We start from the raw sequence: 230,686 nt of genomic DNA, 5'->3' as shown, positions 1-230,686 counted from the left end.
AGCCAGATTCGCTACAGGTGGAAACTAAGCAAATCTTTCTAAATCAAAATTTTAATAGCAAAGAACAAGTATTGCGTTTTGTGTCTGAACAAATGTTGGCACTAGGTTTAGTAAACGCCGATTACTTTGACGCTTTGCAAGCAAGAGAAAACAAAGTAAGTACCTATTTAATTAACGGCGTGGCTATTCCCCATGGCGTTAACGAAGCAAAACCCCTAGTTGCGCAAAGTGGTGTGGTTATTGTGCAAATTCCCCAGGGCATTAGTTGGAATGACAACGGCGATAGCGTGAAGCTGGTTGTCGGCATTGCAGCTAAGGGCGAAGACCATCTTAGTCTTTTACAAACCCTAACTACGGTTGTAATGGATGAGACTTTGTCAGCTCAACTAGCATCTACAGAAGATAAGTTCGACATTATTAACGCATTAGGAGCTGGTGCTTCGGCAGAAGCAGTGGTTGAAGATGATTTTGCTATTAGCCAAAGTGCTCTCATTGTTGATGAAGCGGGTATGCATGCTCGCCCAGCAAGTTTGCTTAGTGAACAAGCGGCCAGTTTTGCCAATACTCAAATCCGCATTCGAAACGGTGAGCAATCTGCCAATGCAAAATCTATGGCTGCATTATTGGCCATGGGTGCAAAACTGGGAGATTCAGTAGTTGTTTCTGCCGAAGGTGAGCAAGCCGAACAAGCTGTTCAGCTATTGGCAGACATGATCAAAGCGGGCCTAGACAGTGAGGAAGATAACGCTAATGCTGAGTTTAATCCTTTAACGGGCTTGCCGGCTTTAGTTAATGCCACTGGTGATGCGGTGCTGCAGGGGATGGCAGCCTCACCCGGCATTGCCGCTGCTCCTATATTTGTACTGCGCGCCTCAAACATTAATGTTGAGCAGCAAGGCAGTGGCGAAAGTAATGAAAAGCAAGCACTACAAGAAGCGCTAAGTAAAGCCGCTGAACAAAGCGACGAGTTACATAACAAGCTGTTAGAAAAAGCCCCACAAGAGGCCGCTATTTTAAAAGCGCAAAAGCAGCTACTAAGCGACGAAACGATAAATCAAGAATGCTTGCAATATATTGAGCAAGGCAACAGTGCTGCTTGGTCTTGGCAACAAGCCTTAACGTCACAAATTGATGCTTTATCTAAAGTTGAAGACGAGCGACTAAAGGCACGTATAGCCGACCTAAATGATGTAAGCCAGCGTGTTATCGCCATTCTTACCTCAGCTGAAACACTAAGTTTCCCTGATGAAGAGTTCATTTTGTTGGCAAAAGATCTTTCACCTTCGCAAACTGCTGGCTTAGAGGGAAAAGCGGTAAAAGCCATTGCTACCGAGTTAGGTGGTCCTAACAGTCATATGGCAATTCTTGCACGAGGCTTGGGTATTCCTGCAGTGGTTGGTGTTGGCGCTGGCAAGTTGTGCGAAGTGGCAGACCAACAAATGGCAGTGGTCGATCCACAAAGCGCTAGCGTAGTGATTAACCCTAGTAGCGAAACACTAGAGCAAGCACGCCAAAACATCGACACTTGGTTACAAATGCGTTTAGCCGAAGCAGAGCATCAACATGAACCTGCTGTAACTAAAGATGGTCGCCATATTGAAGTAGTTTGTAACATCGCTAAACCTAAAGATGCACCAAGTATCTTGGAAAATGGCGGAGAAGGCGCAGGCTTACTTAGAACCGAGTTTTTGTTTGAAGCTTCAAGCGAAGAACCTTCCATTGAGCAACAGATAGACGCACTTAAAAGCATCGCGAAAGAGCTTGGCGATCGCCAACTTGTTGTAAGAACAGCGGATATTGGTGGTGACAAACCGGTGTCGTGGATGGATATGCCGCACGAAGATAACCCATTTTTAGGGGTTCGTGGAGTACGCTTATCGTTTAAACACCAAGACATGTTTGAACGTCAACTAGAAGCCATCTATCGCACAGCAATTTGGCAAGTAGAGCAATTTGGCAAATCAGGGATCCACATTATGTTCCCAATGATCGCCAAAATGTCTGAATGGACCAAAGCCAAAGAAATGGCCGATAAGATTCGAGTGTCGCTTAATGCACCTGAACTGCCCTTAGGCATTATGGTTGAAGTGCCATCTGCCGCTTTAGTGGCAGACACCTTAGCTAAACATGTCGATTTCTTCTCTATCGGTTCTAACGATTTAACCCAATACACCTTAGCGATGGACAGACTAAACCCTGAGTTGTGCTGTGAAGCTGACAGTTACCATCCAGGTTTGTTGAGGTTAATTTCTATGACCGTTAAAGCAGCCACTGCCAACGGTAAGTGGGTAGGCGTGTGCGGCAACATGGCAGCCGACCCTAACATTGCTTGTTTATTAGTGGGAATGGGGGTTCAAGAGCTGTCGGTAAGTCCAGCTAATGTTCCAGCAGTAAAAAACATCATTCGTTCGGTGTCTTACAGCAAGTTGCAGGCTAAAGCAGAAAAAGCCCTGCAAATGTGTAGCTCCGAAGCCGTCATGGCGATGTACAAAAACCATGATGATCTTATTTAGTAGAAAACAGAATATAAAGAGTAGGTATCAAGATGACTAGTCAATACGAAAAATATCAACAACTAGACCAAGCAACACCAAATACCACCAGCACTTGGAACATGTACGGCGCCGGTGTGGAAAACATTGGTAAAGATAATCAGCCAGAACTATTCAATGTACCTGAACCAGCAGATAACCAACTGCTAGTGCGAGTTGACGCAGTAGGCCTGTGCTTTTCTGACGTTAAGTTAATTAACCAAGGTAGCTCGCACCCTAAACTGTACAACCGAGATTTACGCAAAGAACCAACGCGTTTGGGCCATGAAGCCACTCTCACTGTAGTTAAAGTGGGCGAAGGCCTTAGTGGTGAATACAAAGTGGGTGAGCGTTATGCGATGCAGCCAGATATTTACCAAAATGGTAAGAGTACCGCTTACGGTTACACGGTTCCTGGCGGCTTAACTCAGTATCACTTAATTGGGCCAGAAGTATTAGAAACTGATACAGGTTCATGTTTGCTTAAAGTGTCTGACGAATTAGGTTTTGCTGAAGCAGCGTTACTTGAACCTTGGGGATGTGTTTGGGCGTCTTATACCCAGCGTCGTCGCTTAGAGCCAAAACAAGGCGGTGTAATGTGGATTACTGGCCAAGCCGATGACCAAATAGCTTATGGCTTTTCTAAAGGCCTAGAAGCACCTGCCACTGTAATTCTTAGCAACGTACCGGAAGCTTTTCGTCTTTTGGTAGAAAGCAAAGCTAAAAATGTGTTGATTCGCAACGACATTAACGCTGGCAACTTAGAGCAAGCAGTTGCTGAGTTTACCGATGGCGTAGGCTTTGATGACATTGTGGTACTAGCACCACAATCAGCCGACGAACTAACGAGTATTGCTAAACATGTTGCCCGTCGCGGCACCATGAATATGGTCGGTAAGAAACCAGTAGATGGTTTAGTAAATGCCGATGTTGGCCGTTTACATTACGACTACGTAGCCTTTATTGGTAATAGTGGTGTAGATGTAGCCGACTCCTACGGTGAGCAGCGCAACCGCTGTGATTTAAGAAAAGATGGCTTTGCTGTTTTTGTTGGTGCCGGTGGCCCAATGGGTCAAATGCATGTTCAGCGCGCAATTGAGCTTAAAGACGGTCCACGTCAAGTGATTGTGACCGACATTAACGACCAGCGTTTAGCTGAAATTGAAGCGCGTTTTGCTAGCTTAACCGAAAGCAACAACTGTGAATTGGTGACTTACAACCCAATTAACAACCCAGTGAGCCTGCCAGAATTTGTAGAGTCTCATAGTAAAGGCAAGTTAGCTGACGACGTAGTGGTGTGTGTACCAAATGCCGATATCATGGCCGAGTCAGCTACCTTTATGAAAGATGACGGCATGTTGGTATTGTTTGCTGGTGTTCCTAATGGCACCTTGGCACCGGTAGACTTTAGTTCTGTTTACCTTAGTAATGCCCAATACACAGGTACGTCAGGCTTAACAATTGAAGACCAAACAGTGGTGATGGATAACACTGTAGCGGGTAACATTGCTCCTGCCATTTGTGTAGCAGCTATTGGCGGTATGAATGTGGCTAAAGATGGTATTGAAGCGATGATTGATGCTAAATACCCAGGCAAGATCCTGATCTTCCCACAGCTAGAAGATTTACCGCTATTAGGGTTAGATGAACTAGCTGAACAGTTACCTACTGTGGCAAATGCCTTAGGTAAAGGTAACACCTGGAACATTGCAGCAGAAAAAGCCTTGTTCGAAGCTTACTTATAAGGAATGACAATGATTTACACATTAACACTAAATCCAGCTGCTGATTTAGAGCTGCAAATAGATGAGTTTGCTTTTGATAGTGTAAGTCGTGCCAATCACTCACGCCTAGATTGCGGTGGAAAGGGTTTTAATGTATCTCGGATGCTTAAAAACCTTGGTGTAACAAGCACCGCAATGGGTTTTATTGGTGGCTTTACTGGTCAACGCCTAGCAAGCGAATTGAGTAAAATGGACATTAAAAGCCAATTTACTCAAATAGCAGGCGAAACCCGCACCAACGTTACCGTTGTGGAAGCGGGGAACAAGCGACATATTAAGGTGAATGAAGCGGGCCCAGAAGTTAGCCCAGAAGAGCTAAAAAGCTTAGTCGACCAAGTTAAGCAAAACCTCCACGCAGGTGACTGGTGGGTATTGGGTGGCAGTTTACCTAAGGGCGTAAGAGCAAACTTTTATGCAGAGCTTATTACACTGATTGAAAATGCTGGCGCACATGCGGTATTAGATACCAGTGGAGAGGCTCTGCGAGAAGGGATATTGGCTCAGCCAAGCTTAGTTAAACCTAACCTAGACGAAGCTCAAGAGCTATTGGGTTTAAGTAGCGAGGAGTTAAAACAAACTCAAGGCTGGACCCAAGCTTTACTCGCCATGGGACCTAAGAACTTAGTTGTGTCTCTAGGTAAAAAAGGCGCGCTAATGGCAAATGAACAGCAATGCGCCGAGTTTACCAGCCCGAGTATTGTTGAAGCTAACCCAATTGGGGCCGGAGATTCTATGGTGGCCGGATTGGTTTGGCGCCTAAGTTTAGGCGAATCATTAGCTCAGGCTTTACCTTATGGTTTGGCTTGTGGCGCTGCATCCGCTAGCAGGCAGGGCACTGATTTAGGTTCACTTGATCAAGTAGAGCAACTTAGAAAAGAAGTAAACTAAGTTTTAGAAGCTACAGCAAAAAGGCTTATCGAAAGATAAGCCTTTTTTATTGGTTAATTGAAACTTACTTCAAGCTAAACGCTGCATCTATTTGTATCCCCCGGCTATTTCTGGTTCTACTTGTTTTAGGGTAACTAAATTGCGTTGTATGGCTTCTTCTGGCAGCGGAATAAAGCCGTATTTGCGCATTTTTTGTTGCGCTTCTTGAGTCTGAACATATTGAACAAACTGTTTAAATGCGGGGGCAGGGTAACTGCCGCTAGGTGCCAAATTTACGTACATATAGTAGACGTTGGCGAGGGGGTAACGACCCGACAAAATAGTTTCGTGGTTTAGGTCAAAATAGTCGCCGCTGGCATCAATTAGCTGCAGGGCTTTGGCTTGGTCGAAATTGCTTTGATATAGGGTATAGGCAATAGCATTTGGCTGTTGGTTAAGGGTATCTAAAAGTTGAGCTGCTTCAAGCTGCTTTACAGAGCTTTGTTGTTCGCCTTTGCAGGCAACGAGATCGGTAAACTTCTTGTGTTGCTTGAGTTCGTTTAAGCCTGCGTAAGTTTGTATCTGATCCTCACTGGAGCTCAGTTTTAGTGCATTCCAGCTCGGTGAGGTGTTTGTGTCGTTACATGCAAATAGTTTTGCTAGAGAGGGCATATCTATGGCGTTAACCGGATTCTCTGGGTGAACTAATATTGCTGCTGCATCAGAACTGAAAAACAGTTCGGTGGGTTGGTAACCATAACGCCTAACAAACTCGGCCATGTCGCTGTCTAGCCAACGTTCAGAGCTAATGCCAACGTAGCCTTTACCTTGAATAAAACTGTGCGCAACATTATTAGTTCTGATGATGCCAAGTTGCTTGCTTAGTTGCGCATGTTTAACTAGCTCTATTACTGGCTCTACCAGCTCATTTTCTACAATTACGCGATGATGATTATTAGCCTGAGCATTAAAGCTAAACAAACAACAAACAAATACAAAAACGCTACGAGATAGAATCATTGTTTAACTCCTTGTTGGTTCGTACCTTGTTCTGAGCTGTATATGGTCCACTGTTGTTGGGCTTGCAATTGTTGCTCTTTAAACACCGCTATCACTCGCCGCTTTCGCTGTTCTAGTTTTGCGGTGTATTCAGTTTCTTGGTAGTACTCTTGCACCAGTATTTGGTCTGGGCTTATGCCTTTATCAAATAGCGCTTGGCTAATGGCATTGGTGCGCTTTACGGCTAGTTGGTGATTGTAATCTTCGCTACCTTCACTACTGGTATCGCCAATTAAGGTAACTTGCAGTGTGGGTTGTTGTTTAAGCTGAAGAGCAATTTTGTTTAATGTCTCTGTTTGATCACTCCTGAGAGTCGCACTATCCAGATCAAATAGAATACTTTGAACCAGATAGCTTTGGTGACTAAGCCAAACAGCACAGCCATTGTTGTCGACAATCGTTCCAGCTTGAGTGTTTCGGCACTTGTCTCGTTGGTTGATTACTCCGTCGTTGTCGTGATCTCGTAGATCATCAATTTGGTGGCGACTTAGCTGAGTGTCTGGTTGGTGGGAGCAAGCTATTAATAAGCTGGCACTAAAAACAGTTGCGATAAGTTTAATCATTTATTGTTCGCTCCTGTTTGCCATTGTTCGGGATACTCAACACGTAACGCGTATGTTAATCGTCCCATTGCATTTAAGATCCTATAAGCTGCTAGGGTGTGTTCGTAATCGGTTTCTATATAATTCTTACGGGCTAGAAACACCTCTACCTTGGCATCTAATACGTCTAACAAGCTGCGTCTTCCAACATTAAACTGCTCGATGTACCCCAGCTCTGCAGCTTTTGCTGCGTCTACATTTACCTGTAATAGCTGTTTTTGTTGAGCCAGAAGCTCGTAGGCGTGCCAAGCTAATGTAGTGCCTTCTACAACCTCGCGTTGGGCGCGAATTCTGGTATTTCTGGCTTGTTCGCTACGCCATGCTGCTGCTTCGGTATTGGCTATGGTTCTGCCACCGCTAAAAATGTCGTAACTCATGGTAAGCATGATTCGAGCATCGCGATCAGGGCCTCTTAATCCACCTACGTTTTCATTGCGGTTGGCCACTGCTTCGATATTAAACTCTGGGTAGTAATTACCTTTTTCTCGGCGAGTTTCTTGGTGAGCGGCTTCTATGTCAGCCATTGCTGACTGGATTTCTGGGTGCGCGTCAATACCTTGCTGAATGGCAATTTCTTTATTGGGTGGAATAAGCTGATAATCGAATTGTGGTTTAACCAGATTATCGGGAGTTTTACCGACTAAGCGGGTGTATTGAGTGCGCAAATCGTAGAGGTTGTTGGTTGCCGCAATCATAGAGCTTTTTGAAGTGGCCACACGAGCCGATATTTGTGCAAGGTCTGAGTTACTACTTAAACCTTTTTGAGTGCGCTCCAAAATATCATCATAAATTTCTTCATGCTCAACAACATTTCGCTCGCTTAACTCTAATACCGTTTGAGCTTTTAAAGTATTCAGATAAACGCGTATTACATCTAATGCAACGTTTTCGGCGTCTGATAACAGCAATAAACGTTCAGATTCAGCCTCAAAGCTTAATCGAGATATATTGGCGTTGGTTTTTAAGCCGTCAAATAGTAATTGGGACGCTTTAATGCCTACCTCTGTTCGGTTCATGTTTCGCTCGTCGCTGGGTATTTGTACACCACTGTTATAGTAGGTGTCTTCGTAACCAGCTGCGGCGTAAACATTAAGTTGTGGCAAATAGTCTGCTTGAGCACCGTCTACATCGCGCAACACAGATTGAAAGCGTGCGTATTGCCCAGCAATGTCTGGGCTGTAATCAATAGCGTAAGCTACCGACTGTTCAAGTGACAACGCTGCGGCATTTGCGCTAAATAGGCAAGCCACAGCGGTTATTACAGATGATCGCATTCCTTTTCCTCATCCGTTAGGGTTCACGAAGAGCGTTAGCTTTAGCCCGCAATAAAGGTTTCAGCCAGTAGCTCAATACAGATTTTTCCCCGGTTAGTATGTCCACCATAGCTTGCATACCGGGGATTACTTGCAAGTTAGTGTTGTTTGTTTGGTCTAATTGAATATGGGCTTGGTAATAGGTGCTGCCATCTTCGTCTTGAAGGGCATCTGGGCTAACGTAGCTCACAACCCCTTGTTGGCCGCCGTACACTACAAAGTCAAAGGCGGTAAACTTCACCATGGCGGGCAAGCCTGTCCGGATGAAGCCAATATCTTTAGGGGCAATTTTAGTTTCAATTATCAATTGACTATCTTTTGGGACAATTTCCATTATTGCTTCACCTGGGCGAATCACGCCACCGACAGATCTAACAAGAATATCCTTAACGGTCCCGTCTATGGGAGCAACCAGCTTGGTTCTATTTAGTTGATCAGCGACAGCGTGTTGGCTTTCGTCTAATTGAGCGAGTTTTGCTGATACCTCGTTAAGCTGTGCTTGGGCTTTGGTTCTAAATTCAACGGCTATATTGCGGCGCTCTAAGATTGCTTCGTTAATAGCAGCCTTCAGTTTACTGGCCATCAGTTGTGCGCTTGCGATATCCCCATCCAGCTGAATTTTGTCGCGTTGTAGTTTTAGTAATTCGACTTTTGCAACAGCACCGCTAGCAACTACGTCTTCTAACATTGATATTTCTTGCGCGACTACGGCTAAGCTGTGTTGTAGAGTTTGCTGATTGCCAAGCGCCTCGTTAAGTGCTTGGGTTTGTTGTTCTATTGCTAAAGTTGCTTCTTCTAATTGGGCGTTAAGTTGGCGGATCCGTTGTTGGTAGTTGGCAGTAGCATTAGTTTGAGCCCGTTGGTTTTGGTTAATAAAGCTTAACTCAAGAGGTTTAACTAACACTTGATTCGTCCAATTGTTGCTAGCATTGTTTATATTAACGCTGGCTAACTCGGCTATGAGGCGAGTTTCTTGAGCGAGCAGGGTGCTACGTTGTTGTTCGCTCTCTTGAAAAGCCGCTCTAAAACGGGTGTCTTCTAAAGACAATAGATGTTGGCCTTGGCTAACTTGATCACCCACTTCTACATATAGCTGTTTAACAATGCCGCCTTCTAAACTTTGAATTTTGCTAATGGCAGATGAGGGTACTACTTTGCCATTACCCACAATAACTTCATCTAAAGTAGCCAATGCAGCCCATACAACTAAGCAGATGATAAGGCATCCGCAAAGCCATATTATGTGCCTAGATTGTTGCGCTAAGCGTTGTTGTTGCCAAGCAAGTTGATTAGTCATGTTTGGCCTCTCTTACCACACTAACAGAGTGGCGTTTTTTACTTTGAAGCCCTAGGATCACATCGGCCTTATCATTGGCGACGATATGGCCTCTTTCTAATACGATGATCCGATCACAAATACTAAGTAAGCTTTGTTGGTGCGAACTTATGACTATGCTTATGTCGCGGGGGAGTTTAGCTAAGCTGTGCTTCACTAAACTTTGGCTGTTGTTATCTAAGGCACTGACAGGTTCGTCTAGCAGCAGTAGTTTGGGTTTACGGTATAAAGCTCTAGCTAGAGCAACTGCTTGCCTCTGGCCTCCTGATAACAACATACCGCGTTCGCCCACTTGGCTTTCGAGTCCGTTACTCATTCTGCTTAAATGGGCCTGTAAGCCAGAATGTTGAATTGCCCAGGTTAGTTTTTCCTCATCTAGCGATGTGGTACCTAGCAAAATGTTTTGTATTACCGAGCCAAACACCAATACCGGGTCTTGTCCTAACCAGCCTATGTGTTGGCGTAATACTGTTGGTGCCCACAAGGAGGCATCGATGTCTTGGTAACTGATTTGACCAGAGCTAGGTGCATATTGATTAGCCATTAATGAGATAAGGCTAGACTTGCCAGAGCCTGCGTTGCCAATTAGCCCCAAGCGCTCACCGGGCATTAATTGTAGGTTAATGTCACTTAAGGCATTAAAATTTTGCTCTGGATAGCAAAAGCTCACGTTTTCAAAACTGATTTTACCTTCAAAGTTGTTTGCTTGGACTTTATGCTCTGCTTGATGTTCTTGCGGTAATGCCATCACTTGCTCGAGCCCTTGTATTGCTGCTTGGCATTGTTGGTAACGTAAAATAAGCATAGATAACTGATTAATTGAACCAGCTGCTCGTCCGCTTAACATTACAATTGCGATTAATCCGCCCATACTCAGTAATCCCTCTGAGATACGGTAAACACCAATAACCACCAGCCCAATGGTGACAACTTGTTGGCTAGTAACTATTGAGTGGCTGATTAGATTGCTTAGATGGCGAGAGCGAATTTGCCAGTCGCCCATTTGGCTTGTTGTTTGCTCCCATTTTCGCTGATTGACGCCTTCAGCGTTAAATTGCTTGAGCTCGGTAAGGGTAGTGAGGCTTTCAAAAAGCTCTGCCTGTCGTTGGGTAGAGAGCTTTGCACTTTGTTCCATACTGGCAGCGATTCTAGCTTTCATTATCAAACTAAAGACAATTAAACCGCTTAATACAGCTAATGGAACAAACACCATTGGACCACCGAGCCATGCAATCAAGGCTAAGAAAAAAAGCGTAAAAGGAAGGTCAACCAAGGTGACTAAAGTTACCGAGGTAAAAAAATCTCGAACACTATCAAAGTCTTGTATTTGCCTAGAAAACGCACCCACTGATTGTGGTTTGTTTTCTAAACGCATGCCTAATACCTTCTCCATAATGCTAGCTGAGATGGTGTTATCTATTTGCTTGCCTGCCATGTCGGTGATGTTGCTACGCGCTTTACGTAGCAACCAATCAAATATCAGTGCAATAGTTACGCCTATAGCAAGTGTCCATAGGGTATTAAAGGCTTGGTTTGGCACCACGCGGTCGTAAACATTCATGGTAAACAACGGAACTACCATGGCTAATAGATTGATGAAGATAGACGCGACCAGTAAATCTCTAAACCATGGTTTTGCTTGTTCAAGAGCCTTATAAATCCAATGCGTTTTTTTACCTTGGTGTAATTGTTCAACTCTTTGATCGGTGTTTTGTAGCGGGGTTATCAACCATGCTTGTTCGGTAGCTTCTGCCATAAAGTCTGCGATAGCTTGTCGCTGGCTATTAGGCTGGTTGGTGTTTTGATAGATAACTACTTCTTTGGTGATCGAAGAGACAATGCGTAACTGTTGCTGTTTATCAACCACCAACAAAAGTCCAGTGAATTGCTTAAGTTGAATAAGTTTAATCGGTGTGGCTGAAAGCCCCGCCTGTACACAAGCTCGTGCATAGTAGTCAGCTTCTAGCTTGCCGTTTGCAAGCGGTAAGCCTCTAACAGTCACCGACTTATTGAAATGGAGACCGAAATATTTGCATAGCCACTCTATGCTTTCTAGCCAAGCATCCTGCTTATCCATGTAGTTTTTAACTCACTATTAGGTTTTGGTCATCAATCATTTTTTGAAGTAAATCCGATTGGTCAGCAAGGCTAGCGTCGCCTTTGTAAAGTTCATCCAAACTCACGCCCGATAACTGGATACTTTGGGTGACGTTTGTGGTGTCAGGTTTTATTTCTAATAAGGTAGAGCCTGATTGTTCGCTAAGCTGAATGTATGTTTCGGCGCTACTTCCGTTGTTAACACCTAAGCCATGCAAAATACTGCTCAGGTCTATGGCATCTGCTTTTTCTGCTGCGTTAAAATCGCTAATGGTATCGAGATTTGGATTGCCGGTGCTGCCAAGATCTTCTGTTCTAAAAGCAAAAACATCGTTATTTAATCCGCCTGATAGTAGGTCGTTACCGGCACCGCCAATAATTAGATCCTGTTGAATTTCGCCATCTAAAGTATTATCGCCAACAGGGCTTAGTGATATTTCGAGTTCTTGGCTAATACCTTCAGCTTTGTTGTCATCTAGCGTTGCCGAACTGTCGATTAGTAATGTGAAATTGGTTGCTGAGTTATGGCCGCCTGTAATTGCTAGATCTGCAACTTCGTTCATCATAAATTCTAGCTGGCCGTTATTGCCCGCTTGGCCAGCTATTTCTATGCCGTCGGGGATCCCGGAAATAGTTATTTTGCCTTCCTCTCCAGCGGCTGGGTTAATTAAATCCATACTTATTCCTAGAGGAATATCGCCACTTTGCTCAGCATAAATGTGGGAATACTGCAGTTCTACAATGGGAGGATCGGGCAGGGGGCTGATGTTAATAGTTAGGTTTTCTGTGGTTACATCGCCTAAATCACTCACTTCGCTACCTAGTACAAATGCACTATCTTTGGTTTGGGAGAAAAGTGTTACATCTAGTTGGCCAAATGCGTCTCCGGCATACAGTTGTAAACTTGTCACTGAAGCCGCATTAATCAGCAATGAAGCAATGTAGCCTGAGCCGTTATAAACAAAATGCGCTTGTTGGCCATTAATAACAATGCGATCTAACCCCGTTAGAGCTGAAGCATCAGAACTGTTATTAACCTCTAGGCCAACCAATATCTGTTCATTACTATCAGTTTCAAAACTGCTTATATTAAGTGGGATGTCGATGGCTATGCCCTCGTCAGAGCTTAAGCTTTCTGGCACTTCGAAGAATTGGCTATCATCACCGACCGGATTAACACCTACCACAAAGTCTTGAGTACTTACTTTAAAATCATTGTTTGCAGTTTCTAGGCTTATGGCTTCGAATATTAGCGGAATATCGCCGCTAAAATCGAGAGGTGGCAGTATGTAGATTTCAGATAACTGGCTACTGCCTACACCCCAGGCATGCGTTGGAGCGCCATTGAAGCTTCCGCCATCAGCACCGTTGTTTTGTAGTAGTTGATAGTTACTGCCATCAAAATAGCTGAGTACAGCTCCTTCTGGCACGCCGTGAATACTTAACGACGCAGTTTCCGAGCCGTCTAAGTCTATTTGGTGGGCGGCTAAGCCATCTAATTTAATATAGTTGTCTTCATCTCCGCTGCTGTTAATAGCTGCTAGCAGAACTTGATCGGCAACTGGTTGAACTTTTATCGTTAAGCTGGTGTTTTTGGTTTGGGTATCCAGCAGGCCATCGGCTAAATCAGTGATGTTGGCTGCTACGTCGATAGTAAGTTGGCCACTAAAATTGTTGGGTGGTCTAAACTCGATTTCATTTAACCTAGATGGATCTATTACTGTCCAAGTGTCGTCTCCGTTATTAGTTATGATTGCTGAGTCACCAATAAAACTGCTATTAGCTGGAACAGTAAAGATTAGGCTATTCACGGTTTCTATACCTTCACCTGGTATATTCGAGTCGCCCAAAACAAAAGCCATATTGAGATTTGTACTAGTATCTTCTTGGATGACGTTGTTACTAATTGTGAGGGATATGTCGTCGACGATGGGCTGTACTAAAATACTGATTGCTTGCTGCTCGGAGATGCTATCCCCAGTACAAGTATCAGTTACGATCACCGTAACAGGAATGTCTAATTGGCCAGCGTAATCTTCATCTAAGCCAGTTATTGTCATCGTTTCGATGGCACTAGCCGAAATTGTATAGCCGGTAACGTTTCCTAATGCGTTGTATTCGGGATATATTTCTGCACCTTCTAGCTCCACGCCATCGGGTAAATCGTCTACAGATATGTAAAATGAAATCACGTCGCTAGGGTCATTGGCGATGTCGCCATTTAAATGGCCGCTTACGTCTATATCTTGTCCTTCGTTGGCATCAACGATTGAATTAGATAAATCTCCGGGAGCTGAAGGAGTACAAGGTACTGTGTCTCCACCAGAATGACCGCTTACTTGAACTTGCAGTGGGGCTGAAATGTAGCGTGCATCTTCATCGTCAATCACCCTTGCTCTAATTGTAATAGTGACTTGATCTGTATTCAGCGCGCTGTATAAGCTTGCGCCAGCCAAAATGTCTGCCGCGGTTTCTGCCACAGAATCACTGGTTAATCCGTTTGCTGGAATAATCCAATTGTTGTTGGCTCCCATTATTGCACCGTTGGGGTGTTCTACTTGAAAGAATTCACCTTCTGGGATTACGATTTCTATGTAGTCTAAGTATTCAGAGCCATCTAAATCTGAATCAACAAAAAGCACGCTACCATCAAGTGAAATAGCGCTTCCGTCGTTGCTTTCTAAGGGGCTTGTGATTGCCTCTAAACGCGTATCCAGTTCAACTCTGCCTTCCACGTCTATCTGTAGATTTGCAGTGAGATTTTTTGTATCGGTAGCGCCAGTTGGTGAGGTATCAACTATTTGGTAACTAATTGGAATAGTAAAGTCGCCACTAAGATCAGCGTCAGCTCGAATAGTTAATTGTCCGCTAGACAAAAAGTTGGCTAAGTTAGTGGTGTTAGGATCAAACAAGGTGCTTAAGTCTAATCCTCCTGGCGGAACCAATGCTGGGACGCCGTCGATAAATAAATGTAAGTCACTAGGTAAACTAGTGATGGTGTATGCAGTGATAGTTTCACTACCATCACTATCTGCGCTTAAAGGAGGCATTAGATTTAATGAAACATTTCGGTCTTCTACTGCTTGGGTGAATAAACTAGCACCATCGTTTTCATCTACCACCGGAGATACTTCTATGTTTACGGTGTATTCAAATTCACCGCTGTCGCCATCGGGCTCAGTAGAAATAGCTTTAATATCGAAGCTTAATTCACCACTAAAGTCATCATCGGTTTTTACAAATAGCTGTGACAGAATGCTATTGTTTACTTGATATATAGCCCCTGTTACTGGGTCTTTCCCCACCACTTCTAATGGGTAGGGATTACCTAGGCTATCAACTAAGCGTATGTTGTCGGGCAGATTGGTTATGAGTAAGTTGATGTTCTCTGAGGCGTCATCGTCTGAAGTTGAGAACTCAAAGTCTAAGGCAAATAATTGATCTTCATTAAAGCTAGCTTGATTGCTTATTACATTGTTTACTTGGTCGATTGCCCAGTTACCGGCACCTGCGTCGGCTACTGTTGGGGTATCAACGACACCAGTTAGTGATACTGTGATGATTTGAGCAGAGCTTTCCGCAGTGACAGGAGAGGGAACGAGACCGTCGATGGTAGATTCGCTAGCAATTGCGGTTACACTCAGCGTTAAGCTCTCTGTAAAGGAGCTTATATCTGGCTTGGGTATTAAACTCACTATGCCAGCATCAAGTTCATTAGCTTGCACAAGGTAGGTGTTTGGGCTGCTCAATACTGTAGAACCACCAGATACTTGCCAGCCGTCTTGCACTACAATTTTGTAGCTTAAGGTCTCTGAATCATCAGTATCATTTAGTTGGCCTGCTATCACGTCACTTAGGTTAATGGCTTGATCTTCTAAACCTTTAATATTTCTCACCGAAAGGCTAGGTAAATCAGCTTCTGGTTGAACATTAATCGTTACTGTTTGGCTTGTTTGAGCTGTTTGGTCGCTTGCAGCGGCAAATGCATTGCCAGCTTCGGTTGCTATGGCAATTAAAGTGAAGGTGAATTGGCCTGCCAAGTTGTTATCGGCTTTTACTGTTATTTGGTCTAGTTGGTTTTGGTTATAGCTTTTGCCTTCGGTTACCGGGTTGCCATTTAAACTAAGTTGAAGCCCGTCGGGTAAATCAGCAAATTGATAGCTAAGTGTTTCTGAACCATCTATTGAATCGACTAAGTTAGCTGTAATGTCGAGGGTTTGGTTGCTATCGTCGTCTTCAACCATGTTGTATGTATATTGTGATGACCCACTCCAAGTTGGGGGGTCTGCTACAGGTAAAACAGATACCTCCAGATTGCTGCTGATCACGCGGTCACCCGAAAGGGTAGAAATGGTAGAACTAATCGCTAAGGATACTGAGCTGGTGGTGTTGGACTCGTTTTCGGCTGGTTGATAGCTTAATACTCCATTGGGTTTAGCGACATTGCCGCTAAACTGCAAATCGGTGATGGTAATCAACCCACCACTAGCAACCAATAAGGTATTTCCAAGAAATAGGCTACCGCCATTTAACGACGTTTCGTCGATAATAATATTGGTAACGGCTTCATTTTGGTCGGTATCGCCGGGGCGAACTTCAATAGATAAAGTAACGCTGTTATCTTCTGTTGTTTCTGCGTTTTCGGTTCTAATTACCCCTGGAGAATCACCTAGGTTTAAGGTGGCTGTGCTAGTTACCTGGTCGCCGTCATTGTCTTCTACTACGTAGGAAATGGAATCAAGCAATGCTGGAGATTCAGTGACATTGGATTCTGTTGTTAGAACCAGTTCGCCATTGGCGTGTAGGGTTAGTTCACCGTAAACTTCGCTCAACAAATTTGGATTTAGTAAGTCTATGGTCACAGAGCTGTTCGCTGCTATAGCGTAGTTAGTGCCCATATAATTGAAGCTAACAATACTAGCCCCGTCGCTGCCGCTAACTGTTTCATTAAGTAACTGGGTGCTAAAACTTTCGCCTTCAACCAAATCTAAGCTGCGGTTTTCACTTTGGGGCGTATCGTCGGTAACAGAGACACTAAAGTTTGTACTTGCGCTAACATCATTATCTGCGTCTATAGCAGTAGCGACAAAATCTAGCGCTAGTAAGTTTTCGCCGTTACCATCGGGATGATCTAAGGCTGCGTATAGCTCAAATTCGGTGCTGCCATCAGTATTTATTTTTATTTGAAATATTGGCTCTGCTAGATCGTTTGTTGCTATGTACCAACCGTCGTTATTTGCAGCCGCTAGATTGACAGGGCTTCCTCCAGATTGAATACCTAAGGCATTAAATGCTGCTGTATCTAAAAGAATGTCTGTGATCTCATCGCTACCAGCGCTTACTTTAATGGTTGGGCTAACTGTAGAAATGCCACTTGCAATGTTGCCATTGGCTAAATCGGATTCATTTACATCAATTTGCCCCGCGGTTTCAATTTTGGGGTCTCTGCCATCATAAATTGTGACTATTGAACTTGCAGCAATGCTAGTGCCATCAGTATCGGTGGCACTTATTGGTAGGCTAAGCGACAGAGCATGATCTTGCGATGAATCTAAATGATCAATAGCGCTGTACAGGTTAAATGTTAACTCTACGTCAATAGAACTATTGGCGGCTAACTCAAAGTCGTCGGGTAAGCTGAGGCTGAATACAACTGTATTGCCATAAACAGCATCGTACGTGCCATTAGCATTATCTTGCCAACTTAAGGCTTGGCCATTTTGACTGATGGTATTGCCTAAGCTATCTAAAACTGGGCTACCGTTGGTGATATCAAGGAATAGCTTTTCTATTGGGTCTTGATTAGCGGTTACCGAAACGGTGGTTGTGGCGGTTGAATTGATAGTGAGCGTTGTGTCTGGATCACGCGGTGTTTCGCTTACTTGTAAGTCTCCTACGGTGACCGCAATGTCATCACTGTCAGTTACAGTTATATCAAGCGCTAGTGATTGGGTGTCATTATCGCTATCCCGTACATTTATCTTAATAGGGAAATGGCTACCGTTGTTTTGGTCTAGCCCTTTATACAGAGAAAACTCATAGCTTAGTGTTTGACTCTGATGAGCATCGGTTAAATCGTCAATGACTATAGTGAATACTGGATCATTAACGTCATCTGTATAGGCTGTTAGGGTATTGCCACTAGGGCTCACTGCAAATGAGAGGCTTTCTCCACCACTGGTCATTGCCGTTTGCTGATTATCGAAAAACAACTCGTCAATCGCATCACTACCAATAGTTAAATCTATACTGCCACTGGCTGTAACTGTGCCTAAGTTTAACTCCGCTTCACTTAAGTTTAGGCTTTCATTATTGGTTAATTGCGGGTCAGTCCCGTCGGCTAGTACCCAGTCAATTAAGCCAGGTTCGTTTGCGGTGCCGTCTAAGTCGCTAGACAAAATAGTGAGCTTAATAAAGCTTAAATCACTGCTACTAAACTGATTGATGCTATCAAACATGGTTAGCGTTGTAGTGCCATTTACCTCATCGCCATTCGCGATTGCGCTTAAACTAAGGGTAAAAACCAATCCAATAAACGGTACTTCTGCACTTATGGTTTTGCCGTCATCACTCAGGCTGTAGCTAAGGTCTATTAAACTATTACCACTAGTCAGCGCTAATGATTCTAAATCAACCAGTGTCGCTTCACTAAACTTAACGCTATCAGGATCTGGATTGTCGCTACCTGGTTTAATGGTAAAGCTTTCTGTGAACACGTTGGGCGAGTCACTAAGACTACCTTCGGTATTGTATTTAAAATCATTAACAAAGCTGCCTTGTGAACCATCACTTATCACAATGTTATTGTGCGCTGAGGCTGTGTCACCGGAGCTGTCGATAGCTTGATAATCAAAGCGCAATTCTTGTGCTTGTTGATGATCTAAATTTCGGTTAGCAACAAATAACCAATAACCTGAGTCATCAACCAACAGATACCCTTGCTCAGTAATGAATACCGCAGGCACAATTCCAACATCTTTAGTGACACCATCAACAGTGACTTGGTTAACCTTGAGCTCGCCATCCAAGCTATAGTCGTTGGCAATAACATTACCAAAAACGCTATCACCCTCGGTAACTTGGGCATAGTCGTTAAAAAGCTGCGGCACCGAGTCTTTAACCAAAATTACGAGCGGGGTAAGTACGGTTTCGCTTGTGCCATCTGCATCATATTGAGTGGCTGAAATAATCGGTGTTAAGAAGGTTTCATCGGTATCAAGGGTATTGTCTAAGGCTTTGTAAATTAGAGTTTGAATGGAATTGTCAGCCAATACACTAAATCTAAATACCAACTCATTGGTATCTGTGGTTCTGCCTTCGAGTACTTTATTGTCGGCTGAATTAAAGATGGTTAAGTTACTTCCGCCAGATTGGATACTTACCAGTTCAGGTTGTAGCTCGGAAAAAGTGATCTCTTGAGCATCGAAAATATTAACGTTGGAGTTTGTGACTAATACACCAGCTTGATACAAGTCGGTTTCCAATAGGTTATGAGGGTCGGGCTCAGCAAGCAGCGGTAGGGCATCTTGCGTACTGTTTCCAGCTACATCACTCACCTCGGTTGTCAGTATCCAATTAGCCAACTTATTTAGTTCACTGGTATCTATATTGTTAGTTAGCCAGTCACCGTTTTGATCAACGGTGGCTAAGGCAATAACAGTACGGGGGCCATCTGTAATAGTAATGATTACTTGTTGGCCTGGTTCAACGCCGCTTGTAGTACCTTGGAGGCTGGTGAGAACGCCAGCTTTAAATTGAGAGATACTAAATCCATCTAGAGTATCTATATCGATGGTGGGGATACTGGTGTCTAGGGTGATTACGTTATTAGCCGATGCCGGGTTACCGGCAATGTCGTTACTTGTAACTGTTAACTGCAATTCACCGTCGGCCAAGCCACTTAAGTTTTCTACAACTTGCCAATGGTTATTTAGAGAGGTGGTGGTGAATTGTAAACTTGTGCCTAAGCTATCGGTAACGGTAATGTTTATTGGCTGGCCATCTTCTACATCAACTAATTCTCCTTCTAAAAGGCTTTGTCCCACTTCGGCTTGGTTGAGCGCGTTATCACCATTTCCTTCAAAACGAGCGCTAATTGAAGCTTGGGTGTCTTTGATGATGCTGGTGGTTGCGGAAACAGAGTTTCCAGCAATATCACTGGTAGATGCCGTTAAGTTAAGCTCCCCATCGGCTAGGTTACTCAGATTGCTGCTAGGTATTAACCACTGTCCGTTGGCGACGGTAGTTTTTAGGTTAAGGCTTGCACCATTTATATCGGTAATTTGAATATTAACTAACTGGCCATCTTCAACATCAGTTATTTCACCAAACAACTGTGTCGCTGGTACCTCTAAGGCATTTACATAATTGTCGCCTTGGCCATCGATGTTTGCGCTGATGTTAGCTAAGGTGTCCTTAACAATGGATGAGCTAGCACTCGCTAGATTGCCCGCTATATCAGAGGTGTTGGCGGTAATGGTTAAGCTACCTTCAGCTAAAGGTGTTAAATCAACATTACTGATTTGCCAGCTGTTATTAGTAACCGTGGTTTGAAAGCTTAGCTGCTCACCGTTATTGTCTGTAACCGTAACACTAACTATTTGGCCATCTTCAACGGCTGCAACTTGGCCGTATAGTAAAGTAGAAGGGGACTCTATAGCATTTATATAGTTGTCGTTAACTCCATCGATATCGGCAGTTAAGCTTGCGAGAGTATCTTTAATGATTGTAGAGCTAGCTGATGCAGGGTTTCCAGCTATGTCTACCGCGCTAACGTTAATGGTTAACACGCCATCTTGTAAGGCCGTCAAATCGGCGCTGGCGATGTTCCAACTGTTGTTAAGCACTTGGCTGGTAAAACTGAGTTGCTGGCCTGACTCATCAACAACTTGCACCAGTACCACTTGATTGTCTTCTATCCCGATTATGTTTCCATATAAGGGAGTAATCGCTTGTTCATACTGGTTTACGTAGTTGTCGCCTTGGCCATCTATTTCCGCTTCAATAACAGCCGTTACATCTTTAATGCTTGAATCGTTGGCATCGACAAACTGCCCAAAGTAATCAGTCACGCTAGCGTAAACATCAATCGGTCCTTCGTTTAGCGATTGAATATCGAGATCTTGGTAACTGTAGTTATTGTTACGTACTACAGCCTCTACAGTTAGAGTTTGCCCTGCAGAATCGGTAAGCGTAATCACTACGATGCGACCATCTTCTACATCTGGTGCCTCGCCGGTAATTAGTACAGCCGGTACTTCAAACTGGTTTTCGTAGCCATCGCCGCCATCTACAATATTCACTGTTAATTGCGCTTGGTTACTTAAAGGAGGAATTTGGTCAGCTTGAGCACCCTGTTGATTGGTATTTGTTACAGCTTGCTCTGTCGCTTGTGTATTAAAGCCTGCTTCTGGGAGGGTTTCATCTAATGTGGGCTGTACACGAACGATAAAGGACGCGCCTTGGCTACCTTGCTCGCCGCTGAGGGGGGAAGTATTCCCAGAGTACAAGGGTGGACTATCTTGTTGGCTGTTATTAGTTTCAGTGGAGTCGAGTTCGCTATCTGCGATGGTTTGTTCAGCATCACTCACTAGGTTTTTAACTAGGGGGATGCTGCTATCGATTATTTCAGTTGGTTCAACCTTGAGCCAACGTCCATCACCCATGACTTTCCAAATTTGACCTTCGATGTCAACGTAGACAACTGGCTTCATCCTTTAGCCCTTACAGTAAACAAAATATGCCTAACATTATGTTTAGCACATATTTTTCAACATTGAGCAATTTGTAAACTAATTACTTAAGAAAGCCTTTGAAGGCTTCATCTTGTTGTCTGTTGATTGATGTTTATTTCAAAAATCTACTGTTAGCTAGAAGAGATTCTTGCCCCTGCTATACCTCTAAATAGTGTCTAAGCAACTAACAAAAGCAGTGAGGTTGTGCGTACCGTTTGCGACAAAGCCTACATTTGCAGCCTAAATTGTTTGTCTTATGTACTCAAAAACTTGCCGTCAATTAGTTATAAGTGACTTAAATACAATGACTTAGATTATTCCCTAGAGTTTGGAACGGTTCTGGCAATAGCTACAGTGGGAACCGTTTATCAAGCTAATAGGAAGAAATGTTATGGCTATTCGTCAATGTGCAATTTACGGAAAAGGCGGTATTGGTAAATCTACCACTACTCAAAACTTAGTTGGTGCTTTAGCGGAAGCGGGCAAAAAGGTGATGATTATTGGTTGTGACCCAAAAGCCGATTCAACACGTCTAATTTTACATGCAAAAGCGCAAAACACCATTATGGAAATGGCAGCGGAAGCGGGTTCGGTTGAAGACATCGAATTAGAAGATGTACTTAAAGTGGGCTACGGCGGTGTACGTTGTGTTGAGTCAGGTGGTCCAGAGCCAGGTGTTGGTTGTGCTGGTCGTGGTGTAATCACAGCGATTAACTTCTTAGAAGAAGAAGGCGCTTATGAAGAAGAACTAGATTTTGTATTTTACGACGTACTGGGTGACGTGGTGTGTGGTGGTTTCGCCATGCCTATTCGTGAAAACAAAGCTCAGGAAATCTACATCGTTGTATCTGGTGAAATGATGGCGATGTACGCTGCTAATAACATTTCTAAAGGTATCTGTAAGTACGCTGCTACTGGTGGTGTTCGTTTAGCGGGTCTGATTTGTAACTCACGTAAATGTGACCGTGAAGATGAGTTAATTGAAGCGCTAGCAGCCAAAATTGGCACTCAAATGATTCACTTTGTGCCGCGTGACAACGTTGTACAGCAGGCTGAAATTCGTCGTATGACAGTAATTGAATACAACCCTAAATGTAATCAAGCTGACGAATACCGCACCTTAGCCAAGAAAATCATCGACAACAAAATGTTTGTAGTACCTACGCCGGTAACTATGGATGAGCTCGAAGAGTTGTTGATGGAATTCGGCATCATGGATGAAGAAGACGAATCAATCATTGGTCAAGTAGCTGAAGAAGCCACAGCTTAATCACTCATCTCAGTGAGTAAATTGATGCTATAGGAGGCAGCAATGTCAGATAAAAAAGCAGAGACTCAAGCGCTGATTGATGAAGTGTTAGAAGTCTATCCAGAAAAAGCTAAAAAAGACCGCCAAAAACACCTAGGTGCAAACGACAGCGAAGGTGGAAGTTGTATTACTGCTAACCGTAAGTCACTTCCTGGTGTTATGACTGCCCGCGGTTGTGCCTACGCAGGTTCAAAAGGGGTAGTGTGGGGGCCAATTAAAGATATGGTGCATATCTCTCATGGTCCAGTGGGTTGTGGTCAATACTCTCGAGCTGGTCGTCGCAACTATTACACCGGTTATACCGGAGTAAATAGCTTTGGCACCATGAACTTCACCTCTGATTTCCAAGAGCGTGACATTGTGTTTGGTGGCGATAAAAAGCTAGCAACCATGGTAGACGAAATTGAGATGTTATTCCCCTTAGCTAAAGGGATCTCGATTCAATCTGAATGTCCGGTTGGCCTAATTGGTGATGATATCGAAGCCGTGGCTAAAACCAAAGGCGCCGAGATTGGCAAAACCATTGTTCCAGTTCGTTGTGAAGGTTTCCGCGGGGTGAGTCAGTCGCTTGGTCACCACATTGCTAACGATACTCTACGTGATTACGTATTGGATAAATCGGAAGACAAAGAAGTTGCTACTAGCGATTACGATGTAGCCATTATTGGTGATTACAACATCGGTGGGGACGCTTGGTCTTCGCGTATTTTGTTAGAAGAAATTGGTCTTCGAGTGGTGGCGCAGTGGTCTGGTGACGGTACTTTACCAGAGCTAGAGAACACGCCAAAAGTGAAAATGAACCTAGTGCACTGTTACCGTTCAATGAACTACATCTGTCGTCATATGGAAGAGAAATATGGCATCCCTTGGATGGAGTACAACTTGTTCGGTCCTACCAAGTGTGAAGAATCATTGCGCGCTATCGCCGCTAAATTTGACGAGAAAATTCAAGCTAAAGCTGAAGAAGTTATCGCCAAATATAAGGAACAGTGGCAAGCCGTGGTGGATAAGTATCGCCCTCGTTTAGAAGGCAAGAAAGTGATGCTTTATGTAGGTGGTTTGCGTCCTCGCCATGTAATTGGTGCCTATGAAGACTTAGGTATGGAAATTGTTGGTGCTGGTTATGAGTTTGGTCATAACGATGACTACAGCAAAACCGTACCAGAAGTGAAAGACGCCACGCTAATTTACGATGACGTAACAGGTTACGAGCTAGAAGCTTTTGCCGACAAACTCAAGCCTGATTTGATAGGTGCGGGTGTTAAAGAGAAATACATATTCCAAAAAATGGGTATTCCTTTCCGTCAAATGCACAGCTGGGATTACTCAGGTCCGTACCACGGTTTTGATGGCTTCGCTATTTTTGCCCGCGACATGGACATGACCTTAAACAACCCTTGTTGGGACAAGTTAACGCCACCATGGAAGAGTGCCAAAGCAGCCGCTTAAGTACTAGCAAGATCAGGAAGAGTGCAATAGCGCTTAAAAAATTAACTCAATTCGTAGTTCACAGATGAGTGGCGCGAAAGGAGAGATACAATGAGTCAACAAGTAGATGATATAAAACCTGGCTACCCCTTGTTTGAACAGCCAGAGTACAAAGACATGATGGCGCGTAAGCGTAGCGATCATGAAGAAGGTGTCAGCGACGAGAAGATCAAGGAAGTATTTGAGTGGACCACTACCCAAGAATACCAAGATCTTAACTTTTCTCGTAAAACCCTAACCGTAGACCCAGCCAAGGCCTGCCAACCATTAGGTTCGGTATTGTGTGCGCTAGGTTTCGAGAAAACCCTGCCATATGTGCATGGTTCTCAGGGTTGTGTAGCCTATTTCCGTACCTATTTTAACCGCCACTTCAAAGAGCCTGTTGCCTGTGTATCAGACTCAATGACTGAAGACGCAGCGGTATTTGGCGGCCAGAAAAACATGTTTGATGGCCTGCAAAACTCTTTAGCATTGTATAAGCCTGAAGTTATTGCCGTGTCTACAACCTGTATGGCAGAAGTAATTGGTGACGACTTAAACGCCTTTATCGGCAATGCCAAAGAAGAAGGTTACATTCCTAAAGAACTACCTACACCTTTTGCTCATACACCGAGCTTTGTAGGCAGCCATGTAACCGGTTGGGACGGGATGTTTGAGGGTTTTGCTCGCTATTTCACCCTAAACAAAATGGACGATAAAACGGTAGGCAGTAATGGCAAAATTAACCTAATACCAGGTTTTGAAACCTACTTAGGTAACTACCGTGTTATTCACAAAATGATGCAACAAATGGGAGTGGATTACAGCCTACTTAGTGACCCATCAGAAGTGTTGGATACACCTGCTGATGGCGAGTACCGCATGTATGCTGGTGGTACGCCGCTAAGTGAGCTTGAAGACGCACCTAACGCAATTACAACAGTGTTATTGCAGCCTGATCAGCTAACTAAAACCAAAAAGTTTGTAGAAGGTACTTGGAAACATGAAGTTCCTGCATTGCAAATTCCAATGGGCTTAGATTGGACCGACGAATTTCTTATTAAAATTGCCGAGTTAACTGGCAAAGAAATTCCAGAAAGCTTAGCCACAGAGCGTGGTCGTTTAGTCGACATGATGACCGATTCACACACTTGGTTACACGGTGTGAGTTTCTCTATCTATGGTGATCCAGATTACCTAATGGGTTTAACTAAATTCTTACAAGAATTGGGTTGTGAAGTTAAACACATCTTATGTAACAACGGCGCTAAACGTTGGCGTAAGAAAATGGAAGCGCTTATTGCTGAGTCACCAAGCACCGCTAATGCCGAGATCCATGTAGGTAAAGACTTGTGGCACTTCCGCTCGTTGGTGTTTACCAATAAACCTGACTTTATGATTGGTAACTCTTACGCCAAGTTTATTCAGCGTGATACCAAAGCAAAAGGTGAAGAGTTTGAAGTACCACTAATTCGCTTAGGCTTCCCGATCTTTGATCGCCATCATTTACACCGCAACACCACACTAGGCTACGAGGGCAGCATGTACATGCTTACCACCTTAGTGAACGAAGTACTGGCAAAACTTGATCAAGATACCAGTGATATGGGTAAAACAGACTATGGCTTCGACCTAGTGCGTTAATCACTGCCCACCACAAGACTGGCCGGGGCTTTAGCCCCGGCCACTTAAGGAAGAGATATGCCAAACCTAATTATTAGCCGAGAAAGTTCTGGCGCGCTTCAAGCCTATATTGCAAAGAAAGATTTGGAGTTGCCGATTAACTCATTGCAGTTTGATCAACAAGATCAATGGGGTGGGGAAATAGAACTTAGTGACGGCAGTAAATTTTATATTGAGCCAGTAAATCCAGCGCCAAGTTTACCTAAAACCTTTCGTGCAAGACGCGCTTAATATGCGTTAGTCCTGGTGATGAGATTGATACGCTAAGGAGTACCGATGAAATCAAACATTAACGATAACTTAGCGCTGCGATTGGCTGTGGCGTCTAAAGCGATTCCAGATATTGAACTAAAGCAGTTTGTATCATTGCTGGTGGGTCACTGCGGCGAACCATTAACCGAGAAAAAGTTAAGAGCCTTAAGCCCTAAAGTATTACGCGAAGTATTTCAAAGCTCTCGCTACAGTGTAGAGCGCGCCCAAGTAAATCAATTACACGCAATATTAAGCTCAGAGCAAATCAGTCCTATGGAAGCGCCGGTAGTCCCGGAGCAAACCTTGCTAAAAGGACCGATTGTACAACTTGCGGTAAGTTCTAATAATTTGGAGCGTATCGACGGACACTTTGGATCATGCTTACGTTTTCTTATTTATCAAGTGAGTGCTCAAGGTTTTCAGTTAGTAGATGTTCGGCCGGTAATTGAAAACTTAAGTGGCGATGCGCGTACTAGCTACTTAATTGACTTAATCGGTGACTGCCAATTACTCGCCACCTTGTCGATAGGCGGGCCTGCTGCTGCTCGAGTGAGCCGTGCTGATATTTTGCCCTTGAAACAACTTACGCCTCAGGCCGCAAGATCTATCTTAGAACGCTTGCAAACAGTGATGGATTGTCCGCCACGTTGGTTAGCTAAGTTGCTAGAAAAACAGGAGGCAGAAGCATGTCTACTATAGAGCAGGCTGTTACAGCAGAGCCAAAGCAATGTTCTTGCAAAGGTGAAGAGCAGCTACATGGCCCAAAACACTCATCTAGTTGTCAGTGTAACAGCCATCAGTCAGAAGACTCAAAACCTGAGCATAGCTGCGGGTGTAAGCATGAAGATCACGCTGTCACCGAAGAGCTAAGCCAAAGCCTAATTGATAAGTTAGTGGCAAGCTTGGCCGATAAAAACGATTACCAAGCAAAGCTTAGTTGTTTTAAAAAACATCATCCAAGCATCCGAATTATCGAGTGCAGTGAAGATGATATGGCTGAACGAGAAGCGTTTATGAGTGCCAGTTATTTTGATTTATTCTTAATGGCTAAAGGCACTAGCTGCGCCAGATTAACCAATAGCGTTGATCTAGCTATTGGTGTCGTAATTGCTTTGCACGAAGAGTGAGTTATTAAAATAGATTCTTATGTACTGCCTAGTGCCAACATTAGGCAGTTTCTTTAAACAGGTTAGTTAATCATGAGCAGTAATATTACCGATCGCTATATCTCTTTTTGCAACATCAACTGTGATGAAAATGCAGACCGCCTAATCAGCATGCTTGAACAGCATCTAAACGCAAAAAGGGGAGGCGAACTTTGGCTGACTTACTTTCATGATAAACGCGCAGAACAAGCAAAAATGCAGCGAGATAACCTTAATTTTATCGGTAATCAAACTAATCCTTTGTATGAGTACTTCGAAGTTTGTGAAGACACTCAGGCTTTAGAGTTACTTTACAAAATTGAACAAGAGTGCTGTTAAGCAAAATCGCTGCAGTCTCACCTATTTAGCACAACAAAGCTCAGCCTTCTCTTTTTGATTCAAGATGTTAGCTTTATGGGCGCTAAGCGAGGCTATGGTAGTTGATGCAAGCATAGTAAGTACCATTGGCCACAGACTAGTGTGCGAAAGCATAGCTGCTACCGCGCTAATCGCTGCTCCAGCAAAGAACTGAATAGCGCCTAATACTGCCTGGGCGGTGCCAGCGCCTTTACCAAAGTGTTTCAAAAAACATACGTTAGCATTAGACATCGTGCCGCCAGTTGCAGCCATGCAAATAATAAAACCACTTGCCGCAAACCAGAGGTTGTTGGGCGCGAACACGATTGAGGCAACCAACACTGTTGCTCCGACAAATTGCATGGCCAAAAAGCTCACTAACATGTGTTCGGGCTCAGAGTGATTTAAACGATAAGAGTTATAACGGTTAACAATTACAACGCCCACCACGTTTGCAATAAACAACATTGAAAACAGCTCTTCTGAGATCCCAAATTTTACGATATATGCAAACGGCGCATTTGTAATAAAGGTCATCAATACACCGTAGGCAAAAGCTTGGGAAATCAAATATCCAAGAGCATGTTTGTGCTTCAATACATCAACGAAACTTACCTTATTGCTTGGGCCATGTTGTGTGTTGGCTTGTTTGGGCATAACAGCAATTGCCCATAAGGCAACCACACAAGCAAATACCCCCGAACTAATAAATATCCAATGCCAATTAGAGACTTGCAGAATAAAAGTTCCAACGGATGGGGCGATAGATGGGACTATCATCATAATTAGCATAACTAACGAAAACAGTTTTGCAGCCTCTTTGCCCTCGGCATTGTCTCTAATTACTGCTGGTACTCCTACAACAGCAATACCACCGCCTATTGATTGCAATATTCGCCATAACCAAAACAAGGCTAAATTGTTTGCTAAGGCCAGAAACACACTGCACACAGCGAAGATAAGCAGACCGATCACCATTATTGGTTTGCGACCATATTTATCAGATAAAGGGCCGCCGATAAGTTGCCCTAAAGCCATTCCAAATACGTAAATGCTTACGGTTATCGCCACTAATGAGGTACTAACCCCAAAGTCTGTAGCAATAATCGGGATAGCTGGTAGATAACTATCAATGGCGTACGGCGTCATAGCAAACACTGATGCCAATAAAATAATGAGCTTCTTGGATATTCTCTGTTGCATAAGCTTACCTATTTATCTTTCTGGAAAGATATTAGCTGGAGTTTATCTTTCTGGCAAGATATATTGAAGTCGTAGCTTACTAACCGAGAACCGATATTGAAGCATCAAGAAAGCATCGCTAGCATTTTAAGCTCCACCCAAAAAAATTGGCCAGAAGCCTACAGCACTATCACTCCTGCGATATTACGAATGGTTCGCACCCAGCATACGCTTAGCCAAGCAATGGAACAGCTGATAGGTCAATATCAGCTACAAGCTGCTGATTTTGGTGTTTTGGTCACTTTAAGGCGACACCCAGCACCTTACTCTTTAACACCTACAGAGTTATACAGTGCTATGTTGTTTAGCTCTGGCGGGCTTACTAAAGTATTGAATCGAGTTACCGAGGCAGGTTTGGTTGAAAGGGTGGACAATCCTGAAGACAAACGCAGTAAGCTGGTTAAGTTGAGCAACAAAGGTAAGCAGCTTATTGAGCGGGTAACACTTGAGCTACATGATCAAGAACAACAGTTTATGTCGGTATTAAGTAGCGATGAACAAAAACAGCTAAACCATTTACTGGCAAAGCTTGCCGGTAGTTAGTTGAGCTAAATAGCTAAAGTAAGCACTTTAAGGGCTTAGTATTTGTTGTTAATTGGCTGAGTAGCAATGCAAACCCAAGTTGGCAACTTGGGTTTTGGCTTACCAGTACTTTTGTTTATTAAGTGCGGCAACACATTGGCTTGCCCCTTTAATATTGGGGATTTCTTGATTGGATAGGCTTTGCGCTAACCATCCTTCTGGGTGGCTTAACTTACATGGTGCTTTGATTTGTTTCTCAGTAATTTGCTTAAAGCCAACTTTGCCATAAAAGTTTGGGTCGCCATAAGTGATTAACAAATCTACATCTAGCTTGCGTAATTGCTCGACACCGTAATTTATCAGCTTTTGGCCCACACCTTGGCCTTGCTGCTTGGTAGCTATAGCCACTGGAGACAATATAAACGCCACGTCGTCAGATGCGAGCAACATGCGACTAAAAAAGATACAACCCGCCAGCTCTTCGTTTGTGCTTGCTACAAAGCCGATTAAATCTTGCTCTGGCGTAGTCTCAATCATTTCAGCGACTAAAGCTTTAATTAACTGGCCTTCTTCTGCGCCTTCAGAGTCAGCAAATACTTTTTCAAATAACTGTGTTACGGGGCTCGCTAAACTAACGTTAAAAAGCGATAGTTTCATCACCGGATCCTTTCTAAAGTTTGCAGTAGTTTATAACAAGCAAAATAGTAAAAATTTGCTCTAAACCAAATTAAGCCTCATTGGTTAAGTGGCCAAATTGAGTGAGGTAGGTCTAACATTAATTGAGAACCGTTAGTGGGTTAATTTTTAACGAGTTTTAACTCTATTCATGTGAAAATAAGCTAGTTATACTATTGTTAGTAAATACTGTTTTAATCCAATGTTTAAAGGACTTAATGCATGTCAACAACCTGTCTTAATCAGGCTAACACTAGCAGCGAACAAGTTATTCGTCGTTTGTATCAAGTGACAAATGCACATAACGAAGGCTTCGAAGCGCAGATCCTGGCGCTGCTTCAAATGGGCTTAGAGCGTTTTAACTTGGATATCGCTATTTTGTCTAAGATTCAGGGAAACGACTATGTTGTTCAATATTGCGTCACTCCAGAGGCTGTTGAGCTCAAAGCTGGCGATCGTTTTACCTTGGATACCACATACTGTGGAATCACCTGTGAAGCCCAAGCACCGGTAGCCCTAGAATACATTGGTGAACATGACATGTACGCCAGGCATCCGGCCTACAAAGCATTTGGTTTAGAGTCTTACATTGGTATGCCTATTCGTTTAAATGGTGAACTCTACGGAACCCTAAATTTTTCTAGTCCTGCTCCTTATCCTCGTCACTTCCAAGAAATTGATATTGATGCGGTGCAATTAATGGCTTCATGGATAGAAGTAGAACTGATTCGCAGGCAACAAGAAGAGCAGCTAAACAAACTTAATCAAAAGCTAAAACGATTAGCGAACTACGACAGTTTAACCGAGATACCAAATCGCCGTGGGATGTACAAAAAGCTAAAGAAAAGTATGAACTTGTTAAGCCGAACTGGCGGTGAGGGCACGTTGGCTATTGTGGATATTGATCACTTTAAAAAACTCAATGATACCTACGGTCATCAGCTTGGTGACAAAGCATTAGTCGAAACCGCGAAGCAAATTAGCAATTCCTTAAGAGACTATGATTTTGTTGCTCGTTTGGGTGGAGAAGAATTCCTAATTTGGCTGCCCAATAGTAATTTAAACGGTTGTGCAAAGGTATTTAGTCGGGTGATGAAGGCGATTGGCAGTATTGAGTTAACAGAAGATCCAATTACGGTATCTATTGGTGCTTATTATCTCGGCTTTAACGAGAGCAGTTTACCCAGTGATTTTGAAATGCTAGCGGACAAAATGATCGCGATTGCTGATAAAGCCCTATACGAAGCAAAAGAAACTGGACGTAATAAGGTAGTAACGCGCAGTGGTTCTATTGAAGACTTTTCTCTTTAATCCTCTTTTGGGTAACTCAAACTAGCTGGTAGCCACATCTTCTTACGATAGTCGCCCAATACTACGGGCGACTCACTCCTTCAATTTTACTCAGTTCGATAAAGTCGCACTATTTCCCACATATTGTTCTAGTCGTTATGGTTTGTAGCAATTACGACAAAGAATCTGCCGTTCAAAGCCGCTAATACCGCTATTCTCCTATGGAATACGCTTTGCAATACAACAATTAATCATTGAGCCAAATAGTTGTTGTGAGGTGTAAGCATGAAGCGAAGCGACATAGCCGAGTTATTAGATGAACCTGCTTGCGAGCATAACACTGGAGAAAAATCTGGCTGTGCTAGACCAGTACCTGGGGCAACCGCAGGCGGTTGTAGTTTTGATGGCGCGCAGATTACCTTGTTACCGATTGCCGATGTTGCCCATATTGTTCATGGGCCTATAGCTTGTGCGGGCAATAGCTGGAACAACCGAGGCACTCGCGCATCGGGCCGCAATTTATTTCGCTTGGGATTTACTACCGATTTAAACGAGCAAGACGTGATTATGGGGCGGGCCGAAAAGCGTTTGTTACACGCGATAAAAACGGTCATAGAAAAACATTCCCCTCCAGCGGTTTTTGTATATGTCACTTGTGTACCCGCTCTTGAAGGAAACGATGTAGAGGCTATTTGTAAATTGGCTCAAAGCCGTTGGAATATTCCTGTTGTGGCGGTAGATGCTGCAGGCTTTTATGGCAGTAAAAACCTAGGTAACCGGATAGCTGGTGAAGTGATGGTTAAGCAGGTGGTGGGCACCATTGACCCGCCAGAGAAACCTTTTATGCGTCACGATCCAACAAGGCGGGTGAACGATATTGTGTTGATTGGTGAATACAATATTGCAGGTGAATTTTGGCATGTATCACCGCTATTGGAACGTTTGGGTTATCGAGTATTAAGTTGCATGTCGGGGGATACTCGTTTTCACGAGATACAAACCATGCACCAGGCCGATGTTGCTATGGTGGTGTGTTCCAGAGCGCAAATAAATGTCGCGCGAATGTTGAAAGAACGCTGGAACATTCCGTGGTTTGAAGGCAGTTTTTATGGCATTGAGGATACCTCTGCTTCGTTGCGTAGTTTCGCCAAGTTGTTGGATGACCCTCAAGTTAGCCGAGAAACCGAAGTGCTTATTGCTCAACAAGAAGCGTTGATCCGGCTACAACTACAACCTTACATAGAACGTCTAAAAGGCAAAAAGGCTTTGCTGTATACCGGTGGCGTTAAATCTTGGTCTATCGTTTCCGCCTTACAAGAGCTAGGAATTAGCGTTGTAGCTACCGGAACCAAGAAATCGACAGCAGAAGACAAAGCAAGAATTAAGCAAATCATGGGTGAGGATGCGCTGATGCTAGATGAAGGTGGCGCCCGAAATCTACTCAATGTAGCTCAACAACATAAGGCCGATTTAATGATTGCCGGCGGGCGTAACATGTATACCGCCTTAAAAGCGCGTCTGCCGTTTCTAGATATTAATCAAGAACGTGAACATGCTTACGCAGGTTATCAAGGCATGCTTACTTTTGCTAAAGAGCTTTGTCGTACCTTAGACAGTGCCATTTGGCCTTTAGTGACCAGCAATCCGCCGTGGACCAGCAGTGCGCCAGTAGGGGAGAAGTAACATGACAAATAAGGTATCAGTTAAACGCAGCGCATTGGTTGAGCAACCTTTAAAAACCAGTGCCGCCACTGGCGCTACATTAGCATGTATGGGTTTAGATAACTCAATTCCTTTAATGCACGGCTCGCAGGGCTGCGGGGCGTTCGCTAAAGTGTATTTGATTCAACATTACCGAGAACCCATTCCGCTACAAAACACTGCCATTGATCATATCGCTGCTGTTATGGGCGGTGACGACAACTTATCAAGTGCACTTAAATTACTGTGCGAAAAGCACCAAGCTGCACTTATCGTGGTGATGACAACAGGTTTAACCGAGATGCAGGGCTGCGATGTAGTTAGGGTTGTGCGAGAGTTTAAAACGCAACATCCTCAATTTTCTAACAAGCGGATTGTAAGCGTAAATACTCCAGATTTTACCGGGTCTATGCAAAGTGGGTTTGCCAGTACCATCGAAGCCTGCATGCAGCAGCTATTAGTTGAGAAGCAACTAAGTGTGCCAAAGCTCGATTCAAACATTCAGCAATTAAATGTTTTTGTATCCTGTGCCTTAACCAGTGCCGATTTGGAGTTAATAGCCCGCTATTGTGAAGCCTTTGGCTTTAACCCGGTGTTAGTACCGAATCTCAGCGATTCTTTAGACGGGCACTTAGCCGATGATGACTTTTCGGTCACTTCCACAGGTGGCACTGGTTTAAGTCAGCTAGCTAGTTGTATTCACAGTAAAGCAAGTTTGGTGTTTGGTGAGTCGATGCTGCCAGCTGCAAGTGTGCTAGAAAAGCATTACCAGGTACCAAGTTTATTCATGGGAACAGGAATGGGCATGCAGCAGACCGACCAATTGGTAATGAAACTTGCTGAGCTGTCTAACAAACCCGTTCCACAATGGATTACTCGGCAGCGTAAACGGCTGCAAGATGCCTTACTCGATAGCCACTTTTTGTTAAGTGACGCTAAAGTGGCCATCGCACTTGAGCCAGACCTTGCTGCAGGTTATTGCGAGGTGTTCTCTGAGGTAGGAGCAAGTGTTGAGCGAGTGGTTACCACGCTTAATGTGACAAGTTTACCGCAGCTAAAAACGAACAGTGTGGTGGTAGGGGATTTGTCGGATCTGGAACTGTGTGTTGATGAGTGTGAGCTGATTGTAGGTAATACCCACTGCGCCAACATGTGCGAACCGCTTACGCCTGTTTTACGCGCGGGATTTCCTTGTCACGACCGGTTTGGTAACAGTGATATTTTGCAAGTGGGCTATGAAGGTGCGCGGCAACGCTTGTTTGCAATGGCTAATTTACTTAAAGCAAGCCATCAAGATGAAGTACCAGCCCATAAAAGTAGCTATCGCTTTGAACCATCTAGCTGCACTCAGCCAGCCTTAAGCAGCTAGGGGTTAACTATGAATGCGATGCAAAGACAGCTAAGAGTGATTGAAGATGGCCAGCAGCGTGAACATGTTTTTAAAGTAGCGTTTGCCAGCGAAAGTAAACATTGTGTCGATCAGCATTTTGGCAGTGCCCATACCTTTTTGGTGTATGGCTTTGGCGAACACCACATTCAACTGTTAGAGGCTCTACAGTTTGACCAAGCAAAACCAGGTCACGACAAAGGTCGTTTAAAACAACGAATCGATGCCTTAGCTGGCTGCGCGGCTGTTTTTAGCAATGCTTGTGGCCATAGCGCAAATGAGTTGCTTAAACAGCAAGGGATTTGCAGTTTAATGGTTGATAGCGACACCGAGCTAAGCGTGTTGTTAGGCGACATTCACTTGCAGTTTGTACATCAACCCCTCCCTTGGATGTACTCCCAAAACCTCGACCCACAACAACAAGAGCAACGTCTCAACGAATTATTAGACGAGCCCTGGTAGGGCAAGATTAACTTTCAAAATAAGGAAAAAATAATGAGTCATAAAACATACATGGGCTTAACGCGCGATGGAACGCCCTGGGAGCCACAATTTGTAACAGCGCTAGATCAAGGTGCTTGTATAGGTTGTGGGCGTTGCTACAAAGTATGTCCTCGCGACGTATTTGATCTAGTTGAGCGTGAAATTGACGAAGACGATGAAGCGTTTGACGATTATGAAGACGACGTAGTAATGGTGATGGAATTAGCCAACGCTGGCGATTGTATCGGCTGCTCAGCTTGCTCTACCGTTTGCGCCAAAAATTGTCATACCCATACGCCTGCCAGTGCGTTGGTGTAAAGAGGTAGTTGCTATGGCGCAGATAAGCATGCAGGTAATTAGTGTCGACAAAGACAAGGTTGTGTTGCAAGGGCAGCGCGCCAGTGCATGTACTTCGTGCGCCAGTAAGAGTAGTTGCTTAACCGTTAATCCAGAGTCACCAAACCTACTTAATGCAGAATTCTCAGCAACTCAAGGTTTAGAACTTGGTCAAAACATTACCCTTAATTGCCAAGATAGCTTTCTACTCAAAGCTATCTTGGCAGCCTTAATGCCTGCATTGTTTGGTTTAATTAGCTTTGCGCTGATCACTAATCAATTACTGTTTTTTCTTGAACCATCTTTACTTGATATTGCCTGTGCCGGTTTTGCTTGTTTGGGTTTTGTATTGGGTTTGCTGGTAAGTCGACGCTTATCGCGTGGTTTAGCCTCTGAGCTACGCAACAAACTATCGCTTAAACCCACACCGTAATACTGCCAGGCCGTTTATTGTTTGCGCATGCTTGTCGCTGCTAGGTCTTTGCTGTTAATCAGCAACTATGAAAAATTATTTTTTAGATAATTACTAATGTAATACTTAAAAACTTCCTCTTTATTCACGCCAAATTAGGCCTAAATATTTTTGAAAATGTTTACTTAAATGATCTACTCCTCACTTTATAAATGGCTTTATTAAGTACTATTTATGGCTTAACAATTATTGTGATTTTGTATTTTAATTGATTGTTTTTATTGGCTAATTTTTTATTTCTATTTGTTTTGTTTCTAGGCTACTGTTCGGTTTTTGAACTAAATGTGATTAGCCAAAACATAATGGAATATATGATGATTCGTAAAAATAATCTTTCGCTAGGCATTGCCTTGGCGTTTGCTTTTTCGGCGAGCAATGCTGTGCATGCCGTTACAGTAAGTAATGCAGATTTTCGCAATGTTGAGATTCGACATAGCGGAATGTGTATTGATTTGACCGGGGGAAACACTGCTAATTTTTCTGGTTTTAGCCAATGGACTTGCGGCGAAAACAACAGCAACCAACGGCTTGAGTTTGTTGAGCAAGGCGAGGGTTTTTACAGTATTAAAACCAAAACAAGCCAAAAGTGTTTAGAGGTTGCGGATAGTAACTCTGCAAACGGCGCGCGTATTCAGCAACTCACTTGTGCAGATGCTAGTGTTAATCAGCAATGGTCACTGCAAGATATGAATAATGGCTGGTTTAAACTTAAAAACCGTGCCACCGGAAAATGCCTCGACGTAGCGGGTGCATATACTGAAAAAGGCTCAGAGTTCCACCAATGGGCCTGCTTAGCCGACCATCCTAACCAAGAGTTTCGTTTTATCTTTGACGAAAATGTTGCTAGCGATCCTAGTGGCACCATTACAGTTCAAGCCGCAGGCTTTGTAAGTCAAGGAGGCAGTTTTGATGATAATCAGCAAAGCCCAGTAAGCATCTACAACGTAGCGGGGCAGTCGGCGATTAATTATATTAATAGCGGCGACTTTGTAGACTACAACGTAGAGATTGACCGCGCAGGAAAGTACCAGGTTACTTTTAATGTGGGAACAGCGATTACGTCAAACGTACAGATTGAGCTTTTAGTATTAGAAAATGGCAGCTGGGTGTCTTACGCTCAAGCGTCGGTTCCTGCTTATGGCTGGGACAATTTTACTGAACTTAGCCCAGCTAACGAAGTGTCTTTAGCGGCCGGCACGCAAAAGTTACGTATTCACGCGCTGGGTAGCAATGACTGGCAGTGGAACTTAGCGTCGTTTAAATTGGAATGGCAAGGTGAGCCTACAGACCCGGTTGATCCACCTTTGCTAGATAGCGATGGCGATGGGGTACTCGACGTAAATGATTTATGCCCTAACACTCCAGCCAACCAGCCTGTAAATCAAGATGGCTGTGCGCAATCGCAACTTGATGATGACAATGACGGTGTCAGCAATGATGTCGATCAATGCCCTAACACACCTCCTGGCGTTACCGTTGATAACACCGGATGTGAGCCAAACTCTCCTGGAGTAATAGATGTAAATACCGCTGATGCTAACTTGCCAAGCTTTGTATCGTTTAACAACACAACGCCTTTAGGTAAGCGCTGGGAAAAAGTAGAAAGTTTGTCCGACGAGTTTGAGTTTTGGAATGGCGCCAAATGGATAAAAACCAACTGGAACTATGGCAATACCCCAGTAAACATGTTGAACAAAAACTCGGGTGTGTCGGATGGCAATCTTTGGATACAAGCAACCTTAAATGCTGATAGCCCTAATCAGTGGTTCGAAACTTCACGGGTACGTTCAGTTGCCAAAATTAAGTTTCCTATGTACACAGAGAGCCGCATTAAGGTGGCCAATATCTCTGCCTACAGTACTTTTTGGTTAAACAATGGCGATATAAATAATCGAGACGAAATCGATATTATTGAAATTAACCCGGTTCCTACCTGTAATTGTCAGCCAGATTTCCCGTGGAAGATGAACTCTCAGTACTTTATTGCTAAGAATGGTTCAACCGAAAGAAATCATGGCAACTCGGACAACCGTACAGATTTGTCAGATGAAAACACCTTGCAAGGTGTGTTATGGACAGATGATTACCATGTATTTGGTGCATGGTGGAAAGATGAACACACTGTACAGTTTTATCTAAACGGTGAACCGGTTAATAAAGTCACTACACAACAGCCGTTTACACTAGAGCAGTTTGTTATTTGGGACTTATGGAGCCAAGACTCAAGTTGGGTAGGTGGTTTGCCGCAAAAAACAGACTTGCTTAACGATAACAACAATACCATGAAGGTTGATTGGATCCGCACTTGGAAACTCGTTGACGAATAAACTATAGGTGTAATTATTACGCGTTAATAAAAAGAGCTTATCGGCAACGGTAAGCTCTTTTTCTTTCTAATTAGCATTAAGCAAAGCGAATCCAGAGTTGTTTGTATCCTGAAACCGGATCGCTAGTTTACAAATTGTCGTTTAACCCAACAATGTGATGTCGCATATCTTACAAGGCTACCTAAATGTGATGTAACTCACACTGGTTTTGGCTGTTAAAAAAGTAAATAAGCTAACAAATACAGTGCTTTATATAAATTTTCTTATCCGGTACTTCACTTGCAATAGTTTAGTTGGGAGATAACCCGTTGTTGATGAGTTTGCTGCCAATGAGCAAGAAACGCTGTGTTCTAGGTTCCCAATGGCTTATCAACACTCAGTTTTAGGCAGCATGTGACTTTAGCAACGGGTTATCGCCACTACCAATTTATAAAACATTGTGGGGTAGCGTATGTGGAATTATTCAGAAAAAGTTAAACAGCATTTCTTCACACCTAAAAATGCTAAAGCTGTCGACCATGCAAACGCTATTGGCGATGTGGGTTCAATCTCCTGCGGTGACGCTTTACGCTTAAGCCTTAAAGTGAATCCCGATAGTGACGTGATAGAAGATGCCGGTTTTCAAACCTTTGGTTGTGGTAGCGCTATTGCTTCTTCGTCTGCTTTAACTGAAATGATCATCGGCCGAACCATCGACCAAGCAATGAGCATTTCTAATCAAGACATTGCCGATTACCTAGATGGTTTGCCGCCAGAAAAAATGCATTGTTCAGTAATGGGAATGGAAGCCTTGCATGCTGCAGTTGCTCAATATCGCGGCGAAGAAGTAGCGGAAGAACACGAAGAAGGTGAATTGATTTGTAAGTGTTTTGCCATCGACGATGCGCTTATCAAGCGGGTGGTTGCGCAAAACAAACTAGAGACCTTAGACGAGGTTATCAACTACACCAAGGCAGGCGGGGCCTGTGCAGCCTGCCACGAAAAAATTGAGTGGGTATTAGAAGAATGCCTAGGTGCGCCCTTGGCGGAGCCTGAAGTAGCAAAAGCAAGCCCAGTGGCTGCTACCAGCATTGTGGCGCGAATACGAATTATTGAACAAGCACTTGAGCAAGTTCGCCCGCAGCTGCAAGCCGATGGCGGTGATGTTCAGCTATCTGATGTAGATGATGACATGGTGTTTGTATCGTTAACTGGTGCCTGTTCTGGCTGCGGTTTGTCTGCGGGAACACTTGCGATGATCGAGCAAAAGATCAGCCAAGCCCTTGGCGAAACCATCACCGTTTATCCCGTTGGCGCAGCTAGCTTAGCGTAAGGAGCACTAGCATGAGTAACTTAACCTCTTTAAACACCGAAACCGAGCTAGCGTATTTAGATAACAACGCCACCACGCAAGTGGACCAAGCAGTGTTACAAGAAATGCTACCTTTTCTTAGCGAGTTTTATGGCAACCCTTCTTCTATACATCGCTTCGGCAGCCAAGTCGGTCAAGCGATTGAACAGGCTAGGGAGCAGGTTCAAAAGCTTATTGGCGCAAGCCATTCTAGTGAGGTGATCTTTACCTCTTGTGCAACAGAGGCCAGCGCAACCGCCATTCTTTCAGCGGTTGAGGCTTACCCAAAGCGCAAAGAAATTGTTACGTCAGTTATCGAGCATCCCGCTACCTTACAGTTGTGTCAAATGCTTGAGCGCAAAGGCTACACCATTCATTGGATAGGCGTGGATCAGCGTGGCCGTTTAGATATGGAAGCCTACAAAGCCGCGCTAAGTGAAAACGTAGCCGTTGCAAGCTTTATGTGGGCAAACAATGAAACTGGCAGTTTGTTTCCTATTCGAGGTATGGCGGAGTTAGCTAAGCAACACGGTATCGTTTTTCATACCGATGCAGTACAAGTGGCTGGCAAGCTGCCAATTCAAGTTGCCGATAGTGGCATTGATTTGTTGTCTATTTCTGGTCACAAGTTTCACGCACCTAAAGGCATTGGAGCTATGTATTTACGCCGCGGCGCTAAGTTTAGACCGCTATTGCGTGGAGGCCACCAAGAACGAGGGCGTCGAGCGGGCACTGAGAATAGCAGCGGAATAGTAGGTTTAGGCAAAGCCGCCGAACTAGCAATGCAATCTATCGAGCAAGACTCCGCGCGTATAAAGCTGATGCGTGACCGCCTAGAAATGGGCTTGTTAGCGCGAGTTCCTAATTGCTTTGTTACTGGCGACCCAAAACATCGCGTACCCAATACCAGCAACATTGCTTTTGAATTTGTAGAGGGTGAGTCGATATTGTTGATGTTAGATCAACACGGTATCGCCGCATCCTCCGGTTCGGCGTGTACTTCAGGTTCGTTAGAGCCATCTCACGTAATGCGGGCAATGGACATTCCTTATACCGCAGCACATGGCGCGATTCGCTTCTCTCTTTCTCGCTTTACTACCGAGGCCATGGTTGACCAAGTGCTTGCAGTACTGCCAGGGATTGTTGAAAAGCTTCGCATGTTATCGCCGTATTGGGATGTGACTACCAATCAGCCAGCGAGCGAAAGCTTTAGTCCGGTTTATGCCTAGGTGTTAACACAGAAGGACTCATTATGCTGATCATTAATGACACCACCTTACGTGATGGCGAGCAAACCGCTGGGGTGGCTTTTAATGGCGAAGAAAAACTCGCCATTGCCACCAGTTTGGAGCAAGCAGGGATAACTGAGCTCGAAGTTGGCGTGCCAGCAATGGGCGACTCTGAACGGGAAGTTATTAAAGCCCTTTGCGATGAACTAACGCATGCAAAAACCATGGGCTGGAGCCGTTTACACCAGCATGATATTTCGCTGGCAAGTGGCCTAGGTTTAGATTTGATCGACATATCTATTCCAGCGTCTAAACAGCAACGCGAATCTAAGCTGCAACTTTCTACTGCTCAGCTTTTTGCCCAATTGGAGCAGGGCATTAAACAGGCTTTAGCGCTTGGCTTGGATGTTTGTGTTGGCATGGAAGACGCGTCACGCGCCAGTTTAGAAGAGTTATATCTTATTGCCGAGAAAGCCCAAGGTTTTGGTGCACAGCGCTTACGTTTTGCCGACACTCTGGGTTTGTTAGACCCTTTTGCTACAGAAGTGTTTATTGGCAGCCTTAAGCAACGAAGCGACCTACAAATTGAAATGCATGCGCATAACGATTTAGGCATGGCAACAGCGAATACCTTAGCTGCAATTAAAGCCGGCGCCGATTCGGTGAATACCACGGTAATTGGTTTAGGAGAAAGGGCCGGTAATGCCGCGTTAGAAGAAGTGCTTATGGCGCTAAATGTTACCCAACTAGCCGGCAATAAGGCGATACCTGCAGTAGATTTAAAATCGCTAAACCCTATTTGTGAGTTAGTTGCCAAGGCTTCTGGCCGTAAGCTTGGGCTTAGTAAGAGCATAGTGGGCAAACAGGTATTTACTCATGAGTCTGGCATCCATGTCGATGGCTTGCTTAAAGATCCCAATAACTACCAAGCTTTTGCGCCTGAGATTATTGGCCGAAAACACAGTGTTGTATTAGGTAAACACTCTGGTGTGGCTGCCATTAAATCGGTTTATCAAGATTTAGGCATTGCGCTCAATTTTGCCCAGTGTCAGGCATTACGTTCGGTATTAAGCACATGGGCAGAAGTTAACAAACGTAGCCCTAATGCCAAAGAGCTATTGAACTTTTATCGGCAGAGCATTAATCAGCACTTAGACGCCGTGTGTATTTAAGCGTTAAGGCTAAGGAGAGCGTAGATGCTAGAGAATCAAGCGCAGAGTCAAGTTGCCGATCTTGCAGGCATTAACGAGCTTGCCAGTGCCGAAGACTTTCTCAATTACTTTGGCGTTAACTATCAAGCAGGTTTAGTTCGGGTAAAGCGGGTGTTGTTTATGCGCCTACTCAAGCAAGTATTAGCGAAACAGGCTTCAAGCAGTTATAGCGAGTACCAAGCTGCTGTGAGCAAAGCCTATTGTTTATTGGAAAAAGGCGTTGTGTTGGCACATCAAGTGCCTAGTTGCGACGCTTGTGAAGGCTGTTAATAAAGAGGTATAGCAGATGAACTCAGCAAAATTTGGATATGGCTGCAAAGTAAGAGTGGTTGAAAATATTCGTAACGACGGTAGTTTCCCTGGCTGTAAAAAAGGCGCTTTGTTAGTGCGCCGCGGCGCTACTGGCTATGTACGCCAATCGGGATATTACTTACAAGAGCAAATTGTTTATCAAGTGCAGTTTATTAATCGTGGCTTAACCATTGGTTGCAAAGAACATGAGCTAATAGATGCCGAGTTAGTTTGGCAACCTAATCAGTTTGAGTATGGCGACAAAGCAGCGTTAACACTTAGCTTGTCTCAACAGGGCGAAGTTGTTGCCAAAAAAGGTAGCGTGGTAGATGTGTTAGCAGTACGCCGTAAACCAAAAACTGACCCTTGTTACCGGATTCAATACGGTGAGCTAGATGTAGAAGTACCCGAGCGAGCACTAGCAGCTTTAACAGAAGAGGAACCAGCCTATGTTGGATAGCAGCCACGCTTATATAACGATGAAAACCAGCATTGCTTTGTTTGATCTAAATACTGATCAACTTAGTGAAGAGCAGCAAGTAGAGTTAAACCGGGTAGTGAGCAAAACCATTGGCATTCAACAAAAGGTGCTTGCGGCTAAAGAGGCAGAAAAAGTGTATGTTGATGAGCCTCAACTAGATAAAGCCATTGCTTTAATTAAGCAAAATTTTGAATCTGAGGCAGCTTTTGAGCAAGCGCTGCTAGCCAATCAGCTTTCTGAACCAGGTTTGCGCGAGGCGCTACGTAGCGAGCTTAGCAGTGAAGCGGTGCTAGCTTACGTAAGCAAAGATATTCCCGAGGTTACCGAGCAGCAGGCCTTAGCTTTTTATCAGCGCCATCCCGACAAGTTTTTACAAGTGGAGCGCCGGGCAGCACACCACATTTTGCTTACCATTAATGAACAGTTTGAAGAGAATAAGCCAAAGCAGGCTAGAGCCCGTATTCAAAGCTTGGCCAATAAAGTCACTAGCGACAACTTTGAGAAACTGGCAGAGCGCCACTCCGAATGCCCAACAGCAGTGAACGGCGGTTACTTAGGGCTAGTATCTAGGCAACAATTGCTACCGGAACTAGATGAGGTGTTGTTTAACATGCCAAGCGAGAGCTTTAGTCAACCAATCTACACTGGCATGGGCTACCACTTACTATGGTGTAAACAGCATTACCCAGAGCATCGGGTGAGTTTTGATGATGCAAAAGCCAAAATTAAGCAGTCTTTGTATGAGCATGCGCAAAAACAGCAACAGAGAGTTTGGTTAAGCCGCGCTTGTAAAGGTGAAAATTTAAACTAATCCTGTGTAGACAAGATGCTTACGTAGTTATTAATCAAAATAATATTAAAATTTAGGCATTTGCTCAGCAATAGTTAATCATGCTAATTGTGCAGTCGCGTAATTGGCTAATGTGTTGTTTAACTTGGTCTACTCGTTAAGAGGTAGTATAAGTCTCCCGTTCACACATTTTTTGTCTACTTATTGGTCACCTAATGCTTACATAATTCACTAAAACTGAAATCTAAACTTAACTCAAATGTAACATGTGCCATTTAGCTTAATCCGCACAACAAAAGAGAGTACTCAACTAGGATATAAGAAAATGAGCAAGGAAATATTTAACCCAACTCGCTTCAATAAAAGTAACAACCCAACCTTTGATGAAGTATTAGATGTTCGCATGTCTCGTCGTAAAATTCTTAAAGGTGGTCTTGGCCTAAGCGCTATGGCTACCTTTGGCGCTTTTGGTTTAGCTGGCTGTAATTCTTCTAGCTCTACTACTGGCGGCGGTGCTGCCGCCCCAAGTGCTAGCTTAAACTTTAACTCTATTGCTGGTTCAAAAATTGACGCAGTAAGTGTTCCAGAAGGTTACACCGCTCAAGTACTTGCGCCATGGGGCCAGCCAATCAATGCTATGGCAGAAGCCTGGAAAGATGACGGCACTAACGACGCAGTTGATCAAAACAACTCTATGGGAATGCATCACGATGGCTTACATTTCTTCCCATTAAATGACGCTGGTACCGATGGCTTACTAGCAGTAAACCATGAGTACATCGACCAAAATGCATTGCATCAAAATGGCAGCGACAGAGATGACGCGGGTATTCGCAGCAGCGTTGACCAAGTGCGTAAAGAAATTGCCGCTCACGGTGTAAGTGTTATTCGTATTCAGTTGCAGGAAGACGGTCAGTGGATGATGGTAGAAAGCGATCCATTAAACCGCCGTTACACTGGTGCAACGGTTATGGACATTTCAGGTCCATTAGCTAACTCAAGCTTGTTAGTTACACCGTTCTCACCAGATGGCAGCCAAGCACGCGGTACCTTAAACAACTGTGGTAATGGTTACACGCCTTGGGGTACTTACTTAACTTGTGAAGAAAACTGGCCTGGTTACTTCATCAACTTAGGTACCACCACTGCAGAGCAAGACCGAATTGGTTTAGATACCTCTGGCACAGCGCGTTATGGTTGGGAAACCCTAGCCGGTCACGCCGATGAGCGTGTAGACGAGTTCTCTCGTTTTAATGTAACACCAAGTGGTGCAAGCGCCATGGACGACTACCGTAACGAAGCCAACGGCCACGGTTACATTGTAGAAATTGACCCTTACACAGCGAATTCGCGCGCAGTTAAACGCACCGCTTTAGGTCGTTTCCGCCACGAAGGTTGTACCTTTGGTACTCTTGAAGTTGGCAAGCCGATTGTGTTTTATTCTGGTCACGATTCGCGTTTTGAATACATGTACAAATTTGTATCTACTGCAGTTTGGGATGCAGCAGACGCAGAAGCTAGCGACCGTTTAGCCATGGGCGATAAGTACATGGACGAAGGCACCTTATACGTAGCTAAATTTGATGCCGACGGTGTTGGTCATTGGTTACCGTTAACCTTAGATGGCGCTACCACAGATGGCGGCACGCTGGGTGATCACTTTGATTCTTTAGCCGCTATTATTTTAAACACTGCCGGTGCAGCAGACTTGGTGGGTGCAACTCAAATGGACCGCCCTGAGTGGTGTGCGGTAGACCCAATTACTGGTTCTGTTTACTTAACCCTAACCAACAATACGCGCCGTGATGAAACCACTGGTACTAACCCCGCTAACCCACGCTTAAACAACAAGTTTGGTCACGTTATCCGCTGGGACGAAGGCGAAGCCGCTACCGACTTTACCTGGGACATCTTTGTATTTGGCTCTCCAGCCGACGGCGACGAAGCCACAAACTTATCTGGCCTAAGCGAGTTTAACCAGTTTGCTAGCCCAGATGGCTTAGCCTTTGATAATCGCGGTATTTTGTGGATTCAAACCGATAACGGCGCCGATGAAGTAACCAGCTACACTAACGATCAAATGCTTGCGGTTGTACCTTCAGCGATTAAAGATGCAGACGGTAACGCAGACACCATTAACAGCGAGAACCAAGGCGAATTACGTCGTTTCTTTGTTGGCCCTAATGGCTGTGAAGTTACCGGTTTTACCATTAGCCCAGATTACACCACCATGTTTGTGTCTATCCAGCATCCTGGTAACTGGCCTTACAGCAATAATGCAGCAGAAGAAACGCCAGTAGGCATGGATCTTCGTCCTCGCGCATCGGTTGTGGCTATTCGTAAAGCCGACGGTGGCGAGCTAGGTGTGTAATTAACTCTAGAAACATATAACAGGCCCAAACGGGCCTGTTTTATTAATAGTTTAAGGAAGAAAAAATGGCTGGAATTAGTGTGTGGCAACTGGCAATTATTGCCGTAATCGTTGCCTTGTTGTTTGGAACCAAACGCTTGAGAGGCTTGGGTGGGGATTTAGGCTCTACCATTAAAGGTTTTAAACAAGCGATGAGCGAAGATAATACGCAACAAAATGTGAGTAACCCAATAAGCGCTGAGCAGGGCGACAACAACAAGCAACTTGGTAGCTAAACATGTTTGATGTTGGCTCCTTAGAGATTTTGCTTATTGCTGTTTTGGGCCTCGTTATATTAGGCCCTCAACGCTTACCTAATGCCTTGCGCACTGGATTTACATGGTACAACAAAGCTAAAAACACCATGGCAGAGGTATCCACCAAAATTGAGAAAGAACTTGAGTTAGGCGAGGTAAAAGACACGCTTAACCAACAAGTTAAAGTACCTACCAAAATATCCTCTGCGCCTTTGATCAACAAAGGCACGAGCAAGTAAGTCCAGCTAAGCTTTTACTATATCCCACTAAGGCATTAAGCTAAGGCGCTGCCGTTTTCATCAAAGCAAAGCGGCTTTAAGTTTTTAGCCAATAACTGCTGTTAAGGATACCGAGTGGAAACTGAGGTTTTGTCTAGCTTAGCCATACATCTTACTATTATCTTGTGTGCTGTTGCCTTAGTCGTGTGGGGCAAGGTATTAAGAGATCGCAAAAGTTCTGCAGGTAATTCAGCATCTAGTAATGACACGTCTACCGGCACTACACTTATAGTGTGTGGTGGTTTGTTGGCAATAACGCAAGTCGCTAAACTAATTGAGCTGTTTGGCTAAACGCCAGTAAGCACATGCCGATAACCAAGACTTTACGATAATTTAGGAGCGCCAATGGCCATTACCGGAGAATGCTTTTGTGGTGCAATTAAATACCAAATAGAGGGCGAGTTACACGATGCTCGCTCTTGCCACTGTTCCCGTTGCCGCAAAGCTTTTAGTGCCCAAGCCTCTGTTTATGCCTTAGTTAAACCTGGCGAGTTTTCTTGGCTAAGAGGCGAAAACTTGCTTACTTCATACATTGGAGAACAGGGTTTTGGTTTACAGTTTTGTAGCAAATGTGGTTCTACCTTAGTAGGTGTATATCAAGAAGAAGTACATGGTGTAACCTTAGGCTGCACAAACGGCGACCCCAATATAAAACTAAGTCGCCACATATATGTGGATTCAAAAGCCAGTTGGGAACTGATACCAGACGGTGTACCAAAGTTCAAGGAACAAGCTCTTTAGTCTTAATCCCCAGTAGTTTTAGCTTTTTAACTGTCTGGTGCGTAAACCCCCAAAACTCACAACAACTGTTTTTATATACAGTTCTGTGGCGGCTCCTACTTTCTACAAGTGATTGCATACTTTCATGCTGATGTTTTTGTTATTTTTCGAGCTAGGTGGCTGATGTAGCTTAGGAAAGGTGATAACCTTTATTTTATAAAATGTATGATAAGAGGAAAATTTCCTAGTTTAAACAAGGAATATTTCATATTAATAAGTTGTTATATGCCAAAAGGGCACAAATGGAAGATTCGGACACTTGCATAAGAGAACTTCAGAAGCAGCTGAACTCAGCTGATTGTGCGCCTGCTCGTGGATACCGCAGGAATGTGACTGTTTACGCTTTGGTCTCTTATGTAAACAACATCACTGGTTGCTACATTTCTCAAAATTACCTACCAGTCGAATTGTTCATCAGCAGGGCGCGAACGCATATGGAAGACTTCCCTGCATCTGAGCAATGGAGTACGTATTACAAAATGGTTGAGGAGTACCTGCTTGTAATGGAAGAACGTCTTAAGGAAGTTGGCATATAACAAGTCAATTCATCAGGACAAAAAACTGTTGGTTTTGCTCCTGCGTCGCTAATTCTAACCAACTATTTTTTGCCTCTGATTGAGGCGTTAAGTTTCAAGGTGAATCATGTACGGCACACAAATTAAAGTGACGCACTTTTCAATAATTGTTGTGGTTTTACTTTTATGGTTTTATGCAGTTAGCGGGTTGATTGATGCGCCTGGCGTAGATGGTGGTCAGGAAACCGAGAATGCCTTTTCAATTGCAGATCTAGGCGTGCCCGGAGCGATGATTGTAACTTTCGTTTTAGCCCTGTTAATGGCAAATATTTTCAGTTACATCATAATAGCCAGGGTGCTAAAAACACCAAGAAACGAACTAGAGAAAGTCATAAAAGATCGAGCCGCAAATGATCCACATGAGAATATTAAAATTGCAAAAACATTCTATAAGTGGTGCCTAGACGTTGCGTATAAGACAAAAACTTAACAAGGGTGGCCAATTCGCGGCTATCGCCGCGGGACTCGCTTTAGCTCGCCCTTGCCACCGGCGTTAATAAACAATAGAGACATGCAAGTGGCATTGAGTATTTTAAGCAGTAAGAAGACTTGGCTCACTATAAGTAGTACCGCTTTGTTAGCTGCGAGTTTACTATTTTATTTTGCTAGCTTTGGCCCTATAACAGCTCAACAAGAAGCCGATAGCCAAGCCATCGAGGATTTCGAACAATGCCTTACAGCGAGATTATTTTCTGAGAATCTCAAAGCTTGTGATAGTTTCTATTTAGACTATTTGCCCCAAAAAACAGCCCCGGTATTTAAACAAAACATTGTTGATGTGGCGAAGCTAGATCAGAAACAGATAGTACGCACCTATAGGGATGTGAATCGGTTGTTGAAAGATCATGGTTTAGCACCATACCCAGAGCTTTACTTATTATCTCATGGCCAATTAGTTGAATATATTCAATAATATAGAACCACTGCTTGCCAGTTTTTACTCATTTACCGCCAGTTAAGTAGACTATTTACTTCTAGTTAGGTCTTAGGTTTACAATTTGAGAGGATAGGATGAATCTAACCATTAAGGGTTTTCTAGTTGCTATGTTTACGGCAGTGTTCTGGCTGAGTTTGGGGTGTTCTGCCATTGTAACTCCTCCAACAGGCGCACCAAGCAATTTGGTGCTAAACAGTGTCTATATTTCGCCCAATGATCAAGTTAGCTCAGAATTTGGAACATGGAAGCTTAAAGGCTTAACAGTAGCCGATTTATGGGAGCCTTTACGAGAATACAACAACAGAAACTTGGGTTACCAAGAAGATGCATCCATGTGGGTTTACTCGAACACGCCTTATATTGTGAACGCGAAAGGCTTAGCCGTTCATCAAGTTTTATGGCAACGCGATAGCGCTAAGCTTGAGTGGTTATATCCAAGTAATCAAAACGCTGAGTCTCCTTGGCGTGCTAGTCAAATACCAGAATCTATAAAAACTAAAATGCTACGAGACCCAAAAATCTCGAAGTTCGCTGAGTTTGATGACACCACGCCTGATTATCTATGGCATAGCGCCGCGATTAGTTATATATCGGGATTGATTGAACCGCCTAAACTCAACATGCTGTTTAAAAACCAAGGGCAAGACTTAGTAACTGTTTACGGCTTTAGAGCCAAAAACTTATATTCGACAGGCGGCGAGGCAAGCGATGGAGGATCACCATTAAATGCTGCCAACAACCAGCAAACGATAAATTTAAATCACTTAAATCCAGTCTCTGAGCTAGTTTTTGATTCGCCGGTTTTAATCGAGCCAAGTTCCACAGCTACGCTACAAGTTCAACCGATAGTGAGTGATGCCACCCAAGGCGACGGTGAGGGCGAGCTTACTTACAATCTATATGTACTCTATGCCAATGGTGAAGAAACCGTAGAGCAATTTGTCGGGACCTTTGTTCAAAGTGATGCAATAAGCCAAATGCCACTTTGGTAGCTTGCAAGCTGCTTCGAATTTAGAAGCCGGGAATAATGCCTGCGCTTGTTATTTCGAACAACACAAGATTAGGCAAACTCTCGGCGTCTGGTTTCGCTGGGCGTTTCGCAAAACAGTCTTTTGTAATCCCTGCAAAATTGTCCTAAATGAAAAAAGCCATAATCTAATGCCACTTCGGCAATGGTTTGTTGATGCTGGCAATGCAGTAATGCTCGCCTAACTTGGTTTAGCCGAATTATCTGAATGTATTGTTTTGGTGTCATATCGCAGCACTGGCTAAAGGTATATTGCAGGGTACGGCGACTAACATGCACCGCAGCACATAACTCGCTAATGGTAATAGGGTTTTTAAGACGAGATTCTGTAAGGTAGGTTTTAACCCGTTGCATAATGCGTTGGCGTTGATGTAACGCAGGGGCGCTAACTAAAGCGGGTTTTTGTGCTTGGCTAAGTAGGTTAAGCGCTGCGTCTTCTAAAATAAGCGCTTGGGTGTTGCTGCTCCAACGACTGCCTTCTGTTTGTAGCAGTTGTGATAGGTATTGCTGAAAGGTTTGTAAGGTATTGGCGGGGATATTATCTAGCCATAGGCTATCAAAACTTAGGCCAATATTAGGGTCATCTTGTTGTTCTTCTAATTGGCTAAATAAACTTTTGTGCAATACCAAACCATAAATAGAAAAGTGTTCGGGCGTGAGCAATTCAAAGTCTAGGCTACCTGGTCGGCATAAAAACTGACTATGGCGGGTGGTTTGGTTGTTAATTCGACAAGTTTTTTGATTGCTACTAAAACCTATCCATAATCCTCCTTCTTCAACACGGCATTGCTGTCTTAGCTCTTGGTTTGTGTCTTCGCGAAATACATGAATATTCGGGAAGTTAATTTCATTTATTTGACCAACAAAGCGACCTTTGCTTAGTTGATCAAACTCTTGCTGCCAGTTAACTAAGTTTGCCGCTTGATGATTTGCATCATTAGAGTGAATTGTGCACAACAATGAGTCACCGTTTGTTTGCGTATTTGTCACCATATTTATCTTCCTCGATTCAAGCTCTGAACCAATTTAGGGCGATATGCCTATTATCTTATTGTTTTATATACATTTTTAATGTTGCCAATAATTGATAGTTAATCGGAATAGCTATTGCTGAACCTTACTTATAGCTGTTGATGCAAGAAGCAGCAAAAACTGGTCCAGTTAAATTGTTAAGAATATATTGCCTTATTTGTTAATAAATATGGGCAACAATATGGCTTCTTAATCTTTGACTAGCAGGGAATCATAAGGCCAATTCTTGCAAATGTTCTTCGATGTATAGCTGGAATATTTGGACCCAAGGTGGGGGTAAAAATTAGCCAGCTGTACTGTTTTAAGTATTAACAGCTGTAAATGGGAAAAAGGTTTTACCCATGTGTTCGTATAAAAAGGAAAGTTAATGCCGAGTTTTATTATTGCCTATGTCAAATATGTTGATGCGTTCAATCGAAGAGTTGGTCGCTTAATGATGTATGGGATATTTTTGATTGTTGGCGTGCTTATGTGGTCATCGGTATCAAAAACTTTCTTTATGCCGTCTCTTTGGACCTTAGAGTCTGCGCAATTCATGATGGTTGCCTACTACATTATTGGCGGCGCTTATGCGATGCAGCTTAATGCCAATGTGCGCATGGACCTATTTTATGGAAATTGGTCAATTAAAAAACGCGCTTGGGTTGATGCATTCACCATTTTCTTCTTGATTTTCTATTTATTCGTACTGCTATACGGCGGCTTAGAAAGCACACTTTACTCCCTTGAATATAGCCAACGAACTCGCTCTGCTTGGCGCCCATTGTTGTGGCCTATTAAAGCACTAATGTGCACCGGTTTTGTGATGATGATTTTGCAGGCCATTTCCCAATTTATTAAAGATATTGCAGTTATTCGAGGAGTTCAGATCAAATGAGTTACGGCATGATAGCAACAATGATGTTCTCGTTGATGATGTTGCTAATGGCAACGGGTCAACGTGTATTTGCTGCAATAGGCGCGGTAGCCTCAATTGCCGCCATATTACTTTGGGGTACCGGCGGCGCCGAAATTCCATTTACTGCCAGCATGAAGCTAATGAATTGGTATCCGATGCTTACGCTGCCAATGTTTATTTTCATGGGCTATGTATTGTCGGAATCAAAAATTGCCGACGACCTATACAAAATGTTTCATGTTTGGATGGGGCCGATGCCCGGTGGATTAGCCATTGGTACCATTGGGCTTATGGTGCTGGTATCGGCAATGAATGGCTTGTCGGTGGCAGGGATGGCGATAGGTGCCACCATTGCGCTACCCGAACTGTTAAAGCGTAACTACGACAAAAAAATGGTCACTGGGGTTATTCAGGCCGGTTCGTCTTTAGGCATATTAGTGCCTCCCTCGGTGGTATTAGTGCTTTACGCGATGATTGCGCGCCAGCCAGTAGGTCAGCTGTGGCTAGCCGGTATTATTCCGGGTTTGGTGATGGCAACACTGTTCATTATCTATATTGCAGTACGTTGTCGGATTAACCCCAGCTTAGGCCCGGTGTTAAGCGAGGAAGAACGTAACGTGCCTATGGCCGAAAAACTAAGGCTACTTAGGGCAGGGCTGTTACCCCTTGGCATCTTTGCCTCAATGATGATTCCTTTTGTTAATGGGTGGACAAGTTTAGTAGAAAGCTCGGCTATTGGTGCAATGGCAGCATTCTTGGCCGCTATTCTCAAACGGCGCATGACCAAACAGGTATTTGAGAACTCTGTACGTAGTACCTTGGCCATCTCTTGTATGTTTATGTGGATCATTCTTGCTGCCCTTGGTTTTGGAGCCATATTTGATGGTTTGGGCGCAGTAAAATCTATCGAACATTTGTTTACCGAGCAGCTAGGGCTTGGGCCTTGGGCGATTCTTATTTTAATGCAGTTGTCATTTTTGGTAATGGGCACCTTTTTAGACGACACCGCCATGTTGGTGATTGTTGCGCCGTTATATGTGCCTTTGGTTAATGCACTAGGTTTTGACCTTATTTGGTACGGCGTTCTCTATACCGTGACCTCCCAAATTGCCTATATGACGCCGCCTTTTGGCTACAACCTCTTTTTAATGCGCGCTATGGCTCCGCCGCAAATTAGCCTGCGTGACATTTACGGTTCGGTAGTTCCATTTGTCGGCATTATGGTTTTTGCATTAATCCTAGTGATGGTTTTTCCAAGTCTAGCTTTATGGCTTCCTGATTATGTATATGGCAAGTAAAACTTAATTTATTCAAAAGCTTATTAATCAATATTTACCTTAAGGCGGGCAAGGGTCTGCTAGCAATAATCCACTGGAGGGATAACAATGAACTCAAGACGTAAGTTTTTAACAAGTGCTGTTGCACTTACCGCGGGTACCATGTTGGCTCCGGCCAAAACCTTTGCCGCTAGCCCGAAGATTAAATGGCGAATGCAAACCTATGCAGGTCCAGCTTTAGCTGAGCATGTAATAAAACCGGCCATTGAAGCCTTTAACCGCATTGCCGGTGAAGAGATGCAAATTGAGCTCTATTTTGCCGATCAGCTGGTGCCAACGGGCGAACTATTTCGCGCCATGCAAAAAGGCATTATTGATGCGGTTCAATCTGATGATGACTCTATGGCTTCTCCTACAGAAGTAACCACCTTTGGCGGTTACTTCCCATTTGGTAGCCGTTATTCACTGGATGTGCCTGTATTGTTTAATCAATATGGTTTAGACAAAATTTGGAAAGAAGAGTACGCCAAAGTAGGTGTTAAGCACATTTCTGCAGGTGCTTGGGACCCTTGTCATTTTGCTACTAAAAAGCCCCTTACTAGCCTTAAAGATCTTAAGGGATTAAGAGTATTTACCTTCCCAACGGCCGGTCGCTTCTTAGCTAAGTTTGGCGTGGTGCCGGTATCTATTCCTTGGGAAGATGTTGAGGTGGCTCTGCAAACCGGCGAACTAGACGGTATTGCTTGGTCGGGCATTACCGAAGACTACACCGTGGGTTGGTCTAAGGTTACCGATTACTTCTTAACAAACAATATTTCAGGTGCTTGGATTGGTTCATTCTTTGCCAATATGGATCGCTACAATGCATTACCTGATCACCTTAAAGAGCTTCTCGGACTATGTTTAGATACTTCACATTATTACCGTCAATGGTGGTACTGGGGTGGCGAAGCTAAACTGCGTGTTGAGGGTAGTGATATGAAGCTAACTTCCATTCCTGATGAAGAATGGGCTACGGTTGAAGCAGAGGCACACGTATTCTGGGATGAAATTGCCAAAGAATCGCCAACTAAGGCTAAGATTGTAGAAATCTTTAAGAAATACAACGATGACATGGAAAAAGCAGGTAGGCCTTACCGCTACAGCTAACAAACCAGAGCAGCAACGGCGTAAGTCGTTGTTGCTGCTATTTGAAGTATAACGAAAGGGATAGCTATGGCAGCGTATCGCTGGCAACAAGGGGACACCGTATACAATTTTGGCTCACTAGCCGAGCTAATGGCAAAGGCTACCCCAGAGCGCTCGGGCGATATTCTTGCGGGTGTAAGTGCAGAAACTGCCGAGCAGCGTGTTGTTGCGCAAATGACATTAGCTAACTTGCCTTTAAAAACCTTTCTAAACGAAGTGCTGATTCCCTATGAATTTGACGAGATTACCCGGCTAATTATTGATAGCCACGATAGCGTAGCGTTTGCGCCCATCTCGCATATGACCGTTGGGGATTTTCGCAATTGGTTACTAAGTGACGAAGCCGACGCCGAAGCATTAGCAGCTCTCCGGCCTGGGCTTAGCCCCGAAATGGTTGCAGCAGTATGTAAGATAATGCGTAATCAAGATTTAATCCTGGTAGCGAAAAAGTGTCGTGTAATCACGGCGTTTCGTAACACTGTTGGATTAGAAAATCGGCTATCAACTCGTTTACAGCCAAATCACCCAACAGACTCTTTAGATGGCATTGCCGCGACAATTTTTGATGGCTTAATGTATGGCAATGGTGACGCCGTAATAGGTATTAACCCAGCCACTGATAATGTTCCGCAAACCATCAAGCTTCTAAACTTTTTAGACGAAGTCATTCAGCATTATCAAATTCCAACCCAGTCTTGTGTATTGACCCATGTGACAAACACCATAGAAACCATAGACAAAGGTGCGCCTGTTGATCTGGTTTTTCAATCCATTGGCGGAACACAAGGCACCAATGACACCTTTGGTGTGAACCTAAATGTGCTGCAAGAAGCTCAAGACGCCGCATTGTCGTTAAAACGCGGCACCGTTGGCAATAACGTGATGTACTTTGAAACCGGCCAGGGAACGTCGTTATCGGCAGATGCTTATTTTGGGGTTGATCAGCAAACCTGCGAAGCCAGGGCTTATGCAGTAGCACGCCATTTCGATCCGTTTTTGGTGAATACGGTTGTGGGCTTTATTGGCCCTGAATATCTGTTTGATGGTAAACAAATAATTCGTGCAGGTTTAGAAGATCACTTTTGCGGCAAGTTACTTGGCCTTCCGATGGGCTGTGATATTTGCTACACCAACCATGCTTATGCCGATCAAAATGACATGGACAATTTGCTTACCTTGCTCGGGGTGGCTGGTTGCTCGTTTATTATGGGCATTCCTGGTTCTGACGATATTATGCTTAATTATCAAACAACCTCCTTTCACGATGCGCTTTATGCTCGCAAAGTGCTCGGCTTAAAACCTGCGCCAGAGTTTGAGACTTGGTTAAGTAATATGGATATATTTAGTGACGTAGAGAAAGTACAACTAAATCATAATCTTTCCCAAGCATTTAGCTCGCCTATCTCCTTAGTTGAGAAAAATGAACTATGAGTAAGCCTTCTACAAAATCAAGCAACAAGGCTATTGGTTTAGTCACCGAAAACCCCTGGCAGGCTTTAAAGCAGTTTACGTCGGCGCGTATTGCGCTTGGACGTGCTGGAACCAGTATTCCTACGCAGCAGCTGCTACCTTTTCAACTAGACCATGCACGCGCGATAGACGCAGTGCATAAGGCCTTAGCTGTAGAAAGTCTTATAGAGAAATTACAAGCTTCATCAATTATTCAAACGTATACAAAACATGCTCCCATGGTAGTAAGCAGCAAAGCTAATGATCGAATGACCTATCTACAGCGCCCCGATCTTGGCCGGCAACTCTGCGAAGCCTCGTGGCAAAGTTTGCTAGAGCATCGAGACAAAAGTAGTCAAGAGTATGACTTAGCTATTGTTGTCGCTGATGGGCTCTCTTCAACCGCCATTCAACGCCATGCTGCGCCCGTGATAAAAAGTTTGGTGATCAAGTTAACTAAGGATGATAAATACCCTTGGTCTTTGGCGCCTTTAACCATTGTTACACAGGGTCGCGTGGCGGTAGGAGATGATGTAGGTGAGTGCCTAAAGGCTAAAATCACCCTAATTTTAATTGGCGAACGTCCTGGTCTTACATCGCCTGACAGCATGGGTATTTATATTACTTGGAACCCTAAACGCGGCGCTAAAGATTCAAGCAGAAACTGCATTTCCAACATACGCCCAGAAGGCCTTTGTTATGAAGAGGCCAGCCACAAAGCCTTTTACTTATTAACTGAGTCAATGAAAACTAAATGTACAGGCATAGGTTTAAAAGACCGTTCATTGGTGGTTGAAGACAGTTCAAATCTCGAATCTAGCCCCAAAAGCCAATTTCTAGTGTCGGCTGCCAAAGATAAATAATCTAGGGCCTGTTGATCTTTGCTGATGGTTTTTGCAGCAATGTCTTAGCCATTTAGGCAAGGCAGTGAGTGTGCAGTAAAGGGGGCTTAATAATCACTCGCTAACGCTGAATAAATGGCTAAGAAATGCTGCCTAAAAGGTTAGGATAAGCGAACTTACTCCTTGTTAAGCCCTTATTGCTTAGCCCACTAGGCTTCTAAGTGCTTACCGCGATTAAAGCCCGCTTATCTCGAACAAAATTTCAACACCAAAGATCAACAGACCCTAGTTAATCCCAAGACTTAGTCAGCCAATTTCTAGCAATTAGTGATTGTTATTTGATGAACTTTATAAGTTATATTGACAATATTAATTATTAACTAAGTGTTTTGGCTTATTTAGGAACAGATTATCTATGTCTTTTAAACCTTTATATCAGTTCGCTGTGCTGCTGAGCTTAGCGTGTTTTAGTTTATTTGCACTAGCAAGTGGAGAGCAGCAAATCGCCTCGGCTTTTAAAAATAAAGTCAGTGATTTGCAGGTTAATAGCTCAGGTTACGTTGTAAGAGTATTAGCCGATGACGAGCAGGGGTCACGCCATCAACGATTTATTCTTAAGTTAAACAATGGCCAAACCCTGTTGGTTGCTCACAATATCGATTTAGCCCCGGGCCTCAAAAACTTAAGAGTAGGGGATAAGGTAGAGTTTTTCGGTGAGTACGAATGGAACAATAAGGGTGGAGTGATTCATTGGACTCATCATGATCCCGCTGGTCGCCACATAGACGGTTGGTTAAAGCATCGCGGTGTGCAATACGATTAAGACCACTGGCATAGAGAACTGATTATTATTAAACAAGGAAGCGTTGTATGTTTAAGCTGTATTGTAAAAAGTGTGGTGAAGAGACCGATCACAAAGAGTTAATGAAGCAAAAACCATCTAAATATGGCACTAGTAAAACTGAACAGTTTAAAGCGTTTATGGAAGGCTTTTTTGGTGGTACTGCAAGTGCGGTTGGCGCCTCTTTAGATTTGTTAGACCGCTACGTAGTATGCCAACAATGTGGTTCCAAAACCTTAGATAACAAAGGTGACGAGTTTCAATAAGGCAATAAACAAAAGAGCGCTTAAGCGCTCTAATTTTTTATAAGAAAGTAAGTGGCTAAACGCCAAACTCCGCTTTTATCTGCTCTAGCCAACCAGCCATGCGCTCTGCATGTAACTCACTCTGGTTATCGTTATCTAGCACTAGCCCTGCAAATTTACCGTTGTCTAACAAGGCTGATGAATCATCAAACTCGTAGCCCTCTGCTGGCCATTCGCCAACGAGATCTGCCCCGGTCTCTGCGATGGCGTCGTAAAGCTCACCTAATCCATCTACAAACTCGCTAGCGTAGTTTACTTGGTCGCCTAAACCAAACAACGCGACTTTTATGCCGGAGAAATCTGCAACTTCTAATTGAGGTAAAAACTCGTCCCAGCTTTCTGCTTGGCAATCTGCGGCTAGTCCGGGTAGTTGGCCTTCGCCTAAAGTTGGGGTGCCTAGGATTAACATTTTGTAACTGCTTAGGGTATCGATATCAACGCGATTAATGTTAAGCGGTTTGTCGCTAAGATCAGCGCCTAATTGCTGATGAATTTGCTTAGCAATTTTTCGTGTTGTTCCGGTGTCTGTCCCAAAAAAGATTCCTACATCTGCCATGATAGTACTCCTTAAATAGCTGGCTTATATAGCTTATTGCAAGATGTAATCCACTAAATATATTTCGTAATTACAATGACTTATTAATTTTTCTTATTGTTTTTGTTATAAATGCAACAGAGCTATTGTTGAAGATTGTTTGTTTTAAGACGAAGCGAGCAGATGAATAGAAGCAAATAAGCAAATAAGCAATAAGTAGTTAGCTTATTGCTTATTTGATTTAGAACTAGGCTCTGGTCTGTTGCTTAATCATCATCGTCTTCATCTTCGTCTATTGGGGGCTTCCATGTGATAGGCCGATAAACTTCTATTCGGTCTCCTGCAACCAACTGACTTTCTAAGGTCACAAACTTTCCAAATACTCCGACTTTTTGTTTATCCAGTTGTATATCTGGGCATAAATCTAAGATGCCTGATTGATGCAAGGCGTTAATCACGCTGCTTTCTTCTACCACTTCTACATTAATGCAAAGTTGCTGCTGAGGAGTGGCGTAGGCAATGCTTACTAACATAGTAACCTCCTATTGCTGAACGCTAACTTTGGCTGAGCAAACTGCTGCTGGTTTCGCTCTATTTTCTAGTTTTTGCTGGATGAGTCTATGCAGGCTAAGCAATCCACCAAGAACTAAAAATCCACCAGGCGGTAAAATTACTAACAGCAGCCCTCGGTAATCGGGGATTATCGTAAACTCTATGGCTTTGAAAGCGGGGCCTAACAATATGTGGGCGTCGGCAAACAAGGTGCCTGAGCCAATAATCTCCCGTACACCACCTAAAAACACCAATACCCAGGTAAAACCAATGCCCATTGCGAAACCATCTATTATTGCGGGTACTGGAGCCTGTTTGCTGGCGAAGGATTCTACTCGGCCCAAAATGGCGCAGTTGGTGACAATAAGCGGAATAAAAAGGCCTAATACTTTATGAAGAGGATGAACCCAAGCATTCAATAACATATCGGTAATGGTAACCAAGGTGGCTATCATCAAAATATTTATTGGGATGCGCACCGCACGGCTAACATAGTTTTTGCTTAGGGCGCTGATCAAGTTGGCCATTACCATCACCACCAAACTTGCTAAGCCAAGGCCTAAACCGTTGGTAGCGCTAGAAGTTACTGCCAACAACGGACAAAGAGCTAAACACTGGCCAAGTACCACATTGTTATTCCATAAACCGTCGGCAATGATGTTTTTGTATTTACTCATGCCTTCTCTCCCTGTTTTAACTCTAAATCCTTTAAAGCTTGATGCACTGCGTTTACTACTGCGCGTGGCGTGATGGTAGCGCCGGTAAATTGATCAAACACTCCACCGTCTTTTTTTACGGCCCATGCCTTTTTTGAAGTATTACTCAGGCTTTTTTGGTTAAAACTCAAAATCCAAGGATGTTTGGCAACTTCAATTTTGTCGCCAAGACCGGGAGTTTCGCTATGGCTTAATACACGAACGCCTAAGATAGCGAGAGATGCGTCTACACCAACTAATAAGTTAATTGGGCCAGCGTAGCCTTTAGCTGTAACTTGCACTACGTAGCCGCTGGTTTGGCCTTGTTGGTCTAGCGCGTTGTAAACGGTGTAGCTTCGCTGCTCTACTTCAAAAGGGTGCTCGGTAGCTAATAAGGCATTTTGGTAGTAAGAACTTGGCATGACTAAATCGATAGCCGCCAGCTTGTCTTCGTTTACACGCTGGGCGATTACAGGCGCTGTAATTGTGTTTAAACCCAACAACAGTGCGCTAGAGAGGCCCACAGCAACGGCTAACGAAATAGATTGGTAGATACTGCTGTTAATATGTTTTTCAACGCAAGGTAAGGTCATGGTTAAGCTCCTTTGCTGCGTTTAAATAATGATTGGCTGCCAAATATTTTTGGCCTCAAATAGTGGTCGATTACTGGTGTACCTGCATTCATGATTAACACCGCAAATGCAACGCCTTCTGGGTAGCTACCAAAGCTACGAATTAACCAAATAAGAAAGCCACAACCAGCACCAAACAGTATTTGGCCTCGAGGGCTAGTGGGTGAGGTGACAAGATCGGTAGCAATGAAAAAGGCCGCTAACATGGCTCCACCAGAAAGCAGATGTGCTAATCCCGAGGCGAAGTCTTGAGGATGCAGCCAGTGCGCAATTATTGCAGGAATAGTTAGACCAAGCAGCAATGCGCAGGGTATATAAGGGCGAATGATGCCGCGCCAAATCAAAAACAGCCCGCCTAAGGCTATAAACAAGGCGCTTGTTTCTCCCAAGCTGCCAGCATGTTCACCAAACAGTAGCCCCTTCCATTCAACGATTTGATTTAAATCAGCAAGAGGGGTTGCCGAGCTTACGCCATCTATGCCTAGCCATTGTTGACTAAATATTAAGCCATCAGGACCAACGCTTGGGATACTAATGGCTTGCCAGTTAGTCAGCTCTATTGGAAAACAGATTAACAGCATTACCCGACCTAACATGGCGGGATTAAAAGGGTTGTGGCCAAGACCGCCGTAAACATGTTTACCAATCACGATGGCAAATATGCAACCAAAGCTGGCCACCCACCAAGGGGTACTGGCAGGTAAACTCATGGCCAGTAGCAGCGCGGTAAGCAGTGATGAACCATCTATACTGCTTAACCAATTTTTACCTTGTAGTTGCAGGCAAATTACTTCACTAAGCCATGCACTAATGCAGCAACTAACAATGACTAATGCAGCAGGTAAGCCAAAAATCCATACCCCATATAAAGCCGCCGGACTAAGAGCAAGTACTACCAAATACATAATGTTAGTAGTGGATAAGCCCGAGTGGGTATGTGGTGCTGCTATTGGGTTGTTTATAGCCATTAGCTTTCTCCTTGAGTACTGCGAGAACGAGCAGGGCGTTTACGTTTAGCTGCTTTGGCTGCTTTTTTAGCCGCTGCTTCGCGGGCTAAGCGTTGTTGACGTGCCTCGGTAAGTTGGCGAGCTAAGTTTGATTTCTGCATCATGCTACGTTGTGCGTTGATGTTTGATTTTGCGTGCTGGAAATACTGCACGAGAGGAATACTAGAAGGGCAAATGTAACTGCATGCACCACACAATAGGCAGGAGTCTAAGCCAAATTCTTGTGCGCCTTGCCAGTCATCATTATTGCTATGCGCGGCCATTTGAAAGGGCATTAAGCCCATTGGGCATACTTTTACGCAGTTACCACAGCGCACGCAGTCTTGGCTTTGCCGCTGGTTAATTTGCTCTTCACTTAAGGCTAAAAGTCCGCCGACACTTTTATCTATCGGCACAAAGGGCGATGGCAATACTTGCCCCATCATTGGGCCACCAGCAATCATCCTTTTCGCTTCGGCTTTAAGGCCGCCACATTCTGCAATAACTTGTGATACTAAGCTGCCAATGGGCACGGTAATATTGGCGGGAGCCTCGATAGCATCGCCTGATACGGTGATCACGCGTTCGATCAAGGGGCGCTGATAACGCACTGCTTGGTAAACTGCTTTAGCTGTAGCGACGTTGTGCACCAATATGCCTTGAGCAGTACTTAACTGCCCAGGACCAATAGCAATACCGGTGACTGCTTTAATTAAATGACGCTCAGAGCCCATGGGGTAAAGGCTAGGCACAATTTTAAGGCTGATCCCACTAAAGCCATCACTCGCTTGTTTAATAGCGTTAATTGCCTCTGGTTTATTATCTTCAATCGCAATAATAGAGTTTGTTGCGCCGATGGCTTTTGCCATTACCTTTATGCCCGCGATGATCTCGGCCGCTTGTTCGCGCATAAGGCGATCATCACAGGTTAAGTAAGGTTCACATTCACCACCATTAATGAGCAAAGTATGTACATTAGACTTACGGGCTAAGCGCAGCTTTATCCCGGTTGGAAAACCTGCTCCACCTAGGCCAACAATGCCAGCCTCGAGTACTCGTTCAATAATTTGTTCATGGCTAAGTTTTTGGTAGTCGCTTGGCGGGTAATCATTACCCCAGTGTTTGTCACCGTTATTGGCAATGACCAAGGTCTGGCTTTTTATTCCAGATGGGTGGCTACTTAAGTAGGGCTTTATGTCTACTACAGTGCCATTTACTGGTGAATGTAAAGGCACCGTCATGTCGTTACTACCACGGGCGATAAGTTGGCCTTTTACTACCGTGTCACCTACGGCCACGAGGCTGTTCAGCATGGAGCCATTGCGCTGTTGCATACCTAAGTACACCCGGTCAGGCACAAAGCCTTTGCTAATGTCTTGTTGCTGGGTAAGCTCTTTATAGCCTTTGGGGTGAACGCCACCGCTAAACGGTTTAGGTTTTAAATTAAACATAGCCACTCCTTAAGCCGTTTGAGGTTTTGGCCATTGCCAAGTATTAAGCTGTACTTGTTGGGCTTGCATGCTTAAACACCCCTGCGGGCAAGCTTTCTCACACAAACGACAACCTGTACAAACCTGACTAATGACCGTGTGCATCTGTTTACTGGCGCCAACAATGGCATCAAAGGGACAGGCTTTAAAACAGCGAGTGCAGCCGCTGCATTGGCTTTCGTCTATATAAGCCACAACAGGTACAGCATCGGGATCGTTGCTCACTTCTACGCCTAGTAAGTTGGCTATGCTGGCTGCAAGGCCATTTCCGCCTGGCGGGCAGCTGGTAGGAGCCAAATTACCTTTAACCATGGCTTCAGCTGCTTGACGACAGCCCGGTTCGCCACATTGACCACATTGACCACCGGGTAGCATGGCTTCGAGTTCATCAACTCGTGGATCGCCCTCTACCTTTAGTGCTTTAGAGGCCCAACCCAGCAACGCTCCAAGGCTTGCTCCTAGTAGGATTAGTAAAATGATTGATATAAAAATCATGGCTTTCTCCTATTAGTTCACTAAGCCGCTAAAACCTAAAAAAGCCATCGACAGTAATCCTGCGGTAATGAATGCTATCGGTAAGCCTGCAAACGCTGCTGGTACTTTGGCCAGCTTTAAACGTTGGCGTAAGCCTGCAAATAACACGATCACTAAGCTAAAACCTGCCGCAGAACCAAAGGCATAACATAGGGTTTGTAAAAATTTCATGTTGTTTTGAACTACCAGTAAGGCAACGCCTAACACGGCGCAGTTGGTGGTAATAAGGGGCAGGAATATGCCTAAGGCTTGGTAAAGCTCGGGGCTATTTTTTTGAATAATCAGTTCGGTAAGTTGAACCACAGCAGCGATGACCAAAATGAGCACCAAAATTCGCATAACCTGAATGCCTAAGGGGGCAAGTAGCAGTGCTTCTATTAACCAAGCAGCGATAGCCGCTAAGCACAAAACAAAGGTGGTTGCTAAACCCATACCCAAGGCGCTATCGATTTTGTTTGATACCCCCATAAACGGACACAAACCAAGAAACTTGCCTAACACCACGTTGTTTACCACGGCAGTGCTAATAAAAATGAGAAGGTAGTCGGCCATCAAATACTCCACACAGTTGTACTACTAATGGTAGTACTGCATTGCATGTACCAAGTTGGTGAAATGAACCATATTGGGGAAAGAACCCGAGTAATACGGGGCTTTAGTCGCTTGTTGGCAGAGTTTCTAAGGGCAATTTTAGGGTGACAAATACAACAATTTTAACTGATAGATTACTTAAAATTGTTGTAAATCAAACAATGTTTATTCAACCGACCCTTGTGGCACGTACTGTCGCAGGGAGGAATGCCGCTTGCATTGTAGCTGTATGTTCAGCGATTAACTCAGCAATGCAAAGGATTGATTGAATGATGAATGAACTTAAATCTACCTTAGAGCAGGCCTTTGAAGACCTTGCTCCATTAAGTGAAAACCAAATCCTATCGCAATGCTTTAGTGTGTTAGAGCAAATGCCAATGGCTATGTCGGTAAGTGATTTAAACGCAAACTTTATGTTTGTGAATAAGCGATTCGCCGAGATCACCGGATACGAGCAAAAGGATTTGATAGGAAAAAACCATTCTTTACTTAGTTATAAAACAACGCCAAACGAGGTGTACCAAGGACTATGGGGCTGCATTAGTAGCGGAGGGAGTTGGCAAGGGCGTTTAGTTAACAAGAAGAAAAATGGCCAACGCTATCTTGCAGAGTTATCGATAACCGGTCTACGTAACCAGCAAGGAAATATAACCCACTATATGAGTGTTCATCGGGATATTAGTGAACGCCATCAGCAACAAACTATAGCGGCTAATCAAAAGTTAATGGTTGAAGCAGTGCTTAATACTGCGCCTGTTGCTATCGCCTTGCTCGACCAAAGTCATCAAGTTGTGCTAGATAACCTTTCTTACAAAACCTTGCGCAGCGATTTTAGCGATGAACCGGTCGCAATTGCTTTAAATCAGTTAAAAGGTAAACAGGAAGTTGATGGCTTATTTAACGAAGGACAGACTTTTAATGTTGAAGTAGGTAAGGGCAAGCGTAAACGCTGGTTTAGCTGTTGTGTGTCTACTGTGAATATCAGTGGGTCTGAGGTAGATGATTACTTTGTACCCAAAGTTAGCCGTTACTTGGTTATTACTTTAAGTGAAGTAACCAAGGAGCGACGCCGCCAAGCCCAGCAACAGTTATCAGAGTTGCGCCGTTCCACAGAAGAGTCGGAAGCCTTGCATAGTATGCAAGAGGCGTTGCATGCGGCTATTCATCAGATCCAAGGGCCAATTAATATGATTGATTCAGCCTTACAGATGTTTTGTGGGGTATCAAATAGTTGTGCCAGAACGGCAGCAATGCAAGCAGGTTTAGAAGCAGGCCACGCTGCAATTGCCCAACTAGAAAGCGCCTTACCGCGTAAACCCTACGAGGCAAGCCAGTCAGTAAACATTAATCAATTGGTACATGAAGTGACTGAGTTATCCAGCGACCGTTTATTAAATCGCAGCATAACCATGCAACTAAGTTTAAACGGTACCTTGCCTTCATTAACCGGCCAGCCTTCTCGTATTCGAGTGGCTTTAAAACAGCTTATAGATAATGCGATAGAAGCTATCGATTACGGTAAGAAAACACGCCGTGAAATTGTTTGTAGCACCCAATTAGTAGATGAAGAAATAGAAGTCACTGTCGAAGACAGTGGGCCTGGCATTAAAAAGGAGTTACAGCTAAAGGTGTTTGAACCCTTCTACAGTACCAAGCCAAGTAATAACAGCGGATGTCGTGGTGTTGGTTTGAGCATTGTGCAACAAGTAGTGAGTGAACACAGCGGTACCGTTCAGTACTTATCAACTTCATTAGGCGGCTGTAAAGCTCGCATCGTTCTTCCTCTTCGTAGCCGTAAGCGAGGTGAATAATGGACTATTCAACAAAACGCGAATCACATATCGCCGAGCAACACTTGGCAGCCTTGTACGACGTAAGTAGCGTATTAACCAATAGCTTGGATTACAAACAAAGCGTAAACAAAGTGCTGCAAGTGTTGCACGACAAAGCCATGTTACAGCATGCAATGTTAGCGCTCATTGCCGAAAACGAACAAATGCTTAGTGTTGATACGGTGCACACGCCGAATCATGCCAACGATAGTGTTGCTAAAAACATTCGTTATCGACCAGGCGAGGGCATTGTTGGTACTGTATTAACACAGAAACAGCCTATTGTTTTAAGCAAAGTGTCTAATGATTTACGCTTTGCAGATAAACTTGATTTGTATGCATTAGATTTACCATTTATTGCGGTACCGATTAAGAAATCCAATGAAGTATTAGGCGTACTAGCCGCTCAACCACAAATAGATGCTCCAGAAAAACTAGCTTTGTTTACCCGGTTTTTGGAGATGACCGCAAACCTAATTGCAAAAAGTGTATTGCTTGCCAAAGACGTTGCCGTACAAACCGATCAACTAGAAGCTGAACGTGACAGGTTAAGGCGTAAAGTAAGAAGCAACTACAGTATGGACAACATCGTTGGTCATTCTCGGGTAATGCGCAGAGTGTTTGAGCAAATTCGCTTGGTGTCTAAATGGGATAGTACGGTACTTATACGCGGTGAGTCCGGCACCGGTAAAGAGCTTATTGCCAATGCTATTCACTATAATTCGCCCAGAGCTACCGGACCTTTTATCAAGCTTAACTGCGCAGCCTTACCCGACAACTTGTTGGAGTCGGAGTTGTTTGGTCATGAAAAGGGCGCGTTCACCGGAGCGGTAAAACAACGCAAAGGCCGTTTTGAAATGGCTGACGGTGGCACTTTGTTTTTAGATGAAATTGGTGAAATTTCTTCAGCCTTTCAAGCCAAATTACTGCGAGTATTACAGGAAGGCGAGTTTGAGCGGGTAGGCAGTACCCAAACCATTAACGTCGATGTGCGTATCTTGGCGGCAACAAATCGAAACCTAGAAGAAGAGGTTAAGCAAGATCGTTTTCGCGAAGATTTGTATTACCGACTAAATGTTATGCCTATGTTCCCGCCACCGCTGCGTGACAGGATAGAAGACTTACCCGACTTAGCCGAGTTTTTGATTGAAAAGCTGGCTAAACAACAACGGCGCAAGCTACAACTTACCGATGGCGCCATTCGTATGATGATGGCCTATGACTGGCCCGGTAATGTTCGTCAGTTGGAGAACCTGCTCGAACGCGCATCGGTGATGAGCGAAAGTGGGGTAATTGATCAAGATTTAATTGTTATCGATGGTTTAGATGGCCCTAAAATAAGTCCACGGCCAAGCATCGAAAAAGTTAACTTGGAAAGCCAAGAAATGGACGAGAGGGAGCGAGTTATTGCAGCCTTAGAGCAAGCTGGATGGGTGCAAGCTAAAGCAGCCCGCTTGCTCAATATGACACCAAGGCAAATAGCTTATCGTATTCAAGTAATGAATATTAACGTTAGACAGCTTTAATGGAAAAGCTGGCATTTAGCGATGTAACCGACCTATGCCAGTTTATACAACAGCGGCTTAGCTATACAAATCAACAACAGCGTAAGCAAGCCGCTTTAAATGGCTTCTGGTGGAAAACTCCGGCTGAAACCTTACGTGATGGTCATGGCTTTTGTTATGACCTAGCCGCTTTTGCTTTGCATAATCTGCCTTCATCTTTGTTACCCCAAGCCAAGCTTCTGTTGGTTGTTTGGGGTGACTTTGCTAAGCAATCAAATGCAGGCCACTTTGTTTGTACCTTTAAAATCCAGAAATCCTACTACAGCATCGACAATGGGCGACTTAAAGGTCCTTTTACCTTCTCGGTATTACTGCAATCAGCATCTCGGAGCAATCAGGTCATTGTATATAAATGGCTGTTAATGAGGGATATTAGCTACCACATTAGTTATAAAGAGATGGCAAAGTTTATCTGCGATTAACGCCGCCACTCTGTCGTGTTTACAACAAATACGACATACAAGCTTACTTTTAAGGTGTTTGTTCGTTTTAAGTAACTGTATTTAAAGAAAAAGATACTTGGAACAGCACTTGCAAAACTACCTATATAGTAGTGTACAAGGAAGCTTTTCATGACAATACAACCACTTAAGCAAGCCAATGGAGAGAATCCGTTAAGCGCACAAGCCAGTAAACAAGCTGCTTTAGTAGCAAAACATCCGTGCTTTTCAAAAGCAGGCCATCAGTATGCCCGAATACATTTACCTGTAGCGCCTGCTTGTAATATTCAATGTAATTACTGCAATCGAAAATTTGATTGCAGTAATGAAACCCGACCCGGAGTCGTCTCGAAGTTGCTTTCTCCAGCAGCTGCAGTAAAGCGTTTTGTAAAAGTTAAAAAGCATGTTCCAGAAACTCAAGTGGTAGGTATTGCTGGGCCAGGAGACCCTTTGGCCAATCCCAAGGCTACTTTGGCGAGTTTAAAGGCCATAGAGAAAGTAGATACTGATGTTCATCTGTGTGTTTCTACTAATGGTTTGGCCTTAGCTGATCAACTTGAGTCGCTGATGGAAGCAGGCGTTAGGCATTTAACCATTACCATTAACTGTATTGATGCTGATATTGGCCAACGTATATACCCTTGGGTGTATTTCAACCAACGTCGCTTGAGGGGCAGAGAAGCAGCGCAAACTCTAATTGATCGCCAATTACTGGGTTTAGAAGCGGCTATTAAGGCGGGGATGCTAGTAAAAGTTAATACGGTATTGATCCCAGGGATCAACGATTTCCATATTGAATCGCTGGCTAAAGAATTGGGTAGATATGGTGCCTTTATTCATAACATTATGCCGCTAATCTCTGATCCAGCACACGGTACTTACTTTGGTTTAATGGGTCAGCGAGAACCCACCAAACAAGAGCTAAACCTTGCTAGAGAGCAAGCCGGTCAGAGTATGCAGCAAATGACTCATTGCCAGCAATGCCGCGCTGACGCAGTAGGTAAGTTAGGCCAAGACATAGATTTGGCTGCGCTCGAGAATAGTGAGCCAGCACAGGTAGCAAGGTCGATACAGGTTGCTATTGCTAGTAGTAGTTTGAGCTTGATTGACCAGCATTTTGGCCACGCCACGCAGTTTTCTATGTACCGAGTAAGCGCAGACGAGATTACTCAGTTAGATGACTTTTCTTGGCAGCAGTATTGCCAAGGTAGTGAGCAGTGCGATGACTCCGCAGTTAAAGATTTAAGCCAACTAAAACACGTCGACACAATTTTGTGTAGTCGAATTGGCCATGCTCCGCAGCTGGAGTTGTCTGCAATGAACGTAAAAGCAAACACCGATTATGCCCTACGGGATATACGGGGCGCTCTTGAAGATCTTCAACAACAGTTAGCTGCGCAACAGGCAACCACAAGCAAATCTAGCTGTAGCATGGGAGAGTGTAGCTAATGGCCTTATCAATTACTAAATCATGTATAGCGTGTTACGCCTGTAAAGAAGTTTGCCCCAGTAAAGCCATTACCAGTGGCGATAAACAATTTGCAGTTATTGCACACCGCTGTGATGAGTGTTCAAACAATGTTAATGGTGCTCAATGTGCTCATATTTGCCCCGTTGAAAACGCCATTGTTGATGCAAACGGTTGTGCGTTAAATCCTCCTGGTTCGTTAACCGGTTTACCCCAAGAAGCTAACGTTATTGCCTTAAGTTAGGAGCGTTTATGGAAATACAAACTCTTCAAGAAACCACTAGTTTTATAGGTACAGAGTGGCAACAAGCTTTATCTCGGGTTTGCCCGCCTATGTCTATGCACAATAGAAATTGGTTTAAGTTGATCATTCATAGCCAATTAAATGGCCAAGCCGAACTGCCTTATGGTCTTGGCTTAGATAATGCCAGTTATATGGACTTAAAACGGACTATTGCTAGTGACGATATTAGTAAACAAGAGCTTTTGTGGAAACAGCCTTATAAAGCGGGTTTGCGTAAACGCGCTCAAGTACTAGAAGAAGTATTTGAACTACGCATGCAAGAACGCAACGAGCTGAGCGCGCTGCTATTTGCTCATTGCAACGACAAAGTGCCTTTTGCCTTTCAAATGGCAATTATTGTGGCCACTGCCTGTTTATCTCAATCGCACCTTTGGCATAGCTTAGGGCTGCGCAATCGTAGTGAACTTGGTGAATTACTTAAGTACAACTTTCCGTTATTACATCAGCAAAATACTAACAATATGCGCTGGAAACGTTTTTTTTACCGTCAGCTTTGCCAACAAGGTGGGGACTACGTTTGCAGAGCACCTAGTTGTCAGGAATGTTCATCCTATTCCGAATGCTTTGTTGATTAAAACTGTTTCAAAGGGCTAATTAAGTTAGCCCTTTTTTTCTTGTTTTAGATCTTCGTTATATACCCAACAATACAGCGTAGTTTGTTAACTTCGCTACAGCTATCGGTCACCTTACTTTGTTGCTTAACCCCAGTATTAAAGGGCTTCTTAACGATATTTGTTGGTTGGCGTCGTGCTTGCAATAAGTTAACTAACGGTGCGTTTAGTTCGCATTTGTTCAATTTAACTAAGCGCCTAAAGGCGTTGTATAGGTGCGAATATGACCTTAAGAGAACTTAATCATACCAACCAACCACTGATGGGAAAAATTAAGCTTTGTAGTGAGCTAGGTCCATTTCTTAGTGATAAACGAATAAAGCTTTTAGAGGCCATTACTGAATACGGTTCTCTAAGTGCAGCAGCCAAGTCTATTCCTATGTCTTATAAAGCAGCTTGGGATGCGCTAGATGCAATTAACAACTTATCTGAACATCCTTTGGTCATTAAAAAAAGTGGCGGTAAACATGGAGGTGGAACTCAGCTGACCGATTACGGAATTGGCCTGTTAAGTTTATACCGAGCCTTAGAGCTTGAGTACCAACAAGCTTTTGAACAATTGAAGCCGAAAATTAACGAACCCTGTGATGAGCAGCTAAACGTAGTTGAATTTAGACAGCTAATGCGCCGTATGAGTTTGCGTTGCAGCGCAAGAAATCAACTACTCGGCCAAGTTGTATTGATTGATAAAAAATCAGTCAACTGTTTGGTTAAAGTGGCAATAAGCCGCCAACTAACCGTTAACGCCTTACTGTCTATGGAATCTGTAGAAGAGTTAAATCTTACGTTGGGAAGTGAAGTATTGTGCTTGATAAAAGCCTCTCAAGTAAGCATACGCAAAGGTGCAGACACCGCCAAAAGTAATACTAACCAATTTGTAGGGCGGGTTAGCCGCATAAACAAAGGGCCAGACAACTTGGATATTAGTGTCCAGCTGGCTGAACAAAAAAACTTATCCGCTATTGTTCCAAGTGTACTTGAGGAACAACTCGACATAAAAGAGCAGTGCCAAGTAGCCGTCTCTTTTAGTGCATCCGCAGTCATTATTTGTAGTTATTAAACTCTAGGAAGTAGTAATGAAAAAACTATTAAGCAAGCTATGTGTTAGTTGGGTTTTACTGGTTGTAGCAATACTAAAGGTAACAAGCCTTCAAGCGGCAGAGATTAAAGTAGCTGTTGCTGCAAATTTTTATAAACCTGTTTTGGCCTTGGTCGATCACTACCAAAAAGAAACCGGGCATCACGTTCAAGTGTCTGCTGGTTCAACGGGTAAGTTATATGCACAGATTAAAAATGGTGCGCCATTTGAAGTATTTTTAGCCGCAGACCAACAACGACCTAGTTTATTAGTGGAAGAGGGATTGGCAGAGCCAAGTAGCCAGTTTACCTATGCCCTAGGAACCTTGGTGCTGTGGTCGAACAACCCGGAGTTAGTGGATGGCAAAGGTGAAATACTAAAAGAAGAATTAACGCATATCGCTATTTGTAACCCTAAAACGGCTCCCTATGGGGCTGCCGCGGTTAGCGCAATGAAAAATCTTAGCGTTTACAACAAACTTGAGCCTAAATTTGTAGAGGGGCAATCTGTTGGACAAACCTACCAACAAATTAGTTCTGGCGCTGTTGATCTCGGTTTTGTTGCTTTATCCCAAGTACTCGTTGATAAGCAGTTAAATGGCGGCTCGCTATGGTTAGTGCCAAATGAGCTGTACTCACCAATTAAACAAGACGCAGTGTTACTTAAGCAAGGCAGTAACAATGCAGCCGCAAAACAATTTTTAGCTTATTTGCAAACAGAACAATCTAAGCAGCTAATTAAAGATTTTGGATACGACGTTAAGTAGTCAAATGGCAAAGGAGTGCTATATGCCGGATATAACAGTGGTTTATCTAACGCTTAAGTTGGCCTGTGTTGTTACTTTGGTGTTATTGATTATTGCCACGCCATTGGCGTGGTGGATGTCGCAAACTCAATCGTCTTTAAAGTCACTAATAGGTGCAATGTTTGCGTTGCCGCTAGTGCTACCGCCAACTGTATTGGGTTTTTATCTACTATTGCTGCTTGGCCCAAACGGCCCTTTAGGCAGTTTATCTGAGCAACTAGGAGTAGGGCGATTGCCATTCACCTTCACTGGCATTGTGATTGCCTGTGTAGTGCATACCTTACCGTTTGTTGTGCAGCCCATGCAAAATGCTTTTGAAGCAATAGGTAAACGCCCCTTAGAAGTAGCTATGACATTACGTGCTAGTCCTTGGCGAGTGTTTTGGAAAGTCGCTTTTCCGCTTGCTAGGCCAGGATTTTTTGCCGCTGCTATTTTGGGCTTTTGCCACACCATTGGAGAGTTTGGCGTAGTGCTTATGATTGGCGGCAATATTCCAGGTGAAACGCGAGTGATGTCGATAGAAATATATAACCATGTTGAGGCATTAGAATATGGTCAAGCGCATTGGTTAGCGGGCGGAATGTTGGTGTTTTCATTTGTTGCTTTGCTCATTATCTACAGCTTGAACGATTTTACTAAACAGAGGCTTAAACTATGTGCTTAGAATTGCAATTGCACAGCCAGCGTGATGACTTTACGTTGAACATTGAGCTTACTTTGCCACAAACCGGTGTATCTGCTTTGTTTGGCCCTTCGGGTTCTGGTAAAACTTCGTGTTTACGGGCAATGGCTGGTTTAGATCGTTTTAGTGGTGGTTATTTTTCGGTTAATGGTGAGGTTTGGCAAGATGATAAGCAAGGGATCTATCTTGCTACTCATCAAAGAGAAATTGGCTATGTATTCCAAGAGGCCAGTTTATTTCCGCATCTAAATGTAGAACAAAACTTGTTGTTTGGTCACCGCTTAACACGTCCAGAAAAACGAAAAGTAAGTATTAGCGATACCTGTGAATTATTGAGTATTTCACATTTATTAACACGCAGACCCAGCTGTTTATCGGGAGGAGAACGCCAGCGTGTTTCAATTGCTAGAGCTTTGCTAAGTTCACCAAAGCTATTGTTAATGGACGAACCGCTATCAGCATTAGACGCCACTCTAAAACAAGAGATCATTCCTTATTTAGAAAGACTACACCAGCAGCTTTCGATTCCGGTTGTATATGTAAGCCATGACTTAGAAGAGGTTAAACGTTTAGCCGATTATATGGTGTTTTTAGAGCAAGGGCGGGTAAGCCAGCAAGCTTACTTAAGCAATTTAAACCTAGAACCGCAAGCGCGTACTCAGCAACATTACTTAAAGGCTGTATGAAAAATAAAAGAGTAGAGACTATTAAGAGGTGGTATTCGCGAGTGGATTTGAACCACCGACCCCTACCATGTCAAGGTAGTGCTCTAACCAACTGAGCTACGCGAATATCGTTTTAGATTTTGGTACAACCGAGTGGATTCGAACCACCGACCCCCACCATGTCAAGGTGGTGCTCTAACCAACTGAGCTACGGTTGTATTGTGAGGTTTTAACCTACGGCGAGAAAGGTACTGTAACTGCAGGCATGCGTCAACTGCTGATAATGATTATGAGAACTGAATGTTCAATGATTAAACAGTGCTTCTGTAATTAGCATAAACAAACTCAAAAGCATGAGAAGATGTTGCTTTAAACTCACGTACAGCTATCGAGTATTTGCTTCCATTGTTTTACGTGTTTGCGGTTAGCCTGTTTAAATTCTAAATGTATAGCGCTTGCGCGAGCTAACAGTTCAGCGTGTGACTGCTGCATTAGTGGAGACAAAGAATTTATAACAGCATTGGCACTTTGATCGAGCTCGGCAAGATAGTCTTGTACATTTGCTGTATAAACCTTAGTTAGAATGTTACGTAAGATATCGTATTCGGCTTTGCTTTCTTGGCAGGAGAATTGACGAGCATCTAGCGCCATGGTGACCTTGTTAAGCCAAGCACTAGTCGCATTAAGCTCTTGAAGGAGAGCCAAAATACTTGCACCTTTTTGCAGCTTTTCACTTAACCGCAGAAGTTGTTTCTTGTTTATGCTGTGGCTGGTGACTAACTCACCATGTATGTGGCTCAACTCTGTTAAGTTTGTAGCAAGCGCTCGGTAGGAAGGAAGCGGATTTTTGCCAATAGCTTGTTGGCTAGACCACAAGTGCCTAATGCTTAGTTCGTTAACCAAAAAGTTGTGCCAGTAAACATTAATTACTGCACGTTTTGTTTCGAGTATGTGCTGTAGCGAGGCTTTTAGCTGAGCATCTAGGTGGTTGTTGGCTAAGCAAGTTTGTAGCCCAGTTATCAAATCAATATGCCAAACCAGCGTGTAGTCGGCACTAGCATGTTTACCTAAGCTCGAATTCTTCTCGAAAACCAGTTGGTCTAATCCGCAGTGTTTAAGGGTAATGCTGTCTAGCAGTGATAGTGATAACTCTGGCTCTTTTTTTAAGTAGTCCCGCCAATAAATTTGCGGAAGTGAAGGTGTTTGTTTCGGAGCCTTTATTGAAATGGAAAGCACTCTATTTAACCTAGAGCTATAGTCTTGAAAAAGCCGCTCACTAAGCGGCTTTTGCCAATAAATTAGCCCATAAGAAAATGCACCTATACCCAGTGCTAAAAATGAGTAAACAACAAGTTGTTTTTTGCTCATGCTTCCTTGTTTATTAAGTGAAGTTTGTCTGGGTTATTGCTCGCCCAAATTAGTCGCCAGCACAAACCAATAGCGCAGGCAGTTAGTGCTAGTACTATGGCTATCCAGAAACCGATCACTCCCATTGGCTCTTCGGTTAAATAATCGGTAAATGTAAGTATAGATCCAACACCCAAGCCAATTGGCCAAAAACTAATTAGGGTAACGATTAAAATGAAACGAGTATCTTGATAACCCCTAAGCGCACCAGCGCAACATACCTGCATTGAATCTGATAGCTGATAGGTGGCCGCTAACAAAAATAGTGGAGCTGCAATGGCAGCTACGGTGGTGTTTTCTGTGTACCAAGCGATAATGTCGTGACGAAATACGATAGTGGCCGTTGCTATAAACAAGGTAATAATAATGGAAAGTATAATTCCGCTATAGGCGCACACTTGAGCTTTATCTAGCGACTTTTCACCCATAAAATTGCCAACACGAATAGTAAGTGCGATGCCAATGCTTAATGGCAACATAAATACCATTGAGGTGAAGTTAAGCGCAATCTGGTGAGCAGCTACAATGTCTGCACCAAGTGGCGATAACAGCAAAGCAATCATAGAGAACAGCGTTACTTCAAAAAATATGGCGCCGCCAATTGGCAAACCTAATTTGAATATTCGCGATACGATTGGCCAATCAATCCCTTGATATCGTTCAAACAAGTTAAGTGGTAATAAGGTTTTACTTCTGGTGGCGTAAATCAACATGGCTACAGCCATAAACCAATTAACCATTGCCGTGGCAACACCACAGCCGGCGCCACCCAGTTTTGGCATGCCAAACAAACCATTAATGAAGATGTAGTTAATCGGGATGTTTATTAGCAAGCCCATTATGCCAATGATCATAATGGCTTTAATGTTTGAGCAGGCCTCGTTAACCCCTCGCAATACTTGGTATAAAGCAAAAGCAGGCAATCCAAAACTAACAAAATACAAGTATTGTTTTGTTAGACCAACTAGCTGCTCTTCGACATCCATAATGTTAAATACATTAGGTGCAAACCATAAAATGGCCCAAGCAGCAGCGGCAAGAAACATCGAAATAACTAAGGCTTGGCGAAATATGTTTCCGCCCTTATGAGCTTGCTTAGCGCCAATTTGATAGGCAACTAGAGGCGTAACAGCCATTAATATGCCTTGTAGTAACAAAATAATTGGGTTAAAAAAGCTAGCGGCAACAGCCACAGCAGCTAAATCGGTAGGGCTTACCGAGCCTGCCATAATCGTATCAACAAAACTCATACCGGTTATGGTAAGTTGAGCAACTACAATTGGCCCTGCTAGCCGTAGTATGGCAAAACACTCTTTGGAAAATCGTTGTTTAAAACCCAGGAAAAAATGCTTCATGTTCACCGGAATTGTTCAGAATAAAAGAAAAGTAGTCAAAGTCGAGTTATCACCAGGATTCATGCAGCTCTGGGTTGATTTAGCGGATACCGAAGGCTTGAAAATAGGCGCTAGTGTGGCCGTAAACGGAACCTGTTTAACGGTGGTAAACATTAGCGAACAAGGTGTTCAATTCGACTTGATTCAAGAAACGCTAAGTCTAACAAACTTAGGCACAATAAAAGAAGGGGATTTAGTAAATATTGAACGCGCAGCGAAGGTAGGGGACGAAATTGGTGGTCATCTTGTCTCTGGCCATATTCATAGTACTGCTAAAATAATTGAGTTGTTACCAACAGAGAACAACTTGGCTATTCATCTAGCCTTAGATAAGGCGTGGCGCGATTATGTTATCTATAAGGGCTTTGTGTGTGTTGATGGCGCCAGTTTAACGGTTGGAAAACTGAGTGAGCAGGGGTTCTGGCTGCACATTATTCCCGAAACCTTGCGGGTTACTACCCTAGGTGACAAGCAACTAGGTGATTTTGTGAATATTGAAATAGACAGCGCAACTCAGACAGCGATTGATACCATCAAAAACTTAGCGGTAAGCGGTGACTTAAAACGGTGGTTAAGTTAAAAGTACTGTTCGTCGTCGGCGTCTACAAAGGCCAATAATTTCTCGTTGCTTTCATCAACCTGTAAACGACAGTGTATTGGGTTACAACATACTCGACAGTCTTCATAAAAGTCTTGGTCACCGTTACTCGCATCCATAATAAGGGGAGTATGGTGACCGCAGGTTGGGCAAGAAATCATTTTTTCGACATAGTTTTTCATAACAACTACTCCAATATGTCCACTGTCTAATTATGGTTCAAATTGGTGAGATCAACGAGTATCAAGATCAATAAACCATAAGCTATTGAAGTTATCTGCTCAGACCTTTAATATTGCCCATCTTTTAAGTGCATTAAGTACTCAATTTTATCGACTAAATCATGTGATGTTTGGTAGGCATCACCACTGTATGAGCAAGGATAAATATGCCAGTTATTACTCTTCCTGACGGTAGTCAACGTCAATTCGAAAACCCAGTTTCAACTATGGATATCGCAGCCGATATCGGCCCAGGCTTAGCTAAAGCGTGTATTGCTGGCCGTGTAAACGGCGAACGTGTAGATGCCTGTGAACTTATTTCTGAAGATGCTCAAGTAGCGATTATCACCGCTAAAGACGAAGATGGGTTAGAAATCATTCGTCACTCTTGTGCTCACTTATTGGGTCATGCCATTAAACAAATGTGGCCTGAAACTAAAATGGCTATTGGTCCTACTATTGATAATGGCTTTTACTACGATATTGATTTAGAGCATTCGCTTACTCAAGAAGATATTGAAAACCTTGAAAAACGCATGAAAGCACTGGCCAAAACTAACTACGATGTAGTTAAAAAGACAGTGCCTCTAGCGGAGGCAAAAGCGGTATTCGAACAACGCGAAGAACCATACAAGCTAGAGATTATCGAAGGTATTGAGGCAAGTGCCACTCCTGGGCTTTACCATCACGAAGAATACGTAGACATGTGTCGCGGTCCACACGTACCTAACATGAAGTTCTGTCATCATTTTAAATTGATGAAAGTAGCTGGTGCATATTGGCGTGGCGATAGCAAAAATAAAATGTTGCAACGTGTATATGGCACCGCATGGGCAGATAAAAAACAACTAGCTGCATACTTAAAACGTCTTGAAGAAGCCGCTAAGCGCGACCACCGTAAAATTGGTAAGCAGCTAGACCTTTACCACATGCAAGAAGAAGCACCAGGTATGGTGTTCTGGCATGACTCTGGTTGGACGATTTTCCGTCAGTTAGAAACGTATGTACGTGAGCAGTTAACTAAGTACGATTATCAAGAAGTAAAAGCACCGCAAATTATGGATCGTAGTTTGTGGGAGCAGTCTGGGCACTGGGATAAGTATTCAGACGCAATGTTTACTACGCAGTCAGAAAGCCGTGAATACGCTGTTAAGCCGATGAACTGTCCGGGTCATATTCAAATCTTTAACCAAGGTTTGAAGTCTTACCGTGATCTTCCATTGCGCATGGCTGAGTTTGGATCTTGTCACCGTAACGAGCCATCTGGTTCATTACATGGTTTGATGCGTGTGCGTGGCTTTACCCAAGATGATGCGCACATCTTCTGTACTGAAGACCAAATTCAAGATGAAGTTGCTTCGTGTATCGACATGGTTTACGAAACATACAAAACCTTCGGCTTTGAAGAAATTGAAGTAAAACTCTCTACTCGCCCAGAGCAGCGAGTAGGTGACGACGAAACTTGGGATAAATCTGAAAAAGCCTTGGCTGATGCATTAACATCAAAAGGGATCGAATTTTCTTATTTGCCGGGAGAAGGTGCGTTTTACGGCCCTAAAATTGAGTTCACTCTTCACGACTGCCTAGATAGAGCATGGCAATGTGGTACTGTTCAGTTAGATTTCTCAATGCCAGGTCGTTTGTCTGCTTCATTTGTTGGAGAAGACAATGAACGCCATGTACCGGTAATGATTCACCGCGCCATTTTAGGTTCACTTGAACGCTTTATTGGTATTTTGACAGAGGAATATTCTGGTTTCTTCCCAACTTGGTTAGCTCCTAGACAGGTTGTTGTCATGAATATTACTGATAAACAGGCTGATTTTGTCCATCAAGTAGTAAAAAAATTAAATAAACAGGGCATTAGAGCCATTGCGGACTTGAGAAATGAGAAGATAGGCTTTAAAATCCGCGAACATACTCTAAAGCGTATTCCTTATTTGTTAGTAGTCGGCGATAAAGAAGTCGAAAGTAATGAGGTTGCGGTTAGAACTCGTAAGGGTGATGACTTAGGCAAATTTGCAGTAGACAAGTTTGTTGAGCAAGTTAAGCAAGAAATCACCAATCGTGACAATAATTGTATTGAGGTATAAATTATAAAAACCGGAAGACGTGGTCAGCAACAAGCTGCAAGAGCACATAAGATAAATGAAGAAATTCAAGCTCAAGAAGTACGCCTTAATGGCTTAGATGGCGAGTCCATCGGCATTGTAAGTTTGAATGAAGCGCTAAACATTGCCGAAGAATCTGGCGTTGATTTAGTTGAAATTAGTCCGAATGCTGAACCACCTGTTTGTCGGGTCATGGATTACGGTAAGTTCATTTACGAAAAGAGTAAATCTGTAAAAGAACAGAAGAAGAAGCAAAAACAGATTCAGGTTAAGGAAATAAAATTCCGACCTGGAACTGACGAAGGCGACTATCAGGTAAAACTACGCAACCTGGTTCGCTTTCTAGAAGAGGGTAATAAAGCTAAAGTAACGCTACGTTTCCGTGGTCGTGAAATGGCACACCAAAGCTTAGGCTTTGATCTTTTAAATCGCATTAAAGGTGATTTAGAAGAGCTAGCAGTTGTGGAAGCTTTTCCAAAAATGGAAGGTCGCCAAGCTGTTATGGTGTTAGGCCCTAAAAAGAAGTAACTAAGGCATCCAAGTAACAAGCAGCTTACTTTAACGAGTAAGCTGTTTTTGTTCGCCTTTAGTTATATGTTGTTAAACTCGCAATGCGGAGTGCATGTAAATGCCAAAAATGAAATCGAACAAAGGCGCAGCTAAGCGCTTTAAGAAAACTGCTTCTGGTGGTTTTAAATACAAACAAGCTGGTCTTCGTCACATCCTGACTAAGCGCCGTACTAAGGTAAAACGTCACCTTCGTCCGAAGGGTATGATTGCTGCATCTGATGTTGCATCAATTGTTCGCATGTTGCCGTACGCATAAGTTTAGAGGAAATTAAGAATGGCCAGAGTTAAACGCGGTGTACAAGCACGTGCACGTCATAAGAAAGTCTTAAAACAAGCCAAAGGTTACTACGGAGCACGTTCACGTGTTTATCGCGTAGCCTTCCAAGCGGTAATTAAAGCGGGTCAATACGCTTACCGTGACCGTCGTCAGCGTAAACGTCAATTCCGTCAATTATGGATTGCACGTATCAATGCTGCTTCTCGTCAAAATGGTTTGTCTTACAGCCGTTTCATTGACGGACTTAAAAAAGCATCTATCGAAATCGATCGTAAGATCCTAGCTGATATTGCTGTTTTTGATAAAGCAGCATTCACAGTATTGGTAGAAAAAGCAAAAGCTGCTTTATAAGTTTTATCAAGTTTGTGAAAAGGGAGCTTAGGCTCCCTTTTTTATTACCATTTTTTCAACAAATTTGGCCTTAATCTCTGTAAGTTATAGCATCAACTTCCATTACATTTTAGCGTCTGCTCAAATACCCAACAAACTCCTATAAAAATCCTTAGCAAACAAGCTTCCGCGCTAGCCATCAGCGACTCATTAAAGTACTATTTCCGGTCTTATTAAATACTAAAAATCAGCCGTTCCCTTGGTGGAATATGAGGAAATCATGCTAGATCTTGATGCGCTAATCAATCAGGCGAAGACTCACATAGAAGCAGCTTCTGCGATTAACGAACTCGATACCGTTCGCGTAGAATACCTAGGTAAAAAAGGGTTAATGACTAAACAGCTACAGGGACTTGGCAAATTATCGCCTGAAGAGCGTCCTCAAGCTGGTCAACTTATTAACCAAGCTAAACAAGCTATCCAAGAAGCATTGAATCAAAAGCGCGAATTATTGGTTCAGCAAGAATTAAACGCTAAATTGGCGGCGGAAACTGTTGATGTAACCCTACCAGGCCGTACCGATGAAATTGGTGGTTTACATCCAGTAACTCGAACAATTGAACGTATTCAAACGTTTTTTGGCGAGTTGGGTTTCCAGGTTAAATCTGGCCCGGAGATCGAAGATGGTTTCCATAACTTTGATGCATTAAACATTCCAGAGCACCACCCAGCGCGTGCTGACCACGATACGTTCTATTTTAATCCTAATCTGGTACTACGTACTCAAACTTCGGGTGTTCAAATCCGAACCATGGAGACGGAAAAACCACCAATTAGAATTATCTCGCCTGGGCGTGTATACCGTAACGATTACGACCAAACACACACTCCTATGTTCCATCAAGTTGAAGGCTTGATGGTTGATAAAAACGTTAACTTCACCGAGTTAAAAGGTGTGTTGTACGACTTCTTGCAAAACTTCTTTGAAGAAGACATGCAAGTACGTTTTCGTCCTTCATATTTCCCGTTTACCGAAACATCAGCCGAAGTTGACGTTTTAGGTAAAAATGGTTGGTTAGAAGTTTTGGGCTGCGGCATGGTGCACCCAAATGTATTACGTGCAGTAAATATTGACCCTGAAGAGTACACCGGTTTTGCCTTTGGCATGGGTGTAGAGCGTTTAACCATGTTGCGCTATGGCGTTAACGATTTACGTTCATTCTTCGAAAACGATTTACGTTTCCTAAAACAATTTAATTAAGGGTTAATTGAGATGAAATTTAGTGAATCCTGGCTAAGAGAGTGGGTTAACCCTAGCAATTCTCGCGACGAGTTAGCAGAACAGATTACTATGGCTGGCCTGGAAGTTGATGGCATAGAGCCGGTAGCGGCTGATTTTAACGGTGTTGTTATTGGCGAAGTGGTTGAATGCGGCCAACATCCTGATGCCGATAAACTTCGTGTTACCAAAATCAATATTGGCGCTGAAGAGTTACTCGACATTGTATGTGGCGCACCAAACTGCCGACAAGGTCTAAAAGTAGCCGTTGCAACTGTTGGTGCAGTGTTACCGGGCGACTTTAAAATCAAAAAAGCAAAGTTACGTGGGCAACCTTCTCATGGCATGCTTTGCGCCTACAGTGAACTGGGCATTAGTGACGAATCCGACGGTATTATGGAATTGCCAAGTGATGCTCCAATTGGTGCCGACTTACGTGACTACTTAAAGCTAGATGATGTCATCATTGAAGTAGATTTAACGCCGAACCGCGCAGATTGTTTAAGCCTACGTGGTTTAGCAAGAGAAGTTGGTGTACTAAATCAGTTAGACGTAACAGAGCCACAATGGCAAAACGCTGAAGTAACAATTAACGATACGTTTACGGTAAATGTTGAAGCTACAGAGCAGTGCCCACGTTATTTAGGTCGTGTAATTAAAGGCGTAAATGTAAAAGCAGCAACACCGTTATGGATGCAAGAGCGTCTGCGTCGCAGTGGTATTCGCTCAATCGATCCTGTTGTAGATATCACAAATTACGTGTTAGTTGAGCAAGGGCAACCTATGCATGCCTTTGATTTAGCGAAACTAACAGGCTCCATTGATGTACGTTTAGCTAACGATGGTGAAAAACTGGTTTTACTCGACGGTAATGAAGTTGAGCTTAAAGAAAACACCTTAGCTATTTGTGACCAAACTGGTCCAATTGCAATGGCGGGAATTTTTGGTGGCGAGAAAACTGGTGTAACTGAAACTAGCCAAGACATTTTCCTAGAGTGTGCTTTCTTCAGTAAATTGGCAATTACCGGTAGAGCGAGACAGTATGGTTTGCATACAGACTCATCACACCGTTATGAGCGAGGCGTAGATTACCAACTACAAAACCAAGCTATTGAGCGCGCTACTCAACTTCTTGTTGAAATTTGCGGTGGCGAAGTTGGCCCTGTCGTTGAGTCTGGTGACCAAACTAAATTACCTAAAGCGAAGACAATTACTCTACGCCACGCGCGTTTAGAAAAAGTTGTCGGTTATAGCTTTTCTAAACAGCAAGTTAGTGAAATCCTCACTCGCTTAGGTATGTCGGTAACAGAAACAGAGCAAGGTTGGGATGCGACTGCACCTAGCTATCGTTTTGATATGGACATCGAAGAAGACCTAATCGAAGAAGTTGCTCGTATTTACGGTTACAACAACATTCCAAATGTTTCTCCAGTTGCTTCATTAAAAATGAGTCAACATCAAGAAGTTGAACTGCCAGCAACTAAGTTGCGTCAGCTACTTTGTGCCCGCGGCTACCAAGAAGCAGTGACTTACAGCTTTGTTGATCCTAAACGTCAACAACTGTTGCACCCACAGCAAGAAACAATGGTATTGCCACACCCAATTTCTGTAGAAATGTCGGTAATGCGCTTAAGCTTGTTGACCGGGTTGTTAGACACGGTTTCTTACAACCAAAAGCGCCAGCAATCTCGTGTTCGAGTATTTGAGTCGGGTTTACGTTTTGTTCCAGACCAAAATGCCGAAAATGGTGTTAGCCAAACGCCAATGCTTGCAGGTGTAATTAGTGGTAATGCTAATCAAGAAGCTTGGAACACCACTGAACGAGAACTCGATTTCTTCGATATCAAAGGTGATGTAGAAGCGCTTATTCAACAAACTGTTGATGCAGGCTCTTTTAGCTTTGAAGCTACTCAAAACCCAGCTTTACATCCTGGCCAAGCTGCTAACATTTTGCGCAACGGAGAAGTGGTTGGTTACGTTGGTGCTTTGCATCCTCAGCATCTTAAAGCGTTTGGCTTGAGCAGTAAGATATTTGTATTCGAATTGGTATTAGACGCCGTTACTCAACGCAAATTGCCAGATGCCCAGCCAGTTTCTAAGTTCCCAGCAAACCGTCGCGACCTTGCTTTACTGGTATCGCAACAGGTAAAAGCTAGCGATTTATTAAATTGCATTAAGAAAGTTGGCGGAAATCAATTAGTTGGCGTAAACTTATTCGATGTATACAAAGGGAAAGGCATTGCAGACGATATGCAGAGTATTGCTATCAGTTTAACCTTGCAAGAGCAAAGCCGTACCCTTGAAGAAAAAGAGATTGCCGCTACAGTTGACACCATTGTAGAGGCGTTACGTACAGAGTTTGACGCATCCTTGAGGGACTAGTTATGGCATTAACTAAAGCTGACCTGGCAGAAAATTTATTTGAAAACTTAGGCTTTAGCAAAAGAGAGTCTAAAGAAGTAGTAGAAGCTTTTTTTGAAGAAATACGGGTGGCTTTGGAAAGTGGGGAACAAGTCAAAATTTCCGGTTTCGGTAACTTTGACCTAAGGGAGAAAAATCAACGCCCTGGTCGTAATCCGAAAACGGGTGAAGATATCCCCATCTCTGCGCGTCGAGTAGTCACCTTCCGTCCTGGGCAAAAGCTCAAAAGTAGGGTAGAGAACGCCGAACCTAAATAGCATATTTAGGACATAAAAAAGGAAGCCAGTTGGCTTCCTTTTCTTTTACTTTAGTTTATAAAGTCACAGATTCTAGTGATTAAGAATCTGACTCAAGAACAGTTTCGTTCTGTCTGACTGCGGATTTTCAAAGAATTCTACCGGCTCGTTCTCTTCAATGATTTCACCTCTGTCCATGAATATCACACGATCAGCAACTTGTTTAGCAAAGCCCATTTCGTGAGTTACACAAAGCATCGTCATACCTTCGTTCGCCAGTTCAACCATTACATCTAGTACTTCACGAACCATTTCAGGATCGAGTGCCGAAGTAGGTTCATCAAACAACATAATAGATGGATTCATACATAAGCTTCGAGCGATAGCCACACGTTGCTGCTGACCACCTGAAAGCTGGCCAGGGTACTTATCAGCTTGCTCTGGGATTTTAACCCGCTCTAAGTATTTCATTGCTGTGGCTTCTGCTTCTGCCTTAGGGATCTTTTTCACCCAAATTGGCGCTAAGCAGCAGTTTTGTAAAACGGTTAGGTGAGGGAATAGATTAAAGTGTTGGAAACACATCCCCACATCACTTCTCACCGTTTCAATACTTTTTAGGTCACTCTGTAGCTCGGTGCCATTAACAATGATGTCGCCTTTTTGGTGCTCTTCTAAGCGGTTAATACAGCGAATCATAGTCGATTTGCCCGAACCAGAAGGGCCACAAATAACAATTTTTTCGCCTTTGGCTACGGTAAGATCTAAGTCCTTTAGTACGTGAAACTCACCGTACCATTTGTTCATTCCCTTGAGCTGAATAACTACTTCAGGGTTTGTTTGATTAGATGTCATGTAAAATTTCCTTATTAATGTCCTGTGTGTAGTTTCTTCTCAAGATGAATCGAATAGCGAGACATACCGAAACAGAACACCCAAAATACAAAAGCGATAAATACGTACATTTCTGTAGAGAAACCAAGCCATTCTGGATCTGCTAATGCAGATTGACCAATAGCCAATAAATCGAATAATCCAATAACCAATACCAAACTAGTATCTTTGAAAAGCGCTATAAAGGTATTAACAATCGAAGGAATGGTTATCTTCAAAGCCTGAGGCAAGATAATTAAACCCATCGACTGCCAATAGGTTAAATTTAGTGCTTCGCCGGCTTCGTACTGACCTTTTGGTATAGCTTGTAGGCCACCACGAATAACTTCGGCCATGTAGGCTGACTGGAACATGATGATACCGATCATGGCACGAAGTAACTTGTTAAAATCAACTTCAGAGCCTACAAACAGCGGCAACATTACAGAGGCCATAAACAACACGGTGATTAAAGGTACCGCACGCCAAAACTCAATATAGATGGTACAAAAGCTTCGCACTATCGGCATATGAGAACGACGCCCAAGCGCCAATAAAATACCAAATGGTAAGGCCGCTACAATGCCTACAATAGCTAATACCAAAGTAAGCATTAAACCACCCCATTGGTGGGTTTCTACTTTAGGTAAGCCGAACGAATCACCGAGTAACAAGAAAAATACAATTACTGGGTAGATAACTAAGCTAAAAATTGCGACTTTGGGTTTATGAGGTGTTTTCTCATAGACTAATGCCGCGATTAGAATCAGGAAAGTAACAAAGACAATATTTACTCTCCAGCGTTCTGCAGAAGGGTAGAAGCCATAAATTAGCTGAGAGAAACGATCTGCTACAAACACCCAACATGCGCCGTCGCTGGTACAAGCCTCTCGGCTATCTCCTATCCAATCTGCTTCCAAGAACACCCATTGAATGGCGGATACCAGTGGTGGAACGATTAAGTAAAGAATAAACAGAGTAAAAAAGCTGTTTATCCATGAGGAAAACAAATTTTTCTTTAGCCAACCCACAAAGCCTACGCTGAGGTTAGGTGGAGCTAAATCAGGTTTAAATTGATGCTCTGACATATTAACGCTCCACTAAAGCCATTTTCTTGTTGTAAATGTTCATCAAGATTGAAGTTGTAATACTGATAGTTAAGTAAACTGCCATGGTTAAGGCGATAACTTCAATAGCTTGTCCAGTTTGGTTAAGAGTTGTTCCCATGAACACTGAGACCAAATCAGGGTAACCAATAGCTGTAGCTAATGATGAGTTCTTAGTAAGGTTTAAATACTGGCTGGTGAGTGGCGGAATAATGACTCGCATAGCCTGCGGAATAATCACCAATTTTAAGGCTTGCGTTCGAGTTAAACCGAGTGATTCAGCTGCTTCACTTTGACCTTTGCTAACCGCCAAAATGCCTGAGCGAACAATCTCAGCAATAAACGCAGCTGTATAGGTTGTTAAAGCAACTAACAACGCTGCAAGTTCTGGGATAACAACCATACCACCTTGGAAGTTAAAACCTTTTAAAGCTGGGTAATCTAGTGAAATAGGCATACCCATTACAAAAAATGCAAGTAGTGGTAGTAGTACAATTAGACCTGCTGATACCGAAAAAACCGGAAAGGGTTGACCGGTAGCCATTTGGCGCTTTTTAGCCCACTTAGCGATAATGAACGAACCGATAATGGCAGCGATAAAAGCAAATACTACTATGTTAGACCCAGCTTCCATCACCGGACTTGGCATATATAAACCACGTACGTTGAGGAAAACCGCTTCGCCTATATGCGCACTTTGTCGAGGGCTTGGCAAAGCCCTAAGCACCGCAAAGTACCAGAAAAATATTTGAAGTAGCAAAGGAATGTTGCGCATGGTTTCAATGTAAACCGTGGCAACTTTAGAAATTAACCAGTTACTAGATAAACGAGCCACCCCCATAATAAACCCGAGGATGGTGGCGAAAATGATACCTAATATCGATATTAAAATTGTATTTAGCAGTCCAACAACGAAAGTTCGACCAAAAGTGTGGCTTTCATCGTATTCGACTAATGATTGAATAATGCCGAAGCCTGCGGTTTGGTTCATGAAACCAAAACCAGTGGTAATGCCACGTTGTTCTAAGTTGAAAAGCGCGTTACTGATGATGTAGTAGAAGAAGCCAATAACACCGATAACGACAATAATTTGGAAAACTAGCGCTCTTACGTTGGGATCAAACCAGATCTTACGAAGACTATTTGCTGAGTTATCCTTTGAGGAAGGATGAGCAGCCATATAATGTAACCTAGTAATGTAGGATTAAAACGAAGAGAGCAGGGCAAGCCCTGCTCTAATAAGGTAGAAATTAACGAATTGGTGGAGCGTATTGGAAGCCGCCATCGTTCCAAAGGGCATTAACACCACGTGCAATACCTAGAGGAGAACCTGCACCAACATTTTTCTCAAAAGACTCGCCGTAGCTACCTACTTGCTTAACAATGTTGTAGCCCCATTTGTCATCTAGACCTAAACCTTTACCCTTAGGACCTTCTAAACCTAAGATACGACGAACGTTAGGGTTAGTAGATTTAAGCATGTCGTCTGCGTTAGCCGAAGTTAAGCCATACTCTTCAGCATTGATCATCGCAAATAGAGACCACTTAACAATGTTTAGCCACTGGTCGTCACCTTGACGAACAACTGGGCCAAGAGGCTCTTTAGAAATGATTTCTGGCAATACCATCGCGCTATCTGGCTTAGCTAGTTTAATGCGCAGTGCATAAAGTTGAGATTGGTCTGAAGTAAGAACGTCACAACGGCCAGCTTCAAAACCTTTAACTGTTTGGTCTGAAGTATCAAATACAACAGGAGTGTATTTCATGCCGTGCTCACGGAAGTAATCCGCTAGGTTAAGTTCAGTAGTAGTACCTGATTGAATACAAACAGCAGCGCCGTCTAATTCTTTAGCTGAAGAAACACCCAGCTCTTTACTTACCATAAAGCCTTGGCCGTCATAATAGTTCACACCAGCAAAGTTCAAACCTAATGAACTATCGCGTGTTAGCGTCCAAGTAGTGTTACGAGAAAGAATATCAATTTCGCCTGATTGAAGTGCAGTAAAGCGCTCTTTCGCAGTAAGGGGAGTGTATTTAACTTTAGATGCATCACCTAAAACGGCTGCAGCTACTGCGCGACATACGTCAACATCAAGGCCTTGCCAGTTGCCGTCGGCATCTGGGTTTGAGAAACCTGGTAAGCCAGTACTAACGCCACATTGTAGGAAACCTTTACTTTTCACATTGTCTAACGTTCCTTCAGCAGCGCTTGCGTTAGCAGCAAATGCTAGAGCAACAGCAGCAACTGCGGCTTTAATATGCGTGTTTTTTAACATGTTTTCTTCCCTGTACAGTTTGTCTTCTATTGTGGGGTATATCACTCGAAAAATTTGCTTGAGTGCTAATTTGAGCCAATAACAACATAAACATTCAAATATTGGGTGTCAACATTATTGTAACACCGCAATCGCGGTAGAATGCCGAATAACTGACCACTAGCGCAAATCTATTCAATATAAATGAATATAGTATCAAGCCGCTTAAGTTTTTGGCTTATCAAGTTTTTGTTGCGCTAGATCAAGATTAGCACAGCTAGCGATAATTCCCTGATTTAGTTACCTTAAAAGTGCTAAAAGCGAGATATGTCGCAAAAGTTAGATTTTGAAACGTAGTATGGAAGGAGAAACTAGATATTCTACTTTATGTCGAAATTCCTACTGGCTAGTATGTTAACACTTAGTTACAAACAGGCGTAAAATACTGTGTTACAACTTAAGTAGGATGGGGTCTTATGCTGACTTATTATATATTTATAGTAGCTTCTACCTGAAATTGAAGAAAAGAAGATGAATATGAAAAAAAATGTCATTGTTTTAACCGGCGCCGGTGTTTCTGCCGAGTCAGGCATCCAAACATTTCGAGATTCTGACGGGCTATGGGAAAAGCATCGAGTAGAGGATGTAGCAACACCAGAAGCTTATCAACGATCTCCCGATTTTGTTGACCAGTTTTATAATCTACGCCGTAAGCAGCTACAAGACGGAAATGTTCATCCTAATCCAGCCCACTTTGCTTTAGCAGAACTTGAGAAACATCAAGACATCGAATTGTTGGTTATCACCCAAAATATCGATGACTTACACGAACGTGCAGGTAGTAAGAATGTGTTACATATGCACGGAGAGTTACTAAAAGCACGTTGCCCAGTCAGTAACCAGACAACTGTGTGGAAGGAAGACTTAGGTAGTGACGTGTTGTGCACTTGCTGTCAATTTCCGACGCGGCTTAGACCTCATGTAGTTTGGTTTGGCGAAATGCCAATTGGTTTAGATAGAATTTATCACCAGCTGAACCACTGTGATATATTTATGGCGATCGGAACATCTGGTCATGTATTTCCTGCTGGAGGTTTTGTTCACGAAGCGGCAAGTCACGATGCGCGCACTATAGAATTAAATCTTGAACCCTCAGAAATGCAGAGCGAATTTGGCGAACGCTATTACGGCCCAGCCAGCGAATTAGTACCCGAGTTTCTTAGTGAACTCACTTCAGAACTAAGAGTTAATAATTGAAAAGAATAATTTTACCGGGATTGGTAGCAGTGTTTTTAGTTGCTTGTGAACAATCCCCAGAGCAGCAAGCTCAGTCACAAAGCTTACCTCCGCTGCACGAAATTGAAAATGTTCAACAAAAAAAGCAAAGCTTTACAGACTTCATCACTCCACTAATTGAAGCAAGCAACAATAAAATATTGCAACAACGCTCAGAAGTGGAAGCTATAGCCGCAACGTTAGCTAAGAGCTCAAGCCTTTCTAACAAACAAAAACAGACACTAAGTCAGCTCACAGAGCTCTATCGAGTTGACCCATCGCTGGATGAACAATCCCAAATTCAACACTTATTAGTTAAAGTAGATCTTATTCCACCAGCTTTAGTACTTGCACAGGCAGCAAATGAATCAGCTTGGGGAACGTCGCGATTTGCCCGTGAAGGTAATAACTTATTTGGGCAATGGTGTTATAAGAAGGGCTGTGGTTTAGTTCCTTTGAATCGAAACGATGGGGCTAACCACGAAGTAAGAAAGTTCGATAGCGTGTATGAGTCGGTGAGTGTGTATATGAATAACTTAAATAGCCACCCAGCATACAAAGGTTTCCAGCAACAACGAAATCTGGCACGCTCTAGCGGAGAATTAAACGCAATGGAACTAGCTACTCAACTGAGCAGTTACTCTGAAAGAGGCGAAGCTTACGTAGAAGAGTTACAGCAAATGATGAGGGTTAACCAAAACATTTGGCCAACCCGAACACCGATTATCGCAGGTTAAAGCTCAACAACTTGCACAATACCAGCTTGGCTTTGTTGGCTTGGCTGGTCTTCTAACTCTGGCGCATCAAAGCCAATATCACCACCATCAATAATTCCACTATCTCGATTTATTGATTTAAAGTCGAATTGTTGATGGTCGAGTAGGTGTGAAGGAACTACATTTTGGACCGATCTAAACATCGATTCGATTCGGCCGGGAAAACGCTTTTCCCAATCGTTAAGCATTTGCTTAATCGCTTGGCGTTGTAGGTTTTCTTGGGAACCACAAAGGTTACAAGGAATGATTGGAAAGGATTTCAGCTCTGCATATTTTTCCATATCGCTTTCTTTACAATAAGCCATAGGGCGAATAACTACATGTTTGCCATCATCGCTAACCAACTTCGGTGGCATGGTTTTAAGTTTGCCTCCATGGAACATATTCAAAAATAAAGTTTCTAATATGTCGTCTCGGTGATGGCCTAAGGCGATTTTGGTCGCTCCTAGTTCAGTGGCTGTTCTATACAAAATGCCCCTACGCAAACGCGAACACAGTGAACAAGTTGTTTTCCCTTCTGGTATTTTGTCTTTAACTATCGAATAAGTGTCTTCTTCTACGATTTTGTATTCAATATCTAAGCCTTTTAGATATTCAGGCAAAATATGCTCTGGGAAACCCGGTTGTTTTTGATCTAGATTGACAGCAACTACATCAAAGTTTATCGGAGCATGGGCGCGTAGGTTTAATAGTATGTCTAGCATTGCATAACTGTCTTTACCACCGGATAAACAAACCATTATTTTGTCGCCATCTTCAATCATGTTGTAGTCGGCAATAGCTTGTCCAACATGACGTCGAATTCGCTTTTGTAGCTTGTTGTGGTTGTATTGTTGTTTTGCTGTAACTGACATAGTGTGTTCCCAATAAAAAAGCGGGGCTATTATATAACCCCGCTTTGCTTAAGCAATGTTTAACGTCAGTTTAGCTTTATCTATTTTTGAAAAGGACTGACAAAATTTTGCGGTTTAAGCGCCAATAAATCGCAGTCTAATTGGTCGATAACGTGTTCAGCGGTATTGCCAATAAGTGCAGCACTAAACCCGCTTCTACCTGAGGTACCCAAAATAACAATTTCTGCATCTATCTCGTTTGCTACTTCAGGGATTACATCGTCAGGTAAACCTTCCTCAAGGTGTGTGGTGACCACTTGCTCAAATTGTTCTTCAACAAATTTGTTAAGCGCGGTTTTATGAAACTCCATGACGTTCTTATTGTACTTAAGCGGATCAAAGTCTGGCAGCTCTATCGCAATATTTACCGGTGCTGCAGGATAGGCAGTTACCACATGTAAATTTGCGTCTAGCAACTTACTTAGGTCTTTTGCTTCGTTAGCGATTCGCTCGTTTAATTTGTGGTGCTCTTCATCTTCTGCTCCTGCGTGGATCGCAGCAACAATTTTACCCTCGGTTGGCCAGTCATGTTCTTTTACCATTAACACTGGAGTGGGGCATTTACGCAAAATATGCCAATCGTTCGGGGTAAAAATAATCGACTGTAAAGTAGGGTGCGGGTGTGTCGCTTTAACGACTAGGTCGTGACCAAAGTCGAGAACTTCTTCAATGACACTTTCGTATAAGCGATTGTTCCAAACTACTTTGGTTTCTATTTCTATCCCAGCAGTGTTTGTTGCAGCTATTACTTCATTTAGCCAAACATTACGTTCTTCTATCACTCCTGAACGCATAGCTTCGCGCTCTTCTCCAGATAACATGGATGTCATCTCGTAAGAAAAGTCGTAAATAGTAAGTAGAGCTTTGATTTTTGCTTTGTCTTCTTTCTGCGCAAGAAAAACAGCACGAGACAAGGCCGCCTGGGTGTCGTGAAGAGGGTCGATGACCACTAAAATATTACGATACTTAATCATAAAGCAGCTCCTAGAATCTTCTGGAATAGCTACTTAACTTTAGCTTAATTTGGTAGGAATAAATTAGATATAGTTAACACTGACCTAGATTTCTTTCGATAGATTGATGTAAATCAGGTCAGTGTTATTAGGTACTTAGCTTTGTTTAGTACCAGCTAGTTGGCGTAGTGCATCACGATCAGTGATTGAAATGTATTTACCTTTTACTGCAATCATATCTGCTTTTTGGAAACGACCAAGTAAACGGGAAATGGTTTCTACAGTTAGCCCTAAATAATTACCGATATCACCACGAGTCATAGTCAGACGAAATTCTCTTGGAGAAAAACCTCGCTCCGAAAAGCGTTGTGATAAACCGTAAATAAAGGCAGCTAAACGTTCTTCTGCATTCTTTTTGCTTAGTAGCAAAATCATTTCTTGGTCTGCAACAATTTCATTACTCATTAAGCGCATCATTTGACGGCGTAACTTAGGCATTGTGGCAGACAATTCATCCATGGTGTCGAAAGGAATTTCACATACCATTGATGTTTCAAGTGCCTGAGCAAAACTAGGGTGCTCTTGGCTGTTAATGGCATCAAAGCCAACTAGGTCGCCAGCTAAGTGAAAACCGGTGATCTGTTCATCACCTTGTTCAGTAATGGTGTAGGACTTAATTGTACCTGAGCGAATGGCGTATAAGCTTTTTAGCTTATCGCCTGCAGCAAATATTTCTTCGCCTTTCTGAATAGGCTTTTTACGCTCGATAATGCTATCTAAGCGATCTAGCTCGGTCTCATTAAGAGAGAAAGGGATACATAACTGGGCGATACTGCAATCTTGGCAGTGAATTTCACAACCACCAGTTTGGATTCTTTGACTAGCTTTTGGGTTAATGCTCATACTCAAACTATGCTATAGGAGTTCGAGGCAATTCTACTCTTTATGTAATAAATTTTCTAGATCTATTGCTACAACAATGTAACAACTTGGTAGATCCCTAAACTCAAAACACTCAGTCCAGAACAAACTTGTAATACGCGATTTGTCATTAGTTTAGTTAGTTGCTGGCCCAGTAATACGGCTAACAGCATCACACTAAACGTACCTAAACCAAAACTAAACATCACGCCCGCTCCGTTTAGCCAATGAGCCTGGCTAGCACTTAATACCAATGTTGAATAAACCAAACCGCAAGGTAGCCAACCCCATAACATGCCTAATGGTAAACTGGCTGCTGGGTGTTGCAGTGCCAACATCTTACTTGCTTTAGGCTGCACCTTTGACCACAAACCTTTGCCAAGTTGTTCCACTGGCGTGAGAATTGACCACCATCGAGTAAGGTGGATACCCAGTAAAATGAGCATTATCGCTGCGAACCATTGTAAAGCTACTAGCATATAAAACGATTGATGAACTTGGCTAATTGCTTGTATGGAACCAGCAACAATAGCGCCGGCAATAGAGTAGCTTAGGATCCGACCTAGGTTAAAACCGATACTTACTAAAAGTTTATTGGAAGAGTTATTAGCACGAGAACCTAGTATGCATGCGATGCCGCCACACATTGCTATGCAGTGTGTGGCGCCTAATAAGCCGGTGATAAAAGCTGCTACAAAATCAGTCTGTAGGATCATTGTCTTGTTTGGTTTTGTTCTTATCATCAAACAAAATGTTGATACCTTGGCGGTCTAAATCTTCAAATTGTTCGCTTTTAACAGCCCAGAAAAATATACCAATTCCTACACATACAAAGATCAGGGCGATGGGGATCAAGACAAATATAATACTCATTGCTTGTTTAACCTTAAGGAATTAGTGAGTACCGCTAAAGACGATAATGACATACCGATAGCAGCCATATAAGGAGTAACAATTCCAGCCACTGCTAAGGGCAATATTAAGGCATTATACCCTAAGGCCCATGCGAGGTTTTGAGCAATAATCTTTTTAGTCTTTTTGGCGAGATCCATGGCGGTGAGCAAAGTAGAAAGCTTGCTACCCAACAACACAGCGTCAGCACTTGATTTAGCGATGTCGGTGCCCAAACCCATAGCAACCGAAAGCGGTGCGGCGGCCAAAACTGGACCGTCGTTTACTCCATCACCAAGCATTAATAGGTGGGGGGAGTTTTGCGTTTTAGTTTTAACTACTTCGAGTTTTTGTTGGGGTAAAGCGCCGCTAGCAATGTCAGTGATATGTAACTGTTTTGCAACATATTCCACCTGCGCGGAGTCATCCCCAGTTAACATAGAAAGTGAAATATCTCGCGCCTTTAAACCCTGTGAAAAACTAACAGCGTCCTTTTTAATGGTATCTGAAAGATAAACCCTAGCAGCCAACTTATCTTCGACCATTAACACCAACTCGAGCATTCCGGCTATTGGCTCAGCAGCTTGACCACAAAAGGAAGCTTTACCTAGTTTCAACTTTTTACCGTCTACTTCTCCACTCAAACCTAAGCCAGTATGGTGCTCAATATTAGTTGCAGCGTAACCTTGGTATTCGCTGAAGGCATTAGCAATGGGATGGGAGCTTTGTGCTTCTAGAGCACCAATCAGATTAAGAGTTGTTAACTCATTAACATCGCCAAGGCAGTTCACTTGTTTAATCTGTAACTTGCCCTCGGTAAGTGTTCCTGTTTTATCAGATACCACAGACGTAACTTTGGCCAAACTTTCCAACACGTGTCCCCGTTTAACCAATAAGCCTGTTTTTGATAGTTTGTGTGTAGCTGCAGTTAGTGCTGCTGGGGTTGCTAAAGATAAGGCACAGGGACAAGTAGCAACTAAAACCGCCAAGGTAATCCAGAACGCATCTTCTGGTGAGTGAAAATGCCAGTAGGTGTAGGTAAGTGCAGCAATCACCAACAAACCAAAAACAAAGTAGCGAGCTACGCTATCGGCTATTGTTGCTATCTTAGGTTTTTCGCTTTGAGCTTGCTCTTGCAAACGCATGATATTGGCAATAAAGGTGTTTTGAGATACCGCTTCAACTTCTAAATGAACGGTTTGTTCATGGTTAATGGTGCCGGCAAAAACCTGATCACCTAGCTTCTTAGTGATAGGCAATGATTCGCCGGTAAGCGAAGACTCATCAAATTCACTCTCACCAAACACAACTTGTCCATCGGCAGGTACTACTTCGCCGGGTAAAATCACGATAATGTCTGATTGTTTAAGCTGGCTCGCCGCAACCTTTTGTTGCTGACCGGTCTCATCAATTTGCATGGCTAACTTAGGCACTAGCTTAAGCATATTTGAACTGGTTTCGCTGGCCTTGCGTCTTGCTCGCAATTCAAGAAGTCGGCCCAGCAATAACAAAAATGTGAACATGGAAACCGATTCAAAATAAACTTCACCGGTGCCGTTTATCGTGGCGTAAAGCGACGCACTATAGGCGCCTAATAATGCAATGGAAACGGGCACATCCATATTTAGCGTTTTAGCTTTAAGGCTTCGGTAAGCGCCAAAATAAAACGGCTGTGCAGAGAACAGTAATACTGGCGTTGCCATAATTAAGCTCACCCAACGAAAGTAATCTCGATAGATAAGCTCCATGTCCTCAAACAGGTCACCATATAGAGCGATAGCAAACATCATTACTTGCATGGTGGCCAAGCCGGCGACACCCAATTTGAGTAAATGACTGCGGTATAACTTTCGATCTATCTCTTCTTGTTTATCAGTTTGAAAGGGGTTGGCGTTATAGCCAAGCTTATGAATACTTTGTAGTAATTGACTTAACTTTACTTGCTTATCATCCCACACAAGCGTCGCTCGCTGGGTGGTCGAGTTGACATGAATTTTTTGAACACCTGGAATATGTGATAATTGTTTTTCGATTAACCAAGCACAAGCGGCACAGGCGATCCCTTCGATCGAAAGTAAAACTTCCTTGCTGTTTTCATTTTGTGCAACAAACTCTAGTTGAACACTTTCGTCATCATACTCCAACATTTTAACCAAGGCGTCTGGTACTAAGCCTTGAGCACTTGGCGCGGCAGCGGTTCTATGTTGATAATAATCTTCTAAGCCACTTTCAATAATTGTTTGCGCAACGGCAGCACAACCTTGGCAACACATCGCTTGAGAGCTACCAAGAATTGAAACATGCAGATTTACGCCTTTGGGAATAACTTCGTTACAGTGGAAACACAGGCCTTGATTACTTGCCATCGATTTCTTCTGCGTTGTATAGCGGTAGCTTTAATTCTTCCTGCAGTCTCCAGGAATCATCCATAGGACTAATCCGAATAAACCAGCGGCCAGACTCATTTAAATCATCGCCAAAGCGGTATCGACCATTTGCATCAGCAGTAACGACATAACTGCGGTCATTTTTAGCGAGGGTTTTATGTGCTAATTCAATTTTAAGTGGTTGGTTCTTTAGAGAGTCAGGCAGAACCATATCTAATACCAAACCATTATTGGCAGGTGAAACCGCTGCTTTGATCCCCAATTGTTCAGCTTTTTCGATTAACGACAAGTCAGCGTTAATTGCTTTACCTTTTTTATAGTAAGACTCAACAACCATATCGTTGTTGGTTGTAGCAGCTATATAAAAAGTAAACAGGCTTGCAACCACCGCTGCCATAGGTAGCGCGATTAAAAACCACGGCCAAAATTGTTTATACCAAACTTGTTGCATAACAGCATACTTCCATTCACAAGGGGGGCTTAAATATAACAAAAAAAAGCGACGCATAGGCGTCGCTTTTTATAAATTTTAAGTCTATTCGCTCTTAGAAAGCTGATATACGTAGGCGGAAATAAGCTGGATCTTATCTTCTCCTAGAATATCCTTCCAAGCTGGCATTACACCATTACGACCATAGCGAAGGGTTTCTTCAACTGCACGGCGTGAACCACCGTATAACCAAATACCATTGGTTAAATTAGGTGCGCCAAGCGTTTGATTACCGGTGCCGTCGGCGCCGTGACAAGCTGCACATACTGCAAAACGATTTTTACCATTGGCGGCATCAACATCGTTTACCTTACGGCCAGATAAGCTTAGAACATAGGCGGTAACTTCTTTAATACCGTCATCACCTAATACTGCTTCCCAACCAGGCATTTGGCCTTGACGACCGTGCATAAGGCTAGCTTTAATCGCTTCGCCACTTCCACCATATAACCAATCTCCGTCGGTTAAGTTAGGGAAGCCTTTGCCACCTCGAGCCGAAGAACCATGACATTGCGAACAGTTTTGTAGATACAAACGTTGGCCAATTTTAACCGCCGCTGGATCTTCAGAAAGCTCCTCTACACTTCGGTATTCGCCAGACTCGTTGTACGCAACTTGACGGAAAACTTCACCAAATCGAGCATCAGCTTTATCAAGTTCACCTTGGTATTGGTTGGCAACATTGCCGTCGTAAGCAGCTACACGCTCTTGACCTTCTGCAATGCTCTTAATACCCATTTCTGAGCTCTTCCAACCAAGGAAACCTTGCCAGTTACCTAAGCCAGGGTAGGCCGCTAAATAAACCAACGAGAAAACAATGGTAATAATAAACATATAAGACCACCACTTCGGAAGAGGGTTGTTTAACTCCTCGATTCCGTCGAACTCGTGGCCCATTGATTCACCTTCTTTTACGCCGGTGTTGTTCTTATTACATGCCCTTAGCAGCAAGAAACATCCTGCGATGCTGCCTAAGGTTATTACAGTAATCCACACGCTCCAAAATGTGCTCATTTTTTCTGTGCTCCTTCAAATTCCTTTGTCGGGCTAGTTTCAGGCTCGTCGGCAAAAACCAAGTTTGCAGCTTCAGCAAAATCCTTTTTGCGTTTTTTACTGTAGGCCCAGGCAAAAATACCTACAAAAATCGCCATTAAGAAAGCTGTATATAGGCCGCTAAATGTACCAAAGTCCATAACTAACTCCTTATTTTAATGCTGTACCCAACACTTGTAAGTAGGCTATTAAAGCTTCCATTTCAGTTTTGCCTTTAACGGCTTCTTCTGCACCTTCGATGTCTGCATCGGTATAAGGCACGCCAAAATGGTTTTTAAATAGCGCGAGTTTCTTACCTGTTAATGAGCTATCTACTAAGTTTTCCTCTAACCAAGGGAAACCAGGCATGTTCGACTCAGGTACTACATCGCGTGGATTAATTAGGTGCACTCGATGCCATTCATCAGAATAACGTTGACCAACACGTGCTAGATCAGGTCCGGTACGCTTAGAACCCCATAAGAACGGGTGTTCCCAAACACTTTCGCCAGCTACCGAGTAGTGACCATAACGTTCAGTTTCTGCGCGGAATGGACGAATCATTTGGCTATGACAGTTGCTACAGCCTTCGCGGATGTAAATATCACGACCTTCCATTTCTAGAGCAGTGTAAGGCACTAAACCATCTACCGGTTCGGTAGTTTCAGGTTGAAAAATTAGTGGGGTGATTTGTACTAAACCACCAAAACTAATTGCGATAACAATGAATATGGCCAGTAAACCAACATTCTTTTCGATTAACTCGTGCTTCATGTTATGCCTCCTGTCCGTGTTCAATTGGTTTTAGGGAGCCTTTCTCAGCAGTAATGGTTTTGTATGCGTTGTAAGCCATAACAAACATACCTGTTAAGAAGAACACACCACCGATAAAGCGAACAAAGTAGAACGGGTAAGAAGCTTGCAGCGACTCAACAAATGAATATGTTAAGGTGCCATCTTCGTTTACCGCACGCCACATCAAACCTTGCATAACACCAGAGATCCACATCGCTACGATGTAAAGAACTACACCAATAGTCGCAAGCCAGAAGTGGGTGTTAATTAATTTAGTGCTGTACATGCGACCTTGGCCAAATAGCACAGGTATTAGGTGGTAAACACTACCGATTGATACCATAGCAACCCAACCTAAAGCACCAGAGTGAACGTGACCAACAGTCCAGTCTGTGTAGTGAGATAAGGCGTTAACCGTTTTAATTGCCATCATTGGCCCTTCGAAGGTAGACATACCATAGAAAGACAGAGAAACAATTAGGAAACGTAGAATTGGGTCGTAACGAAGTTTATGCCAAGCACCAGACAAGGTCATAATACCGTTGATCATACCCCCCCAAGAAGGAGCGAATAGGATAAGAGACATCACCATACCTAAAGACTGTGCCCAATCAGGCAATGCAGTGTAGTGTAAGTGGTGAGGACCGGCCCAAATGTAAATAGATACTAGTGCCCAAAAGTGAACAATAGACAAGCGGTAACTGTATACAGGGCGACCAGCTTGTTTTGGTACGAAGTAGTACATCATACCCAAGAAGCCAGCAGTAAGCAGGAAGCCAACCGCGTTATGGCCGTACCACCACTGCACCATTGCATCTACAGCACCGGCGTAAATCGAGTACGACTTAGTCATTGTTAGCGGAATAGCCGCATTGTTAACAATGTGCAATACAGCAACGGTAATAATGAATGCACCAAAGAACCAGTTAGCAACATAGATATGCGAGGTTTTTCTTTTGACCAAGGTGCCAAAGAAGACTATTCCATAAGCCACCCATACAATCGCGATTGCAATGCCAATTGGCCATTCTAGTTCCGCATACTCTTTTGAAGTAGTGAAACCCATAGGCAGTGTTATCGCAGCCGATACGATAATCAAATTCCAACCCCAGAATACGAAGGAGGCGAGTGGGCCACCAAACAATCGGGTTTGACAAGTACGCTGTACCACGTAGAAGGAACAAGCCATTAATGCACTGGTACCAAATGCAAAAATAACGGCGTTTGTGTGAAGGGGACGTAACCGGCTATAAGTTAGCCAAGGAGTATCGAAGTTAAGTGCAGGCCAAATTAATTGCGCAGCAATTAATACACCAACACCCATGCCAACTATACCCCAAACAATGGTCATTACAGTGAACTGTCGAACAACCGTGTAGTTGTAATCAGTCTCTGTGCTAGCTGCTTGGTTCATAAATACATGCTTCCGTTGCTATTTATTATTTGTTTAAGCGAGTTTGATGCAATGGCATCAACAACATGAAACGAATTGTTAAACTACTTTCACGTTTAGCACGAATAGAGCCTACAACCAGTAGCTTAACGGCGCGATCATACTTCATCGACTGATCAAATAACAGTTTGAAAAACTAGTTATTTGCATATCTTCGCTAAATATTTAACAAATCTTTTCCAATCAATAAACCGCATTGATCTAGATCAATTATGAACCAATAATTTACATTCGCGTAACCAAAAATCTGCTTTACGTAACATTAGAATTTTGCGATGCGCTTTAGCTCAGTGTTGGCACTAATTAGACTTAAGTCTAAACATTCGTGTATATCTAATGAAACGCATGTTTTTTAAGCGTCATTGTTATTAAATTGTTGATTTTAAGCCTATAGTTACTACTAGTTATTTTTATCGATGGATTGGTAAACAAGGATATTTTATGGAAAACAGGGCCACTGTTCTCATTGTGGACGATACACCAGAGAACATCGACGTATTGGCAGGCATTCTGCGAAATGATTACAAGCTGCAAGTGGCACGCAATGGCGATATGGCATTAAAGATTGTTGCTAAAGCCAATAAACCCGATTTAATACTGCTAGATATTATGATGCCAGGCATCGACGGCTTCGAAGTTTGCCGTCGTTTAAAAGAAGATTTAAGCACTCGCCATATCCCGGTGATTTTTGTTACCGCCAAAATAAGCCCCGCTGATGAACTAAGAGGCCTAGAGTTAGGTGCTGTTGATTACATCACAAAGCCAGTAAGCCCACCGGTAGTAAAAGTAAGGGTGAAAACCCAACTTGCTTTGTACAATCAAAATCGCGAGTTAGACCGAAAGGTAAAAGAGCAAACCGATGTTATAAATACCACCCGTTTACAAATCATTCAGCGTTTAGGTAGAGCCGCAGAGTACAAAGACAATGAAACCGGCATGCACGTTATTCGCATGAGTTATTACTCGCGCATTCTTGGTTTAGCCGCTGGAATGAGCGAAAGAGATGCAGACATACTTATGAATGCTGCGCCGATGCACGATATTGGCAAAATCGGTATTCCAGACCGTGTATTGCAAAAACCTGGGAAGTTAGACGCCGAAGAATGGGAAATTATGCAAAGCCATGCAGTAATTGGTGGTGAAATTCTCGGCGAGGGTGATAGTTCAGAGTTACTCGAGCTTGCGAGAACAGTAGCATTAACCCACCACGAAAAATGGAACGGCAAAGGTTACCCCAATGGACTTGCTGGAGAAGATATTCCTATTGAAGGGCGAATTGTTGCTATTGCTGATGTGTTTGATGCCCTCACTTGCGAACGCCCATACAAAAAAGCCTGGCCTGTAGAAAAGGCCATCGAGCTTTTGGAAAGTGAGGCTGGAGTTCATTTCGACCCCAAGTTAGTGCCATTATTTATAGAAGCACTTCCCGAAATACTCGAAGTAAAAGAACAATTTAAAGAGTCTTTAGAAGAATAGTTGGCTGGCCGCGAAGGATACGCTTTTACATGCAACTGAATAAACTCACAGTGCTAATCGTCGACGATATGGCACCAATAAGAAAAATCACCTATGAGCAATTACGTCGCTTTGGCATCGGCCAAGTAATACAAGCAGAAAACGGCGCGCAAGCGCTAAATGTATTGAAAAAACGGCATGTCGACCTAATTTTGTCTGATTGGAATATGCCGGTGATGAGTGGCATCGAGTTTCTTAAGACAGTTAGGCAATCAGAAACATGGCGACACATCCCGTTTATTATGATTACCGCAGAAGCTGAGCGCAATAGAGTTTCGGAAGCCATAAGCGAAGGCGTAACCGATCTTATTATTAAGCCCTTCACCACTGCATTGTTGCAGTCTAGGTTACAACAAGCAGCAAAAGGCGATGTGAGAAACCGCCAATCCTTAGCCAATAGCGAGGAGCCCGAACTCGAAGAACTACCCATACCAGAGCCTGTAGCTGCAACGCCTTTAGCCCAATCAAAACAAAACACCGTATTAGTCGTTGACGATACGCCAGAAAATCTCACATTGTTAGGCGGCTTATTACGCGATGACTACCGCGTGCTACTGACTAAAACTGGGAAAAAGGCCTTAGAGATTTGTTGCTCTGAGACGCCACCAGATCTGATATTGCTAGATGTAATGATGCCCGAAATGGATGGCTATGAAGTGCTAGAAAAGCTCCGTCAACATCCAAACTCACAACACATACCGGTTATTTTTGTAACCGCCTTAACCGAGATAGGCGACCAAACAAAAGGGCTTGAAGGTGGCGCAATAGACTACATCACAAAGCCTATTCAACCGGAACTACTTAAACTTAGAGTGCGCAATCATCTGCGCTCGGTCGATCTCCATAAACATCTACAAAGTGACTTAGATAATCTTATAGAGAAAGAGAAGCTAAAAAATAGTGTCGATCAGTTGCTAAGGCACGATCTAAAAGGGCCAATTGCGGGTATTGTTGCCTTAGCTGAGCAAATCAAAACCGATCGTCAGGCAACTGCTAATATTAACGAAAGCTCAGTGATGATAGACGAATTGTCTATGCAATTGCTCAACATGATTAACCTATCAACCGAGTTATATAAAATTGAACAAGGTCGCTTCGAGCTAAAAGCTAAACCGTTTTCTGTTCACTTAATGCTTAAAAAAATGCTAACCGTAGTCAGGAAAACTTTTAGCAGCAAACAACTACTTATGTACTTAGAGCCAGAAGAAGAAGATCCTGGTAACGAAGTATTAGCCTTAGGCGACGAATCCTTAAGTTACTCTCTATTCTTTAATCTGCTTAAAAATGCCTGTGAAGCAGCGCCCGGTCGAAGCAGAGTGTCTGTATCAATAAACGTTGTAGACAATAAGGTCGAAGTTACTACCGAGAATGTAGGCGCTGTGCCCGAGGCGATAAGAGAGAACTTTTGGGAAAAATACGTCACGTCTGGTAAAGATACTGGCACAGGCTTAGGCACTTACTCGGTAAGTTTGCTCAGCGATGCTCAAAATGGCGAAGTAAGTATGCGCACCAGCGATAAAGACAATACCACCACCATTACAGTGGCATTGCCACTTTCTGTTTAGTTTTATTTGAACAACGAGGAACTACAATGAAAAACCTACTAGTTAGCTTAAGTACAGCACTGCTGTTTTTTAGTACTGTTTGTTTTGCCGATGTTGCCGAAGACCGGGCTGAATACGATAAGTCGGCCAACGAGACTATCGCTAAATTTAAGGAAGAAAAGCCTGATATATCAGGAAAAATGGCAAGCGGTGTCGGCTATGCTGTATTTAGTAACGTTGGCGTTAATTTGTTTGTTATTTCAGCTGGCGGTGGAACTGGTATCGCAGTGGATAATGCATCAGGTAAGAAAACCTATATGAAAATGGGCGAAGCTGGCGTAGGTTTTGGTTTAGGTGTAAAAGATTTTAGGGCTTTAATGATCTTCAAAACTCGTGAAGCCTTCGACAAGTTTGTAGAAAGCGGATGGCTGTTTGGCGCCCAAGCAGATGCCGCCGCAACGGCCGGAGATAAAGGCGGTTCAGCCGAGGTCGAAGGTGCTATCGGTGATGTAGAAATATATCAGTTAACGGAAGCGGGTCTGTCACTTGAAGCCACTATTAAAGGCACCAAGTTTTGGCAAGACAGCGATTTAAACTAAGAAATACAGCTACACTTTAAATAGCCAGCGATAAGCTGGCTTTTTTATTAAGGGCTTAGCATGATGCAACTTGTAACACTTATCTTAGTTGTAGCTTCATTTGTAACCAGTTTGGCCGCCAGTGCCTTGGAGTTTAAAGCCGTTTCGACTAACGCTAATGCACTCATACAACAATGGCACAAACAAGAACTTAAAGCCCAAGGCGGCGAGTTTGGCTCACATGGTTGGTGGCCATGGGGAGTAGGCGGCTTTGACTACGATAACGATGGCGATGTGGATCTCTACCTTTCTCATCACGGCACCCCAGGTGGTAAGCTTTTAGTTAACCAATTAATACCTAGTGGCGTTTTAGAATTTAAAAACCTTAGCACAAACCAAAGGCTACCAGGCGCCGACGACAAACCATGGTTTTTTGATTTTGACGGTGATGGTTGGCTCGACATCGCCGCTTTCTCTGATGAGAAAAAGAATCCTTATGTCTTGAATAAGCAAGGTGAATTCGAAGTCGCTTCACCTAATGAAACCTTTTCTCCAGTGTCTTATCCCAAAACGGTGTTAGACATAAATAAAGATGGCTACTTAGACTTAGATGCAGGGCGCAAGGGCGCTTTTTACTACCAAGCTGATCAACAAACATTTCAACGCGATAAAAACTACAGCTCTAGTGACAATCATTTATTGCCCGCTAAATACCAACAAATTGAACAAGACTTTAAGGCCAACAACAAAAAGAACCGTTTTTTTCGAGCTAATACCTACCAACACTTTATAAATCGTTCGCCAATACCAAGTCCTATGCTTACACCCATTGATCTCAATAACGATCAGCAAAGTGACATTATCGTCGCTGGTCACGGCGGCTATGGCGGTGATCACCTAGGCTGGTATTTTTTAGCCACTAAGGAAGGTTACTCTTTATCAAATAAACGCCTCAAGCTGCCAGAATACGCAACGCCAATATTTGTTGGAGATTTAAATGGTGATCAGCGCCAAGACTTAATCACAACTGGTAAAGGTAAAGGCGACGTTTACCTACAAACAGACAAAGGTTTTGTTAAGCAAAATTCGCCACTAAGCAAGATGCTAAATGCCGGTGCACCTTATCTTGTGCGTGTGTTTGCAGTGGACTTTGACAACGACAGAGATTTAGATTTGCTACTTTCTAATCCTCGAAAAAAGTATGGAAAGGTGTGGGAAAATGATGGGAAAGGCAAGTTTAAACAAGTATTAAGCTTTAATGGTTGGGACTCTAACCCAGTATTTATCACCGATTTAAACAACGATTTGCGCCAAGATATTGTGATAGGTGGGGCGAGTAACCAACAGCTGCAAGTGTTCTTAAATACCGGCCAAAAGCAACAAAACAGCCTGTATATTTACCCTCGCTATAAGCAACCCAACCCCTATGCGGTTGACGCCATAGTCAAGATATACCAAGGTGAAAAACTCATTGATCAACAAAGGGCAAGGTGGGACGGTTTGCCTCTGGTTTTTTCTTTAGGAAAGCTGAGCAAGGTAAGCGCAGAAATAACTTTTAGTGATGGAACAACAGAGCGTTATGAAGATTTAGTGGCCAATCACAATTACACGCTTATCTATAAAGGTGGTAAGTTTATAGGCCATATTCCAGCACACTTAGTGGCTAAGTATTAGCGTTAAAAGAGTAGGGCAAAGCTAGTACTTTGCCCAAATAATTAAAACTCTTTTGGGGCAAATCCAGTAACTTCTTTAATGCCCATTTCACGGCCTAAGGCTGTCATTGGATGTACTACCACCAAACCTTTAACCGATTTCTTCAACTTACCCATATCTGCTTGTTCTGTTTTTGTAAGAACGCGGCTAAAGGGAAGGGACTTAACGTCACCGCCTTGTTGACTTAACTTCTTAGTTTGCTGGGCTTTTACACTTTTAAGCTTTTTAGTAAGTGCAGTAATTGTAGTATTGAACTGATTAATCATCACAGTGTCACCACGTTCGTGGGCGGCATCTAACTTACGTTTTGCCGTGTCTAGTTTGTTGTGAATTGATTGAAGTTCATTTTTTAAATTCATTGTAAATCCTAAGGCTCACATCGAGCATTCATCGTTCAAGGCCTGTTAGCCAATCACTTATTATAGCAGTAAGTTTGTCTTAGGTTTTACATTTATAGAGTAAACAATTTACTGCCTTAATGCCGATAATGCTATTTATCGGCAATTGCATTTAGGGTTATAATATCAATATTATTCAGTAGCTTAACTAAGTTCATGCTAACACTTCCGCCAGCCATTCCTCTGTTCGATTCCATTCAATATCTTGAAGATGGCAATGCTATCGTTAACCAACATCTGGCAGAAGTTACTTTAAGCGCCGTTAGCGATGCCGGATTTATTTACGAATACGCAGTAGATTGGTTGTTAGAACAGCGTCATAGTGAAAACAATTACAAAACCTACCGAAGCGAACTAACCAGCTTTTTACACTGGGCTTATACTGTTGAGCAAATCTCCTTATCAGTGGTGACACGACGGGTACTAAGTAAGTATTTAGACTATTGCAGTAAGCCGCCGCTAGAGCTAATCGCTTATCGAAATGTTGCTCAGTTTGTTGTCGATAAACAGCTGAAAGAACGTGTGCCAAATCTACAATGGCGGCCGTTTTTAGGTAAGAAAATAGACGGTATTGAGCAGCCATATCAAATAAGTGATAAAGCCTTAAAAACCAAATTAGCGATTTTATCTTCGTTTTATGCCTATCTAATTAATGAAGAATATACAGAGCGTAACCCAGCCATGGCTTTAATGAAGAACGGCCGATTTAAAGCTAGCAGCCAACACACTATTAGTGGCGAAGATCTAGAAGACATTAAATCCTTTAGTGACTTACAGTGGTCTTATGTAATGAGTGCCGCTAATCAACTTGCTAAACAAACACCAGAGGAAAACGAGCGTATTTTATTTTTAGTTAGCCTTATGTACAGCTGCTATTTACGAATCTCTGAAGTAGCAGCTAGGCCAGGCTTTTCGCCGATAATGGGACAGTTTAAACGTGATACTAAAACCTCCGTATGGGGCTTTTATATACCGCGTAGCAAAGGTGGGAAAAAGCGAACCGTTGCAGTGTCTAAGCAATTATTAGATGCCTTACAACGCTATCGACGATTTTTACAACTAACGCCGCTGCCAACACCCAATGAAAAAACACCATTGTTTGTAAGGCACCGAGCAGCTGGACGCGGTAGAGATAGCGGATTACTTAATGCCAATCTTGGTATTCGCCAATTAAGAGAGCAAATCTACATTCTCATTGAACAAGCGGCTAAGCTCGCCGAGGCGGATGGCTTTAAGCAAGACGCTAATGAGATACGCCAACTTACGCCACACAGCATTAGACACACCGGAATATCACACGACATAAATTTAGTAGGTCGGCCATTGTCACATGTACAAGCCGATGCCGGACACGACAGCATTGATACAACGTCTCAGTATTTGCACACATCTCGCGTAGAACGCCATCAATCTGCTGAACATAAGCCTTTGGATCACTTAAAGTAATCGCTATTTCTACGCGGCATTACAGGCAAACTTCTTTGGATTGCTAAAAAACCATCCATAAGGCGCATAATGTATATTATGTTAAATGGAATATATAAAGGAACCCTTCTAAATTTGTATTGGTAAACGTCATTCAAGTTGAGATTGGCGGTTCTTGAGAGTTTTAGAGTTCAATGCTTACTGTTACTTCTTGGCCTAGTTACTTTGCACACCATTTATCTACCGATATAAAATATGTGGTAAAGCTTCGATCCAAAAGTTCTGTTTTCTGAACTTTAATGGCCCTTCTTTTCAACGCCTTATACTCAGGTCGAGTTTCTAGTAAATGAAACACGACTTCTTTATGCCCAAGCTCTTTGGCCCAAGCCATCATTGAATTGAATATTGATATGCCGAATCCCCAATACTCTTTAGAAACAACTATCGCTATTTCATAACCATTATCGTCTGGTTGAATCCCACACCAGCCAGCGACAACTCCATCTATATTAACAACTCGAACACGGCAACCAGCTATCGAATCTGTTTGAGCTTTACCTATCATCCATTGTTTGATGCTAACGGAATCAAAATATTCATGATCTACTAAGTGTGTTCTCAAAGCTGGCTCATTAACTACAAGCAGAAGATCTGCTGGTTCTACCTGGTTAAAACTTACAAATTCAATTTTAGCCATTTCTATATACTCATATGGGTTTACTTTTTGATTGAGCCTAATGGTACGCGATTCATTAAATCATCCTTAACCCAGGTTGTGAGCGCCAATGATGCGGATTAATCTCAAAAACTCTTCGTACTCTTCTTTGCTTAGGCACTCAAAAACTTCCTTCTCAATATCGGTGATTGTGGATTTCACCTTCTTAAGTTCGTCTTCACCTAGCTTAGTCAGGTTTAACATTTTTAGTTTTTTATTAGTCGCAGATTTAGACGTTGTTAAGTAGCCGCGTTCTTCTAGATTGTCCACCATACGCTTCGTTGCACTTCTTTCATTTTGAACAATGTCTGCTAGTTGTTGTTGGCTTAAAGGCTGATTCTCTTGAACAGCCACTAAGGCTCTAGACATCTCTAGCGTCATCAGCTTCTGCTTCGACAGTAATGTTGTCGCCCGGTTTCTAAATAATCGGTGAACCGCTCCACAAATAAACATAGGTTGGTGTTCAATTTTTTCTTTGGGCAAAGTTGTCATAAGTGAGCGGCTCATAATTGGTTAAAAATCAGCAGCGTATGGGCATTTAAAAGCCAAAAAATAGCTTTAATACAGGAACAGCGCCATACCCTTCTCTTATTTATTGTTGTATCTGCAACTTAATTGATGATAGAGTCTCGAAATATAGTTGCAGATGCAACAATTTTAATTCAGCTAAGGCTTCTTCGCAACGAAAATAACTAAACACTGTTTGCTATCCACTTACGGTCAATTATTTCTAGTTAAAGGTATCAATATGCATGTCACCAATACACTAAGGCTTACCTTGTGTTTTTTACTCTCTTTCACAATATTGGGTTGTGGAGAAAACATTCCAAATCAAAGGCCAGAAGCTGGTCCAGCGCATGTTGATGTACTTAAACTAACCCCTACTACATTACGTTTAACTACCGAACTACCCGGTCGTATTACTGCTTTTAAACAAGCCGAAGTACGGCCACAAGTAACAGGTATTCTGAAAAGCCGTTTGTATGTTGAGGGTTCACAAGTAGAAACCGGTGATGTGCTTTATCAAATTGACCCAACGGTGTATCAGTCAAACGTGAACAGCGCACAAGCACAGTTAGCTAAAGCCCTAACCAGCCAAGAAACAGCCAGAAAAACAGCTATTCGCTATCAAGAATTATTAAAGAAGAAGCTTACCAGCCAACAGCTTTACGATGATGCAGATGCTGCCTATAAAGAAGCACAAGCAGAAGTCGCTATCCGACAAGCAGCGCTAGATTACGCAAACATTGAGTTGTCTTACACTCAAATTAAAGCGCCTATTTCTGGTCAAGTTGGTCTGTCTCAAGTATCAGAAGGCTCCTTGTTAACCGCCGAGCAATCTTCCTACTTAACTACCATTATTCAAACCTCAAACGTATATGTAGACATGCAGCAATCTTCATTGTCGATTCATAAACTAAAACAAGATTTCTCAGATTTTAAAGACAAACGTGAAGAGATCCCGGTTTCAATAACGCTTGAAGATGGCAGCGCTTACGAGCAAATAGGACACCTAGAGTTCGCCGATACGCAAGTCTCTGGGTCAACTGGCACGGTAACTTTGCGCGCAATTATCCCAAACTCAAACAACACTTTATTGGCTGGCATGTATGTTCGTGCCCATATATCTATGCCTGAAGCGCGTGACTACTTGGTAGTGCCTCAATCAGCAGTTGTAAGAAGCCAATCAGGTGAGCCTTCGGTATTTGTAGTGGGCCTAGACAATAAAACGGTTAAAAAGTCGGTAGAACTTGGCAACGAAGTGGGTAACGGTTGGGTGGTTAAACAAGGCTTGGCAAGTGGCGACTTAGTGGTAATTAACAACATACTTAACATGAGAAATAACATCGATGTTGTTGTTGATAGCACTTCGCTAAGCACTCAATTAGACGTACAGGGGTAAATCATGTCTTTATCCAACTTCTTTATTAATAGGCCAATTTTTGCGTGGGTAATTGCAATCGTTACTATGTTAGCCGGGCTTGCAGCTATCTTTACCCTGCCCGTTGCTCAATACCCAACTATTGCGCCGCCTGCAGTAACAATATCTGCGTCTTACCCAGGTGCATCAGCAAAAACAATTGAAGACAGCGTTACTCAGGTTATTGAACAAGGCATGACTGGCTTAGATAACCTACTCTACATGTCGTCTAAAAGTGATTCTTCGGGTAGCGCGAGTATTACGCTTACCTTTAGTGCCGAAACCGATCCAGATATTGCTCAAGTTCAGGTTCAAAATAGCCTGCAACAAATGAGTAATCGCCTGCCAAGTGCAGTACAAAACCAAGGCACCTCGGTAACAAAAAGTACCTCTGGTTTTATGTCGGTCACCAACCTTTACTCACCCGATGGCAGCATGAGCGCGGGTGATATTCAAGATTATGCAAATTCTAATATTAAAGACATTGTTAGTCGAGTTAATGGGGTTGGTAGCGTAACGGTTTTTGGACCATCTTATGCGATGCGTATTTGGTTAGATCCTGCCAAACTTAATAGCTATAGCTTAACCCCAGTTGATGTATCTAATGCTGTTTCCGTGCAAAACAGCCAAGTAACTGTTGGGCAACTGGGTGGCACACCAGCTTTAGACTCTCAGTTGATCAATGCCAGTATCACTGCGCAAAGCTTGTTAACTAGCGTGGACCAGTTTGAAGATATCTTAATTAAGGTTGATAGTGACGGTTCACAGATCAAACTTAAAGACATCGCACGTGTAGAGTTGGCCAGCGAAAACTCTTCAACTATTCCTGCCTACATGGGGCAAGAGGCATCGGGCATTGCAATCACCCTAGCAACCGGGGCTAATTCGCTTGATACGCAAACCGCGGTAGATGAGAAACTTCAGCAACTTTCTAAGGGCTTTCCAGAAGGTTTAGCGCTAGTTAAATCAACAGATAACAACCTATTTATCCGTATTTCCATTAGCGAAGTAGTCAAAACACTATTCGAAGCCGTAGCCTTAGTGTTCTTTGTTATGCTGCTGTTTTTACAAAACTTTCGAGCAACCTTAATTCCTACCATTGCGGTACCCGTAGTATTGCTAGGTACCTTTGCTGTGATGTCGTTATTAGGTTTCTCCATCAATACACTCACCATGTTTGGCTTGGTATTAGCAATTGGTTTGCTGGTAGACGACGCTATCGTAGTCGTAGAAAACGTAGAGCGTTTGATGCACGACGAGAAGTTGTCGCCGCTAGAGGCTACCAAAAAATCGATGGGGCAAATAACCAGCGCGCTTATCGGTATTACCATGGTCTTGTCGGTGGTGTTTGTTCCAATGGCCTTTATGTCGGGCTCAACCGGAGTTATTTACCAGCAGTTCTCGTTAACCATTGTATCGGCCATGGTGTTATCGGTAATTGTAGCCTTGGTGCTTACGCCTGTGCTTTGTGCAACCTTACTTAAGCCGGTTGATAAAACCGAGAGTAATAAATTCTTTGCGTTATTTAACCAAGGCTTCAACAAAGTATCTTCGGCATACCGAGGGTCGGTTAAACACACATTGCAGCGCCCTCTTCGCTTTGTATTCATTTACCTACTGCTATTTGCTGGTACTGCGTATCTATATCATTCGCTGCCAAGCTCGTTTTTGCCGAACGAAGACCAAGGCGACTTTATGGTAATGGTAACCACGCCCACCGGAACAACCTTACAAAAAACCCAAGAAGCGATGCTGGATGTAAAAGACTATTTTGAACAAAATGAGTCGGATACGGTTAATCACATATTCACAGTGTCGGGCTTCAACTTTTCTGGTTCTGGGCAAAACGCGGGTATGGCATTTATTGGTTTGAAAGATTGGTCTGAGCGAACAGCACCCGGCACCGATGTCGATGCCATTATTGGCCGAGCTATGAGCCATTTTTCTACTTACAAAAACGCGCAAATATTTGCCTTTAGTAGCCCGCCAATTAGAGAGTTAGGCACAGCTACCGGTTTTAACTTTTACTTGGAAGACGTAGGCGCGTTAGGCCACGACAAACTTATCGAGGTGCGCAATCAGCTTCTAGGTGCGATAGCGCAAAGCCCGGTGCTGCAAAACACACGGCCAAATGGCTTAGAAGATAACGCCCAGCTGTTCCTAGACGTAGACTACGAAAAAGCCAAAGTACTGGGCCTAGAAATTAACGATATTAACCAGTCTTTATCTATTGCTTGGGCTTCCTCGTACGTTAACGATTTTATCGACCGAGGACGTTCCAAAAAGGTATATATTCAAGCAGACGCACAATACCGTATGACACCCGAAGATCTCGATTTATGGTTTATTCGCAATAACCAAAACGAAATGGTGCCCATCTCTGCATTTAGTACATCACACTGGGGCAAAGGCTCACCGCAGCTGCAACGTTATAATGGTAATCCAGCGGTAGAAATTGTAGGTGAAGCGGCGGAAGGTTACAGCACCGGCGAAGCAATGGACGAAGTTAATCGTTTAGCAGCAGAAATATCTAACGACGTACAAGTTAGTTGGACCGGTATGTCATATCAAGAAATTGAAGCGGGTGACCAAGCCCCTATTCTTTACGCCATCTCAATTTTAATGGTATTCCTTTGTTTAGCTGCGTTATACGAAAGCTGGAGCATTCCAATTGCGATTATTCTGGTTGTTCCGCTTGGCTTACTGGGGGCTTTGGCGGCTATTATGTTGCGCGGCCTAGAGAACGATGTTTACTTCCAAGTAGGTGTGCTAACCACCATTGGCCTCACCGCTAAAAATGCCATTTTAATTGTAGAGTTTGCTAAAGAGCTCTACGACAAAGGCGTGAATTTGTTAGATGCCACCGTGCAAGCCTGTGAAATGCGTTTGCGCCCCATCATTATGACCTCACTGGCATTTGGTTTAGGTGTATTGCCCTTAGTAATCAGTACTGGCGCTGGAGCAAATGCGCGTAATGCTATTGGTACCTCGGTAATGGGGGGCATTATGGCGGCAACACTGTTGGTTATCTACTTTGCGCCCTTGTTCTTTGTGCTCATTTGTAAACTGTTTAAGGGCAACAAAAAGCCAGTTGTTTTAAATACTGCAGAGAAAACGGTTTAGTCTTTGTTAAAACACTAGCCGCTCTCACTGAGCGGCTAGTTAAAACACAGTAATAATCAATTGACTAAAACTAGCTGTTAGCTAACAGCATTAGCAGAATGACTGGTACGTTTTAGCCAAATACCGAATAAAACGAAAACCAGCAATACTAAAGTTGTTGGCTCTGGTACTTGGGCTATCGCGGGTTGCCTTACCAGTAACGAACCAAGCATAGAACTGCTGTTGCTTTTAGAGCGAACCCGGTTGTTACTATTTAAGCCTGCATCTACCCCAGAGAGGTCATCAAAATAACCTAAGGGAGTCCAAGCTTGCATGTAAACGCCATATCCTGTGTGAATATTGCGGGTTACCATAGAATCATAAAATCCATCTGCAATGCCTACTTCTCCAATGCAGCTTAATCGAAGTTCATCCGAACACTCTAGATCTTCACCAAACAAAAACTGCGATACGTCATAGTTAAGCCAAACGTCGTTAGTTAATTTAAGATCTACTCGATTATGGCCAAGTGTAGTATCTATGCCTAGGCCGCCAAGTTGGTCAATAAACCAGGTTGCTCCAGCAAAATTGTCGTTAGAAAAACCAAGGTAGTTGCCACCCCACAACGAGTTAAGTAAGGTGGCCGTTTCGGCACGAGTGGCGTAGCGCCAATCATTTTGTTGCCATTGATTGCCAAAGCGATCAACCCATCCGCCATCGGCCTCAACGTATAAACGAGAATAACTTTGCGAGTAAGTAAGCGGCATCCATTCTAGCCCTTGCAGTGCTACTTGCTTACCATTGTTCAGGGTGTAATCTCCACTAATAAAGGTGGCGTTTGCAGTAAACGAGCTTGCTATTAAAACCAATGCAGACAGCATTTTAATAGATTTCATGCGATTCCCTTTTGATGCAAAATTGACTGGTACATACCAGTTGACACAATTGTCAATTTGAAGCGGAATGCAATACCACGACCAAAAGTTAAGGCTATGAAAACACGCCAGTTTATAAAACGCCTTAAGCAGAGCTGTAAGGTAAGCTGACACAATTCACAAGCAAGTGCCCTTTTCTTTTGTGTTGTCAAGACAGTAGAGGTTTCAGGATTTTTAACGGGCTTCTTTATACACCTAATGGCAAATGCTTGAAGCCTGAGCAGCTACAAGCGATATGCACTGCTTTTGATTTACCACAGTATGAGAGAGTTCAGAAGTGGCTAACTAGTCGTAGAGCAGCAAAAGTCCCCGACTATATAGCCAGGGAGCAATCTAATTCAAAGAACGTTTCATTTAAATAAAAGAAGCCAACTAAAGCTGATAGGTAAAGTTATCGGTATCTAGTGAAGTCAAATTGATTGGGTTTCCTTTTCTTTAGGTTCTTCTTTTATGTTGCTGATAATTATTTTATCTTTTACTAGCTCGCTAATGAGAGTTGGATAAGTAATATTTACTTTATCTAGTTCTTCTTTAAACTCTCTCCACAAAGTTTGATAGTCCGCATTACCTTTTTTAGATTCTGCATAAAGGCCAGCAAAAAATCTTGCAATATCACCTGCATACAAAATTTGATTATGACCATATGCCCCTTTATTATTTAATGAGCAACTAAATATCTTTCTATAGTCTTCGTTATCAAAATACTCTGCCATCGGTATTAAAATATTTAGTCCTCGCATCTCAGCACTATCGAAAGAAACGGAACTGTAGAATAGATCTATAGCCTGTTCTTTGAATAAAGCCGACGGGTTCTCAGAAAGGAAAATATACAATTCTTGAGCAGTAAGCTCTTTCACTACAAGCTTTAATGCGTTATGCAATGAGGGAATTGACTCCGCCACCTTAACAACCCTGTACTTAGTAATATCTTCAATAGAGAGGTTAGATACAAGTTCTTCAATTCTAACTCTTTCAGCTTCATTAATGCTTGCCCAAGCGTCAATAAAATACATATAAGGTAATACCCTTATTAATTGAAAATCCGCTGTTTCTGATAGCATTGTACTAAAACTTTTATCTATAACTTCCTTGTAAATCTGCGGTGACAGTCTTTCGATTGCGAGTATGGAAGAAGTAATTTGCTCCATTATGTTTACCGGGATAGTATTTTTATCTTTAAAGACTCGTTTAAGTAAGATAAGGCATAGATTACGTACACTGCTTTCCTTAGCTCTACCTAGGTTATTATCTGATGATAAAACGATAAAGGCTTTTTCAGGGTCTGATGGAAATGAAGGCTCATTAATCAACTCGAATAATCGTTTAATTACAACCTTACCTTTTACTGGCGCGTGTACTAGTAAATAATTTGAGGCTTGAACTATGTAAGAAAGAGCTAACTCAGCTAAAGGTGAAAACTGAGTTCCATCATCAGAGAAGGTAGGATGGGCACAAACATTTCTATCATTCTTCAATCTTTCTAGATGAGACTTTTCAATAGCGGAAATTAAACCAAGTTCATCACATGCGATATTGAGTATATCTTTTTCAAAAGCTAGCATGCCAGCAGGGTCTACAGGTGATATTTTACTCAAACGCTCATTTACTTTTTTTGCTGCAGGGTCGTCACTCAAGCTTAACTCTTTAACTTTTTCTATTACATCTACGCAAACGGCGATCCAAGTGGTGATCAAAGCAGCCCTGTACGCCCCGGTACGGTAAGAAGCTATGGCTTCGTTCAAGTAGTTTTTAGTGTGAGTATTTCTGACCTCTTGCAGTATTTCGTCTAAATTGCTTAAATGTTGCTTCACGTTTTACTATCCTGTGCGCTATCTATTGATATTTATAATATCATTCATAGGTACGTAAATACAAAATGGCTTCTCAAACGGTAAGGTTAATAAAATAGTACTAAGTGGGTTGAAAAAATTTTAGGTTAATAGCTATCGCAGCCCTTTTCATTTAAGGCTGGTTTAGCTTTTGTTTCTTTACGTCGTTTTTATGATTAGCTTTTTCTTACTAGCCATAACAAACTTGTTGAGTCGTTTATTTTTCCCGGCTAACAAACGTCTTTTTAAGACAAGAAACGCAGTCTTTAGCACCTAAACCGCTAAAGACTGTTTACAATAAAACATTAACTAGCTTACTAACAAACGCCCATTAGTTTGTTAGCTTTCGCAAACACTCGCGCTCCTTTAACCCAAGTGGAGGAAATAGATAAAGGTGAACTATCTAAGTCGCTAAGCAGAATAAAGTCGGCATCGTAGCCTAGTTCTATCTTACCTTTTGTATCCCCTAGCCCTGCGGCTTTGGCTGGGTTTTCGCTGACTAACTTCCAGGCCTTGTACAACGACAAGTTATTGGTTTTTACTGCAGTAAAAGGTGCACTAAATAAGCTTGGATAGTGGTAGTCGCTACACAGTATGTCTACCACACCATGCTCGATTGCTTCTTTAACGCTAATCGCCCCTACGTGAGAGCCGCCGCGCACTAGATTGGGAGAACCCATTAGCACCGCCGCTCCCCCTTTTTGGCATTCTCTCGCGGCCAATTCCGACATCGGGAACTCGGCAATAGAGACGCCTAAAGAAATAGACTTGGCTACTTCTTCTAAGGTTTCGTCATCGTGAGAGGCTAGCGAAATGCCTTGCTTAGCTGCTATTTCGGCTAAGGCTTGCGCCTGTTGCTCGCCCAGTTCTCGATGTTGCTGAAGGTTTAACAAAAACTGATTAATGTCTTCTACCGACATAGATACACGCCTGCGCATACCCGCGAGGTAACGCTGAATTTTGCGCTCGTTGTTTAGTGGTGGTAAATGGTCGTTTAGCGACAATAGATGAATACGGCCACTTAAGATCCAATCAACCAACTCTTCGTGCTTTTCTACATTTACCTTCTCGTGGCGAATGTGAATGCGCGCTTGGCAGCTAAAGCGAGGCATTAAAGTCTCGAGTGTTTGCAGTAACTCCCGCACCGTATCGCGACTGCGAGGGCCCGGCTCAAAACCATCGGTAATGCTGTAATAAAAGGTGGTTATTCCACTTGCCACAAGGCTTGCATCGTTAGCGGCTAAGGCTAGCTCTAGGGGGAAATGGGTTCCTGCTCTTGGTGCAATGTGCCGTTCAAAGGCGTCACCGTGTAAATCGATAATGCCGGGTAACATGTATTGACCCTGCGCATCGATATGCGTGGTGTGAGTATTTGCCGCCACTTGCCCTATTGCGCTTATCTTTCCATTTTGAATAGATACACAGCTAGGATCGCTCCAACCTTGTTCGCTTAACAACATGACGTTTTCGATAACTACGTTTTTATCATCCATTACTTTTTGCTATCTCAATTCATTTACTTGGGGCCGCCAAGGCTTAGTTGCTTGGCGCTATGTATTTATTTACTTTGGCGTAATAGTCGATTGCGGGTTGAGGAGGAAAACTGCTCTACTGCAAACACCAATACAAAAATCATTAACACGATCATTGCTGCTTGGTCGTAGCGAAACATCTCCATGGAAACCGCTAACTCGGCGCCTATTCCACCCGCGCCAACTAAGCCTAAAACCACTGACGAGCGCACCGCCTTTTCCAAAGAAAACAGACTAATGTTTATAAAACTAGGCATTGCGCCCGGTATTAAAACAACGGCGATTCTATCGATGGGATTAGCGCCAATTGACGCTAATGCTTCTGATGGACCAGGATCTACTTCTTCCATCGACTCGGCAAAAAAGCGTGCGCAAAAACCAATGGTGTCGACAATAATGGTTAAGGTGCCAGCGAATGGGCCTAAGCCTACCGAGGCAACAAAAAATAGTGCCCATGCTAAATCTGGAACGGTTCGAAAAAAGCTGACTACCGAGCGAGTAACATGGCGCACAATAGGATGCGGCGAAGCATTGCGTGCTGCCAAAATGGCAATAGGAATACTAAGCGTGATGCCAATTACCGTACCTACAAGAGCCATTTGAAAGGTAACTAAAATGGCATTTGCCATTGGCCATGCGCGATCGGTGGCTGGCGGGATCATTTCACCACCAATTGTTGCCATGTTCGGTAAGCCCGATAATAACTCACTTAACGACAAGCCAGCATTGGAGGTAGACCATAGAAAGAACAGCACAAATAAAGCAAATAACACTTGGGTTATTATGCTGGGCCGCTCAAACCGCATTGGCGTGTCTAAGGTAGTTTGGCCATTAATCGCGTTATTCATTAAGCCATTTTCTTTTTGCTTATCCATAAAATGCTCGCAAACTTTGTAGACTTTGCGTGTGGGTTGCACTGTCTAGAGACAACTTTCGCTCTTGCAAACCAAGAACTCGGTCGGCGTATTTAAGCGCGTGTTCGATATTGTGGGAGACAAAAAACAAGGTTAAGCCTTGGTTTTTCACCAAGCCCTTAAACAACTCCATGATCTCTTGCGCCGATTGAGGATCTAAGCTGGCGGTGGGTTCGTCGGCAAACAATATAGAGGGTTGCTGCATTAGCGCCCGTGCAACCGCTACGCGTTGAGATTGCCCGCCAGACAGCTGATCGCAGCGTTTATTTGCAAGGTGAGCTAAACCAACTTGCTTAAGGCAATCCATTGCACGCTCTCGCGCTTCTTGTTTAGCCAGACCTTGTAGCCAGTTTCTGGGGCCTTGGCTATAGGCTAAGTTGCCATGCAGCACATTACTTAAAGCTGACAAGCGAGGAACCAAGCAGTGTTTTTGAAACACAAAACCCACTTTGTTTCTGGCTTTACTTAAGAGGCGACCCGATTTTTTATCTATGGTTTCGCCATCAAGCACAATTGAACCAGCATCGGGTTCAATTAATCTTAAGCAACAGCGCAATAATGTACTTTTGCCTGCCCCGTTGGAGCCGATAAGCGCAACCGACTGTGAAGCAAAAATGGAAAAGCTAACATCAGAAAAAATGGGAGTGCTGCTATTATCAAAGCTTTTAGTAAGCCCGCTCACTTGGAGCAGGCGCGAAGTTGCCGATACACTAGCTTCGGCTAGTGTATTCGGCTCAGCGGCGTAGTTGCTCATATAAACTAATCGCCAATAAAATCTGAGTATTCTGGGTAACCGGCAGTGGCGTACATTGCTCGTACGTAGTTGTAATCACTGTCTTTAATGCCAGTTAAGAAGCGCATGCCCGCGTACTTTTGGTTGTCTTCACCGGTTAAGATTGCCGCAACCAGTTCTTCTGAGTGTTCTACAAATGCCTTTTTCATGGTTTCTAGCATTTTGTCGTCTACATGGCTGCCGGCCATTAATACGTCGTTTGGTAAATCTGGCCCACGTGCAACAACGCGAAACTCTCCAGGTTGTAAGCCACCTTTTTCAATCTCTTTGTTACGTAGCGAGATAAACTTTAAGTGGTTGATTCCAATTGCCGCTACGTCACCCTTCTTCAATGACTCCCACAAAACTGGAACCTTGGTATTAATCACATCAACGTCGTTTGCTGGGTTTAGGCCGGCATCTGCAAGCGCTTGAATAGGACCAAGGTGTTTAGAGGTAGAACCCACTGAACCTAAACCAATTTTGGTTCCTTTTAGAGACTCTGCGTTAGTGTATGGGCTGTCGGCCATGGTTATGATTACTGCAAAGTAATCTGGGCGGGAGAAACCGGCTACAATTTTAGCCTTTGAGCGTTTCTGCATAACCACGTATTCGGCTGGGCCGGTAAGTACAAAGTCGACTTTATTGAAACGTAGCGCTTCTACCGCTGCTGTACGGTTAGTAACAGGTAAAAACTCGATGTCGTAACCTGTGGCTTTAGACAGCGTTTCTTTAAAAGCGCCAAATTCACGCTGAAGCTCTTCAAGACCTACTAAATCTGTTACCGCTAGCTTTACTGTTTCTGCATTTGCTTGTGAGGCACACGCAAGAACTAAAGCGGCTACCATGCCTATTTTCTTAATCCAATTAAACATTTTAGTTCACCAAACTTTTTGTAATTTACAGGAATGTAAATCCCATAATTAACTAGAACTATTATGTTTTGATGGTTAAATAGTGAACAATTTATGACCTGTTGATTCAATTGATATTAAAATAAGCGGAGAACTTAACGAGGATTAAGTAGATTTGAGCTAGTTACTTTGGAGATTTTAATTAGGTCTATATCAAGCTTTCGTTTAATTATGCTTTAGGTCAATTAAAAGGCTTAAGCGCTATCATAACTTATATAATCGCCCTCACTACTGCTGAACGTAATTAGATTAAGCAGCTAAACGCTTAGCGCTAATACTTTATTGCTGGTGTTTAAATCTAAACAGTCGCAAGCAGCATAGGGCTAGTCACGCCCGTGTTTGTTGCGACGGTATCAAAGAACATTTAGCAATTAATAAGCATAACTAAAGCTTAATACGTGAATACGGTTTTCTGTTACTCGGCCGTCAAAGTAAGAATACCTGTTAGTTTGTTCACTCATTGAATAATTTACGTCATGATTGCCGAGGTGACGGTATTCATAAGCGACGCCAAACCTATGCCCATTACGCCTGGTTTTCTCTGCACCAATGCCTGCAGACCAGTTTTGAGAAATAGTTAGTTCTGGCACCATATCTTCTGTATCAAACATGGGTGAGTCGTAACGCACTCCCGCTTGGTAAACCCAATCATTAGCTTGATAGGCCAAAGCTGTACCTACACTAAAAACGTTGTTTGCATCGAGTTCAGCGCTATTAAAGTCTGACCACTTTTCAACGCCTGTCATAGCTTTAACAGTGAACTGATTACTTAAAGAATGGGAAATACCAAGATCTAAACGGCTAGGCCAAACAACACCAACATCAAGCGGGATGCTTTGGTCATTAGATACATCTAGATCAAGATGAGTATCTTGATGATCTACCCGATGTTTATAGTTTGCAGATAATAAGGTTTGCGGGTTTAGCTGATACATACCTGAGAATATAAAGCTGGCTGCAGTACTGGACACATCACCGTTCGCGTTTATATCGCCCAAATTCAAATCAACACTTGTCATTAGATGTTGCACAACTAATGCCCCACCCAAATGGAGCTTGTCGTTTACTTGATATGCGGCTGCAAGATGCAAGTTTAGCGCTTCTTGGGACTCTAGGTTTATTATGCCTAAACCTGCTCGGCCGTTTTGGTAGTCCATGCCCAAACCGCCATCGCCATGTAACGAGGCTGCAATTACCCATTGCTCATCTAAACGAGTTGCATAAGCCAAACTTGGCACAAAGGACTTATTCTCACCGTAAGTTGACAGCTGAAGCTCTGTGTTTGGTAGCTGCCCAACATGTTTAGAATAAGCATCGAGATACTGTATGCCTAAAGTAAAGCTACTTTCTTCGATGTAAGACAAGCCAGCTGGGCTGGTAATAGCCGCGCTTGCATCCTTGTTGTTGGTGGGGTTGCTAACGCCCGCCGAAGAGACACTGTCGAAGGTAGCTACTTCGTGCAGCAATATACCTCCGGCCATGGCGTGTGAGGCAAACATGCTAGATATGGCCAAAGCCAATAGATTTTTGTTCATTGAAAACCAAAATAGAAAATTTTGGCTAGTGTAATAAACCTAAAGTTTTAACCTTGCACTGCGAGTGCATAAATCGAAATTGCTTAATTAAGCTTATGCCTATGTAGCTTTAGTAGTTTGGCTAAGTCATTCGAACAAAATGCATGACATTTAATTGACTTAAAACATATTTAATTTGGATAGCACTTTATGTATTGCAGAATGGCCTAGAATTTCTTTAGGCCTAGTTTTACTGAACACTCTTTTCAGCAGCCTCTTACAACGTAATAGATATTTTTAGTAAGCCCTAAAAAGGACACTGTTATGAAAGAGCTTATCGTTTTAGCCGTACATGGAATGGGACAACGAAAACCTAACTTTGCCGATGGCTTAGAAGAAAAACTCACTGAGTATCTTGGCAACGATGTAATGAATAAAGTGTCGTTGCAGCGAGTAAAATATTACTCGGCATTACAAGCGCCACAAGACCAATTGATTAACGATATTTGGCAAACCTACCACAATCGATTTAGTACCTTATCAAACCTTGGTCGTCGGTTTTTTATGAACTCTTTTTCAGATGCTACAAGTTTAGAAGTAGCTGGACGCAGGCAAACTGACGACTACATGGAGATTATAAAAGCGGTACAAGCTGCCTTTTTTAAGGGTATGAACGAATGTGGTTTTAACACAAATGTTCCCGTAGTGATTATTTGCCATAGCCTTGGGGCACAAGTTATTTCTAACTACTTTTGGGATGCCCTAAATAGAAACGATGCCAAGGTATGGGACAAAAATCACAACGATTTTTTACAAAACATCGACGACGATAAGTTAGCCTATCTAAAGGGGAACCGAGTAAAACTGCTATTCACAACAGGATGCAATATTCCCCTATTTTTAGGCGGCTTACAAACACGAGAGTGTTTTACCAAGCCGAGCATCGAGTTTAGTTGGTTAAACTATTTTGATGGAGACGATTGGCTAGGCTGGCCGCTAAAAGAGCTTGGCCCCAGCTACCAATTTGTTATAGACCAATGCGTGAGTGTCGGCGGACCCATTAGCGGTAATACACCGTGGAGCCATACTTTGTATTGGACAGATAAAGACGTTTATCGGGCCTTTGGCGATCGGATTAAAGGCTTTCTTGGAGCTTGAACATAGATTTGCAAGGCTGCCATGTTTAACAGCCGTGCACTGTTTACGTATGTGCACGGCTTAACGACTAAAGCACTTGGGTTTTGCCATTGCTATCGTAAGAAATAACTGGCGTTAATAAGGGTTCATCCCTACCTAAGTATTTCGCTAGTACAATTAACAAAATAATTGTAGTTTTAGGAATTGCTTCGCTAAACAAACCGCTAAACCAACCTTGTACTTTAATGAATGACTTCATGGTAGCAACGAGCTCATCATTGGCTTGGTTAACTAGCTTTATATAGGCTTTTGTGTCGTTAGTCTGCAGGTTTTCTATTTGCTGGCTTAGCTTCCGATAGATACCAATAAATGTTGATAAACGATGTGCATTAGCCAGTATGTCTTTTACACGTTGCTGTAGTTGTTTGAAGGAGGATTGCGCACTGCTTGGCGCAGAACTGGTTAAACTGGCATCGAGAAAAGCGTTTAGTTGAGCTTTGCTCTGCTCTGCAATTTTACTTTCGTGGGCTATTTGCCCTCTTTCGTTGCCCGACAGGGTCATATTACAAAGTAACTCGATGGCACTGGCTTCTATGTCAGTTTCATTGGCTGCTGCCAGTCCGTGGATATCGCTGGCATCCAAATTTAACTGGCATTCGATGATTGAACGAGACAAGCTCTGGCTTTGGTAAAGCAGGTTAAATTGCTGTAAAGCTAATAAGTAACTAGTTCGGTCTATTAGTGGAAATGCTGTATTGCTTAAGGGTGCTAAAAACTGTTCCATTTCTTTTGGGGTCATTACACCTTTGTCTTCAAAGCTTAAACCAATACCGATGTTGGGGCTGGCACCAAACTTTAAGGCTGCGAGTACATCAAATGCACTTACAAATTCAGCAGTTCTACTTTCTTTAAGCGTTTTTGATTGGTGTCTTATTACGCTTTCGCCAGTTAATTCCAGTAGCTGACCGGTATGGTCGACTTTTGCACTGGCGACTTTCTCTATAAGGCTTTGCTGAGAAAACTGGAAGTTGTCTCCTAGGTTAAGTTTAAGGCCAATTTCTTTTCTGATTTTGCTGCTGCTAACTAACCAGCCTGATAAATCACTAAGCTGACCATCACGCTCTATTAATTGTAGTGCGTCTAGATTTATAGGTTTGCCTAGAAGTAGGTCTTGATACAAATCTTGGCATTCTATAGCGCTGGTTTCTATTAGCTTAAAACTTAACATGGCTTGTTCGCCGTTATCTTTACTACTAGAGCCGTAAACCGATAAACCTAATTGTAATTCACCTGCCTTTTTAATGGCTTGGCTAAAGGTAGTACGTGCTTTGTTGTATTGTTCTAACCATCGAGTTACGCAGTCATTTAAAGTTGAAGCTAACTGTTGGTTGTTTAACTGATCTTTTAACTCTGTTTTAGCCTCTTTTAGTTGTTTAAGCGGGGTTAGTAAGGGCGCGACTTTCCCCTGAGATTTATCGGCAATAGCGGCTATTTCGTCTACCAGCTTTTGTTTGGCTTTGATGCAGTTTTTTGTAAGTAAATCATTTAGTTTTAAGCGCTTTGATAATGCAGGCGTTAGAAAGGTATTTTGTTGCAGGTAGTCACTTATTTTTTGCGAGGTTTCATCGGGTTTGCTCAACCACTCTAAAGGTTGGGTGGTTAAGGCTAGCTCCAACTTATCTTTTACCCTTGCTCCTAGCTGCTTTGCTAATCCATCACTGTCACCATCGGCCAACAATAGCGCGATGTCTTTCCAATCTTCGTCGCTAATTGCTTGGGCGAAATGCTCATCAATGTTTTGTAGTAACCAGGTGCCAGGTTCCTTAAAACGTTCTAACAAAGTTTGTAACTGTGCAGCCTCGCCCTCTAATTTTTTTAACGGCGCTGCTAAGTAGGTTTCTGCAACTTTGTCTAGGCCATGCAGTTCTATTAATGCATCTAAGCTAAGCCCAGCTTGTTTAGTGCTGTTGGTAAGTTGATAAAGCGCTATTTGCACGCCAATATCAGCAGGTTTTATTACCAGCTTAAAGTCACCGCTAAACGCGTAACTGGCTTTGAATGAAGCACCAGCACTGGCGTTAACTTTTACATCGAGTAACTTGTTGTTACCAGATACACTCCAAACATGGCCCAAAGTTGCAGTGGCGGAAGCAGATAGCGCTCTATTTTGTTGGATAACTACGCCTTGAATTGCATGGCTAGAATACTGCGCATTAATTACATTAGATAAGGACTCTAGTGAAAACAGCGGTAGTGCTTCTTTAGCTAGTTGCCCTAAAAAGCGGATAAGTTTTTGATCGTGGGCAACTGCACAAACTACTTTTACCTGCCATTTAAGGTGGCCTTCTGCGTTACTAGAGATGTTAAGGATTTTAACTGGCAGGTTTATGCTTACACCACTTTCTATTTGTAACTGCTGGTCAATGGCAACCGTGGCCATATTGGTTTGCTTAAAATCGCTATATTGTTCAGCATCGCTCGGTAGCACTATATCGATAATTAAGTGCCCCCCTACTCGGCCTTTTATGGATAGTGCAGAGCCTAGGGGGACTTGCCATTCTTCAAGGTCTAAGGTTAGTGAAGGATCTGCCGAAACTTGATCGATAAAAGCAAAAAGGTTTTTTAACTCAGCGGCATCAACACCAATCTTACTAAGAAGCTTTTTAGCGCCTTGGTCTAACGCATGCCAAGCTTTGTTGGTGCCTTGCTCAACAACGATACCTTCTACTTGGTCGATTTTCTCTACTAACTTGCCAAGCGCTTTATTGATGTCTAAATCTGTCATTTTGAATCCCTTCGATAAATAGACTATTTCGACCAATGCTGTTTATAAAAACAATAATAAGTTTAGTCCAGTTACTGTGTTTAAGTATTTGAATATTTAGCAAGATTAGTAAGCTTGTGCGGCTAAATCGTCAGCTTATCCATCGAGTTTAACCATAGGTGTTGCTCGATATCCGTAGCTTCACAAAAAGATAAATGAGTTTTGAGTCAACAAGGAATCGTGAAGGGCTTCACTTTCCTCACACTCTCTATCGATATACTTATCATTAAGGTTTTATACCTTACATGTACTTTTTCATTAGAAAAAAGACATTAAATCAATAGCTAAAGTGGGAAAATTGAATGAAGACTTTACCAATTATGGGCAAAGGCTTAGTAAGTCTTGCGTCTGTATTAATATTGAATGGCTGCTTGTCTGATGACGAAACGTTAAACTGCCCTGATACTCAAACGCCGAACGGGGAAGGTACAGCTTGCGTAAGCCTAGCCCCCTACTCCGTGCCCTTGTATCTGAAAGGAAGTTTTAGTGGTTGGTCAGCTGAAGAGCAATTCCAACTTGTTTACGACAGCGACATATACCGTTTAGACAACACAGAGTTTGCTGCTGGCGTACATGAGTTTAAAGTGGCTGACGAAAACTGGACCTTGGAAACAACCTTTACCGCTGACATTGATCAGCTTACTCAACTTAGTGCTGATACAGAATATCCCCTTGTTACCGGCGAAGCTGCTGCCAATATGGCTTTGGTGTTAAATAGCGCAGGCATATACGATTTTGTACTTAAAGTAGGTGATGATTTAAGCAGTCCGGTATTTAGCTATAGCGAAGATATTCCACCTTTAGCACAAAAGATCTATGTGCGTGGCGGCTTTAACGGCTGGACTAGCGACGATGAACTTAAATACTTAGGTGACAATAAATACCAGCTTACTAAACAAATTTCGCCGGGTAATCATGAATTCAAAATTGCCTATGCCGACTGGTCTAGCGAATGGGTACTGGACGCTGATAACCCGGTTGTAGCGAGGCTTGATGAGACTTATGTCCTTAGTAATGGCGGACCTAACAGCAGCTTTTTTGTAACCGAAACCGGCTTTTACCAATTTAATATTGATGCAAGCCAACCCTCTGCTTTGATGTTTACAGTTACCGAAACCGATGGCAGTGGTGATGTAACGATTGATCCCCATTTAGACCATGAGTTAAGCACCGAACTGGTTTATGACAATGTATTAGATGATGATTCAAGTAAAGCTAAGTTCTCGGTTAAAACTGCCAGTGATGAGCTACGAGAATACGCTCAATCTACCACTCAAGACTTACGAGACCCAGGCAATAACTACGTTGTTTATAAAGAACTAGCTGACCAAGCTAAAACACGTACAGGTAATATTGCCTTTGATGCCCTGTTTGCTTTGGCTATCAACGAGACAGTTCAAAATAGTGTTAGTGAGATTGTGGACGACAACTATAACGGTGGCGAAGCCATTGACTGTGATTGCTTTGAAACAGGTGCAAAATGGCATTATGTTTGGACAAGAGACTTATCCTACGCAGCTAACCTTGGTTTAGCTTTAGTTGACCCGCAGCGAGTTCAAAATTCATTAGAATTTAAGCTTTCTCCTTATCGTGAAGGACTTAGTAAACCTAGTTTTGCTAAAGGCTCTAATGATGGATTACAAATAGTCCAAGATACCGGCACCGGTGGCAGTTGGCCTATTAGTACCGATAGAGTAGCTTGGGCCTTAGGAGCCGAAAAACTGTTACACAACTTAACTGGAGATGCCCGTAGCACTTTTGTCGCTAAAGCTTATTCGGCCTTAGTGAATACCTTAGAAAATGACCGAGTAGCAGCATTTGATGAGCAAGATGGTTTGTACCGTGGTGAACAGTCGTTCTTAGATTGGCGTGAGCAAAGCTATGCAAGTTGGATAGTAAACGACATCGCAAGCTTGGGTAGCAGCAAGGCTTTATCAACCAACGTGTTGCATTATAAAGCAATGCGACTGACAGAATCTTTAGCGAACGAGCTAGGCAACAGCGCAGAAGCAGCAAAGTATCAATCTTGGGCAAATACGTTAAAAATCGCTATAAACCAAGAATTTTGGCTAGCAGACAAAGGCTTGTACAGCAGTATTATTGCCGGACATCAAGATACAGCGCCGCTGTATAAATTTGATTGGTTAGGACAAGCATTAGCTGTAGTAAGCGGCATTGCCGATGAAACACGCGCAGCAAGTGTTGTGGCCAATTATCCGCATGGTGATTTAGGCGCACCGGTCATTTTCCCCCAACAACCAAATATAGCGATTTACCATAACCGAGCGGTTTGGCCATTTGTAACGGCATATGGCTTAAAAGCAGCTATTGCTACCAACAATGTTGCAGTTGCAGACGCCGCTTACGATACCTTAATACGAGCAGCCTCACTCAACATTTCTAACATGGAAAACCTTGAGTGGTTAAGCTTAAAACCCAACTTATTGGATATCGATAATCCAGGTTTGTCTGGTCCGGTGATTAACTCCACCCGGCAGCTTTGGTCGGTTGGTGCATACCTAGGAATGGTAATAGACAGTGTATTTGGCGTGCATACTAGTGAAGACGGTTTAACCCTTAAACCCTTTATCACCAGTAAACTACGAAGAGATATGTTTGCCGACAGCAGTACCATTAATTTAGAAGGGCTAACCCTTCGTGGCCATACCATTAATCTGCAAATCAACTTGCCAACAGCAAGCCAAGATAGCGGCTATTACCCTGTGCAAACTGTCAGCTTAAACGGGGTAAACTCGGGTACGACGATAGATTGGAGTGCATTGGCAGATACCAATAATATCGTGATCAATCTAGCTGATCTTGATACCGGGAGTAGCGATATCACAATGGTTAGCGCTGAGCCTTTAGATAGTGTAAACCCAGCAGTATTCGCACCTATAGAGCCAATGATTGAACGGGTATTTTTAGACAATGGTTTGTTGGCTGTGGAGATCAGCGATAATCAAAACAATACTGCAAGCACTTACCGTATTTACCGAAATGGAGAAATGATAGCCAGTAACCAAGGCTTAGGAGAATACAAAGATAGTGTTGCCCCACAGCAAGGTGTAGCAGCTTGTTATAGTGCCGAGGCTGTATTTACCAGCTCTGGCAATGTATCGCATCGCAGCGCGCCACTATGTTACGCAGCAGGCCAAGAGATTAACGTAGATGACGCTAGGCTGGTTAGCAACGTTGAAGTAAGCCCAGCTGATACAGAAATTACCCAGGCTTATTTAAGCCAATGGGGAAAGACTAACGACAGCTTAGCCCTTAGTAACCTGCAAGTTGCTGTAAATGGCCACTACAATATTCAGCTTAAGTATCACAATGACCACAATGCAATTAACTTAGGTGTGACCAATGCGGTGAAGTGGATGGTTATTACAAATAGCGATGCAGACATTGTTGCGCAAGGCGTTGTACAAATGCCACATGCCCGCACCGTTAATAACACTAAACCACTAGTTTACTCTACGCCTCTAGTTGCGGATCTTGAGGCCGGAACTTACAGCTTATCACTGCACGATTTTTACAATATGAGCTATTTAAATGCCAATAGTACCTTTACCGATACGCGCGATGGTGCAACTAATTTGGTTGATATTGCAGCTATTAAGATAGAACCTACCTTTAACTAAACCACCTTAGCCAGTAGTTCTACTGCTGGCTATTCTTTCCCCCATGGAACTTGCAAATGCACTGGGCAAGCGCTTCACCTCCTAACATCAACTAGAAGGCAACTTGCCACTAATTAGCCACTTAGACTGTTTGAGTGAACTTTCCTAATGGCTTATTCGTTACACCTTACACGTGTTTAAGACTCAACAACCAAGGTGTTTACGGTGAGTGGCGTAAAGTTGCAGCACAACATAGGGGCGAATAGATGAATAAGTCACAGCTTCCGCGAAAGGTTTGCCCGGTATGTATGCGTTCGTTTAGCTGGCGAAAAAAATGGCAACGCGATTGGGCTCAGGTTAAATATTGTTCTAAACGCTGTGCTGGCAACAAACATCAAACTAAAAACGAGTACATCCATGACTTTGCAGGCAAAAAAAAGCTATAAAACATTACGTTTAATATTAGGAGACCAGCTAAATGCCAGCCATAGTTGGTTTAAACAGCAGGATGAGCAAACACTCTACCTGATTGCAGAGTTACACCAAGAAACCTGCTATACAGTGCACCATAGACAAAAGATAGCCGCCTTTTTTGCCGCAATGCAGCAGTTTGCCTTTGCTTTGCAGACCGCTGGTCATCAAGTTGCTCATTTAACTTTGGACGATACCAAGCCCTTTAAAGAGTTGCCTGCACTACTAGACCACTTAATAGAAAGCTACAGTATTCAACGTTTTGAATATCAACTGCCCGACGAATATAGGTTAAGAGAACAGCTAGCAAACTTTAGTGAGTCTCTACCGTTAAATTCCGCTGCTTACAGCACTGAACACTTTTACTTGCCCGATGAGGAAATTGGCAAATATTTTCAAGCGAGTAAAAGTCATCGTTTGGAAAACTTTTATCGCAAGATGCGACTTCGTTTTGATGTGCTGATGGACAAGGAGGTACCGCTTGGTGGTAAATGGAATTATGACGCTAATAATCGCAATAAACTCAAGACCGACGATTTAGCTAATGTTCCTGCGCCTTTACTGTTTTCAAATGACGTTACCAGTATTCTTGAAAGAATTGATAAACATAAGATAAGTACAATCGGACACTCCTATACTCAACTACTTTGGCCAGTTAACCGAAAACAAGCAACACAATTGCTAAGTTTTTTCTGCGAGCAGTGTTTACCCCGTTTTGGACAATTCCAAGACTCAATGACTGGTAAGTTGTCTCTATTAGGAAAAGATAATGGATGGAGCTTGTACCATTCGCGGATTTCTTTTGCCTTAAACGCAAAAATAATTAGTCCTCAATACGTAGTAAAAACGGCAATCGAAGCGTTTGAACGAAGCGAAGGCAGGATTGATATCAGCCAGATTGAAGGCTTTGTTCGTCAAATTATCGGCTGGCGCGAGTTTATACGAGGTGTGTATTGGGCAAACATGCCCGACTACGCATCACTAAATGCTTTAGAGGCTAAACGACAGTTACCAAGTTGGTTTTGGACTGGCGACACTAAAATGAATTGTTTGCAGCATGCTATCAAGCAATCGCTAGACTACGCTTACGCCCACCATATACAACGCTTAATGGTTACAGGAAATTTTTGTTTATTGGCTGGCGTTGACCCTACCTTTGTCGACGATTGGTATTTAGGGATCTATATCGACGCTATTGAATGGGTAGAAATGCCTAACACCCGAGGTATGAGCCAGTTTGCAGATGGTGGCATTGTGGGCTCTAAAGCCTATGCTGCGAGTGGTAACTATATTAACAAAATGAGTGATTACTGCTCCGACTGCTTATACAAAGTGAATAAAACCACTGAAGACCAAGCTTGCCCCTTAAACTCCTTGTATTGGCACTTTATGGACAAACATCAGCACCAGATGGGAAACAATCCAAGAACCAAAATGGTGTTTAGCTCATGGCTTAAAAAGTCTGAGCAGCAACGCATAGAAGTGCTTAACAAAGCTAAGCACTGCTTAGATGATATCGAAAACCTTTAAACTCATCGTTGTTGAGTTTAGCCAAGTCTAAGCTCGGGTATTCGATTAATGAGAAATTCAATTTTGAACCGCAGACACGGCATGGATGCGTTGATTCCGTTGATCATTACATAGCTAATTAACAAACTAAATTATAGGTAGCTTGAACACTGGACTTTGTCAAACTGTTAACATTGACAGTAACTAAATCACCGAGTAAGTGCTTTAATTTACTTAACTAATCGTTACAACGACTAGTTCTCGCGTTCTGTTCAACTTGAGAGTGGTTGGCTATGGCCACTCCCAACCCTAAACATTTGGTTGAATATGTTTTGCCTTTGTATTGCCACTTTTATTAAGTGGCTTTTTTTTGAGCTTATTTCTTTGATGCCCCTCATTACGACCCTACAACTTCCGTTTTAGTTTATTTGTGTAAAATATTGCTGTATAAGCCTGCTCTAAATATTTTTATCTGGGAGTACATTCATGTCTAAGTTCTTTTTTAAAGGTCGTATCGAGAAAAAACCAAAACATGAAAGCTTCGGCTTTAACACAAAGCGTGATGTAAAAATTGGAACCGAAGAAAACCCTTTGCCGCTGTTGGTAAGCACTGAAGAACGAAAAGAGGAACTTCAACTGCGTGCTGCAGAGTATGGGATTGCGATAAACGTTACGGTAGATTCCGAAGCTGAAGAAAACACTGAGCAGTTAGAGCTATTGATCGCCAAGCCAGCAACCAAAGTAGTTGAAAAAACGCCTAAACGTAATGACCCGTGTAGTTGTGGAAGTGGTAAAAAGTTTAAAAAGTGTTGCGGCTAAGAAGGAAGCCTAAGCTTCCTTTATTCAAAAACTACTTTAAGTTCTTCCAGTGAATCTCAATTTCGTTTTCATCGCTGGTTACATAAGCAGATTCTTCGGTAATAGTGACTGACATATCCATGGTGCGTTGAGTAAAGCTGGCTAATCTGACCATTTCATCCCAACTCAACTGCCATACTTCTGCGTCCAACAGGTTGATTTTATTCTCTGTTTGTTGCCACCAGGTATCGGATTTTGAATTAAAGCTATATACCTTGGCGCGTTTAGCCGATCTGCTTGCTTTCTTGATTCGCTCTGGGCTTGGTTCGCCAACATCAATCCACAGTAAGGTGTCACCTTCTAAAGATTTTTGCCAAATGTCGGGTTGCTCTACTTCACTAAGTCCTTTGGTAAACTCTAATTCTGCTTCGGCATTCAAGCAAAAGGCCATTGTGCGCGCCATCATCCGCTCTAGGGTTTCTGAAGGATGCTGAGCAATAGTGAGGTTAATGGTGTCGTAGTAATTGCGGTTTAAATCCGATAGAGATATTCGCAATTTATAGATAGTAGGTTTAAGTGCCAAAAGAAGGCCCTTCTCAAAAGTAATGCTAAGCAGTGAACTTAGCTGAATAATGCTGTGAGAATGCGCCTTTTAAGGGTAAAACTCAATAAAAAACTTAGTCGGGGTAAGCGTTTCTTATTTCGAGGAATTCATCAAAGTCATTTACAAGAATATCAACCAGTTGCGGGTCAAAGTGCTTGCCTTTTTGCTCAATAATGAATTGCTTGATTTCGTCATTACTCCACGGCTCTTTGTAAGAGCGTTTAGAGCCTAAGGCATCAAATACATCAGTGATGGCCATGATACGACCAACTAGTGGAATATCTTCTCCAGCCAGCTGACGGGGATATCCGCTACCGTCCCATTTCTCATGGTGACATAAAGAGATCTCTGCACCTAAACGCGCAATGATTTTATTTGAATCGGCCAATAAGTCATAACCCACTTGAGCGTGAGTTTGCATAATCTTCCATTCCTCGGCATCTAACTTGCCAGGCTTATGCAATATCGACTCTGGAATCGCAATTTTTCCCAAATCATGTAGCGGCGCTGCGTGCTTAAACGCTTCTACAAACTCGGGGTCAAAATCGAGCTTTTTGGCCATTAACTCACAAATTAACGATACTCGTTTTACATGAGAACCGGTCTCTTTGCTGCGTTGCTCGATGGCATCACCGATAATGAATATCAGCTCTTTTTGAGTGTCTTGAATTTCTTCTTTAATGGTGAGGTTTTCGAAAGTAAGTGCAATGTTGGTGGCGAAAACTTCAAGTAAGCCTTTTTCGATATCGTCTAAGGGGTTTTCGTGTTGCACGTACAATAGGCTAACGCTACGACTATCTGTTGGGTAAAAACCTACATAGCAGTTTTCGGTAACCAGCGTTTTCTTCTCGTCCAACGCACGCTTGAGTAGTTGTTTTACATCTTCAGGGATTTTACTTTGGTCGAAATTATATTCGTTATGCTCATTGGTAACAAAGTCACCAGTGGCAGCCAGCACGTTAAAAGATTGATGGCGCAGTACATCTTCGGTAAGCGTTGTAATGTACATGGCTGAGCTTTCTAATTGGAAAAGCTCTACTAGTTGTTTTAGCACCGCTGAACCAAAGTGGTACAAGGTTTTACTTTTAAGTACCAAAGATGTGGATTCTATTACCTGCATCAAGCCTTGACGGTGACGCTCAATAAACAAAATATCTCGGTAGGATCGAATGGCTGAATAGGTAATGGTTTTTAGCTTAGTGGCTGTTAACTCGGTTTTACTTTTGTAATCGTTGATATCGTAATCTTTGATCACCGATTCTTCTGGTGCTTGGCCTGGTTGTCCGGTTCGCAAAATTAGGCGTGTTGCATGATTTTCTTTTGTTTCTCGAATCCACCTAACTAGTTCTAAACCAGCATGGTCGGTTTCCATTACTACGTCTACAAGTGCGATGGCAATATCGTTATGTTCTTCAAACATTCGTTGCGCTTCTTCAGCACTGTATGCTGATAAAAACTCGAGCTTATAACCATCAATCTCCACATCAGACAATACTAATCGTGTTACAGAATGAATTTCGGCTTCATCATCTATGACCAGTAACTTCCATGTTGGTCTGGTAACTTCTTCTGAAGGCTCGTCGATATCATCGATGAAAAGAAAGTCACTCATGCCCTGCTCCATTATTCTTAGTTACACTAAAATTAGAACAGCAACTGCATAATATCAAAGACTATTATGCAGTTGCTGAAGAAAACTTAGAGGCTAAGCGCGTTATTGCTTCGTTATTGATTCAAAAACTAGTAATAGTTCGATAAAATCGATTCAAACTCAATCACTTGAAATCTATGGAAAGTAGACTTACAAGCCAAAACATACTGCCTCCTGTAATCATCTTATCGATAGCGAGTGCATTGCTTATTTGGCATTCATCTTTATCGGCGAATACTCAAGATATTATTTATTGGATGCCTTACGGTTTAGCAGCAATTACCGCAATGTTAGCTCTGCAATTTAACCGCCGACAACTTATTGCAGTGGTGATTGTAAACACCTTTAGCTACTGGCTTATCGCCAGTTACTTACAGCAACCACTAAGTATTTCGGAAGCAAAATTTGCTTTTACATCAGTGTGTTTGTTCATTCCGATTAACTTGGTATTGAATCAGTTCATTAATGAAAATGGCAGTACTACTCCAAGAGCAATTGCCATTTATGTTTTTTTGTTAGTACAAATGGCGAGCATATCGCTAGCTCTTAACTTTTTTGTTGCCGACACCGCAGAGTTTATTACCGAATGGTTTGAACCTAGACCTAGAGAAGGTTTAGTCATGAGCTTAGCTGCATTGGGCTTGTCTGTGGTTTGTATCGTGGCGGCTTTTTTTCGCTGGGCGTATAAGTCTACCAGTTTAACCATCGGGTTATTTTTTAGCTTTGTCGCAAGCCTATTCCCTCTGATGTTTTTAGACCGTGAAGCTATCTCTTCGGTATTTTTCACCGCGTCTATGCTCATCATGCTTTATGCGGGATTTAGAGCCTCTCATGAGCTGGCTTATCGTGATGAGTTAACTGGCTTACTTGGAAGACGGATGCTTTTTGAAAAACTCGCAGGAATGTCTAAAAATTACAGCCTAGCGATGGTAGACATCGACCACTTTAAAAAGTTTAACGACACCTATGGTCACGACGTTGGAGATGATGTGTTAGCAATGGTGGCATCTAAACTCGATCAAATTGAAGGTGGTGGCCAAGTATTTCGCTACGGCGGTGAAGAATTCACCGTACTATTTAAAGGTAAAAAGCTTGACCATGCCATTGCGTTTTTAGATGACATTCGTGAAATCATCTCAGAAACTCCGTTTGCAATTAGGGATAAAACCAGCCGAGATAAAGGTGACAAAACTGCTCGAAACGAAGAAGCTAAACCTAAAAATACAGTTCAAATTACTGTAAGTATTGGTGTAGCAGAAAAAGCAAATCATCATGCCAATGCCGAAGAAGTGATAAAGGATGCAGACAACGCACTTTATAAAGCGAAGAACAAAGGTAGGAATATTGTTGTTGGTTAATTTAAAGAGCTAAATAAAAAGGGGTTAAACGAGAAACGTTTAACCCCTTTTTATTGTATCTAAACCAGTGCTTATACTACTGCGGCAATAGCAGCACAAAGCGCTTCCATGTTGTCTTTAGTCATACCTGCTACGCTAATACGACCAGAACCAACGATGTATACGCCATGTTCTTCTTTTAAGGTTTGTACTTGCTCTTTCGATAAACCAGAGAATGAGAACATACCGTTTTGGCGTTGAATAAAGCTGTAATCACCAGTTGCGCCTTTAGCGGCTAAAGTTGCTACGAACAAATCGCGCATTTCTTTAATACGGTCACGCATTTCAGCTACTTCTGCTACCCATTGCGCTTTTAACTCAGCATCTTGCAAAATAGTGGTTACTACCGCAGCACCATGTGATGGTGGGTTTGAGTAGTTTGCACGAATACCAGCTTTAACTTGGCTAAAGGCTGTTGCACCTTGCTCTTTATCAGCAGCAACTAAGGTAAATGCACCAACACGTTCGTTGTATAAACCAAAGTTCTTAGAGAAAGAACTGGCTACAAGTAGTTCTTTAATCTGTTTAGCGAAGATACGTAAACCTGCTGCATCTTCTTCAACGCCAGTGGCAAAACCTTGGTAAGCAAAATCGAACAAAGGCAGTGCTTTTTTAGCTGCAGTTAAGCTGGCTAGCTGTTCCCATTGTGCTTGAGTAGGGTCGATACCCGTTGGGTTGTGACAACAACCGTGGAATAGCACCAAGTCGCCTTCTGCAACTTGCTCTAAAGACGTTACCATTGCGTCAAAGTCAAGGTCTTTAGTTTCAGCATTGTAGTAGTCGTATGCTTTAACTTCTAAGCCAAGCGCTTTAAAGATGTTGCCGTGGTTAGCCCACGTTGGGTTGCTTACCCAAACAGTGCGCACACCCAAATGGTTGTAAGCAAATTCAGCCGCGTTATGTAGAGCGCCAGTTCCGCCAGGAGATTGAGCGGTAAATCCGCGTTGGCTAGCTACGATTTCACTGTCTTCACCAAAAAGTAACTTTTGAACTTCTTTTCCGTAAGCCGGGTTACCTTCGATACTAAGGTAAGATTTAGTGGCTTCGTTTTCTAAAAGACGTTTTTCGGCGATTTTAACGGTAGCTAAAACCGGGGTTTGACCTGCTTCATTCTTGTAAATGCCAACACCAAGATTGATTTTGTTAGGACGGGCGTCAGCTTTAAAAGCTTCAGTTAATCCTAAGATTGGATCTGCGGGGGCTGCGGATACGCGCTCAAACATATTTTCCTCACTGCTAATTACATACCTGTATGGTGCGAAGATTACCTTAAGTCGCTAAACCTGTCTTTAGTCACAGAAAAAAATTTCGGGAAAATTTTGATTTAACGCATTAATTTGGATTAAGCCGCTATTTTTGGTAATTTTTAAGGTCTGTGATTCCACCGAAGAGTGCAATCAATTAAGATGCCTGTAAGGCTTATGAGAGAAACCACTATATGGATTTAAGTTTAGGTTTTATCGTAAAAAAATGGTTAGGCTCGCTACTGATGCCGCTTAACATTTCGTTGTTCTTTTTGTTGCTCTCTTTTTATTTCGGCATAACAAAACGTCCCTACCGCGCTGCAGCGACTTTAGTCCCTGCTTTGGCAATATTGTTGGTTACCAGCAACCCTTGGTGGGTAAATCAACAGTTGCTAGAAAATGAACGAGTATTAAAGGCGCCAAGTCAGCTTGTCGATAGTTTCGACTTTGTAGTGGTACTAGGCGGTGGTCATATTAGTGATCCAATGCTCTCGCCTACTGAGCAGCTTAGTCGCTCATCGTTTGCGCGTATCACAAAAGGGATTGAGTTAAGTTTAGTTAATCCCCAGAGCCGTTTAATTGTATCGGGCTATGGCGGCAGCGATCCAAACAGCAATGCTGAGCTTATGGAAAAAGTAGCAAGGCAAGCTAACATTCCTCCTGCCAACATTATTACCATTCCTAAAGCTAAAGATACCGAGCAAGAAGCTGCCGTGATTGCTACCTACATAGGACAACGCCCTACCGCGTTGGTGACTAGCGCTACTCATATGAAGCGTGCACTGCAACATTTCAACAAGTACTCAAGCAATATTAGCCCTGTACCTACTGATTACCTTGGAAAAGAAGTTCAAGGAGAACAACGGCTTTATGAGTTTTTGCCCGATGCGCGCTTTATTCATAGGTACGATGCTTTATGGCACGAAAAACTTGGGATTTGGTGGCAAAAAATACGTACTTATTTTTCTTAATCGTTTGTTTTAGATCAGCAATTTACAGTTTTAGGCAGATAATTTCGCGGAAACACTACGTTTTTGTAATTTATTCACTATAATCGAGCCAATTTATTTAAAGGAGAGACGCACAATGAGAACACCTCTTGTAATGGGTAACTGGAAACTAAACGGTACTAAAGATTCTGTTACCGCATTAGTAAATGGCTTAATCGAACCAGCTAAAGCAGCTACTAACGTGCAAACTGCAATTTGCCCACCAGTAGTATTTTTAGGTCAAGTTGAAGCCTTAGTGGGTGATGCTCCAATCGCTTACGGTGCACAAGATGCAAGCGTAAACACCTCTGGTGCATTCACTGGTGAAAACTCTCCAGTAATGTTGAAAGAATTTGGTTGTACTTACAACCTAGTGGGCCACAGCGAGCGTCGTCAGTACCACAACGAAACTGATGCTGTAGTTGCTGCTAAATTCAAAGCGATTCAAGAAAACCAACTAGTACCTGTACTATGTATTGGTGAAACTCTTGAAGAAAACGAAGCAGGTAAAACAGAAGCTGTAGTTGAAACTCAGCTTAAAGCTGTTATCGACCTTTGTGGTGTTGAAGCATTAGAAAATGCTGTTATCGCTTACGAGCCTGTTTGGGCTATCGGTACTGGTAAATCTGCTACTTCTGAGCAAGCTCAAGCTATTCACGCTCACATTCGTAGCTGGTTAGCAGCGCAAAGTGCAACTGTTGCTGAAAAAGTTCAAATTCTTTACGGTGGTAGTGTTAAAGCTGCTACGGCTAAAGAGCTTTTCTCTCAACCAGACATTGATGGCGCGCTAGTTGGCGGTGCTTCTCTTATGGCTGAAGAGTTTGGCGCAATTATCGCTGCAGCAAACTAAGATTAGTTCTATAAAAAAGCCGCTGTAAATACAGCGGCTTTTTTTTATGCCTTTTGCAGCTAACTCATTTTTACCAGTTGCTCTTGCAACTCATTTATTTCATCTCTTACCGCTGCAGCCTGTTCAAACTCTAACTCTTTTGCATGATTGATCATTTGCTTTTCTAGTTGCGCAATATTCTTCAACATAATTTCAGGCGTAAGTGCTGCGTACTTAGCTTTTGGCTCTGCCGCTTGAAGTACTTTACTCTTCCCAAAGTTGCTAATATCAACCACTTTCTTGTTAAGTTTCTGCGGAACTATACCGTTATCTAGGTTGAACTGATGCTGGATTTCTCTGCGTCGATTATTCTCACCAATTGCTCGTTCCATAGAGCCGGTGATCTTGTCGCCATAAAGAATCGCTTTCCCCTGAGGATGACGCGCCGCCCGGCCAATGGTTTGAATTAAAGACCGCTCTGAGCGAAGGAAGCCTTCTTTATCGGCATCTAGAATCGCTACCAGCGATACCTCTGGCATATCGAGGCCTTCTCGTAACAAGTTAATGCCCACAAGCACATCAAATACTCCCATACGCAAATCACGAATGATCTCTACCCTTTCTACGGTATCAATATCCGAGTGCAAATAACGCACTTTCACTTGATGCTCAGTGAGGTATTCACTTAGATCTTCGGCCATTCTTTTGGTAAGCGTGGTCACCAATACCCGTTCATCGATTGCCGTGCGTATACGAATTTCTGACAACAAATCGTCGACTTGAGTATTTACTGGGCGAACTTCTATTTCTGGGTCTAATAAACCTGTGGGCCTAACTACTTGCTCAACAAATTCTTGGTTGGTTTTTTCTAACTCATAATTACTTGGCGTAGCTGATACAAATATGGTCTGTGGTGCTATTTGCTCAAACTCTTCAAACTTAAGAGGTCGATTATCTAACGCAGAAGGTAAACGGAATCCGTAGTTAACCAAATTTTCTTTGCGCGAGCGGTCACCTTTATACATTGCGCCAATTTGAGGCACGGTTACGTGTGATTCGTCGATAATGAGGATACCGTCGGCGGGTAAATAATCTAATAATGTTGGTGGTGGCTCGCCTGGTGCGCGAGTCGATAAGTAACGAGAATAGTTTTCGATACCCGAGCAATACCCTAGTTCGTTCATCATTTCGATATCGAACAATGTACGCTGAGAAATTCGTTGCTCTTCTATTAACTTGTTAGCATCTAATAGCTGTTTTTTGCGCTCGTTTAACTCTTCTTTAATTGAGGAGATGGCATTAAGAATGGTTTCTCGCGGCGTTACATAGTGGGTCTTAGGGAAAATAGTCACCCTTGCCATTACCGCCTCTTCAGCCCCAGTTAGTGGGTCAAAGCTGCTGAGCCGTTCTACTTCGCCATCGAACAATTCAATTCTTACTGCATTTTTGTCAGACTCTGCTGGAAATACGTCAATCACGTCTCCGCGAACCCTGAAGGTAGAACGCTGGAAGGCAGCATCATTACGCGAATATTGTAGCTCTGCCAGTCGGCGAAGAATGGCGCGTTGGTCAATCATATCGCCAACACTTAGGTGCAACATCATTTGTAAATAGGACTGAGGATCACCTAAACCGTAAATGGCCGACACCGAGGCTACCAATACCACGTCACGTCGTTCTAATAAGGCCTTAGTGGCAGACAGCCGCATTTGTTCGATGTGAGAGTTAACTGATGCGTCTTTCTCTATGAATGTGTCAGTGGTCGGCACATAGGCTTCAGGTTGATAGTAGTCATAGTAAGAAACAAAAAACTCTACCGCATTATTAGGGAAGAACTCTTTCATTTCGCTATAAAGCTGAGCGGCTAAAGTTTTGTTTGGCGCTAAAACTATGGTTGGTCTATTTTGCTCTGCGATAACATTCGCTACTGTAAATGTTTTACCTGAACCGGTAACCCCTAATAGCGTTTGATGAGCAAGCCCATCTTCTAAGCCTTCTATTAGACTTGATATAGCCGTTGGCTGATCCCCTGCCGGTTTGTATTCCGATATTAGATCAAATGGTTTTTTCACTGCTCTACTACCAATCATCTGAAAGTTTTATCATTGGTCCATTCTACGCAAAACCTAGCGATAACAAAAAGGCGTATTAGTCTTGTACAGAAAATTAGCGTTGTTTAGCAGAGAATATCGCAAACAGAAAATCGATAGCAGATAACCCTAAATTGTGCACAGTAAGAAGATTGTAACGAAAAGTAATGCACAACACTTTTTTTGTAAAAGCAACTACTTTTTTTGTAGGTCAAAAATTGAGCTTTTACACCAATAATTAAATAAGTCATTGAATAATAGCGATTAAATGAAAAACAGATGTAGATCAAATTTAGGCTCGTGCTAGGTATCTAGTGGGCTGTAGCCCATAAGCGACTTTTAATGCACACAGTTATCCACAAAATCAGTGGATAAGTCACGCTAACTACCAGCACCAAAGGCTTTTACATATTGTGCATAATTATTAGGCAATCAAGCTTAGCTATAAAGAAATGTGTTTTTATGAATATTAATTATCTGCGCATTTTTTATACCAGCTGAACAAGTTTCGATCTGTAGTTTGCAACAACTGGATGTAAGTTGAGCAAACAAACAGAAATTGTCATTTTTGACGTAGAATTAGTTGACACTTATAGGGGCAATTATTACTATGCGCCCCGCACTTAAGCAAAGCGATTCCCCAATAGCTCAGTTGGTAGAGCGGTGGACTGTTAATCCATGTGTCGTTGGTTCAAGCCCAACTTGGGGAGCCAAATCTCCTTTGCTAAGTGATAAATCAAGATTCCCCAATAGCTCAGTTGGTAGAGCGGTGGACTGTTAATCCATGTGTCGTTGGTTCAAGCCCAACTTGGGGAGCCAATCTTGATTACAATAGGTCAATACCTTATATGATTCCCCAATAGCTCAGTTGGTAGAGCGGTGGACTGTTAATCCATGTGTCGTTGGTTCAAGCCCAACTTGGGGAGCCAATCATATAACTAGATATACCTTACGATTCCCCAATAGCTCAGTTGGTAGAGCGGTGGACTGTTAATCCATGTGTCGTTGGTTCAAGCCCAACTTGGGGAGCCACTCCTTTTATCTAGTAAGCCTTATAATTCCCCAGTAGCTCAGTTGGTAGAGCGGTGGACTGTTAATCCATGTGTCGTTGGTTCAAGCCCAACCTGGGGAGCCACATTTTTATCACTTCCTGTTATACCCTTTCCGATATTTGTTAATCACTAAATATATTACTTAATCCTAAGCATCTGATAGATAAGTCTAATGTTTGCATGTATCATTATTAGAGATCGCTGATTTATTAAACAGGTAGGATATGAAAGGCCTTAGAACATTTTTTGTTGTAAATGCTTTTTTATTTATCGCGCTATGGATTGCGCTGGTGGGTGTTCATGTACAGTTGTTTAAACTTGATCTGGCCCGTGAAAATCAGCAGATTAACTCCCTGCTCTCTCTGCAATTGACCAGAATTGACCAGCTCAATCAAGAGTATCTAGCAACTTTACGTGATCAACACCAACTTAGTTTTATCTCTACACAGTTAGCTGTTGATAATACTTTGGCATTGGTTGGTGCGCCGCAGCACTGGTTAGTTGACTTAGCCGAACCTAGTAAAACATCAATGCAAACCATTGCAGTAGATAAGTTCCAAGTTAACTTTAAGCCCTCATTTGAATTTGTTAGTGACGGATACTTACGCCTCTATCTAACCATCGCAGCGCTTTGTGCAATGGGCTACATGTTAACCAGCCTTCTTTATATACGAGCTATGTCTCGGGTTAAAAGTAAGCTCAAAAAGCTGGTTAATGCCGATCGATTAGTTGATGAAAAGCCGGTGCTTGGTGCAGTTGGCGAGTTAATTAAGGATCAGAAACAGCAGTTTACTCAGCAAATCCGCCAACAAAAACATGCAATTCAACAATTAGAGAAGCAAGTTGCCCTAGACCCATTAACTGGCCAGTTTAATCGACACTCGTTCCGCCAAAAAATGCAGGAAATGTTAAAGACAACACCTAAAGATACGGTTTTGTTTTTGGTTAGAGCCTCGCAACTTGAAGAAATCAACAAAGCACGTGGTCACCAAGCTGGCGATGACTACATTAGAGATATCGCTAAGATCATCGATGTTAATCGCAAAGATTATTCATCAAGCAGCTTGTTTAGACTTTTGGGAGCTGAGTTTGCCCTGGTATTGCCTAAATTCCCAGCCAGCAGAGTTAGCCAAGTCGCTCAGGCACTAAAAAGCTCTCTAAACGAGTACAGCAACGGTAAGCAAATGCAAAGCGCAGCCTATACCGGCGTAACCGAGCTTAAAAGTGGTGACTCCATTGAACGAGTGATTGCTCGTGCTGATGCAGCCTTGGCTATTGCCCAAAGCCTATCTCCCAATGGTTGGGAAATAGTGCTCGAAGATGACGAAACATTAGAAAGTAGTGAACTACAATGGCACTCAACCATTAGCTCGCTTATTAACAAAAATAACTTCCGCCTAGCTTCACAAGCCATCCAGTCGTTGCATCGCACTATGCCGGCGTACCATGAAGTATTCATTCGTTTTTTGAGTGACAATAACCAGCAGCTTCCTACAGAAACAACCATGGTAATGGCACAACGCCTGGGCATGATATTAGAGCTAGAAAAAGCAACAATTGGCTACATCTTGCATACCATCTCTGGACAAAACGCTGAATACCGCTGGGGGATAAACCTAAGTAAACTTATCTTAACTGACCCAGATTTTTGTTCTTGGCTAACCCAACAGCTACTTACCTACCCTAATTTAAAATCTCGGGTTGTTTTTGAGCTAGAAGAAGAAATTTTGGATATGCATTTGAGCAACGCCAGAAAGCTGTTTGAAGTACTTCGCCGAAACAGTTGCCACACTGCAATTTCAGATTTTGGTAACGGTATTGGCTCTTTTAAATTGTTTAAAGAGCTCAAGCCTAACTATGTGAAGATAAGTAGCGATTTAGTGCAAGCACTAGAAAGTGACAAAGCTAATCAGCAATTCGTGAGTATGCTGGTAGAGGTATCGCATCGTTTAGGTTGCCAAGTAATTGCTCAAGGTGTTGAAACCTTAGAGCAAAAACAGCTACTTGAATCTATGTATGTCGATAGCTTGCAGGGCTACTTAATTTCGCGTCCTGAGCTTATCGCTTAACTACTGAAGGGGTTGGCAGTGAATAATTTGGTTACTACTGCCTCGCCATTGTAATTTTGGGTCGGCCAGCTCTTGTTCAAATTTGCCGTCAATTAAGGTATCAACTTGCTTAACAATTGCCTGCTGTTGCGGGTTTAGTTCTTTAAGTTGATAGCCTGTCCACATCCAAATATCTTTGCCTGCGCACTCTTTTCTAACGCGTTCAACTAATCGTTGTACAGCGTCTAAGTTATCTGGATGTAGTGGATCTCCACCACTCAAGCTAAGCCCTTTACGTCGAATCCTAGAATCGTTCAAATCATTGATAATCTGTTGTTCTAAGTCATCAGTATACGGGTGGCCGGAATCACAGCGCCAGGATTTCTGGTTATAACAACCTCGACATTGATGCTCGCAACCAGCAACAAACAAGGTACAGCGCGTACCTTGCCCGTTAACTACGTCGACCGAATGGTAACTCAAATAGTTCATTTACAGATGTTTCACTCGGCGTTTAACTTCTTCTTGCTTACCATAGTTAAATGGTCGTGCATCAGGGCTACCTAAATAGCCACATACTCGTCGAGTAACAGATACCTTACTGGATTCTGCATTACCACAAGAAGGACACTCAAAGCCTTTACTGGTGCAGTTAAACTCGCCAGTGAAGTCACATTCGTAACATTCGTCAATTGGCGTATTTGTACCGTAATACGGAACGCGACTATAGCTATAATCCCAAACATCCTCTAAGGCCTCAGTATTGTGCTGCATATTTGGGTATTCACCGTAACAAATAAAGCCGCCACTAGTTACTGAAGGATAAGGCTGTTCGAAATCTATTTTGTCAAAGGGGTTTACCTTCTTTTCTACATCTAAGTGGAAACTATTGGTGTAGTAACCTTTATCTGTTACGCCCTCGATTACACCAAACTTTTTGGCGTCTAAACGGCAGAAGCGATCACATAGGTTTTCACTTGGGGTGCTGTATAAACTAAAGGCGTAACCACTTTCTTTTTCCCAACGTAAAGTAGCTTGTTTTAATGCAGTAACAATACCGATAGCTTTTTGTTGTAACTGTTTATTGTCGTAAACGTGTTCACTGTTTCCGTATAGCGCGTTCACAGTCTCATGCAAACCGATGTAACCTAAAGAAATTGACGCACGACCATTTTCGAAGATTTTAGATACATCATCTTCGGCATTTAACCGAACGCCACAAGCGCCTTCCATGTACAAGATTGGGGCAACTTTGGCTTTAACACCTTTAAGGCGAGAGATGCGGCTATCTAAACCATGTTTGGCAACACTTAAACGTTGTTCAAGTAGTTCGAAGAAACGTTGTTCATCACCTTTAGCTTCAATAGCAATGCGGGGTAAATTCAAGCTCACTACACCAAGGTTATTACGACCATCGTGAATGTCTTTACCTTCTTCTTGGTAGTGACCTAAGAAACTACGACAACCCATAGGGGTTTTAAACGAGCCCGTTACTTCAACAACTTTGTCGTAGTTTAAAATATCTGGGTACATGCGTTTTGACGCACATTCCAAAGCTAACTGCTTAATATCGTAACTTGGATCTTCTTTTTTATGGTTTAAGCCGTCTTTAATGGCAAATACCAGCTTAGGGAATACGGCCGTTTTAGCATTTTTACCTAATCCGGCAATACGGTTCTCTAGGATTGAACGCTGAATTAGTCGCGAGGCCCAGCAAGAGCCTAAGCCAAAACCAAAGGTAACAAATGGTGTTTGCCCATTCGCAGTGTGTAGAGTATTTACTTCATACTCTAAAGACTGGAATGCATCATGACATTCTTTTTCGGTTTGTGCTTTAGCGTAAGCTTCGGCGTCGGCTATTTGCCATTTTTTAGCAGTAGCTAAGTGTTTTTCATGGCTTTTGGTGACGTAAGGCGAAAGAATCTCGTCGATGCGGTTAATCGTCGTTCCACCATAAATATGGCTCGCTACTTGAGCGATGATCTGGGCTGTTACTGCAGTTGCTGTTGAAATTGATTTTGGGGTTTCAATTTCAGCGTTACCCATTTTAAATCCGCCGGTTAACATGCCTTCTAAGTCGATTAGCATGCAGTTAAACATTGGGAAAAATGGTGCGTAATCTAAATCGTGAAAGTGAATTTCGCCGGTTTCGTGAGCTTTTACTACATCTCGCGGAAGCAAATGAGTTTTAGCGTAGTGTTTTGCAACAATGCCCGCTAACAAATCGCGTTGAGTAGGAATGACCTTACTGTCTTTATTCGCATTTTCGTTAAGTAACGCGGCATTGCTTTGTTCAACCAAACCACGGATCTCAGCATTTAACACGCTGCGCTTTTCGCGAGCAACGTCGCGGTCGTGACGATATTCAATGTAAGCACGTGCTAAAGTCTTGTTATCACTTTCCATTAAGTAGTTTTCAACAGACGATTGAATATCGTTGATATCTACTTCAGGTAAGTTCAAAAACTGTTCTGTTACTTGTTGGGCAATTTGCAATGCAACTAGGTTGTCCTTAACACCTAAAGCTTCAGCTGCTTTTAGCACTGCATCAACAATCCGCTTTGCGTCGTAAGGTACACGGCTTCCGTCTCGTTTTATCACGACTGTTTTCACGATTTACGCTCCAATTTCACTCACTCATTAAATAAAAAACTGTGGAACCCGCGCCACTAAAGGCTTCTAACAAAGAAACGCTCAAAAAAGCATCCAATGTGATGGTTATCCATATATTGTGGTTAAGGATTTTAGATCCCACTAGATATAGTAGTCGAGAGATTTTAAGGATAAAGCAAATACAAATGATCGAGATCAACCGAAGGGTAAAAAGTAAATTTAACCGCTCAAAAATGATTCACAACTCACAGCAAATTTTTAGCGCCTTTTCCACATTGAAGTCACGGTTGTTATACGCACCACAAACAAGGATAATAGCGGCTCGTTCCGCTGCATCTTATTTAAATGACTGAATATTTGTTGTTATTAATCAGTACCGTACTGGTTAACAATTTTGTGCTGGTTAAGTTCTTGGGTTTATGCCCATTTATGGGTGTGTCCAGCAAAGTAGAAACCGCCATCGGCATGGCCTTAGCAACCACTTTTGTGCTTACCCTTGCGTCAATGAGCTCCTATTTAGTAGAACAATACATATTGTTGCCACTAGATATTGTTTATCTGCGCACCATGAGTTTTATTTTGGTTATTGCCGTTGTGGTTCAGTTCACCGAGATGTTTGTGCAAAAAGCCAGCCCCGCACTTCACCGTGTATTAGGCATTTACCTACCGCTTATCACCTCTAACTGTGCAGTATTAGGTGTGGCGCTACTAAACATTAATGAGCAGCATGATCTATTTGAATCAATTATCTATGGTTTTGGAGCAGCAGCTGGCTTCTCGCTAGTGTTGATTCTGTTCTCAGCAATGCGTGAACGCCTTGTGGTAGCAGATATCCCGCTACCTTTTAAAGGCGCGGCGATCGCCATGATCACAGCTGGGCTTATGTCTTTAGCCTTTGTAGGTTTCACTGGATTAATTAAGTAGTATGTTTAGATGTTAGAAGCACTTATTGCAATCACCCTTCTAGCCTTGGTATTTGGTGGAATACTGGGTTATGCGGCCATCAAATATAAAGTTGAAGGCAACCCCATTGCCGATCAAGTGGAAGCACTGCTACCTCAAACACAGTGCGGACAATGTGGTCATCCTGGTTGTCGGCCCTACGCTGAAGCCATAGCCAACGGCGAAGCAATAAACAAATGCCCACCAGGCGGCGAAGAGACTGTAGTAAAACTAGCAGAATTGCTAGGCGTTGAAGCGATCCCTCTGGATGAGTCAGCCGTAAAAGAAGATGACCGTAAGAAAGTAGCCTACATCGTAGAAGATGCGTGTATCGGTTGTACCAAATGCATTCAAGCTTGCCCTGTAGATGCCATTATGGGCGCAAATAAACATATGCATACGGTTATTACTAAAGAATGTACCGGGTGCGAGCTATGTGTGGCGCCCTGCCCAACCGATTGTATTGAAATGCGCCCAATACCAACAACAACCAAAAACTGGGATTGGAAATTGAACCAAATAGATGTCGCAATCATCGAGGAACAAAAATAGATGGTGGCGTGGTTAGACAAAATTAAACAAGGTTTTACTTGGAACTACAAAGGTGGTGTCCACCCAGAAACCAATAAGCAGGATATCAACTGTGGTAAGCCTGAACTAATCAACTTGCCTAACGAGTTAAGCATACCTGTCCAACAGCATATTGGCAGTGCAGGCAAACTACTCGTAAAAGTAGGTGATAAAGTATTACGTGGACAAGCCTTAACTGAATCTCAGTTCTTTCAAGCGCCACCAGTTCATGCGTCCCTTTCCGGTGAAATCATCGCGATTGAACCAAGAGTTTCTGCGCATGCTTCAGCCATTCCTGAATTAAGTGTCGTTATTCGCGTAGACAAAGCGCAACAAGACGCGCAATGGCCAAGCCCTCTGACTGATGAAGAATTAACTCCAGAAGCGATTTGCCAACGCGTTCATTTATCGGGTATTTCCGGTATGGGGGGCGCTGGCTTCCCTACTGCTTTAAAGATTACTCCGCATAAACCTTTAGACGTACTGATTATAAATGGCGCAGAATGCGAGCCCTATATTTCGGCCGACGATTGTTTAATGCAGAACTATGCGGCTGAGATTATCGGTGGTGTGGCCTTACTGCAAAAAGTACTCAAACCAGCGCTTACCATAGTTGCCGTCGAAGATGACAAACCCAAAGCCATTAAAGCGTTAGAAGCGGTTGGCAATCAAGATATCATCATTCGAAGCATCCCTACCAAATATCCCTCTGGTGGTGAAAAGCAACTTATCCAAGTGCTTACTGGAAAAGAAGTTAAAGCTAACCAGCTACCTATTGACCTAGGCATGCTAGTGCAAAATGTCGGCACAGCTTACGCCGTGTATCAAGCTGTAACGCTAGGCGAACCGCTAATTTCTAGAGTTGTCACCCTTGCCGGTGATTTAGTCACCAGTCCTAGCAATTACTGGGTGCCGATTGGCACAGCAGTAAGCGATGTGATCAACAAAAAACTACAGGGTGAGCCTAACGCGCCAACCATTATGGGCGGTTCGATGATGGGCTTCATGCTCCCCAGCAACCAAGCACCGGTGGTAAAAACAACTAACTGTCTGATTGTTAACAATCCGATGGCAGCTGAAAATGAATCACCGTGTATACGTTGCGGTGAATGTGCTCAAGCCTGCCCAATGGGCTTATTACCTCAGCAGTTGTATTGGTACGCCAAAGGGGATGAACTAAACAAAGCGCGCGATTTTAATATAATGGATTGCATCGAATGCGGAGCCTGCGCCTTTGTTTGTCCAAGCGAAATCTCTTTGGTACAACACTACCGAACAGCAAAAGCTAAAATACGCAGCGAAGATATTGCACAAAAAGAAGCCGACATAGCCAAACAACGCTTCGATGCACGCCAAGCTCGTTTAGAAAAAGACAAATTAGAACGTAAAGCGAAACACCAACAAGCCGCTTTGCGTAGACAAGCTCAAACAGAAGACAACGCTAAGCAAAATAAACCTGATCCTGTCGCAGCGGCCTTAGCAAGAGTCAAAAACAAGCAAGCCGCCAGTCCAGCAGCAAAACAAGACGAAACTGGTGAATGGGTACCAGATAATCAAGCGGCCATAGCTGCTAGAGAAGCTCGCAAAGCTGAGCGAAGAGCCCAAAAAGAAGCCAACGAGAGTAAAGCCAGCGCTAACCCGGCAGTCGCTGCGGCCATCGCGCGTGCTAAAGCTAAAAAGCAGACTGATAACAGTGAATCGATAAACGAGTCTAAGCCTAGCGCAAACCCCGCAGTAGCAGCGGCTATCGCGCGCGCTAAAGCCAAGAAACAACAAAATCAAGATAACGAAACTACCGCTGAAGACAACACAGTTGAATCAAGTAATTCAGCTGTGGCTGCTGCCGTAGCTAGAGCTAAGGCGAAAAAAGCACAAGCTCAGCAACAATTTGAACCAACAACCGCCACTAATCCGGCCGTAGCCGCCGCTGTAGCAAGGGCTAAAGCTAAAAAACTGGCTAACAAAGAGGCAAGTGCGGATCAAGCCGACGACAATCTAAATAAGCCTGCGGCTAAATCTTCAGCAAACCCTGCTGTTGCCGCAGCAATAGCCAGAGCTAAAGCAAAAAAAACCGCGCTAGCAGCAGCCGACGAGTCTGTTGATACCGGTAAGGCAAACAATCAAGATGATGAAGCTTTAGAGGTCCCTCTTGCTCGAGAGCAATCGGTTCAACAAAATACTCAAGATAGTACTACTAGTAACAACAACGCTAAGGCTAAGGCCATCGCAGCTGCGGTTGCAAAAGCTAAGGCCAATAAGAAAGCGGAGGACGCAACTGAAGCGCCCACGCCCGCAACCGTAGAAAAGCCAGCCAAAAAAGTTAACCCTGCAGTCGCCGCAGCAGTTGCTCGCGCTAAAGCTAAAAAACTAGCAGAACAACAGCGCGAAGAGAAAGATACCAATGAATAGCACTAGCATAAAAAGTTCACCTTTCGTTAGAAAGCCCTTAAAAACAAAAACATTGATGTTTTGGGTGATTCTTTGTCTTTTGCCAGGTTTATTAGTTCAAAGCTTTCATTTTGGAATAGGCACCATAACCCAAGTATTACTGGCATCTATGGTTGCAGTGCTAAGTGAAACCTTAGTTCTTATATTACGTAAGCGACCTGTTTGGCCAACCTTAAGTGATAACAGCGCGCTAGTTACTGGCATTTTGGTTGGTTTGGCACTTCCAGCCTATGCCCCTTGGTGGATTGCGCTTATTGGCAGTTTCTTTGCCATTGTTGTAGTTAAGCATTTGTATGGCGGTCTTGGGCATAATATTTTTAACCCTGCTATGGCTGCCTACGTGCTTTTATTAGTGTCTTTCCCAGTAACGATGACAAGCTGGATGCCTCCACAAAGTCTGTTAGTTGAAAGCTTATCTAGCATCGATGGTTTATCGCTCATTTTTAGTGGTTTTACCGTAGACGGCTTTAGCATTAAACAAATTGCCAGCATCGATGGCCATACCATCGCCACACCGCTTGATGAGATGAAAACACAACTTACTTTAGGTTTCACATCCAATGAAATATCAAGCCATGAGATTTACAGTAGTTTTGCAGGGATTGGCTGGCAATGGATTAATTTAGCCTATTTAGCAGGAGGTCTTGCGCTTATCTACTTAAAGGTGATTCGCTGGCATATTCCTTTGGCTTTTTTGACCACCCTATTTGTTTTGAGTCTACTTTCCGCAGCCATCAACCCAGATCACTCAATTCCAGTGCTGCTGCAGCTGTTTTCCGGCGCAACCATGATTGGCGCATTTTTCATATTGACCGACCCGGTAAGCGCAGCAACGAGCAACTTAGGTAGGATTATTTACGCAAGCTTGGTTGCGTTATTGGTATTTGTTATTCGAAATTATGGCGGCTATCCAGACGCAATCGCCTTTGCTGTATTACTAGCAAATATGGCAGTGCCGATGATAGATCACTTCACCAAGCCCAGAGTATATGGTTACGGCGAGGGAAATAGTAATGACAACTAAGCGCCAATCAATGACTAAAAACGCGGCGATGTTGGCCCTATTCGCCTTTGCATGCACCTTGTTAGTTGTCATCGTTAATTACTTTACCGAGCCAAGAATCGAGCAACAGGTTAAAGCACAACTGATTAGGTCAACTAATGAAGTCTTATCAAAAGAGTTAGCCAATAGTGCTTACCAGCAACGATGCGTAGTAGTTAACGAGCCACAGTTTTTGGGTAACGATAAAGACCAAACCATCCGGCTAATTGAATTAAATCAACAAACAGCGGCTTTCGTTTATCAAACAATTGCACCAGATGGTTACAGCGGGGAAATTCGCCTGTTAGTAGGTTTAAATGCAGACTCAACTATTAGCGGTGTGCGTGTTGTACAGCATAACGAAACACCAGGCTTAGGTGATAAAGTTGAAACCAGAAAATCAGATTGGATTTACCAGTTTAATGGACAACGTTTAATGGATGCCAAGGATCCTCGTTGGGCTGTAAAAAAAGACGGTGGCCAGTTTGACGCCTTTACTGGCGCTACAATAACGCCGCGTGCTGTTGTAAAAGCAGTGAAAAACGTGTTGATTTACCACGCCACAAATCAGCAAAGCATTAATGACAATGCGACAGATTGTTAAAGGAGTTATTTGATGAGCGAATATAAACAATTAGCTTGGCAAGGCCTTTGGAAAAACAATCCTGGTTTAGTACAATTACTCGGCTTGTGCCCTCTTCTCGCGGTTACCTCGACGGTAACCAACGCACTCGGCCTGGGGGTTGCCACCATGCTGGTACTGATAGCCTCAAACACCACGGTATCACTCATTCGTAAATGGGTAGCTAAAGAGATCCGCATTCCTGTATTTGTTATGGTTATTGCATCCTTTGTTACCTGCATACAACTGTTAATGAATGCTTATACCTACGGCTTGTACCAAAACCTAGGAATATTCATTCCGCTCATAGTGACCAACTGCATCATCATCGGTAGAGCCGAGGCATTTGCTGCACGTAACAGTGTTAAGCCAGCTGCGTTCGATGGATTAATGATGGGAATTGGTTTTGGTTTGGTACTTGTTGCAGTAGGCGCAATTAGAGAGCTTTTAGGAAATGGCAGCTTGTTTTACGGAATTGAATTGCTGTTAGGCGAATGGTCGTCTTTCTTATATGTTCAAATCGTTGATTTTAACGAACACTTTTTGGTTGCAATACTTCCGCCGGGTGCATTTTTGGTGATGGGCTTTATCATCGCTTTTAAAAATGTCATAGATAACCGCGCTAAAACCAAACAAGCTCCGTCAGAAACCCTTTCAAACAATACTCAAAGCGCATGAATAAACAGAAAAGATTAGAAATCCTAACACGACTTAGAGATAACAACCCACATCCAACTACAGAGCTAAACTTTTCTAGCCCTTTCGAGCTACTTGCTGCTGTATTGTTATCTGCTCAGGCCACCGACGTATCGGTGAACAAAGCTACCGACAAGCTTTACCCAGTTGCTAATACCCCCCAAGCTATTTTTGACTTAGGGGTAGATGAGCTTAAAACTTACATAAAAACAATTGGCCTGTTTAACTCTAAAGCTGAGAACTTAATAAAAACCTGCAAGATCTTGATTGAACAACACGGTGGAGAGGTTCCAGAAAGCCGAGAAGCCTTAGAAGCATTGCCAGGCGTTGGCAGAAAAACAGCCAACGTAGTACTAAATACTGCCTTTGGCTGGCCAACTATCGCAGTAGATACACATATATTTCGGGTTTCTAACCGCACCAAATTCGCCATGGGGAAAAATGTTGATCTGGTCGAAGAAAAATTACTAAAGGTAGTGCCAAAGGAATTTAAAGTAGATGTGCACCACTGGCTAATTTTGCATGGCCGCTATACCTGTGTTGCACGAAAGCCTCGTTGCGGCTCGTGTATCATCGAAGACTTATGTGAATTTAAAGATAAAATCGATTAAGTAAAGAAGCTAGCTAATAGCAGCTATATATCAGTACCTTAGATAAATTTAGTAATGCGAGTTTATTGGCATTTTCACCAATGCCTGCTGCGATTCTTAATAAAATGTAAATACTGATTCAATTGAATGCCCATTTATCAAAATAACGAAACATAATAAGTTTGCTCTCAAGCAATTCGGGAACCCCGGTTGCAAAACCAGGAGAGCATAAATGAACAATGCAGCTGTAAACGTAAGCAGTCAATTAGAACAAGCCCAAGCATTAACCCTACCCTCTAGACAAGAAATGCTTGCACGTTCTCCTTCTGTTAACGCTTTCTGGAATAATAACCAACAACTACTAGTTAGTGCTTGGAAAGAGTGGGAAGCATCAAGCAGTGGTTCATTGCTTGTGTCTAGTGAGACTCTGTTAGATGAAAAGCTACATAACGCCGTCAACTCAGCTTGGGATGACCCATCAACGGAAAACCAAGTTAAAGATCTGTGGCAAGAAGCTGCCCCAGGTGTATACACCGCACAGTTTTTTAAGCCTGAAAAACTTATTGAATTACGCCACTACCTAGATGACGTAACTACAGCAGGCATTCCTTTAAAGCCACCTTATGGAATAGTGCTAAATAGGCATGGGGCTATGCTTGACGAACGCTCTGAAGGCTACCTTGCCACCCCCAGTTTTCAAGCGTTTTACCGCAAACTACTCGATAAATATATGCGTCCAATCGCTCGCTTGTTGTTCCCAGAAGTATACGGATATGACAGCCAAACATTTGGTTTTTCTATTCAGTGGCAAGCAGGAATGGACACTTCGTTGAGGCTTCATACCGATGCGTCGTCGGTAACAATGAATATTAATATGAACTTGTCCGATGAAAAATTCACGGGCTCAGAGGTTGATTTTTATGACCCTATTACCGGAAATATTAAAAGACTTTCTTTCGAGCCGGGTACAGCAATGATTCATCGTGGCAATGTACCTCATGCATCACAAGCAATACGAAGTGGTGAACGTTCTAACCTGGTGCTTTGGTTATATGGCGATCAAATGCAAACGCCGTATGCCAGCAAGCAACAAAATCGAGTTTCTGCTAGGGAGCGTTGGGCTAAACCTTCTGGGTTACGTGACAGAAGTGCGCCGTTCTAAAGATAAAAGAAAAAGGTAGCGCAAGTTGCTCTACCTTTGTTTTTATAGCAAGTCTTTGCCTAACGAGATAACCACTCTTCGGTTACGTTCTCTGCCCATGGTGTTGTCGTTACGGGCAACGTGCCTGCGCTCACCATGTCCGGCCACCTCAATGACACTTTCATCTAACCCGCCAGACTTAAAGTAATCCTTAACCATGTTCGCGCGCTTTTCCGAAAGTTCTTGGTTAATCCACTTACCCCCGTAACTATCGGTGTAGGCATCAACCAACACTACATCTATCTCTGGGTCATGTTTTACGTAATCACCAATAAGTTGCAAACGTTTCTTAGAGCGCGGGGTCAATTCATTGCTATTCGATTTGTAGGTTAAAACTGTAAAAGCAATATCGTCAAACGAGTACGGAAGTAAGCGCCCTACACATTTTAAAAAGTCGTTGTATTGGGTTTTAAAGTTGATCGAAGAGATGCCCACTGCAGTTGTATTATTGCTGGCGTACCAGTCATTAAAGTAAAAAGTAGGTACGTTACCGTCTTCCAACTCACTCAGCATTTGCCACGCTGGCTGGGCATTTACGTAACCATCAAATTGCTGATAAAAGGATAATTCGCTAATACGCTTAGAGCTTGCACCTGGCTTCCATTTCGGTGGAACACTTCGTAATGAGACTTGGTGAGTTTCTGCGGAAATCCTGTACATATCCAAATAGAAATCTAGATTTACATTTTTCGATGAGCGACTAATGAAACTCGCCACACCAAAAGAGGGAATGAAATGGTCCATTCTACATTCAATAGGCGTTTTATTTGACACAACCCAAGTTGAGTCATCTAGCGATGCTGAATAATTGCGCACGTTTGCTTGAGCAGACATTGCGCTTAATGCCAAAGGCAGCAATAAGTAATGTTTCATTAGCAGAAATCCTCTCTTCTCCATAAATTATCGGCATCTAAGCGATAATCTTTAAAGCAAATTAGCGATTCTTTGCGGCTTTTGTAATAATGCGCGCTTCTAATATTAGTTACCCACATTATGACCATTACTGAACTCACGACCGAATTAATGTCTAGTCGATTTCGCGGCTACTACCCTGTAGTTATCGACATAGAAACAGCTGGCTTTAACGCTAAAACAGATGCGTTACTAGAGATTGCAGCTTGCTTGCTTAGCTTTAACGAACAAGGCGAACTTTATGTTCTTGAAAGCTTACAGTTTAACGTTGAGCCTTTTGAAGGCGCTAACCTAGAACAAGCCGCTTTAGAGTTTACCGGAATAGAGCCTAATAACCCTTTACGTGGCGCAGTAAGCGAAGACTTTGCGCTGAAAGAGATGTTTAAGCCAATACGTAAAGCATTAAAAGCCCATGGCTGTAACCGGGCTGTAATGGTGGCTCACAATGCAGCCTTTGATATGGGCTTTTTTAACGCAGCAGTAGAGCGCTGTAATATTAAGCGTAATCCTTTCCATCCTTTTGTGAGCTTTGATACTACCAGTATTAGTGCCCTAGCCTTAGGCCAAACTGTTTTAGCCAAGGCATGTAAAGAGGCTGGCTTAGAGTTTAGCAACGAAGAAGCACACTCAGCACTATACGACGCGCAAAAAACAGCATCGCTGTTTTGCCTGATTGTTAACAAGTGGAAGAACCTAGGCGGTTGGCCTCTACCAAAACCAGATCAAGATGAGAATCAATAATCGATGATTACTAATCCTGTTGTATTGTCGGTTTGCTTAATGTTGGTACTAAGTTTACTGCGTGTAAATGTAGTATTAGCTTTATCGATAAGTGGAATTATTGGCGGGCTTTTATCCGATTTAAGCTTGACGGAAACCATAGCCGCTTTTGAAGCCGGTTTAGGAGATGGCGCTCAAATCGCGTTAAGTTATGCTCTGCTTGGTGCGTTTGCTGTTGCCATTGCCAGAAGCGGCTTAACCGATATGATTGCTAACAAGATTGTACGTTTAGTAAATTTGCATAAAGATCAGCACCTTTCTTTGGTGAAGTGGATGATGCTTGGCGCCATCATATTAATGGCAGTAAGCTCGCAAAACTTGGTTCCAGTGCATATAGCCTTTATTCCAATATTAATCCCGCCCTTAATCGCTGTATTCAATCAACTAAACATGGATAGGCGAATCATTGCCTGCTGTATCACTTTTGGTTTAGTCACCACTTATATGTGGCTACCCTATGGCTTTGGCAGCATATTTTTAAACCAACTGTTACATGGCAATATTTTGTCGGCAGGCTTAACGATTGATAAAAGCCAGTTACCCATTGCTATGACAATACCAGCCCTAGGAATGGTGTTAGGTCTGCTTACAGCCATATTTTTTTCTTATCGGCAGCCAAGAACTTACCAAACAACGATCAATACTAGTGAAAAACGCACAAGCGAAATACAGACTAGCCCCTTAAAAACCTGTTTGAATATCACCATTATAATCGTTGCCTTAGTGGTAAACGTTTATACTGAGTCGATCATTATGGGCGCTTTAACTGGCTTCCTCCTGCTCACTACCGCGTCAGGCTTAAAGCCCCAGAATAGCCAAGACTTGTTTGTTGAAGGCGTTAAATTAATGGCCTTAATTGGATTCATTATGATTGCAGCAAATGGTTTTGCTGGCGTAATGAAAGCTACTGGTGGTGTACCAGATCTAGTAAATAGTGCTCAAAGTATACTTGGTGATAATAAGGCCTTTGCTGCTGCAATGTTGTTGCTAATGGGATTGCTAATTACTATGGGAATAGGTTCATCATTTTCAACCATTCCCATTATTGCCGCTATATACGTTCCACTCGCTCTCTCTCTAGGTTTCTCTGAGTTAGCAACAGTTGCCTTGGTTGGAACATCTGCAGCACTTGGAGATGCAGGCTCGCCAGCTTCAGACTCTACACTAGGCCCGACTGCAGGCTTAAATAGCGATGGCCAGCATGACCACATATTGGACACCGTTGTACCCACATTTTTGCACTTCAACCTACCACTGTTGGTTTTTGGTTGGATAGCAGCTATTGTTCTATAGAGCTAACAAACTGTTTTAATTACACATTGCACGTTTAACACCGGAATACGAATTGACTGAATCAGCCCTAAGCATTGAAAAACTAAAACCTAACTTTTCGCTAGAGAACATAAACCCAACTAACGGCATTCAGTGGTCGAGTTTATTACCTATAGCTAAATCTAGTTTTGACCACTTTACGCACGCCAATAATCATCAACAAGTTATGGTTTGTCAGGCCCCTAGTTTTTTCAATTTGCATTCAGTACTCGCAGACTTTGCTAAAGACCTTAATATTGAGCAACAAGCTTACGCCTTAATATTCAACCCTACCCAGCCACAGCGCCCTTATTGTGTTGAGCTTTCACAAAAAGCTCAACAAGCTTTTGAGCAAACTATGCTGCAGATGGAAGATTTGCTAAACAAAGATTTTGGTTCAGAACTTTTAGCCAAAGAGATAGGTGAAGAATTAGCGTTTATGGAAGAGTCTCAATCCGACTCCCTTAGCAAAATTCTAAAAAGACTTAACCAAGCGCAGGTTCCTGAGCAATTATTAAATCTCATCAAACAGCTATTTGAATACCTTGTTGAGTTACCTTCTTTCACCTCGATTCAAAAGTTCTATAAGACTTGGCTTAACAAGCCAACACTAAATTATTGTTACGAATTCACTAGAGCAACTATTTTTGGCCAATATCTTGCCCAACCTACAGCTAATAGCGCTGAGTTGGTGGAAGTGAATTTAGGGGCTATTCATCATTCAGCTTCCGGGATACTGGTTTTAAATGCCGAAGATATTCTTGCAGAAGCGAAGCTTTGGTTTGAACTAAAAGCTTGTTTAACTACCTCAATTTTTTCGTGGGATAAATTGCAAGGCGAAAAGCTAACTAGCCAACCTCAACATTTGTCGGTAACTACCAAGTTAGTGCTTATTGGTAATGCCAATGCCATTGCCGATTTATATGAGCTCGACCCAAGTATAAAAACCCTAGGGCTTTTAGAAACTGAACTGCCATTAGAAGTAGAAGCAAGCTCAACCAACATCAATTTGTATTTAAGCCACCTAAATGGTGAGTTACATCAATGCGGCTTATCCAGCTTAACAACGGAGCTCTATGAATGTGTATTGAACTACGCGGCGAAGCTTTGCGAGCATCAACAGTATTTAAGTTTAGATGTACAAGAACTAATTACCCTACTTCAGTCACTAGAACTCAATCAATTTACAGCGAACAGTCAAGGCTTTACCCAAGCACTAAAACACTTAAACGATAACGTTAACAACCAACAAAAGTTTAGTGATCTCTCCTATACAGAAAGACAAACCAATATTTGTTTAAGTGGTGAGCAAGTTGGCCAAATAAATGGTTTATCGGTTATCGACTTCGCTGGCTTAGGTTTATCATTTGGTGAGCCCATCAGAATAACTGCAAATGTGTTTCAAGGTGACGGCGACTTTAACGATATAGAAAGAAAAGCAGAACTAGCAGGGAATGTTCACGCTAAATCAATGATGATCATTCATGGCTTTCTAAATCAATTGTTTGCCTCTGAGCATCATTTCCCTTATTCCGGCAACATAGTATTTGAACAGTCTTATCATGAAATAGATGGTGACAGCGCTTCTCTCGCATCAGCCTTGGCTTTACTAAGCGCTATCTCAAAGCTTCCCATTCAGCAAAATACCGCAGTAACCGGCGCCTTAGATCAAAAAGGCAATGTATTAGCTGTAGGCGGCATAAACGAAAAGATCGAAGGTTACTTAAGGGTTGCGCAACTTGTTAATACTAACCAGCCTATCCGGGTAGTAATACCGGAAGCTAACCTTAATCAACTGAATCTTTCGCAAGAGGTTTTAAACGCGGTTGAGCAAAAACAACTAAGCATTTTTGCTGTTTCTACCATTAGCCAAGCGGTGCCCTATTTGTTCAATCTGCCTGCTGGCGACCTACTCGATGAAGAAAGTGTTTACGGAAAAATTAACAAATTAATCAATCTACCAAACGATGAACCTGGTTTAATTCGCTGGCTTTTGAAGAAAGTATCTGACTTATTCAAGTTTTAGCGAAATTATCGGACATCGGACTTGTTTAGCTTACACGTGTTAGCTAAAGTATCGGCAAATTTTTTAAAGGTAAAATTCATGACTCAGGTTTCGCAAAAAGAACTAGGTAAAACTAGCTATGAACGCCAAGAATTGCTTGATTGCAGCCAAGGCCTTTTATTCGGTGAAGGAAACAGTAAGTTACCCGCACCAAACATGCTAATGATGGACCGCATTCTAAAAATCACCCACGAAGGTGGTGAGTTTGGCAACGGCGAAATTGTTGCTGAGTTAGATATTAACCCTGATTTATGGTTTTTTGACTGTCACTTCCCTGGTGACCCGGTAATGCCTGGTTGCTTAGGCTTAGACGCAATGTGGCAGCTTGTTGGATTTTTCTTAGGTTGGAGTGGCGGTCCGGGTAAAGGGCGAGCTTTGGGTGTTGGCGAAGTTAAATTCACTGGCCAAGTATTACCTACAGCTAAGAAAGTCACCTACCGCATTCAGATGAAGCGTGTAATTATGCGTAAATTAGTTATGGGTATTGCGGATGGCATTGTAGAGGTAGATGGTCGTCAGATTTACTCAGCAAATGATTTGAAAGTAGGTTTGTTTACCGACACTTCAACTTTTTAGTACTCCTAATACGCTGATATTAAAAAGCCCTATTTATAGGGCTTTTTTTATTTAGTTATTGTCTAATCCTGAAACGCGTTCTTCAACAGCCTCACGCCACCCACCGTACCAATGACCTCTTGCGTCTGCTCCACCATACGGACAGGTCTCTTTAGACCTTCCTGATAACCCTGCTTGATAACCTTTGGCATGCGCTCTTTCTAAACGATCGCGTTTTTGTCTTTTCATAGACTTCTTCCTCATCAAGATCAGAAAACAAATCAGGAGCCCACTTGGACTCCTGATCTACTATCGCTTATCGTTTTTAAAAGATCAAAAACTAAATTTTTAAGTATTCGCTAACTAATTGATATTTTTGTTGCACTAAAAAGACAATTTATCTTTTTATGAAACGCCTCACAAAAACAACAGGTAAGAGCAGTAAGCCTAACCACAAGCTAGAAGCCCCTTTACGTTCATACTTCACTTCTTCTATTTGCGGGCAAGTTGCTAAGTCATCTATATCTGTCACCGCAGGGTTTCTTACCAATTTAAGTAACACCGCACGAGGATTTACTCCATTAATAAACTCTTCAGCACTTTCATAGTGATAACCGTTGGCAAATATTTCACCTTCATCATTAATATGAGTTGCAAACTCGAACCGGTACAGCGGTATCTGTGGCGTTCCGTCTTGCTCATAACAGGTTAATTGATTAAGCGTCCAGGTGTATGTCTTGTTACCTTCTAGGTAACGATTGTAATCTAATAAGATACCCGTTTGTCTACGTGTAGTACCATTATAAGCTGGCTGTTCTTCACTATCCCCATCTCGCCAACCTACGATTAAACCGCTATTATTGATATCGCTGAATTCGCTGTTAGCACCAGAAAATGGCTTGTTACGTAATGGCCAATTTACCTCTTGGTATGTTTCTGAATTTTCATCACCATCATATACAAAACCTTCTACCGGACGGTTACGTGATTTAACTTCTACGTATCGCAAATTACCGACAATTAAGTTGGCGTCGTTTACTGAATTTGCCCAAGTATGTGATACGGAGTCTTCAAACTTGTCATTATCACCATCAATCCGAATATTTGGTATTTTATTTAGACTATAAGTACCATCACCATTGTCGGTATAGTAAGTAGCGCGGCCACGTGAACCGTTAGTGCTGTCATAGACATCATCTGAAGATATACCTACCAATATCTCGTTATTGGCATCTTTTACCAAGTTAAAATCTGGAGCATTGCCATAACGAGAACGAACGTAGCCTTCAACTAGTTGTTGCCCAACTACTTGCTCTCCATCTATTGCGTCTGTAATGTCCCATACCCATGCTTGAGTATCAAAACCTGAACAACGGTAGTAGTTTTCTCGGTTACCTGTTTGACACTCACCAAAGCTGTCGCTATTGGAATAACTGACACTACCTATGCCAATAACAAGGGTACGGCCATCTTTTTCGATAATTTGTAAGCCTGATGATAACCCACCTTTATCATCTTCTAGCTCGCCACTACTGTTAAAGGCTGTTGGTAGCAAAGTAACTTTAGCTTGGTCGCTTAAGCGCAAAGCAAACCCACGTTGAATAAAGTCCCTTGTATAATTTCCACCATCAGGATTGCTAAATGGCGCTGAGTCGTAGCCTACAGCCCAACCTAATTCACTATTGATATCATTCACTCGTGTATCAGTTGTGTAGTCACTGTTAGCAATATCATCGAAAACATAAAGTTTTTCGTTAATGGTATCCCAAGTAGGCAACGGCGGCAGGTTCTTGCCATCGGTATGCATCCCACTAATATTTCGATTGGCTAAGAAAGAGAGCACATTAGATTGGTACAAAACGGTTCTTTGTTCTCTTAAGCGTTTACGATAGGTATCGTAAAAACTATTATCTCCGTAGAAGAACAAGTCACATACTTCGCTAGCGTACTGGCAGCCATAGTCAAAAGTGGTTCTGTCGGAAAAGTCGTAAAAGCGAAAAGCACTTCTAAAAGTTTGAGCACTACCCGCTACATACTCCCCATCATTACTTGCGGCAGTAACAACTAGGTCACCATTAGCTTCGACAAGTCCGTTACTGGTTTCTAGTGGAATTTCTTCTATAAGATAATAGGATTCGGTTTGTGCTGCTTGAGCAAAGCTAGCAGACAATACTAAAGGCGCGAATGCCATTGCTAAAGAGCGTTTCATCATAGACTTCTTCATGAATTTTTTAGTTCTTCCAATTCTTCCCAGCGCATAAACAGGTCTTCTAAACTCTGCTCTGCTTTGGCTAAATCATTTAAAGTATTTTGAACGACGTCTTGTTCTAAATTAAAGAACTCAGGTTCGTTTACTTTACTTTGTAATTCTTCTACTTGCGCCTCGGCAGCTTCCAATTTTTCGGGTAGCTGGTCAAGTTCCAGTTTCAATTTATATGACAACTTCTTCGATTGTTTTTGGGCTCGCTGACTAGAATCAGTTTTCTCAACAGCTTTTACAACAGGCGCTTTTTGCCGGTTTTCTATGTAATCTGCTACTTCAGAATATCCGCCTACATAGCTGTCTACATTACTGTTTCCATCAAAGAACCAAACATGACTTGCTGTATTGTCGATAAAGCTTCTGTCATGGCTAACCAATAACACTGTTCCTGGATATTGGCTTACCAACTCTTCTAGTAACTCCAGCGTTTCGACATCCAAATCGTTGGTTGGTTCATCTAAAACCAACAAATTGGCTGGTTTCAAGAATAATTTTGCCAACATGAGTCGATTTTTTTCGCCACCAGAAAGCGCTTTAACCGGAGTAAATGCGCGTTTAGGGTGAAATAAAAAGTCTTGTAGGTACCCCATTACATGGCGTTTATTACCGTTGATTTCAATTTCTTGTTTACCGCCAGCTAAATTATCTAGCAAGGTTTTTTCTGGGTCTAGCTCTTGGCGATACTGATCGAAATAAGCAACATTGAGATTAGTCCCTATTTTTAGCTTGCCTGAGCTTGGAGTTAAATGCTCAAGTAACAACTTGATAAGGGTTGATTTTCCACAGCCATTGCCTCCAACTAAGGCAATTTTGTCGCCTCGCATTACAAGTAAATCTAGCGGAGAAATAATAGGATAAGCATCATCAGGGTAACCGAAACTTAGTTGTTCGGCTTCAAATACAATTTTTCCTGAACGCAAACCATCGTCGATTTGCATATTGGTAGTACCTTGGCGATTAACGCGTTCACTGCGTTCATTACGCATAGCTTTAAGCGCTCTAACTCGCCCTTCATTGCGGGTTCTACGCGCTTTAATACCTTGACGAATCCAGGCCTCTTCTTCAGCCAAACGTTTATCGAACAAAGCATTTTGCTCTTCTTCAACACGTAGCCACTCTGCTTTACCATCTAAGTAGGCATCGTAGTTGCCGGGCCAGGAGGTAAGCACACCACGGTCTATGTCTACAATTCTGGTGGCGATTTTACGAATAAAAGCCCTATCGTGACTAATAAACACAATAGTGCCTTTAAAATTAAGCAAAAACTCTTCTAGCCATTTGATGGTATTAATATCCAAATGGTTAGTCGGTTCATCAAGCAGCAAAATATCTGGATCACCTGCCAACGCTTTTGCTAACGCAACCTTTCTTAGCCAACCACCGGATAGGCCTTGCAAAGGAGCTTCTCCATCTAGCTTCATGGTTGTGAGAACTTGTTGAATTTCGTTATCAAATTTCCAGCCGTCTACAACATCTATCTCATGCTGTATTTGTTGCATACGTTTTAATTCGCGTTCACTGGAGTTTTCATTGATATTCGACGTTAAGTGGTGAAACTCACTGAGCAATTTACCGATATGTGGTTTGCCTTCAGCGACGTAATCAAAAATACGTTGCTCACTCGCCTCAGGTGGATCTTGCTGTAATCGGGTGATGACAACGTCATTAACTAGTTGACGTTGGCCTGAGTCTAACTGAATAGCGCCTTCGATCACTTGCAACAAAGTGCTCTTGCCAGCACCATTACGGCCAACTAGACATACTCGTTCAGCTTTGTTTATTTGCACATTTGCTTTGTTTAACAGTGGCGTGTCGCCATATGCCAAAAAAGCGTCTTGTAAGTTTACTAACACGCACAACTCTCTATAAATTGTTCTAACTGGCTCGCGTCAAAAGGCCAGTTAATTCTTTGTTGACTGGGTTCGTGACACAACACAGGAATGCTATAACGGTATTGCTCGACTAAAGACTCGTCTTCGATTATGTCTTGTTCTTTTAGCTCATTAATATTGGGGTTAGCTAAAATTAACGCACGAGCATCTTCGCAAAGATGGCAACCATCAGTACTATATAAAACCCAAGTCATACAACTATTCCTTGTGTATCATCCAACAATTATGAATTTGTTTATTACGTTCAAAATCAGGCGATAAAGACTGACTTGAAATGTTCTTAACTTTAAGCCCCAGCTTTGCTAAGGCTTCTATATCCATTTTGAATTGGCGTTTATTGTTTGAGAAAATCAACTGTCCGCCCGGATTAAGCAAGCGCGAAACCGAGCCCAACAAATCAACGTGATCTTTTTGTATATCAAACACTTCATCCATCTTTTTTGAATTTGAAAAAGTAGGCGGATCGAGAAAAATCAAATCCCAACGTTGTGATATTTGTGTTTTCAGCCAAGCCATACAATCAGCACGAATAAACTCATGTTTGCTAATCGGAAGCTGGTTTAATCTAAAGTTATCTTTTGCCCAGTTTAAATAGGTATTAGACATATCTACAGTTGTAACTTTAGAAGCCCCACCAAGCGCTGCATGAACCGAAGCTGAGCCGGTGTAAGCGAAAAGATTGAGAACCTTTTTACTTTGGCTATGCTGTTGAATGTAATGCCGCATGTTCCGGTGATCTAAAAACAAACCAGTATCTAAATAATCGGTAAGATTAACGTAAAACTGAGCACCATATTCTTGAACAACAAAACGCTCTTTTTCGTCACTATTGCGTTCATATTGCTGGCGCCCTTTTTGTTGAGCACGTTGCTTAATTACTAACTTATCGTTAGCCACTAAATCACTTTGTAAAAGCCCGGTTAGCAAATCCATTAAACGACGACGCGCTTTTGTGGGTTCAATACTCTTTGGAGCTCGATACTCTTGTACAATCACGTAGTCGTCGTAGCAATCTACAGCCACATTGTATTCGGGTAAGTCTGCATCATATAAGCGGTAACAAGTTATGTTGTCTCGCTTGATCCATTTCTGCAGCTTTTTCTTGTTTTTAAGCAATCGATTTACAAAGTCTTCAGCATATTTACGTTGAGTCCCCTGCCCACCTTCACCAATTTGATAGATTTTCAGCACACAGTTAAGTGCACCATTTAAAAACTTATATTGCTTGTCACTACGCAGGCGCAGATAGTCGAGTAATTCTGGTGCAGCGGTAAACAGCGACAAACGCCAGCCAGGATAGTTTTCGCGTACGCTCGCACCAAAGGATAAGAATAAGCCGATAAGCTTAGTCAGTTCGCCCAGACGTTCACCATAAGGCGGATTAGACAAAATAAGTCCGGGCTCACTTGGCGCGGCTGGCAGATTTGCAGCATCATGAACATGTACTGAAATAATGTCACTAAGTCCAGCACGCTCAATGTTCGATTTAGCTAAGGTCACCATGCGACGATCAATATCGTAGCCAATAAGACGCTGTTTACAATTTGCTAAGCCATATTGGGCTCTGGCTTTGGCATCGTTTCGAATGTCTTGCCAAGCAGAAGACGCAAAGTTGCGTAAGCGCTCAAACCCAAATTGTCGATTTAAACCAGGTGCGATGTCGGCGGCTTGCATCGCCGCTTCAATCAAAATTGTCCCGGAACCACACATTGGATCAATCAGATATTTTTCTTGCCAGTTACTACGAATCGTCAAGGCTGCTGCAAGGTTTTCTCTAACTGGTGCTTCACCCTGCTCTAAACGATAACCACGTCGATGAAGGGCTGCGCCAGATAAATCGATTGAAATGGCTAAATGTTTACCCGCTAAACGAACCACTATTCGCGCATCTTCGTCGGTTTTAGCGACATTGGGGCGAACGCCTTCCAGCTTATTAAACTGATCAACAATGGCGTCTTTTACTTTAAGCGCACCAAACTGGCTATTGTCTATATAGTGGTTTGTTCCACTACAATGCACCGAGAACGTTTGATCTACGCTAAAGTACTTATTCCAACGTACTGAATAGGCTGCTTCATATAGCTCATCAACGTTTTCTGCTTGAGTCTCTACTAAGCGCAACAATATGCGAGAGGCAACACGTGACCACATACAAATTTTGTAGGCGGTTGGCCAGTCACAACTAAAGCTAACACCGGCTACTGTTTGTTTGCAGTTTTCTGCACCCAGCGCGGTAATTTCATCTAAACATAAGCTTTCTAAACCTTTAGCGGTCGAAGCGAAAAAATCTGCCATTTCGATACTCTATTTATTTAACCCGTGGATTATACCTGTTTTGCTAAGGATCAGTAGTAAAAGCCTCATTCGGATAAATAATCGGCACTTGGATAATTAAAACAAATAATCTCTTGTATTATCACTACTCTGTGCGTACTATGCGCTCCGCAATAACGGACGCGGGATGGAGCAGTCTGGTAGCTCGTCGGGCTCATAACCCGAAGGTCGTTGGTTCAAATCCGGCTCCCGCAACCAATTCTTTATTTAAGAATTGCTTAGTTCGAATAGCTAAGCCAAGCAACTATTCAAATCACTTAACTACTTTAGTTAAGACCGGACGCGGGATGGAGCAGTCTGGTAGCTCGTCGGGCTCATAACCCGAAGGTCGTTGGTTCAAATCCGGCTCCCGCAACCAATTCTTTATTTAAGAATTGCTTAGTTCGAATAGCTAAGCCAAGTAACTATTTAAATCACTTAACTAATTTAGTTAAGACCGGACGCGGGATGGAGCAGTCTGGTAGCTCGTCGGGCTCATAACCCGAAGGTCGTTGGTTCAAATCCGGCTCCCGCAACCAATTCTTTATTTAAGAATTGCTTAGTTCGAATAGCTAAGCCAAGTAACTATTTAAATCACTTAACTAATTTAGTTAAGACCGGACGCGGGATGGAGCAGTCTGGTAGCTCGTCGGGCTCATAACCCGAAGGTCGTTGGTTCAAATCCGGCTCCCGCAACCAATTCTTTATTTAAGAATTGCTTAGTTCGATTAGCTAAGCCAACTAACTATTCAAATCACTTAACTACTTTAGTTAAGACCGGACGCGGGATGGAGCAGTCTGGTAGCTCGTCGGGCTCATAACCCGAAGGTCGTTGGTTCAAATCCGGCTCCCGCAACCAATTCTTTGTTTAAGAATTGCTTAGTTCGAATAGCTAAGCCAAGCAACTATTCAAATCACTTAACTACTTTAGTTAAGACCGGACGCGGGATGGAGCAGTCTGGTAGCTCGTCGGGCTCATAACCCGAAGGTCGTTGGTTCAAATCCGGCTCCCGCAACCAATTCTTTATACTCTTCAAGCTAACAGCTGCTTAATCAGCAGCAAGCCCTTAGTTAAAATCCATACAAACCAATATTTTCTAGGTGAACCCTTGCCGGTTGTTTAAGCACAAACAATACTGCTTCGGCTAAGTCACTTACTTGTAGCCACCCGGGCTTTATATCTGATTCACAGTCTGGAGCAGGTACTTGTACCAAGCCTGGACACAAACTATGTACTCTAATGCCATGCTCTCTTACCTCTTCTTGTAGTGCTGCAGCTAAACCGAGCACTGCGAATTTTGCCGCGCAGTAAGGTCCAGCATTGGCATAGCCATTTTTAGCTGCTTGCGAAGCAATATTAAGGATAAAGCCACTTTGATTAGATTTCATGCTTGGCAGTACCGCTTGGCTCATTAAAAAAGTTCCTTTGGTACAAGTGTCTACAACCAAGTCCCAGTCTTCTTCACTACAATGTTCAATAGATTCACCAACACCTAGTCCACTGTTGTTTACCAGTATATCTACACGACCAAACTGAGTTATAACGTAGTCTTTTAGCGCTTGTACTTGTTGTTTGATGCGGATGTCAGCAGCATAGCAATGAACGCTTAAACCATAATCATTTTTTAGCTTGCTTACCGTTTGCTCAAGCTTGGTTAAATCTCTCGAGCTAATGACAACTATAGCGCCCTGCTCCGCTAAGGCTTTTGCAGTTGCCAAACCTATACCGCTGCCACCACCAGTTACTATTGCAACCTTTCCATTCACGCTTTCCATTTACATACCTTAATTCGATTTAATGAAGTGAGTATTCTGCAAGTTTACTGGACACAATCAATACTATAGTGCTAGTTTTGTCGTACTTTGGTACGAAGCAAACAAGGGTATTCGATTGAACGAGTTTTCAGATCGCCTAAAAGAATTAATGGGTGAACAAAGCGTTAGCGGCTTTGCCCGAAAAGTAGAATTAAACGAGAGCCTAATCAGGAAATATTTAAAAGGCTCAGAGCCAAGTCTGTCTAAAGCTAATCAAATCGCACAAAAAGCCAATTGTTCACTAGAATGGTTAGCTACCGGTGAAGGCTATCAATACCGAAAAGCAGAAGTAGTTGACATGGAAGCGCTTGAAAAAGCTGTAGAGCTTACCTTGGCGGCAGCTGAACAACACGATTTAAGCGTAGAAAATGAAAAAGTAATGAAGGTGATTGTGGCTACATATCAATACTTAAGAACGACACGTAAAAAAGATGGCTACTTTGATTTAGAAGAAGCAAAACCCTTTGTTAGGTATGTGATGGGATTGTGTGGTTAAAAAAAGAGTTGCCAAGGCAACTCTTTTTTTTAGTATTTACATTTAGAAGGTTTAAAACTCTTTATAGTCGCGATACTTCACGTTAAAGAAGATAACGTACAATACCGGAACGATCAGCAAAGTAAGAACGGTTGCTACACCTAAACCAAACATTACTACCGCAGCCATAGACTCGAAGAACACATCCGAGATCAATGGTGCTACACCTAAAATGGTTGTTACTGCGGCCATACATACCGGCCTAACCCTGCTTACGGTAGATTCAAATACAGCTTGGTAAACCTCTTTACCAGCGGCTATATCTGCACTGATTTGATCGAGTAATACAATGCCGTTTTTAAGCAGCATGCCCGATAAACTCAGCATCCCAAGCAGCGCCATAAAACCAAATGGTTTTCCTAGGAACAGCAAGCCAGAGGTAATTCCGATTAACGCTAAAGGTACACAACACCAAATCACTAATGGCTTTTTAACCGAATTAAACAGAAATACCGTAATCAAGAACATGATTAAATAGCCCATCGGTAAAGATGCAAATAAAGCTTCTTGTGCATCGCCCGAAGACTCGTATTCACCGCCCCATTGTAATTCGTAACCTGGAGGTAGATCTAAAGCTTCTACCTGAGGTTTTACGATAGAAAACAATTCAGCTGGAAGGATGTCATATTCAAAGTCTGCATCAGCAAATATGGTTAAGGTACGCTTTTTATCACGGCGTTGGATAATAGGGTCTTCAAACTTAACGCTAAAGCCGTTCACAACTTGTTGAATAGGAATATAGCTATTTAGGGTCGGGCTCCAAATACGTAGGCTATCCAAAGAATCAATATCAACACGTTCTTCATCAGGCAAACGACCTACGATTGGCATTAAGTTTGTCCCTTCACGGTATAGACCAAAACTTAAACCGGCAAAAGCAAATTCTAAGGTTTGGTCAACATCCGATTTATTGATACCTAAGCGTCTTGCCTGAGTTTCGTTAAAGTTAGGTTCTATGTATTTAACGCGGTCACGCCAGTCATGGCGAACATTCACAGTACCTGGAGTGTCATTGAAGATCTTCTGAATATCTGCCGAAATTGAGCGTAATACATCCGGATCGGCCCCTAATACGCGAGCTTCTATTTTGGCATCTGTTGAAGGTCCAATTTCTAAATTCTTGAACTTAAACTGAGCCTGAGGAAACTGCTGTTCAACCCCTTTACGTAGCGATGACATAGCTGCCGCGGCAGTTTCTGAAGTGGTTGTACGTACCGCTATTTGGGCAAATGCACCATAGTTTTTCTCTGGCGAGTAGGTCAACATAAAGCGTTGAAAGCCTTTACCTACCGTAGATGACACAAATTCAACTGCGTTTGTATCTCGCGCCATTTGTTCCATCTCTGAAACAGCTTCTCGGGTTTCTCTAATGTCAGTACCTTCTGGCATCCATACATCAATTAAAAATATCGGCGTAGAAGATGGTGGGAAGAATGATTGCTTTACATAACCAAAGCCCACAATAGACATAACAAAAAGCACAACAATCACAATTACGGTGGGCCATTTGAAGCGTAAACAAAAATCTAACAACACTTTGTAGGTATTAAAGAACGCACCTTTGTAAGGGTCACTGTCTTCACCTTCAACTTGCTTATCGCCTTCTTTGCCAAAGAACAACTGGGCAAAAAATGGAGTAATGGTAATCGCGGTAATCCAAGACAAAAACAACGAGAACAACAACACGTAGAACAACGATGCCGCAAATTCACCAGTAGAATCCGGAGATAAACCAATTGGAGCAAAGGCTGTAATAGCGATAATTGTTGCGCCTAGCAACGGCCACATGGTTTGCCCTACAATTTCTTGAGACGCCTTTAAGGTACTTAAACCTTTTTTACGCCCCATTAGTATGCCTTCGACAACAACAATGGCGTTGTCGACTAACATTCCAAGCGCGATGATTAATGCCCCAAGGGAAATCCGTTGTAGTTCAATCTCCGCTTGCTTCATTAAAATAAATGTTCCTAAGCAGGTTAAGAACAAAATTAGTCCAATCAGAATACCGCTTTTAAGCCCCATAAAGACTAAAAGCACAACCACCACAATCGCTACCGCTAAAATAAGGTTCCAAACAAAAGAGCTGACGGATTTATCAACTTCTTGAGGCTGGTTATACATTGAATCAATGGTCATACCGGCTGGACGTGCGTAGTCGATTTCTTGCAACTTAGCTTCAATCGCTTTACCTACTTCTACAACGTTAACTCCACTGGTAAACGACACGCCGATGTTGATGGCTTGGTTTTGATTAAAGCTAACCAGATTGCTTGGAACTTCTTCGTAGCCACGGGTAATGGTAGCTACATCTTTTAAATAGATAAGCTTGTTACCTGTTGTTCCCGGAATAATCAGGTCACCGAGCTCTTCTACAGATTTAAACGAACCTGTTGGACGAAGGGTTAGTTGGTCTCCTGCAATTTTGATATTGCCTGCTGAAGTAACCATGTTTTGTGAATTTAGCAAACTGGTAATTAAAGCAGGATCAAGGTTGAAAGTTGCCATTTTTTGCACCGAGATTTCTATAAACACTTGCTCGGTTTGCGCGCCAGCTAAAGTTACTTTACCAACACCAGGAACTAGTTCTATTTCCCGACGAACATAATCAACATAATCTTGAATATCTTTGTAGTCGTAATCTTCTCCAGACACCATATACATAATGCCGTATACATCACCAAAATCGTCATTAACTAATGGTGTAGATACCCCTGGTGGTAAAGTAGGTGCCATATCACCTACTTTACGACGTAGCTCATCCCAGATTTGCGGTAGTTCGTCGGGACCATAAGTCCGCTTCATGGTAACCGTAATTTGCGACATACCTGGCGTGCTTAAAGACACGATGTCATCTACATAAGGTAATGCTTGGATGGCTTTTTCTACCGGGTAAGTCACTTCCTCTTCTACTTCAGTAGAGGTAGCCCCTGGGTACATAGTAACAACCACCGCATCTTTAATAGTAAACGGTGGATCTTCTAACTGGCCTAAGCCGGTAAAGGACAAAATACCGCCAATGAGAAGGATAAGCGTAAACATCCAACTGATTATTGAGTTTTTTACGAAATAGCCTGCAATATTCATTGGTTATCCTTCTTTAACACTACTTTTTGACCTTCTACTAAACGATTTGCACCTAAAGAAACAATGGTATCGCCATCTTCTAAGCCTTGTTTAATCTCTATCATATCGCCTGCTATGGTGCCGATAACGACCTCCTGCATTTCTACAGTTTGATCGTCTTTATAACGCCACACTACAGGCCGTTGCTGACTAATCGTAGAACCATCTGGCATTATCACTGCCGCCAAAGGAACCAAGTGATCGCGATTATAGGTATAGGTCATATCTGCTAAATCGATAGAGACCTTAGCTTGCATACCTTCTAGCACAGCGTAATTGGGATCATAAGGAACCAACATGGTGGCTATGTAACTTCTACTCGCGCTATTTTTCTCAAGGTTCAATTCGTAAGGTAAGCCTTTAAACTCTTTCTCGGGAAATGCTTCAAACCCTACGGCTATATCTATTTCAGAAATTCGCCTTTTACCAAGTTTTGCTACGGAAATAATCATATCCGGTAGTTCTACATCCACCTCAACGTAATCAACTTTATGCATACTGAGTACCGCTGAACCAGGCTGAACATTCACAAAAGAATCAGCAAACACATCACCAACAACGCCATCAAACGGCGCTTTTAGCTCGGTGTAATCGAGCATCAATTTAGCTTTTTTATAATCTGCTGAGGCAACCAAGTATTCGGCGCGCATTTTGTCGTATTCGCTTTGTGATAACAGCTTTTGCTCAAGTAAGGCTTTTGCGCGTTCAAATTGTTGTTTAGTTAGCGTTAATCTAGCTTGGCGGTCGTCAACCACAATTTGATAGTCGCGTTTGTCTAACTCTGCGAGTAAGTCACCTTTTTTGACAGGCTGTCCTTTTTTAACTGGAATGGTTTTAATTTCCCCGTCTACACGAAAAGATAAATCGACTAAGTCGTGCGCGCGAGCAATGCCATTAAAGTTTCGGTCTACCGAGTTTGAGGTCTCTGGTAGTTTGAATACATCGACAACTTGCGAAGATTCTTCTACTGCTTTGTCTGAACCACAACCCATTAACAACGAGGCCAATAAACCACTTAAAAGTTTTTGTTTAAACTGCATTTTATAGTCCTCGTTCCTTAACCCACTTAACCGCGGGTTGCCCATCACTAAGCTCTGACGCGCCCGCAATAACAAGCCAATCACCATCATTTAAACCTGACGTAATAGCATCGTCTTCTAGCTCAACTTGGGTTTTAGTTACGGTTTGCTTTTGGTCATCCCAAACAAATACAAAGTTTTTACCGTCTTCTTCCACTAGGCTGCCTGCTGGTGCACGTACAAGTTTTGAGCGGCTCTGACCCGTTGATTTAATTTGAACATTGGTGGCCATGCCAGGAAAAATATTAAGTTCTTCGGGAATCGGTAAAGTGACAACAATGGTATAACTACCTGTTGATGAGTCTGCGACTGTTGATAGCTCTTTTAACGCAGCTTGATACCACTGCTCTCGACCTTGGAACTGGACACTAATAATTGGTTGCGGCTCGCCTTTACGCCTAGCATCTTGAAAGTTACCAATCAAACTTTCAGGTAGCTGAAAGTTTACATCAACGGTGGACTCTGTTTGTAAACTTAGTACCTTTTGTTTTTCATAAACAAATTCAAATTGCTCAGCGTATTTGCTGGCTATTAAGCCATCGTATGGCGCTAAAACTTGGGTATAGCTCAAATTAACTTCGGCTTTATCTAAGGCCGCTTGGCTGATGGTGTATTCACTTTTAGCTCGGTCGAAGTCGCTACGAGAAATAACACCCCGGTCAACCAGTTGATTTGCTCGGTCGAATAGAACCTTTGCGAGATAGTAATTCGCCTTAGCCACTTCTAACTCTTGGTTGTACATCGCAGGGTCTAATCTTGCTAAGGGCTGACCAGCTATTACTGCATCGCCAGGCCTTACCAATATTTCGTCCAATCTGCCGGCGACTTGAAACGACAATATAGCTGTATCTGAGGCAAAGGTTTCTCCAGGTAACGTTCTTACCCGAGCGCCGTCGCCAATCTCTATTTGTTTTACCTTAACCGGTCTTAGATGGTTTACTGTTGATTCAATGGGTTCTTTATTACAGCCAACAAGCAAAAAACTGCTAAAAGCTATAACACTTAATACACTGGACGTTCTAAACGACATAGAGATCCCTAAGTTAATTTACCAATACTTATTCAACGTTAGACCTATAAAGGCTAATCATCAAAATATTTGAGCTAAATTAGACTACGAAATTCTATAAAGTTCAGATTGTTAGCAAATATCGTTATTTGCTTGTGGTGAGATCAATTTTTAGGCGAGAATTTCACTTAAATTGATTTAGATTTAACCATTACGGTAAGTCGAGAGCTACATACCAAATCAGATTTTTGGTGGATATCTATTTGCCATACATGCAAAGTTTTGCCTAGTTTTATTGGTGATGCAGTAGCGAGCACTTCACCGTGCCTAACAGCTTTTAAGTGATTGGCATTAATTTCGACGCCAACTACCATAGCGTCTTTGCCAACGACGCAATATGAAGCACAGCTGGCAAGGCTTTCTGCTAGCACCACGTTTGCGCCGCCATGCAATAAGCCCATTGGCTGTTTTACTTTGGCTGTAACAGGCATTTTAGCAACAAGATACTCTTCACCAATTTCGATAAACTCGATATCAAGATAGGCGAGCATATTGCCCTCGCCCATCTTATTCAATCCAGCCAAGCTCATTGGCATATTCCAAATACTCAAGGCAGTAAACTCAACAACACTTGTAACGGATGCTTTGGTTTTTCACCTTCTAAGCGTTTTACTTGGCTTCGGCAAGAATAGCCTGTAACCATACACCGCTCTGTTGGTAAGCTTGCCATTTTTTGCTTCCAGCTCAACTCATAAATAGCTTTCGAAGTGGCTAACTGCTTAGCATCATGTCCGTAAGTACCGGCCATACCGCAACAGCCTACAGCGACATCTTCTAACTTACCGCCAAAGCGATTGAACACTTGCTGCCATTGCTTAAATGCATCTGCTTTTAATGCTTTTTCAGTACAGTGACCGAATAGATACCAGGTATCCTTATCAGTCACTTGTTGGTTCTCAAATAAGCTTTCATCTAATGAATCGAGCCACTCTTGCACCACCAAGACATTGAAATCACCTCTTAAATCGCCAAGCGCGTGTTGATACTCATCGCGGTAACAAAGTACTAAAGCAGGCTCAACACCAACCATTTTTATACCTAGTTCGCTAACTTGGTTTAGAAACGCAGCACTTGTTTGCGCAGATTTATTAAACTTACTCAAAAAGCCTTTGATATGCTGTGGCTTACCATTAGGTTTAAACGGTAACAGCACAGGATTTAACCCTAACTTTTTCGCTAACTTAACAAAGTCTTCAACCAACTCTGCTTCGTAAAAACTGGTAAAAGGGTCTTGAACTACCAATACCGTTATTTGTTTTTGTTCTTCGCTTAAACTTTGTAAAGCTTTGTAGTCATACTTGGTGGTCAAGCTTTCTGGCAACCGTTGCGCCAATGTAGGAAAGCTTAAAGTCGGAATATCGACCATACCGATGGTTTTTTCTACCGCTATGCTTGCCCACTTAGGAGACATAGCGGTATTAAATAAACGCGGCGCTTTGGCCATTAAAGGCGCGTAACTCTCTACGTAAGCGACAAAATAATCTTTAAGCGGTCGTAGGTAACGCCCATGGTAAACATTTAAAAAGCGAGAACGAAAAGTAGGGACATCTACTTTAATTGGACACCCTGTTGTACAAGCTTTGCACGCTAAACAAGTTTGCATCGCATCATATACTTCGTGGCTGTAGTCATACTCGCCTTTAGATTTAGCTATGCTATTTCTAATTTTTAGCAAAATACTGTCTGGAGAAATGAACCTAGAGTTTAGCTTTTGTTCTTGAGCTAGCGGATCAACTTTTAACGCAGCTAACTGGCGAAGCCATTCGCGCATTAAGCCAGCCCGACCTTTTGGTGAATAACGGCGGTCTCCGGTAGCTTTAAATGAAGGACACATTGGACTACTTGTATCATAGTTAAAGCAAAGTCCGTTGCCATTACATTCCATGGCATTTTTAAAGCTGTCGCGTACCTCGATGGCTATTTCACGGTCATAAGCACCGCGTTTTGTTCCATCAACTGAGACTAGTTGCTCTTCGCTATGCAAAGGCGTGCAAATCTTGCCCGGATTTATTTGGTTGTAAGGATCAAAAGCAGCTTTAATTTTCCGAAGCTCAGAGAACAGTTCTTGACCAAAAAACTCTGGACCATATTCGGAGCGAAAGCCCTTTCCGTGTTCGCCCCACATTAAACCTTTGTACTTGGCGGTAAGTGCTACCACTTGATCCGAGATCTCGCGCATAAGGATTTCTTGTTCGGGGTCGCACAAGTCTAAGGCTGGACGAACATGTAATACGCCTGAGTCTACGTGGCCAAACATACCGTAATGCAAACCTTTACCATCAAGTAACTCTCTAAACTCTACGATAAAGTCAGCTAAGTTCTCTGGTGGTACACAGGTATCTTCGGCAAAGGCTACCGGCTTAGCACTACCTGCCGTATTGCCTAATAAACCAACCGCTTTCTTACGCATGTTGTAGATGGCATTAATGCTGGTTAAGTCATCACAACTTTGGAAACCAATAACACCTAGTTCGGTAACTCCCGTTTCCGATAGGGTCTCAACAAGATTAGTTATTTTTTGTTGTTGAATGGCTTCATCATTTTCGGCAAATTCAACAATGTTGATGCCCTGCATTTCTTGCTTGGGTACATCACTAATTAACTCTCTAACGCTGTCCCAAACAACGTCTTGTTGCGCGAGGCTAAGCACTTTTGAATCGATGGTTTCAACTGATAAGGCTTGCGCCGCAACTAGACTAGGAGCATGGCGCAATGCCGACTGGAAAGAGTCGTATTTAACTGTGACTAAGGTTCTAAACTTGGGGATGGGGGTTAAGTCCAGTTTAGCCTCAGTGATAAACGCCAACGAACCTTCCGACCCACACAAGATACGGGTCAGATCCACACTATCTTCTTCAGGTAAATAGGCATTTTTTAGATCGTAGCCGGTTAAAAAGCGATTAAGTTTTGGGAACTTATCTTCGACAAGCGAGCGCATATCAACACAGGCGTGCTTAACTGCAGCATAAATATCAGTTAAGGACTCTCGCTGCTGATCTAAGTGATCAACCCTAACTGGGTCAGTGTCAATTTCTTCGCCACTAGCTAGTACGGCTTTTAAGCCAATAACATGATCGCTGGTTTTACCGTAAACCATCGAACCTTGACCAGAGGCATCGGTATTGATCATACCACCTAAGGTAGCGCGGTTACTGGTGGACAAATCAGGTGAAAAAAACAAACCATGCTCTTTTAACACGCTGTTGAGTTGGTCTTTTACGATGCCCGTTTCCACCCTAACCCAACGCTCTTCAACGTTAAGTTCAATGACATTATTCATAAACTTAGATAAATCGACAACGATACCTTCGGTTAAAGACTGGCCATTGGTTCCAGTACCGCCGCCCCGAGGGCTAAGTTTAATTGATTGGAAAGTTGAAGCGGACGCTAAACGGCAGATCTGCTTTATGTCGTTGCTTGTTTTTGGGAAAACGACTGCTTGTGGCAAATATTGATAAACAGAATTATCGGTAGCGACCGCTAAACGACTGGCATAAGAAGTTTGAATTTCACCAGAAAAAGCCGATTGTTCAAGCTTCGCTAGATAATCTAAATACAGAGCCTCAAGAGAATGCTGAGGGCTTAACTTAGGGATCATAAATCCGTTGTCCCACTCTAAGGTATTAAAAATTGGAAGGATTATATCACGGGATCTAGTGCTTCAATACGTCTTTGATTGTAACAATGTGTTGTACTGTATTTTGTTTACTAGCTAGCGTAAACGCAAAGTTAATGACCTGCATAACAGATTATAAGCTAGTGATGCATCGTGAAATTAGAATCACTAGCTTTATATTCTTATATCAGCCTATGTTTTTTTTCTGCTTGGACAATATCTGATTGAGTCATTCTTTTTACTAACAATACTGCTCGTTGACCAATTGCTACCTTGTCATTAGGAAATACAATGGCTTTAGGACCGTTACTAATAACTACTCGTTCACTACCCTCTTTGGCGAGCTCATAACCAGTTTGGTATTCAGTAAAGTTGGCTTGGCTTTGATTGAAGCTAAAGCAAAAATCTTCTTGATGCTTGTTAACCACATCACTCACTTCAAACAAGATAGCTTTGTTAGCTTCGAATTCTAATGAATTTAATTTGCTAGCACTAAGCAGTTGTTGCAGCGTAGAAACTAGTTGGTCTAGCTTACTTAAATCATTCTGACCAAAAGCATGAACTTTGCCTAGTTCAACGGTAAAAGCTACCGCATTGTATTTAGCACTTGAATGATAGCTAAATGTTGATGCTGGCTCGTTTGAAAAAAGTACACAGTCCACTCCACAAGATTGCAACAGCGCTAAACTCGATTTTTTCCATGGCTTACCTTGGGTAAAGGGATAAACGGCAAACTTTTCGTGTTTGGAACCTCTAATCGCAGTATGTAAATCTAAATGATAGGCGGGTAAATGCTGATAGCTTTGGTAGAAATTGTCTAAAAGTGTTTCTAATTGATTAGCCCGTTCTACTTCATAGCAGCGCTCGTAATTTTTATGCTTACCTATAAACAAACGATTTAAATTTACACTTAACTCTCTTTTAGCCTCCATCATCGCTGGAGGGTTACCAAGAATAACCAACAGAGGTTGGTCTAGTGTTATTTCCAAGGCAAAAATATCAGAAACTAGTCTATCTAAGAATTCAATGGGCGCGGTCTCGTTGCCATGTATTCCGGCAGACAACACAATTGCTCGACTAGATGTTGACTCTTTAGGTTCGAATTGCAGTACACCAGATGCTAACAACATCACCTTGGTATTATTGGCTAATTCAAAATCAAAGGGTTTGGCGTTTTGCGGAGAGTTTAAGGTGAACGCTAGCAGACCCTGTTGGATTAAAGCTGTTTTCGCCACATCTTGTCCTTAGATATCTTAGAAGTGGCCAATAGTATGCTAGTTTTTCACACATAAAAAAAGGGAGACATTGTCTCCCTTTTTTAGCTAAGAACTAAGGTTCTTAGTTAGGCATAACTTTTTCAAGTTTCCAGATACGATCTACGTAATCTTCAATAGAGCGGTCTGAGTTGAACTTGCCTACTGAAGCAGAGTTGATGATAGCCATCTTAGCCCACTTCTTCTGGTCACGGTAAGCAACGTCTACTGCAGTGTACTGAGTAGTGAAAGACTCGAAGTCTGCCAATACTAGGTACGGGTCACCACCTTCTAGCAAGCTATGCTTGATTGAAGCTAGTTCACCAGGTGCGCCAGGAGTGAAGAAGTCTGTTTCTAACCAATCTAGAACAGCTTTCAGCTCAGGGTTACCGTAGTAGTAATCCCATGGGTTGTAACCAGCAGCCTTAAGGGCTTTAACTTCGTCACAATCCATACCGAAGATGAAGATGTTTTCGTCACCAACTTCTTCACGGATTTCTACGTTTGCGCCGTCCATAGTACCTAGAGTTAGGGCACCGTTTAGAGCAAACTTCATGTTACCAGTACCTGATGCTTCGTAACCTGCAGTAGAGATTTGCAGAGATACGTCACCCGCTGGGAATAGTTTCTCAGCTAGCGTTACACGGTAGTTAGGCATGAACACAACTTTAAGCTTGTCTTTAATGCGTGGGTCGTTGTTCACTTTATCTGCAACTTTGTTGATTGCGTAGATAATGTCTTTAGCTAACTTGTAACCAGGAGCAGCTTTAGAACCGAAGATGAATACTTGTGGGCCCATATCGTAATCTGGGTTTTCAAGTAAACGACGGTAAAGTGCAAGGATGTGTAGAAGTGCTAAGTGCTGACGCTTGTACTCGTGTAGACGCTTAATAAGAACGTTGAACATTGCATCAGGGCTTACCTTGATACCACAAAGCTCTTCGATCTTGTCAGCTAGTTCTACTTTCTTCTCGCGTTTAATCGCCATGAAGTTTTTCTGGAACTTAGCGTCGTCTGCAAATTTAGCAGCGCCTTTAAGCTCGTCTAGTTTTAGCGGCCAATCAGTACCAACGGTTTCGTTGTACATGTTAGCTAGCTGTTCGTTACATGCAAGCAACCAACGACGTGGAGTTACACCGTTTGTTACGTTAACGAAACGCTCAGGCCATAGTTCGTAGAACTCTGGGAATAAATCTTCTTTAACCAACTCTGAGTGCATTGCTGCAACACCGTTAGTTTTGAAACAAGTAACAACACATAAGAACGCCATGCGAACCATGCGAGTCTCACCTTCTTCAATAATAGAAAGGTGACGTTTCATTTCGTCGTTGCCAGGCCATTTAGCTTCAACTTCGTCTTCTAGGAAGCGACGGTTGATTTCGTAAATGATTTCTAGGTGACGTGGAAGTACTTTCTCGAACAAGTACACAGCCCATTTTTCTAGCGCTTCTGGCAATAGAGTGTGGTTAGTGTATGCGAAAGTTTCTTTACAGATAGCCCACGCGTCATCCCATACCAAGCCTTCTTCGTCGATAAGAATGCGCATCAACTCAGGAATAGCAACAGTTGGGTGAGTATCGTTCAACTGAATAACAGCTTGCTTAGAGAACTGAGAGAAATCACTGTGGTTACGCTTGTAACGACGAATGATGTCTTTTAGTGAACAAGCACAGAAGAAGTACTGTTGGATTAGACGAAGTTCTTTACCAGCTTCTGACTCATCGTTTGGATACAATACTTTAGATACAGCTTCAGCTTGAGATTTCTCAGATTGAGAATCGATGTAACCACCGGCATTGAAAACGTCCCAATCAAAGAAGTCAGCAGCTTTAGATTCCCACAAACGTAATACGTTTACAGTTTTAGCTTCGTAACCAACTACTGGGATATCCCATGGCACACCTTTGATTTGACGACCAGCATGCCAAACTTTGCGCATTTTGCCATCTTCGCCAAATACAGTTTCTACGTAACCGTATAGAGGAACTTCTTGAATTGATTCTGGACGGCAGATTTCCCAAGGGTTGCCGTATTCACGCCAGCTATCAGGACGTTCGATTTGACGACCGCCTTGAATTTCTTGACGGAATAGACCGTGCTCGTAGTGGATACCGTAACCTACCGCTGGGTAGTTAAGAGTAGCCAAAGAATCGATGAAACAAGCAGCTAGACGACCTAAACCACCGTTACCAAGCGCCATATCAGGCTCTTCGTCACAGATGTCGTTAACGTCTTTACCAAGATCTGCCAATGCATCACGTGCAGCGCCAAAAACGCCTACGTTGTGCATGTTGTTCACTGTTAAACGGCCCATCAAGAATTCAAGTGATAGGTAGTGAACTGCACGAGAATCTTTCTCAGCATTCGCTTTAGAGGTTTCAGTTAAGCGTTCGAAAACCAACTCGTTTACTGCTGCACAAGTGGCTTTCCACCAAGCTTGATTGTTAGCACGAGCTTCGTCAGTACCACAAGTACTACGAAGATGTTTAACGATAGCATCTTTAAACTGATCTTTTGATAACGCTACTGTGTTTGTTGCTTTTGCCTTTTTAGCGGCCATGTGAATTTCCTTTGTATCTAACCTTTGTGGTGACATCTTCCAACGTAGCATTCGATGGTTAACCGAACAACAAATGCTACAAAAGACTGTATGTGCTCAAAAATCCGAGCTCATGTTACCGATGCGGAACGATATTATATACGTTCTACATCACATTTAGGTAAAAAAGCCTCTCTCAAGACTAAATTTTTATGCATTTTTTGGAAAAAATGCTTTTTCACTCAAAGAACCGAAATGAAGTGTAAAGAAAACCCGCCAAAAGCCCAGCATTTGAAAATGCTTTCATAAGTAAATCGGAAGCAATCTTGATCGGAATCAATTAATACGGGGCTTTTGACTCAAATCGTTCAAATTATAGACCTATACCATTGTAATGCGCTTTTGTAACAAAACTATTACAGAACTTGCAATTTGAAGCAGTTGGCATACGTTTTCAGGCGGAATTTATGCACAAAAAAAGGGTATTTATTCAATACCCTTCATTCGGTGCTTATAGATTATAGACCAGCTTTTGCCAATGCTGCAGAAACAATGGTTTGAGCTTCTTGTTCAATTAAGGCTAGATGCTCTTCACCTTTGAAACTTTCCATGTAAATCTTATAGATAGCCTCAGTTCCCGACGGACGAGCAGCAAACCAACCATTCTCGGTAACCACTTTTAGTCCACCAATAGCTGCACCGTTACCTGGTGCAGCAGTTAACTTGGCGGTAATCGTTTCACCAGCTAGGGTTTCTGCTTCAACCATGGCTGGGTCTAGTGCGCTTAACACCGCTTTTTGTTCAATGCTGGCTGGTGCGTCGATACGTTTGTAGCAAGGCTCGCCAAACTGTTCAACAAACCCCTGATAATGTTCACCAGGATCTTTACCGGTAACAGCGATAATTTCTGCCGCGAGTAAGGCTAATATGATTCCGTCTTTGTCGGTACTCCAAACACCACCGTCTTTACGTAGGAATGAAGCACCAGCACTTTCTTCACCACCGAAGGCAATGCTGCCATCGAATAAACCGTCTACAAACCATTTAAAGCCAACTGGTACTTCTTTAAGTTCACGGCCTAGGCTAGTTGCAACACGGTCAACCATTGAGCTTGATACTAATGTTTTACCAATTGCTGCATCAGCTCCCCACTGGCTTCGATGTGAGTACAGATAGTTAATCGCTACAGCTAGGTAATGATTAGGGTTAAGTAAACCGCTGCTTTTGGTCACAATGCCATGGCGGTCGTAATCTGGATCGTTAGCTACTGCTACATCGAACTTATCTTTTAATGCGATGAGGCTTGCCATTGCATAGGGAGACGAGCAATCCATGCGGATTTTGCCGTCTTTATCCAAGGTCATAAACGAAAAGGTTGGATCAACACGGTCGTTAACTACTTCAATGTCTAAACCGTAGGTTTCAGCAATTACCGACCAATACGCGATACCACTACCGCCTAATGGATCAACGCCAATTTTTACTTTGGCTTTAGCAATCGCATCCATATCTAACACGTTTGCTAAGTCGTCAACATAAGGCTTAATGTAGTCAATAGCGACAATAGAAGGTTTTGCGATAGCCTCGTCGTAACTAATGCGCTTAACTTCTTTTAAGCCATTAGCCAGAATTTCATTGGCGCGGTCTTGAACCACTTTGGTTACGTCACCGTCAGCCGGACCACCGTTCGGTGGGTTGTATTTAAAGCCGCCATCTTCTGGTGGGTTGTGTGAAGGTGTAATTACTACACCGTCTGCTTGTTCTTTACCTAAACGGTTGTAAGCCAAAATGGCGTGAGAAATAACTGGCGTTGGCGTGTACCCCAGCCCTTCTTGATAGCGTACTTCTACACCGTTTGCTGCAAACACCTCAATAGCTGAGCAAAAAGCTGGCTCTGATAACGCGTGGGTATCTTTACCTATATATAAAGGACCAGTAGTTCCTTGAGCTAAACGGTATTCTGCAATTGCTTGGCTTACTGCCAAAATATGGTTTTCGTTAAACGCTTTTTTGCTTGAGCTACCACGGTGGCCAGAAGTGCCGAATGCCACTTGCTGCTCTCGAACAGATACGTCAGGTTCTAATAGATAATAATCAGCCACTAAACGTGGAATGTTTGCAAGATGCTCAGCCTGAGCTGGCTTACCTGCTAAAGGGTGAATAGCCATTAATAGCTTCTCCGATGCTTAAGTTAAAGATAAAAAGTTAGACCGCTTCACATAAGCGTTCAATTTGAAATTCTTGTAAGCCCATTTCACTGGCAACGTGTTGCAGGATATGCCTTTTACGCGCAGTGTTGGTATTTGTGATCACCCAATAAGGACTGTTTGGAATAGCTTGAGGCTTGCTGGTTTTTCCAGAGGCCAATAATAAGTCTTTATCTTGCGAGAAGTATTCACGCTTACTTCCTTTTAATACACAAGCTTTAGCAAACCGCTCACCATCAATAGCATAAAGACCAGAAAGCAAAGATAAGAAACGTTTAGTAGAACTGCCCGCTTCCGATATTTCAGAAAAATTGAAATAATTTAGAGGGTCAATATCGGCCACATCAGTTTGCGCTAGCGAATCAGTGTTTACTGCTTCAACTACTAGCTCTTGCTCAACGTTGGCCTCTTCGTTACTTACAACTACATTTTCTGCCTGTGCTTGTTGTAATTCTTGGCCATCTACTTCCAGCAGTCGCCTAAGGATATCTGAGGCACTTTCACCAATGTGTTTAGTTTGGCTGGCAATGTATAAATACAAATCTTCTTCAATTTCTATCGTTTTCATCGTTTCTTTCTAGGATTGCAAAGCTCTTAACATAACTAATTATTATACATAGCAGCGTTAATAACTCACCAACAATCCGAGTTAGATCCTTCGAAAGGCTAATTAGTGAACAAAGAAATGCCTTTCAAATACTTGTAGTAATAGAGCTGCAAAGGCAGACTAACAATTTTGTGACATTTGCGGAGCAATATTGTTGGACCTACATTATAAAGAACAAGGGCAAGGCTACCCTATCCTGCTCATTCATGGGCTATTTGGCAGTTTGTCTAATTTAGGTTTATTAGCAAAGCACCTTACGGAACTATCATATCGAGTTATCAGTGTGGATACCTTGAATCACGGTTTGTCTCCTCGCTCAGATTCTATGGACTACCAACATCAAGCAAAAGCGATTAAAGCCTTATGTGACAAGCTTGATATTCCCCACTGCGCAATTGTTGGCCACTCCATGGGTGGCAAAATAGCTATGGCTACTGCGCAACTCTACCCTGATTTAGTTAACACTATTGTTGTTGCTGACATTGCTCCTGTAGCTTACCAACACAACCATGCTGCGGTTTTTTCAGGATTAAATAGCTTTGATCCTAAAGATATAAACTCGCGTTCTGAAGCAGAGCAACTGTTAGCGAAGCATATTCAAGAAGCAGGCGTACGCCAGTTTTTACTTAAGTCATTAACGAAGACAAACCAAGGCTGGCGATGGCTATTCGACGTAAAGCAACTAGCGCTATGCTACAACAACATCATTGGTTGGAAAGAGTTTGGGCAATTTAAGCGTCCCTGTTTGTTTATAAAAGGCGAAAACTCAGACTATATTGTGAGTGAATATCAGCAAACGGTAGGTCAACAATTTCCTAAGGCCGAGCTCAAAATGATTGCCGGAACCGGACATTGGTTACACGCTGAAAAACCAGCTATTTTCAACCGTTTAACTGAGCAGTTTTTAGCCAAGCATATTTAACACCTTGTGACGCTTTATGGTATAGTGCGCGTCGAATTTTTATCTCAAGGATAGTGATGTTCGCAAAGCATATAGATCTTATAGAAAGCCTAGCGCTAAATATTGGCTTCGTTGTTCTATTTTTCTTTATCGGCATGGCTATTCAAGACGTATTAAAAAAAGGCAATGTACCTCCTTTCGGCCGCGCAATAGTATGGCTAGTATTGTTTTTGGGGTGTGCAGGCTTTATTGCAAAAGGGCTAATTCAGCTATCTTGGGAAGGCAGCGGCTTAGCTTAGACGGTTGTTTTATAATTAATGGCAAAACAAAATACAGATCGAACCACTATTGATCTATTCGCCAGTGAAAAAAGAGTTGGGCGACCAAGAACTAACCCTTTAGAGCGAAAAGATCAGTTAAAAACCAATAAGCGCAACCAGCTGAAACGCGATCGTGCAAATGGTCTTAAAAGAATCGAGTTGAAAGTAGAGCTAGCTCTCTTCGAACAGTTAAATCAATTGGCTACTGAGTCCGGCATAAGCCGCAGTGAGTTAATCGAAAAGATGCTAAACAAACAAGTTAGTCAATTTTCAACAAATCAATAGTTTGTATTACAGGTAACATTTATGGCGAGTGTAGGAATATTTTTTGGTAGCGACACCGGTAACACCGAAGCTGTTGCGCAAATGATTCAAAAAGAGCTAGGTAAAAAACTAGTTGAAGTAAAAGACATTGCCAAGTCTTCTAAAGAAGACATTGATGATTTTTCACTAATTCTATTGGGTATCCCCACCTGGTATTACGGTGAAGCTCAATGTGACTGGGATGACTTTTTCCCTGACCTAGAACAAATTGATTTTTCTGAGAAATTAGTAGCAATATTTGGTTGTGGTGACCAAGAAGACTACGCCGAGTACTTTTTAGACGCCATGGGCACTATCAACGACATTGTAGTAAATAAAGGCGCTACTGTTGTGGGTCATTGGCCAATAGAAGGCTACGATTTTGAAGAATCAAAAGCACTTGCAGATGACGCACACTTTGTAGGTTTAGGCATTGATGAAGATCGTCAGCCAGAGCTAACCCAAGAACGTGTTAAAGGCTGGTGTAAGCAAGTTTATGAAGAAATGTGCTTAGCTGAATTAGCTGACTGAAATTACTGGGCGAAAGCCCAGTTTTTGTATCTGGCCCTCGTATAGTTGGCCAAGTTTATGCTTAACTTGGTTAAGAGGGAGAGCAAATTGTTTAAATACTTATTATTAATTTTAATTGGGATATCTAGTGTAGCTAGAGCCGATGTTTGGTTTTATGAAGACCAACATGGTGTGATGCACTTTGCTCAAGAAAAGAAAGGCTCTAAATGGCGTTTGTTGATGCGAACGCCTAAATCGCTAGATCCCCCAAAAGCTAAATCATTACCTCAACGTGCACCCAGTGAGCGCCCATACCATCAATTAATTGTAGACAGCGCAAAACGTCATAAACTTGACCCTGCATTGGTACACGCCGTTGTAGCGACGGAATCAAACTATAAACATGATGCAGTATCCCGTGCCGGTGCCATGGGTTTAATGCAGTTAATGCCGGCTACCGCAGAGCGTTTTTCTGTTACTGACCCTTTCATTCCAGAACAAAACATAGAAGCAGGTAGCCGCTACTTACGCTGGTTACTAGACGAGTTCGAATCACTGCAACTCGCGCTAGCGGCTTACAACTCAGGTGAAAATACAGTTAAGCGTTATGGCTTTACTATTCCACCGTTTAAAGAAACACAAAACTACGTAACCAAAGTTATAGAACGCTACAAGAAAAACTTAAGTCTGATTCAGTAATGCATTCAAGCGACTTGCTTCAACTCGGGGCGATACTGCCGCTTAAGTCGGATATATAGCTTACGTTTTATAACCGCAACAACTTTGCCCTTCTCGTCAAAAACCTCTGTTGACACTTCAGGCTCAAATTTTTCTCCAGAAGCTGCCGCGTTCAAAATGGTTTCAATGAATGCTTTATCCAATTGGAACTTTGCAAACACTTTTGTTCGGCCAGGCGTTACAAACTTAATCGAAGATTCACTGTCCCAAATATGGTATTTGTTGCCTAAAATTGCCATTAACATTAACGGATAAATAGGATCGGTCATCGCAAACATTGCTCCACCAAACTGTGAGCGGTTAGCATTTTTATTCCACCATCGAAATGCTAATTGAACTCGGCAAAAGTGAAAATCCTTGCTGAGCTGGGTGATCTTAATCCCAGAACCCCAAAATGGTGGCCAAAGATTAAGGACAGATCTCGCAACGGCTGCTCTTTTTAGTAGAATATCCATAAACTCAACTGGTCAGACATGTTAACGATAGGTTAATAAATATTTAACTGTGCTACAAGTTTTCTTATCAAGCTTTCTGTTTGTCATGTAAATCCGTATACTACTGGGCAGTTATGGAATGAATAACAGCAAGGGAAAAAATTTCACCTATGTCTGATAATAATTTAGCTCTAAAAAAAGCGGGCCTTAAAGTGACCTTGCCAAGAATGAAAATTCTAGAGCTGCTGCAAACACCTAATAACCAGCACATTAGTGCGGAAGACTTATACAAGCTCTTAATTGACCAAGGCGAAGAGATTGGCTTAGCAACGGTTTACCGCGTACTTAACCAGTTTGATGATGCTGGCATTGTTACCCGTCACCACTTTGAAGGCGGAAAGTCGGTATTTGAATTAAATAGCCAACATCACCACGATCACTTAGTGTGTTTAGACTGCGGCAAAGTGATTGAATTTAACGACGATATGATTGAACAAAGACAAAAAGATATCGCCGAAGAAAACAATATCAAACTGACTAACCATAGCTTGTACTTGTACGGCAACTGCACCAAAGCAGACTGCGAAAGCCGCGAAGATTAGTATCTAAAAATACAGGTGATCTAATCACCTGTATTTACCTTCCCCTATTTATTTAGCTGAATATCCCCAACGCGCTACTAAGTCATTTTCTATGCCTATATGGTCAAGAATCCGCGCAGTTACATGTTCTACTAAATCTTGAATGGTCTCTGGCTTATGATAAAAACCAGGATTAGCTGGCAGTATATCCACCCCCAACTTAGCTAATTTAAGCATGTTTTCTAAATGGATCGCCGAGAAAGGCATTTCTCTAGGCACCATTATCAACTTACCTTTCTCTTTAATTACAACATCGGCTGCTCGTTCAATAAGGTTATCTGAAAGCCCCATAGCAATAGAGGCTAACGTCCCCATACTACAAGGGCACACAACCATTGTTTTTGGAGCAGCAGATCCAGAAGCAACTGGTGAAAACCATTCATTTTTACCTGGTACAACAATTTGTCCGGGCTTAGCATTAAACCTCTCTTGCAAGAATGCTTGTGCTTTCTCTGGACTACTCGGCCACTGTTCATCAACTTCCGTAGCTAATACTACTTTTGCAGCACTAGAAACTAGCAGGTGAATAGTAAACTGCTTTTTGACTAGTTGCTCTAATAAACACAGCGCATAAGGCGCACCTGAAGCGCCAGTAATAGCTAAAGTAATCTCTTTATTTTTCATGATTTTAATGATGATTATCTCGTTATTGAAAACTGTAACTCACTCGAGAAATCAAGTTGTTTAACCTAGCAAATATACTTAAAGATGATTGTAGCGGTAATAAGTGTGCTAAGCGACTTGTTATGAACAATCAAGCATTTATAAATCTGTGACTATTTACTACAATTACTCAAAGGATTAATAAAACTAGGCCTATGTCTAAAACGGAAATACCCACTCAGTCCTTACAAGTCGGACATTACATCAGCCTTCCTCTAGGCTGGACAGCGCATCCTTTCATGCGTAACAACTTTCTCATCAAAAATGATGAGCAGCTAACAGTTGTTAAATCCTTAGGATTAGATCTCATTGAAATTGTTCCTAGTAAGTCTAAAATAGCGACTCCTGAAGTTAACCTAAATGATGCACTGAAAGAGGATAAAGCAGAGGTAGCAGAAGTAGACCCAGATCAAGCCTGGCTAGATGAGCTTAGGGAAGGACAAAAACGGGCAAACAAAGCCTATTTACAAAATGCAGAAAACTTCCGTTTAGCGTTAACTAAGTTTACCAGTAAACCCGAAGAGGCTTATTACAGTATCTTTGAGCAAGTGAACATTACATTACAAATGATGTTCAAATCATCGGCGGCTCATAGTGTTTATGTAAGCTTGGAGCCTAGTAGCGATGAAGACATTTTCTTTCATAGCGTAAATGTAGCTGTGCTCTCAATCTTAGTTGCCAAAAACCTTGGGTTTACCGAAAAAGAATGCCAGCATTTGTGTATTGCAGCGATGATTCACGATATCGGTGAGTTGAAAGTACCTCAACAGATTCGTAGAAAACCAAGCGAATGGACTCAAGCCGAACAAAACTTCTATCAAACTCACCCCAAATTTAGTGCTGAGCTTATAAAAAAGGCCGGTTCTTTTCCTGAAGAAGTATTACCAATAGTCGTTAATCACCATGAGCGCCTTGATGGTTCTGGCTACCCTCAGGGGTTAAAAGCTAAGGAACTAAGCAAAGCCACCCAACTTTTAGCGATTGTGGATGCGTTTGAACATTTGTGTGCGCCCTTGCCCAATCAAAAGGGTATGACTCCCCAAGAAGCCTTCGCTTCTCTCTACAAGAATGCCGAAACAAAATACAACAAGCTCTACTTAGAGCAACTGATGAATACTTTGGGTATTTATCCGCCTGGCTCAATAGTGAGTTTATCGAATAGCGGCTTCGCAATGGTGATGTCTAGTAATCCAAAAGAGAAGTTAAAACCAAGAGTATTGCTACTAGAGAAAGGTAAAAACTTTGCAAACGCAAATATTATGGATTTGACTAAAGAAGAGCTGAAGATAAACAAAACCGTTAGATGGGAAGATGTGCCGGCAAGTTTAGTAAAAAACTTCGATCCTAAACTACGCTGTTGTTACTTTTTCGACCCTGAACAGTAAAACTTCATCAATTCTAAGCAATAAAAAAGCCCGATATTTCGGGCTTTTTTTGCATTTAAACCTTTGTTAACTATTGGTCTTCAGCATCCTTAACGCCTTTTACTTTTTCTCGTAAGCCTTGCAGCATTACATAGAAAACAGGCACTAAACAGGTACCAACAATAGTTGCAGCTATCATCCCACCCATTACGGCGTAACCTAGAGAAATACGGCTAGCTGCACCAGCACCAGTCGCAATCACAAGAGGAATAACGCCAAGAATAAATGAGAACGCAGTCATCAATACTGCTCGGAAGCGTAAGCGTGCAGCTTTAACAGCAGCGTCTCGAATGCTCATTCCACCTTCACGTAATTGCTTAGCAAACTCCACAATAAGGATCGCGTTTTTACACGCCAAGCCTATCAGCAATACTAAGCCAATTTGGGTATACAAGTTTACATCTGAACCCATGATCCAAATGTATACAAATGCACCTAAAATAGCGATAGGAACCGCCAGCATTACGGAGATAGGAACCGTCCAGCTTTCATACTGAGCAACTAAGAATAAGTAGGTAAAAATTAAAGCCAAACTAAAAATAAATGGTGCTAAGTTACCCGCTTTAAGTTCTTGGTAGGTTTGACCCGACCACTCATAGGTATAACCTGCTGGGAAGGTGGTTTCGGCAATCCGCTTCACCGCATCAATCGCTTGACCAGAACTAAACCCTGGTGCAGGGAAAGCGTTCATCTTTACTGCGCCATACAAGTTGAATTGGTTGATGTACTCAGGCCCTAACTTAGGCTCTACTTGAACTAAAGTGTTGAGAGGAACCATTTCATCAAACTTATTTCGAATATAGAAACGAGCAATGTCTTGCTCTGAATTTCGAAATTCAGTTTCGGCTTGCATGTTTACCCGGAAAACTTTACCAAAGCGGTTGAAGTCATTCACATACATTGAACCTAACATAGTCTGTAAGGTCATGAAAATGCTGCTTAACTGCACTCCTTGAACCTTAGCTTTCTGTCGGTCAACGTCTACGAACAATTGCGGTACATCTGCACGATAAGTACTAAATGCAGCTGCTAATTCGGGTGCACTACCCGCTTCTACAGCTGTTGCACGCATCACGCTTGCTAAACTAGCAGGTGTACGACCTAGCGTGTCTTGAATGAAGAACTCGACACCAGCAACCGTACCAACCCCTGGAAGTGCAGGTAGCGAGAAGCCAACAGCCTGGGCTTCGTTGTAGCTGGCTAACACACCATTCGCTCGCTGAACGATATTAGATTCAACTAAAGCAGGGTCTTTACGTTCATCCCAGTGAGATAGAATCACCACCATTAAGCCTGCGTTTGAAGAAACGGCGCCAGAGATAATCGAATAACCACTAGCTGAAATAACGTTAGTTACCCCCTCAAGCTCATTTAGCTCATCAACCATTCTTGAAACAACTTCTTTAGTACGGTTAATGGATGCGCCATTTGGTAGCTGCACATCAATAAAGAAGGCTTTTTTATCTTCGGTTGGCACAAAGCCAGAAGGAAGTGAGGTAGCCAAGTAACCGGTAGCACCAATTAGCAACACATAAACGATGCCAACAATAGATAGCTTTCTTACCATTCCGGTAACAAAACCGGTGTATTTGCCGGTGGCTTTATCAAAGTGTTTGTTAAAAAAGGCATGAAAACCTTTTTCGTGAACTTTAGGTTTCTTCAATAAAGAAGCACATAAAGCAGGACTTAACGTTAGTGCGTTAATTGACGAGATAAGCACAGAAATACAAATAGTTATAGAGAACTGGGCATACATTTGACCAGTAATACCAGGCATTACGGCGGTTGGTGCAAATACAGCTAATAGCACCAATGTAGTGGCAACAACTGGCCCTGTAACCTCTTGCATAGACTTAGTGGTCGCTTCAACAGCATTTAACCCTTCGTCTTGCATTAATCGCGTGGTGTTTTCTACAACAACGATGGCGTCATCTACCACAATACCAATCGCAAGAATCAAGGCGAACAAAGATACAGTGTTAATGCTCATGCCAGTTGCAAGTAAAAACGCAAAAGTACCTACAAGAGACACCGGAATTGCAATAGCAGGAATCAAGGTTTGCCTTACATCTTGCAAGAAGATGTAAACAACAAAGATTACCAGTGCGATTGCGATAAGCAGTGTTTCAAGCATTTCGTCAATTGAAGTTTCAACGAACTGGGTAGTGTCGTACAACACTTTGTAGTCCATATCTTCAGGGAATTGCTCTTCTAAACGAGATAACTCTTCGCGAACACCTTTTGCCACCTCTAAAGCATTTGCGCCACTGGCTTGATAGATAAACAATAACGCTGACGCTTTGTTATCTAACATCGCTTCTGCATCATAACTCGCAGCGCCAAGCTCTATTCGTGAAATATCTTTAAGGTATACTGCACTACCATCAGGGTTTGAACGAATAATAATTTCTTCAAACTCTTCTGGATGGCTTAAACGACCTTTAGTAGATAAGGTGTACTGGAACTGTTGATCGCGCGGAACTGGTGCTGCGCCAATTCGACCTGCTGCAACTTGGATGTTTTGTTCTTGAATCGATGCAATAGCATCATCTACGGTAACACCTAAACTGGCCATGCGGTCTGGGTTTAACCAAATACGCATCGAATAGTCCATGCCACCGATAATGCTTACTTTAGATACCCCGTTAACCCTAGCAAGGTTATCTTTAATGTTGATCCCCATATAGTTATTTAGGAACAGGTTATCTAGAGATTCGTTAGGAGAAACAAGGTTAAGCATCATCAGAATACTTGGATCTTGTTTCTCTACTTTCACACCATTTCGTTGCACCTCGGAAGGAAGACGGGGCATTGCTTGTTGAACACGGTTTTGTACGTTGACCTGTGCCATGTCAACATTACTGCCCACTTCAAAAGTTACGTTGAGGGTATAACTACCATCATTCGCACCTTTTGATTCCATGTAGATCATGTTTTCTACACCGTTTACTTCGGCTTCAACTACCTTAGCGACGGTATCTGCGACTACCTCTGCACTAGCCCCTGGGTAACTGGTGGTTACCGAGACCATTGGCGGAGAAATATTGGGGAACTCTGCTACCGGCAATACCGGTATCGACAAAAAGCCAGCCAAAGTTAAAACAATAGAAATAACAAAGGCAAACTTGGGTCGATGAATAAAAAACTTACTAATCATCACCGACTCCTTAAGATTGGGTATCAGAGAATGGTTGAACAGTATCCATTTCGTGGTCTACTTCAGCGCCAACTCGGGCTTTTTGTAAACCTTCAGTGATAACCAAGTCGCCTTTTTCTAAGCCTTTCTCTACTTCCCAGTCGATACCATAGCGCTGGCCAAGTTCAACATTACGACGACCAACCATGTTCTTTTTATCAACGGTTAGCACATAACGACCTTGTTGGTCTTCTTGTACCGCACGTTGAGGAATTAACATCACCTCTTGCATTTCTGGCGATTCAATAATTACGGTTACATATAGGCCAGGAACGATGATGTGTTCTTTGTTAGGGAATTCGGCACGAATTGCTAAGGTACCTGTGGTGGCATCAACTCGGTTATCAACAAAATCCATTTTGCCGACTTCATCGAACATGGTGCCGTCAGGAAATTTAATTTTTACCGGGAAGTCGCTAAGTTTAAAAGGAGTAGTAACAGACTTATGAGCACGTTGAGCCTCAATAAGCACCTTTTCTGGTAGTTGGAAGTTAACCCAAACAGGCTCCATTTGAACTAGATCGGCCAGCTCGGTTTGATCAGGTGAAATCAAATCACCGGTAAAAACAGCCGCTCGGCTAATACGGCCAGTAAACGGCGCATAAATTTTGGTGTAGCCAAGCTCAAGTTTTGCGTTATCTAATTCGGCATTCGCGCTTTGTAAAGATGCTGCTGTTTGTAATTTACGTGATAGTAAGTTGTCATAGTCAGACTGGCTAATGAAGTTATCCTTAATAAGGCCTTCACCACGCTTAAAGTTTAAAACAGCTGTATCGTAGGCAGCTTTTGCTTGTGCAACTAGGGCTTTAGAAGCCTTAACTGCAGCATCGTATTGCGCAGGGTCTATTTCGAACAGTAAAGCGCCCTCCTCTACAATGCTACCTTCTTCGAAGTTGGTTTTTAACAAGTTACCACGCACTTTAGATTTGATAGTGATATCTTGGGTTGCTTCAGTTCTGCCAACAAAATCATTACTTGGCGTTACTTCTTTCATAGCAACTTCAAGAACTTTCACGTTTGCTTTAACAGCAGGAGGTGGAGGTGGTGCTGTGTCACACGCACTTAAAAACGAAAGTGAGGCAATTGTTAGGCCCAAAGCCTTTGCCACACGAGCTACAACAGGTGTGCGGTTCATAAACATTCCTTGTATATTTTTGTGTACCGAGTAAACCATAACTAATCATAGTCGTTATGTGGAAGCATGAAAACTAAAGTACTTACTTTTAACCAACATTTTTCTAAATATTAAACAACAGCTTACTTTATGCCCAGAGTTGCTTTCCATTTCCTGGAAAAGCCTGATTTTGATACCATCTAAGCCAAACTAAACTCTTTGGCCTAAACATGCAGTTTCAAAAGATTAACAAAACCGTTTATCAACAACGTTCTCGCTATACCTATATCGGTATTTCTGGTTTGTTGATTTTGTTCACCCTATTTTGGTCGAGCCTATTTATCGCGCTGTTTTCCAAGGGTCCTGATAATTTCTATCTAAACTTACTGGGTGTGGTAGCAGCTGTTATTAGCATTGTCCCTGTGGTTTTAACGTTGAAAGACAGAGTATGGTTTTATGAGGTCATGTATGTTTGGCGCTTAAAGCAAGAACTCAACAAAATTAATCGCAAAATGGCCGCTTTAGCCAAAGCCATGAATAAAGGAGATGAAACGGCTTTTGAGATCGTTAAGTTTTCGTATTTAGGTAGTCGTCAAATTTGGGAGTTAGATGACAATACCCTTATGCTCAACGAGTTAACAATTTCTGAGAACAAACTTGAGCAACAAGCAGCACAGTTTAATCTAAACATTAATGCCAACAACTACTCCACCAGCGCATTAGAAAAGTACTAAGTTCGCTTTACTAAGCAATTTGAAAGCTAAAAATCAGGCTTTTAAATGAAGACAAGTATGACCGTCTACTAGGATCGGAGAAATGGCTTTATCTTCAGCAAAAGCCTTTTTAAGCGCCCCCTCAAGGACTAACTTGTCACCTATATTTGCCTGTTTATCAATTAGTTCTGCGGGATAAGCCCATAGATTGCAATTAACTACATGTTGTTGATCAGATTGATCAGTAGAAATTTGCAACTTTAAATAGCTTTGATTGTTTATACTCTTTCGCAAAGATGACTTTCCGACAATTTCACCAACCAAAGTAACTTTATTCCAATAGAGTTGAGAAGGTGCGCCAACAAAACTCACTTGTTCAACCTCGATGGCACTAGAGATAACACCTTTGCTGCCTTTTTGGTTTTTTAAGTGGCCACTGATCACCACACCATCGCCCGCTTTTGCATACTGTTTAATTCTTTCCGCCTGCTCTCCTCGAGCATTAAGCTGAAATACTTCTACTTGCTCCTTGCCACTTCCTTTAGGCTTTCGCTTGAACAACACTTCAAACTGGGTAATGGCAGTGCCATCACTAAAGTAGCGTAGGGTAATGTCCTTAGACACAACGTTGCCTAGAATCTCTACCGATGAGCGACAGATTACTTGCAAAAACTTTTCTCCACTTAAAGCCTTTAACGGCATTGTTTAGTAAACTTGTGCCACAGCAAAGTAGCAACAGAACCCCATTATGAAATACCCTTGCCGATTAGACAAATTCCTATCTAAAGCCGGGCACATATCACGAAGCGATGCTAAAAAGTATATCAAAAACAAACGTGTGACAGTGAATAGTCAAATTCAAACAAATGCACAATTTGCTATTGGTGAAAGTGACAACGTTGGTTTAGATAGCAAAGAATTGAAGCTAATCGAACATCAGTATTTCATGTTAAATAAACCAATAGGCTATTTAAGCACTGAAGCTGAAGCTAACCACCCCAGCGCCATGTCATTAATAGACTCACCACTTAAAATACATGCTGCCGGACGCTTGGATGTAGACACATCAGGTTTATTGCTTTTGACCAGTGATGGCCAATGGTCACATAAAGTCACGAGCCCCAATAGCAAAAAGTTTAAGGATTACAGAGTTAGCCTTGCCGATGCGGTTAGCGACAATGACCTTCAGCTACTTGCAAAAGGCCTTTTGCTGCGAGGTGAAGATAAACCTACTCTCCCCGCCGTAACTAAACGTATCAATGAAAAGCAATTCATTCTGAGTATTAGTGAAGGGCGTTACCACCAGGTTAAGCGAATGTGCGCCGCGATAGGCAACAAAGTTATCGCCTTACACCGGGAGAAGATTGGTGACGTAATGCTAGATAATGAATTACAAGCTGGTGAGTATCGAGAGCTAACAGAAATAGAAATAGCGAGCTTCAACTAATCCGTTTCCATCAAAGATGCATACTCAACAACCTGGTTACGCCCGTTATTCTTAGCCGTGTATAGGGCCTTATCTGCCTGCTTGTATAGTATAGCAAAGCTACTGTCTTTTTCGCTTTGAGTAATACCAAAACTACAAGTAAAACTAGGCACAGCTTTATCTTGCTCGAAGGCCAGCCGCAGTCGTTCAGCCAAATTTATTGCCTGTGTAAGGTCGGTTTCGGGCAGCAACATAATAAACTCTTCTCCACCCCAACGGGCGAGTAAGTCAGTTTCTCGTTTTAACTTAGTAATCGTTTCAACTAAACGAATCAAACACAAATCACCCGTATCGTGGCCATATTGATCATTGAGCTGTTTGAAGTGGTCCACATCAATCATTAATATTGAAAACCGAGAACCATTGCGATCGCTACGGCTCTGCTCTAGGAATACGCTGTCTTCAAAATGACGACGATTTGCCGCACCGGTTAAAGGATCGGTATTGGCCAGCTGCATAAGTTTGTCTTCAAGCGTTTTTTGCGCGCTAATATCAATGCTAGAGCAAACAAAGTTATGCAGTTTACCTTGCCAATAAACAGCCGTTACGGTCATTTGTTGAATAGTATTGAGGCCATTATTACCAAGTATAGAAACCTCTCCTAACCAACTACCTTCTTCAGCTGCAATTTTAAGTACTTCATCAAATCCAGGGTCAGATTGGCCAAAATCCGTAAGCTTAGTGCCAATCATTTGTTCAGCATCTACACCTACTTTTTTTGCTAAGTATTGGTTCACCTGCATTACCTTCCCCGTAGGGTTAATAATAACTTGTGAAAACTCTCCTTCAAAAGCAGCTTCTCGCAGCGCGTTAAGTTCTTCAACAACTGCTTTTTCACGGCGAATCATCTCGGTTAAATAAGCGGCAAAGAAGCATCCAACAATCGATACCAAGTAGACAATTGCGATAAATATTAACCAGTGTCGGCTGTCTGTAGCTAAGTCTTTATAAGAGATATACAAAAACGCAGTGTTAGGGTTTGAATCTTCGTATTCATCAAGTACTGAGGTAAACATTAAGCCGCTGCCTACATCATAGGGCGAAGCACCATCTCGATAAGGCTTGTCATCGAAATAGTCACTAAGTGATGAATAATCTAGTTTGCCAACCAAGTTCAGTAATTTCTTGGAGGTATCTTGGCTAAAGTCGCCTTCTATAACGATATCGTCGCTAGTTACAATAACCGCGCGCTCGACTAACATCGGACGACCAACGAAGTGTACAGTTTGATTAATCGCCTGCTGATCGTACTCATTAACCATCCAACCCACCAGTTTTGACCACTTATCAAATACCGGTATATACAAAACATAGTAAGTTTGTTGGTTAGATTTGTCGTAGATAACCTTGGTAGATATAACTCCCTCGTCTCTCCATGAGAGGCCTTTAAAATAGTTTTTAATGATTGGGTTAATACCAGAGCTCCACTCTAAAGTGTGACCCTCTTTACTTTGGTTTAGAGCAAGGTCTACGCGCCCATCACGGTGAACGTAGTAAAAGTTGCCCTCTAAATTCACATCGCGAGCAATTCGCTGCCACTCGGTAGCGAGCGTGACCAGTGTTAACTCAGATTCATCATTAACGTAGTTGAGTAGGCCTAACGTTCGGGTTAACAGTGACAGCCGTTGAGACAACAGGCTTATTAAGTGTTTGTTAGCTGTCTTAAAACCACCAAAAGACAATTCAACTTCTTCTACTATTTGATGCTTTATGGTTTGGTAGCGATGAGAAAGCACCGCAGCGAACAATAAGGTGACCAACAGCGCCCAAAAGCCTGCCTTTTTTTGCCAAGAAATGTTGTTTTTAAGAAAACGTGAATTCAATTGCGCACTTTAAAATCTATTTAGATACAAACTATTATTAAACAACTGAAGCGTTTTTGCTCTTTAAAACTGCTGTTAAAGTTAAAAAAGCAAAGGCTAAATCAAATAATGTGAAATTCAATATTCATACTTGAATGCTTGCCCTGCTGCTAGGATACTTAGCAAAAAACAAAAAAGGTAAATACATGACTGATTTTCGCTTTCATCCACAAAGTCAGGTTATACAGCAGCAAGACAGCTATTTAATTACTCTCTATACCGCCATTAATCACAACTACCACAAGGTGTTTGTACGAGTAGAACCAGACCACGAAGAATGGTTAATGGAAATGACTAAGCCGAGTATTGAAGGTAATTGGCTTAAATGGCAAATCAACATTCCTGTTAGCCCGCACTCTCCGCTAACACTTTATTGCTTTAAGTTTTTAAGCAAAGACAACCAATGCTATTTACATGCAGCGGGAGAATCTTCTCGTCTACCACAAAAACATTTCCACTTTAGAATTAACAGCCAAGCTAAACCGCCGGAGTGGGCGAAACAGCAAGTTTTCTATCAGATATTCCCGGAACGCTTTGCTAATGGCAACCCAAGCTTAACGCCAAACAAAGACAATTACAGTTACCAAGAAGATGGTAGAAAAATTGTTCAAAAACAATGGGGAGAACCTGTCGCTAAATCTCATTCAGGTACCGGCGCTACAGAGTTTTATGGCGGCGATTTAATTGGTATTGAACAGAAGCTAGATTACCTGCAAGAGCTGGGAATAACAGCTCTCTACCTTAACCCCATTTTTTGTTCTCCAAGTAACCATAAGTACGATTGCACCAACTACTTTAAGGTTGAACCCCACTTCGGTGGAGACGAGGCTTTAATAAGCCTATCAGAAAATATGAAAAGCCGTGGGATGAAGCTAATGCTAGATGCGGTAGTTAACCATACGTCTAATCAACATCACTGGATGGATTACTATCAGCAGCATCAAGGCGGCGCCTACCATAACCAAGATTCACTGTTTAAAGATTGGTATCACTTTGATGAAAGCGGCAACTATTGGTCATGGAAAGGCGTTGAAACCTTACCCAAGTTAAACTTTGCTAATGTTGAGGTGCAACAAGCTATCTATGAAGGTGAGCAATCAGTACTAAAACACTGGTTAAAACCGCCCTTCTCTATCGACGCTTGGCGCTTCGATGTCATTCACATGCTTGGTGAACATAATAGCGCACAAAACAATGCCCATTATGTAGCTAAGTTTAGAGAGTCTATCAAGCAAACAAACAGCGAAGCCTACATGATAGGAGAACACTTTGCAGAGGCAACACAATGGTTGCAAGGTGACCAAGAAGACGCAGCCATGAACTACTACGGTTTTAACCAACCCATAGTCGCATTCTTGGCGGGAGTTGACGTTCCACGCTACGTGCCTCTTAAACTTAACGCAGCTGATTTAGCCACCTGGCTGGCCGAAGCGCGCGGTTCTATCCCCTTCGCCAATCAGTTAGCACAATACAACCTATTAGATAGCCATGACACGCCGCGTTTTTCTCACTTAGTGAACGAAAGTGAAGAGCTTACAAAAATTGCTGCTACCATGCTGCTCACATATATCGGTGTGCCATCAATTTACTACGGTGATGAAGTAGGCCTAACTGGCGCTAATGATCCAGACTGTCGACGTTGCTTTCCTTGGGATGAGAAGCAATGGAAACACGCTTTGCTTAAGCATTACCGGCAACTAATTTCGCTGCGCAAACAGCGTAGTGAGTTACAGCAAGGTGACCTTATAAGCCTGCTTGAGAGTGACGACGTATGGGTGTTTATGCGTTGGCTTCCAGAGCAACATAGTATTGTGGTGATTAACCGAGGAGAGTCTCAAGAGCTAGACTTAAACCTAACCCACTTACAAAACCAAGTTCCTTACAAAGTATTTGATAGCAGCGAAGAGTTGGTTGCCGATAAAGATGGAAAATTGGCGCTATCACTAGCTGCTCAATCTTCCATGGTATTAATTAGCCAATAGGCTTATTCCTCATACTGGCTATCTGTAAGTAATTTCGCATCTAAAGACTTGCTAGCGTTTATCTGCAAGTCTTTTAGTTGCTGGGCTTGCCTAACCAAGTTTCCTTTACCAGTGCTAAGTTTATTCATGGCGTTTTGATAGCTATCATTAGATCGCTGCAGTTGCTGTCCATGACTTTTTAAATCTTCCGTGAAGGCAACAAACTTATCGAATAACTTGCCTGCCCGTTGTGCGATCACTTGGGCATTTTGTTGTTGGTGCTCAGTTTTCCATAAGTTCTGAATTGTTCTAAGCGCCACCATCAAACTGCTTGGACTCACCAGCAATATATTGGACTCTAGTGCAAAGTTAATTAGCGAAGGATCTTGCTCTAAAGCGCTAAGGTAAGCGCCTTCAATTGGGATGAATAACAATACATAATCTAAGGATGGTAGTTGATACAAAGTATGGTAATCCTTTTTGGATAAACCAATAATTTGTTGGCGTAAGCTTTTAGCATGCTCTTTTAACGCAGCTAACTGAGCTTCACTATCTTCGCTGTTGTAATAACGCTCATAAGCAACAAGGTTTACTTTTGAGTCAACAATAACTGACTTATTGTCCGGCAGTTTCACTACAACATCGGGTTTAATGGTTTGACCATGTTGGTTAACCCCTACTACCTGGGTTTGATACTCGTGCCCTGCTCTAAGACCTGAAGATTGCAAAATTTGCTCTAATATCAGCTCTCCCCAATCACCTTGTTGTTTATTATCGCCTTTTAAAGCTTTAGTTAAGCGCACTGCATCTTCACTAATCTGCTGATTAAGCGATTGCAAAGTAACAATTTGGTCTTTTAAGGAGTGGCGCTGCTTAGCTTCGTTTTCGTAGCTTTGTTGAACCTGCTGCTTAAAACCATCCAGTTGCTGCTTTAAAGGCTGTAATACCGACTCAATACTCTGTTTACTTTGTTGTTGTAGTTCTAGGCCTTTCTCTGCGAATATTCGATTAGCTAACAGCTCAAACTGGTTGTTGACTCGCTCTTCGCTTTTTTCTAAATAGCTGATTCGTTCTTGTAGCGCAATGTCTTTTTGTTGCAGTAAAGCACAGCGTTGCTGTTCACGTTGTAACAATTGCTGGCAGGTATCTAAGTCTTGTTTAAGCTCTCGCAGGTGTTGCAGTTCGGTATGTAACTCGGCTAGTGAGATGTCTTTGTCGTGGTCTTGCTGCTGTAATTGTTGATTAGCTTGGTTTTGCTCTATTAATTCAGTTTCTAGCTGTTGTTTTACCAGCGTAAACTCATCGCTTTTTTTGGAAAAAGCTCTACCTTTTATGCTATTTACCAACAGGCTTACAATTAGCAAAAAAAGTAAGGAAAAAGTAATAGCAGCACTCATTTGGTTAAATTGAGAAAAAATAGTCTCTAAGTTCACAGTAAATCCATTGTGATTATGTTGAATTGCTCGTTATCATGCATCATACAGTATACAGCTCGCCAATCTTAAAGCTGTAGTACATGTTTTAGCTTAAATTTAGGAAAATCATTAAGATGAGTATCTTTTCAGCTTTAAAGAAAATGTTCCAAGCTGCGCCAGTTACCCCCAAAAGCTATCCAGCAGAAGTTTACAACGAGTTCACCATTGCTCCTCAGCCACAATCTGCAAATGGGCAATACCGTGTGGCGGCTCAAATCAGTAAAACTGTAAATGGTGAATTGAAAGAGCACATGTTTATCCGCTCTGATACATGCGCTAGCTCAGACGACGCCGCCGAACTAGCCATGCACAAATGTAAAACGTTCATTGATCAAATGGGTGATCAAATTTTCGATTAAGCAACAGCGGTGCTAATCAAACAACCGGGTTAGCACCTGTTTTACCGCGTCAATATCAAACGGTTTGTCGACTAAAGCTGATACGCCGCTTTGCCTTACACCATCAAGCTTGGCGCAGTTATTTTCAGACGTCACCATTAGAGCCGGGATCTCACAAAAGGTTGGATGTTGGCGCAATGCTTCAATTAATGCCGCCCCATCCATTATCGGCATGTTGTAATCGGTAATCACCAAATCGACTTGGTTGTTTACCATCAACGATAAAGCTTCCTGACCATTTTCTGCCAAAATCAGTTTAGTTAACCCTATGTTTTCTAATACTTTTGAAATATGACGGCGAGCCGTTTGGCTGTCATCTACAACCAGTACCGTTTTATCAGAAAAATCTAAGTTATCGATAACTTCACTATCTGGCTCTATATAACTAATGGTTGCTTGCAGCGCAGACAATAGGTGTGTGAATTCGAAAGGCTTAGGCAAAATAGCAATAACACCTGCTTGCTTAATTGCATCTAAGGTGTGGTGACAGGCTTCACTAGAAATCAGCATAAAGGCCACATCACGGCTTAAATCATTAGCTCGTAACTGTTGCACTAAATCGGTAGCAGTACCGTCGCTGAAATACATAGAGCTAACCACCAAATCTGGTGCAGTTTTAATTGCGAGGTCCAGGGCCTGTTGACAGTTCTCTGCCATTAAAAAATTATCAATACCCGCTTCATGCAATCGCGTACGAATGATGTTGCGTTGCATATTTGAAGGTTCTACTAATAAGATCGTAAGATCAGCTAACGACAGTGTATCCATAACATCCTGTTTCACTAACAATAGGAATGTCCATAGTACCGCTTTAAGCTATCCATTTTTATCGCTAATTTGCTAATCTAGCATTCTTACTTGAAAAACATGCTTTTAGTCACCAAATTAAGGCTAAACAACCAACGGAAAACGCTATGCAGCCCACAACGTCTGTTATCGATATTAGTTTTGAGAACGCCCAACAAGTGTTAATTGAAGGTTCAATGAACCTGCCAGTAGTGGTGCATTTTTGGTCGCCTTCTAGCCCTCAGTGCGAGCCACTGTTTTCTTTACTACAACAAATCCATCAACAAACTGGCGGAAGCTTTACTTTAGCTCGGGTTAATATGGATGAGTTAGCGCCGCTTGCTCAGCAACTTGGTGTTGCTCAAGCCCCAGCTGTAGTAATCCTAAAAGAAGGTCGCCCAGTTGATGGTTTTGCCGACATTCCTTCTCCGGAGCAAGTTACAGAAACCATTGTTCGTCATTTACCTGCACCTGAGGAGCAACTGTTAGCAAAAGCTAAAGAGCTACTAGCAGAAGACCAATCGGTAGAAGCATTAAACGTGATACGTGAAGCTCATAATCTAGCCCCACAACGTAACGACATTATCTTAGTATTGATTAGAGCCTTGCTTAATAACCAAATCGCTGACGAAGCCGAAACACTATTAAACGGCTTGCCGCTAGAAGACCAACAGGCCGATTTTCATGAGTTAAAAAGCCAACTTGAGCTGCTAAAAGCAGCAGCCGAAAGCCCTGAAATTAAAGCGCTTGAAAGCAAACTAAACACAGCTGACGATAGCGCTGAGTTGCGCTTAAGCTTAGCTATTCAGTATTCTCAAGCAGGTCGTAATCAAGAAGCTCTTGAACTGCTGCTAGCGATACTTCAAAAAGACTTAGAGTGCCTAGACGGCCAGATTAAAAAGAACTTCTTAGACATGTTAGCCACACTAAATGGCGACCCTTTATCATCTCAGTACCGCAGAAAGTACTTCAGCCTTTTGTACTAGCAGTAAAGCTAAAGCCTAATACAAAAAAGCCAACATCGATGATGTTGGCTTTTTCTATTAAATGCTATTTGGCTTACACTGCATCGGCAGCTAACTTGTTAGCTTGCTCTGGGCTTTGCTGTTTTGCCAGTTCTAAGGTATTCGCATCTAAGCGATAGAAATGCATAACAAATACCAAGGAGAAGAAGAACACACCAGGGATAAAGGTGTACAGTAGGTTAATCCACGTAGTTGCCTGAGTTGATTGGAGCTCTGCACCACCAACATAGCCTGCACCAGCTAAAATCCAACCCACCATGGCGCCGCCAATAGCGATGCCAGCTTTAATTGCAAACAGGTTGGTAGAAAACACCATGCCGCTTAACGAACGACCACTGCGTGATTTTTCATAATCAACTACATCGCTCATCATGCTCCATAACAATGGCGTAGTGCTCATTTGCACAACGCTTAGCACTATCATTACAACAAACACTAACATCACATTGCTAGGATCAATAAAGAACATTGCAGCTGAGAGTATTCCAGAAATGCCAATCAGCACTTTATAGGTTTTAATCTTGTCAAAACGGCCAAGAACTGGCGAAGACGCCATTGCACCAACAATATTAGCCAGCATTCCTGCCACCATCATCATAGTGGCTAGATCGGCGCGCCCCATCACTGTGTTTACGTAATACATGGTCGAAGCTGCTTTTAAAACAACACCAGTGAGCAAAACAATATTTAGGATAAACAATACCCGCCACTGGGTGTTTTTCCACAGTAACTTCACATCACTAAAGGTAGAACCTTTTTTGCTTGGGCTCAGCTCAGCAGTATGGTGCTCTTTGGTATTTGCGAAACAATAAAAGAACAACAACATTGCGCCAATACCCATCACAACCATCGCACCAAGATAACCTTTTTGTTCATCACCTTGTCCGATGTATTTAACCAAAGGAAGAGCTACCAGAGCTACCACTAAACCGCCTGCGGTGCTTAAAGCAAAACGATAAGATTGCAAGGACACACGTTGTTTAGGATCATTGGTCATGGCATTTGCCATCGCACAATAAGGTACGTTTATGGCGGTATACATTAGTGTTAGCAGAATGTATGAAGCATAAGCATAAATTACCTTGCCAGTAGAACCTAAATCGGGAGTATAGAATGTCACCATACAGGCGATACCAAACGGAATGGCCATCCATAAAATATAAGGTCTAAATTGACCATGCTTAGTCCGTGTTCTGTCTACTAACGAGCCCATTATTGGGTCGGTTATCGCATCGATAAAACGAACTAACAAAAACATGGTACCCATGTGTACCGGGGATAGGCCATATACGTCGGTGTAATAGTAAGCTAAGAACAGCATCACCGTTTGCCAAACAAAATTACATCCCATGTCGCCCAAACCGTAGGCTACTTTTTCCTTAACCGTTAGGTTAATTGTGCTCATTTGATCTCCGAAATCATCTTATATTTTTCGGAAACAATTTTGGTTCAACAAGTTTAACCAGGCTATTATTTTATAGTTAACCTTATTTACGATATCCATCATATGCGACATAGCTCATAAGCAACATATATAACTAAACACTAAAACGTAATTTTGTAACGAGTGGAATTAGTGAGATGTTAAACAACAATCAAACTTAGTGGGCTATTTGTAGACAATTAAGCGTTAGTTTTTAACAGCGATTTAATGCTAAGCAGGCTTTGTTTAGTGCTTGAAGGTAATGGAGCGAGTGGTTCTAATGTTGATTCTAGATTTAGTACCTCTTGGTTAAGCTGTTCGATTAACTCATCATTGCTATTGCTAGCTGACTTATTGCCGTTAGCCATCGCACCACTAAAATAAGATACTAAAAACGGAACACAGTAGGTGAATAATAGCGCGCCCCACTTAGGGCTCGCACCGTTAACAATATCCCATTGGTTTATTAGGTTTAAGATCGAACCAACGATGACAGCAACAACTATAGCTCTTGCCATGATTTGTTTATTCATAATGATCCTTATCTATACATTGCAAACCAAACACATGGTTTATTCTAGGTAAAACTCGTAATAAACATCTAGTGCGCTATTTAAGCCAGAGAATGCTTCAATAAACAATTTGGGCAAGATCTCATATTTAATGGTGAGTTCGTTAACCGGGTCAAAAACTCCCATGCCATATCTTACTTGAACCCCAGGTAATACATAGGCGCTTACTTCTACTTGAGTGGAGCTGCCCGAACCAGCGGTACTTAGTGACAAATCATTTAAGCCAAGTGTATTACCTACATTACCCACTAGCCCTTCTGCTCTGCCGAGACCGGCACTAAGTAACATCGATGACAAGGCATTATCATCTTGCTCGCTATCACTTAATGCTCGCCCGCGCAGTAGATAAGATAACATTTCATTTTGCGACATAGATGGCTCAGAAAACAAACTAACCTGCGGCGCATCGGCTAAGCCAACAACTTGCACCCCAACGGTGACATCGTCTGAAATCGTATCTGGATTACGTACTGCTTGAATATCAAGATAAGGTTGCTCTAAAGGACCAGTAAACATGATCCAACCTTTCTCAATAAGTAGGTTTTGCCCGTAAGCTCTAAAGCGCCCATCGACTAACTCAATGCGTCCATCTGCTAGCAAGGGTTCGCTAGGTTGTTGTTTTAAGTTTAAATGACCTTTTAAGTTAGTATTCAAACCTAAGGCCTCTAGGGTAATCTCCTCGGCTAAAGTGACTGTCACATCTATCTTTGTACGTTGAGAAGCAACAGCTTCGCTTTGCTCTTCAATGACAATCGCATCCGAAGACTCTGAAACTGCAGACTCTGGCAAAGATTTAACTTTTATCGCGCCCTCTTCGACTGCGACCGTGCCGCCAATGTCGATAAGGTCGTCGATTAACTTAATTTTAATATCTGGCGAGACAGCTAAGGTAGCGTAAGGATCAACAATAATTGGAAGTAACTTGGCATTAATATCTAACTCGCCCTCTAAGTTATTATTGGGCCACGCAAATTCGCCCTGCCATTGAGCTGTTCTTCCCTCACTATTAAATTTACCAGCGATATTGGCTTGCTGGTTGTCTAGCAAGATTTGCGTTTCTAGTTGCTCAATACTCAGGGGGACATCGGGACCAGATACATATCCTTCAGTTAGATTTATTTCTCCATCTAACTTAGGTGAAATGACCTGCCCTTTAACTATAACTTCACCGTCTATTCGACCCTCTAAGTTATCGAGAACCGTTACAAATGGAAGCAAAGGCGAGAGACGAATATTGTCGATATCTAATTTGCCGTCTATTTGTCCTTCTTTATCAATCGAAGTTACTCCCGATGAACGCAAGGCACCTAACTCTTCTGACTCAAATAAGGCTTGCCACTGCAAGTTATCACCTTCTAGATCAGCGTCTAGGCTTAACACTTGATAACTTAAGGTTACTTCATTGAGTTCAGTTTTTTGTATAACTGAACCCGGATTTAGATGTAAGTTTATTTTTGCTGTCTCAGGAAGCCATTGACTAAACTGCGCGTTAACTTCTGCAGATGCTTGCCCCTGCAACTCAGTTCCTTCTGGCAGTAGGTGATTTAATACCAGAAAATCAAAGTCTTTTACCCGCAAGTCCAGCTTACTATTGCCGTCAGTAGAAAATGGCGATAACAAACACAACTCGCTGTCATCGCGAGACCAGCAGTGCTCCCCAACACTTGCGACCGAATCTTGATAAGCAAGATCGATAGGATTTGATAAGTACCAAGTGCCCAATTCTGCGGTTAAATCAGCTTTTAACAACTGACCTTGCCAGGACGATAAGGTGCCTCCACCGGTTAAATCCAAATGTAGATTACGAGTCGACTGTTCAACAGCCAGATTCAGCGTTTGATTTTGATTCTTGCTCACATACTTAAGCGTTGCTTCGTTTACAGTTTCACCAGCAACTTTGAGATTAGCTAGAGCAAGATCAAGCTGACCAGAAAAGCTTTCATCTAAGCTCAGGTTTCCTTTACTGGTTAAGGCATCAAGTGTTATTTGCTTGTTTGCAATCTGCTCGCCTTTAATTTGCCAATTGACCGCGGGCTGGTTGAGGTCGCCAGTTACTTTAACTTGCGCTGTTGCTGCCCCACTTTCTAACCAAGGTAACTCTGCTAATTGAGTTGCTGTTAAATTGGCATTTACTGCGATGGTTTGTTCGTTTAACTGCACACTGCTATTAATTTGAGTATTTGCTAGAGCGATTAATGCATCAACTTGATTAGTTTGTTTTGCTAAGTCTCCACTTGCTGATGCCTGAATACTCAAAGGAAGCTTTAACCACTCACCTGTAATATTCGCGTTTTCTAGCGACCACACTTGGTCTTCGATGCTAGCAACAAGTTTGCCATCTAAGTCCGGCAGGGCCATATCTTCGCCGAGATCTAGCCAATGACTAAGCTGCAAATTATCTATGTCAGCATTTAGTTGAGCACTTAAGGTAGGTGACCAAGCTGCAGCGCCGCTAAACTGAAATCCACCAACCACCTTGCGGGTTGACTCATTAAACTCAGTACCATTTAACTTATTCTGATCAAGCGATTGATCTTCGCTGCTTTCATCTATGACTAGTTTCTCAAGTAATTCACCTTGAATGTCAAATGCTTGTAATTCGTTCAAGTCACCTTGTAATTGTGCGTTTAACCAAAGATCTTGAACACCGGCTAAGTCGCTTTGCAGCTGTAATTGATAACCACTTAGGTCACCACTGGCGTTAAGACTTAGACTGGTCAACGTGAGCTGTTCATCAACCAAGCTAAACGCTTTGTTTAGGTCAGCTCGTAATTCAAAAGGCAGGTTTGTTTGTAGCCAAGCTATTTGGCTATCTAATTGGCTTTCAATCAATCCGGATGTGGTAATTTCGGCATTTAGCTCGTCACCATCGCCGTTTAAGCGAAAGTTGGTGCGCAATTGTTGGTCAGCCAGCGGCATATCCCAAGCACCTTCTAGCTGAGATGCATACCGGTTTTGAAATGCCTGCTTACCACTGAGTTGCAGATTTCCCCATGGGCTTTCTAAGTATAAGTTCGCTAACTCTAGTTCTGCAAAACCCAAGACTCCACGTAGTTTAGCTACAGGAAATTCTAACTCTTGGGTATCCAGCTTTAACTTACCTTCAGTTAATTGAAGATCGCCAACATCTACCCGATATGGCATGGTGATCTGTGGTACTTCGATGAGCAGTGGTAATAGTGGCTTAGATTCTTCACTGCTTGTCTTGGCTTGCTCTTCTTGCTCACTACCTGCTGGTAGCGCAACTTGCCAGTTGTTTAAATGCAACTGCTCTACTCGAATATTGTCTTCTGCCCAATGGGCTTGAATAAGCACTTTCTGCCAAGAAATATCTATCCCATCAATGATGATAGAAGCGTTACTCACATTGAGTAGATTAACCACAAATGGAAATGGAGGCTGCCAAGGGCCGGTGTCTTCTTCTGGCTCAAGAGGCTCTGGCTCACTTGTTGAGGCTTGGGCCATAGCTTGAGTATCGACCTCAACAGTAAGCGTTGAGCTAATTAGTTTTTCGACACACAGTTTAGTTTGGCTAATGCACACCCAGTCTAAAGCAAGCTCTAAATCATTTAACTCAACCAACAAGCCGGCTTGCCGCCAGCTCAGCTTTTGCGCCTTTATGCCCTTATACAGATTACCATCGGGCTCAATGATGCTTAGACCATCAACTAAATCACTAAGCTTAGTTAATATCCATTGGGTACTTGGCGTAAACGATAACGCAAGTATCAAACAAAATAGTAAAGCGCTTATAGAAATTAGCGTGTATTTAACAGCCCGAAAAATCATAAATCAGGCCCTAGAGAAAAGTGAATACGCCACGGATCAGACTCATTTTGTAAGCCCTTCGCAACATCTAAGCGTAATGGACCAATTAACGTTAGCCAACGAATACCCATACCAACACCAACAGAAACCGGCTCAGAAAAATCATTAGTTGCGGTACCGGCATCTACAAAAGTAGCCCAGCGCCACTTTTCAGCAAATTGATAGTTATACTCCACGCTACCCACGGTGAGATATTTACCACCAATCAATTGGCCGTCGTCATTTTTTGGGCTAATGGTTTTATAATCATATCCACGAATACTTTGGTCGCCACCGGCAAAGAAACGCATAGATGCAGGTACATCGGTAATATCATCAACTAGAATGCCACCAAGATCGGCTCTAAGTAAGATGCGATGATTTTGATAAGAACGTAGCCATTTACCCAAACCCGCTAAGCGCAACATTTCTACATCTGAACCCCAATAAGGATGACCCACTTCTAAGCTAGCTTGTAAGTTATCACCCCAGTATGGGTCTAAACCACCACGGGTACGCAAACGAGCGAAGTTAGCACCGGGTAGCACCAAATCAGATACCGAATACTGATCAGCCTGGCGATATTCTTCGTGTTGCCACTTTAAAAACAAAGAAGGCTTCCATTCGTTATCTAAACGCCATTGGCGGGTGGTAGACAAAATAGTCTTTTCACTTTCGGTGTCATTGGTTTTTTCTCGAATATAACCGGTTTGAATATCCACGTAATCGTCTACTGGATTATCTATGGGGATCCGGTAAACAAACTGAGCGCTTTGCTTTGGCTCTGCGGCTTCAATTTCAAAAGTAATACTATGGCCATTTTCGTTCACCCAGGGTCGGGTCCATTTTAATCTAACTCTAGGGCCAATATCGGTAGTGATACCACCACCCACCTCAAAGGTATCGCGCGGCTTTAATTGCAAACCAACCAATAAATCGATTTCACCATCATGTCGATTGCCAATATCCGGTCGTACAGAAATCACTTGGAAGTAGTCCGTTTCACCCAGTCGTTGGTTAAACTCGCCTACCTTTTGTGAATCGTAACGATCTTGCTTATTAAACTCAGCCAAATTAGCAAACATGGTTCGTGGTAATTCAGGATTTGTAAACACGATGTCGCCAAAACGATATCGCTCGCCAGAGTCATAACTTAAATAAATGTCGGCGGTATTATTTACAATACTGATCTGAACTTCTGCTTTATGGTAAACCGCATCGAAGTAGCCATATCGAGAAGCTAGGCGGTCGAATTCTGATTTAAGGCTGTCGTAGGCGGCATGGGTAAACACTTGTCCTTCTGCTAAGCCACTGCGAGCTATAGCGCCGGTATAACGACTGTCTTTAGTTGCTGCGCCAACAAAATCCAGTTCAAACTTGTTTACTCGCAGCCGCTCACCTAGCTCTACATCCACCAAGAACTTTTTCTCAGCGGTTTCTGTTATGGTAATTTCACTTTGGTAATAGCCTAGGGCACGCAGCGCGCGTTTGGTTTGTTCACTACTGGCGCTGATTATACGGCGAGCACTACTGTTATCGGGAAAGGTTTGCGCTTCTAGGTAGACCTTTACATTATCTTTTGACTCACCAGAAATGCCTTGGTAATCAAAATCTATCGCTGCTACCGAAGTGGTAAACAAAACAAGCAACATCGGCCACAAGCGAAAAAACAAATGCACAAATCCTTAGAAAATCCTTTAAGCGCTCAGTTTAATGTTTTTTTGTAAGTTTAAAACCACTTATCTGCTTAGGCTTTGTTAAATTGGTAAAAAATAACTAACTTGGAGATAAAATGACTAGAAACTGGCCAAAACCAATCATCGCCTTGGCTGGCTATAGCGGCAGCGGAAAAACCACCTTACTAAGCCAACTTATTCCTTTGTTAAAGGCACGGGGTTTAAGTATTGCGGTTATAAAACATAGCCATCACGCAATAGAGTTGGATAAACCGGGTAAAGACAGCCATAAGTTTGCAGAGGCCGGCGCCGAACAGGTGATACTTTCATGCCCTCATAAACGGTACCACTTTAGTCTTCAGCAGCAACATGACGACTTAAACGAACAGTTGTCTTGGATAAACTGGCAACTATGCGATTTAGTGATCATCGAAGGCTATCGACATAGTGAAGTGGCAAAAATAGAAATTCATCGAAGCGATCTTGGTAAACCTTTGTTGTTCCCAAATGACAAGCACGTCATCGCTGTGGCTAGCCCCGATAAGCTTAATACAGACTTACCTTTGCTAGATTTAAATAAGCCTAAGCTAATCAGTGATTTCATATTAGCCTATACTAACAACGTTAAAATTGTGAAATAGAATCATAAGCTTATCGGTCTATAAACTGTCACTACTGTTTAGAGAACAAAATATGAAACCAAATAAACTGATTGTTGTAGCAGTGCTCGCTGTTATTGTCGGTCTTATCCTGTGGTTCGACTTAGGCCAATGGCTTAACTTCGAAACCATTAAACAAAGCCAAGCTGATTTACAAAGCACTGTAGAAAATCACTTCTTAGTGTCTATTGTTGCTTATTTCTTTTTGTATGTTTTTGTAACCGCATTTTCGATACCAGGCGCCGCCCTACTTACTTTGCTGGCCGGCGCATTATTTGGTGTAGTGAACGGCGTAATAATGGTTTCTTTTGCCAGTACTATCGGCGCGAGTTTAGCGTTTATAGTAGCTCGCTACTTAGTTAGAGACAGCTTAGAACAGCGCTATGCCGACAAACTAAAGAGTATTAACAAAGGTATAGAAAAAGAAGGTGCTTTTTATCTTTTAAGTTTAAGGCTAATACCAGTCTTTCCTTTCTTTTTAATCAACCTTGTAATGGCATTAACCAAACTGCCTCTTAAAACCTTTTATTGGGTAAGCCAAATAGGCATGTTCCCCGCAACCGTAGTGTATGTGAACGCAGGCACCGAGTTAGCAAAGTTAGATAGCTTATCGGGAATATTGTCACCGTCTCTACTTATCGCCTTCACCCTATTGGGTATTCTTCCTTACATTAGTAAGGCTATATTAAACGGCATTAAGCAACGCAAAGTCTACGCCCCCTACCAAAAGCCAAGTTCATTTGATAACAACATGTTAGTTATTGGAGCCGGTGCAGGTGGCTTAGTGAGTTCGTACATCGCTGCAGCTGTTAAAGCAAAAGTCACCTTAGTTGAAAAGCACTTAATGGGCGGCGACTGTTTAAACACTGGTTGTGTACCCTCTAAAGCATTAATACGCAGTGCAAAGTTTGCCTATGAAGCGAGCAATGCAGAAAAACTTGGTTATGAAAAAGTTGATGCACAAGCAAATTTTGCCAAGGTAATGCAACGAGTACATGATGTTATTCAACAAGTTGAACCACATGACTCGGTAGAGCGTTATACCAAATTAGGGGTTAACTGTGTTCAAGGCACCGCAAAAATCATTAGCCCTTGGGAAGTCGAAATAGACGGTAAATCAGTGACTACCCAAAACATTGTAGTTGCTACTGGTGCTCGACCACTAGTACCGGGCATCCCCGGTTTGCAAGAGGTCGAGTATTTAACTTCAGATACGCTTTGGCAGCTTAAACAACTCCCAGAGAAGCTACTCGTGTTAGGTGGTGGTCCAATTGGCTGTGAATTAACCCAAAGTTTTGCTCGATTAGGCGCCGAAGTCACCCAAATAGAAATGGCCGACCACTTATTAATCCGAGAAGACCTAGAGGTGAGTAAGCTATTAGAAGAACAGTTTACCAATGAAGGTATCAATCTATTATTGGGTTGGAAAGCGGTTAGCTTTCATAATCAAAACGGTCAGCAAAGTGTAAAACTGATTAAAGGCGAGCAAGAAAAAGAAGTTGTTTTTGACAAAGTGATACTCGCATTAGGCCGTGTTGCAAATACTAAGGGCTTTGGATTAGAAGAGCTTGGTATTGAAAACTCAGAGCGTGGCACCATTGCGGTGAATGAACATTTGCAAACCAATTTCCCCAATATTTATGCTGTTGGCGATGTGGCAGGGCCTTATCAATTTACCCACTTTGCCGCTCATCAAGCTTGGTATGCCGCTGTAAACGCGCTGTTTGGTCGATTCAAAAAATTTAAAGCCGATTACTCGGTAATTCCAGCCGCAACCTACACCTATCCCGAGGTTGCTCGTGTAGGCTTAAATGAGCAAGAAGCTAAGCAACAGGATATTGGTTACGAAGTGACTAAGTTTGAGCTAGAAGAACTAGACCGCGCAATTGCTGAAGGTGCAACTAAAGGCTTCATTAAAGTGCTTACCGTACCAGGAAAAGACAAAATACTTGGTGCAACCATTATTGGTGAGCATGCTGGAGAATTATTAGCAGAGTTCACCTTAGCAATGAAACATGGCTTAGGTTTAAACAAAATCTTAGGAACAATACATGCCTACCCAACCATGATGGAAGCAAACAAATATGTAGCGGGTGAATGGAAGCGTAATCACGCTCCCGAGAAAATCCTATCCTATCTTGAGAAGTTCCACTCTTGGACAAGAAAAGCGTAACTAACCTTATTGGTCAGGCTATTTCAGCCTGACCAATAAACAAACGTTCCTCAAAGATTTCAGGCTCAAGTGCTTCACTAAAATAGAACCCTTGGTAAACCGTACAACGACGGTACTTTAAGAACTCTAATTGATACTCAGTCTCCACACCTTCTGCAATAACTTCTAAGTCTAAGTTTTCCGCCATTGAGATAATGGTGGTAATAATGGCACATTCACTGCCACCACTTTGTAATTCGCTCACAAAGGATTTATCAATTTTTAAACAGTTAATTGGCAACTTGTTCAAATACGCCAGTGACGAATAGCCGGTACCAAAATCATCTACCGAGAAACGAACCCCTATATCACGCAGCGCTTGAATTTTCTCTACCGTGTCTTGCACGTTATCTACCAATACACCTTCTGTAATCTCTAATTCAATGAGTTTAGGGTCACATCCCGCTTCTTGAATAATCGCTAGCGTTTCTTGCACAAAGGTATTGCGGTGGAACTGATTGGGGCTAACGTTTATTGATAAGGTTTTAAAGTTTTCTGGTAAACCTCTATCTTCCCAAGTCTTCAGGGTTTCACAGGCACTACGCATAACCCATTGTCCTAGGGTAACAATTAAGCCTGTTTCCTCAGCAAGAGGAATAAACCGTCCAGGAGAAATCCACCCTAATTTGGTGTCGAACCAACGAAGCAGTGTTTCGGCGCCCACCATCTCAAAATTGGCGTTATAGCGAGGCTGAAAATATGCCACCATATCTTCGTTTTCTAGCGCTTCTCTCATCATTTTTGTTAGTTGGTGACGCTCTTGAATTTCGTCTGCCATTTGATCAGAGAACACATGAACACTGGAGCGTTCATTATCTTTACCATGATAAAGCGCAATGTCTGCCTGGCGTAAAATCTCGGTAGCATTACTATCGTGATTAGGGAACAAGGCTACACCTGTGGTTAAGTTTAGCGATATTTGGTTACCTTTAATCACAAACTCTTTGTGAATAACCCGTCCTAAATGCTCTGCCATGTTGCTAGCAAGCTGCTTAGCTTCTTCGCGATCGGTAGATAAATTTGGCACTAATAAAGCGAATTCATCACCGCCAAGGCGGGCTACAGTTTCGGTACTGGTGCGCCCCTCACGCAAACGGTGAGCGATCAAGCGAAGCAGTAAATCACCTGCAGCATGACCTAACATGTCATTTACGTTTTTAAAGTGGTCAATGTCGAGGTAAATTAACGCGCCAACTTTGTTAGATTTACGCCCTCTTTCGATTTCGAGGTCTAAGTTTTCAAGAAGTTTACGGCGATTTGACAATCGAGTAATGTCATCATGAGAAGACTGAAAGCGCACTAGCTCTTGAGCTGAACGTACTTCGGAAATATTTGTCTGTGTGCTAATCACTCGTGAAGGTAGACCGCGTTCGCTGCGCTCAACGACCATGCCTCGAGATAATACCCACAAATAGTGACCGTCTTTATGCTTAACCCGGTGCATTGACTCATACACTTTATTTTTCTTTTTCAAATGCTTACGCAATTCATTAAGGGTTTTGTCTAAGTCTTCCGGGTGGATCCTAGATTCCCACTCCTCAATCTTTTCACCTATTTCACTATCTTGGTAACCCAACATGGCTTTCCACTGTGGCGAGTAGTACACAGAGTTAGTGATTAAATTCCAGTCCCAAATGCCATCGCCAGAGCCACTTAAGGCGAATTGCCAGCGCTGTTCACTGCGTTGCAGTTGGGCAAAGCTACTATGAATGCCATTAGCCATTTTACCAATTGCATGTTCTAAAGCGCCGATTTCACCTTGGCTTTTTGCTGCAATATTCGCATTGCGATGAGTTTGAATTTGTTTAGTGCGCCCCACCAATTTGTTAATAGGTGCAACTAATAGTCGGTTAAGCATTAATACTAACAACAGCATAGCCACCGACATGTAGATGAAGGTTTTAATCGCTTCATCGATAATCATCTCACGCTTTACTAGCCAAGTATTTTGTAGGTTATAACTTACAAATATTGCGCCCTGCTCAGCTCTTCGCAGGCTGTCTTCTCGAGGTCCCATATCTAATGGTAGATACAAGTTCACTTGCCAATGTTCAGGTAATACTTGCGATACTGGTGAACGCTTGTTCTTTACCTGATTAAATAGTTCGGTATTGAAATAATTAGCATTGTCTGCAGCAAACAGGCTCTTTTCTGCACGTTTATTAGATATTTGAACCAGACCTTGCGGATCGATAACCTGCAGTGAGTCCAATTGTTGATTTAAAGCTACAAGGGTTAGCTGTCGCTCAGCAATATCCCATTGATGACGAGATAAGCTGTCTGAAAGGCTTTGCTGAAGCTGATAGCCAATATGCAACAAACGTTGGCTAGCATGTTCAGCCATTTTATTACGTTGCTCATGCAGCGTACCTAACAATAATAAACTTTGAGCAATAACTAATAATACCAAGGCCAAAATAGGTATTACTACACTCAATGAAATCCGTTTAAACCTATACACCGTTCAACTCCAATAACCACTCGCTGGTAAAACTACGCGATAAATCAGGTGCTCGGTGGATCAATTCCAACTCAGCCATACGTTGCGCTTTTTCCTGCGCAAGCCCCAAAATAAAATTACCAGAGAAAAGTGCAATGCTTTGCTGAGCATTAAGCATTTGAATATTTCCGTAAGCTTGGCGAACTTCTTTACTGTAAAGCTGAGTTCGCTTAGCGATTAACTTGTAGCCTTCTCTTGAATGCTCCTCTAACCAAGTGTTGGCTTTATAAAAGTTTTTCAATAAATTCGAAATACCGTTTCGCTTTTTTTGTAAGACATCAGTTCTTACCACCATTACGCGATAATACGGTTGGCCTTGTGCAGCGCTTTTGTATAAAACGTTGGCTGATAGGTTATCTACCAAACGGCTTTGAATTGGACCTGAGGTCATCACCGCGCTAATTTCACCTTTGCGAAATAGGGCCAATTGCTCATCAAGTTTAGCTTCTACCAAGACAAAATCATCAGCATTAACCTTGGTGTCTTGTAACCAGTCATCCATCACTAAAGAGGCTACCGATAGGCTCTCGTAGCCGATGCGTTCACCTTTTAGTTGTTCGATATTCTTAATATCTTGGCGTGTGACTAATGCATCTCCACCGACACTTCTATCGATAATCGCAACTACAGTTAAATCTACTCGCTCGGATAATAAACTAATTGTTTCGGTGAGACTTAAGAAACCAGCATCCACCTGCCCACTTTTAAGAGCGTGCATGACATGGCTGGGAGTTGTTAGTTCATTTACGATATATGCATTAGAGCCTTCGAAAGAAAGCTGCTTAGACAGGAATATAGGTTCAAAGCCCAGCCAAGGAGACACGGCTACACGTAGAGCTTGGGTTTGGCTTTGACATGCGAGTAAGACACTACTAAAAAAAAGTAGTATTCCAATCTTACTTGCGTTGATTGATAAAAACTTAAATTTCATATCCCTGATAGTTCTTAACTCTTCCTGAGCATACAACTAAAACTAGCCATCCATTCTGCTTGCGCCGGACGCAAAAAGAAAGCAAACAGTTTAAAAAATTATGAGGATATTACAAACTTAAAAGTTTACGCTCAAAAATTAAGCGCAAGATCAAAAAAGTGCCGACAAAGCGGCACTTTCATTAAAGTTTTTGGTCGATTGACCGAGCTTAACGTGCTCGTAATGCGGCAATGCGTTTTTCTAAAGGTGGGTGGCTTAAAAACAGCTCGCTCATTGCACGTTTACCATTAATACCAAAGGCCATCATAGAGCCTTCCATTTCTGGCTCTCTACTTCCACCTAATCGTTGTAGAGCATTAATCATTTTGTCTTTACCAACTAACTTGGCAGAGCCTTCGTCTGCGCGGTACTCGCGTTGACGCGAAAACCACATAACAATAATGCTGGCCAAAATACCAAACACCATTTCAAGCACAAACACAGTTGCAATATAGGCAAAGGTGCCCATGCCTTGTCCGTTCTCATTATTGTTACTCATAGCAGAGCTAATAACGTTAGCGATGATTCGCGCTAAGAACATTACAAAGGTATTTACTACACCTTGAATTAGAGTAAGGGTAACCATGTCGCCATTAGCAATATGACTAACTTCGTGGGCGAGAACAGCTTCAACCTCATCGCGAGTCATGTTATCTAACAGACCTGTGCTCACAGCCACCAAGGCATCATCTCGCTTAGCGCCAGTAGCAAATGCGTTCATATCTGGTGCATTGTAGATAGCAACTTCTGGCATACCAATGCCTGCAGCTTTTGCTTGCCTTGCCACGGTATCAACCAACCATGCTTCGGTTTGGTTTCTCGGCGTAGTAATAACCTGAGCTCCGGTAGAACGCTTTGCCATCCACTTGGAAATAAGCAAAGAAATGATAGAGCCGCCGAAGCCAAAAATAGCACAGAAAATCAACAAGCCGCCCATGCTTTGGGTGGAGATCCCAAGAGCAGAAAACACTATGTTCATTACAATGCCAAGCACTAGAACAACAGCTAAGTTAGTGCCTAAAAACAACAATATACGTTTCATCGTCTTCCTCGATTATGATGGAATTACCCAATTACCATAATATATGGGGTATAACTCACATTTTTCAATGGCTTAAATAAGGTAAATGCGTTTAGATTTGGCTGACCAAAGTATCTATATCAAAGCATTCCGCTGCTAAGTTAGCGTTAAGGCTGGTGTTATAAGGCAGTTCAGCAATACAAGGAGCATCTATGGCATCTTGTAAATAGCTGATATTCAATTTTGATATATCTGAAGGCTCACTTAAATTATTAGCCACCCAAGCCACCACGTTACAACCACTGGCTTTTATCGCTTCAGCGCTTAGCAAGGCATGATTTAAACATCCAAGCTTTACCCCAACAACTAACACTACTGGTAAACCTTGCTCAGCAACCCAATCAGACATCATCAGCCCTTGTTCATTAAGTGGCACATGCCAACCGCCTGCTCCTTCAACCACAACAAAATCAGATTTACCAACTAAACGCTGCAATCCACTGGCCATTAACACGCTATCAACCGGCTTTTTCTCAAGCTTTGCAGCGATATGGGGTGCTATCGCATGTTTTAACACTACTGGATTTACTTCTGCATAGTCGAGTTCACTGGAGTTGACCTTGATTAATGCCAGCGCATCTTCATTGCCTTCAACCGAATCAAACATTTCAGTTCCAGCTGCAATGGGCTTAAAACCATTAACAATTGAGAACTTGTTTTGTAGCGCTTTTACCAAGCCACAACTTACTACGGTCTTACCTACTTCTGTATCAGTGCCGGTGATAAAAACAGACTTAGTCATTAATCAATACTCCATAACTCACTTTATAGGTGGCACTAATTTGCATGTTGTTGGCTGCTTGGCCGAACATATCCTTGTAGTTTCTAGCCATAGCCTTTAGTTGACCGCGATTTGTTGAATTTGGCTCTCCCCCAACCACATAGTTTGCGCCGATACCTTTTAAATCGGCCAACAACAAAAAGGCATGTTCATACCAAAGTGTTCGTTGCTCATGATGAAACTTGGCATTGTTAAAACCGGCTTTACTAGCCGCTTGTACAATATCATCCTGAGTTAGGAAACGGTTTACATGACGGTTGGAGTCGATGCTAGACCAAGCTTGTTCAAGCTCAAATAAGGTACCTTGGCTAAGAGTAGAAAATAACAAAACGCCATTTGGCTTAAGTACTCTTCTAATTTCTTTTAGTGCAGCTGCAAGATCATTGCACCACTGCAAAGCTAAGCTTGAAAATACTAAATCTACACTATCGTCGGCTAAGCCTAAGTGTTCCGCATCACTAACCAACGCTGCAGATGGCTGAGCATAGCGCTTTGCTTTAGTAGCCATTGCTAAAGACAAATCTAAGGCTACAACATGAGATGAGTGAGCCTTTAGAGAACGAGAAAAATAGCCAGTGCCACAGCCTAAATCTATCGCTAGAGGATAAAGCTTATTAGGTAAGTAGCTTAATAATGTTTCGCCAATACTGCGTTGCAACTCGGCATAATCATTATAAGTATCAGCGGCTTTAGAGAAATGACGAGCAACCTGCTGTTTATCGATGACCATAGTTTTCTTTACTTACTTCATGAATCGCATTTATAAGATCAACAATATCTTGTGCTTGGTGATGACTACTTAAGGTTATCCGCAGCCTAGCGGTGTTTACCGGCACTGTAGGAGGACGAATTGCAGAGACCCAAAAACCTTTGCCTTGCAACGACTCGGCCATTGCTAATGCTTTGTCAGCCTCACCGATAATAATCGGTTGAATAGCAGTATTTGAATCAGCGACTGCAATATCGTTTTCGATTGCTAACGATCTAAACAGTGCAATATTATCAGCTAACTGTTGCTGCAATTCTGGTTGCGTTTGCAGCACCCGAATAGCTTCGGTTATCGCGCAAGCTTGGGCTGCTGGCATCGCAGTTGAGTAGACATAACTTTTGTCAAAATTAACCAAATAGTCTTTAAGCGCTTGGTCACATAAAATCGTTGCACCAGAAACACCTAGTGCTTTGCCAAAAGTTAACATTTGAATTTGTAGATCGCTGGGTGTCAGGTTTTGTTGGTCTGGAGAACCTCTGCCTTGATCACCTAGGCATCCCACACCGTGAGCATCATCAACCATTAACCAAGCATTGTGTTGTTTACATAAATCACTAATGGGCTTTAACGGTGCTTGATCACCGTCCATGCTAAAAACGCCTTCAGTGATCACTAAACAGTTTTCACCTTGTTGGCTTTCTAACCTGTTAGCAAGCTGACTTACAGAGTTATGTTGAAAACGACTAAAGTTGGCGTCACACAATACGCCAGCTTCCATCAATGAGGCGTGGTTAAGTTTATCTTGGATCAGCACATCATTTTTTTTGAGTAGAGCTTTGATAACACTCTGGTTAGCTGAAAAACCGCTGTTAAATAGCAATGCACCTTCACGTCCCTGCCATTCACAAAGTGTTTCTTCCAATTGGTAGTGCGCTTTTTGGAAACCGGTTACCAACGGAGAGCCACCACTTCCCACTCCATAACGCTCTGCACCTTTTATCCAAGCATCAATTACTCTTGGATGGTGAGATAAACCGAGATAGTCATTACTTGAGAAATTCACAAACTGTTGGTTATCAATGTCAATCAAACGCCCTTGGGCGCTAGATTGACATCGGCGCTGGCGAAACAACTGTTGCTGTTTGCGCTTTTCTACTTGCTGTTTTACAAATTCAAATGCCATTTACGAGGCGTCGTAAAATTGTGAAGGGCTGTTTTTCTGCTGCTGTTTCACCAAGGTTTTGTAAAGATCTTCTTCTTGCTCTTCAGTACCATTTTTTAGCGCTGCTGGCTCAGGGCGAATACCTAGCTTTTTAAACAACTGCATGTCCTGGTTTTCATCAGGATTTGGCGTAGTAAGCAACTTACACCCGTAAAAAATAGAGTTAGCGCCAGCCATAAAACATAGTGCTTGAACCTGCTCGTTCATTTCTTCACGTCCTGCCGATAAACGCACATGCGAGCGAGGCATCATGATACGAGCAACCGCTATACAGCGAATAAACTCAAATTGGTCCATGTCATCAACATCTTCAAGTAAAGTACCCTTCACTTTTACCAGCATGTTAATGGGAACACTCTCTGGATGGCGAGGTAGATTAGCCAACTGAACCAATAAACCACTTCTGTCTGTAGCTGTCTCGCCCATGCCCATAATACCGCCCGAGCATACTTTCATACCTGCTGAGCGCACATTATCTAGCGTATCTAAACGTTGGTCGTAAGTACGGGTGGTAATAATCTCTTGGTAATACTCGCGTGAAGTATCAAGGTTATGGTTGTAATAATCTAAACCTGCGTCAGCCAGTTCTTCAGCTTGCTGCTTCTCTAGCATGCCTAGGGTCATACAAGTTTCCATACCCATTTCTTTCACGCCTTCAACCATTTTCACTAAGTAAGGCATATCGCGCTGTTTAGGGTTTTTCCATGCGGCCCCCATACAAAAGCGAGTGGAACCGTTTGCTTTGGCTTTCTTGGCCTCGCTCAGTACATGTTCAACCTCTAATAGACGTTCTGTTTTAAGGTCAGTTTTATGGTGAGCACTTTGTGGGCAGTACTTACAATCCTCAGGACACGCGCCAGTTTTAATCGATAACAAGGTAGATACTTGTACTTGGTTTGGATCAAAATTGGCGCGATGCGCACATTGAGCCTGAAACAATAAATCGTTAAATGGCAAAGCAAACAAATCGTTTACTTCCTGTACGGTCCAATCGTGGCGGAGTGCTTGAGTCATTTGAGAAGCTTTCTTTAGAAATAATAATCCGCTAGTCTAGCGACAGCCAAGCCGCTGTCAACTTTAAAAAACCCATAACTTTACTAACGGTTAATTAATGAGCATAGATTTAGATTACGACCAACAACATTTATGGCACCCTTATACGTCTTCTATTAAACCACTGCCCTGTTATCCAGTGAGCTCAGCCGAAGGTTGCGAGATTGTTTTGGAAGACGGCACGCGACTCGTTGATGGCATGGCTTCATGGTGGGCCTGTATTCATGGTTATAAAGTGCCTGAGCTAGACCAGGCAGCCGCTCACCAACTTGGCAATATGTCGCACGTGATGTTTGGCGGGCTCACACATAAACCAGCAGTTGAGCTTGCTAAAAAGCTTGTGGCGCTAACACCACCAAGTTTAGAGCAAGTGTTTATTAGTGATTCAGGCTCTGTTGCCGTTGAAGTTGCATTAAAAATGGCGCTGCAATTCTGGCACGCAAAAGGTGAAAAACGTGCCAAGTTTGCCACCATAAGAAACGGCTACCACGGCGACACCTTTGGCGCTATGTCGGTATGTGACCCAGATGGCGGTATGCACCAACTCTATCAAGGGTTCTTACCCGAGCATCTGTTTTGCGAAGCGCCGCAAACTCGCTTTGAGGAAACGTGGGACCCAGCAGACATTAAACCAATGGAGAAGATACTCGAGCAACATCATCAGTCTATAGCGGCTGTGATTTTAGAACCTGTAGTTCAAGGCGCTGGCGGTATGCGTATTTACCACCCTCAATACTTAACAGAACTGCGAAAACTGTGTGACCAATACCAGCTATTATTAATTGCCGATGAAATAGCCACTGGTTTTGGTCGCACCGGTAAATTATTCGCCTGTGAACACGCAGAGATAGAGCCAGACATACTTTGCCTAGGCAAAGGCTTAACGGGCGGCTACATGAGCCTTGCCGCGACCATCACCAGCAAATCTGTTGCTAATACTATTTGTAGCGGAGAGGCTGGCGTATTTATGCATGGTCCAACGTTTATGGGTAACCCACTAGCATGCGCGGTGGCAAATGCCAGCATTGAGCTGCTTATTGCTTCAGGCTGGCAAACTAAGGTTGCGACGATCGAACAATCACTTAAGACACAACTTAAACAGTGCCTAAGCTTAGAATCTGTAACAGATGTTAGAGTATTAGGTGCCATTGGGGTGGTTGAGGCAAAGCAGGCGGTGAATCTAGCAGACATTCAAGCGAAGTTTGTGGAACTCGGTGTATGGATAAGACCCTTTGGAAAACTGATCTACATCATGCCGCCCTACACCATTTCAGCAAGCCAGCTTCAAAAGTTGACGGATGCTATTTTTAAGGTGCTGACTAGCCTCTAAACAGCTTGAGGTAATAGAACAACAAAATAGCGATAACTATCACCGCTAGCAGACCCATATTCATTTTGAAATAGTCTGTTTTGCGGCGAGAGCGGCTCCAGTTAACAAAAATGCCCGCTAAGGTAATGCCACAGCAACCCCACAGCAAAAACACAAATACTTGCCTTAAATCCTCTATCCAGTGGTCTCTATATCCTTGCCCGTCGGTGGTTTGAAAAGCGCTGTAAGCTATCTCTGGTCTTGCATAATGATAAACCACCAAAGAACCAATAAACATTGTCCAAGCTAACAATGAAATAATCACAAATAGCTTTTGAAGACCATCCGGCCCTTTTCGACGTTCTTTTCTATTTTGCCGCATTTACCCACTCACCTTTATTCCAACAAGCGTATTTCCTTAACATAAGTTATCGATTTCCGGAGTTTTATCAATTTTTACTTGAGTCTTTAGCCCTAAGAAGTAACATTGGTCACCTTACAATATTAGCACTATCAAATCGGAGCAGTTGTTTGCTATGACGCATTCTTCAGTGACAGACGTTTTGGGCGGAAAGTTCAGCGTTGGTCAACAAGTAACAATTAAGGGTTGGATCCGCACTCGTCGTGATTCAAAAGCAGGTCTTTCTTTCTTAGCCATTCACGACGGTTCATGTTTCGACGCCGTTCAAGCTGTGGCACCTAATACCCTAGCCAATTATGAGAATGATGTCGTTAAACTAACTGCCGGCTGTTCGGTTGTAGTAACTGGTGAAGTTGTTGAATCGCCAGGTAAAGGCCAATCATTTGAAATTCAAGCTACAGAAGTTGAAGTGCTTGGTTGGGTCGAAAATCCTGACAGCTACCCAATGTCGGCAAAACGCCACAGCATCGAGTATTTACGTGAACACGCTCACTTACGCCCTCGTACCAATGTAATTGGCGCGGTAACCCGTGTACGTAACTGTTTATCACAAGCGATTCACCGCTTTTACCACGAACAAGGTTATGTTTGGGTAAGCACGCCAATTATTACCGGTAGTGATACCGAAGGCGCAGGTGAAATGTTCCGTGTATCTACATTAGACATGAACAACCTACCGCTAAGTGAAAAAGGCGATATTGACTATCAACAAGACTTTTTTGGCAAAGAAACGTTCTTGACAGTATCTGGTCAGTTGAATGCTGAAACCTACGCTTGTGCCTTGTCTAAAGTGTATACCTTTGGCCCAACTTTCCGCGCCGAAAACTCAAACACTAGCCGTCACTTGGCTGAGTTTTGGATGGTTGAACCTGAAGTGGCCTTTGCTGATTTAGAAGACGTAGCAAAACTAGCAGAAGACATGTTGAAGTATGTATTCAAAGCGGTTCTTGATGAGCGTATGGACGACATGAACTTCTTTGCCCAACGTATCAACAAAGAAGCGATTAGCCGTTTAGAGAACTTTGTAAGTGCCGATTTTGCACAGGTAGACTATACCGACGCAATTCAAATCCTTAAGGATAGCGGCAAAAAGTTTGAGTACGACGTAGAATGGGGCATCGATATGTCTTCAGAGCACGAGCGTTACTTGGCAGAAGAACACTTTAAAGCGCCAGTGGTAGTTAAAAACTACCCTAAAGACATTAAGGCGTTTTACATGCGCCAGAATGACGATGGTAAAACTGTAGCAGCGATGGACGTTCTAGCACCAGGCATTGGCGAAATCATTGGCGGTAGCCAACGTGAAGAGCGTTTGGACGTGCTAGACGCCCGTTTACTAGAGCTAGACCTTAATAAAGATGACTACTCTTGGTACCGCGACCTGCGTCGTTACGGCACTGTACCTCACTCAGGCTTTGGTTTAGGCTTTGAGCGTTTAGTATCTTACGTAACTGGCGTAAGCAATATTCGTGACGTAATACCGTTCCCTCGCGCACCTAAAAATGCCGAATACTAATATTTAGTTAATCACTAAATATCGCGAAAAGCCTCAATTTTATTGAGGCTTTTTTATTTCTAGATCATCCTCACACTCGAACTCTTTGCTGCATATAGCTTAGCAATCAAAGCTATACAGCTTTGTATTCATCATCCATACTTAAGCCCATTACCACGGCGCGGCCGGGAAGTAGTTAAAAAGGATTTACATGAAAAAATTAAAAGTTGTAACCACTGAAGACGTATTACTTACCTTGTGTAACTCGGTAACCAATGTATTAAGCAAGGCTACCACCAGTGAAATTAAATATTCAGCCATGGTGCAAAAGATAAACAAGACTTGTTTAAAGCCTGATATTGGCTGTTTTGTTCTGTTTGATGGCGGCTTCTCTGGTTTAGTGGTTATTAACTTTACTGCCGATGCGGCCATGGAGATTTACCGCAATTACATGCTTCACATGGGGATCCCAGAATCAGAGCTCGCTCAGCAACATACCGCTGACGAAGTGGGTAACGTAATGGGTGAATTAATGAATCAGATGGTGGGTTACTTTACTGGCGTTATTGGTAAAGAATTACAAACCTCTCTCACTCAAAACCAACCCAAAATGCTGGCTTTAAACAAGCAAGTTTTAATCTCAATTGATACAAACTTGGACCGACCTCAAGCTAGACGAGTAACCTTCACTACCGCTAAGAACAACATCTTCTATCTTGAACTAGCCATGGATAAAACTGAGTTCATTAAACTTCATGAGTTTGAAACAGAAGACGATGTTGATCCGGATGATCTTATCGAGCAAGCCGCTACACAGAAGAAAGCAGAGCAAGAGCCAAAAGACGTAGCGCAAACCATTGATCAAGACTTACTTGACGAGCTAGGTATTTAAGCCAGTAACTGTTGAATATGCTCAAGGCTTGCTTGGGCATCTTTATAATTTAAACCTACCGAATGAAAGTGACTATCCTTCTCTAGCACTAAAGATGGGAAACCTTGAATAGGCAGGCTTCGAGCAAACTGAATTTCTTCGAGTAAATTAGCATTCAGTTTTTCACCGCAAATATCAGTCTTAAACCTCTCTAGGTCTACGTTTAATCCTTCAGCTAAACCAACTAATACAGATAGATCTGAGGGATTTTTTGCATCTAAATAATAAGCCTGCTGAATAGCAACTATCATTGCTTTCTCAGCACCCTGAAGCTTCGCTGCAAGAACTGCTCGATTGGCTGGATATGTAGAACGCCTTGGGGTATTTAGTTCCCAAAACTGATAATTAAATTGAGTCCCCAATTGATTGGCTATTTTCCGCCAAGTTTGCTGCAAAAAAGCCTGCATCTCTGCAGGCATTTCAAGATCTGAGTCGGGTGCTAAACCACCGAGTAAATACACCAACTCGATATTGCTAGGCAATATCTTCTCAAGTTCTAGCAATGTTGGCTTATAACCCCAGCACCAAGAACACATAGGGTCATGAACGTAATACAGTCGGTATTTAGCCATAAGTATTTACAACCAAGTGACATAGTCTTTGAATGGTAATTCCCTTGGCTTCGCTACCTTAGTTTGTGGGCTACCTAGATAGAGAAAACCAACAATTGATTCATGTTCGGCTAAACCAAGTTCATGATTTACAATTGAGCTATATGCCATAGGTCCTGTTCGCCAAATACCATTATACCCTTGGGCATAGGCTGCCATTTGCATGGCATGCACAGCACAACCAGCCGACAGTACTTGTTCAATCTCAGGTACCTTTGAATGGGTTTTGGGTGAGGCAATCACAATAGTTATTAACGGAGCACGAAACGGCATGGTTTTCGCTTTTTCTGCATCGCCCTCTTCTGCTAGTGCTGCTTGTTCAAAAATTCCCGCAAGCTTTGATAGGCCTTCACCACTAACATGAATAAAACGCCAAGGACTTAAGCCTCCATGGTCAGGAGCTCTAAGGCCAGCGTTCCAAATGGTTTCCAGCTCTGCACCTTCTGGTGCTGGTGCAGCTAAACGCGCGCAAGAGTGACGATTTAGTAATAAATCTAAGGCTTTCATTGTTTTCCTTAACCACTTAAATATAGCGCCATTGTGCGCGAATTATGCTAAAAGTAAAGCCAAGTACCCGCAGGTTTAGGCGCTTTTGAAATGGTTTTAGAGCGGCATCAACAACTCAAGCAGTTGCAAGATTGGGTAAAACAAAACCCCAAGCAAACAGCTGCTCTCGTTCAGCATTGGCTTAAGTTAAATAAGCGCCGCTAGTTCAGCACCTTGGCGAATAGCACGCTTGGCATCAAGCTCTGCTGCTACATCTGCTCCACCGATAAGGTGAGAGTTAACACCCAACGCTGTTAAATCATCATGCAAGGTTCTTAACGGCTCTTGTCCAGCGCAAACCACCACATGGTCAACTTCAAGAATCGAGTCTTCACCGTTGACAGAAATATGTAGGCCTTGATCATCTACTTTTTTGTACTCAACGCCTGCTAGCATCTCTACTTGATTTTTCTTCAAGGTTTCTCGATGGATCCAGCCGGTAGTTTTACCCAAGTTTTTACCCACTTTACTGGCTTTACGTTGACATAAATACACCTTACGTAAAGCAGGATGATTGTTGTGCTCTTTTAATCCGCCGGCTTCTGCCATGCTGCTATCTATTCCCCAATTATCAAGCCAACGTCCAACATTGGTTGATAGCGAAGGCTTCTGCTCAACCAAAAACTCGGCAACATCAAAGCCTATTCCGCCTGCGCCAATAATCGCGACTCGCTCTCCTACTTCTTTATGGTCTCTTAATACATCCAAGTAGTTATAAACTTTATCGTGCTCTATGCCTTCTATCGGAGGAGTTCTTGGAGAAATACCGGTAGCTATCACAACTTCATCGGCGTTTAAGCCAGCTAACATAGGCGCATCAACCTTAGTTTCTAATTCAACCTTAATGTTTAGCTGTTTAATTCTATTTGCAAAATAGCGTAAGGTTTCGTAGAACTCTTCCTTGCCTGGAATCTGCTTGGCATAGTTAAATTGGCCACCAATCTGAGAACCTTGGTCGTAGATGGTAACGGAATGACCACGCTCCGCAGCATAACAAGAAAATGCCAGTCCGGCAGGCCCTGCTCCCACAACGGCAATAGCTTTACTGCTTGAGTCTTTTTCGAACGTAAGCTCTGTTTCATAACAGGCTTGCGGATTAACTAAGCAACTCGCTCGCTGTTGCTTAAAGACATGATCCAAACACGCTTGGTTACAGCCAATACAGGTATTTATTAGAGCAGCTTGATTATTTTTGGCTTTTTCTACAAACATAGGGTCAGCCAACAATGGCCTAGCCATGGAAACCATATCAGCTTGCCCTGACCGCAATATGTTCTCTGCTACATCGGGTGTATTAATTCGGTTTACTGCAACCATGGGGATACTAACGTGTTGCTTTATCTTCTCTGTTACCCAAGCGAAGGCTGCTCGTGGCACACTGGTGGCGATAGTTGGTACACGGGCTTCGTGCCAACCAATACCAGTATTTAGAATAGTTACCCCGGCTTGTTCAAGTGCTTTAGCTAGGGTGACAACTTCGTCATAAGTGCTGCCTTTTTCAACCAAATCTAACATCGACAGTCGAAATACAATGATAAAATCGTCTCCAACTGCAGCACGTGTTTTCTTAACAATTTCTAAGGGAAATTTAATACGATTTTGGTAACCTCCACCCCAACCATCACTACGCTGGTTAGTGCGGGCGCAAATAAACTGATTAATTAGGTACCCTTCAGAGCCCATAATTTCGACACCATCGTAACCGGCTTTTTTAGCCAATTTTGCGCTGTTGGCAAAATCTTTAATGGTGTTTATTATTTGCCGTTCGCTCATAGCTTTAGGTTTAAAGGGGGAAATAGGCGCTTTAATCTTACTAGCACTAACATTAAATGGATGGTAGCCGTATCGACCAGCATGCAATATTTGCAGGGCGATTTTTCCGCCCTCTTTATGCACCGCGTCGGTAATAGTGCGATGCTTTTTTACTTGCCAAGGAAAACTTAACTGGCAGCCGTTTGGTGCTAAGCGCCCTCTAAAATTAGGGGCGATACCACCGGTAACAATTAAACCTACTCCACCTTTTGCTCTTAGTGCATAAAAGGCGGCAAGTTTTTCGAAACCACCCTTCTCTTCTTCTAAACCAGTATGCATAGACCCCATTAAAACCCGGCTTTGCAATTGGGTAAAACCTAAGTCTAATGGCGCTAGTAAATGGGGGTACTTGGTCATCTGTGTAACCTCAATCCATGGTTAATGTTATGAAACTGTTAATAGAGTATACAAACCAAACCTTTGTTTCAAACATTTGTTTAAATATTTGCAGGTGCCTGTTTTATATGACTATGGTAACGTTTAGTTATTGTTGACATTATTAAGTGACCCACAGTGTTTAAATTAATTAAGAACATATTTCGCTTTTTCTGGCGAACCTTAAACTTCATACGCTCTCTATTAGTTAATTTGTTTCTGTTGTTTATGGTTGTGATGGTCATCATTGCATTAAGCAGTGTTAGTCAAGAACCCGTTGAACCACCGAGTGCTGCAGCTCTAAGGATTGTGTTAGATGGGCAAATAGTAGAACAGCGCCAACGTGTTAACCCGATGGCCGAGCTAAGTAACGAATTATTAGGTAACAACACAGAAAAAGAAATTGACCTGCACAATGTGGTTAAAGCCATTGATGAAGCCAGAATTGATAGCAACATTACCGGATTAGTGTTAGAGCTTGGTGCAATGCCAAATACCAGCCAAACTAAATTAGCAATTATTGG

At 42.6% G+C, this 230,686-nt stretch carries 198 protein-coding genes and 13 tRNA genes (2 of these 211 running past the window's edge); 117 read left to right on the top strand and 94 right to left on the bottom strand.

Translation table 11 applies throughout. The features are described 5' to 3' along the window. The 3 genes in view from ptsP to pfkB are tightly spaced (at most 32 nt apart) and all read left to right on the top strand, a layout consistent with a single transcriptional unit that may run on beyond the window. Window positions 1-2,513, top strand: the 3' portion of a protein-coding gene (gene ptsP, locus K5620_RS11290; protein ID WP_051147660.1) for a phosphoenolpyruvate--protein phosphotransferase. 112 nt of this gene lie to the left of the window's left edge; 2,513 of the gene's 2,625 nt are visible here — the last part of the coding sequence; its start codon lies off the left edge, out of view; it ends in the stop codon at window positions 2,511-2,513. A 32-nt stretch (window positions 2,514-2,545) separates the two neighbouring features. Next, window positions 2,546-4,276 carry an alcohol dehydrogenase catalytic domain-containing protein gene (locus tag K5620_RS11285; RefSeq protein ID WP_016403306.1) on the top strand — a complete coding sequence of 577 codons (1,731 nt, stop codon included), beginning with the start codon at window positions 2,546-2,548 and terminating at the stop codon, window positions 4,274-4,276. A gap of 9 nt (window positions 4,277-4,285) precedes the next feature. Then, on the top strand, window positions 4,286-5,203 hold the full coding sequence (gene pfkB, locus K5620_RS11280) for a 1-phosphofructokinase (RefSeq protein WP_016403305.1): 918 nt from the start codon (window positions 4,286-4,288) through the stop codon (window positions 5,201-5,203). An 87-nt stretch (window positions 5,204-5,290) separates the two neighbouring features. Here pfkB and K5620_RS11275 read toward each other — a convergent pair whose 3' ends face one another. The 6 genes from K5620_RS11275 to K5620_RS11250 are packed head-to-tail and all read right to left on the bottom strand — an operon-like array spanning window position 5,291 to window position 21,302. Then, window positions 5,291-6,202: a PstS family phosphate ABC transporter substrate-binding protein gene (locus tag K5620_RS11275; RefSeq protein WP_016403304.1), complete on the bottom strand. Its 912-nt coding sequence runs from the start codon at window positions 6,200-6,202 to the stop codon at window positions 5,291-5,293. Further along, a complete protein-coding gene (locus K5620_RS11270) occupies window positions 6,199-6,804 on the bottom strand; it encodes an OmpA family protein (RefSeq protein WP_016403303.1) in 606 nt (201 codons plus the stop codon). The genes K5620_RS11275 and K5620_RS11270 overlap by 4 nt, the downstream gene beginning before the upstream one ends. After that, on the bottom strand, window positions 6,801-8,117 hold the full coding sequence (locus K5620_RS11265) for a TolC family outer membrane protein (protein ID WP_016403302.1): 1,317 nt from the start codon (window positions 8,115-8,117) through the stop codon (window positions 6,801-6,803). Before K5620_RS11265 ends, K5620_RS11270 begins: the two co-directional genes overlap by 4 nt. A 16-nt stretch (window positions 8,118-8,133) precedes the next feature. Then, the gene (locus tag K5620_RS11260; RefSeq protein ID WP_016403301.1) at window positions 8,134-9,453 is read right to left on the bottom strand and encodes an HlyD family type I secretion periplasmic adaptor subunit; all 1,320 of its coding nucleotides are present in this window, start codon (window positions 9,451-9,453) and stop codon (window positions 8,134-8,136) included. Next, complete coding sequence (locus tag K5620_RS11255) at window positions 9,446-11,569, bottom strand: type I secretion system permease/ATPase (protein ID WP_040307538.1); 2,124 nt, start codon at window positions 11,567-11,569, stop codon at window positions 9,446-9,448. Before K5620_RS11255 ends, K5620_RS11260 begins: the two co-directional genes overlap by 8 nt. 7 nt (window positions 11,570-11,576) lie before the next feature. Beyond that, window positions 11,577-21,302, bottom strand: a complete 9,726-nt coding sequence (locus tag K5620_RS11250; RefSeq protein ID WP_040307537.1) for a T1SS-143 repeat domain-containing protein — start codon at window positions 21,300-21,302, stop codon at window positions 11,577-11,579. Window positions 21,303-21,714: 412 nt separating this feature from the next. On the opposite strand from K5620_RS11250, the gene nifH reads away from it, so the two are divergent. The 7 genes from nifH (at window position 21,715) to cowN (ending at window position 27,518) form a co-directional block, all read left to right on the top strand. After that, entirely contained in the window at window positions 21,715-22,593 is an 879-nt protein-coding gene (gene nifH / locus K5620_RS11245; RefSeq protein WP_016403298.1) for a nitrogenase iron protein, read from the top strand. Window positions 22,594-22,635: 42 nt separating this feature from the next. After that, window positions 22,636-24,081, top strand: a complete 1,446-nt coding sequence (gene nifD, locus K5620_RS11240; protein ID WP_016403297.1) for a nitrogenase molybdenum-iron protein alpha chain — start codon at window positions 22,636-22,638, stop codon at window positions 24,079-24,081. 90 nt (window positions 24,082-24,171) lie between these two features. Then, window positions 24,172-25,743, top strand: a complete 1,572-nt coding sequence (nifK, locus tag K5620_RS11235; protein ID WP_016403296.1) for a nitrogenase molybdenum-iron protein subunit beta — start codon at window positions 24,172-24,174, stop codon at window positions 25,741-25,743. Between the two features lie 57 nt (window positions 25,744-25,800). Then, window positions 25,801-26,013 (top strand): putative nitrogen fixation protein NifT, encoded by a 213-nt coding sequence (nifT, locus tag K5620_RS11230; RefSeq protein ID WP_016403295.1) that lies wholly within the window; start codon window positions 25,801-25,803, stop codon window positions 26,011-26,013. A 45-nt stretch (window positions 26,014-26,058) separates the two neighbouring features. After that, complete coding sequence (locus K5620_RS11225; protein ID WP_016403294.1) at window positions 26,059-26,733, top strand: NifB/NifX family molybdenum-iron cluster-binding protein; 675 nt, start codon at window positions 26,059-26,061, stop codon at window positions 26,731-26,733. Continuing rightward, complete coding sequence (locus K5620_RS11220) at window positions 26,721-27,161, top strand: hypothetical protein (protein WP_016403293.1); 441 nt, start codon at window positions 26,721-26,723, stop codon at window positions 27,159-27,161. The genes K5620_RS11225 and K5620_RS11220 overlap by 13 nt, the downstream gene beginning before the upstream one ends. A gap of 72 nt (window positions 27,162-27,233) precedes the next feature. Beyond that, window positions 27,234-27,518 (top strand): N(2)-fixation sustaining protein CowN, encoded by a 285-nt coding sequence (gene cowN / locus K5620_RS11215; protein ID WP_016403292.1) that lies wholly within the window; start codon window positions 27,234-27,236, stop codon window positions 27,516-27,518. A gap of 21 nt (window positions 27,519-27,539) precedes the next feature. Here the strand turns inward: cowN and K5620_RS11210 are convergent, their stop codons facing one another. Next, entirely contained in the window at window positions 27,540-28,739 is a 1,200-nt protein-coding gene (locus K5620_RS11210) for a multidrug effflux MFS transporter (RefSeq protein ID WP_221077361.1), read from the bottom strand. 96 nt (window positions 28,740-28,835) lie between these two features. Here K5620_RS11210 and K5620_RS11205 point away from each other — a divergent pair, with 96 nt between their 5' ends. Then, on the top strand, window positions 28,836-29,321 hold the full coding sequence (locus K5620_RS11205) for a MarR family winged helix-turn-helix transcriptional regulator (protein WP_016401563.1): 486 nt from the start codon (window positions 28,836-28,838) through the stop codon (window positions 29,319-29,321). 99 nt (window positions 29,322-29,420) lie between these two features. Here K5620_RS11205 and K5620_RS11200 read toward each other — a convergent pair whose 3' ends face one another. Next, complete coding sequence (locus tag K5620_RS11200; protein ID WP_016401562.1) at window positions 29,421-29,957, bottom strand: GNAT family N-acetyltransferase; 537 nt, start codon at window positions 29,955-29,957, stop codon at window positions 29,421-29,423. Window positions 29,958-30,197: 240 nt separating this feature from the next. Between K5620_RS11200 and K5620_RS11195 the strand changes: the two genes are divergently transcribed. The 21 genes from K5620_RS11195 to K5620_RS11095 all read left to right on the top strand — a co-directional run bounded on the left by K5620_RS11195 (window position 30,198) and on the right by K5620_RS11095 (window position 49,532). Continuing rightward, entirely contained in the window at window positions 30,198-31,286 is a 1,089-nt protein-coding gene (locus tag K5620_RS11195) for a sensor domain-containing diguanylate cyclase (protein WP_016401561.1), read from the top strand. 264 nt (window positions 31,287-31,550) lie between these two features. Next, window positions 31,551-32,948 carry a nitrogenase iron-molybdenum cofactor biosynthesis protein NifE gene (gene nifE, locus K5620_RS11190; protein ID WP_016401560.1) on the top strand — a complete coding sequence of 466 codons (1,398 nt, stop codon included), beginning with the start codon at window positions 31,551-31,553 and terminating at the stop codon, window positions 32,946-32,948. Window position 32,949: 1 nt separating this feature from the next. Then, window positions 32,950-34,335, top strand: coding sequence for a nitrogenase iron-molybdenum cofactor biosynthesis protein NifN (gene nifN / locus K5620_RS11185; RefSeq protein WP_016401559.1), 1,386 nt, complete (start codon window positions 32,950-32,952; stop codon window positions 34,333-34,335). A gap of 9 nt (window positions 34,336-34,344) precedes the next feature. Next, entirely contained in the window at window positions 34,345-34,815 is a 471-nt protein-coding gene (locus K5620_RS11180) for a NifB/NifX family molybdenum-iron cluster-binding protein (RefSeq protein ID WP_016401558.1), read from the top strand. Between the two features lie 33 nt (window positions 34,816-34,848). Next, a complete protein-coding gene (gene fdxB / locus K5620_RS11175; RefSeq protein ID WP_016401557.1) occupies window positions 34,849-35,154 on the top strand; it encodes a ferredoxin III, nif-specific in 306 nt (101 codons plus the stop codon). 13 nt (window positions 35,155-35,167) lie between these two features. Next, a complete protein-coding gene (locus K5620_RS11170) occupies window positions 35,168-35,605 on the top strand; it encodes a SoxR reducing system RseC family protein (protein WP_016401556.1) in 438 nt (145 codons plus the stop codon). A gap of 350 nt (window positions 35,606-35,955) precedes the next feature. Beyond that, on the top strand, window positions 35,956-37,971 hold the full coding sequence (locus K5620_RS21815) for an RICIN domain-containing protein (RefSeq protein ID WP_215426384.1): 2,016 nt from the start codon (window positions 35,956-35,958) through the stop codon (window positions 37,969-37,971). 451 nt (window positions 37,972-38,422) lie between these two features. Further along, window positions 38,423-39,283, top strand: a complete 861-nt coding sequence (gene nifU, locus K5620_RS11160; protein WP_016401554.1) for a Fe-S cluster assembly protein NifU — start codon at window positions 38,423-38,425, stop codon at window positions 39,281-39,283. 11 nt (window positions 39,284-39,294) lie between these two features. Next, entirely contained in the window at window positions 39,295-40,530 is a 1,236-nt protein-coding gene (nifS, locus tag K5620_RS11155; protein WP_016401553.1) for a cysteine desulfurase NifS, read from the top strand. Window positions 40,531-40,553: 23 nt separating this feature from the next. Further along, window positions 40,554-41,702: a homocitrate synthase gene (gene nifV / locus K5620_RS11150; protein WP_016401552.1), complete on the top strand. Its 1,149-nt coding sequence runs from the start codon at window positions 40,554-40,556 to the stop codon at window positions 41,700-41,702. 24 nt (window positions 41,703-41,726) lie between these two features. Next, window positions 41,727-42,011, top strand: coding sequence for a nitrogenase-stabilizing/protective protein NifW (locus K5620_RS11145; RefSeq protein WP_016401551.1), 285 nt, complete (start codon window positions 41,727-41,729; stop codon window positions 42,009-42,011). A 16-nt stretch (window positions 42,012-42,027) separates the two neighbouring features. Further along, window positions 42,028-42,492, top strand: coding sequence for a nitrogen fixation protein NifZ (locus tag K5620_RS11140; RefSeq protein WP_016401550.1), 465 nt, complete (start codon window positions 42,028-42,030; stop codon window positions 42,490-42,492). After that, the gene (gene nifM, locus K5620_RS11135; RefSeq protein WP_016401549.1) at window positions 42,482-43,324 is read left to right on the top strand and encodes a nitrogen fixation protein NifM; all 843 of its coding nucleotides are present in this window, start codon (window positions 42,482-42,484) and stop codon (window positions 43,322-43,324) included. The genes K5620_RS11140 and nifM overlap by 11 nt, the downstream gene beginning before the upstream one ends. 304 nt (window positions 43,325-43,628) lie before the next feature. Next, entirely contained in the window at window positions 43,629-45,674 is a 2,046-nt protein-coding gene (locus tag K5620_RS11130) for a PhoX family protein (RefSeq protein WP_016401548.1), read from the top strand. 65 nt (window positions 45,675-45,739) lie between these two features. Further along, window positions 45,740-45,949: a twin-arginine translocase TatA/TatE family subunit gene (gene tatA, locus K5620_RS11125; RefSeq protein WP_016401547.1), complete on the top strand. Its 210-nt coding sequence runs from the start codon at window positions 45,740-45,742 to the stop codon at window positions 45,947-45,949. A 2-nt stretch (window positions 45,950-45,951) separates the two neighbouring features. After that, window positions 45,952-46,209, top strand: coding sequence for a Sec-independent protein translocase protein TatB (tatB, locus tag K5620_RS11120; protein WP_016401546.1), 258 nt, complete (start codon window positions 45,952-45,954; stop codon window positions 46,207-46,209). Window positions 46,210-46,323: 114 nt separating this feature from the next. Further along, window positions 46,324-46,539 (top strand): hypothetical protein, encoded by a 216-nt coding sequence (locus tag K5620_RS11115; RefSeq protein WP_016401545.1) that lies wholly within the window; start codon window positions 46,324-46,326, stop codon window positions 46,537-46,539. A gap of 54 nt (window positions 46,540-46,593) precedes the next feature. Beyond that, window positions 46,594-46,989, top strand: a complete 396-nt coding sequence (locus K5620_RS11110; protein ID WP_016401544.1) for a GFA family protein — start codon at window positions 46,594-46,596, stop codon at window positions 46,987-46,989. Window positions 46,990-47,670: 681 nt separating this feature from the next. Beyond that, window positions 47,671-48,033, top strand: a complete 363-nt coding sequence (locus K5620_RS11105) for a hypothetical protein (RefSeq protein WP_040307089.1) — start codon at window positions 47,671-47,673, stop codon at window positions 48,031-48,033. Between the two features lie 87 nt (window positions 48,034-48,120). After that, window positions 48,121-48,516 carry a hypothetical protein gene (locus tag K5620_RS11100; protein ID WP_221077360.1) on the top strand — a complete coding sequence of 132 codons (396 nt, stop codon included), beginning with the start codon at window positions 48,121-48,123 and terminating at the stop codon, window positions 48,514-48,516. Between the two features lie 98 nt (window positions 48,517-48,614). Beyond that, a complete protein-coding gene (locus tag K5620_RS11095; RefSeq protein WP_016401542.1) occupies window positions 48,615-49,532 on the top strand; it encodes a hypothetical protein in 918 nt (305 codons plus the stop codon). A gap of 68 nt (window positions 49,533-49,600) precedes the next feature. On the opposite strand, the gene K5620_RS11090 is transcribed toward K5620_RS11095, so the two are convergent. Beyond that, window positions 49,601-50,560, bottom strand: coding sequence for a helix-turn-helix domain-containing protein (locus K5620_RS11090; RefSeq protein WP_016401541.1), 960 nt, complete (start codon window positions 50,558-50,560; stop codon window positions 49,601-49,603). A 406-nt stretch (window positions 50,561-50,966) separates the two neighbouring features. Between K5620_RS11090 and K5620_RS11085 the strand changes: the two genes are divergently transcribed. From K5620_RS11085 to K5620_RS11055, 7 genes are all read left to right on the top strand, one after another. Continuing rightward, window positions 50,967-51,476 carry a TRAP transporter small permease subunit gene (locus tag K5620_RS11085; RefSeq protein ID WP_016401540.1) on the top strand — a complete coding sequence of 170 codons (510 nt, stop codon included), beginning with the start codon at window positions 50,967-50,969 and terminating at the stop codon, window positions 51,474-51,476. After that, window positions 51,473-52,795, top strand: a complete 1,323-nt coding sequence (locus K5620_RS11080; protein ID WP_016401539.1) for a TRAP transporter large permease — start codon at window positions 51,473-51,475, stop codon at window positions 52,793-52,795. The genes K5620_RS11085 and K5620_RS11080 overlap by 4 nt, the downstream gene beginning before the upstream one ends. Before the next feature lie 87 nt (window positions 52,796-52,882). Beyond that, a complete protein-coding gene (locus tag K5620_RS11075) occupies window positions 52,883-53,923 on the top strand; it encodes a TRAP transporter substrate-binding protein DctP (RefSeq protein WP_016401538.1) in 1,041 nt (346 codons plus the stop codon). 66 nt (window positions 53,924-53,989) lie between these two features. Beyond that, complete coding sequence (locus K5620_RS11070; RefSeq protein WP_016401537.1) at window positions 53,990-55,393, top strand: ethanolamine ammonia-lyase subunit EutB; 1,404 nt, start codon at window positions 53,990-53,992, stop codon at window positions 55,391-55,393. Beyond that, window positions 55,390-56,274: an ethanolamine ammonia-lyase subunit EutC gene (eutC, locus tag K5620_RS11065; RefSeq protein ID WP_016401536.1), complete on the top strand. Its 885-nt coding sequence runs from the start codon at window positions 55,390-55,392 to the stop codon at window positions 56,272-56,274. Before K5620_RS11070 ends, eutC begins: the two co-directional genes overlap by 4 nt. Window positions 56,275-56,668: 394 nt before the next feature. Then, window positions 56,669-57,076 (top strand): DUF3465 domain-containing protein, encoded by a 408-nt coding sequence (locus K5620_RS11060; RefSeq protein ID WP_016401535.1) that lies wholly within the window; start codon window positions 56,669-56,671, stop codon window positions 57,074-57,076. Between the two features lie 47 nt (window positions 57,077-57,123). Further along, the gene (locus K5620_RS11055; protein ID WP_016401534.1) at window positions 57,124-57,360 is read left to right on the top strand and encodes a hypothetical protein; all 237 of its coding nucleotides are present in this window, start codon (window positions 57,124-57,126) and stop codon (window positions 57,358-57,360) included. Between the two features lie 55 nt (window positions 57,361-57,415). Here the strand turns inward: K5620_RS11055 and K5620_RS11050 are convergent, their stop codons facing one another. From K5620_RS11050 to rsxA (K5620_RS11015), 8 genes are all read right to left on the bottom strand, one after another. Further along, window positions 57,416-57,955, bottom strand: coding sequence for a flavodoxin (locus tag K5620_RS11050; RefSeq protein WP_016401533.1), 540 nt, complete (start codon window positions 57,953-57,955; stop codon window positions 57,416-57,418). A 245-nt stretch (window positions 57,956-58,200) separates the two neighbouring features. Continuing rightward, the gene (locus tag K5620_RS11045; protein ID WP_016401532.1) at window positions 58,201-58,467 is read right to left on the bottom strand and encodes an RnfH family protein; all 267 of its coding nucleotides are present in this window, start codon (window positions 58,465-58,467) and stop codon (window positions 58,201-58,203) included. A gap of 9 nt (window positions 58,468-58,476) precedes the next feature. Beyond that, on the bottom strand, window positions 58,477-59,163 hold the full coding sequence (locus K5620_RS11040; protein ID WP_016401531.1) for an electron transport complex subunit E: 687 nt from the start codon (window positions 59,161-59,163) through the stop codon (window positions 58,477-58,479). Further along, window positions 59,160-59,774, bottom strand: coding sequence for an electron transport complex subunit RsxG (rsxG, locus tag K5620_RS11035; RefSeq protein ID WP_016401530.1), 615 nt, complete (start codon window positions 59,772-59,774; stop codon window positions 59,160-59,162). The genes K5620_RS11040 and rsxG (K5620_RS11035) overlap by 4 nt, the downstream gene beginning before the upstream one ends. A 2-nt stretch (window positions 59,775-59,776) precedes the next feature. After that, window positions 59,777-60,781, bottom strand: a complete 1,005-nt coding sequence (locus K5620_RS11030; RefSeq protein ID WP_016401529.1) for an RnfABCDGE type electron transport complex subunit D — start codon at window positions 60,779-60,781, stop codon at window positions 59,777-59,779. Then, a complete protein-coding gene (rsxC, locus tag K5620_RS11025; RefSeq protein WP_016401528.1) occupies window positions 60,781-62,250 on the bottom strand; it encodes an electron transport complex subunit RsxC in 1,470 nt (489 codons plus the stop codon). The genes K5620_RS11030 and rsxC (K5620_RS11025) overlap by 1 nt, the downstream gene beginning before the upstream one ends. Window positions 62,251-62,259: 9 nt before the next feature. Continuing rightward, a complete protein-coding gene (locus tag K5620_RS11020; protein ID WP_016401527.1) occupies window positions 62,260-62,784 on the bottom strand; it encodes an RnfABCDGE type electron transport complex subunit B in 525 nt (174 codons plus the stop codon). Window positions 62,785-62,796: 12 nt separating this feature from the next. Next, on the bottom strand, window positions 62,797-63,375 hold the full coding sequence (rsxA, locus tag K5620_RS11015) for an electron transport complex subunit RsxA (protein WP_016401526.1): 579 nt from the start codon (window positions 63,373-63,375) through the stop codon (window positions 62,797-62,799). A 308-nt stretch (window positions 63,376-63,683) separates the two neighbouring features. On the opposite strand from rsxA (K5620_RS11015), the gene nifL reads away from it, so the two are divergent. From nifL to modC, 10 genes are all read left to right on the top strand, one after another. Continuing rightward, window positions 63,684-65,225, top strand: coding sequence for a nitrogen fixation negative regulator NifL (gene nifL / locus K5620_RS11010; RefSeq protein WP_016401525.1), 1,542 nt, complete (start codon window positions 63,684-63,686; stop codon window positions 65,223-65,225). Further along, on the top strand, window positions 65,225-66,772 hold the full coding sequence (nifA, locus tag K5620_RS11005) for a nif-specific transcriptional activator NifA (protein ID WP_016401524.1): 1,548 nt from the start codon (window positions 65,225-65,227) through the stop codon (window positions 66,770-66,772). Before nifL ends, nifA begins: the two co-directional genes overlap by 1 nt. Further along, the gene (locus tag K5620_RS11000; RefSeq protein WP_016401523.1) at window positions 66,772-67,233 is read left to right on the top strand and encodes a transglutaminase-like domain-containing protein; all 462 of its coding nucleotides are present in this window, start codon (window positions 66,772-66,774) and stop codon (window positions 67,231-67,233) included. Before nifA ends, K5620_RS11000 begins: the two co-directional genes overlap by 1 nt. 150 nt (window positions 67,234-67,383) lie before the next feature. Continuing rightward, window positions 67,384-68,700 (top strand): nitrogenase cofactor biosynthesis protein NifB, encoded by a 1,317-nt coding sequence (gene nifB / locus K5620_RS10995; RefSeq protein WP_016401522.1) that lies wholly within the window; start codon window positions 67,384-67,386, stop codon window positions 68,698-68,700. Then, window positions 68,700-68,963, top strand: a complete 264-nt coding sequence (locus K5620_RS10990; protein ID WP_016401521.1) for a 4Fe-4S binding protein — start codon at window positions 68,700-68,702, stop codon at window positions 68,961-68,963. The genes nifB and K5620_RS10990 overlap by 1 nt, the downstream gene beginning before the upstream one ends. Window positions 68,964-68,971: 8 nt before the next feature. Then, on the top strand, window positions 68,972-69,598 hold the full coding sequence (locus tag K5620_RS10985) for a nitrogen fixation protein NifQ (protein ID WP_016401520.1): 627 nt from the start codon (window positions 68,972-68,974) through the stop codon (window positions 69,596-69,598). Window positions 69,599-69,857: 259 nt separating this feature from the next. After that, window positions 69,858-70,694: a TOBE domain-containing protein gene (locus K5620_RS10980; protein ID WP_016401518.1), complete on the top strand. Its 837-nt coding sequence runs from the start codon at window positions 69,858-69,860 to the stop codon at window positions 70,692-70,694. Between the two features lie 16 nt (window positions 70,695-70,710). Beyond that, window positions 70,711-71,478, top strand: a complete 768-nt coding sequence (gene modA, locus K5620_RS10975) for a molybdate ABC transporter substrate-binding protein (protein ID WP_016401517.1) — start codon at window positions 70,711-70,713, stop codon at window positions 71,476-71,478. A 22-nt stretch (window positions 71,479-71,500) separates the two neighbouring features. Then, the gene (gene modB, locus K5620_RS10970; RefSeq protein WP_016401516.1) at window positions 71,501-72,181 is read left to right on the top strand and encodes a molybdate ABC transporter permease subunit; all 681 of its coding nucleotides are present in this window, start codon (window positions 71,501-71,503) and stop codon (window positions 72,179-72,181) included. Further along, window positions 72,172-72,885 carry a molybdenum ABC transporter ATP-binding protein gene (modC, locus tag K5620_RS10965; protein ID WP_016401515.1) on the top strand — a complete coding sequence of 238 codons (714 nt, stop codon included), beginning with the start codon at window positions 72,172-72,174 and terminating at the stop codon, window positions 72,883-72,885. Before modB ends, modC begins: the two co-directional genes overlap by 10 nt. 29 nt (window positions 72,886-72,914) lie before the next feature. Here the strand turns inward: modC and K5620_RS10960 are convergent. The 4 genes from K5620_RS10960 to K5620_RS10945 all read right to left on the bottom strand — a co-directional run bounded on the left by K5620_RS10960 (window position 72,915) and on the right by K5620_RS10945 (window position 75,626). Next, window positions 72,915-72,991 (bottom strand) — tRNA-Val (locus K5620_RS10960). A 14-nt stretch (window positions 72,992-73,005) separates the two neighbouring features. Then, window positions 73,006-73,082: transfer RNA gene (locus K5620_RS10955), tRNA-Val, on the bottom strand. Between the two features lie 157 nt (window positions 73,083-73,239). Further along, window positions 73,240-74,232: a DUF3080 family protein gene (locus K5620_RS10950; RefSeq protein ID WP_016401514.1), complete on the bottom strand. Its 993-nt coding sequence runs from the start codon at window positions 74,230-74,232 to the stop codon at window positions 73,240-73,242. After that, entirely contained in the window at window positions 74,229-75,626 is a 1,398-nt protein-coding gene (locus K5620_RS10945; RefSeq protein WP_051147601.1) for an MATE family efflux transporter, read from the bottom strand. Before K5620_RS10945 ends, K5620_RS10950 begins: the two co-directional genes overlap by 4 nt. Between K5620_RS10945 and K5620_RS10940 the strand changes: the two genes are divergently transcribed. Continuing rightward, window positions 75,625-76,245 carry a riboflavin synthase gene (locus tag K5620_RS10940; RefSeq protein ID WP_040307088.1) on the top strand — a complete coding sequence of 207 codons (621 nt, stop codon included), beginning with the start codon at window positions 75,625-75,627 and terminating at the stop codon, window positions 76,243-76,245. The genes K5620_RS10945 and K5620_RS10940 overlap by 2 nt on opposite strands. Here the strand turns inward: K5620_RS10940 and K5620_RS10935 are convergent. After that, window positions 76,242-76,445, bottom strand: coding sequence for a CPXCG motif-containing cysteine-rich protein (locus K5620_RS10935; protein WP_016401511.1), 204 nt, complete (start codon window positions 76,443-76,445; stop codon window positions 76,242-76,244). The two genes, K5620_RS10940 and K5620_RS10935, sit on opposite strands and share 4 nt — an antisense overlap. A gap of 206 nt (window positions 76,446-76,651) precedes the next feature. Here K5620_RS10935 and thrS point away from each other — a divergent pair, with 206 nt between their 5' ends. The 7 genes from thrS to ihfA all read left to right on the top strand — a co-directional run bounded on the left by thrS (window position 76,652) and on the right by ihfA (window position 83,729). After that, window positions 76,652-78,577 carry a threonine--tRNA ligase gene (gene thrS, locus K5620_RS10930; RefSeq protein WP_152784876.1) on the top strand — a complete coding sequence of 642 codons (1,926 nt, stop codon included), beginning with the start codon at window positions 76,652-76,654 and terminating at the stop codon, window positions 78,575-78,577. A 3-nt stretch (window positions 78,578-78,580) separates the two neighbouring features. Further along, a complete protein-coding gene (gene infC, locus K5620_RS10925; protein ID WP_084681800.1) occupies window positions 78,581-79,123 on the top strand; it encodes a translation initiation factor IF-3 in 543 nt (180 codons plus the stop codon). 100 nt (window positions 79,124-79,223) lie between these two features. Beyond that, window positions 79,224-79,421: a 50S ribosomal protein L35 gene (gene rpmI, locus K5620_RS10920; RefSeq protein WP_016401507.1), complete on the top strand. Its 198-nt coding sequence runs from the start codon at window positions 79,224-79,226 to the stop codon at window positions 79,419-79,421. Between the two features lie 18 nt (window positions 79,422-79,439). Beyond that, window positions 79,440-79,793 (top strand): 50S ribosomal protein L20, encoded by a 354-nt coding sequence (gene rplT / locus K5620_RS10915; RefSeq protein ID WP_016401506.1) that lies wholly within the window; start codon window positions 79,440-79,442, stop codon window positions 79,791-79,793. Window positions 79,794-80,052: 259 nt separating this feature from the next. Then, a complete protein-coding gene (pheS, locus tag K5620_RS10910; RefSeq protein ID WP_016401505.1) occupies window positions 80,053-81,033 on the top strand; it encodes a phenylalanine--tRNA ligase subunit alpha in 981 nt (326 codons plus the stop codon). A 12-nt stretch (window positions 81,034-81,045) separates the two neighbouring features. Then, window positions 81,046-83,433 carry a phenylalanine--tRNA ligase subunit beta gene (gene pheT / locus K5620_RS10905; protein WP_016401504.1) on the top strand — a complete coding sequence of 796 codons (2,388 nt, stop codon included), beginning with the start codon at window positions 81,046-81,048 and terminating at the stop codon, window positions 83,431-83,433. A gap of 2 nt (window positions 83,434-83,435) precedes the next feature. Beyond that, window positions 83,436-83,729 (top strand): integration host factor subunit alpha, encoded by a 294-nt coding sequence (gene ihfA, locus K5620_RS10900; protein ID WP_016401503.1) that lies wholly within the window; start codon window positions 83,436-83,438, stop codon window positions 83,727-83,729. Between the two features lie 72 nt (window positions 83,730-83,801). Here ihfA and K5620_RS10895 read toward each other — a convergent pair whose 3' ends face one another. The 4 genes from K5620_RS10895 to K5620_RS10880 all read right to left on the bottom strand — a co-directional run bounded on the left by K5620_RS10895 (window position 83,802) and on the right by K5620_RS10880 (window position 87,960). Beyond that, the gene (locus tag K5620_RS10895; protein WP_016401502.1) at window positions 83,802-84,560 is read right to left on the bottom strand and encodes an amino acid ABC transporter ATP-binding protein; all 759 of its coding nucleotides are present in this window, start codon (window positions 84,558-84,560) and stop codon (window positions 83,802-83,804) included. Window positions 84,561-84,574: 14 nt separating this feature from the next. Beyond that, window positions 84,575-85,666: an amino acid ABC transporter permease gene (locus K5620_RS10890; protein ID WP_016401501.1), complete on the bottom strand. Its 1,092-nt coding sequence runs from the start codon at window positions 85,664-85,666 to the stop codon at window positions 84,575-84,577. 1 nt (window position 85,667) lies between these two features. Continuing rightward, entirely contained in the window at window positions 85,668-86,864 is a 1,197-nt protein-coding gene (locus K5620_RS10885; protein WP_016401500.1) for an amino acid ABC transporter permease, read from the bottom strand. Between the two features lie 70 nt (window positions 86,865-86,934). After that, a complete protein-coding gene (locus K5620_RS10880) occupies window positions 86,935-87,960 on the bottom strand; it encodes an amino acid ABC transporter substrate-binding protein (RefSeq protein WP_016401499.1) in 1,026 nt (341 codons plus the stop codon). 516 nt (window positions 87,961-88,476) lie between these two features. On the opposite strand from K5620_RS10880, the gene cobB reads away from it, so the two are divergent. Continuing rightward, window positions 88,477-89,196 carry a Sir2 family NAD+-dependent deacetylase gene (gene cobB / locus K5620_RS10875; RefSeq protein WP_016401498.1) on the top strand — a complete coding sequence of 240 codons (720 nt, stop codon included), beginning with the start codon at window positions 88,477-88,479 and terminating at the stop codon, window positions 89,194-89,196. Beyond that, complete coding sequence (locus K5620_RS10870; protein ID WP_016401497.1) at window positions 89,193-89,951, top strand: glucosaminidase domain-containing protein; 759 nt, start codon at window positions 89,193-89,195, stop codon at window positions 89,949-89,951. The genes cobB and K5620_RS10870 overlap by 4 nt, the downstream gene beginning before the upstream one ends. On the opposite strand, the gene ttcA is transcribed toward K5620_RS10870, so the two are convergent. The 12 genes from ttcA to K5620_RS21810 form a co-directional block, all read right to left on the bottom strand. Next, window positions 89,948-90,844: a tRNA 2-thiocytidine(32) synthetase TtcA gene (ttcA, locus tag K5620_RS10865; RefSeq protein WP_016401496.1), complete on the bottom strand. Its 897-nt coding sequence runs from the start codon at window positions 90,842-90,844 to the stop codon at window positions 89,948-89,950. The genes K5620_RS10870 and ttcA overlap by 4 nt on opposite strands. 80 nt (window positions 90,845-90,924) lie before the next feature. Continuing rightward, on the bottom strand, window positions 90,925-91,857 hold the full coding sequence (gene uspE, locus K5620_RS10860) for a universal stress protein UspE (RefSeq protein ID WP_016401495.1): 933 nt from the start codon (window positions 91,855-91,857) through the stop codon (window positions 90,925-90,927). A gap of 135 nt (window positions 91,858-91,992) precedes the next feature. Next, window positions 91,993-92,739: a fumarate/nitrate reduction transcriptional regulator Fnr gene (gene fnr / locus K5620_RS10855; protein ID WP_016401494.1), complete on the bottom strand. Its 747-nt coding sequence runs from the start codon at window positions 92,737-92,739 to the stop codon at window positions 91,993-91,995. Between the two features lie 68 nt (window positions 92,740-92,807). Beyond that, entirely contained in the window at window positions 92,808-93,473 is a 666-nt protein-coding gene (locus K5620_RS10850) for a sulfite exporter TauE/SafE family protein (RefSeq protein ID WP_016401493.1), read from the bottom strand. Then, window positions 93,457-93,630 carry a cbb3-type cytochrome oxidase assembly protein CcoS gene (gene ccoS / locus K5620_RS10845; RefSeq protein WP_016401492.1) on the bottom strand — a complete coding sequence of 58 codons (174 nt, stop codon included), beginning with the start codon at window positions 93,628-93,630 and terminating at the stop codon, window positions 93,457-93,459. The genes K5620_RS10850 and ccoS overlap by 17 nt, the downstream gene beginning before the upstream one ends. Then, window positions 93,627-96,014, bottom strand: a complete 2,388-nt coding sequence (locus K5620_RS10840) for a heavy metal translocating P-type ATPase (protein WP_016401491.1) — start codon at window positions 96,012-96,014, stop codon at window positions 93,627-93,629. Before K5620_RS10840 ends, ccoS begins: the two co-directional genes overlap by 4 nt. Then, window positions 96,004-96,486, bottom strand: coding sequence for a FixH family protein (locus tag K5620_RS10835; RefSeq protein ID WP_016401490.1), 483 nt, complete (start codon window positions 96,484-96,486; stop codon window positions 96,004-96,006). Before K5620_RS10835 ends, K5620_RS10840 begins: the two co-directional genes overlap by 11 nt. 84 nt (window positions 96,487-96,570) lie before the next feature. Continuing rightward, complete coding sequence (gene ccoP, locus K5620_RS10830) at window positions 96,571-97,539, bottom strand: cytochrome-c oxidase, cbb3-type subunit III (RefSeq protein ID WP_016401489.1); 969 nt, start codon at window positions 97,537-97,539, stop codon at window positions 96,571-96,573. Next, entirely contained in the window at window positions 97,536-97,718 is a 183-nt protein-coding gene (locus K5620_RS10825; protein WP_016401488.1) for a cbb3-type cytochrome oxidase subunit 3, read from the bottom strand. The genes ccoP and K5620_RS10825 overlap by 4 nt, the downstream gene beginning before the upstream one ends. A gap of 10 nt (window positions 97,719-97,728) precedes the next feature. Then, window positions 97,729-98,331: a cytochrome-c oxidase, cbb3-type subunit II gene (gene ccoO, locus K5620_RS10820; protein ID WP_016401487.1), complete on the bottom strand. Its 603-nt coding sequence runs from the start codon at window positions 98,329-98,331 to the stop codon at window positions 97,729-97,731. Between the two features lies 1 nt (window position 98,332). Beyond that, on the bottom strand, window positions 98,333-99,766 hold the full coding sequence (gene ccoN, locus K5620_RS10815) for a cytochrome-c oxidase, cbb3-type subunit I (protein ID WP_016401486.1): 1,434 nt from the start codon (window positions 99,764-99,766) through the stop codon (window positions 98,333-98,335). A 25-nt stretch (window positions 99,767-99,791) separates the two neighbouring features. Then, a complete protein-coding gene (locus K5620_RS21810; protein WP_016401485.1) occupies window positions 99,792-99,914 on the bottom strand; it encodes a hypothetical protein in 123 nt (40 codons plus the stop codon). A 332-nt stretch (window positions 99,915-100,246) separates the two neighbouring features. On the opposite strand from K5620_RS21810, the gene K5620_RS10810 reads away from it, so the two are divergent. The 4 genes from K5620_RS10810 to K5620_RS10795 are packed head-to-tail and all read left to right on the top strand — an operon-like array spanning window position 100,247 to window position 105,116. Next, the gene (locus K5620_RS10810) at window positions 100,247-101,281 is read left to right on the top strand and encodes an HD-GYP domain-containing protein (RefSeq protein ID WP_016401484.1); all 1,035 of its coding nucleotides are present in this window, start codon (window positions 100,247-100,249) and stop codon (window positions 101,279-101,281) included. A 29-nt stretch (window positions 101,282-101,310) separates the two neighbouring features. After that, the gene (locus K5620_RS10805) at window positions 101,311-102,885 is read left to right on the top strand and encodes a response regulator (protein ID WP_016401483.1); all 1,575 of its coding nucleotides are present in this window, start codon (window positions 101,311-101,313) and stop codon (window positions 102,883-102,885) included. A 26-nt stretch (window positions 102,886-102,911) separates the two neighbouring features. Further along, on the top strand, window positions 102,912-103,463 hold the full coding sequence (locus K5620_RS10800) for a lipid-binding SYLF domain-containing protein (RefSeq protein ID WP_016401482.1): 552 nt from the start codon (window positions 102,912-102,914) through the stop codon (window positions 103,461-103,463). A gap of 60 nt (window positions 103,464-103,523) precedes the next feature. Further along, window positions 103,524-105,116, top strand: coding sequence for an FG-GAP repeat domain-containing protein (locus tag K5620_RS10795; RefSeq protein WP_040307086.1), 1,593 nt, complete (start codon window positions 103,524-103,526; stop codon window positions 105,114-105,116). Window positions 105,117-105,157: 41 nt separating this feature from the next. Here K5620_RS10795 and K5620_RS10790 read toward each other — a convergent pair whose 3' ends face one another. Continuing rightward, the gene (locus K5620_RS10790; RefSeq protein ID WP_016401480.1) at window positions 105,158-105,514 is read right to left on the bottom strand and encodes a YibL family ribosome-associated protein; all 357 of its coding nucleotides are present in this window, start codon (window positions 105,512-105,514) and stop codon (window positions 105,158-105,160) included. A 195-nt stretch (window positions 105,515-105,709) separates the two neighbouring features. On the opposite strand from K5620_RS10790, the gene K5620_RS10785 reads away from it, so the two are divergent. Then, a complete protein-coding gene (locus K5620_RS10785) occupies window positions 105,710-106,999 on the top strand; it encodes a tyrosine-type recombinase/integrase (RefSeq protein ID WP_016401479.1) in 1,290 nt (429 codons plus the stop codon). 199 nt (window positions 107,000-107,198) lie between these two features. On the opposite strand, the gene K5620_RS10780 is transcribed toward K5620_RS10785, so the two are convergent. Together K5620_RS10780 and K5620_RS10775 are read right to left on the bottom strand one after the other, a co-directional pair. Then, entirely contained in the window at window positions 107,199-107,675 is a 477-nt protein-coding gene (locus tag K5620_RS10780; RefSeq protein ID WP_040307085.1) for a GNAT family N-acetyltransferase, read from the bottom strand. Between the two features lie 66 nt (window positions 107,676-107,741). Further along, the gene (locus K5620_RS10775; protein ID WP_016401478.1) at window positions 107,742-108,074 is read right to left on the bottom strand and encodes a MarR family winged helix-turn-helix transcriptional regulator; all 333 of its coding nucleotides are present in this window, start codon (window positions 108,072-108,074) and stop codon (window positions 107,742-107,744) included. Window positions 108,075-108,441: 367 nt separating this feature from the next. Here K5620_RS10775 and K5620_RS10770 point away from each other — a divergent pair, with 367 nt between their 5' ends. Together K5620_RS10770 and K5620_RS10765 are read left to right on the top strand one after the other, a co-directional pair. Beyond that, a complete protein-coding gene (locus tag K5620_RS10770; protein WP_016401477.1) occupies window positions 108,442-109,596 on the top strand; it encodes an efflux RND transporter periplasmic adaptor subunit in 1,155 nt (384 codons plus the stop codon). 3 nt (window positions 109,597-109,599) lie between these two features. Continuing rightward, window positions 109,600-112,737, top strand: coding sequence for an efflux RND transporter permease subunit (locus K5620_RS10765; protein WP_040307083.1), 3,138 nt, complete (start codon window positions 109,600-109,602; stop codon window positions 112,735-112,737). 77 nt (window positions 112,738-112,814) lie between these two features. Here the strand turns inward: K5620_RS10765 and K5620_RS10760 are convergent, their stop codons facing one another. From K5620_RS10760 to K5620_RS10730, 7 genes are all read right to left on the bottom strand, one after another. Then, window positions 112,815-113,612 (bottom strand): PEP-CTERM sorting domain-containing protein, encoded by a 798-nt coding sequence (locus K5620_RS10760; RefSeq protein ID WP_016401475.1) that lies wholly within the window; start codon window positions 113,610-113,612, stop codon window positions 112,815-112,817. A 449-nt stretch (window positions 113,613-114,061) separates the two neighbouring features. Further along, window positions 114,062-115,462 (bottom strand): hypothetical protein, encoded by a 1,401-nt coding sequence (locus K5620_RS10755; protein ID WP_016401474.1) that lies wholly within the window; start codon window positions 115,460-115,462, stop codon window positions 114,062-114,064. Between the two features lie 335 nt (window positions 115,463-115,797). Then, window positions 115,798-116,973 (bottom strand): alpha-D-ribose 1-methylphosphonate 5-triphosphate diphosphatase, encoded by a 1,176-nt coding sequence (locus tag K5620_RS10750; RefSeq protein WP_016401473.1) that lies wholly within the window; start codon window positions 116,971-116,973, stop codon window positions 115,798-115,800. Between the two features lie 65 nt (window positions 116,974-117,038). Next, window positions 117,039-117,887, bottom strand: coding sequence for a phosphonate ABC transporter, permease protein PhnE (gene phnE / locus K5620_RS10745; RefSeq protein WP_016401472.1), 849 nt, complete (start codon window positions 117,885-117,887; stop codon window positions 117,039-117,041). Further along, complete coding sequence (locus K5620_RS10740) at window positions 117,880-118,680, bottom strand: phosphonate ABC transporter ATP-binding protein (protein ID WP_040307082.1); 801 nt, start codon at window positions 118,678-118,680, stop codon at window positions 117,880-117,882. The genes phnE and K5620_RS10740 overlap by 8 nt, the downstream gene beginning before the upstream one ends. Window positions 118,681-118,685: 5 nt before the next feature. Then, entirely contained in the window at window positions 118,686-119,573 is an 888-nt protein-coding gene (locus K5620_RS10735) for a phosphate/phosphite/phosphonate ABC transporter substrate-binding protein (protein WP_016401469.1), read from the bottom strand. Window positions 119,574-119,983: 410 nt separating this feature from the next. Further along, complete coding sequence (locus K5620_RS10730; RefSeq protein WP_016401468.1) at window positions 119,984-121,147, bottom strand: OmpP1/FadL family transporter; 1,164 nt, start codon at window positions 121,145-121,147, stop codon at window positions 119,984-119,986. A 303-nt stretch (window positions 121,148-121,450) separates the two neighbouring features. On the opposite strand from K5620_RS10730, the gene K5620_RS10725 reads away from it, so the two are divergent. Next, entirely contained in the window at window positions 121,451-122,284 is an 834-nt protein-coding gene (locus tag K5620_RS10725; protein ID WP_016401467.1) for a hypothetical protein, read from the top strand. 67 nt (window positions 122,285-122,351) lie between these two features. On the opposite strand, the gene K5620_RS10720 is transcribed toward K5620_RS10725, so the two are convergent. Next, window positions 122,352-125,048 carry a hypothetical protein gene (locus K5620_RS10720; protein WP_016401466.1) on the bottom strand — a complete coding sequence of 899 codons (2,697 nt, stop codon included), beginning with the start codon at window positions 125,046-125,048 and terminating at the stop codon, window positions 122,352-122,354. 341 nt (window positions 125,049-125,389) lie between these two features. Here K5620_RS10720 and K5620_RS10715 point away from each other — a divergent pair, with 341 nt between their 5' ends. The 4 genes from K5620_RS10715 (at window position 125,390) to K5620_RS10700 (ending at window position 131,506) form a co-directional block, all read left to right on the top strand. Continuing rightward, window positions 125,390-128,728, top strand: a complete 3,339-nt coding sequence (locus tag K5620_RS10715) for an alpha-L-rhamnosidase-related protein (protein WP_016401465.1) — start codon at window positions 125,390-125,392, stop codon at window positions 128,726-128,728. A 245-nt stretch (window positions 128,729-128,973) separates the two neighbouring features. Further along, window positions 128,974-129,153 (top strand): DUF2256 domain-containing protein, encoded by a 180-nt coding sequence (locus K5620_RS10710; RefSeq protein ID WP_040307081.1) that lies wholly within the window; start codon window positions 128,974-128,976, stop codon window positions 129,151-129,153. After that, entirely contained in the window at window positions 129,125-130,708 is a 1,584-nt protein-coding gene (locus K5620_RS10705; RefSeq protein WP_016401463.1) for a cryptochrome/photolyase family protein, read from the top strand. The genes K5620_RS10710 and K5620_RS10705 overlap by 29 nt, the downstream gene beginning before the upstream one ends. Window positions 130,709-131,173: 465 nt before the next feature. Next, the gene (locus K5620_RS10700; RefSeq protein ID WP_016401462.1) at window positions 131,174-131,506 is read left to right on the top strand and encodes a PBPRA1643 family SWIM/SEC-C metal-binding motif protein; all 333 of its coding nucleotides are present in this window, start codon (window positions 131,174-131,176) and stop codon (window positions 131,504-131,506) included. A 31-nt stretch (window positions 131,507-131,537) separates the two neighbouring features. Here the strand turns inward: K5620_RS10700 and K5620_RS10695 are convergent, their stop codons facing one another. Together K5620_RS10695 and K5620_RS10690 are read right to left on the bottom strand one after the other, a co-directional pair. Next, complete coding sequence (locus K5620_RS10695; RefSeq protein WP_016401461.1) at window positions 131,538-132,068, bottom strand: YaeQ family protein; 531 nt, start codon at window positions 132,066-132,068, stop codon at window positions 131,538-131,540. Window positions 132,069-132,162: 94 nt separating this feature from the next. Next, window positions 132,163-133,701, bottom strand: coding sequence for a DUF3369 domain-containing protein (locus K5620_RS10690; protein ID WP_040307080.1), 1,539 nt, complete (start codon window positions 133,699-133,701; stop codon window positions 132,163-132,165). A gap of 176 nt (window positions 133,702-133,877) precedes the next feature. On the opposite strand from K5620_RS10690, the gene K5620_RS10685 reads away from it, so the two are divergent. Next, window positions 133,878-135,098 (top strand): GGDEF domain-containing protein, encoded by a 1,221-nt coding sequence (locus K5620_RS10685; RefSeq protein WP_084681794.1) that lies wholly within the window; start codon window positions 133,878-133,880, stop codon window positions 135,096-135,098. Window positions 135,099-135,169: 71 nt separating this feature from the next. On the opposite strand, the gene K5620_RS10680 is transcribed toward K5620_RS10685, so the two are convergent. Then, window positions 135,170-136,360: an amino acid aminotransferase gene (locus K5620_RS10680; protein ID WP_016401458.1), complete on the bottom strand. Its 1,191-nt coding sequence runs from the start codon at window positions 136,358-136,360 to the stop codon at window positions 135,170-135,172. A 215-nt stretch (window positions 136,361-136,575) separates the two neighbouring features. Here K5620_RS10680 and K5620_RS10675 point away from each other — a divergent pair, with 215 nt between their 5' ends. After that, window positions 136,576-137,352 carry an ElyC/SanA/YdcF family protein gene (locus tag K5620_RS10675; RefSeq protein ID WP_016401457.1) on the top strand — a complete coding sequence of 259 codons (777 nt, stop codon included), beginning with the start codon at window positions 136,576-136,578 and terminating at the stop codon, window positions 137,350-137,352. Window positions 137,353-137,467: 115 nt separating this feature from the next. Further along, entirely contained in the window at window positions 137,468-138,220 is a 753-nt protein-coding gene (tpiA, locus tag K5620_RS10670; protein WP_016401456.1) for a triose-phosphate isomerase, read from the top strand. 59 nt (window positions 138,221-138,279) lie between these two features. On the opposite strand, the gene uvrB is transcribed toward tpiA, so the two are convergent. After that, complete coding sequence (uvrB, locus tag K5620_RS10665; protein WP_016401455.1) at window positions 138,280-140,289, bottom strand: excinuclease ABC subunit UvrB; 2,010 nt, start codon at window positions 140,287-140,289, stop codon at window positions 138,280-138,282. 637 nt (window positions 140,290-140,926) lie between these two features. On the opposite strand from uvrB, the gene K5620_RS10660 reads away from it, so the two are divergent. The 6 genes from K5620_RS10660 to K5620_RS10635 all read left to right on the top strand — a co-directional run bounded on the left by K5620_RS10660 (window position 140,927) and on the right by K5620_RS10635 (window position 143,410). Next, window positions 140,927-141,002, top strand: a tRNA-Asn gene (locus K5620_RS10660). 30 nt (window positions 141,003-141,032) lie between these two features. Beyond that, window positions 141,033-141,108, top strand: a tRNA-Asn gene (locus K5620_RS10655). Between the two features lie 34 nt (window positions 141,109-141,142). Further along, window positions 141,143-141,218, top strand: a tRNA-Asn gene (locus tag K5620_RS10650). A 27-nt stretch (window positions 141,219-141,245) separates the two neighbouring features. Continuing rightward, window positions 141,246-141,321 (top strand) — tRNA-Asn (locus tag K5620_RS10645). A gap of 27 nt (window positions 141,322-141,348) precedes the next feature. Further along, a tRNA-Asn gene (locus K5620_RS10640) sits at window positions 141,349-141,424 on the top strand. Window positions 141,425-141,565: 141 nt separating this feature from the next. Beyond that, entirely contained in the window at window positions 141,566-143,410 is a 1,845-nt protein-coding gene (locus K5620_RS10635; RefSeq protein ID WP_016401454.1) for an EAL domain-containing protein, read from the top strand. On the opposite strand, the gene nrdG is transcribed toward K5620_RS10635, so the two are convergent. Both nrdG and nrdD read right to left on the bottom strand, forming a co-directional pair. After that, the gene (gene nrdG, locus K5620_RS10630) at window positions 143,411-143,881 is read right to left on the bottom strand and encodes an anaerobic ribonucleoside-triphosphate reductase-activating protein (RefSeq protein WP_040307079.1); all 471 of its coding nucleotides are present in this window, start codon (window positions 143,879-143,881) and stop codon (window positions 143,411-143,413) included. It lies immediately after the preceding gene. Further along, on the bottom strand, window positions 143,882-146,002 hold the full coding sequence (gene nrdD, locus K5620_RS10625) for an anaerobic ribonucleoside-triphosphate reductase (RefSeq protein ID WP_016401452.1): 2,121 nt from the start codon (window positions 146,000-146,002) through the stop codon (window positions 143,882-143,884). Between the two features lie 345 nt (window positions 146,003-146,347). Between nrdD and rsxA (K5620_RS10620) the strand changes: the two genes are divergently transcribed. The 8 genes from rsxA (K5620_RS10620) to K5620_RS10585 all read left to right on the top strand — a co-directional run bounded on the left by rsxA (K5620_RS10620) (window position 146,348) and on the right by K5620_RS10585 (window position 154,074). Further along, entirely contained in the window at window positions 146,348-146,926 is a 579-nt protein-coding gene (gene rsxA, locus K5620_RS10620; RefSeq protein ID WP_016401451.1) for an electron transport complex subunit RsxA, read from the top strand. A 9-nt stretch (window positions 146,927-146,935) separates the two neighbouring features. Next, window positions 146,936-147,496 carry an electron transport complex subunit RsxB gene (gene rsxB, locus K5620_RS10615; RefSeq protein WP_016401450.1) on the top strand — a complete coding sequence of 187 codons (561 nt, stop codon included), beginning with the start codon at window positions 146,936-146,938 and terminating at the stop codon, window positions 147,494-147,496. Then, window positions 147,497-149,923: an electron transport complex subunit RsxC gene (gene rsxC / locus K5620_RS10610; protein ID WP_016401449.1), complete on the top strand. Its 2,427-nt coding sequence runs from the start codon at window positions 147,497-147,499 to the stop codon at window positions 149,921-149,923. After that, entirely contained in the window at window positions 149,916-150,986 is a 1,071-nt protein-coding gene (gene rsxD / locus K5620_RS10605) for an electron transport complex subunit RsxD (protein WP_040307078.1), read from the top strand. Before rsxC (K5620_RS10610) ends, rsxD begins: the two co-directional genes overlap by 8 nt. Continuing rightward, window positions 150,976-151,608: an electron transport complex subunit RsxG gene (rsxG, locus tag K5620_RS10600; RefSeq protein ID WP_016401447.1), complete on the top strand. Its 633-nt coding sequence runs from the start codon at window positions 150,976-150,978 to the stop codon at window positions 151,606-151,608. The genes rsxD and rsxG (K5620_RS10600) overlap by 11 nt, the downstream gene beginning before the upstream one ends. 12 nt (window positions 151,609-151,620) lie before the next feature. Continuing rightward, the gene (locus K5620_RS10595) at window positions 151,621-152,304 is read left to right on the top strand and encodes an electron transport complex subunit E (RefSeq protein ID WP_221077489.1); all 684 of its coding nucleotides are present in this window, start codon (window positions 151,621-151,623) and stop codon (window positions 152,302-152,304) included. Further along, window positions 152,301-152,933: an endonuclease III gene (gene nth / locus K5620_RS10590; protein ID WP_221077488.1), complete on the top strand. Its 633-nt coding sequence runs from the start codon at window positions 152,301-152,303 to the stop codon at window positions 152,931-152,933. Before K5620_RS10595 ends, nth begins: the two co-directional genes overlap by 4 nt. A gap of 211 nt (window positions 152,934-153,144) precedes the next feature. After that, complete coding sequence (locus K5620_RS10585; protein ID WP_016401443.1) at window positions 153,145-154,074, top strand: 2OG-Fe(II) oxygenase family protein; 930 nt, start codon at window positions 153,145-153,147, stop codon at window positions 154,072-154,074. Window positions 154,075-154,116: 42 nt separating this feature from the next. Here the strand turns inward: K5620_RS10585 and K5620_RS10580 are convergent, their stop codons facing one another. Further along, window positions 154,117-154,986 carry a flagellar protein MotY gene (locus tag K5620_RS10580; RefSeq protein WP_016401442.1) on the bottom strand — a complete coding sequence of 290 codons (870 nt, stop codon included), beginning with the start codon at window positions 154,984-154,986 and terminating at the stop codon, window positions 154,117-154,119. Between the two features lie 120 nt (window positions 154,987-155,106). Here K5620_RS10580 and rnt point away from each other — a divergent pair, with 120 nt between their 5' ends. From rnt to fabA, 4 genes are all read left to right on the top strand, one after another. Further along, the gene (gene rnt, locus K5620_RS10575; protein ID WP_040307077.1) at window positions 155,107-155,766 is read left to right on the top strand and encodes a ribonuclease T; all 660 of its coding nucleotides are present in this window, start codon (window positions 155,107-155,109) and stop codon (window positions 155,764-155,766) included. 3 nt (window positions 155,767-155,769) lie between these two features. After that, window positions 155,770-157,098 carry a Na+/H+ antiporter family protein gene (locus tag K5620_RS10570; RefSeq protein ID WP_016401440.1) on the top strand — a complete coding sequence of 443 codons (1,329 nt, stop codon included), beginning with the start codon at window positions 155,770-155,772 and terminating at the stop codon, window positions 157,096-157,098. A gap of 52 nt (window positions 157,099-157,150) precedes the next feature. After that, entirely contained in the window at window positions 157,151-159,142 is a 1,992-nt protein-coding gene (locus K5620_RS10565) for an AAA family ATPase (RefSeq protein ID WP_016401439.1), read from the top strand. Between the two features lie 78 nt (window positions 159,143-159,220). Beyond that, window positions 159,221-159,757 carry a bifunctional 3-hydroxydecanoyl-ACP dehydratase/trans-2-decenoyl-ACP isomerase gene (fabA, locus tag K5620_RS10560; RefSeq protein WP_016401438.1) on the top strand — a complete coding sequence of 179 codons (537 nt, stop codon included), beginning with the start codon at window positions 159,221-159,223 and terminating at the stop codon, window positions 159,755-159,757. 51 nt (window positions 159,758-159,808) lie between these two features. Here the strand turns inward: fabA and rmf are convergent, their stop codons facing one another. The 5 genes from rmf to rlmKL form a co-directional block, all read right to left on the bottom strand. Then, window positions 159,809-159,985: a ribosome modulation factor gene (gene rmf, locus K5620_RS10555; protein ID WP_084681792.1), complete on the bottom strand. Its 177-nt coding sequence runs from the start codon at window positions 159,983-159,985 to the stop codon at window positions 159,809-159,811. A 148-nt stretch (window positions 159,986-160,133) separates the two neighbouring features. Continuing rightward, on the bottom strand, window positions 160,134-161,960 hold the full coding sequence (locus K5620_RS10550) for a DUF3466 family protein (protein ID WP_040307076.1): 1,827 nt from the start codon (window positions 161,958-161,960) through the stop codon (window positions 160,134-160,136). After that, window positions 161,957-163,852, bottom strand: coding sequence for an ATP-binding cassette ATPase Uup (gene uup / locus K5620_RS10545; RefSeq protein WP_016401436.1), 1,896 nt, complete (start codon window positions 163,850-163,852; stop codon window positions 161,957-161,959). Before uup ends, K5620_RS10550 begins: the two co-directional genes overlap by 4 nt. Continuing rightward, on the bottom strand, window positions 163,846-164,085 hold the full coding sequence (locus tag K5620_RS10540; RefSeq protein ID WP_016401435.1) for a glutaredoxin family protein: 240 nt from the start codon (window positions 164,083-164,085) through the stop codon (window positions 163,846-163,848). Before K5620_RS10540 ends, uup begins: the two co-directional genes overlap by 7 nt. A gap of 4 nt (window positions 164,086-164,089) precedes the next feature. After that, entirely contained in the window at window positions 164,090-166,186 is a 2,097-nt protein-coding gene (rlmKL, locus tag K5620_RS10535) for a bifunctional 23S rRNA (guanine(2069)-N(7))-methyltransferase RlmK/23S rRNA (guanine(2445)-N(2))-methyltransferase RlmL (RefSeq protein WP_016401434.1), read from the bottom strand. Between the two features lie 160 nt (window positions 166,187-166,346). Between rlmKL and K5620_RS10530 the strand changes: the two genes are divergently transcribed. From K5620_RS10530 to K5620_RS10505, 6 genes are all read left to right on the top strand, one after another. Continuing rightward, window positions 166,347-166,423 (top strand) — tRNA-Met (locus K5620_RS10530). Between the two features lie 83 nt (window positions 166,424-166,506). Next, a tRNA-Met gene (locus tag K5620_RS10525) sits at window positions 166,507-166,583 on the top strand. An 83-nt stretch (window positions 166,584-166,666) separates the two neighbouring features. Continuing rightward, window positions 166,667-166,743, top strand: a tRNA-Met gene (locus K5620_RS10520). An 83-nt stretch (window positions 166,744-166,826) separates the two neighbouring features. After that, window positions 166,827-166,903, top strand: a tRNA-Met gene (locus K5620_RS10515). An 83-nt stretch (window positions 166,904-166,986) separates the two neighbouring features. Then, a tRNA-Met gene (locus tag K5620_RS10510) sits at window positions 166,987-167,063 on the top strand. Between the two features lie 83 nt (window positions 167,064-167,146). Then, window positions 167,147-167,223 (top strand) — tRNA-Met (locus K5620_RS10505). A 52-nt stretch (window positions 167,224-167,275) separates the two neighbouring features. Here the strand turns inward: K5620_RS10505 and K5620_RS10500 are convergent. Continuing rightward, the gene (locus K5620_RS10500; RefSeq protein WP_016404081.1) at window positions 167,276-167,980 is read right to left on the bottom strand and encodes an SDR family oxidoreductase; all 705 of its coding nucleotides are present in this window, start codon (window positions 167,978-167,980) and stop codon (window positions 167,276-167,278) included. A gap of 115 nt (window positions 167,981-168,095) precedes the next feature. Here K5620_RS10500 and K5620_RS10495 point away from each other — a divergent pair, with 115 nt between their 5' ends. After that, on the top strand, window positions 168,096-168,515 hold the full coding sequence (locus K5620_RS10495; protein WP_152784969.1) for a helix-turn-helix domain-containing protein: 420 nt from the start codon (window positions 168,096-168,098) through the stop codon (window positions 168,513-168,515). A gap of 51 nt (window positions 168,516-168,566) precedes the next feature. Here the strand turns inward: K5620_RS10495 and K5620_RS10490 are convergent, their stop codons facing one another. The 9 genes from K5620_RS10490 to seqA all read right to left on the bottom strand — a co-directional run bounded on the left by K5620_RS10490 (window position 168,567) and on the right by seqA (window position 184,008). Then, window positions 168,567-171,638 carry an efflux RND transporter permease subunit gene (locus tag K5620_RS10490; protein ID WP_221077487.1) on the bottom strand — a complete coding sequence of 1,024 codons (3,072 nt, stop codon included), beginning with the start codon at window positions 171,636-171,638 and terminating at the stop codon, window positions 168,567-168,569. Next, entirely contained in the window at window positions 171,635-172,717 is a 1,083-nt protein-coding gene (locus K5620_RS10485; protein ID WP_016403228.1) for an efflux RND transporter periplasmic adaptor subunit, read from the bottom strand. Before K5620_RS10485 ends, K5620_RS10490 begins: the two co-directional genes overlap by 4 nt. Before the next feature lies 1 nt (window position 172,718). Next, a complete protein-coding gene (locus tag K5620_RS10480) occupies window positions 172,719-173,786 on the bottom strand; it encodes an efflux RND transporter periplasmic adaptor subunit (protein WP_040307523.1) in 1,068 nt (355 codons plus the stop codon). A gap of 167 nt (window positions 173,787-173,953) precedes the next feature. Then, on the bottom strand, window positions 173,954-174,355 hold the full coding sequence (locus K5620_RS10475; RefSeq protein ID WP_016403231.1) for a hotdog fold thioesterase: 402 nt from the start codon (window positions 174,353-174,355) through the stop codon (window positions 173,954-173,956). A 17-nt stretch (window positions 174,356-174,372) separates the two neighbouring features. Beyond that, window positions 174,373-177,423, bottom strand: coding sequence for a D-2-hydroxyglutarate dehydrogenase YdiJ (ydiJ, locus tag K5620_RS10470; protein WP_016403232.1), 3,051 nt, complete (start codon window positions 177,421-177,423; stop codon window positions 174,373-174,375). A gap of 200 nt (window positions 177,424-177,623) precedes the next feature. Then, window positions 177,624-178,676, bottom strand: coding sequence for a succinylglutamate desuccinylase (astE, locus tag K5620_RS10465; protein WP_016403233.1), 1,053 nt, complete (start codon window positions 178,674-178,676; stop codon window positions 177,624-177,626). Between the two features lie 103 nt (window positions 178,677-178,779). Continuing rightward, window positions 178,780-181,254: a glycogen/starch/alpha-glucan phosphorylase gene (locus K5620_RS10460; RefSeq protein WP_016403234.1), complete on the bottom strand. Its 2,475-nt coding sequence runs from the start codon at window positions 181,252-181,254 to the stop codon at window positions 178,780-178,782. Between the two features lie 497 nt (window positions 181,255-181,751). Then, entirely contained in the window at window positions 181,752-183,401 is a 1,650-nt protein-coding gene (pgm, locus tag K5620_RS10455) for a phosphoglucomutase (alpha-D-glucose-1,6-bisphosphate-dependent) (RefSeq protein ID WP_016403235.1), read from the bottom strand. A gap of 37 nt (window positions 183,402-183,438) precedes the next feature. Beyond that, on the bottom strand, window positions 183,439-184,008 hold the full coding sequence (gene seqA, locus K5620_RS10450) for a replication initiation negative regulator SeqA (RefSeq protein WP_016403236.1): 570 nt from the start codon (window positions 184,006-184,008) through the stop codon (window positions 183,439-183,441). A gap of 190 nt (window positions 184,009-184,198) precedes the next feature. Between seqA and K5620_RS10445 the strand changes: the two genes are divergently transcribed. The 5 genes from K5620_RS10445 to K5620_RS10425 all read left to right on the top strand — a co-directional run bounded on the left by K5620_RS10445 (window position 184,199) and on the right by K5620_RS10425 (window position 186,780). Beyond that, window positions 184,199-184,969, top strand: a complete 771-nt coding sequence (locus K5620_RS10445; protein ID WP_246612325.1) for an alpha/beta fold hydrolase — start codon at window positions 184,199-184,201, stop codon at window positions 184,967-184,969. Between the two features lie 56 nt (window positions 184,970-185,025). Then, window positions 185,026-185,247: a DUF2788 domain-containing protein gene (locus tag K5620_RS10440; protein WP_016403238.1), complete on the top strand. Its 222-nt coding sequence runs from the start codon at window positions 185,026-185,028 to the stop codon at window positions 185,245-185,247. 18 nt (window positions 185,248-185,265) lie between these two features. Continuing rightward, the gene (ybfE, locus tag K5620_RS10435; protein WP_016403239.1) at window positions 185,266-185,553 is read left to right on the top strand and encodes a LexA regulated protein; all 288 of its coding nucleotides are present in this window, start codon (window positions 185,266-185,268) and stop codon (window positions 185,551-185,553) included. Between the two features lie 21 nt (window positions 185,554-185,574). Then, on the top strand, window positions 185,575-186,102 hold the full coding sequence (gene fldA, locus K5620_RS10430) for a flavodoxin FldA (RefSeq protein WP_016403240.1): 528 nt from the start codon (window positions 185,575-185,577) through the stop codon (window positions 186,100-186,102). A gap of 87 nt (window positions 186,103-186,189) precedes the next feature. Then, entirely contained in the window at window positions 186,190-186,780 is a 591-nt protein-coding gene (locus K5620_RS10425; protein ID WP_016403241.1) for a lytic transglycosylase domain-containing protein, read from the top strand. Between the two features lie 5 nt (window positions 186,781-186,785). Here K5620_RS10425 and K5620_RS10420 read toward each other — a convergent pair whose 3' ends face one another. Then, entirely contained in the window at window positions 186,786-187,274 is a 489-nt protein-coding gene (locus K5620_RS10420; protein ID WP_040307525.1) for a DUF4442 domain-containing protein, read from the bottom strand. Between the two features lie 149 nt (window positions 187,275-187,423). Between K5620_RS10420 and fur the strand changes: the two genes are divergently transcribed. After that, a complete protein-coding gene (gene fur, locus K5620_RS10415) occupies window positions 187,424-187,855 on the top strand; it encodes a ferric iron uptake transcriptional regulator (protein WP_016403243.1) in 432 nt (143 codons plus the stop codon). A 48-nt stretch (window positions 187,856-187,903) separates the two neighbouring features. Here fur and K5620_RS10410 read toward each other — a convergent pair whose 3' ends face one another. After that, window positions 187,904-188,518 carry a flavin prenyltransferase UbiX gene (locus K5620_RS10410; protein ID WP_016403244.1) on the bottom strand — a complete coding sequence of 205 codons (615 nt, stop codon included), beginning with the start codon at window positions 188,516-188,518 and terminating at the stop codon, window positions 187,904-187,906. Between the two features lie 194 nt (window positions 188,519-188,712). Here K5620_RS10410 and K5620_RS10405 point away from each other — a divergent pair, with 194 nt between their 5' ends. Further along, window positions 188,713-189,942, top strand: a complete 1,230-nt coding sequence (locus tag K5620_RS10405) for an HD-GYP domain-containing protein (protein ID WP_084681966.1) — start codon at window positions 188,713-188,715, stop codon at window positions 189,940-189,942. Window positions 189,943-190,012: 70 nt separating this feature from the next. On the opposite strand, the gene K5620_RS10400 is transcribed toward K5620_RS10405, so the two are convergent. After that, window positions 190,013-193,138 (bottom strand): efflux RND transporter permease subunit, encoded by a 3,126-nt coding sequence (locus K5620_RS10400; RefSeq protein ID WP_221077486.1) that lies wholly within the window; start codon window positions 193,136-193,138, stop codon window positions 190,013-190,015. A 10-nt stretch (window positions 193,139-193,148) separates the two neighbouring features. Then, window positions 193,149-194,312: an efflux RND transporter periplasmic adaptor subunit gene (locus tag K5620_RS10395; protein ID WP_016403248.1), complete on the bottom strand. Its 1,164-nt coding sequence runs from the start codon at window positions 194,310-194,312 to the stop codon at window positions 193,149-193,151. Between the two features lie 209 nt (window positions 194,313-194,521). On the opposite strand from K5620_RS10395, the gene K5620_RS10390 reads away from it, so the two are divergent. Then, complete coding sequence (locus K5620_RS10390) at window positions 194,522-195,025, top strand: DUF3087 family protein (protein WP_016403249.1); 504 nt, start codon at window positions 194,522-194,524, stop codon at window positions 195,023-195,025. 33 nt (window positions 195,026-195,058) lie between these two features. Here K5620_RS10390 and K5620_RS10385 read toward each other — a convergent pair whose 3' ends face one another. Next, window positions 195,059-195,706 carry a single-stranded DNA-binding protein gene (locus K5620_RS10385; RefSeq protein WP_040307526.1) on the bottom strand — a complete coding sequence of 216 codons (648 nt, stop codon included), beginning with the start codon at window positions 195,704-195,706 and terminating at the stop codon, window positions 195,059-195,061. 46 nt (window positions 195,707-195,752) lie between these two features. Here K5620_RS10385 and K5620_RS10380 point away from each other — a divergent pair, with 46 nt between their 5' ends. After that, window positions 195,753-196,451, top strand: coding sequence for a pseudouridine synthase (locus K5620_RS10380; protein WP_016403251.1), 699 nt, complete (start codon window positions 195,753-195,755; stop codon window positions 196,449-196,451). On the opposite strand, the gene K5620_RS10375 is transcribed toward K5620_RS10380, so the two are convergent. After that, window positions 196,448-198,313 carry a sensor domain-containing diguanylate cyclase gene (locus K5620_RS10375; RefSeq protein ID WP_016403252.1) on the bottom strand — a complete coding sequence of 622 codons (1,866 nt, stop codon included), beginning with the start codon at window positions 198,311-198,313 and terminating at the stop codon, window positions 196,448-196,450. The two genes, K5620_RS10380 and K5620_RS10375, sit on opposite strands and share 4 nt — an antisense overlap. A gap of 185 nt (window positions 198,314-198,498) precedes the next feature. Here K5620_RS10375 and malZ point away from each other — a divergent pair, with 185 nt between their 5' ends. Then, window positions 198,499-200,334: a maltodextrin glucosidase gene (gene malZ, locus K5620_RS10370; protein WP_040307527.1), complete on the top strand. Its 1,836-nt coding sequence runs from the start codon at window positions 198,499-198,501 to the stop codon at window positions 200,332-200,334. 2 nt (window positions 200,335-200,336) lie between these two features. On the opposite strand, the gene K5620_RS10365 is transcribed toward malZ, so the two are convergent. Beyond that, the gene (locus K5620_RS10365; protein ID WP_016403254.1) at window positions 200,337-201,746 is read right to left on the bottom strand and encodes a DNA recombination protein RmuC; all 1,410 of its coding nucleotides are present in this window, start codon (window positions 201,744-201,746) and stop codon (window positions 200,337-200,339) included. Window positions 201,747-201,862: 116 nt separating this feature from the next. On the opposite strand from K5620_RS10365, the gene K5620_RS10360 reads away from it, so the two are divergent. Next, window positions 201,863-202,147, top strand: coding sequence for an HlyU family transcriptional regulator (locus tag K5620_RS10360; RefSeq protein ID WP_016403255.1), 285 nt, complete (start codon window positions 201,863-201,865; stop codon window positions 202,145-202,147). 12 nt (window positions 202,148-202,159) lie between these two features. Here K5620_RS10360 and K5620_RS10355 read toward each other — a convergent pair whose 3' ends face one another. Continuing rightward, entirely contained in the window at window positions 202,160-202,954 is a 795-nt protein-coding gene (locus tag K5620_RS10355; protein WP_040307528.1) for a response regulator, read from the bottom strand. A 146-nt stretch (window positions 202,955-203,100) separates the two neighbouring features. On the opposite strand from K5620_RS10355, the gene K5620_RS10350 reads away from it, so the two are divergent. Next, on the top strand, window positions 203,101-203,958 hold the full coding sequence (locus K5620_RS10350; RefSeq protein WP_016403257.1) for a tetratricopeptide repeat protein: 858 nt from the start codon (window positions 203,101-203,103) through the stop codon (window positions 203,956-203,958). A gap of 73 nt (window positions 203,959-204,031) precedes the next feature. Here the strand turns inward: K5620_RS10350 and K5620_RS10345 are convergent, their stop codons facing one another. The 4 genes from K5620_RS10345 to tamA form a co-directional block, all read right to left on the bottom strand. Further along, a complete protein-coding gene (locus tag K5620_RS10345) occupies window positions 204,032-205,402 on the bottom strand; it encodes a glycoside-pentoside-hexuronide (GPH):cation symporter (protein ID WP_016403258.1) in 1,371 nt (456 codons plus the stop codon). A 218-nt stretch (window positions 205,403-205,620) separates the two neighbouring features. Beyond that, window positions 205,621-205,953, bottom strand: coding sequence for a nitrate/nitrite transporter NrtS (nrtS, locus tag K5620_RS10340; protein ID WP_016403259.1), 333 nt, complete (start codon window positions 205,951-205,953; stop codon window positions 205,621-205,623). Between the two features lie 39 nt (window positions 205,954-205,992). Beyond that, entirely contained in the window at window positions 205,993-209,781 is a 3,789-nt protein-coding gene (gene tamB / locus K5620_RS10335) for an autotransporter assembly complex protein TamB (RefSeq protein ID WP_040307529.1), read from the bottom strand. Continuing rightward, entirely contained in the window at window positions 209,778-211,472 is a 1,695-nt protein-coding gene (gene tamA / locus K5620_RS10330) for an autotransporter assembly complex protein TamA (protein ID WP_016403261.1), read from the bottom strand. The genes tamB and tamA overlap by 4 nt, the downstream gene beginning before the upstream one ends. Window positions 211,473-211,591: 119 nt before the next feature. Between tamA and mobB the strand changes: the two genes are divergently transcribed. Together mobB and K5620_RS10320 are read left to right on the top strand one after the other, a co-directional pair. Beyond that, window positions 211,592-212,116, top strand: coding sequence for a molybdopterin-guanine dinucleotide biosynthesis protein B (gene mobB, locus K5620_RS10325; protein ID WP_016403262.1), 525 nt, complete (start codon window positions 211,592-211,594; stop codon window positions 212,114-212,116). Between the two features lie 52 nt (window positions 212,117-212,168). Next, on the top strand, window positions 212,169-214,307 hold the full coding sequence (locus tag K5620_RS10320; RefSeq protein WP_016403263.1) for an FAD-dependent oxidoreductase: 2,139 nt from the start codon (window positions 212,169-212,171) through the stop codon (window positions 214,305-214,307). A gap of 13 nt (window positions 214,308-214,320) precedes the next feature. Here the strand turns inward: K5620_RS10320 and K5620_RS10315 are convergent, their stop codons facing one another. The 7 genes from K5620_RS10315 to bioB all read right to left on the bottom strand — a co-directional run bounded on the left by K5620_RS10315 (window position 214,321) and on the right by bioB (window position 222,623). Then, the gene (locus K5620_RS10315) at window positions 214,321-216,783 is read right to left on the bottom strand and encodes a putative bifunctional diguanylate cyclase/phosphodiesterase (protein ID WP_016403264.1); all 2,463 of its coding nucleotides are present in this window, start codon (window positions 216,781-216,783) and stop codon (window positions 214,321-214,323) included. Between the two features lie 16 nt (window positions 216,784-216,799). After that, on the bottom strand, window positions 216,800-217,777 hold the full coding sequence (locus tag K5620_RS10310; protein WP_040307531.1) for an ABC transporter substrate-binding protein: 978 nt from the start codon (window positions 217,775-217,777) through the stop codon (window positions 216,800-216,802). Window positions 217,778-217,985: 208 nt separating this feature from the next. Then, window positions 217,986-218,858: a protease HtpX gene (gene htpX, locus K5620_RS10305; RefSeq protein ID WP_016403266.1), complete on the bottom strand. Its 873-nt coding sequence runs from the start codon at window positions 218,856-218,858 to the stop codon at window positions 217,986-217,988. Window positions 218,859-218,949: 91 nt separating this feature from the next. Further along, entirely contained in the window at window positions 218,950-219,639 is a 690-nt protein-coding gene (bioD, locus tag K5620_RS10300; protein ID WP_016403267.1) for a dethiobiotin synthase, read from the bottom strand. After that, the gene (gene bioC / locus K5620_RS10295; protein WP_016403268.1) at window positions 219,632-220,408 is read right to left on the bottom strand and encodes a malonyl-ACP O-methyltransferase BioC; all 777 of its coding nucleotides are present in this window, start codon (window positions 220,406-220,408) and stop codon (window positions 219,632-219,634) included. Before bioC ends, bioD begins: the two co-directional genes overlap by 8 nt. Then, window positions 220,395-221,570 (bottom strand): 8-amino-7-oxononanoate synthase, encoded by a 1,176-nt coding sequence (gene bioF, locus K5620_RS10290; protein ID WP_221077485.1) that lies wholly within the window; start codon window positions 221,568-221,570, stop codon window positions 220,395-220,397. Before bioF ends, bioC begins: the two co-directional genes overlap by 14 nt. Continuing rightward, window positions 221,571-222,623 (bottom strand): biotin synthase BioB, encoded by a 1,053-nt coding sequence (gene bioB, locus K5620_RS10285; RefSeq protein WP_016403271.1) that lies wholly within the window; start codon window positions 222,621-222,623, stop codon window positions 221,571-221,573. It lies immediately after the preceding gene. A gap of 97 nt (window positions 222,624-222,720) precedes the next feature. Here bioB and bioA point away from each other — a divergent pair, with 97 nt between their 5' ends. Next, a complete protein-coding gene (bioA, locus tag K5620_RS10280) occupies window positions 222,721-223,992 on the top strand; it encodes an adenosylmethionine--8-amino-7-oxononanoate transaminase (protein WP_221077484.1) in 1,272 nt (423 codons plus the stop codon). Here the strand turns inward: bioA and K5620_RS10275 are convergent. Then, window positions 223,982-224,353: a hypothetical protein gene (locus K5620_RS10275; protein WP_016403274.1), complete on the bottom strand. Its 372-nt coding sequence runs from the start codon at window positions 224,351-224,353 to the stop codon at window positions 223,982-223,984. The genes bioA and K5620_RS10275 overlap by 11 nt on opposite strands. A gap of 154 nt (window positions 224,354-224,507) precedes the next feature. Between K5620_RS10275 and asnS the strand changes: the two genes are divergently transcribed. Both asnS and K5620_RS10265 read left to right on the top strand, forming a co-directional pair. Further along, window positions 224,508-225,908 (top strand): asparagine--tRNA ligase, encoded by a 1,401-nt coding sequence (gene asnS / locus K5620_RS10270; RefSeq protein ID WP_016403275.1) that lies wholly within the window; start codon window positions 224,508-224,510, stop codon window positions 225,906-225,908. A gap of 190 nt (window positions 225,909-226,098) precedes the next feature. After that, on the top strand, window positions 226,099-226,779 hold the full coding sequence (locus K5620_RS10265) for a DUF3334 family protein (RefSeq protein ID WP_016403276.1): 681 nt from the start codon (window positions 226,099-226,101) through the stop codon (window positions 226,777-226,779). On the opposite strand, the gene K5620_RS10260 is transcribed toward K5620_RS10265, so the two are convergent. The 3 genes from K5620_RS10260 to K5620_RS10250 all read right to left on the bottom strand — a co-directional run bounded on the left by K5620_RS10260 (window position 226,776) and on the right by K5620_RS10250 (window position 230,144). Further along, window positions 226,776-227,390 carry a DsbA family protein gene (locus K5620_RS10260; protein WP_016403277.1) on the bottom strand — a complete coding sequence of 205 codons (615 nt, stop codon included), beginning with the start codon at window positions 227,388-227,390 and terminating at the stop codon, window positions 226,776-226,778. The two genes, K5620_RS10265 and K5620_RS10260, sit on opposite strands and share 4 nt — an antisense overlap. Window positions 227,391-227,396: 6 nt before the next feature. Next, on the bottom strand, window positions 227,397-227,936 hold the full coding sequence (locus K5620_RS10255) for an NAD(P)H nitroreductase (protein ID WP_016403278.1): 540 nt from the start codon (window positions 227,934-227,936) through the stop codon (window positions 227,397-227,399). Window positions 227,937-228,122: 186 nt separating this feature from the next. Further along, window positions 228,123-230,144: an oxidoreductase gene (locus K5620_RS10250; RefSeq protein ID WP_016403280.1), complete on the bottom strand. Its 2,022-nt coding sequence runs from the start codon at window positions 230,142-230,144 to the stop codon at window positions 228,123-228,125. A gap of 156 nt (window positions 230,145-230,300) precedes the next feature. Here K5620_RS10250 and sppA point away from each other — a divergent pair, with 156 nt between their 5' ends. Next, window positions 230,301-230,686, top strand: partial view of a signal peptide peptidase SppA gene (sppA, locus tag K5620_RS10245; RefSeq protein ID WP_040307532.1) — the beginning only. Its footprint extends 1,441 nt past the window's final position; the window shows 386 of its 1,827 coding nt (coding positions 1-386); its start codon is at window positions 230,301-230,303; its stop codon lies beyond the right edge, outside the window.

This window comes from Agarivorans albus, assembly GCF_019670105.1.
Lineage (GTDB): Bacteria > Pseudomonadota > Gammaproteobacteria > Enterobacterales > Celerinatantimonadaceae > Agarivorans > Agarivorans albus.
The sequence above is the reverse complement of the archived record's forward strand: the minus strand, read 5'-3'. Positions and strand labels throughout refer to the sequence as shown.

Coding starts and splice junctions, on each gene's coding strand:
- K5620_RS10260 (WP_016403277.1), bottom strand. CDS start 227,390: ATGGCTAAATACCGACTGTATTACGTTCATGACCCTATGTGTTCTTGG.
- K5620_RS11265 (WP_016403302.1), bottom strand. CDS start 8,117: ATGCGATCATCTGTAATAACCGCTGTGGCTTGCCTATTTAGCGCAAAT.
- K5620_RS10475 (WP_016403231.1), bottom strand. CDS start 174,355: ATGAGCTTGGCTGGATTGAATAAGATGGGCGAGGGCAATATGCTCGCC.
- K5620_RS10420 (WP_040307525.1), bottom strand. CDS start 187,274: ATGGATATTCTACTAAAAAGAGCAGCCGTTGCGAGATCTGTCCTTAAT.
- K5620_RS10440 (WP_016403238.1), top strand. CDS start 185,026: ATGTTCGCAAAGCATATAGATCTTATAGAAAGCCTAGCGCTAAATATT.
- K5620_RS10400 (WP_221077486.1), bottom strand. CDS start 193,138: ATGATTAGTAAGTTTTTTATTCATCGACCCAAGTTTGCCTTTGTTATT.
- nifU (WP_016401554.1), top strand. CDS start 38,423: ATGTGGAATTATTCAGAAAAAGTTAAACAGCATTTCTTCACACCTAAA.
- K5620_RS10675 (WP_016401457.1), top strand. CDS start 136,576: ATGGATTTAAGTTTAGGTTTTATCGTAAAAAAATGGTTAGGCTCGCTA.
- nifM (WP_016401549.1), top strand. CDS start 42,482: ATGTTGGATAGCAGCCACGCTTATATAACGATGAAAACCAGCATTGCT.
- rplT (WP_016401506.1), top strand. CDS start 79,440: ATGGCCAGAGTTAAACGCGGTGTACAAGCACGTGCACGTCATAAGAAA.
- K5620_RS11140 (WP_016401550.1), top strand. CDS start 42,028: ATGAACTCAGCAAAATTTGGATATGGCTGCAAAGTAAGAGTGGTTGAA.
- rsxB (WP_016401450.1), top strand. CDS start 146,936: ATGTTAGAAGCACTTATTGCAATCACCCTTCTAGCCTTGGTATTTGGT.
- K5620_RS10585 (WP_016401443.1), top strand. CDS start 153,145: ATGAACAATGCAGCTGTAAACGTAAGCAGTCAATTAGAACAAGCCCAA.
- rsxG (WP_016401530.1), bottom strand. CDS start 59,774: ATGACCTTACCTTGCGTTGAAAAACATATTAACAGCAGTATCTACCAA.
- K5620_RS10785 (WP_016401479.1), top strand. CDS start 105,710: ATGCTAACACTTCCGCCAGCCATTCCTCTGTTCGATTCCATTCAATAT.
- K5620_RS10985 (WP_016401520.1), top strand. CDS start 68,972: ATGGAAATACAAACTCTTCAAGAAACCACTAGTTTTATAGGTACAGAG.
- K5620_RS21815 (WP_215426384.1), top strand. CDS start 35,956: ATGATGATTCGTAAAAATAATCTTTCGCTAGGCATTGCCTTGGCGTTT.
- K5620_RS11050 (WP_016401533.1), bottom strand. CDS start 57,955: ATGGCAGATGTAGGAATCTTTTTTGGGACAGACACCGGAACAACACGA.
- K5620_RS11145 (WP_016401551.1), top strand. CDS start 41,727: ATGCTAGAGAATCAAGCGCAGAGTCAAGTTGCCGATCTTGCAGGCATT.
- eutC (WP_016401536.1), top strand. CDS start 55,390: ATGAGTAAGCCTTCTACAAAATCAAGCAACAAGGCTATTGGTTTAGTC.
- K5620_RS11040 (WP_016401531.1), bottom strand. CDS start 59,163: ATGAGTAAATACAAAAACATCATTGCCGACGGTTTATGGAATAACAAT.
- K5620_RS10265 (WP_016403276.1), top strand. CDS start 226,099: ATGAAAAAATTAAAAGTTGTAACCACTGAAGACGTATTACTTACCTTG.
- ihfA (WP_016401503.1), top strand. CDS start 83,436: ATGGCATTAACTAAAGCTGACCTGGCAGAAAATTTATTTGAAAACTTA.
- uspE (WP_016401495.1), bottom strand. CDS start 91,857: ATGATTAAGTATCGTAATATTTTAGTGGTCATCGACCCTCTTCACGAC.
- fnr (WP_016401494.1), bottom strand. CDS start 92,739: ATGAGCATTAACCCAAAAGCTAGTCAAAGAATCCAAACTGGTGGTTGT.
- K5620_RS10720 (WP_016401466.1), bottom strand. CDS start 125,048: ATGACAGATTTAGACATCAATAAAGCGCTTGGCAAGTTAGTAGAGAAA.
- K5620_RS10480 (WP_040307523.1), bottom strand. CDS start 173,786: ATGTCGTTTAGAACGTCCAGTGTATTAAGTGTTATAGCTTTTAGCAGT.
- tatB (WP_016401546.1), top strand. CDS start 45,952: ATGTTTGATGTTGGCTCCTTAGAGATTTTGCTTATTGCTGTTTTGGGC.
- K5620_RS10760 (WP_016401475.1), bottom strand. CDS start 113,612: ATGAAATCTATTAAAATGCTGTCTGCATTGGTTTTAATAGCAAGCTCG.
- K5620_RS10935 (WP_016401511.1), bottom strand. CDS start 76,445: ATGAAAAACTATGTCGAAAAAATGATTTCTTGCCCAACCTGCGGTCAC.
- K5620_RS11220 (WP_016403293.1), top strand. CDS start 26,721: ATGTCTACTATAGAGCAGGCTGTTACAGCAGAGCCAAAGCAATGTTCT.
- thrS (WP_152784876.1), top strand. CDS start 76,652: ATGCCAGTTATTACTCTTCCTGACGGTAGTCAACGTCAATTCGAAAAC.
- K5620_RS10810 (WP_016401484.1), top strand. CDS start 100,247: ATGGAAAACAGGGCCACTGTTCTCATTGTGGACGATACACCAGAGAAC.
- pgm (WP_016403235.1), bottom strand. CDS start 183,401: ATGGCTATTCACCCTTTAGCAGGTAAGCCAGCTCAGGCTGAGCATCTT.
- K5620_RS10945 (WP_051147601.1), bottom strand. CDS start 75,626: ATGAAGCATTTTTTCCTGGGTTTTAAACAACGATTTTCCAAAGAGTGT.
- K5620_RS11060 (WP_016401535.1), top strand. CDS start 56,669: ATGTCTTTTAAACCTTTATATCAGTTCGCTGTGCTGCTGAGCTTAGCG.
- K5620_RS10360 (WP_016403255.1), top strand. CDS start 201,863: ATGAGTATCTTTTCAGCTTTAAAGAAAATGTTCCAAGCTGCGCCAGTT.
- K5620_RS10765 (WP_040307083.1), top strand. CDS start 109,600: ATGTCTTTATCCAACTTCTTTATTAATAGGCCAATTTTTGCGTGGGTA.
- seqA (WP_016403236.1), bottom strand. CDS start 184,008: ATGAAAACGATAGAAATTGAAGAAGATTTGTATTTATACATTGCCAGC.
- K5620_RS21810 (WP_016401485.1), bottom strand. CDS start 99,914: ATGAAGTATGATCGCGCCGTTAAGCTACTGGTTGTAGGCTCTATTCGT.
- K5620_RS10725 (WP_016401467.1), top strand. CDS start 121,451: ATGAAAGAGCTTATCGTTTTAGCCGTACATGGAATGGGACAACGAAAA.
- K5620_RS10550 (WP_040307076.1), bottom strand. CDS start 161,960: ATGAAGAAGTCTATGATGAAACGCTCTTTAGCAATGGCATTCGCGCCT.
- ccoO (WP_016401487.1), bottom strand. CDS start 98,331: ATGAAGCACGAGTTAATCGAAAAGAATGTTGGTTTACTGGCCATATTC.
- K5620_RS10410 (WP_016403244.1), bottom strand. CDS start 188,518: ATGAAAAATAAAGAGATTACTTTAGCTATTACTGGCGCTTCAGGTGCG.
- K5620_RS10780 (WP_040307085.1), bottom strand. CDS start 107,675: ATGGCTAAAATTGAATTTGTAAGTTTTAACCAGGTAGAACCAGCAGAT.
- K5620_RS11200 (WP_016401562.1), bottom strand. CDS start 29,957: ATGAAACTATCGCTTTTTAACGTTAGTTTAGCGAGCCCCGTAACACAG.
- K5620_RS10850 (WP_016401493.1), bottom strand. CDS start 93,473: ATGATCCTACAGACTGATTTTGTAGCAGCTTTTATCACCGGCTTATTA.
- K5620_RS10895 (WP_016401502.1), bottom strand. CDS start 84,560: ATGACATCTAATCAAACAAACCCTGAAGTAGTTATTCAGCTCAAGGGA.
- bioC (WP_016403268.1), bottom strand. CDS start 220,408: ATGGTCATCGATAAACAGCAGGTTGCTCGTCATTTCTCTAAAGCCGCT.
- K5620_RS10700 (WP_016401462.1), top strand. CDS start 131,174: ATGTCTAAGTTCTTTTTTAAAGGTCGTATCGAGAAAAAACCAAAACAT.
- K5620_RS10580 (WP_016401442.1), bottom strand. CDS start 154,986: ATGAAACATTACTTATTGCTGCCTTTGGCATTAAGCGCAATGTCTGCT.
- rsxD (WP_040307078.1), top strand. CDS start 149,916: ATGAATAGCACTAGCATAAAAAGTTCACCTTTCGTTAGAAAGCCCTTA.
- K5620_RS10840 (WP_016401491.1), bottom strand. CDS start 96,014: ATGGCAAGTAATCAAGGCCTGTGTTTCCACTGTAACGAAGTTATTCCC.
- K5620_RS10275 (WP_016403274.1), bottom strand. CDS start 224,353: ATGCGGCAAAATAGAAAAGAACGTCGAAAAGGGCCGGATGGTCTTCAA.
- K5620_RS10485 (WP_016403228.1), bottom strand. CDS start 172,717: ATGCAGTTTAAACAAAAACTTTTAAGTGGTTTATTGGCCTCGTTGTTA.
- pheS (WP_016401505.1), top strand. CDS start 80,053: ATGCTAGATCTTGATGCGCTAATCAATCAGGCGAAGACTCACATAGAA.
- modC (WP_016401515.1), top strand. CDS start 72,172: ATGTGCTTAGAATTGCAATTGCACAGCCAGCGTGATGACTTTACGTTG.
- fur (WP_016403243.1), top strand. CDS start 187,424: ATGTCTGATAATAATTTAGCTCTAAAAAAAGCGGGCCTTAAAGTGACC.
- K5620_RS10355 (WP_040307528.1), bottom strand. CDS start 202,954: ATGGATACACTGTCGTTAGCTGATCTTACGATCTTATTAGTAGAACCT.
- K5620_RS10705 (WP_016401463.1), top strand. CDS start 129,125: ATGACTTTGCAGGCAAAAAAAAGCTATAAAACATTACGTTTAATATTA.
- bioF (WP_221077485.1), bottom strand. CDS start 221,570: ATGGCATTTGAATTTGTAAAACAGCAAGTAGAAAAGCGCAAACAGCAA.
- rsxA (WP_016401451.1), top strand. CDS start 146,348: ATGACTGAATATTTGTTGTTATTAATCAGTACCGTACTGGTTAACAAT.
- pheT (WP_016401504.1), top strand. CDS start 81,046: ATGAAATTTAGTGAATCCTGGCTAAGAGAGTGGGTTAACCCTAGCAAT.
- K5620_RS10540 (WP_016401435.1), bottom strand. CDS start 164,085: ATGACTTGGGTTTTATATAGTACTGATGGTTGCCATCTTTGCGAAGAT.
- K5620_RS11210 (WP_221077361.1), bottom strand. CDS start 28,739: ATGCAACAGAGAATATCCAAGAAGCTCATTATTTTATTGGCATCAGTG.
- K5620_RS11270 (WP_016403303.1), bottom strand. CDS start 6,804: ATGATTAAACTTATCGCAACTGTTTTTAGTGCCAGCTTATTAATAGCT.
- K5620_RS10880 (WP_016401499.1), bottom strand. CDS start 87,960: ATGTTAAAAAACACGCATATTAAAGCCGCAGTTGCTGCTGTTGCTCTA.
- K5620_RS10775 (WP_016401478.1), bottom strand. CDS start 108,074: ATGACGCTAGAGATGTCTAGAGCCTTAGTGGCTGTTCAAGAGAATCAG.
- K5620_RS11085 (WP_016401540.1), top strand. CDS start 50,967: ATGCCGAGTTTTATTATTGCCTATGTCAAATATGTTGATGCGTTCAAT.
- modA (WP_016401517.1), top strand. CDS start 70,711: ATGAAAAAACTATTAAGCAAGCTATGTGTTAGTTGGGTTTTACTGGTT.
- nifN (WP_016401559.1), top strand. CDS start 32,950: ATGACAAATAAGGTATCAGTTAAACGCAGCGCATTGGTTGAGCAACCT.
- K5620_RS10500 (WP_016404081.1), bottom strand. CDS start 167,980: ATGGAAAGCGTGAATGGAAAGGTTGCAATAGTAACTGGTGGTGGCAGC.
- K5620_RS10405 (WP_084681966.1), top strand. CDS start 188,713: ATGTCTAAAACGGAAATACCCACTCAGTCCTTACAAGTCGGACATTAC.
- nifT (WP_016403295.1), top strand. CDS start 25,801: ATGCCAAACCTAATTATTAGCCGAGAAAGTTCTGGCGCGCTTCAAGCC.
- K5620_RS10380 (WP_016403251.1), top strand. CDS start 195,753: ATGAAATACCCTTGCCGATTAGACAAATTCCTATCTAAAGCCGGGCAC.
- K5620_RS10390 (WP_016403249.1), top strand. CDS start 194,522: ATGCAGTTTCAAAAGATTAACAAAACCGTTTATCAACAACGTTCTCGC.
- K5620_RS11075 (WP_016401538.1), top strand. CDS start 52,883: ATGAACTCAAGACGTAAGTTTTTAACAAGTGCTGTTGCACTTACCGCG.
- fldA (WP_016403240.1), top strand. CDS start 185,575: ATGGCGAGTGTAGGAATATTTTTTGGTAGCGACACCGGTAACACCGAA.
- K5620_RS11255 (WP_040307538.1), bottom strand. CDS start 11,569: ATGGATAAGCAGGATGCTTGGCTAGAAAGCATAGAGTGGCTATGCAAA.
- K5620_RS11030 (WP_016401529.1), bottom strand. CDS start 60,781: ATGGCTATAAACAACCCAATAGCAGCACCACATACCCACTCGGGCTTA.
- K5620_RS10310 (WP_040307531.1), bottom strand. CDS start 217,777: ATGAAATTTAAGTTTTTATCAATCAACGCAAGTAAGATTGGAATACTA.
- K5620_RS11180 (WP_016401558.1), top strand. CDS start 34,345: ATGAATGCGATGCAAAGACAGCTAAGAGTGATTGAAGATGGCCAGCAG.
- K5620_RS11275 (WP_016403304.1), bottom strand. CDS start 6,202: ATGATTCTATCTCGTAGCGTTTTTGTATTTGTTTGTTGTTTGTTTAGC.
- K5620_RS10690 (WP_040307080.1), bottom strand. CDS start 133,701: ATGAGTGACTTTCTTTTCATCGATGATATCGACGAGCCTTCAGAAGAA.
- K5620_RS11070 (WP_016401537.1), top strand. CDS start 53,990: ATGGCAGCGTATCGCTGGCAACAAGGGGACACCGTATACAATTTTGGC.
- rsxC (WP_016401449.1), top strand. CDS start 147,497: ATGGTGGCGTGGTTAGACAAAATTAAACAAGGTTTTACTTGGAACTAC.
- K5620_RS10680 (WP_016401458.1), bottom strand. CDS start 136,360: ATGTTTGAGCGCGTATCCGCAGCCCCCGCAGATCCAATCTTAGGATTA.
- pfkB (WP_016403305.1), top strand. CDS start 4,286: ATGATTTACACATTAACACTAAATCCAGCTGCTGATTTAGAGCTGCAA.
- nifK (WP_016403296.1), top strand. CDS start 24,172: ATGAGTCAACAAGTAGATGATATAAAACCTGGCTACCCCTTGTTTGAA.
- rmf (WP_084681792.1), bottom strand. CDS start 159,985: ATGAAAAGACAAAAACGCGATCGTTTAGAAAGAGCGCATGCCAAAGGT.
- K5620_RS11130 (WP_016401548.1), top strand. CDS start 43,629: ATGAGCAAGGAAATATTTAACCCAACTCGCTTCAATAAAAGTAACAAC.
- rnt (WP_040307077.1), top strand. CDS start 155,107: ATGACCATTACTGAACTCACGACCGAATTAATGTCTAGTCGATTTCGC.
- cobB (WP_016401498.1), top strand. CDS start 88,477: ATGAAAAAAAATGTCATTGTTTTAACCGGCGCCGGTGTTTCTGCCGAG.
- K5620_RS11260 (WP_016403301.1), bottom strand. CDS start 9,453: ATGACTAATCAACTTGCTTGGCAACAACAACGCTTAGCGCAACAATCT.
- nifE (WP_016401560.1), top strand. CDS start 31,551: ATGAAGCGAAGCGACATAGCCGAGTTATTAGATGAACCTGCTTGCGAG.
- tamB (WP_040307529.1), bottom strand. CDS start 209,781: ATGATTTTTCGGGCTGTTAAATACACGCTAATTTCTATAAGCGCTTTA.
- K5620_RS10715 (WP_016401465.1), top strand. CDS start 125,390: ATGAAGACTTTACCAATTATGGGCAAAGGCTTAGTAAGTCTTGCGTCT.
- K5620_RS10800 (WP_016401482.1), top strand. CDS start 102,912: ATGAAAAACCTACTAGTTAGCTTAAGTACAGCACTGCTGTTTTTTAGT.
- rsxA (WP_016401526.1), bottom strand. CDS start 63,375: ATGGCCGACTACCTTCTCATTTTTATTAGCACTGCCGTGGTAAACAAC.
- K5620_RS10635 (WP_016401454.1), top strand. CDS start 141,566: ATGAAAGGCCTTAGAACATTTTTTGTTGTAAATGCTTTTTTATTTATC.
- mobB (WP_016403262.1), top strand. CDS start 211,592: ATGACTAGAAACTGGCCAAAACCAATCATCGCCTTGGCTGGCTATAGC.
- nifV (WP_016401552.1), top strand. CDS start 40,554: ATGCTGATCATTAATGACACCACCTTACGTGATGGCGAGCAAACCGCT.
- uvrB (WP_016401455.1), bottom strand. CDS start 140,289: ATGATTGGTAGTAGAGCAGTGAAAAAACCATTTGATCTAATATCGGAA.
- K5620_RS10250 (WP_016403280.1), bottom strand. CDS start 230,144: ATGACCAAGTACCCCCATTTACTAGCGCCATTAGACTTAGGTTTTACC.
- nifS (WP_016401553.1), top strand. CDS start 39,295: ATGAGTAACTTAACCTCTTTAAACACCGAAACCGAGCTAGCGTATTTA.
- phnE (WP_016401472.1), bottom strand. CDS start 117,887: ATGGATAAGCAAAAAGAAAATGGCTTAATGAATAACGCGATTAATGGC.
- fdxB (WP_016401557.1), top strand. CDS start 34,849: ATGAGTCATAAAACATACATGGGCTTAACGCGCGATGGAACGCCCTGG.
- nrdG (WP_040307079.1), bottom strand. CDS start 143,881: ATGAACTATTTGAGTTACCATTCGGTCGACGTAGTTAACGGGCAAGGT.
- K5620_RS11000 (WP_016401523.1), top strand. CDS start 66,772: ATGGAAAAGCTGGCATTTAGCGATGTAACCGACCTATGCCAGTTTATA.
- K5620_RS10685 (WP_084681794.1), top strand. CDS start 133,878: ATGGAAAGTAGACTTACAAGCCAAAACATACTGCCTCCTGTAATCATC.
- K5620_RS11250 (WP_040307537.1), bottom strand. CDS start 21,302: ATGAAGCCAGTTGTCTACGTTGACATCGAAGGTCAAATTTGGAAAGTC.
- K5620_RS10795 (WP_040307086.1), top strand. CDS start 103,524: ATGATGCAACTTGTAACACTTATCTTAGTTGTAGCTTCATTTGTAACC.
- K5620_RS10460 (WP_016403234.1), bottom strand. CDS start 181,254: ATGGCCGCTAAAAAGGCAAAAGCAACAAACACAGTAGCGTTATCAAAA.
- K5620_RS10570 (WP_016401440.1), top strand. CDS start 155,770: ATGATTACTAATCCTGTTGTATTGTCGGTTTGCTTAATGTTGGTACTA.
- ccoN (WP_016401486.1), bottom strand. CDS start 99,766: ATGAACCAAGCAGCTAGCACAGAGACTGATTACAACTACACGGTTGTT.
- ydiJ (WP_016403232.1), bottom strand. CDS start 177,423: ATGATCCCTAAGTTAAGCCCTCAGCATTCTCTTGAGGCTCTGTATTTA.
- K5620_RS10890 (WP_016401501.1), bottom strand. CDS start 85,666: ATGTCAGAGCATCAATTTAAACCTGATTTAGCTCCACCTAACCTCAGC.
- K5620_RS10980 (WP_016401518.1), top strand. CDS start 69,858: ATGACCTTAAGAGAACTTAATCATACCAACCAACCACTGATGGGAAAA.
- K5620_RS11095 (WP_016401542.1), top strand. CDS start 48,615: ATGAATCTAACCATTAAGGGTTTTCTAGTTGCTATGTTTACGGCAGTG.
- ccoS (WP_016401492.1), bottom strand. CDS start 93,630: ATGAGTATTATATTTGTCTTGATCCCCATCGCCCTGATCTTTGTATGT.
- K5620_RS10345 (WP_016403258.1), bottom strand. CDS start 205,402: ATGAGCACAATTAACCTAACGGTTAAGGAAAAAGTAGCCTACGGTTTG.
- K5620_RS10350 (WP_016403257.1), top strand. CDS start 203,101: ATGCAGCCCACAACGTCTGTTATCGATATTAGTTTTGAGAACGCCCAA.
- K5620_RS10320 (WP_016403263.1), top strand. CDS start 212,169: ATGAAACCAAATAAACTGATTGTTGTAGCAGTGCTCGCTGTTATTGTC.
- nth (WP_221077488.1), top strand. CDS start 152,301: ATGAATAAACAGAAAAGATTAGAAATCCTAACACGACTTAGAGATAAC.
- K5620_RS10950 (WP_016401514.1), bottom strand. CDS start 74,232: ATGAGCAAAAAACAACTTGTTGTTTACTCATTTTTAGCACTGGGTATA.
- K5620_RS11225 (WP_016403294.1), top strand. CDS start 26,059: ATGAAATCAAACATTAACGATAACTTAGCGCTGCGATTGGCTGTGGCG.
- nifA (WP_016401524.1), top strand. CDS start 65,225: ATGGACTATTCAACAAAACGCGAATCACATATCGCCGAGCAACACTTG.
- cowN (WP_016403292.1), top strand. CDS start 27,234: ATGAGCAGTAATATTACCGATCGCTATATCTCTTTTTGCAACATCAAC.
- K5620_RS10730 (WP_016401468.1), bottom strand. CDS start 121,147: ATGAACAAAAATCTATTGGCTTTGGCCATATCTAGCATGTTTGCCTCA.
- K5620_RS10595 (WP_221077489.1), top strand. CDS start 151,621: ATGAGCGAATATAAACAATTAGCTTGGCAAGGCCTTTGGAAAAACAAT.
- K5620_RS10940 (WP_040307088.1), top strand. CDS start 75,625: ATGTTCACCGGAATTGTTCAGAATAAAAGAAAAGTAGTCAAAGTCGAG.
- ttcA (WP_016401496.1), bottom strand. CDS start 90,844: ATGTCAGTTACAGCAAAACAACAATACAACCACAACAAGCTACAAAAG.
- K5620_RS10885 (WP_016401500.1), bottom strand. CDS start 86,864: ATGGCTGCTCATCCTTCCTCAAAGGATAACTCAGCAAATAGTCTTCGT.
- ccoP (WP_016401489.1), bottom strand. CDS start 97,539: ATGAGCACATTTTGGAGCGTGTGGATTACTGTAATAACCTTAGGCAGC.
- htpX (WP_016403266.1), bottom strand. CDS start 218,858: ATGAAACGTATATTGTTGTTTTTAGGCACTAACTTAGCTGTTGTTCTA.
- nifH (WP_016403298.1), top strand. CDS start 21,715: ATGGCTATTCGTCAATGTGCAATTTACGGAAAAGGCGGTATTGGTAAA.
- K5620_RS10255 (WP_016403278.1), bottom strand. CDS start 227,936: ATGAAAGCCTTAGATTTATTACTAAATCGTCACTCTTGCGCGCGTTTA.
- bioD (WP_016403267.1), bottom strand. CDS start 219,639: ATGACTAAGTCTGTTTTTATCACCGGCACTGATACAGAAGTAGGTAAG.
- K5620_RS10750 (WP_016401473.1), bottom strand. CDS start 116,973: ATGGATGATAAAAACGTAGTTATCGAAAACGTCATGTTGTTAAGCGAA.
- nrtS (WP_016403259.1), bottom strand. CDS start 205,953: ATGAATAAACAAATCATGGCAAGAGCTATAGTTGTTGCTGTCATCGTT.
- malZ (WP_040307527.1), top strand. CDS start 198,499: ATGACTGATTTTCGCTTTCATCCACAAAGTCAGGTTATACAGCAGCAA.
- K5620_RS11020 (WP_016401527.1), bottom strand. CDS start 62,784: ATGATTTTTATATCAATCATTTTACTAATCCTACTAGGAGCAAGCCTT.
- K5620_RS10825 (WP_016401488.1), bottom strand. CDS start 97,718: ATGGACTTTGGTACATTTAGCGGCCTATATACAGCTTTCTTAATGGCG.
- K5620_RS10990 (WP_016401521.1), top strand. CDS start 68,700: ATGGCCTTATCAATTACTAAATCATGTATAGCGTGTTACGCCTGTAAA.
- rsxC (WP_016401528.1), bottom strand. CDS start 62,250: ATGTTTAATTTAAAACCTAAACCGTTTAGCGGTGGCGTTCACCCCAAA.
- K5620_RS10790 (WP_016401480.1), bottom strand. CDS start 105,514: ATGAATTTAAAAAATGAACTTCAATCAATTCACAACAAACTAGACACG.
- K5620_RS11090 (WP_016401541.1), bottom strand. CDS start 50,560: ATGGTGACAAATACGCAAACAAACGGTGACTCATTGTTGTGCACAATT.
- K5620_RS10490 (WP_221077487.1), bottom strand. CDS start 171,638: ATGAATATTGCAGGCTATTTCGTAAAAAACTCAATAATCAGTTGGATG.
- K5620_RS11285 (WP_016403306.1), top strand. CDS start 2,546: ATGACTAGTCAATACGAAAAATATCAACAACTAGACCAAGCAACACCA.
- tpiA (WP_016401456.1), top strand. CDS start 137,468: ATGAGAACACCTCTTGTAATGGGTAACTGGAAACTAAACGGTACTAAA.
- K5620_RS11170 (WP_016401556.1), top strand. CDS start 35,168: ATGGCGCAGATAAGCATGCAGGTAATTAGTGTCGACAAAGACAAGGTT.
- nifD (WP_016403297.1), top strand. CDS start 22,636: ATGTCAGATAAAAAAGCAGAGACTCAAGCGCTGATTGATGAAGTGTTA.
- rpmI (WP_016401507.1), top strand. CDS start 79,224: ATGCCAAAAATGAAATCGAACAAAGGCGCAGCTAAGCGCTTTAAGAAA.
- fabA (WP_016401438.1), top strand. CDS start 159,221: ATGACTCAGGTTTCGCAAAAAGAACTAGGTAAAACTAGCTATGAACGC.
- rsxG (WP_016401447.1), top strand. CDS start 150,976: ATGACAACTAAGCGCCAATCAATGACTAAAAACGCGGCGATGTTGGCC.
- K5620_RS11055 (WP_016401534.1), top strand. CDS start 57,124: ATGTTTAAGCTGTATTGTAAAAAGTGTGGTGAAGAGACCGATCACAAA.
- K5620_RS10770 (WP_016401477.1), top strand. CDS start 108,442: ATGCATGTCACCAATACACTAAGGCTTACCTTGTGTTTTTTACTCTCT.
- K5620_RS11080 (WP_016401539.1), top strand. CDS start 51,473: ATGAGTTACGGCATGATAGCAACAATGATGTTCTCGTTGATGATGTTG.
- nifB (WP_016401522.1), top strand. CDS start 67,384: ATGACAATACAACCACTTAAGCAAGCCAATGGAGAGAATCCGTTAAGC.
- K5620_RS11105 (WP_040307089.1), top strand. CDS start 47,671: ATGTACGGCACACAAATTAAAGTGACGCACTTTTCAATAATTGTTGTG.
- bioB (WP_016403271.1), bottom strand. CDS start 222,623: ATGACTCAAGCACTCCGCCACGATTGGACCGTACAGGAAGTAAACGAT.
- ybfE (WP_016403239.1), top strand. CDS start 185,266: ATGGCAAAACAAAATACAGATCGAACCACTATTGATCTATTCGCCAGT.
- nifL (WP_016401525.1), top strand. CDS start 63,684: ATGATGAATGAACTTAAATCTACCTTAGAGCAGGCCTTTGAAGACCTT.
- K5620_RS10805 (WP_016401483.1), top strand. CDS start 101,311: ATGCAACTGAATAAACTCACAGTGCTAATCGTCGACGATATGGCACCA.
- bioA (WP_221077484.1), top strand. CDS start 222,721: ATGAGCATAGATTTAGATTACGACCAACAACATTTATGGCACCCTTAT.
- asnS (WP_016403275.1), top strand. CDS start 224,508: ATGACGCATTCTTCAGTGACAGACGTTTTGGGCGGAAAGTTCAGCGTT.
- K5620_RS10385 (WP_040307526.1), bottom strand. CDS start 195,706: ATGCCGTTAAAGGCTTTAAGTGGAGAAAAGTTTTTGCAAGTAATCTGT.
- K5620_RS10735 (WP_016401469.1), bottom strand. CDS start 119,573: ATGTTTAATTGGATTAAGAAAATAGGCATGGTAGCCGCTTTAGTTCTT.
- K5620_RS11045 (WP_016401532.1), bottom strand. CDS start 58,467: ATGTTAGTAAGCATTGCCTACGCCACTCCTCAGCAGCAACTTTGCATT.
- K5620_RS10710 (WP_040307081.1), top strand. CDS start 128,974: ATGAATAAGTCACAGCTTCCGCGAAAGGTTTGCCCGGTATGTATGCGT.
- modB (WP_016401516.1), top strand. CDS start 71,501: ATGCCGGATATAACAGTGGTTTATCTAACGCTTAAGTTGGCCTGTGTT.
- rlmKL (WP_016401434.1), bottom strand. CDS start 166,186: ATGGCAGATTTTTTCGCTTCGACCGCTAAAGGTTTAGAAAGCTTATGT.
- K5620_RS11195 (WP_016401561.1), top strand. CDS start 30,198: ATGTCAACAACCTGTCTTAATCAGGCTAACACTAGCAGCGAACAAGTT.
- K5620_RS10395 (WP_016403248.1), bottom strand. CDS start 194,312: ATGAACCGCACACCTGTTGTAGCTCGTGTGGCAAAGGCTTTGGGCCTA.
- K5620_RS10835 (WP_016401490.1), bottom strand. CDS start 96,486: ATGCAACAAGTTTGGTATAAACAATTTTGGCCGTGGTTTTTAATCGCG.
- K5620_RS10740 (WP_040307082.1), bottom strand. CDS start 118,680: ATGAGCAACTACGCCGCTGAGCCGAATACACTAGCCGAAGCTAGTGTA.
- K5620_RS11110 (WP_016401544.1), top strand. CDS start 46,594: ATGGCCATTACCGGAGAATGCTTTTGTGGTGCAATTAAATACCAAATA.
- tatA (WP_016401547.1), top strand. CDS start 45,740: ATGGCTGGAATTAGTGTGTGGCAACTGGCAATTATTGCCGTAATCGTT.